This is a genomic window from Collinsella sp. i05-0019-G5, assembly GCF_042851345.1.
GTDB lineage: Bacteria > Actinomycetota > Coriobacteriia > Coriobacteriales > Coriobacteriaceae > Collinsella.
Genome location: NZ_AP031421.1, coordinates 1095761 through 1326446, shown reverse-complemented (window position 1 = coordinate 1326446; position 230686 = coordinate 1095761). Strand labels below are relative to the sequence as shown.

Annotated in this window: 199 protein-coding genes, 7 tRNA genes and 3 pseudogenes (2 of these 209 cut by a window edge); 38 read left to right on the top strand and 171 right to left on the bottom strand. The window is 60.6% G+C overall.

The genetic code is table 11. The features are described from left to right. The 6 genes from ACGHIZ_RS06030 to ACGHIZ_RS06005 all read right to left on the bottom strand — a co-directional run. Positions 1 to 248, bottom strand: partial view of a DUF3825 domain-containing protein gene (locus ACGHIZ_RS06030; RefSeq protein ID WP_390446713.1) — the beginning only. The gene continues 541 nt to the left of window position 1, outside the view; only the first 248 of its 789 coding nucleotides appear in the window; the start codon lies at positions 246 to 248; its stop codon lies beyond the left edge, outside the window. Between the two features lie 357 nt (positions 249 to 605). After that, positions 606 to 1388 carry a hypothetical protein gene (locus ACGHIZ_RS06025; protein ID WP_006236350.1) on the bottom strand — a complete coding sequence of 261 codons (783 nt, stop codon included), beginning with the start codon at positions 1386 to 1388 and terminating at the stop codon, positions 606 to 608. Positions 1389 to 1499: 111 nt separating this feature from the next. After that, positions 1500 to 2024, bottom strand: coding sequence for a hypothetical protein (locus ACGHIZ_RS06020; RefSeq protein ID WP_225093582.1), 525 nt, complete (start codon positions 2022 to 2024; stop codon positions 1500 to 1502). Between the two features lie 23 nt (positions 2025 to 2047). Beyond that, positions 2048 to 2638 (bottom strand): hypothetical protein, encoded by a 591-nt coding sequence (locus ACGHIZ_RS06015; protein WP_225093581.1) that lies wholly within the window; start codon positions 2636 to 2638, stop codon positions 2048 to 2050. Positions 2639 to 2904: 266 nt separating this feature from the next. Next, a complete protein-coding gene (locus ACGHIZ_RS06010; RefSeq protein ID WP_390446709.1) occupies positions 2905 to 4011 on the bottom strand; it encodes a hypothetical protein in 1107 nt (368 codons plus the stop codon). 193 nt (positions 4012 to 4204) lie between these two features. Next, a complete protein-coding gene (locus tag ACGHIZ_RS06005) occupies positions 4205 to 4936 on the bottom strand; it encodes a hypothetical protein (protein WP_390446706.1) in 732 nt (243 codons plus the stop codon). 323 nt (positions 4937 to 5259) lie between these two features. Here ACGHIZ_RS06005 and ACGHIZ_RS06000 point away from each other — a divergent pair, with 323 nt between their 5' ends. Beyond that, positions 5260 to 7239, top strand: coding sequence for a hypothetical protein (locus tag ACGHIZ_RS06000; protein WP_390446703.1), 1980 nt, complete (start codon positions 5260 to 5262; stop codon positions 7237 to 7239). Positions 7240 to 7614: 375 nt separating this feature from the next. Here the strand turns inward: ACGHIZ_RS06000 and ACGHIZ_RS05995 are convergent, their stop codons facing one another. From ACGHIZ_RS05995 to ACGHIZ_RS05900, 20 genes and pseudogenes are all read right to left on the bottom strand, one after another. Continuing rightward, positions 7615 to 7842: a hypothetical protein gene (locus ACGHIZ_RS05995; protein WP_390446700.1), complete on the bottom strand. Its 228-nt coding sequence runs from the start codon at positions 7840 to 7842 to the stop codon at positions 7615 to 7617. A 27-nt stretch (positions 7843 to 7869) separates the two neighbouring features. Then, positions 7870 to 8073, bottom strand: coding sequence for a hypothetical protein (locus tag ACGHIZ_RS05990; protein WP_390446697.1), 204 nt, complete (start codon positions 8071 to 8073; stop codon positions 7870 to 7872). 766 nt (positions 8074 to 8839) lie between these two features. Next, on the bottom strand, positions 8840 to 9598 hold the full coding sequence (locus tag ACGHIZ_RS05985) for an acyltransferase family protein (RefSeq protein ID WP_390446694.1): 759 nt from the start codon (positions 9596 to 9598) through the stop codon (positions 8840 to 8842). Continuing rightward, positions 9591 to 11021, bottom strand: coding sequence for a hypothetical protein (locus ACGHIZ_RS05980; protein ID WP_390446691.1), 1431 nt, complete (start codon positions 11019 to 11021; stop codon positions 9591 to 9593). Before ACGHIZ_RS05980 ends, ACGHIZ_RS05985 begins: the two co-directional genes overlap by 8 nt. 64 nt (positions 11022 to 11085) lie before the next feature. Continuing rightward, the gene (locus ACGHIZ_RS05975; protein WP_390446689.1) at positions 11086 to 12090 is read right to left on the bottom strand and encodes a glycosyltransferase family 2 protein; all 1005 of its coding nucleotides are present in this window, start codon (positions 12088 to 12090) and stop codon (positions 11086 to 11088) included. A gap of 34 nt (positions 12091 to 12124) precedes the next feature. Further along, positions 12125 to 13363 (bottom strand): hypothetical protein, encoded by a 1239-nt coding sequence (locus tag ACGHIZ_RS05970; RefSeq protein ID WP_390446686.1) that lies wholly within the window; start codon positions 13361 to 13363, stop codon positions 12125 to 12127. Continuing rightward, the gene (locus tag ACGHIZ_RS05965; RefSeq protein WP_390446683.1) at positions 13360 to 14370 is read right to left on the bottom strand and encodes a glycosyltransferase family 2 protein; all 1011 of its coding nucleotides are present in this window, start codon (positions 14368 to 14370) and stop codon (positions 13360 to 13362) included. The genes ACGHIZ_RS05970 and ACGHIZ_RS05965 overlap by 4 nt, the downstream gene beginning before the upstream one ends. Next, positions 14363 to 15460 (bottom strand): glycosyltransferase family 4 protein, encoded by a 1098-nt coding sequence (locus tag ACGHIZ_RS05960; RefSeq protein ID WP_390446680.1) that lies wholly within the window; start codon positions 15458 to 15460, stop codon positions 14363 to 14365. Before ACGHIZ_RS05960 ends, ACGHIZ_RS05965 begins: the two co-directional genes overlap by 8 nt. Before the next feature lie 36 nt (positions 15461 to 15496). Next, a pseudogene (locus ACGHIZ_RS05955) lies at positions 15497 to 15640 on the bottom strand (DapH/DapD/GlmU-related protein); the annotation flags it as partial. Positions 15641 to 15978: 338 nt separating this feature from the next. After that, positions 15979 to 17160 (bottom strand): non-hydrolyzing UDP-N-acetylglucosamine 2-epimerase, encoded by a 1182-nt coding sequence (gene wecB / locus ACGHIZ_RS05950; protein ID WP_390446677.1) that lies wholly within the window; start codon positions 17158 to 17160, stop codon positions 15979 to 15981. A 4-nt stretch (positions 17161 to 17164) separates the two neighbouring features. After that, positions 17165 to 18382 carry an NAD-dependent epimerase/dehydratase family protein gene (locus ACGHIZ_RS05945; RefSeq protein ID WP_390446674.1) on the bottom strand — a complete coding sequence of 406 codons (1218 nt, stop codon included), beginning with the start codon at positions 18380 to 18382 and terminating at the stop codon, positions 17165 to 17167. 1 nt (position 18383) lies between these two features. Continuing rightward, entirely contained in the window at positions 18384 to 19442 is a 1059-nt protein-coding gene (locus ACGHIZ_RS05940) for a polysaccharide biosynthesis protein (RefSeq protein WP_390446671.1), read from the bottom strand. Beyond that, complete coding sequence (locus ACGHIZ_RS05935; RefSeq protein WP_390446668.1) at positions 19443 to 20180, bottom strand: WecB/TagA/CpsF family glycosyltransferase; 738 nt, start codon at positions 20178 to 20180, stop codon at positions 19443 to 19445. A gap of 38 nt (positions 20181 to 20218) precedes the next feature. Next, the gene (locus ACGHIZ_RS05930; RefSeq protein WP_390446665.1) at positions 20219 to 20968 is read right to left on the bottom strand and encodes a sugar transferase; all 750 of its coding nucleotides are present in this window, start codon (positions 20966 to 20968) and stop codon (positions 20219 to 20221) included. A 66-nt stretch (positions 20969 to 21034) separates the two neighbouring features. Continuing rightward, a complete protein-coding gene (loaP, locus tag ACGHIZ_RS05925; RefSeq protein ID WP_390446662.1) occupies positions 21035 to 21586 on the bottom strand; it encodes an antiterminator LoaP in 552 nt (183 codons plus the stop codon). Positions 21587 to 22320: 734 nt separating this feature from the next. Continuing rightward, positions 22321 to 22536: a type II toxin-antitoxin system RelB/DinJ family antitoxin gene (locus tag ACGHIZ_RS05920; RefSeq protein ID WP_390446660.1), complete on the bottom strand. Its 216-nt coding sequence runs from the start codon at positions 22534 to 22536 to the stop codon at positions 22321 to 22323. A gap of 47 nt (positions 22537 to 22583) precedes the next feature. Next, the gene (locus tag ACGHIZ_RS05915; protein WP_390446657.1) at positions 22584 to 23639 is read right to left on the bottom strand and encodes an IS1595 family transposase; all 1056 of its coding nucleotides are present in this window, start codon (positions 23637 to 23639) and stop codon (positions 22584 to 22586) included. A 182-nt stretch (positions 23640 to 23821) separates the two neighbouring features. Then, positions 23822 to 23897: transfer RNA gene (locus ACGHIZ_RS05910), tRNA-Ala, on the bottom strand. 69 nt (positions 23898 to 23966) lie between these two features. Then, positions 23967 to 24608 (bottom strand): thiamine diphosphokinase, encoded by a 642-nt coding sequence (locus ACGHIZ_RS05905; RefSeq protein ID WP_390446654.1) that lies wholly within the window; start codon positions 24606 to 24608, stop codon positions 23967 to 23969. A 9-nt stretch (positions 24609 to 24617) separates the two neighbouring features. Continuing rightward, entirely contained in the window at positions 24618 to 25307 is a 690-nt protein-coding gene (locus ACGHIZ_RS05900) for an HAD family hydrolase (protein WP_390446651.1), read from the bottom strand. Positions 25308 to 25638: 331 nt separating this feature from the next. On the opposite strand from ACGHIZ_RS05900, the gene glgB reads away from it, so the two are divergent. The 7 genes from glgB to ACGHIZ_RS05865 all read left to right on the top strand — a co-directional run bounded on the left by glgB (position 25639) and on the right by ACGHIZ_RS05865 (position 38982). Then, positions 25639 to 27900 (top strand): 1,4-alpha-glucan branching protein GlgB, encoded by a 2262-nt coding sequence (gene glgB / locus ACGHIZ_RS05895; protein WP_390449885.1) that lies wholly within the window; start codon positions 25639 to 25641, stop codon positions 27898 to 27900. 94 nt (positions 27901 to 27994) lie between these two features. Beyond that, a complete protein-coding gene (locus tag ACGHIZ_RS05890; RefSeq protein WP_390446648.1) occupies positions 27995 to 30421 on the top strand; it encodes a glycogen/starch/alpha-glucan phosphorylase in 2427 nt (808 codons plus the stop codon). Positions 30422 to 30528: 107 nt separating this feature from the next. After that, positions 30529 to 31677: a glucose-1-phosphate adenylyltransferase gene (locus ACGHIZ_RS05885; protein ID WP_006233920.1), complete on the top strand. Its 1149-nt coding sequence runs from the start codon at positions 30529 to 30531 to the stop codon at positions 31675 to 31677. Positions 31678 to 31681: 4 nt separating this feature from the next. Continuing rightward, positions 31682 to 32809, top strand: coding sequence for a glucose-1-phosphate adenylyltransferase subunit GlgD (glgD, locus tag ACGHIZ_RS05880; RefSeq protein ID WP_390446645.1), 1128 nt, complete (start codon positions 31682 to 31684; stop codon positions 32807 to 32809). A gap of 89 nt (positions 32810 to 32898) precedes the next feature. Further along, entirely contained in the window at positions 32899 to 35142 is a 2244-nt protein-coding gene (gene glgA / locus ACGHIZ_RS05875; RefSeq protein WP_390446642.1) for a glycogen synthase GlgA, read from the top strand. A gap of 218 nt (positions 35143 to 35360) precedes the next feature. Then, on the top strand, positions 35361 to 38657 hold the full coding sequence (locus ACGHIZ_RS05870; RefSeq protein ID WP_390446639.1) for a 4-alpha-glucanotransferase: 3297 nt from the start codon (positions 35361 to 35363) through the stop codon (positions 38655 to 38657). Between the two features lie 88 nt (positions 38658 to 38745). After that, a complete protein-coding gene (locus ACGHIZ_RS05865) occupies positions 38746 to 38982 on the top strand; it encodes an FmdB family zinc ribbon protein (protein ID WP_006233925.1) in 237 nt (78 codons plus the stop codon). 140 nt (positions 38983 to 39122) lie between these two features. On the opposite strand, the gene ACGHIZ_RS05860 is transcribed toward ACGHIZ_RS05865, so the two are convergent. The 5 genes from ACGHIZ_RS05860 to gltX all read right to left on the bottom strand — a co-directional run bounded on the left by ACGHIZ_RS05860 (position 39123) and on the right by gltX (position 46307). Next, positions 39123 to 40523 carry an RsmB/NOP family class I SAM-dependent RNA methyltransferase gene (locus ACGHIZ_RS05860; RefSeq protein WP_390446635.1) on the bottom strand — a complete coding sequence of 467 codons (1401 nt, stop codon included), beginning with the start codon at positions 40521 to 40523 and terminating at the stop codon, positions 39123 to 39125. Continuing rightward, positions 40520 to 41440: a methionyl-tRNA formyltransferase gene (fmt, locus tag ACGHIZ_RS05855; RefSeq protein ID WP_390446632.1), complete on the bottom strand. Its 921-nt coding sequence runs from the start codon at positions 41438 to 41440 to the stop codon at positions 40520 to 40522. The genes ACGHIZ_RS05860 and fmt overlap by 4 nt, the downstream gene beginning before the upstream one ends. 321 nt (positions 41441 to 41761) lie before the next feature. Next, complete coding sequence (gene def, locus ACGHIZ_RS05850; RefSeq protein ID WP_117746306.1) at positions 41762 to 42298, bottom strand: peptide deformylase; 537 nt, start codon at positions 42296 to 42298, stop codon at positions 41762 to 41764. An 18-nt stretch (positions 42299 to 42316) separates the two neighbouring features. Beyond that, positions 42317 to 44743 (bottom strand): primosomal protein N', encoded by a 2427-nt coding sequence (priA, locus tag ACGHIZ_RS05845; RefSeq protein WP_390446629.1) that lies wholly within the window; start codon positions 44741 to 44743, stop codon positions 42317 to 42319. 88 nt (positions 44744 to 44831) lie between these two features. Further along, positions 44832 to 46307 carry a glutamate--tRNA ligase gene (gene gltX / locus ACGHIZ_RS05840; RefSeq protein ID WP_390446626.1) on the bottom strand — a complete coding sequence of 492 codons (1476 nt, stop codon included), beginning with the start codon at positions 46305 to 46307 and terminating at the stop codon, positions 44832 to 44834. Positions 46308 to 46584: 277 nt separating this feature from the next. Here gltX and metK point away from each other — a divergent pair, with 277 nt between their 5' ends. The 6 genes from metK (at position 46585) to ACGHIZ_RS05810 (ending at position 55217) form a co-directional block, all read left to right on the top strand. Further along, entirely contained in the window at positions 46585 to 47865 is a 1281-nt protein-coding gene (metK, locus tag ACGHIZ_RS05835; protein ID WP_390446623.1) for a methionine adenosyltransferase, read from the top strand. Positions 47866 to 48176: 311 nt separating this feature from the next. Beyond that, entirely contained in the window at positions 48177 to 49784 is a 1608-nt protein-coding gene (gene sdaAA / locus ACGHIZ_RS05830; protein WP_390446620.1) for an L-serine ammonia-lyase, iron-sulfur-dependent, subunit alpha, read from the top strand. A 149-nt stretch (positions 49785 to 49933) separates the two neighbouring features. Then, the gene (locus ACGHIZ_RS05825; RefSeq protein ID WP_390446618.1) at positions 49934 to 51667 is read left to right on the top strand and encodes a L,D-transpeptidase; all 1734 of its coding nucleotides are present in this window, start codon (positions 49934 to 49936) and stop codon (positions 51665 to 51667) included. A 132-nt stretch (positions 51668 to 51799) separates the two neighbouring features. Beyond that, positions 51800 to 53233 carry an efflux RND transporter periplasmic adaptor subunit gene (locus ACGHIZ_RS05820; RefSeq protein WP_390446615.1) on the top strand — a complete coding sequence of 478 codons (1434 nt, stop codon included), beginning with the start codon at positions 51800 to 51802 and terminating at the stop codon, positions 53231 to 53233. Beyond that, positions 53233 to 54006 (top strand): ABC transporter ATP-binding protein, encoded by a 774-nt coding sequence (locus ACGHIZ_RS05815; RefSeq protein ID WP_390446612.1) that lies wholly within the window; start codon positions 53233 to 53235, stop codon positions 54004 to 54006. The genes ACGHIZ_RS05820 and ACGHIZ_RS05815 overlap by 1 nt, the downstream gene beginning before the upstream one ends. Continuing rightward, entirely contained in the window at positions 54003 to 55217 is a 1215-nt protein-coding gene (locus ACGHIZ_RS05810) for an ABC transporter permease (protein ID WP_390446609.1), read from the top strand. Before ACGHIZ_RS05815 ends, ACGHIZ_RS05810 begins: the two co-directional genes overlap by 4 nt. A gap of 212 nt (positions 55218 to 55429) precedes the next feature. Here the strand turns inward: ACGHIZ_RS05810 and cobK are convergent, their stop codons facing one another. From cobK to cobM, 17 genes are read right to left on the bottom strand one after another with little or no spacing between them, the layout of a single operon-like run. Beyond that, complete coding sequence (cobK, locus tag ACGHIZ_RS05805) at positions 55430 to 56203, bottom strand: precorrin-6A reductase (protein WP_390446606.1); 774 nt, start codon at positions 56201 to 56203, stop codon at positions 55430 to 55432. After that, a complete protein-coding gene (locus ACGHIZ_RS05800; protein ID WP_390446603.1) occupies positions 56200 to 56841 on the bottom strand; it encodes a precorrin-8X methylmutase in 642 nt (213 codons plus the stop codon). Before ACGHIZ_RS05800 ends, cobK begins: the two co-directional genes overlap by 4 nt. Continuing rightward, on the bottom strand, positions 56842 to 57357 hold the full coding sequence (locus ACGHIZ_RS05795) for a cob(I)yrinic acid a,c-diamide adenosyltransferase (protein WP_390446600.1): 516 nt from the start codon (positions 57355 to 57357) through the stop codon (positions 56842 to 56844). It lies immediately after the preceding gene. After that, entirely contained in the window at positions 57354 to 58853 is a 1500-nt protein-coding gene (locus tag ACGHIZ_RS05790; RefSeq protein WP_390449849.1) for a cobyric acid synthase, read from the bottom strand. The genes ACGHIZ_RS05795 and ACGHIZ_RS05790 overlap by 4 nt, the downstream gene beginning before the upstream one ends. Next, positions 58846 to 60069, bottom strand: a complete 1224-nt coding sequence (locus ACGHIZ_RS05785; protein WP_390449846.1) for a pyridoxal phosphate-dependent aminotransferase — start codon at positions 60067 to 60069, stop codon at positions 58846 to 58848. Before ACGHIZ_RS05785 ends, ACGHIZ_RS05790 begins: the two co-directional genes overlap by 8 nt. Next, positions 60066 to 61040: an adenosylcobinamide-phosphate synthase CbiB gene (gene cbiB / locus ACGHIZ_RS05780; RefSeq protein ID WP_390449844.1), complete on the bottom strand. Its 975-nt coding sequence runs from the start codon at positions 61038 to 61040 to the stop codon at positions 60066 to 60068. The genes ACGHIZ_RS05785 and cbiB overlap by 4 nt, the downstream gene beginning before the upstream one ends. After that, a complete protein-coding gene (locus ACGHIZ_RS05775; RefSeq protein ID WP_138374708.1) occupies positions 61040 to 62041 on the bottom strand; it encodes a histidine phosphatase family protein in 1002 nt (333 codons plus the stop codon). Before ACGHIZ_RS05775 ends, cbiB begins: the two co-directional genes overlap by 1 nt. Next, the gene (gene cobS, locus ACGHIZ_RS05770; RefSeq protein ID WP_161144930.1) at positions 62038 to 62805 is read right to left on the bottom strand and encodes an adenosylcobinamide-GDP ribazoletransferase; all 768 of its coding nucleotides are present in this window, start codon (positions 62803 to 62805) and stop codon (positions 62038 to 62040) included. The genes ACGHIZ_RS05775 and cobS overlap by 4 nt, the downstream gene beginning before the upstream one ends. Beyond that, positions 62802 to 63350 (bottom strand): bifunctional adenosylcobinamide kinase/adenosylcobinamide-phosphate guanylyltransferase, encoded by a 549-nt coding sequence (locus tag ACGHIZ_RS05765; RefSeq protein ID WP_138374710.1) that lies wholly within the window; start codon positions 63348 to 63350, stop codon positions 62802 to 62804. The genes cobS and ACGHIZ_RS05765 overlap by 4 nt, the downstream gene beginning before the upstream one ends. Then, the gene (locus ACGHIZ_RS05760; RefSeq protein ID WP_138374711.1) at positions 63347 to 64489 is read right to left on the bottom strand and encodes a nicotinate-nucleotide--dimethylbenzimidazole phosphoribosyltransferase; all 1143 of its coding nucleotides are present in this window, start codon (positions 64487 to 64489) and stop codon (positions 63347 to 63349) included. The genes ACGHIZ_RS05765 and ACGHIZ_RS05760 overlap by 4 nt, the downstream gene beginning before the upstream one ends. Continuing rightward, positions 64482 to 65864, bottom strand: coding sequence for a cobyrinate a,c-diamide synthase (locus ACGHIZ_RS05755; RefSeq protein WP_390449840.1), 1383 nt, complete (start codon positions 65862 to 65864; stop codon positions 64482 to 64484). The genes ACGHIZ_RS05760 and ACGHIZ_RS05755 overlap by 8 nt, the downstream gene beginning before the upstream one ends. Then, on the bottom strand, positions 65861 to 67210 hold the full coding sequence (cbiE, locus tag ACGHIZ_RS05750) for a precorrin-6y C5,15-methyltransferase (decarboxylating) subunit CbiE (protein WP_138374712.1): 1350 nt from the start codon (positions 67208 to 67210) through the stop codon (positions 65861 to 65863). The genes ACGHIZ_RS05755 and cbiE overlap by 4 nt, the downstream gene beginning before the upstream one ends. Beyond that, positions 67198 to 67941, bottom strand: coding sequence for a precorrin-3B C(17)-methyltransferase (cobJ, locus tag ACGHIZ_RS05745; RefSeq protein WP_138374713.1), 744 nt, complete (start codon positions 67939 to 67941; stop codon positions 67198 to 67200). The genes cbiE and cobJ overlap by 13 nt, the downstream gene beginning before the upstream one ends. Further along, positions 67941 to 69074, bottom strand: coding sequence for a cobalamin biosynthesis protein (locus ACGHIZ_RS05740; RefSeq protein WP_161144933.1), 1134 nt, complete (start codon positions 69072 to 69074; stop codon positions 67941 to 67943). Before ACGHIZ_RS05740 ends, cobJ begins: the two co-directional genes overlap by 1 nt. After that, entirely contained in the window at positions 69075 to 69308 is a 234-nt protein-coding gene (locus tag ACGHIZ_RS05735; protein ID WP_187359579.1) for a hypothetical protein, read from the bottom strand. It abuts the gene before it with no gap. After that, on the bottom strand, positions 69301 to 70485 hold the full coding sequence (cbiD, locus tag ACGHIZ_RS05730) for a cobalt-precorrin-5B (C(1))-methyltransferase CbiD (protein WP_390449836.1): 1185 nt from the start codon (positions 70483 to 70485) through the stop codon (positions 69301 to 69303). The genes ACGHIZ_RS05735 and cbiD overlap by 8 nt, the downstream gene beginning before the upstream one ends. 1 nt (position 70486) lies before the next feature. Further along, positions 70487 to 71278, bottom strand: a complete 792-nt coding sequence (gene cobM / locus ACGHIZ_RS05725) for a precorrin-4 C(11)-methyltransferase (RefSeq protein ID WP_195245784.1) — start codon at positions 71276 to 71278, stop codon at positions 70487 to 70489. A gap of 458 nt (positions 71279 to 71736) precedes the next feature. Here cobM and ACGHIZ_RS05720 point away from each other — a divergent pair, with 458 nt between their 5' ends. The 5 genes from ACGHIZ_RS05720 to ACGHIZ_RS05700 all read left to right on the top strand — a co-directional run bounded on the left by ACGHIZ_RS05720 (position 71737) and on the right by ACGHIZ_RS05700 (position 77280). Next, on the top strand, positions 71737 to 72663 hold the full coding sequence (locus tag ACGHIZ_RS05720; protein ID WP_035138221.1) for a sirohydrochlorin cobaltochelatase: 927 nt from the start codon (positions 71737 to 71739) through the stop codon (positions 72661 to 72663). Between the two features lie 145 nt (positions 72664 to 72808). Continuing rightward, the gene (locus tag ACGHIZ_RS05715; RefSeq protein ID WP_138340773.1) at positions 72809 to 73342 is read left to right on the top strand and encodes a hypothetical protein; all 534 of its coding nucleotides are present in this window, start codon (positions 72809 to 72811) and stop codon (positions 73340 to 73342) included. A gap of 223 nt (positions 73343 to 73565) precedes the next feature. Continuing rightward, positions 73566 to 74918: an ABC transporter substrate-binding protein gene (locus tag ACGHIZ_RS05710; RefSeq protein WP_390449832.1), complete on the top strand. Its 1353-nt coding sequence runs from the start codon at positions 73566 to 73568 to the stop codon at positions 74916 to 74918. A gap of 22 nt (positions 74919 to 74940) precedes the next feature. After that, the gene (locus ACGHIZ_RS05705; RefSeq protein ID WP_195245786.1) at positions 74941 to 75963 is read left to right on the top strand and encodes an iron ABC transporter permease; all 1023 of its coding nucleotides are present in this window, start codon (positions 74941 to 74943) and stop codon (positions 75961 to 75963) included. A 12-nt stretch (positions 75964 to 75975) separates the two neighbouring features. Then, positions 75976 to 77280, top strand: a complete 1305-nt coding sequence (locus ACGHIZ_RS05700; protein ID WP_115596251.1) for an ABC transporter ATP-binding protein — start codon at positions 75976 to 75978, stop codon at positions 77278 to 77280. Between the two features lie 110 nt (positions 77281 to 77390). Here the strand turns inward: ACGHIZ_RS05700 and ACGHIZ_RS05695 are convergent, their stop codons facing one another. The 10 genes from ACGHIZ_RS05695 to ACGHIZ_RS05650 all read right to left on the bottom strand — a co-directional run bounded on the left by ACGHIZ_RS05695 (position 77391) and on the right by ACGHIZ_RS05650 (position 88285). Then, entirely contained in the window at positions 77391 to 78002 is a 612-nt protein-coding gene (locus ACGHIZ_RS05695; RefSeq protein ID WP_171021509.1) for a TetR/AcrR family transcriptional regulator, read from the bottom strand. A 249-nt stretch (positions 78003 to 78251) separates the two neighbouring features. Further along, positions 78252 to 79424 carry a YbhN family protein gene (locus tag ACGHIZ_RS05690; protein WP_390449827.1) on the bottom strand — a complete coding sequence of 391 codons (1173 nt, stop codon included), beginning with the start codon at positions 79422 to 79424 and terminating at the stop codon, positions 78252 to 78254. 150 nt (positions 79425 to 79574) lie between these two features. Further along, a tRNA-Glu gene (locus ACGHIZ_RS05685) sits at positions 79575 to 79651 on the bottom strand. A 22-nt stretch (positions 79652 to 79673) separates the two neighbouring features. Then, positions 79674 to 79750, bottom strand: a tRNA-Glu gene (locus ACGHIZ_RS05680). A 154-nt stretch (positions 79751 to 79904) separates the two neighbouring features. Beyond that, positions 79905 to 81299, bottom strand: a complete 1395-nt coding sequence (locus tag ACGHIZ_RS05675; RefSeq protein ID WP_196022549.1) for a CCA tRNA nucleotidyltransferase — start codon at positions 81297 to 81299, stop codon at positions 79905 to 79907. Positions 81300 to 81491: 192 nt separating this feature from the next. Continuing rightward, complete coding sequence (locus ACGHIZ_RS05670; RefSeq protein WP_196022548.1) at positions 81492 to 82424, bottom strand: 1-phosphofructokinase family hexose kinase; 933 nt, start codon at positions 82422 to 82424, stop codon at positions 81492 to 81494. A 227-nt stretch (positions 82425 to 82651) separates the two neighbouring features. Further along, entirely contained in the window at positions 82652 to 83584 is a 933-nt protein-coding gene (locus tag ACGHIZ_RS05665) for a 1-phosphofructokinase family hexose kinase (RefSeq protein ID WP_196022547.1), read from the bottom strand. Positions 83585 to 83658: 74 nt separating this feature from the next. Further along, positions 83659 to 85362, bottom strand: a complete 1704-nt coding sequence (ptsP, locus tag ACGHIZ_RS05660) for a phosphoenolpyruvate--protein phosphotransferase (protein WP_035138206.1) — start codon at positions 85360 to 85362, stop codon at positions 83659 to 83661. 133 nt (positions 85363 to 85495) lie between these two features. Next, the gene (locus ACGHIZ_RS05655; protein WP_022094575.1) at positions 85496 to 85759 is read right to left on the bottom strand and encodes an HPr family phosphocarrier protein; all 264 of its coding nucleotides are present in this window, start codon (positions 85757 to 85759) and stop codon (positions 85496 to 85498) included. Positions 85760 to 86284: 525 nt separating this feature from the next. Next, complete coding sequence (locus ACGHIZ_RS05650; RefSeq protein WP_196022808.1) at positions 86285 to 88285, bottom strand: fructose-specific PTS transporter subunit EIIC; 2001 nt, start codon at positions 88283 to 88285, stop codon at positions 86285 to 86287. A 273-nt stretch (positions 88286 to 88558) separates the two neighbouring features. Between ACGHIZ_RS05650 and ACGHIZ_RS05645 the strand changes: the two genes are divergently transcribed. Continuing rightward, on the top strand, positions 88559 to 89416 hold the full coding sequence (locus ACGHIZ_RS05645; protein ID WP_390449821.1) for a MurR/RpiR family transcriptional regulator: 858 nt from the start codon (positions 88559 to 88561) through the stop codon (positions 89414 to 89416). Between the two features lie 59 nt (positions 89417 to 89475). Here ACGHIZ_RS05645 and ACGHIZ_RS05640 read toward each other — a convergent pair whose 3' ends face one another. From ACGHIZ_RS05640 to ileS, 25 genes are all read right to left on the bottom strand, one after another. Next, on the bottom strand, positions 89476 to 91104 hold the full coding sequence (locus tag ACGHIZ_RS05640; RefSeq protein ID WP_138374856.1) for a DNA repair protein RecN: 1629 nt from the start codon (positions 91102 to 91104) through the stop codon (positions 89476 to 89478). Next, positions 91094 to 91954: an NAD(+)/NADH kinase gene (locus tag ACGHIZ_RS05635; protein WP_035138200.1), complete on the bottom strand. Its 861-nt coding sequence runs from the start codon at positions 91952 to 91954 to the stop codon at positions 91094 to 91096. Before ACGHIZ_RS05635 ends, ACGHIZ_RS05640 begins: the two co-directional genes overlap by 11 nt. Next, positions 91951 to 92754, bottom strand: coding sequence for a TlyA family RNA methyltransferase (locus ACGHIZ_RS05630; RefSeq protein WP_148331517.1), 804 nt, complete (start codon positions 92752 to 92754; stop codon positions 91951 to 91953). Before ACGHIZ_RS05630 ends, ACGHIZ_RS05635 begins: the two co-directional genes overlap by 4 nt. A gap of 35 nt (positions 92755 to 92789) precedes the next feature. Next, positions 92790 to 93029, bottom strand: coding sequence for an exodeoxyribonuclease VII small subunit (locus tag ACGHIZ_RS05625; RefSeq protein WP_006233978.1), 240 nt, complete (start codon positions 93027 to 93029; stop codon positions 92790 to 92792). 2 nt (positions 93030 to 93031) lie between these two features. Beyond that, positions 93032 to 93619, bottom strand: a complete 588-nt coding sequence (gene nusB / locus ACGHIZ_RS05620; RefSeq protein ID WP_390449817.1) for a transcription antitermination factor NusB — start codon at positions 93617 to 93619, stop codon at positions 93032 to 93034. Positions 93620 to 93622: 3 nt separating this feature from the next. Then, positions 93623 to 93985 (bottom strand): Asp23/Gls24 family envelope stress response protein, encoded by a 363-nt coding sequence (locus ACGHIZ_RS05615; protein ID WP_006233982.1) that lies wholly within the window; start codon positions 93983 to 93985, stop codon positions 93623 to 93625. A 24-nt stretch (positions 93986 to 94009) separates the two neighbouring features. Further along, complete coding sequence (gene efp, locus ACGHIZ_RS05610; RefSeq protein ID WP_006233983.1) at positions 94010 to 94573, bottom strand: elongation factor P; 564 nt, start codon at positions 94571 to 94573, stop codon at positions 94010 to 94012. Positions 94574 to 94732: 159 nt separating this feature from the next. Beyond that, positions 94733 to 95863, bottom strand: a complete 1131-nt coding sequence (locus ACGHIZ_RS05605; protein ID WP_138374854.1) for a Xaa-Pro peptidase family protein — start codon at positions 95861 to 95863, stop codon at positions 94733 to 94735. A gap of 132 nt (positions 95864 to 95995) precedes the next feature. Then, positions 95996 to 97105, bottom strand: coding sequence for a hypothetical protein (locus ACGHIZ_RS05600; RefSeq protein WP_138374853.1), 1110 nt, complete (start codon positions 97103 to 97105; stop codon positions 95996 to 95998). After that, positions 97102 to 97635: a shikimate kinase gene (locus tag ACGHIZ_RS05595; protein ID WP_138374852.1), complete on the bottom strand. Its 534-nt coding sequence runs from the start codon at positions 97633 to 97635 to the stop codon at positions 97102 to 97104. The genes ACGHIZ_RS05600 and ACGHIZ_RS05595 overlap by 4 nt, the downstream gene beginning before the upstream one ends. An 8-nt stretch (positions 97636 to 97643) precedes the next feature. After that, on the bottom strand, positions 97644 to 98141 hold the full coding sequence (locus ACGHIZ_RS05590) for a YqeG family HAD IIIA-type phosphatase (RefSeq protein WP_117639353.1): 498 nt from the start codon (positions 98139 to 98141) through the stop codon (positions 97644 to 97646). A 1-nt stretch (position 98142) separates the two neighbouring features. Further along, positions 98143 to 99576, bottom strand: coding sequence for an endolytic transglycosylase MltG (mltG, locus tag ACGHIZ_RS05585; protein WP_229025849.1), 1434 nt, complete (start codon positions 99574 to 99576; stop codon positions 98143 to 98145). Beyond that, positions 99569 to 99997 (bottom strand): Holliday junction resolvase RuvX, encoded by a 429-nt coding sequence (ruvX, locus tag ACGHIZ_RS05580; RefSeq protein ID WP_138374851.1) that lies wholly within the window; start codon positions 99995 to 99997, stop codon positions 99569 to 99571. The genes mltG and ruvX overlap by 8 nt, the downstream gene beginning before the upstream one ends. A 17-nt stretch (positions 99998 to 100014) precedes the next feature. Beyond that, positions 100015 to 102672, bottom strand: coding sequence for an alanine--tRNA ligase (gene alaS, locus ACGHIZ_RS05575; RefSeq protein WP_390449809.1), 2658 nt, complete (start codon positions 102670 to 102672; stop codon positions 100015 to 100017). 440 nt (positions 102673 to 103112) lie between these two features. Continuing rightward, on the bottom strand, positions 103113 to 104525 hold the full coding sequence (locus ACGHIZ_RS05570; protein ID WP_390449806.1) for an AI-2E family transporter: 1413 nt from the start codon (positions 104523 to 104525) through the stop codon (positions 103113 to 103115). Beyond that, entirely contained in the window at positions 104522 to 105313 is a 792-nt protein-coding gene (locus ACGHIZ_RS05565) for an RNA polymerase sigma factor SigF (RefSeq protein WP_138374848.1), read from the bottom strand. The genes ACGHIZ_RS05570 and ACGHIZ_RS05565 overlap by 4 nt, the downstream gene beginning before the upstream one ends. 1 nt (position 105314) lies before the next feature. Continuing rightward, a complete protein-coding gene (locus tag ACGHIZ_RS05560) occupies positions 105315 to 105692 on the bottom strand; it encodes a hypothetical protein (RefSeq protein WP_006233993.1) in 378 nt (125 codons plus the stop codon). Further along, a complete protein-coding gene (locus tag ACGHIZ_RS05555; RefSeq protein ID WP_138374846.1) occupies positions 105685 to 106272 on the bottom strand; it encodes a hypothetical protein in 588 nt (195 codons plus the stop codon). Before ACGHIZ_RS05555 ends, ACGHIZ_RS05560 begins: the two co-directional genes overlap by 8 nt. 100 nt (positions 106273 to 106372) lie before the next feature. Then, positions 106373 to 107722, bottom strand: coding sequence for a replication-associated recombination protein A (locus ACGHIZ_RS05550; protein WP_161115823.1), 1350 nt, complete (start codon positions 107720 to 107722; stop codon positions 106373 to 106375). Positions 107723 to 107782: 60 nt separating this feature from the next. Further along, entirely contained in the window at positions 107783 to 109030 is a 1248-nt protein-coding gene (locus tag ACGHIZ_RS05545) for a deoxyguanosinetriphosphate triphosphohydrolase family protein (protein ID WP_390449801.1), read from the bottom strand. 31 nt (positions 109031 to 109061) lie between these two features. Next, entirely contained in the window at positions 109062 to 109484 is a 423-nt protein-coding gene (locus ACGHIZ_RS05540) for a prepilin peptidase (RefSeq protein ID WP_390449797.1), read from the bottom strand. An 81-nt stretch (positions 109485 to 109565) separates the two neighbouring features. After that, entirely contained in the window at positions 109566 to 110861 is a 1296-nt protein-coding gene (locus tag ACGHIZ_RS05535) for a glycosyltransferase family 2 protein (RefSeq protein ID WP_195245800.1), read from the bottom strand. Between the two features lie 82 nt (positions 110862 to 110943). Beyond that, a complete protein-coding gene (locus ACGHIZ_RS05530) occupies positions 110944 to 111957 on the bottom strand; it encodes an RluA family pseudouridine synthase (RefSeq protein WP_195544366.1) in 1014 nt (337 codons plus the stop codon). Next, on the bottom strand, positions 111957 to 112514 hold the full coding sequence (lspA, locus tag ACGHIZ_RS05525; RefSeq protein ID WP_390449794.1) for a signal peptidase II: 558 nt from the start codon (positions 112512 to 112514) through the stop codon (positions 111957 to 111959). Before lspA ends, ACGHIZ_RS05530 begins: the two co-directional genes overlap by 1 nt. Before the next feature lie 415 nt (positions 112515 to 112929). Next, the gene (ileS, locus tag ACGHIZ_RS05520) at positions 112930 to 115707 is read right to left on the bottom strand and encodes an isoleucine--tRNA ligase (protein WP_390449881.1); all 2778 of its coding nucleotides are present in this window, start codon (positions 115705 to 115707) and stop codon (positions 112930 to 112932) included. A 510-nt stretch (positions 115708 to 116217) separates the two neighbouring features. On the opposite strand from ileS, the gene ACGHIZ_RS05515 reads away from it, so the two are divergent. Beyond that, on the top strand, positions 116218 to 117300 hold the full coding sequence (locus tag ACGHIZ_RS05515; RefSeq protein WP_390449791.1) for an iron-containing alcohol dehydrogenase family protein: 1083 nt from the start codon (positions 116218 to 116220) through the stop codon (positions 117298 to 117300). 48 nt (positions 117301 to 117348) lie between these two features. Here ACGHIZ_RS05515 and ACGHIZ_RS05510 read toward each other — a convergent pair whose 3' ends face one another. Both ACGHIZ_RS05510 and ftsH read right to left on the bottom strand, forming a co-directional pair. Beyond that, positions 117349 to 117810, bottom strand: coding sequence for a DUF523 domain-containing protein (locus ACGHIZ_RS05510; RefSeq protein ID WP_390449878.1), 462 nt, complete (start codon positions 117808 to 117810; stop codon positions 117349 to 117351). A gap of 75 nt (positions 117811 to 117885) precedes the next feature. Continuing rightward, the gene (gene ftsH / locus ACGHIZ_RS05505) at positions 117886 to 119778 is read right to left on the bottom strand and encodes an ATP-dependent zinc metalloprotease FtsH (RefSeq protein ID WP_171021520.1); all 1893 of its coding nucleotides are present in this window, start codon (positions 119776 to 119778) and stop codon (positions 117886 to 117888) included. A 122-nt stretch (positions 119779 to 119900) separates the two neighbouring features. On the opposite strand from ftsH, the gene ACGHIZ_RS05500 reads away from it, so the two are divergent. Continuing rightward, positions 119901 to 120356, top strand: a complete 456-nt coding sequence (locus tag ACGHIZ_RS05500) for a cob(I)yrinic acid a,c-diamide adenosyltransferase (RefSeq protein WP_390449875.1) — start codon at positions 119901 to 119903, stop codon at positions 120354 to 120356. A 129-nt stretch (positions 120357 to 120485) separates the two neighbouring features. On the opposite strand, the gene ACGHIZ_RS05495 is transcribed toward ACGHIZ_RS05500, so the two are convergent. The 5 genes and pseudogenes from ACGHIZ_RS05495 to thyA form a co-directional block, all read right to left on the bottom strand. Continuing rightward, positions 120486 to 121115 carry an MATE family efflux transporter gene (locus tag ACGHIZ_RS05495; RefSeq protein WP_390449872.1) on the bottom strand — a complete coding sequence of 210 codons (630 nt, stop codon included), beginning with the start codon at positions 121113 to 121115 and terminating at the stop codon, positions 120486 to 120488. 222 nt (positions 121116 to 121337) lie between these two features. Further along, a pseudogene (locus tag ACGHIZ_RS05490) lies at positions 121338 to 121835 on the bottom strand (MATE family efflux transporter); the annotation flags it as partial. Positions 121836 to 121960: 125 nt separating this feature from the next. After that, entirely contained in the window at positions 121961 to 122875 is a 915-nt protein-coding gene (locus ACGHIZ_RS05485) for a TrmH family RNA methyltransferase (RefSeq protein WP_390449789.1), read from the bottom strand. Between the two features lie 109 nt (positions 122876 to 122984). After that, positions 122985 to 123503, bottom strand: a complete 519-nt coding sequence (locus tag ACGHIZ_RS05480; protein ID WP_390449786.1) for a dihydrofolate reductase — start codon at positions 123501 to 123503, stop codon at positions 122985 to 122987. Between the two features lie 9 nt (positions 123504 to 123512). Then, complete coding sequence (thyA, locus tag ACGHIZ_RS05475; protein WP_390449783.1) at positions 123513 to 124361, bottom strand: thymidylate synthase; 849 nt, start codon at positions 124359 to 124361, stop codon at positions 123513 to 123515. Positions 124362 to 124579: 218 nt separating this feature from the next. On the opposite strand from thyA, the gene ACGHIZ_RS05470 reads away from it, so the two are divergent. Further along, complete coding sequence (locus ACGHIZ_RS05470) at positions 124580 to 125344, top strand: NifB/NifX family molybdenum-iron cluster-binding protein (protein ID WP_390449780.1); 765 nt, start codon at positions 124580 to 124582, stop codon at positions 125342 to 125344. A 116-nt stretch (positions 125345 to 125460) separates the two neighbouring features. Here ACGHIZ_RS05470 and ffh read toward each other — a convergent pair whose 3' ends face one another. From ffh to rimP, 25 genes are all read right to left on the bottom strand, one after another. Continuing rightward, positions 125461 to 126927, bottom strand: coding sequence for a signal recognition particle protein (gene ffh, locus ACGHIZ_RS05465; RefSeq protein WP_390449777.1), 1467 nt, complete (start codon positions 126925 to 126927; stop codon positions 125461 to 125463). Between the two features lie 10 nt (positions 126928 to 126937). Then, the gene (gene ftsY, locus ACGHIZ_RS05460; protein ID WP_195544374.1) at positions 126938 to 127855 is read right to left on the bottom strand and encodes a signal recognition particle-docking protein FtsY; all 918 of its coding nucleotides are present in this window, start codon (positions 127853 to 127855) and stop codon (positions 126938 to 126940) included. Continuing rightward, positions 127855 to 131391: a chromosome segregation protein SMC gene (smc, locus tag ACGHIZ_RS05455; protein ID WP_390449774.1), complete on the bottom strand. Its 3537-nt coding sequence runs from the start codon at positions 131389 to 131391 to the stop codon at positions 127855 to 127857. Before smc ends, ftsY begins: the two co-directional genes overlap by 1 nt. A gap of 10 nt (positions 131392 to 131401) precedes the next feature. Then, a complete protein-coding gene (rnc, locus tag ACGHIZ_RS05450) occupies positions 131402 to 132127 on the bottom strand; it encodes a ribonuclease III (protein WP_138112385.1) in 726 nt (241 codons plus the stop codon). Between the two features lie 3 nt (positions 132128 to 132130). Beyond that, positions 132131 to 132373, bottom strand: a complete 243-nt coding sequence (locus tag ACGHIZ_RS05445) for an acyl carrier protein (RefSeq protein ID WP_055286398.1) — start codon at positions 132371 to 132373, stop codon at positions 132131 to 132133. A 124-nt stretch (positions 132374 to 132497) separates the two neighbouring features. After that, the gene (gene plsX / locus ACGHIZ_RS05440; RefSeq protein WP_390449770.1) at positions 132498 to 133517 is read right to left on the bottom strand and encodes a phosphate acyltransferase PlsX; all 1020 of its coding nucleotides are present in this window, start codon (positions 133515 to 133517) and stop codon (positions 132498 to 132500) included. Between the two features lie 87 nt (positions 133518 to 133604). Beyond that, positions 133605 to 133784 carry a 50S ribosomal protein L32 gene (rpmF, locus tag ACGHIZ_RS05435; protein ID WP_022094017.1) on the bottom strand — a complete coding sequence of 60 codons (180 nt, stop codon included), beginning with the start codon at positions 133782 to 133784 and terminating at the stop codon, positions 133605 to 133607. 64 nt (positions 133785 to 133848) lie between these two features. Then, positions 133849 to 134403: a DUF177 domain-containing protein gene (locus ACGHIZ_RS05430; RefSeq protein ID WP_117847656.1), complete on the bottom strand. Its 555-nt coding sequence runs from the start codon at positions 134401 to 134403 to the stop codon at positions 133849 to 133851. Beyond that, positions 134403 to 134900 (bottom strand): ATPase, encoded by a 498-nt coding sequence (locus ACGHIZ_RS05425; protein WP_040358176.1) that lies wholly within the window; start codon positions 134898 to 134900, stop codon positions 134403 to 134405. The genes ACGHIZ_RS05430 and ACGHIZ_RS05425 overlap by 1 nt, the downstream gene beginning before the upstream one ends. Before the next feature lie 68 nt (positions 134901 to 134968). Beyond that, positions 134969 to 135466 (bottom strand): pantetheine-phosphate adenylyltransferase, encoded by a 498-nt coding sequence (coaD, locus tag ACGHIZ_RS05420; protein WP_152068081.1) that lies wholly within the window; start codon positions 135464 to 135466, stop codon positions 134969 to 134971. Continuing rightward, positions 135459 to 136115 (bottom strand): 16S rRNA (guanine(966)-N(2))-methyltransferase RsmD, encoded by a 657-nt coding sequence (gene rsmD / locus ACGHIZ_RS05415; protein ID WP_390449765.1) that lies wholly within the window; start codon positions 136113 to 136115, stop codon positions 135459 to 135461. Before rsmD ends, coaD begins: the two co-directional genes overlap by 8 nt. Then, positions 136112 to 138289 carry an ATP-dependent DNA helicase RecG gene (gene recG, locus ACGHIZ_RS05410; protein WP_390449762.1) on the bottom strand — a complete coding sequence of 726 codons (2178 nt, stop codon included), beginning with the start codon at positions 138287 to 138289 and terminating at the stop codon, positions 136112 to 136114. Before recG ends, rsmD begins: the two co-directional genes overlap by 4 nt. Before the next feature lie 10 nt (positions 138290 to 138299). Further along, positions 138300 to 139961, bottom strand: a complete 1662-nt coding sequence (locus ACGHIZ_RS05405; protein ID WP_161161449.1) for a DAK2 domain-containing protein — start codon at positions 139959 to 139961, stop codon at positions 138300 to 138302. A gap of 27 nt (positions 139962 to 139988) precedes the next feature. Further along, a complete protein-coding gene (locus ACGHIZ_RS05400) occupies positions 139989 to 140378 on the bottom strand; it encodes an Asp23/Gls24 family envelope stress response protein (RefSeq protein ID WP_187361832.1) in 390 nt (129 codons plus the stop codon). Positions 140379 to 140539: 161 nt separating this feature from the next. After that, positions 140540 to 140614 (bottom strand) — tRNA-Asn (locus tag ACGHIZ_RS05395). A gap of 33 nt (positions 140615 to 140647) precedes the next feature. Further along, positions 140648 to 140722, bottom strand: a tRNA-Asn gene (locus ACGHIZ_RS05390). Between the two features lie 188 nt (positions 140723 to 140910). Continuing rightward, positions 140911 to 142260, bottom strand: coding sequence for an RNA polymerase sigma factor RpoD (gene rpoD / locus ACGHIZ_RS05385; RefSeq protein ID WP_390449757.1), 1350 nt, complete (start codon positions 142258 to 142260; stop codon positions 140911 to 140913). 110 nt (positions 142261 to 142370) lie between these two features. Further along, positions 142371 to 144479 (bottom strand): DNA primase, encoded by a 2109-nt coding sequence (dnaG, locus tag ACGHIZ_RS05380; RefSeq protein ID WP_390449754.1) that lies wholly within the window; start codon positions 144477 to 144479, stop codon positions 142371 to 142373. Next, positions 144472 to 145476: a riboflavin biosynthesis protein RibF gene (gene ribF / locus ACGHIZ_RS05375; protein ID WP_390449751.1), complete on the bottom strand. Its 1005-nt coding sequence runs from the start codon at positions 145474 to 145476 to the stop codon at positions 144472 to 144474. The genes dnaG and ribF overlap by 8 nt, the downstream gene beginning before the upstream one ends. Continuing rightward, positions 145476 to 146378, bottom strand: coding sequence for a tRNA pseudouridine(55) synthase TruB (gene truB / locus ACGHIZ_RS05370; RefSeq protein ID WP_390449748.1), 903 nt, complete (start codon positions 146376 to 146378; stop codon positions 145476 to 145478). Before truB ends, ribF begins: the two co-directional genes overlap by 1 nt. A gap of 45 nt (positions 146379 to 146423) precedes the next feature. Next, entirely contained in the window at positions 146424 to 147467 is a 1044-nt protein-coding gene (locus ACGHIZ_RS05365; RefSeq protein ID WP_390449745.1) for a bifunctional oligoribonuclease/PAP phosphatase NrnA, read from the bottom strand. After that, positions 147460 to 147870 (bottom strand): 30S ribosome-binding factor RbfA, encoded by a 411-nt coding sequence (gene rbfA / locus ACGHIZ_RS05360; RefSeq protein WP_390449742.1) that lies wholly within the window; start codon positions 147868 to 147870, stop codon positions 147460 to 147462. The genes ACGHIZ_RS05365 and rbfA overlap by 8 nt, the downstream gene beginning before the upstream one ends. 11 nt (positions 147871 to 147881) lie before the next feature. Further along, positions 147882 to 150596 (bottom strand): translation initiation factor IF-2, encoded by a 2715-nt coding sequence (gene infB / locus ACGHIZ_RS05355; protein WP_390449739.1) that lies wholly within the window; start codon positions 150594 to 150596, stop codon positions 147882 to 147884. 91 nt (positions 150597 to 150687) lie between these two features. Beyond that, a complete protein-coding gene (nusA, locus tag ACGHIZ_RS05350; RefSeq protein WP_390449736.1) occupies positions 150688 to 151935 on the bottom strand; it encodes a transcription termination factor NusA in 1248 nt (415 codons plus the stop codon). 1 nt (position 151936) lies between these two features. Then, positions 151937 to 152431 carry a ribosome maturation factor RimP gene (gene rimP / locus ACGHIZ_RS05345; protein WP_390449733.1) on the bottom strand — a complete coding sequence of 165 codons (495 nt, stop codon included), beginning with the start codon at positions 152429 to 152431 and terminating at the stop codon, positions 151937 to 151939. Between the two features lie 370 nt (positions 152432 to 152801). Between rimP and ACGHIZ_RS05340 the strand changes: the two genes are divergently transcribed. Beyond that, complete coding sequence (locus ACGHIZ_RS05340; protein WP_390449730.1) at positions 152802 to 153374, top strand: hypothetical protein; 573 nt, start codon at positions 152802 to 152804, stop codon at positions 153372 to 153374. 104 nt (positions 153375 to 153478) lie between these two features. Here ACGHIZ_RS05340 and leuS read toward each other — a convergent pair whose 3' ends face one another. After that, complete coding sequence (leuS, locus tag ACGHIZ_RS05335) at positions 153479 to 156055, bottom strand: leucine--tRNA ligase (RefSeq protein ID WP_390449727.1); 2577 nt, start codon at positions 156053 to 156055, stop codon at positions 153479 to 153481. A 373-nt stretch (positions 156056 to 156428) separates the two neighbouring features. Beyond that, positions 156429 to 157940, bottom strand: coding sequence for an IMP dehydrogenase (locus ACGHIZ_RS05330; RefSeq protein WP_035138103.1), 1512 nt, complete (start codon positions 157938 to 157940; stop codon positions 156429 to 156431). A 193-nt stretch (positions 157941 to 158133) separates the two neighbouring features. On the opposite strand from ACGHIZ_RS05330, the gene ACGHIZ_RS05325 reads away from it, so the two are divergent. After that, positions 158134 to 158478 carry a winged helix-turn-helix domain-containing protein gene (locus ACGHIZ_RS05325; RefSeq protein WP_195445260.1) on the top strand — a complete coding sequence of 115 codons (345 nt, stop codon included), beginning with the start codon at positions 158134 to 158136 and terminating at the stop codon, positions 158476 to 158478. 133 nt (positions 158479 to 158611) lie between these two features. Here ACGHIZ_RS05325 and ACGHIZ_RS05320 read toward each other — a convergent pair whose 3' ends face one another. The 5 genes from ACGHIZ_RS05320 to ACGHIZ_RS05300 form a co-directional block, all read right to left on the bottom strand. Next, positions 158612 to 159604 (bottom strand): PLP-dependent transferase, encoded by a 993-nt coding sequence (locus tag ACGHIZ_RS05320; RefSeq protein WP_271736330.1) that lies wholly within the window; start codon positions 159602 to 159604, stop codon positions 158612 to 158614. 96 nt (positions 159605 to 159700) lie between these two features. After that, positions 159701 to 161239, bottom strand: coding sequence for a GH32 C-terminal domain-containing protein (locus ACGHIZ_RS05315; protein ID WP_390449722.1), 1539 nt, complete (start codon positions 161237 to 161239; stop codon positions 159701 to 159703). Positions 161240 to 161345: 106 nt separating this feature from the next. After that, on the bottom strand, positions 161346 to 162746 hold the full coding sequence (locus ACGHIZ_RS05310) for a PTS transporter subunit EIIC (protein WP_196022607.1): 1401 nt from the start codon (positions 162744 to 162746) through the stop codon (positions 161346 to 161348). A gap of 182 nt (positions 162747 to 162928) precedes the next feature. Beyond that, on the bottom strand, positions 162929 to 163900 hold the full coding sequence (locus ACGHIZ_RS05305) for a LacI family DNA-binding transcriptional regulator (protein ID WP_230320349.1): 972 nt from the start codon (positions 163898 to 163900) through the stop codon (positions 162929 to 162931). A gap of 1202 nt (positions 163901 to 165102) precedes the next feature. Next, complete coding sequence (locus tag ACGHIZ_RS05300) at positions 165103 to 165291, bottom strand: hypothetical protein (protein WP_138112350.1); 189 nt, start codon at positions 165289 to 165291, stop codon at positions 165103 to 165105. A gap of 505 nt (positions 165292 to 165796) precedes the next feature. On the opposite strand from ACGHIZ_RS05300, the gene ACGHIZ_RS05295 reads away from it, so the two are divergent. From ACGHIZ_RS05295 to ACGHIZ_RS05285, 3 genes are all read left to right on the top strand, one after another. Further along, positions 165797 to 166255 (top strand): TFIIB-type zinc ribbon-containing protein, encoded by a 459-nt coding sequence (locus tag ACGHIZ_RS05295; protein ID WP_138112348.1) that lies wholly within the window; start codon positions 165797 to 165799, stop codon positions 166253 to 166255. Next, positions 166245 to 167066: a hypothetical protein gene (locus ACGHIZ_RS05290; RefSeq protein WP_390449717.1), complete on the top strand. Its 822-nt coding sequence runs from the start codon at positions 166245 to 166247 to the stop codon at positions 167064 to 167066. The genes ACGHIZ_RS05295 and ACGHIZ_RS05290 overlap by 11 nt, the downstream gene beginning before the upstream one ends. Before the next feature lie 138 nt (positions 167067 to 167204). After that, on the top strand, positions 167205 to 167606 hold the full coding sequence (locus ACGHIZ_RS05285; protein WP_138112344.1) for a hypothetical protein: 402 nt from the start codon (positions 167205 to 167207) through the stop codon (positions 167604 to 167606). A gap of 297 nt (positions 167607 to 167903) precedes the next feature. Here the strand turns inward: ACGHIZ_RS05285 and ACGHIZ_RS05280 are convergent, their stop codons facing one another. The 4 genes from ACGHIZ_RS05280 to ACGHIZ_RS05265 form a co-directional block, all read right to left on the bottom strand. Beyond that, the gene (locus ACGHIZ_RS05280; RefSeq protein ID WP_390449714.1) at positions 167904 to 168359 is read right to left on the bottom strand and encodes an ATP-binding domain-containing protein; all 456 of its coding nucleotides are present in this window, start codon (positions 168357 to 168359) and stop codon (positions 167904 to 167906) included. Between the two features lie 125 nt (positions 168360 to 168484). After that, the gene (locus ACGHIZ_RS05275; protein WP_390446660.1) at positions 168485 to 168700 is read right to left on the bottom strand and encodes a type II toxin-antitoxin system RelB/DinJ family antitoxin; all 216 of its coding nucleotides are present in this window, start codon (positions 168698 to 168700) and stop codon (positions 168485 to 168487) included. Between the two features lie 47 nt (positions 168701 to 168747). Next, the gene (locus tag ACGHIZ_RS05270; RefSeq protein WP_390446657.1) at positions 168748 to 169803 is read right to left on the bottom strand and encodes an IS1595 family transposase; all 1056 of its coding nucleotides are present in this window, start codon (positions 169801 to 169803) and stop codon (positions 168748 to 168750) included. Positions 169804 to 169860: 57 nt separating this feature from the next. After that, complete coding sequence (locus ACGHIZ_RS05265) at positions 169861 to 172089, bottom strand: AAA family ATPase (protein ID WP_390449711.1); 2229 nt, start codon at positions 172087 to 172089, stop codon at positions 169861 to 169863. A 273-nt stretch (positions 172090 to 172362) separates the two neighbouring features. On the opposite strand from ACGHIZ_RS05265, the pseudogene ACGHIZ_RS05260 reads away from it, so the two are divergent. The 3 genes and pseudogenes from ACGHIZ_RS05260 to ACGHIZ_RS05250 all read left to right on the top strand — a co-directional run. Continuing rightward, positions 172363 to 172479 (top strand): annotated as a pseudogene (locus ACGHIZ_RS05260) (hypothetical protein); the annotation flags it as partial. Between the two features lie 45 nt (positions 172480 to 172524). After that, positions 172525 to 172821, top strand: a complete 297-nt coding sequence (locus tag ACGHIZ_RS05255) for a transposase (protein WP_138112340.1) — start codon at positions 172525 to 172527, stop codon at positions 172819 to 172821. A gap of 200 nt (positions 172822 to 173021) precedes the next feature. After that, entirely contained in the window at positions 173022 to 173168 is a 147-nt protein-coding gene (locus tag ACGHIZ_RS05250) for a hypothetical protein (RefSeq protein ID WP_217495614.1), read from the top strand. A 588-nt stretch (positions 173169 to 173756) separates the two neighbouring features. Here the strand turns inward: ACGHIZ_RS05250 and ACGHIZ_RS05245 are convergent. Genes ACGHIZ_RS05245 through ACGHIZ_RS05235 form a run of 3 tightly spaced genes read right to left on the bottom strand, consistent with a single transcriptional unit; the run spans position 173757 to position 175053 of the window. Further along, positions 173757 to 174182 carry a hypothetical protein gene (locus ACGHIZ_RS05245; RefSeq protein WP_138112338.1) on the bottom strand — a complete coding sequence of 142 codons (426 nt, stop codon included), beginning with the start codon at positions 174180 to 174182 and terminating at the stop codon, positions 173757 to 173759. Beyond that, on the bottom strand, positions 174183 to 174695 hold the full coding sequence (locus ACGHIZ_RS05240) for a type II TA system antitoxin MqsA family protein (protein WP_158572638.1): 513 nt from the start codon (positions 174693 to 174695) through the stop codon (positions 174183 to 174185). Positions 174696 to 174705: 10 nt separating this feature from the next. Next, positions 174706 to 175053 carry a type II toxin-antitoxin system MqsR family toxin gene (locus tag ACGHIZ_RS05235; RefSeq protein ID WP_118345694.1) on the bottom strand — a complete coding sequence of 116 codons (348 nt, stop codon included), beginning with the start codon at positions 175051 to 175053 and terminating at the stop codon, positions 174706 to 174708. 390 nt (positions 175054 to 175443) lie between these two features. On the opposite strand from ACGHIZ_RS05235, the gene ACGHIZ_RS05230 reads away from it, so the two are divergent. After that, the gene (locus ACGHIZ_RS05230) at positions 175444 to 177288 is read left to right on the top strand and encodes an RICIN domain-containing protein (protein ID WP_390397543.1); all 1845 of its coding nucleotides are present in this window, start codon (positions 175444 to 175446) and stop codon (positions 177286 to 177288) included. On the opposite strand, the gene ACGHIZ_RS05225 is transcribed toward ACGHIZ_RS05230, so the two are convergent. From ACGHIZ_RS05225 to ACGHIZ_RS05135, 19 genes are all read right to left on the bottom strand, one after another. Next, positions 177285 to 177632, bottom strand: coding sequence for a hypothetical protein (locus ACGHIZ_RS05225; RefSeq protein ID WP_390449869.1), 348 nt, complete (start codon positions 177630 to 177632; stop codon positions 177285 to 177287). The genes ACGHIZ_RS05230 and ACGHIZ_RS05225 overlap by 4 nt on opposite strands. A gap of 138 nt (positions 177633 to 177770) precedes the next feature. Then, positions 177771 to 177986 carry a type II toxin-antitoxin system RelB/DinJ family antitoxin gene (locus ACGHIZ_RS05220; RefSeq protein WP_390446660.1) on the bottom strand — a complete coding sequence of 72 codons (216 nt, stop codon included), beginning with the start codon at positions 177984 to 177986 and terminating at the stop codon, positions 177771 to 177773. A 47-nt stretch (positions 177987 to 178033) separates the two neighbouring features. After that, positions 178034 to 179089, bottom strand: coding sequence for an IS1595 family transposase (locus ACGHIZ_RS05215; RefSeq protein WP_390446657.1), 1056 nt, complete (start codon positions 179087 to 179089; stop codon positions 178034 to 178036). A gap of 68 nt (positions 179090 to 179157) precedes the next feature. Beyond that, entirely contained in the window at positions 179158 to 179646 is a 489-nt protein-coding gene (locus tag ACGHIZ_RS05210; protein WP_390449705.1) for a beta-1,6-N-acetylglucosaminyltransferase, read from the bottom strand. A 41-nt stretch (positions 179647 to 179687) separates the two neighbouring features. After that, complete coding sequence (locus ACGHIZ_RS05205) at positions 179688 to 180914, bottom strand: Coenzyme F420 hydrogenase/dehydrogenase, beta subunit C-terminal domain (RefSeq protein WP_195569183.1); 1227 nt, start codon at positions 180912 to 180914, stop codon at positions 179688 to 179690. A 12-nt stretch (positions 180915 to 180926) separates the two neighbouring features. Then, positions 180927 to 182432: a lipopolysaccharide biosynthesis protein gene (locus tag ACGHIZ_RS05200; protein ID WP_117746915.1), complete on the bottom strand. Its 1506-nt coding sequence runs from the start codon at positions 182430 to 182432 to the stop codon at positions 180927 to 180929. Positions 182433 to 182483: 51 nt separating this feature from the next. Continuing rightward, the gene (locus ACGHIZ_RS05195) at positions 182484 to 183554 is read right to left on the bottom strand and encodes a polysaccharide pyruvyl transferase family protein (protein ID WP_158554627.1); all 1071 of its coding nucleotides are present in this window, start codon (positions 183552 to 183554) and stop codon (positions 182484 to 182486) included. A 21-nt stretch (positions 183555 to 183575) separates the two neighbouring features. Continuing rightward, on the bottom strand, positions 183576 to 184640 hold the full coding sequence (locus tag ACGHIZ_RS05190) for a glycosyltransferase family 2 protein (RefSeq protein ID WP_390397537.1): 1065 nt from the start codon (positions 184638 to 184640) through the stop codon (positions 183576 to 183578). Between the two features lie 11 nt (positions 184641 to 184651). Further along, entirely contained in the window at positions 184652 to 185920 is a 1269-nt protein-coding gene (locus ACGHIZ_RS05185) for an EpsG family protein (protein ID WP_390449702.1), read from the bottom strand. Further along, positions 185917 to 186876 (bottom strand): glycosyltransferase family 2 protein, encoded by a 960-nt coding sequence (locus ACGHIZ_RS05180; protein WP_390449699.1) that lies wholly within the window; start codon positions 186874 to 186876, stop codon positions 185917 to 185919. Before ACGHIZ_RS05180 ends, ACGHIZ_RS05185 begins: the two co-directional genes overlap by 4 nt. An 81-nt stretch (positions 186877 to 186957) precedes the next feature. Next, positions 186958 to 187959, bottom strand: a complete 1002-nt coding sequence (locus ACGHIZ_RS05175) for a glycosyltransferase family A protein (RefSeq protein ID WP_158554625.1) — start codon at positions 187957 to 187959, stop codon at positions 186958 to 186960. A 4-nt stretch (positions 187960 to 187963) separates the two neighbouring features. After that, positions 187964 to 189436, bottom strand: a complete 1473-nt coding sequence (locus ACGHIZ_RS05170) for a sugar nucleotide-binding protein (RefSeq protein WP_390449696.1) — start codon at positions 189434 to 189436, stop codon at positions 187964 to 187966. 13 nt (positions 189437 to 189449) lie between these two features. Further along, positions 189450 to 190472 (bottom strand): dTDP-glucose 4,6-dehydratase, encoded by a 1023-nt coding sequence (gene rfbB, locus ACGHIZ_RS05165; RefSeq protein ID WP_390449693.1) that lies wholly within the window; start codon positions 190470 to 190472, stop codon positions 189450 to 189452. A gap of 18 nt (positions 190473 to 190490) precedes the next feature. After that, on the bottom strand, positions 190491 to 191390 hold the full coding sequence (gene rfbA / locus ACGHIZ_RS05160) for a glucose-1-phosphate thymidylyltransferase RfbA (protein WP_390397528.1): 900 nt from the start codon (positions 191388 to 191390) through the stop codon (positions 190491 to 190493). Between the two features lie 3 nt (positions 191391 to 191393). Then, complete coding sequence (locus tag ACGHIZ_RS05155) at positions 191394 to 192263, bottom strand: glycosyltransferase family 2 protein (RefSeq protein ID WP_271740070.1); 870 nt, start codon at positions 192261 to 192263, stop codon at positions 191394 to 191396. Then, positions 192264 to 192965 (bottom strand): sugar transferase, encoded by a 702-nt coding sequence (locus ACGHIZ_RS05150; protein ID WP_158554640.1) that lies wholly within the window; start codon positions 192963 to 192965, stop codon positions 192264 to 192266. A gap of 84 nt (positions 192966 to 193049) precedes the next feature. Next, a complete protein-coding gene (locus tag ACGHIZ_RS05145) occupies positions 193050 to 193640 on the bottom strand; it encodes a hypothetical protein (RefSeq protein ID WP_390397526.1) in 591 nt (196 codons plus the stop codon). A gap of 325 nt (positions 193641 to 193965) precedes the next feature. Further along, the gene (thrS, locus tag ACGHIZ_RS05140) at positions 193966 to 195729 is read right to left on the bottom strand and encodes a threonine--tRNA ligase (protein ID WP_215693767.1); all 1764 of its coding nucleotides are present in this window, start codon (positions 195727 to 195729) and stop codon (positions 193966 to 193968) included. Between the two features lie 229 nt (positions 195730 to 195958). Next, positions 195959 to 196390, bottom strand: a complete 432-nt coding sequence (locus ACGHIZ_RS05135; RefSeq protein ID WP_055251579.1) for a zinc ribbon domain-containing protein — start codon at positions 196388 to 196390, stop codon at positions 195959 to 195961. 405 nt (positions 196391 to 196795) lie between these two features. Here ACGHIZ_RS05135 and ACGHIZ_RS05130 point away from each other — a divergent pair, with 405 nt between their 5' ends. After that, the gene (locus ACGHIZ_RS05130; protein WP_390449691.1) at positions 196796 to 197104 is read left to right on the top strand and encodes an FAD-dependent oxidoreductase; all 309 of its coding nucleotides are present in this window, start codon (positions 196796 to 196798) and stop codon (positions 197102 to 197104) included. Between the two features lie 5 nt (positions 197105 to 197109). On the opposite strand, the gene ACGHIZ_RS05125 is transcribed toward ACGHIZ_RS05130, so the two are convergent. Both ACGHIZ_RS05125 and ACGHIZ_RS05120 read right to left on the bottom strand, forming a co-directional pair. Beyond that, on the bottom strand, positions 197110 to 197325 hold the full coding sequence (locus tag ACGHIZ_RS05125; RefSeq protein ID WP_390446660.1) for a type II toxin-antitoxin system RelB/DinJ family antitoxin: 216 nt from the start codon (positions 197323 to 197325) through the stop codon (positions 197110 to 197112). Positions 197326 to 197372: 47 nt separating this feature from the next. After that, positions 197373 to 198428, bottom strand: a complete 1056-nt coding sequence (locus tag ACGHIZ_RS05120; RefSeq protein ID WP_390446657.1) for an IS1595 family transposase — start codon at positions 198426 to 198428, stop codon at positions 197373 to 197375. Positions 198429 to 198509: 81 nt separating this feature from the next. On the opposite strand from ACGHIZ_RS05120, the gene ACGHIZ_RS05115 reads away from it, so the two are divergent. The 5 genes from ACGHIZ_RS05115 (at position 198510) to ACGHIZ_RS05095 (ending at position 204604) form a co-directional block, all read left to right on the top strand. Then, positions 198510 to 199715 carry an NAD(P)/FAD-dependent oxidoreductase gene (locus tag ACGHIZ_RS05115; RefSeq protein WP_390449688.1) on the top strand — a complete coding sequence of 402 codons (1206 nt, stop codon included), beginning with the start codon at positions 198510 to 198512 and terminating at the stop codon, positions 199713 to 199715. Position 199716: 1 nt separating this feature from the next. After that, positions 199717 to 201075 carry an NAD(P)/FAD-dependent oxidoreductase gene (locus ACGHIZ_RS05110; protein ID WP_390397522.1) on the top strand — a complete coding sequence of 453 codons (1359 nt, stop codon included), beginning with the start codon at positions 199717 to 199719 and terminating at the stop codon, positions 201073 to 201075. 3 nt (positions 201076 to 201078) lie between these two features. Then, positions 201079 to 201477: a DUF1667 domain-containing protein gene (locus ACGHIZ_RS05105; protein ID WP_390397520.1), complete on the top strand. Its 399-nt coding sequence runs from the start codon at positions 201079 to 201081 to the stop codon at positions 201475 to 201477. A gap of 558 nt (positions 201478 to 202035) precedes the next feature. After that, a complete protein-coding gene (locus ACGHIZ_RS05100; RefSeq protein ID WP_055310779.1) occupies positions 202036 to 203274 on the top strand; it encodes an IS110 family transposase in 1239 nt (412 codons plus the stop codon). A gap of 241 nt (positions 203275 to 203515) precedes the next feature. Next, positions 203516 to 204604, top strand: a complete 1089-nt coding sequence (locus tag ACGHIZ_RS05095) for a M24 family metallopeptidase (protein ID WP_390397518.1) — start codon at positions 203516 to 203518, stop codon at positions 204602 to 204604. Between the two features lie 105 nt (positions 204605 to 204709). Here ACGHIZ_RS05095 and ACGHIZ_RS05090 read toward each other — a convergent pair whose 3' ends face one another. The 21 genes from ACGHIZ_RS05090 to ACGHIZ_RS04990 form a co-directional block, all read right to left on the bottom strand. Beyond that, the gene (locus tag ACGHIZ_RS05090; RefSeq protein WP_390449685.1) at positions 204710 to 206053 is read right to left on the bottom strand and encodes a bifunctional folylpolyglutamate synthase/dihydrofolate synthase; all 1344 of its coding nucleotides are present in this window, start codon (positions 206051 to 206053) and stop codon (positions 204710 to 204712) included. A 280-nt stretch (positions 206054 to 206333) separates the two neighbouring features. Continuing rightward, complete coding sequence (locus ACGHIZ_RS05085) at positions 206334 to 209030, bottom strand: valine--tRNA ligase (protein ID WP_390449682.1); 2697 nt, start codon at positions 209028 to 209030, stop codon at positions 206334 to 206336. Between the two features lie 287 nt (positions 209031 to 209317). Beyond that, on the bottom strand, positions 209318 to 210727 hold the full coding sequence (gene clpX, locus ACGHIZ_RS05080; RefSeq protein WP_349125460.1) for an ATP-dependent Clp protease ATP-binding subunit ClpX: 1410 nt from the start codon (positions 210725 to 210727) through the stop codon (positions 209318 to 209320). Position 210728: 1 nt separating this feature from the next. Then, complete coding sequence (locus ACGHIZ_RS05075; protein ID WP_022095182.1) at positions 210729 to 211349, bottom strand: ATP-dependent Clp protease proteolytic subunit; 621 nt, start codon at positions 211347 to 211349, stop codon at positions 210729 to 210731. A gap of 162 nt (positions 211350 to 211511) precedes the next feature. Next, on the bottom strand, positions 211512 to 212813 hold the full coding sequence (gene tig, locus ACGHIZ_RS05070) for a trigger factor (RefSeq protein WP_390449679.1): 1302 nt from the start codon (positions 212811 to 212813) through the stop codon (positions 211512 to 211514). An 87-nt stretch (positions 212814 to 212900) separates the two neighbouring features. After that, positions 212901 to 212984 (bottom strand) — tRNA-Leu (locus ACGHIZ_RS05065). Between the two features lie 140 nt (positions 212985 to 213124). Beyond that, a complete protein-coding gene (locus tag ACGHIZ_RS05060) occupies positions 213125 to 215956 on the bottom strand; it encodes a molybdopterin-dependent oxidoreductase (RefSeq protein WP_390449676.1) in 2832 nt (943 codons plus the stop codon). Next, entirely contained in the window at positions 215956 to 216870 is a 915-nt protein-coding gene (locus ACGHIZ_RS05055; RefSeq protein ID WP_390449673.1) for an FAD binding domain-containing protein, read from the bottom strand. The genes ACGHIZ_RS05060 and ACGHIZ_RS05055 overlap by 1 nt, the downstream gene beginning before the upstream one ends. A 230-nt stretch (positions 216871 to 217100) precedes the next feature. Next, a complete protein-coding gene (gdhA, locus tag ACGHIZ_RS05050; protein WP_161145193.1) occupies positions 217101 to 218456 on the bottom strand; it encodes an NADP-specific glutamate dehydrogenase in 1356 nt (451 codons plus the stop codon). 256 nt (positions 218457 to 218712) lie between these two features. Further along, a complete protein-coding gene (locus ACGHIZ_RS05045) occupies positions 218713 to 219108 on the bottom strand; it encodes a DUF3343 domain-containing protein (protein WP_390449670.1) in 396 nt (131 codons plus the stop codon). 15 nt (positions 219109 to 219123) lie between these two features. Continuing rightward, complete coding sequence (locus tag ACGHIZ_RS05040) at positions 219124 to 219756, bottom strand: molybdenum cofactor guanylyltransferase (protein ID WP_225093473.1); 633 nt, start codon at positions 219754 to 219756, stop codon at positions 219124 to 219126. Positions 219757 to 219911: 155 nt separating this feature from the next. Continuing rightward, a tRNA-Sec gene (locus ACGHIZ_RS05035) sits at positions 219912 to 220008 on the bottom strand. 36 nt (positions 220009 to 220044) lie between these two features. Continuing rightward, positions 220045 to 222012, bottom strand: coding sequence for a selenocysteine-specific translation elongation factor (gene selB / locus ACGHIZ_RS05030; protein WP_390449666.1), 1968 nt, complete (start codon positions 222010 to 222012; stop codon positions 220045 to 220047). Next, entirely contained in the window at positions 222009 to 223466 is a 1458-nt protein-coding gene (gene selA, locus ACGHIZ_RS05025) for an L-seryl-tRNA(Sec) selenium transferase (protein ID WP_390449663.1), read from the bottom strand. Before selA ends, selB begins: the two co-directional genes overlap by 4 nt. Positions 223467 to 223518: 52 nt before the next feature. After that, positions 223519 to 225636, bottom strand: a complete 2118-nt coding sequence (locus tag ACGHIZ_RS05020) for a molybdopterin-dependent oxidoreductase (protein WP_390449660.1) — start codon at positions 225634 to 225636, stop codon at positions 223519 to 223521. A gap of 122 nt (positions 225637 to 225758) precedes the next feature. Beyond that, the gene (locus tag ACGHIZ_RS05015) at positions 225759 to 226598 is read right to left on the bottom strand and encodes a formate/nitrite transporter family protein (RefSeq protein ID WP_117847820.1); all 840 of its coding nucleotides are present in this window, start codon (positions 226596 to 226598) and stop codon (positions 225759 to 225761) included. 39 nt (positions 226599 to 226637) lie between these two features. Beyond that, entirely contained in the window at positions 226638 to 227141 is a 504-nt protein-coding gene (hycI, locus tag ACGHIZ_RS05010) for a hydrogenase maturation peptidase HycI (protein WP_117847581.1), read from the bottom strand. Beyond that, a complete protein-coding gene (locus ACGHIZ_RS05005; protein ID WP_117847579.1) occupies positions 227141 to 227722 on the bottom strand; it encodes a formate hydrogenlyase maturation HycH family protein in 582 nt (193 codons plus the stop codon). Before ACGHIZ_RS05005 ends, hycI begins: the two co-directional genes overlap by 1 nt. Beyond that, positions 227723 to 228505: an NADH-quinone oxidoreductase subunit B family protein gene (locus ACGHIZ_RS05000; protein ID WP_022095195.1), complete on the bottom strand. Its 783-nt coding sequence runs from the start codon at positions 228503 to 228505 to the stop codon at positions 227723 to 227725. 2 nt (positions 228506 to 228507) lie between these two features. Beyond that, a complete protein-coding gene (locus tag ACGHIZ_RS04995; RefSeq protein WP_070097519.1) occupies positions 228508 to 229224 on the bottom strand; it encodes a formate hydrogenlyase complex iron-sulfur subunit in 717 nt (238 codons plus the stop codon). Position 229225: 1 nt separating this feature from the next. Then, a protein-coding gene (locus ACGHIZ_RS04990; RefSeq protein ID WP_161145593.1) for an NADH-quinone oxidoreductase subunit C crosses the window boundary here: on the bottom strand, positions 229226 to 230686 show its 3' portion. 312 nt of this gene lie beyond the right edge of the window; 1461 of the gene's 1773 nt are visible here — the last part of the coding sequence; its start codon lies beyond the right edge, outside the window — the gene reads right to left on this strand; it ends in the stop codon at positions 229226 to 229228.

Sequence of the window (230686 nt, the reverse complement as noted above, 5' to 3'; positions counted from 1 at the left end):
AGGCCGGTGTTGAATAGGCAACGGTCGTCGTCGAACACCAGCGGTAAGTTGGACGGGGCGGTCTGGTCCACGTCACGCTCGGTCAAGAACACCGCGCGGCTAAATGAGAACGACAGGTAGTTTTTGAGGATGCGGTTGCCGGGACCCCAGTCCTCGGGGTCGGCGAGGTCGACCAGGCGGTCGTAGCAGGGCTCGGGGCAAAACGCGAAGTCGTACACATTGCTGCACAGGGTGCTTGGGATCTCCATGTGGCGTCCATTCCATTTCATAGTTAGAGTTTGGATGCTTAGATTTTATACGTGCGACGCACCGTCGAGACACACAACGCAATTGCGCCTTAGTTCTTTGACGAGCTCGTCGCGGGAGCGGCTTTCGGATACGAGGTCCTGGATCCAGGCGTAGTGCGGGAAAAACCGAGATCTGTCGACCAGACCCCGATTTTACGCTTTCGAGACATGCTTTTTAAATAGCAGATGTCTTGGGGCTGCTATGGCGGCCATGTAATTTGAAAAATGGAAGTCCGATCAACAAATAGGGGTGCCACGGCAAACGCCGGGGCACCCCGTCTCAGAACCTATATTGCTTTCCCCTAATCCTCTAAGTACTTAGAGGAATGCAAGGACAACAGCAAAGACAATGCACGTGACACCTATCCCGAGCGGAAGTCGTGCCTTCTTCTTTTTGTCCTTAATAAGAAAAGCCTCGATTGCAGACGCAAGGACCAGAAATCCGCCGATAATTAGCAGGTCAAGCGCAACGAAACGGACGGTCGAAATATCGGAAGAGATCCCTCCGGCATTAACGTTCACGAGCGTAAAGATCGCGGCGAAGACGGCAAAGAGTGCCAGCACATTACCGTAAATACGAGATTCGATATTGGCAACTTCTTCCTTTTTGTCTTCAACCTTTTTGAGCTCTCCGGCATAGACGTCGGAATAGTCGGCGAGCCCATTAAAGTTAAGCTCATCGGAAAAGGCTCCATGGTAAGGATGGGCAACCGTGCCTTCGACGTGCTGGAATGCGACCTGCGCGATGCCCTTAGACTTATCGAGGGTAATGGTGCTGCCGCTTACGTTTGTAACACGATAGAACAGCCTAGTTCCATGGCCAGGGAAATAGAGCGGTGCATCCAAAGAAAGCCCTTGGCGAATGCGCGAATTGCGCAGAAGTACGCTAGCGGTCAGATTGTTGGGTAGCGCGACACATTCAACGCAAGAGACAAAAGTCGAGTCTCCGGGGCCAAGCTCGACCTCGAACTGCTTGCTTTCATTAATGTAGAATCCGTCGGTGCGCAAGTCATACGTAACCTGGCCGATGTTCGAAGCATCGGCATTGAGCAGCACCTTGTTGTCGATAAGCTCTTGAATCTTAGTATCGCTCAAGTACATATGAACCACTTCCTTAGGACAACGAGTATAGCACTGAGGTATTGCACTGGCGGCTGTCCCCAAAGGGGACACAGGTGAAGTAAGTTCAACTTCTCTACTCGGCACGCACCCTTAAATAAACTCTCCCGTCTCCAGGTCAACGAAGTCCGCGAGCTTTATCTTTCCGGAGAAGCCGCTCCCCTTGTACTTTCCTGCGTAGGTCTCAGTGTCGAACTTGAACGAAATGTTATACAGCTTTCCAGTCTTTGTCTTCCTGATTAGCCCGTTTTCCAGCATGTAGCTCAGTACCCTCTTATGGCTTTCTCTATCGTTTCCGTTTAGGTAAAAGCAGCAGACACCTTGTTTCGAGCCCGCCGCGATGAGCGTTTCGGGATTCGAGTATTTGGCCTCTACGACGACGCCATCAAGAACTGCGGTTCCGACAATGTCGTCCATGAGGGCGGTTTTGAATGGAGAGAAGAAGAACATCCATTTGCCGCATTGGACAGGATTTATGTCGTGGATTCGCTCCTTATTGATAAACCAAATCCATGAGAACGATTTGACCCTGGCAATCGAGCCGGATTCGTTAAGAAGCGTTTCTTCGACGGACGGCGTTAATTCCTCGTTGTTGCCTGTGTTATTTGAGCTTGCCATTGCATTAATCCTAACAGTCGCCCTTAATAAAGCTCCTCGCCAGCAGCCTCGAGCGCTTGTATCGCTGCGCGTTTTAGCTCATTGAGACTTTCGTAGCCGCTTTCCGACAGCTGGATTATTCGCACGTTGAATGAGTCACCGTACTTGTAATCGGCATACACATCGCAATTGCCCCTACCGAGAAACTGTATGGCCGCTCGATCAATTGCCTTTGCGCTTTGGCCTACGTAGTACAGATCTTTGGTTGCATTATGGACAATGAAGATGCCAGTAATTTCGCCTTGCTGTGTCAGGGCCTTTCGCTGAGACATAAACTCTTCGGCGCTCGCGGCGATTTGAGGATCATCTTCTAGGAGCGATTGGCGTAGCCCTAGTAGATTCTCTTGTTGCCTTGATGCAGTAATAACAAGAAAGAGCCCGTCCACAAAAAAGAATAAGCCAAGGAGTAAGAAAGTAAAAGAAAGCGAGCCATATATGTTGGCACTCGATGGCAGAGCGGAAAAGAAACTGACAATTGCCAATACAAGCCCAGTAACGCTGATGACTTTTCCGATCGGGATGAGCCTCCTTGGAGGGGCCGATGCGACGGTTTTGATTTGATAGTAGTTCCTCATGTTATGACTCCAGTGATATAGGCAATTGGGTCCAAATGAAGCTTTATAAACGGTAGCATTTGGATTGCAATTATCTTATCGCTCTGGCAGATGGGGTGTAAGGCTCAACATCGGTAATGGATCGAGAGGCAGTCGAGCTGAACAAAATAGTGCCGTCGCAGCGATGGCTGATACGGCACCAATCTCTAAGAAATTGATTTAGTAGTAGGCTAAAGACTTCTGCAATAGCTGCATTCATCCCTCTCTGGTCTCACTTAAACGGGGCCTTAGCAGCGAAATGCGGCAGCCAGGAGCGTTGTTCCCAGAAGGAAAAGCGTTACGGAAGCGGCAATCCAGTCGCTGTCGGCGGTCTTGGGGAGTGTCGTTGCGGTCGTGCTGGTGGCTTTAGGCTTAGAGGACGCAGGCACTGTGGTCTTGGTCACCGTCGTCTTGATCGTTATGTTTGTTTTGGGCGACGTGGCCGCAGGTTTCACCGTTGGATCCGTCGTCGGCCCCGCACCGGGCTGCCCTGCAGCAGGGCCGGCACTACCATCTGGTTTACCCTCCCCGCATCCAGGCACGTCGTCTCCATCGGTCTCCCCTGCCGGTGGCGTGGCGGCATCGGGCTCAACCACCACATGCGGTGCCATCGCACCGGCAGCATTCACCACGCCGTCAGCACCAAAGGCCCCGCCGGCAGGCGTCACAAACCGTGCGGACACAAGCGAGCCGCCCAAGCACGCGACGCCGCCATCGGTACCTGCCGCATCGAGCCACGAGGCATCGACGGAAAGCCGACAGCCGGCCGCCCCATCGCCAAGGCCTAAGTCCTGCAGATACACGCCATAAGCGCGCACGCCCGCTCCGGACCCGGTGCTCGCGGCAACGACGCGCCCGCCACCGCGCACGGCCATGTCGCCGGCGATCACGCCGGCCACGGCCTCGTCCGTGACGTCGGCCCCGTCCGCCCGGGCGTCGACGGTGCATCCGTCCACCACAAGCGCCTGCGAGGCGTGGATCCCGCACTGCGAGCCCGTCGCCGTCAGGGTCCCGGTACCGCGAAGCGTCAGGTTGCCCCACACCTCCATGCCGCACAGCGTGATGTCCGCATCGGGCGCATGCGACTCCGTCACGGAGTTTTGCCCTGTAAGCGTGAGCACCAGGTCGCCCTCGGCGCCGATGGCCTCGCCCGCGTAGCCGTTAAGCTCCAGGTGGTCGGCATCGGTCCAAGCCCAGCCGGGGCCCGACACGCCCGGCTCGTAGTACGTCGCGCCCGCGATGATGAGGCTCTCCGCGCCCGCGGCATAAGAAGGCCCGCCCAGCAAAACGCATAGGCAGGCCATGGCAACAATCGCAATGTAATGACGGCTGGTGTGGGACTCGGCAGCAAACATACCCGCTCCGATCTTCGCAGGAGCCAATAGAATGTGCACCAGAAAATGCGCTGGTAGCAGCAGCTATTAGTTTAGCGAGATCAAGGCACAAACAAAGGAAATACCCCTGAACAGTGACAATAATTAGGTGTAAATCGTTTTGCTAATCGGTGAAAGGAAATTGGATATCGTCAAGATGGCAAATCAAAATACCTTAGGCTTCGGAATTTTCTAGAGATGCATTGATAGAATCGACGGCGTTGTCAAGGCGACTGGGCTCCCCCGTTGCCAAGAACGCCTCTCCTTCGCGAATAGCCTCAAGGGTCTCTGAGCCAAGCGCTCCGTAATCAAAATGGTTCGGGATGGAGTCCGTATCTTTTAAATCAGCTGCGGCTAGCTTTACGGTTTTCCATTTCCCAGTTTTCGGGTCCTTCCATATCCGAGCGGAGACAACATCATCAGCCGCAACAGCATCCACTACGCTTATCCACTCCTTCAGGCCGCAATAGCACAAGTGCTTTTCATAGTCCTTGTCAGAGACAACAAAAAAGCCAAGCACGCAATCTGATTCATCATATGAAAACATAACAACGACCGCGGAATGAATTAGTTGGTTCGTGAGTTGTCGTAAGGAAATGGATGAAGATGTGGATTTAGTTAAGTCGAAATATCGTTCATCAATAAAGCGTTTGTTCAAGGGCGAGATGTCTTTTTGGGCTTCCTTCTTTGCAGGATATAAGTCGACCTTTAGGTAAAGCGAACCGATGCCGTCGCTTAGCTTATTTGCATCCAAGAGTAAGCGAACGGTAAAGGCGGACAACAGGAGAGCCTTTTCCAGGCGATAATCACGGTACTCGTCTTCCAGAGTGGTACAAGTGGAAAAGTCCCGTAATTCTGTTGCGTATGATCGTAAGTCATCTTTCCAATAACAGGATTCGTAAACCATCTGATATAACTCCTAGTCACAATTTGACATTGCGATTTTTGCGTAATGTCAATAAAAAGAAATGGTCAGACTATATATGTGAAATTAGCCTGACAATAGTTTCTCCTTCAAATCGGCGACCCCATCTTCGAGGCCAAGAGGATGGCGAGGCGGATAATTTGCCGAAGCAATACTTTACGTCGCGCCATCGTTGACCACCGACGAGGCCGAACCAGCGGTATTCTTATGCAGTCAGCATTACGTGAGAAAGGCTAGCGTTGCGAGACTTCAACCACACTAGGATTGTTTCCTATGGCCGCAATGACTGGGCTGCAGGAGTTTTCATGGACCGTTGTCTTCATATCCTGAAGGAGGGTCCTCGCATTCAAATCGCGACGATTAATGACGCGATAGAGGCTCATCAGCTTAAGCTCACTTTTGAAACGGTCCCCGAACTGTTTAAGGAAGCTGAAGTCGGCGACGCCGCAAGTGCCGTCGCTGCGCTCTTCGCGAACGCCTGCAAGTATACGAGTGAGGCACTCAAGTCTTCGGGAATCCTCGATATTTACGAGGAAGTCGAGATTCAGTACGCCACTCAGTTCTGGAGCCTGCTGCACGCCTGCGGCGCAGAGACGCTGATCTCCGGCGAGGAAATTGACGAACTTCTCTCGCGACATGTCGAATGCTTAGCTTCTATCTTGGAGAACGACAAACTCGTCAAATTATTTGATACAGAGCTAGGAAAATCACTGATCGACAATCCGTATTATTCCGCGGAGCTGATCATCCACGAGTACGCGACAGAATCAAGGAGCCAGAACGTAATCTACCTCCCTAAATGCCTTTCCCAAGGCGACTTCGATTCGATAATGACCGGCTACCTCGACGACCAGCGCGCCAACCCGAATTGCATGGAGGTCCTTTTCAATTGGCCTTCTGGCGCTACGAAATGTAGATTCTCTCCCTCGCCGGACGTTAAGGTGCGAGCAAAGCGCGCCCACGATGAGGCTATGGTTGCGATATTCCGGCAAGGTACTAGGCTTAAGTACGGAGCCGAGGTGCAAATCGACCCTGAACAGATTGCTTGCAAGGGTATAAAGGTCGATGGCCTAACCATAACCTGCAGCTTTAGCGAAACATGGCTCGGAAAATACACCGACCATGCAAGCGTTATGAACAATTGCAGGTACCTACTGGACGTAGTAGACCTATGCGGTCTCATGTCCGCGCCTGCTCACTCCCATGAGGAGAGCGGCCTGCTTGCGACGCTGGGGTCCCGCGTGCTGGGGGAATACCGAATGAATACGATCTCCAACATGCGGGAATTTCTCGCCAATGTCGAAGTTGTCGCATACGCGAATTTCCTCGAAAGCCGCGGTACAAGGCTCGAAGATGCACTCGAATGGACGTACAACGTTTATTTTGCAGAGGAGTACTCAATCAATGGTTTCAGCTTGGCGCTGCCGTCAAGCGGAGCTTCGTGGCTCGACAAATGCAAGTCGATAGGGCCAGAGATCGAGCGCGCCGTTAAGTCCTATTCAATATATTCGAGGATTGGAAAAATCGACGGAGACTATTTCCCTTATGAAAGCTTTAAAACTTTTGGAACCCTCAACGCACTCTCTGAGAAAAAATATGCAATCGACGGAGCTTGCTTTAACAGGTGGGGATTCTATCTGTTCTCCGACCAGTGCATGCTGACATACAGAAGAGGCCATAACGACCATGCTCGTTGCTTCTTCGATTTGATTACGAATGCCAGGATCACCTTCGACGATTTTGATGCTGCGTACGCCGAGGTACTCCAGCAATTAGTCGACCGACAGCTGGTAAGTGCGTGCGAAGAAACAGGCGCTCTCTCTCCAACCCCTCGCTCAATTTGTCTGAAAGCCGTTTGGGATAATGGCGCAATTGCGCTTGGGGGATGCGGAGACGGTGATTTAGCGCTCATCGATGGCCTTGTCTCAGACGAAATGCTGTCGTACTGCGGCAAGCTGTTCACACCCGACGAGGCTGCATATCTCGATTACATGTTCAACGACGCCTCTTTCCCCAACTCACAGGGTCTCAGGAACAGATACGACCATGCGCATTCACCGATCGCCGACCCTGATGCGGAGAACATTAGATCCGATTACTATCGCATGCTGACCTTGCTCGTCGCGATTACACTCAAGATAAACGATGAGCTGTCGGCCAAAACGGGCCGCGGGTACCTCGAAAACTTCGTAGATTGGCCATATTACGACGAAAGTGTCTTCGAACTTGCAAAGAAGTTGATCGCAAAGAAGCATGAAACTGTCTGTGATGCTGAGTCAGAATAGTTCCAATGACGGTAGTTCCGAACCTGCTTGATCAGGATCAGAAAGCCTTTCCGTTTCTCCGTGGCGAATTCCCGTCAGTCACCTCGATAACCATTATGGTGACCTCAAACGGCGCAACTCGATGTCATGTAGTCGTTCTGCCGCCCCGGTACAAACGAGCAACACGAACCCTCATGCCGCACATCAGAGGAACGGTACCGGGAGAATGCTTGGCACCGCGTTCGGCCATCGCCAGGATGCAAGCTCATCCGCGATTCAATATGAGCGCCCGAGGCGCAGTAAGCGGATATTTCGGATGGTGTGCCTAATTGAATATAAATCGAACGAACTACCGTACGCGGCTGTGCTGGAGGACGCGGGATCCGACGGACCGGCTTACCTCGACTTGCCACCGTCGCACTGGAAGCGCTTAAACAGATCCATCGTATACACCTTGTCCGCCACATCCGCGGGCTCGTCGCTCCAGCGGTTGGCGACGATCACGTTGTAGCCGGCCTTGAAGGCCTCCAGGTCGTGGGTCACCTCGGAGCCGAAGAACTCTGGCGCGTCCAGCGTGGGCTCGTAGACCACCACGGGCACGCCCTTGGCCTTCATGCGCTTCATGACGCCCTTGATGGAGCTCGCGCGGAATTAGACGGAGCGCAGCTTCGGGATGCGCTCCGTCGGCGCGCCGACGGAGGCTGCGAGCAACCTCTCACGGTTGCCGTTGCGGCTGTTCGTCCCACCTCCGCACGGCTGGTCGACCACGGCGACCAGCCAATCGTACATTACTTGCTCGGCAAGGCGCCTGAGCAGGTCGCGCATGTTGATGGCGCCGCCGTCGAACCAGGGCATGGCGAGCATGTCCAGCGTCGAGTCAAAGAAGATTTGCGTAGCGGCATTCTTCCTTTCCTAGAAACAGCTGTTGTGGTGATTTCCGAATCTAGAACGAGGGCCGATCTTCGTTAAGCGGACGCAAGGGCGTCACCTTACACCAACACTTCCGACGCGATCGGCAGCGCGCCTTCGGCGTCGAGTTCGACGCCGGTGTAAACCGAATGATGCAGCAAGCCCCAGAAGGACCTGCTGCATCATGCGCATGACTCATTGGCAATTGCCTTCTAAAGGCGCTGAAGCAAATAGAATCCGAGGAACCAGAAAAAACCGTAAGCTGCATTTTATTGCTAGCGTTCTCGAATCCTATATGCCCGAAATCACCGACGCCCTATGAGATATGCCGATCGCGTCCAAGGGACCAAAGTACGAGGCAAGACTAAGGCGGTTATCGCAAAAATGAATGCTGTCTATACCGAATAACGAATTAGTTACGAGAGCCTCTTATCTACCGCAACGTCTCAGAGCAGTTTGGCCGTTACCTTCCATCGCTTGAGCACGATGCTAATCGCCAAACTCACAGTGAGGGATATGAAAAATAGCGTCACAACTATCGCCAAAGGCGGAACACCAGGTACGTTGATGAGGCTCAGCAGAATCCAGTCAACCTGCTGGTGAAACAGGTACACTCCGAAGCTGTGTTTCTCGAATAGGCTTCCGTGAACCTTGTCTATCAGCCACTCGGCGTGTCCGAAGATCGACAGGAGTACAAGCGGACCCACAAGCCTCAAAATAAACAGTAGGACTTTCGAGGCCGCCCCGAGAGCCCCCCCGAGGCGCTGCAGACGTACCACGCCACGAACAGTGCGACATCGGCCGCAAATAGCGCTGCGGGCTTTATTCGCCAGAAGCGAGACGTGTCGGTCTGTCTCAGCAACGCGCCAAGTAGGAAACACGGGAAGTAGTCGAAGGCCCGTGCCATTTGAAACAGGTCGAGAGGCAGCGTGTACACGGCGCGTGCGAAGATGTAAGCAACAACGGCCGATGCTAACAGCGTCGGCCGTTTACACAACAAGGCTGGCCTAATGCGCCACATCAGTTCGACGAACACGAACATCCAGAACAACGCCAGCAGGAACCACAGCTGCGAGGGGTTATTGCCGAGAACAAACGACTCGACAGTCGAGACAGGACCATAAAAGAAACAGTAGACAGGACCCGCCCACACGACACCCGCAAAGAGGTAAGGCACGAGCAGGCGTTTGGCTTTCTTCTTGAGAACTACGCACGCATCGTCATATTTGTCCGTCTCCATTTTGATGTACGCCCAAATGTAGCCGGAGACAAGAAGAAACAGCGGCACATGCATGGTGGAGAGCCACTGAATAAATACGCCCAGCGCGGGGCACGGCGTAGCGGGCTCGCCGAACCAGACCCCGCCGTAGATAGCGCATGCATGATACAAGACAATGACGAGCATCGCCAGCGCCTTCACGGGTCCCGTGAGTTCAAGCTCCCGCTCCTTGGTCATCGCAAACTCACCCACGCCCGAGCCTCTTTCTCGCCCCCGTTACAACCAGCCTTACGCCGTCTCTATCGCACCATAGGTATGCGACCAGCATCAGCAGCACCACAGGCCAGCTCCACGCGCCCAAAAACCACGACGCCGTCATGAACCCTGCGGTAATCAGGGCCTCCGAAACACAGAAGTGCACCACGGGATTTCCAAACCTGCGCGATATGATTAACTCGAAAGCCAGGTCGCGCAGCGCCACCGAGGCCACAATCCCGCATGTCGCCAGCTCCACACTCGCCAAGCCAACGATGCTCGCAAGGGCCAGCACCGCGTTCAAGATCATGGCAGCAACGTTCACCGTGCACAGTGTTCCCTCGCGTCGCCCTATCTTAAGGTAGGTATTGAACAGCAGGTTCGCCTTGCAGCTATAGACACACAGAGGCATAGTAAGAGCCAGGTAAACTAGGCTCTTACTGTATGCCGGAAGCCACAGCCCCAGCACCAGTTTCGCAGGCACATAGAGAAGGTACGCACAGGGAAGAGCCGTGTGCAGCAGCAGCCTAATGGCAAGGTACTTCTCCCTCTGCCCCTCGGCGTCCAAACGCTTGAGCACGGGGAACGCCACCATTGACACTTGCCCGATAAAACCCAGAACGAAGTTCGTCAACGAGAAAGACAGTGACAACTTGCCAAAGGCCGTAAGCCCCAGTTGCCAGTCTGTCAACATACGAGTGAAGCCAACAATCAGCGAGTCGGCGTAGTAGGCTACCATGACTTTCAGACCTGCCCGTACGTCGGCGGCGCATGTGCGCAGCACGCCCTTGAACGCCGCCTTGCTGCGTAGGGTGCTCCTAGCGCAGATGAGTACATACAGAAGCGCCAACGCCTGGCAGGCTATGTAGCCCAAGATAAACGGCAGCGATGAGTTAACGCCCGCGAGGAGAACCGTCATCATGAACGCGACGAAAAGTCCCTTGGAGAATAGGTCGGCGAGTGATGAGATACGCGTGAGGTTCGTGCATTGGAACACATAGCGCAGACACTGGGTCAGGTTTGTGAGCAATCCGAAAAAAACGCACAGCGCGAGCACGAGGGACCGGTATGGTTCGAAACCAGCGGCGAGGACGGCGGCCAGGCAACAGGCAGCAACTAACAGCTGCGAGGCTGCGACGACACACTGCTGCGCTTTCAACTCCCCGTGATTGACCTCCGAGTAGCGCTTTCCGCCGAGACGCAGGTAAATGCCGTCATTGAGTCCAAGCAGGGCAAACCCAGAGTACGATGAGTACAGCAAGAACAGCTGCCAGTACGCGTAGTCCTCCACGCCCAAAAACTTGGGAAGCACCAGGGACGTCAGAATGCTCGAGAGCAGGCCTATTCCCTGAGCTACAACGGCGTATGCCAGGTTTCCGGCGATACCTCCCCGCTCCTCGGTTGAAAAAATGTTTGTCAATTTTAAATCCAATTCAAAAGGCTTATGTCGCGGCATGTCTTCAAATGAACTGACATGACACAGTCTATCTTCTCGCTTTAGCCGCCCTGGCCATAGCGATGCTAGCTATAATTGGGTATGCCCGCCATCTCAATGCCCATAGGACCAGACGTCGGTCAAATCGAAGTAACTTACCCGCACCTGATGTCGTCAGGCAACGCGCAAAGTCACGAGAGGCGAGGAGGTCATCAAGACCCACCGTATCGCCCTGCGACGCCATCCATTCCGCATATTGCGCGCCAGAGTCAAGCCTGCAAGCGGCGAGACCGACCATGAGATCGTTACAGCCGTACTCGCGCTCCCAGCGACGCGCGTAGCCTTCGCCCACGTCGAGACATCGGCAAACATCGCAGTAGAAATGCGGATCATATGCTCTAGTAATTCCGGAACCTGGGCGATAGTAATAAAGAGAGGCATTGATGAAGCAGAACGTCTGAGCGCGATCATATACGGTAAGGGTCTGCAGAAAGTCCTCAGCAAACGTGAGACCTTTGAATTTCGAGAAGTCCACATCGACTCCGACACACGACCGACGAATGGCCTTGAACCACATAGGGTTCTCTGAACCACTGGTCGAGCGGCACAGGGCGCTTAATATCGAAGGCTTCTCCTCGGCGGAATAAAGTTTGAAAGGGATAGATGACTCAACGGGTACGGCCTCGCTCTCCTCCCGTGTAAAACCGAAGCGCACAACATCCGCACTCGTCTTTGCCGCCGTAGTGGCAACTAAAGCGAGGGCCCCGGGGACAAGCGCATCGTCGGAATCCACGCACATAACGTAGTCGCCTGCTGCAAGCGCAAAGCCGTCGCGGCGCGCGAGCAGCAGGCCCTCGTTGTCCTTATGGAAAACGAGGGCCTGCTGCGGATAGCGCGCGGCATATTCATCGCAAATAGCACCGCTGCTGTCGGTAGAGCCGTCATCGACCAAGACAACGTCGAAGTCGGCGTAATTCTGGGAGAAGATTGAGTCTAGGCACTCACAAAGATAACGCTCAACGTTGTAGACGGGCACGCAGACGGTAATAGTCACGCCGGAGGAAGGCGCAACCGTTGTAGTCGTTCCATTAGAAGGCATTATCAGAAACCTCCAGCATGTATTTCCCTGTATGCTCAAAAGTCTGCGTGACAAGCCCACAGGTCATGTAAGCAAGTGTGAGACAAAAGTTTGATGTCAACGAATCCGAGGTAATCATGTTAATCATGAAGTAGCCAATGATGACGACGCCCCAGAGGGAATCTCCCGCGACATCCCAGAAAAGCCACACGAACAGAACCATGACCAGCGGGGTAAGCTCGAAAGCGATCTTTGTTAGGTCCATCTCAAATGGAGCGGCGAAAACCGCCTTAGCCATTTCATTGGCGGAGCCGTACCCATAACTCTCGAAGCCCGAACTTAAAAAATAACCAAGCACATCGCTTCTGCCCATGGAGAAGTGCGACTGCGTGTCACCGAACAGATGAATAAAAAGATACTGCTGCTCAGGAAGTAGCATCCAAGTCCAAAGGAAGGCGCCCAGAACTGTGCAGACCTTTAGGGCAACTATAGCGCCACGGGGGACCTTGATCTTCATGAGCCTAGGCGCGATGAAGCTGACAACGAGAGCAAATAGAACGGCGAAGATTGCAAGCCTCTTGAAAGTAAGGATGCAGAATAGGGCGGAGAGAACCAGCCATACCTTCTTATGCCTGAAGAAGGCAAAGTAGAAGGTGAGCACGAGAAAAATCCCAGAAAAGGTCGAAGATTCTGAGGCACTGTTTGAATCCATGAAGCTAGCTTCGAGGATCTCGGAAACGCCTACCCCCTCATGGGATAGCGATAACAGGTAGCCGAGAATGGAAACGAGCAGGACGGCCACCATGCACCGGTAAAGCGCATGAGGCGTCAAAGCGTTAAGCATGGTGTATGCAAGAATGATGGGGATGGCGAACTTGAAGAGCTCAAGGAGAACCCCGGTGGAAAAGTGTCCAGTCTTAACCTGCAGAAAAGTGGACACCGCCGTGAAAATAATGAAGATGAAAGCAAGGGCGTTGAACTCTTTGATGAACACTCGCTCGCCGTTCTTAAGAGCATATGCCAGCGCCGCCAAGCAGGCGATAGCCGCGGTGACATACTTGGTGTAAGCAATACCCGCGGAAATATCGCCCCTGGTGAAGGCGTCATCTACGAGAGCCTTAATGAGAAAGGTGAGGACGAAGAACAGCGCCGCAATCATCGGTAGAACGGGGGAGGACGAAAGGCTGTCTAGCCCGACGCTGCGCCTCGATAATGCGTCGTCTCGCCCGGATGCGTTAAATCCGCTCATCGGCAATACCTCCTCTTGAAAATGTAGTCGAGTAGCCCCGTCCTCATAAGTACAAACCTCCCGAAGCGGTCGAGCCCCAGGTGGGAAACGCCGACTTCCCTCACACGGGAGGTGATCTCGGCCTTGTACCGTATACGCAGAGTCTCGGATTCGGTCCCACGCCATTCGATGAGCTTATAGGCATTAAATAGGAGACTAATCTCAAGGGACAGCTTGCCCCTGGGGTCACCGGCGTCGTCATGCGCAGAGAGGTCGAGAACCGCGCGAAGGCCGCTGTCCGCCGCCTTGTTGCTCGGCTTCTGCGTCATCGAGCCGGCAGACTGCCTATAACCGTAGTATTGTCCCCTGAGGACCTCGACGCCGTCGATGCGCCTGAGTATTTCTTCCATCGAGACAACGTCCTCATAAAGGGAGAAATCCGCGCGGAAAGGCCATCCCGCGAGTTCATTCCTGCTGCGATCGGCTGCGGCGTTGTCATTCCTCTCGAGCAGCGCATCCGATCGCAGCAGGAATGAGCACATATAGTGCTGTCCGCGGCCGCGGTATATCTCGCGCAGATATTCCTCGGATGAGAGGGCAACAGGGCTTTCGGACAACATTGGAGCCGGCCAAGCCGGCTTCTCGCCGTCCTGAAACCTCAGGAACTGGATCTGAACGGCGTCGCATTCCGTCGCAAGGGTACACTTCCTCAAAACATCAAGTGCGTAGGGTGCGATGACGTCATCGGAATCGACGAACCAGATCCAATTACCTTCAGCGCGCAAGCAACCTGCGTTGCGCGCTGAAGGTGATCCGCCGTTGTCACGGTGGATCACCTTCACATTCGCAGATCTGGACGCAAGGCGGTCGCAGATCCCTGGTGTATCATCGGTTGAGCCGTCATCGACAACGATAGCCTCGACATCGGGGTTTTCGTCGAGCCCGAAACTCGAGACACATTCCTCGAGAAAGAGCTCTGCGTTGTATGCGGGCACCACGATCGATAGCCAAGGTTTGCTGTTACTCACAAAATGTCCCCTTACCGAGCATAAGCGCTCCGTAGATGCCTTCAACCTGGGCTAGGGTCCCGTCGAGCCCAAATTTACGAACGACCTGATCCCTGCCATTGCGCCCAAGCTCTTCTCGCAACTTAGGTTCCGCAAGTAGCGAGGCCAAACTCTCAGAAAGCGCTACCTCGTCATCCACGTCAATGAGGAATCCGCTAACACCGTCCTCGATGACCTGCGGTACCCCTCCTACGGCGGTGGCAACAGCCGGTATGCCGTGCGCCATGGCTTCAAGTACGCTCATGGGCAGCCCCTCGTTCTTGGAGGGAAGGCAGAACAACGCGGCACGCTCAAAGAGGGCCTCACGCTTGTCGCCGATGACCCAGCCGTGAAACTCGCAACGGTCGGCAATGCCAAGCTCCTCGGCGAGCGCTTTGTTCTTGTCGATTTCACCGTCGCCGCCAAAGACAATTTTAGTCTCCGGGAAACGTGGCAGGATTTTTCTTGACGCGCGCAAGAGCACGTCAGGGCTCTTGTTCGCGTCAAGACGTCCTAAAAATAGGACATCTTGACGCGAACAAGGTGAGCACGGCTGCGCCGGTACTTTAACACCATTGTGGACAACTTCAATCTTATCGAGGTCGCAAACGTTTTCCGCAAAGTAGTCGAGCCACTCTTCCGACAGAACCACAACTCGGTCGGCGAGACCAAAAGTCTTTCTTACGTCACGACGGTAGGAATCTCCACCCTCTTCAAAGGCCTTCTTAAACTCACCATCGTGGTCGTGCAGTATTACATACTTGCCGGCTTTATGGGCCATACGAGCCATAATTGACTTACGTTTGTAGGACCCACGGGCGCTAATGTGCAAATGAATAATGTCATAGGATGGCATGATCATCGCATAGCGAATCAACGCCCGGGTAAATGCGAGAGACTTACCGAGCTTTGAGGAACCAACACCCGTACCCAAGTACTCGAAGGCATCACATGCTTCAGGAAGACCTCCATCGAGATAGCCCTGCACAACGGAAACAATTCCGCCGTGCAAAGAAAGGTCGGGGCCGACCATTAGAACTTTCGCGTGTACACTTTTTTTAGATGAAACCATCGTTATCCTTTAAGCCGCGAACCTAGGCAGCGAGCGGGAACCCCCCCAGATTGAATACTCAGGCTCCACATCTTTGGTCACCACGGCTCCAGCGGCAATTACGCAGTGATCGGAGACGTGGACACCTTTTAGAATCGTTACGCCGCTACCCATCCACACGTCATTACCGATAACGACATCTTGGTCGTTATCGGAGAGCTTGTCCTCATCGGTTAGTTCCATCATGGGGCGGTCGAGGATGTCGGTGCGGTGATCGCCGGTGATAACGGTAAGGTTGGGCCCACTCATGACATAATCGCCGATGCGAATTTTCGCTCGGGTCGTTAGCAGCGTTGTTCCAGGGCCTAGGTACACGTCATGGCCCATGTAGATATTGCCCGCTCCGGCGATCTCGCTGCGACGGCCGAGAGTCACATTCTCGCCGCATGCAGCAAAGGAGCGGCGCAACGAGGGCATTAGAAGAAGTTTGTTATAGGCACGTGAAACACCGTCGAGAATCTTGTAAACGAGACCCATGGCTAAGCCTTCCTCCACACCATCTTGTCAACGACGCCGGTGTAGCTCTGGATGATCTTGACCACCTTGGTGGACACGGTCTCGTCGGCGTAGTCAGGGACGGGCGCCTCGGGTAGCGACCCCTCAGCGTCGAGCTCGACGGCGGTGTGGACGGCCTGCAGAAGGCCCCTCTCGGAGATGCCGGCCAGCGTGAAACAGGCCTTGTCCAGCGCCTCGGGGCGCTCGGTGGAGGTGCGGATGCACACCGCCGGGAACGGGCGGCCGACGCTCGCGAAGAAGCTGGACTCCTCGGGCAGGGTGCCGGAGTCGGAGACCACGGCGAAGGCGTTCATCTGCAGGCAGTTGTAGTCATGGAAGCCCATGGGCTCGTGCATGCGAACGCGCGGGTCCAGCTTGAAGCCGGTGGCCTCCAGGCGCTTGCGGGAACGCGGATGGCAGGAGTACAGGATCGGCATGTCGTATTTGTCCGCGAGCGCGTTGATGGCGGTGAACAGGCTCGTGAAGTTCGCCTCGGTGTCGATGTTCTCCTCGCGGTGGGCGGACAGCAGCATGTAGCGCTTGGGCTCCAGGCCGAGCTCGGTGAGGATGTCGGAGGCCTCGATCTTAACCAGATTTGCGCGCAGGACCTCGGCCATGGGCGAGCCCGTGACGTAGGTGCGCTCGGGCGCGCAGCCGGTGTCCTTGAGGTAGCGGCGCGCGTGCTCGGAGTAGGCCAGGTTGACGTCGGAGATCACGTCGACGATACGGCGGTTGGTCTCCTCGGGCAGGCACTCGTCCTTGCAGCGGTTGCCGGCCTCCATGTGGAAGATGGGGATGTGGAGCCTCTTGGCCGCGATGGCGGACAGGCAGCTGTTGGTGTCGCCCAGGATGAGGAGGGCATCAGGCCGCGTCTCCACCATCAGCTTATAGGAGGACGCGATGATGTTGCCCACGGTCTCGCCGAGGTCCGCGCCCACGGCGTCCAGGTAGACGTCCGGGTCGTCCAGCGACAGGTCGCGGAAGAAGATGCCGTTGAGCGTGTAGTCGTAGTTCTGCCCGGTGTGCGCCAGCAGGCAGTCGAAGTGGCGGCGGCACTTCTTGATGACCTCGGACAGGCGGATGACCTCGGGGCGGGTGCCCACGATGATGAATAGCTTCAGGCGGCCGTCGTCCTTGAATGCGATGTCGGAATAGTCCTTGCCCATGTGGCTAGACCTCCTCGTAGTAGGTGTCGGGGCTCTCTGGGTCGAAGGGCTCGTTGGCCCACATGACCGTAACGAGGTCCTCGGTGTCGGACAGGTTAGTGATGGAGTGCGTGTAGCCGGGAATCATCTCCACGGCGCGCATCTCGGAACCCGAGACGGTGTACTCGTCGATGGGGAACGGGTTCCCCTCGGCGTCCTCCCCCACCTTCCTCAGCTTGATGCTCGCGGTGCCGGAGACAACCAGGAACCTCTCCCACTTGCTCATGTGCCAGTGATTGCCCTTGGTGATGCCGGGCCTGCTCACGTTGACCGAGACCTGGCCGCGCTCCGGCGTGCGCAGGAACTCGGTGAAAGAGCCGCGGCCGTCGACATTGGGCTTGAGGCCGTAGGCGAAGTGACCCGGCTCGTAGTAGGACAGGAACGTGCTCCAGAGCTTCTTGGAGAAGGAGCCCTCCGTGAGGTCGGGCACCGATAGCGTCTCGCGGCTGTCGCGGAAGCTGCCGAGCAGGTACACGATCTCGCCGAGGGACTTGACGTCAGTTTTCGGGACGAAGCAGAACCCGTCGCCCTCCACGCGTTCGAGACCCTCGTAGCCGCAGCGGTGCTCCTCGCCAAGCAGGGCGCCCAGCAACTCGTCGACGAGGTCGTCGATGTAGAGGAGCTCCAGCTCCACGCTGGGGTCGTTGACGGTGTAGGGACGGCCGTTGGCGATGGCGTCGCAGAAGGTGGGCACGACGGAGTTGTAGCGCGGGCGGCACCACTTGCCGTAGAGGTTCGGGAAGCGGTAGATGAGCACCGGGGCGCCGGTCCTCTCGGAGTACTCGCGGAAGAGACCCCCCCCCGCGAGCTTCGACTCGCCGTAGACAGAGCCCTCGAAGCGGCCCGACAGGCTCGCCTGCGCGGAGCTGGAGAGCATGACGGGGCACTTATTCCCGTGGCGCTCCAGGGTATCGAGCAGCGTGGAGGCGAACCCGAAGTTGCCCTCCATGAACTCGGACTGGTCCTTGGGGCGGTTGACGCCGGCCAGGTTGAAGACGAAGTCGGCACGGGAGCAGTACTCGTCCAGCTCCCCGGGCGTCGAGTCGACGTCGTACTCCATGACCTCGAGCGGGAGCAGGCCCGAGTATTTCTCGCGGCGGTCCTTGCCGTCCCTTATGTTCTTGAGGGCGCAGCAGAGGTTCCTGCCGACGAAGCCCCTGGCGCCGGTGACGAGTATGCGCACCCTACTGCACCGCCTCGTGCTCGCGGCCCTCGAGCGCCAGCTGCACGTACTCGGCGGTCTTGATCTTGGCGATGGTGCCCGCCACGTCGAGCCTCTCGGTGTTGTGGGAGGTATAGGACTCGTCGGCCTGGGTCTCCACCTCGCCGTCCACGACGAACTTGTCGTAGTTCAGGTCGCGCGAGTCGCAGGCGACGCGGTAGTAGCCGCCCATGTCCTCGGCGCGCAGGCGCTCCTCGCGGGTCATGAGGGTCTCGAAGAGCTTCTCGCCGTGGCGGGTGCCGATCACCTGGGTGCCAACGCGGCCGAAGACCTCCTGGACGGCCTCGGCGAGGTCGCCGATGGTGGAGGCGGGGGCCTTCTGGATGAACAGGTCGCCGGGGTTGGCGTGCTCGAAGGCGAACTGCACCAGGTCGACCGCCTCGTCCAGGTTCATGAGGAAGCGGGTCATGTTGGGGTCGGTGACCGTGAGCGGCTCGCCCTTGCGGATGCGGTCGATGAACAGCGGGATGACGCTGCCGCGCGAGCACATGACGTTGCCGTAGCGGGTGCAGCAGATGGTGGTGTGGCCGGCGCCGTTGCGGGCGTTGGCGTAGATGATGGACTCCATCATGGCCTTGGACTTGCCCATGGCGTTGATGGGGTATGCGGCCTTGTCGGTTGACAGGCACACGACGCGGTCGACGCCCTCGTCGATGGCGGCGTGCAGGACGTTGTCCGTGCCGATGACGTTGGTACGCACGGCCTCCATGGGGAAGAACTCGCAGGAGGGCACCTGCTTGAGGGCGGCGGCGTGGAAGATGTAGTCCACACCGTGCATGGCGTCGCGCACCGATTGGGCGTTGCGGACGTCGCCGATGAAGAAGCGCACCTTGGAGGCGAGCTCGGGCGACTTCTCCTGCAGGCGGTGGCGCATGTCGTCCTGCTTCTTCTCGTCGCGCGAGAAGATGCGGATCTCGGCAAGGTCGGTGTCCATGAAGTGCTTGAGCACGGTGTTGCCGAACGAGCCGGTGCCGCCCGTGATCATGAGGGTCTTGTCTTTGAATGCGTTGGTGGGTTTCATCTACTTGCCTTCCTTGCGTTTAGCGCCCGTGATCTGGTAAAAGAGAAATTTGGTATTAGTAACGAGATATCGTTTGAATAGTCGCTTCGGCTCCTGCATCAGGCGGTATAGCCACTCGAGACTTAGGTTCTGCATCCAAATCGGTGCCTCCGGCACCACGCCGGCGAGGACGTTGAAGGCTCCCCCTACGCCGATCATCAGTGGCTGAGGGCCGCCTTTAAGCTCATGCATGAGGACTTCCTGGCGCGGAGCGCCAAGTGCAATCCATGCAAAGTCGGCTCCAGAATCGGCAATGCGTCGTGAAAGGTCTCGTTTCTCGCCATCGGAAAGTGGACGAAAGACGGAAGGCTCCATGCCAGCAATTTCCAAGCCTGGATACTCTTCCTGAAGCGATTCCTTGAGCGCCTCGAGGTTTTTCTGTTCGTTGCCGTAGAAGTAATGGCTCCATCCGTGCTGAGCGGAAATACTGAAAATCTCGCGCATCAGATCCGGACCAGTCACGCGCCTCATCGACGTGACCGTCTTTCGGCCGACAACCGATAGGGGCTTCCCATCGGGAACGGACATAACGGACTCAGCCTGACAGGACCAGTAGCTGGGATCGTCATGGGCCATGACCGACGTATGGGCGTTAGAGACGCAGATATACTCGCCATGCAGATTGTCGATATTATGAGTAATGAAATCGACGCATTCAGACATATTGGTGCCCGTGATCGGGACATCGATCACGGGCACACGGTTTAATTCGGGATAATGAAGATAGGACTTAAGCACTAAAACGCACCCTTTCCCGTGATTATTTCAATAACGGTGAGGGCGATAATCCTTAAGTCGGTGAGAATGCCACGCCTCGCAATGTACTCAAGATCTCGCTGAACCATACCGTCGAAACCAGTTGAGTTTCGATCAGTAACCTGCCACCATCCGGTAATGCCGGGCTTCACGGCCAGGCGCTGCAGGTCGTACTCGGTGTACTCCGCGACCTCATTCGGAAGCGGCGGCCTGGGCCCCACGACGGACATCTGGCCCAGGAACACATTCAGGAACTGCGGGAACTCGTCGATGGAATGTTTGCGGATGAATTTCCCGATCTTGGTGATGCGCGGGTCCTCCTTCATCTTGAACATGGCGCCGTCGATCTCGTTTTGATCCATTAGCTCGACGAGGCGCTCGTCGGCGTCCTTGTACATGGAACGGAACTTCCACATGCGGAATGTTGTCAGGCTGCCGTCGGGGCGGGTCTGTCCCACGCGGATCTGGCTGTAGAAGGGGTTGCCCTCGCTCTCAAGGCGGATGGCCGCGGCAAGCGCAAGGCTGGGAACGGCGATGACGGCCAGCACGCAGCCGCTGAACACGACGTCAAAGGCGCGCTTAACAGCGCGGTAGACCAAGCGCGAGCGATCCCAGTCCATGATGGATTGCATGGCCTTGTAGCGGCTGGCACCCTCACGTCGGTCCATGGCCTGAGCAATGAGCGCCGCCCCCACGGGCGCATCCGTTGCAAATTGAGTTTTATCCGACACGTTTTCTTCCAAGACTTCGTCCCCGGGTCGGGGATCCTCCCTGTTCTGTGTAGCGATCGCCTGCAACTAGGCGATCGCCTTTTTAAGGTTGCGCATGACGCGCTGCTCGGCCGAAAGCACGGCAAGGCCAACGCGCGTAGTTACGCGTCGACCGCACAGGTCGAGCTCCAAATAAGCAGTGCTCTTGCGTCTGTTAATGGTTTTGATAAGGCCTTCGTGGCCCAACAGTGGACCTGCCGTCACTATGACCTGGTCACCGTCTTTTAGGGCCTCGCTCATGGGCACTACGCGGTTTCCCCTGTGCGTAAAGCCGCCAATAAGCTGGACCTCTTCTTTTGCCAGCGGCACAAACTGACCGTCCTGGGAAAGCACCCGGGCAAAGTCGTCCATGCGAAGCAGATACTGTTGCACGGTACGGGGATCTGCCGTGTCGCAGATAAGATAACCGGGAAAGAGCGGCTTGGTCGTATTGACCCATTCGCCGTGTACCTTGATCTCGGTTTGAAATTGGGGATAAAAGAGCTCTTGCATGGCACTCGCCGGCACCATGCGCTCGATGCGCTCGCGCATTACGTCTTCGCGACCGTTAATGACCTGGATCACATACCACACGAGCACCACCCCCTTGCTGTCTTACGTGTGGCTCAAGGGGTTTGGGTATGGCTTCGCCAGGGCGCTTGTGCGCGAAGGCGCTCCATATTCAAACCCTGAGCCCAGTCAGACAAGCACGTGGCTCTGCCCCACCGTGAACGGTATGTACAAATGCAGTTGCTAGAGACACGGACGTGTTTCGCAAAATGACCGCGTCCCCAGCTGGCTGCGTGCGAGCCAGTCAAGCGGGAACAAAACTGGACCGCACGCAAACAACTGTAGGACTGCTTCGTTTAGGCATGAAACTATCAATTATTTGCACCTGTGAATTAACTCAGTACAAATAAACAACGTCGCATGACTTCTTTATTGGAGCTCGTGGTGTTTCTGGCACCGCCGTTACGGCCGGATGCTGATCGACCCTGCGCTTCATGGCTTGCTGGAGCCGTGAAGCGCAGTTGAACTCATGTAACGTTAGGTATCCTAGCACAAGCTGTTAGCGAAACTGATTTGGACTGCATTGGACAACATATCGTTCATTTGACGTGCTTAAGGGGGCTGTTTTGGGATGTTGTTCACGTTAATGCAGGTTATTGGGACGCCAACGGAGATTAGAGGCGTTCCTGAAGCCCAAATGGAACGGCGATCTACACTGATAATCGCGTTTGGCTAACAAACTATGTACAGAGATGGGAAATAAATGGCTCTGTTAGACCAAATTTGACACGATCGGCTGTTCGTCGAACCGGAAAATAATCGGGCTACCCCCGTCCATCGCGGTCCCCGCCCTCCCCGTCAGCCTTCCCCTCAGATCCCAGCCTGACGTCGAAGGGCAGGCCGCCCTCGCGGATCACCGCCCTGAGGAATATGTTCATGGCGCCCGACATGGAGAGCCCGAGCTCGTCGAGCACGGCTGCGGCCTCCCTTTTGACCTCGGGATCGATTCTTATCGTGGTGGCCGGGACGTTCGATGTCATTGCCGCTCCTTCCGCGGTCGCTGCTCCGTGGCCACCATTTTAATTCGCTAGGCCGCCCGCCCGTCCCAGTAGTCCATGAGGGGAGGCTCGAGGCCGAACATGTCGCGGACGCGGGTCGAGCAGGAGCCGTTGGCGAGCTGGCGGGCGACCGTGGACTCCGCCGCGCGCGAACCCGCCGCCATGAAGGTGCGGCACCAGCGGAACCAGTCGAGGTAGGCTCCCAAGTGCTTGGTGGACACTCCCTTGAAGCGGGCCATGAACGAGCCGAGGAGCGAATGGACGGCGTTGATGCGGTTGATGGTGCCCTCCGAGCGGTCCTTGGAATCATAGGATTCATGCGAGGCGACCTTCAGGTCGCGCAGCACGTCGATGTACGCGGTCGCCTTGTCCGTGGCGACGACCGCGCCCGCGCCGATGCGGTCGCGAAGGGCCTCCGCCGCACGCTTGCGCGAGACAACGCCGCGGCCCGAGACCTCGAAGAAGGTGGCGTCCGTGTCGCTAACGCCCGTCATGACGCAGATCTGCTCGCGGGAGAGGCCGCGCCTGTGGACCTGCTTGCCGCGGTGGCGAGCCTTTCTCGGCAGGGTGAAGGAGCCTTTTGAATGGTTGCCCTTGAAGGACTCGGGGAAGTACGTCTCGTCGAGCTCGCAAGCCTGCCCCTGCCCCACATGGAACGTGGGCGAGTATTCCTTCAGGCACTCAATGAGCCTGTGGCGCATGGTGTAGGCGGTCTTGAGGCAGACACCGCAGCGGCCGGCGCACTCGCGGAGAGGGAGCATGAGGGCGAAGCACTCGGCATAGGCCATCCAGGTCTCGCGGGGCAACTTGCTCGTGCCGAGGATCCGGTCGGTGGAGCCGGAGAACGTCCTGCCGCAGTCGCGGCAGAGGTAGCGCTGCTCGCCGTTCCTGGACTTGCCCTTCTTGACGATAGCGACCGAGCCGCAACGGGGGCAGCGCTCTACCTCATAGCCATCTCCCGCCGCATCGTCGAACATGGCGGCGCGGACGACGTCCCCGACCAACTCGACGGCTTTACGGCGCTCGGTCCTGCTGAGCTTCGCCAGGCTCTTCTTGAGGGTGATGACCAGGTCGTCTGCATCCATGGGCGCTCCTTCGACGTTAATTGAAGGGTACCGCCTCGCGGTGACATCGTTTTTATGTCAACCTTGGTCTAACAGAGCCAAATAAATTGTGCAACTTTTTGTTGGTGTGGATTGGGTTTATGGCGCGATGTGTATTGGCATGAAAAAAGCCTTCGGAATTCCGAAGGCCTTTGCATTCACGATGGTGGAGACGAGGGGGATCGAACCCCTGACCTCTTGACTGCCAGTCAAGCGCTCTCCCAGCTGAGCTACGCCCCCGTGACGAAGAGATACTATAGGGGAAGTTGGCGTGACGTGCAAGGACTTTTTTGGTCAGATTCTAAATGCCTAACGATATAGGTAAGCGATGGCGGTGCCGGTGTGGACTTGGATCGTGGCTGTTGACCTGACGACGTTGCTAATGCCCGTATCGGCCAACAGGCCCAAGGGACTGTGATCTAGCTCCCATTCTAGGCCGTGTTCGCTTACCTCGGTGTTGGGGGCAATGGCGATGATGGAGAAGGTGCTCCCCTCGTGGCCTTCGATGGTCCACGATTCGCTTGCGCGAAGGATGCGGGCGACCACCTTGTCCTCGGCAATCCAGACAGGGGGATCCTCGTAGCCCGCGAGCAGACCCAGTACGGAAAGCGCCATATCCGGGCGGCCGCCGGTGGCGCAGGTCGCAACCACTTCGGCATCCGGCCAACGACGGCGGACGGAATCGAGCGCCAGCGCCAGATCGGTATAGTCCTTGTAGGGGTCGTGGCGTTCTACCTCAAAGGCTTCGGCGGCATCGACCAACGCGCGACCTGCATCGCTCACCGTGTCGGCATCCCCCACATATACGTCGCAGCTCAAGCCGGCGCCCAGCAGCGCGTCGAGTCCGCGGTCCACGGCGACAACGTGATCGCACTCCCCCGTTAGCCAACGCAACAGATCCGCGCTCGCCACCACGGGCGAGCCGCAGACCACTAATACCTTGCAAGCCACAGCCCTCGCCTATCCCTCGAACGAAAGCACGCGAGCCAGGTCAAGCTCCTCATAGCTATCGATAAAGATATCGCAGTTGGCGCGCACGTCGTCGCGCTTCATACGGCCATGCGGGTCATAGATGCCCACGCGCTTAAAGCCTGCGGTGCCAGAGCTCTTAAGGCCAAAGACCGCGTCCTCAAACACCCATGCGCGCTCAAACTTGCACCCGTGGCGCTCTTCCAGGCGACGGAGCGCCAGCTCGTATACGTCGGGGAACTGCTTGGAACGACCTGCCTCGCCCGTCGTGGTAACAAACTCCATGTAAGCGTCGAGCCCGGCACCAGCGAGCGCAGACTGCACCAGCTTGGCCGGCGTGGATGTAGCTACGCACATGTCAATGCCTGCCGTCTTCGCCTGTTCCAAAAATGCCAGGAGCCCCTCGCGCGGCGGCACCTTGGAGTAGCCATCGATCAGGATGTCGCTAAGCTCGCGATACAGCTCCTCGCCATTCGCGCCAATGCCCCACGTGTCGTGGTAGGCCTGGCACTCGTCCTCGAGCGACAAATGCTCAAACTGGGCAAAATCGTCGACCGTCACGTCGACACCGTGGCGGTGCAAAAACTCGGGCTGGGCATAGGCCCAAACGGGCGTGCTATTTACCAGCGTGCCGTCGCAATCGAAAACAAAAGCAACCTTGGGAGCGGCGGTATGGGACATAAACGAACCTTTCGATATCAAATGGTAAACATCCTGCTAAAAACGTTTTACCAAACGTCAGCCAAACAATTTTGAAACCCAAATTGGTAAAACTGTCAAGAGTTTTACCACGTCAAATCTGCCAGTGGTATAAACATGTCGCTTACCGATTAAACGCCCCCGCAAATCCGCTTTCGTCCATAAAACTAACGCACAGGTGTTATCGTAGTTTCTGCCGAAAGTTCCACCGAGCACGCGAGGTGGAACGAATCACAGAAACTTCGCCGTCCCTTCGATTCGTGCAGCCTTGGACCTTTCGCATCTAGTCACCAAGGCAACACGCTGCCGCGTCATGATGGGATCAAACGTGAGCGATACAAAGCTAAAGCCAACGGCTAAAAAGCCCGCAACCCGCAAACCGGCTCCGCACACACCGGAGCTCTCCAAGGACGATGTCTACCTGTTTGGCATTGGAATGTGGGAGCGCAGCTGGGAAAAGATGGGCGCGCATCCCGACACGCAGCAGCGCACGCGCGGCTGGCGCTTTTGCGTTTGGGCGCCCGACGTAAAGAGTGTCCATGTCATTGGTGAATTTAACGACTGGGATGAGCAGGCCAACCCGCTGGTGCCCGTGCATACGAGCGCTATTTGGGAAGGCTTTATTCCTGGCGCCGAGCAGGGTCAGCTCTATAAATATCTTATTGAGACCAACGAGGGTGAAAAGCTCTACAAGGCCGATCCGTATGCCTTTAAGGCCGAGTGCCCTCCGGGTACCGCGAGCGTGCTGTGGACCCTCGATGGCTACAAGTGGAACGACGCCGCGTGGCTCAAGCGCCGCGCCAGCCACAACCACATGTCGCAGCCGCTCAACATCTACGAGGTGCATATTGGCTCGTGGAAGCGCCACGGCGACACGCCACAGGGCGAGCCGGACGAGTACGGCAACTACCCCGGCCCCATGGACCCCTTCCCCGCGCAGCGCGGCGAGTTTTACACCTACGACGATCTGTCGGTGGAGCTCGTGGACTACGTGCGCGACATGGGCTACACGCATATCGAGGTCATGCCGCTTATGGAGCACCCCTTCGATGGCTCCTGGGGCTATCAGACAACCGGCTACTTTGCCGCCACGTCGCGCTACGGCAACCCCCAGCAACTCATGCACTTTATCGATGCGTGCCACGAGGCGGGCATCGGCGTGATTATGGACTGGGTGCCCGGCGGTTTTTGCGCCGACTCCCACGGCCTTGCCACCTTTAACGGTCACATGCTGTTTGAGCACGAGATTCACCCCAACTGGGGCACGCATAAGTTTGACTTCGCTCGCGGCGAGGTCCGCTCCTTCCTGGTTTCCAATGTGCTGTACTGGCTCGAGAACTTCCACGTTGACGGCATTCGCATGGACGGCGTGTCCAGCATGCTGTACCTCAACTTTGGTATCGACGACCCCGGCCAAAAGAAGTTCAACAAGTACGGCACCGAGGAAGACCTGGACGCCAGCGCGTTTATCCGTCAGGTCAACTGCGCCGTGGAGGCACACTACCCCGACGTGATGATGATGGCCGAGGAGTCCACCGCGTGGCCGCTCGTGACCTATCCGCCGCAGGACGGCGGCCTGGGCTTCCACTACAAGTGGGACATGGGCTGGATGAATGACACCCTGCACTACATGCAGACCGATTTTCCGTGGCGCCCCGGCAACCACGGACTGCTTACGTTCTCCATCATGTATGCCTTTACCGAGAACTTTATTTGCCCGCTGAGCCACGACGAGGTCGTGCACGGCAAGTGCTCGCTGATCGGCCGCATGCCGGGCGACTGGTGGCGCCAGTTTGCCGGCCTGCGCACGCTGGCCTTCTACCAGATGACGCACCCCGGTGCCAAGCTTAACTTTATGGGCAACGAGATCGGGCAGTTTATTGAGTGGCGCTACTACGAATCCATCCAGTGGTTCCTGACCGAGGAGTACGAGACCCACCGTCATCACCAGGCGTTTATCAAGGCGCTCAACCACCTGTACACCGACGAACCCGCCCTGTACGAGCGCGGCTACACCGACGACGGCTTTACCTGGATCGACGCGGACAACTCCAAGCAGTCCATCGTGAGCTTTGTGCGTCAGGGCGAGGACGTCGATGACGACCTGGTGATCCTGATCAACTTTGACCCGGCGAGCTACGAGAGCTTCCGCGTGGGCGTGCCGCGCGAGGGCGACTGGGAGGTCATCTTCGATTCCGACCGTCCCGAGTTTGGTGGCAGCGGATACGCCGGTGAGGAGCCCTACACTTGCTCGAGCGAGCCCTATCCCTGGAACGGGCAGATGGACTCCATTGAGATGAAGGTGCCCGGCCTGGCAGGCGTGGTGCTTAAGCGCCGCGGTCCCAGCAGCTACAAGCCGCCCGTGGTCGAGGAGCCCAAGAAGGCCACGCGTAAGCGTACGTCCTCGGTGAAGCCCAAGGCCGCGGCTGCAAAGAAGGCTCCGGCCAAGGCGAAGGCTGCCAAGCCCGCTGCCAAGGCTTCGGCCAAATCCACCACGGCCAAAAAGGCAGCCACCAAAAAGGCTGCTCCCAAGGCCAAGGCAGCCGCTGTTAAGGCTTCTGCCAAGAAAGCGTAACAAAGGTGTTACCACTGTATTTACCCGCCCTGTGAGGGCGTAGGATACAAGTCATAACCGTTCCGGGAGAAACATCCCCGGGGGAAAGGAACGTATGAATAAGATCTTCGACAACAAGCAGGAGTTTATCGAGCTCTATCGCGATGCCGTCATGAGCATCAGCGGCAAGAGCGTCGAGGCCGCCAGCGACCTCGACCGCTTTAACGCCCTGGCCAAGCTCGTGGCCGAGAAGGCACGCACCGTTGCCACCAAGAGCGACGCCCGCGCCACCGCCGAGGGCAAAAAGCGCGTGTACTACTTCTCGATCGAGTTTTTGATCGGCCGCCTGCTCGACAACTACCTGCTTAACTTTGGCGTGCGCGACATGGTCGCCGAGGCGCTCGACGACATGGGCTTTGACCTGTCCGTCATCGAGAACCAGGAGCCCGATCCGGCGCTGGGCAACGGTGGCCTGGGCCGTCTGGCCGCATGCTTCCTGGATTCCATGGCAGCCGAGGGCATTGCCGGCTACGGCAACGGCATGCGCTACCGCTACGGCCTGTTTAAGCAGGAGATCGTTAACGGCAGCCAGGTCGAGGCCACCGACGAGTGGCTCACCCACGGCTATCCCTGGGAGGTCCGTCGTCAGGACAAGGCCGTGACCATTAAGTTTGGCGGTCACGTTGAGGGCTTTGAGGAGAACGGCCGCACGTTCTACCGCACGGTGGACACGCAGGATATTCTTGCCGTCCCTTATGACATCCCCGTCGTGGGCTATGCCGGCGAGACCGTCAACAAACTGCGCGTCTGGGCCGCCGAGCCGGTCGAGGAGCACTTCGATCTGGAGGCCTTCAACCGCGGCGACTACGCCCTGGCCGATGCCGAGCGCGCCGAGGCCGAGGCCATCAGCGCCATCCTCTACCCCAACGACGCCGGCGAGCACGGCCGTCTGCTGCGCCTGAAGCAGGAGTACCTGTTTGTATCGGCCGGCATCTACAGCCTGCTCGACACCTTTGAGAAGGAGCACGGCGCGAACTGGGAGCTGCTGCCGCAGTTTGTGGCCATCCATACCAACGATACCCACCCCGCCATGTGCGGCCCCGAGCTCATGCGTATCCTCATCGACGAGAAGAAGCTCGAGTGGGATGACGCCTGGAACATCGTGACGCAGGTTGTGAGCTACACCAACCACACCATCCTGCCCGAGGCTCTGGAGAAGTGGCCCATCGGCACGTTCTCCAAGCTCCTCCCCCGCGTGTACCAGATCATCGACGAGATCAGCCGTCGTTGGCATGAGTCGTTCGACACCACGCAGGAGGGTTGGCAGGAGCGCCTGCGCCAGACCGCCATTCTGTGGGACGGCGAGATTCGCATGGCCAACCTGTCCGTGATCTGCAGCCATAGCGTCAACGGCGTGGCAAAGATTCACTCCGACATCATCAAGAACATCGTGCTCAAGGACTTCTATGCCTTAACGCCCGAGAAGTTCAACAACAAGACCAACGGCATCTCGCACCGTCGCTTCTTTGCCGAGGCCAACCCCACCTACGCCAAGCTCGTGACCGAGGCCATTGGCGACGGCTGGCTCAAGGACGCCTTTGAGCTGGAGAAGCTCAAGGAGTTCCAGAACGACACCGAGTTTCTGAAGGCCGTGGGTGCCTCCAAGCGCGCCAACAAGGAGCGCCTGGCCGCCTACGTTAAGGCCGAGACCGGTCTGGTCATCGACCCCAACACCGTCTTCGATGTTCAGGTAAAGCGCTTCCACGCCTACAAGCGCCAGCTCATGAACATCATGAAGGTGATGGACATCTACAACCGTCGCATCGCCGATCCCAACTTCCACGTGACGCCGACGACCTTCATCTTTAGCGGCAAGGCTGCCTCGAGCTACACCTTCGCCAAGGAGACCATCCGCCTCATTAACTCGGTGGCCGAGGTCATCAACAACGACCCCCGCGTCAACGAGGTTATGAAGGTCTGTTTTATTCCCAACTTCCGTGTGAGCAACGCCCAGCTCATCTACCCCGCCGCCGAGATCTCGGAGCAGATTTCCACGGCCGGTAAGGAGGCCTCGGGCACGTCCAACATGAAGCTCATGATGAACGGCGCCATTACGCTGGGTACCCTCGACGGCGCCAACATCGAGATCGCCGACCTGGCCGGACGCGAGAACGAGGCCATCTTTGGCCTGACCGCTCCCGAGGTCGAGCAGCTCTGGGCATCCAACAGCTACTTTGCATGGGATACCCTCAACGGCGACCGCGAGCGCCTGGGCCGCGTGATGGACGAGCTCAAGGACAACACCTTTGCGGGTCTTTCGGGCAACTTCGAGAGCATCTACAACGAGCTCATGAACAACAATGACCCCGACCTGGTCATGGCCGATTTCCGCAGCTACGTGGATGCGTGGGAGAAGCTCACCGGCAGCTATGGCGACCAGGAGACCTGGAACCGCAAGGCCCTGCTCAACACCGCCTCCTCGGGCTGGTTCTCGAGCGACCGCACCATTCGCGAGTACCGCGACGAGATCTGGCACGCGTAAAGCGCGCGAGCTCCCCTATGCCAGCACGGCATTACTCGACGGGCGTGACGTTGCGCCGCGCCCGTCGCTAATGGGTTTAGGAACATCGATGACAGAAGGAGAAATCGATGAGTAAGAAAGAATGCATCGCGATGCTCCTCGCAGGAGGACAGGGCAGCCGATTGGGGGCACTCACCCAAAAAATCGCCAAGCCGGCGGTTAGCTTTGGTGGCAAGTTCCGCATTATCGACTTCTCGCTCTCCAACTGCTCCAACTCGGGCATCGACACGGTGGGCGTTCTGACGCAGTATCGCCCCTATCTGCTGCATGCCTACGTGGGCTCCGGCGAGGCGTGGGATCTGGACAGCCGTGACGGCGGCGTGTCGATCCTGCCGCCGTATGAGACGCAGACCGGCGGCGCCTGGTATGCGGGCACGGCAGACGCCATTACGCAGAACCTGGACTACATCAAGGCCAACGACCCCAAGTACGTCCTTATTCTTTCGGGCGATCACCTGTATCGCATGGACTACCGCAAGATGCTCAAGACGCACATTGAGAACAACGCCGACCTCACGGTGAGCGTTATGCCTGTGCCGTGGGAGGAGGCCAGCCGCTTTGGCATCTTGACCACCGACCCCGAGGACGGCCGCATCACCAAGTTCACCGAGAAGCCCGATAAGCCCGATTCGAACCTCGCGTCCATGGGCATCTACATCTTCTCGGCCGACGTGCTGATCGAGGCGCTCGAGGAGGACGCTCTGGACCAGCGCTCGAGCCACGACTTTGGCAAGGACATCATCCCCAAGCTGCTCGGCGAGGGCAAGCGCCTGTACAGCTACGAGTTCCACGGCTTTTGGAAGGACGTCGGCACCATCGCCAGCTTCCACGAGACCTCGATGGACCTGCTGGGCAACAACCCCGAGTTCGATCTGTTTGACAAGCACTTCCCCATCATGTCCAACATCACCACGCGTCCGCCGCACTACATTGGCCCGGATGGTCGCCTGGACGACTGCCTGGTCTCCAACGGCTGCAAGATCTACGGTACCGCTCGCCACTCGATCCTTTCGACCGATGTCATCATCGAGGAGCGCGCCGTGGTCGAGGACTCCGTGCTGCTGCCGGGTGCGCACGTTAAGAGCGGCGCGCACATCTGCCGCGCTATTTTGGGCGAGAACTCCACGGTCGAAGAGGGCGTGAAGCTCGGCTCTGTCGATACCACCAAGGATACGGCCGTCGTTGGAAATGACGTCGTTATCGGGAAGGGGGAATGATCCGATGATCAATCGCAAGGCCATCGGTTATATCACCGCTAACTACTCTTCGACCTACGGCAGCGTGCTGCTCAAGGACCGCCCCATCGCGTCCGTTCCGTTTTTGGGCCGCTACCGCCTGATCGACTTCCCGCTGTCCAACATGATGAATGCCGGCATTAAAACCGTCGGCGTTGTCATGCCGGGCAACTACCGCTCGCTGATCGACCACGTGGGCTCGGGCAAGGACTGGGGCCTGGACCGCAAGAAGGGCGGCCTGTTCATGGTGCCCGGCAACGCGTATGGCACCACCAAGGGCGGCATGCGCTTCTTGCTGCGCGACATTATCTCCAACAAGACGCTGTTCCAGCGCTCGGACAAGCCCTATGTCGTGATGATGGGCACCAACATCATCTTTAACATGGACCTCAACACCATCATTGACGCGCACGAGAGCTCTGGCGCCCAGATGACCGTGGTGTACTGCAAGGCCACGCGCAACGTCGATGACGAGACCAAGCTGCAGATCAACGAGAACGGACGCCTGACGGGCGTGAGCGCCGGCGTCGTGTACGGCGACAACGCCTCGATGGACTGCTGCATCGTCAACCGCGAGACGCTGCTCGAGATCATCGACCACTACCAGGCCGCCGACTATCTGGACCTGCTCGAGGCACTCCAGGGCGACTTTGGTAACATCGACGTGTGCAGCTACGAGTACAAGGGCGAGGTCGTGGGCGTGTTTAGCGAGAAGTCGCTGTATCGCCGCAGCATGGACCTGCTCGACCAGACCGTGGCCGACCAGCTCTTTGACCCCGAGCGCCCGATCCTGACCAAGGCCCACGACGTGCCGCCTTCGCGCTATGCGACCGGCAGCCACGCCTGCAACTCGATCATCTCGGCCGGCTGCATCATCAAGGGCACCGTGCGCAACTCGATCCTGTCGCGCGGCGTTGTGGTTGAGGAAGGCGCCTCGGTGACCAATTCGATCATCAACCAGAGCTGCGTCATCAAGAGCGGCGCCCGCGTTGAGAATGCAATCCTGGACAAGAACAACGTGGTTCCCACCAACACCGAGCTTCGCGGCACGCCCGAGAACATCCTGGTGCTGGGAAAGGCCCCGTTAACTTCTGATATCACCAACGCGAGCTAGCTTTGGCACCGCAACATCGCTCGTAACACGTAGAATAGCCGCCCGGTTTGCGCCAGGCGGCTATTCTCGAATTGCAACAGGGAGACAATATGGCTGATTCCAGCAAAAAGATGCAGATCGTGTTTGCCTCGGCCGAGTGCGCACCGTTTGTGAAGACCGGTGGCCTGGGCGACGTGGCGGGCTCGCTGCCTGCGGCGCTTGTGCGCGCCGGCGCCGAAGTAATCGTGATGGTGCCCAAGTACGCCACCATCAAGGACGAGTACAAGTCGCAGATGGAGCACTTCTCCGACTTTTACGTGAGCCTGGGCTGGCGCAATGAGTACTGCGGACTCGAGAAGCTCGAGCACGACGGCGTCACCTATATGTTCATCGACAACGAGCGCTACTTTGCGCGCGACTATCCGTACGGCTTCTTTGACGACGGCGAGCGCTTTGCGTTCTTCTCCAAGGCCATCACCGAGAGCCTGCAGCACCTGCCCGCCGGCTTTGAGTGCGACATCCTGCACTGCAACGACTGGCAGACGGCGCTGGCGCCCGTGTTTTTGCGCGAGTTCTACCAGGGCCTGCCGCTGTATGACCGCGTCAAGACCGTGTTCTCGATCCACAACGTGGCGTTCCAGGGCCAGTTTAGCGACACCGTGATGGAGGACATCCTTGGTGTGGCGCACATTCCGGCGGCCGCCTCGCAGCTGCGTTGCGACGCCTGCAGCATCAACTACATGCTGGGCGCTCTGCGCTATGCCGACGCCATCACCACGGTGAGCCCTACCTATGCCAACGAGATCCAGACGCCCGAATTTGGCGAGGGCCTGGACGGTGTGCTGCGCGAGCGTTCGTACGCGCTGCAGGGCATTTTGAATGGCATTGACGTTGCGGGCTTTAATCCAGCAACTGACAAGCGCATTGCCGCCAACTACACCGTGGAGGACCGCTCCGGCAAGGCTGTGTGCAAGGCCAAGCTGCAGGAAGAGCTGGGGCTCGAGGTTCGAGACGACCGCCCGCTTATGGTCATGGTCACTCGTCTGACGCGCCAGAAGGGCATGGACCTGGTCATGTACGCGCTCGACCGTATTCTGGCCGGCGGCGTGCAGGTGGCGGTGCTGGGCACCGGCGACCGCGACTACGAGGACGGTCTACGCTACTTCCAGGACAAGTACCCCGGCACCATGGCCGCACGCATCGAGTTCGATCCGGCGCTGTCGCAGCGCATGTATGCTGCCGCCGACATGTTCCTGATGCCTTCGAAGTTTGAGCCCTGCGGCCTGTCGCAGATCATCGCCATGCGCTATGGCACGCTGCCTATCGTACGCGAGACCGGTGGCCTGAAGGACACCGTGCAGCCGTACAACGAGTTTACCGGCGAGGGCACGGGCTTCTCGTTTACCAACTTTAACGGCGACGAGATGGGCGACGCGGTGTTCCGCGCGGCACGCCTGTTCTGGGACAACCGCGATGCCTGGAACCAGCTGGTCACGCAGGCCATGAGCCAGGACTTTAGCTGGACGCGCTCGGCCGATAAATATCTGGACCTGTACTTCTTTATGCACCCGGAGATTGAGCGCCCGGCGGCGGTTGTCGACGAGCCTGAGGCTGCACCTGATCCGGTGGCCGCAGAGGAGCCCAAGGCCGAGGAGAAGCCGGTTGAAGCTGAGACCGTTAAGACCGATCCTAAGGTGAAGGTCGAGGCTACTCCCGAGCCTGAGCCTGAGGTGAAGCCTGCTGCGAAGCCTGCGGCAAAGAAGACCACGACTCGTAAGACGACGGCTAAGAAGGCCACTGCGAGCAAGACCACCGCTGCCAAGACAACGACCACGCGCAAGCGCACAACCGCAGCTGCCAAGAAGGCCGCCGAGGCCGAGGCCGTTTCCGAGGTAAAGGCCGAGGCCGCCGTCAAGGCACCGGCCAAGACCACTGCCAAGAAGACGGCTGCGACCGCCAAGAAGACCACGGCAAAGAAGTCAACGACCACGAAGGCCGCCACGACCAAGGCAGCCGCAAAGCCGGCCGCCAAAGTCGAGGAGACGCCCGCCGAGACCAAGGCCGAGGCATCCGTCGAAGCCAAGCCGGCCGCCAAGACCACCACGCGCAAGCGTGCCACGACGACGGCCAAGAAGACCACGACCAAAGCTGCTGCCCCCAAGGCAGAGGCCAAGGCCGAGGTAAAGGCCAAGCCGGCGCCGAAGGCCGCTAAGGTCAAGGCCGCACCGAAGGCTACGGCCAAGCCCGAGCCCGCCAAGGAGACTCCGGTCTCCCCCGCCGCTCCGGCAGAGAAAAAGGCCCCGTCCAAGAAGACGTCCGTCCGCAAGGCCACGGCCACCCGCAAGCGCCGCTAGCCCAAAGACGATCCAAAACCTAATCAAACCCCATGCAAGGGGCGCTCCAACCGGGCGCCCCTTCTCTGTAGGTAGTTGGTAAAACGATTTTCTAGGACAACCGTTCGCCGATGGTAAACGGATGTTGTTTATACAGCCTGTGTACAACAGATATACTTACATCCTGTGCGTGAAGCCCATGGCCAGCAGGCCGTGATTCTATTGAACTGGACCGTACTATGAGATTGATACACAACAGCCGTCTGCCGCAGTTTCGCACTCCGTTTGGCGCTGTGACCACAGGAACAACCCTTTCGCTCTCCGTGATTCTGGAGGACGCCGATCCCGCGCAGGCAACGCTTACGCTGCGCACCTGGGTCGATGAGATCGGTGAATCTCGATATCCCATGACGCACGAGGGCGACGGCATATTTACCGCAGAGCTTGAGTGCACCGAGCCCTGTCTTATTTGGTACAGCTTTATCTGCAATATTGAGGGCCAGCCCGAGGTTCGTCTGGGCGCACCACAGAGCCGCACCGGCGGCGAAGGCGTAACCTACGACTACGCTGAGGTGCCGTCATTCCAGGTCACCGTCTACAAACACCGTGAGAACCGTCCCACCTGGTACGAGCGCGGTATGGTCTACCAGATCTTCCCCGATCGCTATGCCCGCGACGAGCACTGGCGCGAGCGCACGCTGGCCGAGGTCGAAAAACCGCGTAAGGGCATTCAGCGCCGCATGGTCGAGGACTGGAACGAGCCGCCTGTGTACGAGCGCGCCGAAGACGGATCCATCAAGACCTGGGACTTTTACGGCGGCTCGCTCAAGGGCATCCAGAATGACCTGCCCCGCATCGCCGAGCTGGGCTTTACGGCCATCTACCTCAACCCCATTTTTGAAGCCGCGAGTAACCACCGCTACGACACCGCCGATTACACCAAGATCGATCCGATTCTGGGCACCGAGCAGGACTTTACCGAGCTGTGCGAGGCGGCCGAGAAGCTAGGCATTTCCATCATTCTGGACGGTGTGTTCAACCACACGGGCGACGATTCGATCTACTTCAACCGCTACGGCAACTACCCCGGCGTGGGCGCGTGGCAGAGCGAGGATTCACCGTGGCGTGATGCGTTTTATTTCCACGAGGACGGCTCGTACGACTGCTGGTGGGGCGTGGGCAATATGCCCGCCATCAATGAGAGCTCCGAACTGGTACGCGAGCGGCTCCTGGGCAAGGATGGCGTGATCCGAAAATGGCTACGTGCCGGCGCTCATGGCTGGCGCCTAGACGTGGCCGACGAGCTTTCGGACGATTTCCTGACCGAGATCAAGAAGGCCGTGCTCGCCGAGAAGCCCGACGCGCTGCTGCTCGGCGAGGTATGGGAAGACGCCTCCAACAAGATCAGCTACGGCCATCTGCGTCGCTATCTGCAAGGCTCCGAGCTCGACTCGGCCATGGATTACCCCTTCCGCGACATGGTCATCGGCTTTTTGATGGGCTACAAAAACGCCTACCAGGCAGCCGAGGATATCGAGACCCTACGCGAGAACTATCCGCGTGAGGCCCTGTCTTGCGCGCTTAATCTGCTTTCGAGCCACGACCGACCGCGCATTATCTCGGTGCTCGGCGGCGGCCCCGACGAGTCGCAGCTGCCCGAGTGCGAGCGCAGCAAATGGCGTCTGGACGAGAACGCGATGGGCCTGGCCAAGAGCCGTTTTTGGCTCGCGACGCTCATGCAGATGACGTTCCCGGGCGTGCCCTCGATCTATTATGGCGATGAGTACGGCCTGGAGGGCCTCACCGATCCGGGCAACCGCCGCACCATGCCGACCAAGGAAAACCTACACGACTTCGATACGTTTGCGATCGTCAAGAATGCCTCGGCCGTGCGCCGCGCGCTGCCGTTTATGATCGACGGTGAGATCAAGGCCTTCGCGCTCAATGACGAGGTGCTGGCCTACAACCGTACCGGTAAAGACGGCGAGTCCGCGACCGTCATCATCAACCGCAGCCTGCGCAATTCGCATCGCGTGACGATCCCGGCGCTCGGCGAATGCGCGAGTGACGTGATCAGCGGTCACGAGTGTGAGATCCATAACGGTACGGTCACGCTCGATCTGTATCCGCTGGGCTCGTCGATCATCTATCACCATGCCGAGCAGCGCCTGCAGGAGCCGCTCGATCACGGTGCGGGTGTTGTGTGCCATATCACATCGGTGCCGACCGACGACGGCAAGCCCGGTACGATCGGTGCGCCCACGCGTCGCTTTATCGACCATCTGGCCGCCATGGGCATGCGCTACTGGCAGGTTCTCCCCGTCAACCCCACGGACTTCTTCCGCTCCCCATACGCCGGTCCTTCGGCCTTTGCAGGCAATATCGACCTGCTACCCGAGAGCCACGAGGAGCTGGCCGCCGACTTTGAGACCTGGAAGGCCCGCGGCGGCGAGGATGCCGACCCGCTGTACACAGCGTTTAAACATCGCAATGCCGATTGGCTCGAGAAATACTGCGTCTATATGGCCGTCAAAAAGTACTTTGAGGGCGAGTCGCGCCACAATTGGCCGGCAGATGTCGCTCGCTACAACGAGCATCTAATCGACGACAAGCGCTTCCACAACGAGGCCGAGCTTCAGGCGTACATGCAGTACCGCTTTGACCTGGCCTGGTGCGAGCTCATGAACTACGCGCACAAGAAGGGTATCGAGGTTATCGGCGACATTCCTATGTACGTGTCCGACGATTCGGCAGACGCGTGGAGCGAACCCGAGAACTTCTGGCTGTCCGATACCGGCAAAGCAATCGAGATTTCCGGCGCGCCGCCCGACAACTTTGCGCCCGAGGGTCAGGTATGGGGCAACCCGACGTTCCGCTGGGACCACATGAAGCAGAACGGCTATAGCTGGTGGATGGATCGCCTGCGCCGCGCGTTCTCGCTCTACGACCGCGTGCGTCTGGATCACTTTCTGGGGTTCCACAGCTACTTTAGCATCCCCGCCGGCAAGGCCTGCGCCGACGGTCGCTGGCTGGCGGGACCGGGCAAAGACCTGTTCCAGACTGCCTACGACGAGCTGGGTCCGCTCAACTTTATCGCCGAGGACCTGGGCTATTTGACGCCCGGTGTTCGCGCCATGGCTTCGACCTGCGGTTTCCCCGGCATGGACGTGCTGGAGTTTAGCGATTACGACGTCCGTTGCGGCGTGCACCCCACGCCAGGAAAGATCCTGTACACCTCAACGCACGATACGTCGACGCTGGCCGGCTGGTGTACGCGTTCCTTTGCGGGCGGCGATGAACCGAGCGGTGTTGAGGTGGCGGCCAAGCTGATGAGCGACGCGCTGGCAAGCGACGCTCCCCTGGTGATGATGCCGCTGCAGGATGTCCTGGGGCTTGGCGACGACGCGCGCATGAACGTTCCGGGCGTGGCCACGGGCAACTGGACCTGGCAGGCTAACGAGGCGAACATTGCAGCCGCCGAGGGCAAAACCGCACAGCTCCTGCGCAACAACCATAGATTCTGGGGCGAAGCGTGATAAAACCCCCGATATAGGGTACAGTTACAGACGTTTGAATTTTTGCGGGCAGAGTAATCTGCCCGCTTTGTGCTGAAAAGGAAGTATTATGGCGCGCTACGATTACAAGTGCTCGAGCTGCGGCAACGTGTTTGAGGTTGAGCATCCCATGTCCGAGACTCCCGAGGTCGTGTGCCCCAGCTGCGGTGCCCCGGCGGCCAAGACGTTCTCGGCCAGCGGCATTAAATTTGAGGGCAGCGGTTTCTACAACACCGACCAGCGAAGCGGCGGCTCCAGCACCAACGCCACGAGTGGCTGCTGCGCCAACTGCCCGCATAGCCACTAGGAACCAAACAGCCCCGCGATCAGCATCGATCGCGGGGCTGTTTCTTTGTGTCGCAGGTAGCTCTATGAGTTGCGGTGAAATAAGGACTGTTTGGCGGGTAGAGGCCGCTATTCAATCCTTATTTCACCGCAACATAGTCATTACTTGTGGACCAAGCGGGCGCAGAAGTGGCCGTCGTAGGAGTCGGCGTTTACTGGCACGCTTTGGAAGAGGCCTCGATCGTTCTGGCGTACGGATACGAGCTTCTTGGCCTGATCGAACTCGGGGAGTTGCAGAATCTGTGCCTCGGAAAGCGGTGCCACGCTAAAGCCGGCACCCTCGGGAGAAGCAAGGAACGCGTCCACGACCTGCGTGTTCTCCTCGTCGAAGACCGAGCACGTCGCATAGATCAGCTCGCCGCCGGCAGCCACGCGCGCGGCGGCTTCCTTGAGCATCGTCAGTTGCAGTTTGGGCAGCTCAACCGCTACATCCTTTTCGGTCAGGCGCCAGGGGATCTCAGGATGACGGCGCATGGTGCCGGTGCCCGAGCACGGCGCATCGATAAAGACCGTGTCGAACTTAACCGGCTTGCCAAGCATGGCATCAAACGACGTCAGTACTTCATCAAGCTCGCAGGCATCACCCGAAACCGTACGAACGCCCTGAATACCGGCCTTGTGCAGGCGAGCGAGATTCAGATCGCACTTGCGATCATGCAGATCGAGCGCCGTATGCTGACGCTCATAGCCCGCACGCTTGGCCTGGCACATCATCACATAGGTCTTGGTACCACGACCGGCACCAATCTCAAGGCAGCTACCAGGGCGCGTGGCAGCTGTGGCGATAAGCTGCGCGTTGAGATCAGATGCCACCGCGGCAGCACGCTCAAACACACCCGAAGCAACGGTAACCTGGGCATCAACCGGGGCATGGCAGCCCGGGAAGACAGGCGCGACGAGCTGCGAGATATACGGATCGGGCTTGGTCGCAAAGGCGTTCTCATGCAGGGCCAGCGGCGCAGGTGCCAAGTTGCCGGCAAAGTTAAGCGCACCCTCTGGCGTGTCAAACGACGCCATGATACGAGCGCACAGCCAACGCGGCAGACCCATCAAGCGCGACAGACGAACCAAGCGTCGCTCAGACTCATTCACATCGGACGCCGTGGCAAAGTCCTCAACGTTGTCCGCGACCTTATGCAGCACGGCGTTGGCCAAACCGGCGGCAGACTTAGCTCCGCTGCGCACCAGCTCAACACCCTGACTTACGGCAACGCGGCCAGGCGTATGCAGATAGAGCATCTCGAAGGCCGAGATGCGAAGCGCCATGCGAACACGCGGCGCAACCTTTTTAGGCTTATCGAGAAACTGATCGAGCAGCTCGTCCAAAATACCCTGCGTGGCGGCCACACCCAGTGCCAAGCGGGCGGCAAAAGCGGAATCGCGCTGGTCAATAGCCTTGGCCGATGCGCGAGAGGACAGCACGTCACGCGCATACATGCCGCGGCGATCGGCCTCCATTAGCACATCGAGCGCAAGTTTGCGCGCGGGAGAAAGCTTGCTCATGACAAAACACCCCAGATAAGATCGGCGCCTTGCAGCCCAGCAGCCCAAGCAGAAGCGGCCATGGCACGCTTGCCATCGGGCTTAACCTCGAGCAGTTCAACCGCACCATCGGAAAGACCAAGGTAAACACGCTTGGCCTTAATGAGAACCTGACCCTCGCCAAGCGACACATCAGCTGGCGCAGCATCGAGCACGCGAACCGACTTGCCGGCAATCACGCAACGAGCGGGAGCGGTGTCGGACGAGGCAAGCACATGACGCACGCAATCAAGCGCCGCCATGTGCGGATCCAGACGCATCTCCTGCTTGGAAATCTTGGCAGCATGCGTGACGAGAGATTCATCCTGCTCGGTCCACACGGCGGTGCCGTCGGCAAGGGAAGGAAGCGTATCGGCAAGCAGTTTGCCGCCCAGCTCGCCAAGCTCCATAGTCAGTGCCTCAGCATGCTTACCGGCAACCGACGTGGAAGCCTGAGCACAATAAGCACCAGTATCCACGCCATGCCCGATGCGCATGATAGAAACGCCAGCAACCTCATCACCAGCAAGAATGGCACGCTGAATGGGAGCGGCTCCACGCCATCGAGGCAGCAAGGACGCATGAACATTCACAATACCGAGCGGTGCCATATGCAGCACCTCATCGGGCAAAATGCAGCCATAAGCAGCCACACAGAAAATGTCAGCCTGGGCAGTCTGGAGCGCCTCAACAACCTCAGGCGTCATACGATTAGCCTCAACAACCGGCAGACCAAGCTCAAGCGCCTTGGCCTTAACAGGAGACGGCTCCAACTTTTTACCACGTCCGCGAACAGCATCGGGACGAGTAACAACAAGCGCAATCTCATTCCCAGCCTCGACGAGCGAAGTCAACGAAGGCACAGCAAAATCAGGCGTACCCATAAACACAATACGCATAAAGAACGTCTCCCCTCAACCAAAGCCGAGACGGCTACAAATAACAGCGGAAAGCCAAGTCACCAGCCCATCCGCAATAACATTTCAACAAGAACAAATATACCCAAAACCAAAGAAAGAGCCGCAATAAAAGCAGCTCTTCCAACAAAGCAATTATCAGCGAAGACGCCCCTCCCTGGCCCAACGGCACCCGGGCGAGACAAGCAGCGTCAACGTAGTCCCCGGGGCGCCCGCCTATATCGTCCCGCGCGCAGTTTCGCAGCGCAGCGAGAATGTTTGAGCACGGGATGATATAGGCGGGCGCCCCGGGGACGGACAAACCTACTCCGTCTCGCCCGGTCGAGCGCCGCGGGCCAGGGCGTCCTGGTACTCCTTGACAGCCTTGAGCCTCTGCATAGGCTTCAGTCGCTCGAACATGGTGTTGCCGTGTAGGTGGTCGATCTCGTGCTGCAGGCACACGCAGAACAGGTCGCCCGAGGCCTCGTAGCGAATCAGGTTGGCATCCAGGTCGTACGCCTCGACGACGACATGGTCGGGACGCTCGATCTCGCAGCTAATACCAGGAATGGAAAGGCAGCCCTCGCTAAACGGCACCAGATGGTCGCTCTGCTCCACGATCACGGGATTAATGAGCACGTACGGATCGTAGTCGCTCTTGTCGCTGTAGTCGCAGTCGATGGTGACCAGCTGAATGAGCTCGCCGATCTGCGGGGCAGCCAGGCCGCAGCCGCCGTTCTCGAACATCATCTTCTTCATCTTCTCGGCAAGTGCCTCGATCGCCGGGGTGATCTCCTCGATGACGGCGCACTCCTGGCGCAGACGAGGGTCAGGCGACAGTACGATTCCGTTGGCTTCCATGGCCATCCTTTCGGGTTGTTACATCAAATCATAGGCATCGACGTCAACGCTCACGCTCACGCCGCGCACGGAGCCCACCTCTTTGAGGCAGGCGTCGATATCATCAGAGACATGGTACCCCACGGGCGACTTCACAAGCAGATGGAAGCGGTAACGGTCCTTGGCTCTCTCGATTACACACGAAGCCGGGCCCAGCACCTGCGGCACGGCACTCCCCGCCCGCAAAAAGTCGGGCGCGGCGGCATGCCAGCGGCGCTTAAGAAGCTTTGCGATACGTCCGATGTAGTTCTGCGCGTCGTCTCGGTTCGCCGACCACACCAAGATGTTGACCAGGCGAACAAACGGCGGGTACAGCGCGTTGCGGCGCTGATCCAGGTCGTAGTCGGTAAAGATCGAACGATCGTGCTCAGCGACGGCGCGAATGACCGGATCCTCGGGCAGGTAGGTCTGGATGATAACCTCGCCGGGGCGATCGCCGCGGCCGGCACGGCCTGCAACCTGCTCCAGCAGATCGTAGGCGCGCTCCCCCGCTCTAAAATCGGGCAGCTTTAGCGCAAAGTCGGCATTGACCACGCCCACCAGCGTGACCTCGGGAAAGTCAAGGCCCTTTGCAATCATCTGGGTGCCCAGCAGCACCGCGCAATCGGCGGCATCGAACTGCTCGAGCAGCTTTTTGTGCGCGTCCTTGCCGCGCGTGGAATCGGCATCCATGCGAATGATGGCGACGTCGTCGGGCAGCATCTGGTGCAGTGCGTCCTCGATCTGCTGAGTGCCCAGGCCCATTTTTGCCAGGTAGCGACTGCCACATTTGGGGCAACGGCTCGTGGCCGCCGGATAGGGCTGCACGCGCCAAGACGAACCGCATGTGTGACACTGCAGCGTGTGTGTGCGCTCGTGATACGTAAGCGCGGTGGAGCAGTGGTTGCAGGTGGGGACGCAGCCGCACTCGCGGCACATCAGGAACGGCGCAAAGCCACGGCGGTTATGCAGCAGCACGGCCTTCTCGCGGCGCTCGACCACACGCTCAAGGCCTTCTATAAGCGGTTTTGAGAACATGGAGCGGCTACCGTGCGAGAACTCGCGACGCAGATCGGCAATGCGAACCGTGGGCAACACGGCGTGTCCCGGGCGCTCGGGCATCTCGACGCGCGTCCAGGTGGCACCGTTATACGTGCCACGGCGGCAGCGGTCGAGGGACTCGGCAGATGGCGTGGCGGAGCCCAACACGAGCGGGCAGCGGTAGCGCCGCGCCATCTCGGCTGCCACCTCGCGTACGTGGTAGCGCGGACTGGAGCCCTGCTTATAGCTAGTCTCGTGCTCCTCGTCGATGATGATGAGACCAAGGTCGCTGAGCGGGCAAAAGAGCGCCGAGCGGGCGCCGACGACCACGCGGGCCGCACCGCTGGCGACCATATCCCACTGGTCCAGGCGCTCGCCGGCCGAAAGGCGCGAATGGAACACGGCGACCGTCTCGCCAAAGCGCGAACGGAAGCGGCCGACGGTCTGGGCCGTCAGCGAGATCTCGGGCACCAGCACGCAAGCCGAACGGCCGGCCGCCAGCACGCGCTCGATGGCGGAGAGGTACACCTCGGTTTTGCCGGAGCCGGTGACGCCGTCGACCAGCACCACGTCGCCATGAGCGTCCAGACGGGCGCGCTCAATCTGCGCGAGTGCCTGCTTCTGGCCGTTGGTAAGGGAGACCGGCGCCTTGCCGCTTGCCGAGGACAGCGTGGTCTGCTCGCTGCAGCCACGCCACGCACGACGCTCCTCCACCACGACGACGCCGCGTTTTTCGAGCGCCTTGATGGTCGCCGACATGCTGTTATAGAGAAGGTTGAGGTCGCGCGTCGTGACCGGGCCGCACTGGAGCGCCTCGATGAGCTGACGCTGGCGGACCGCGGTCTTGGGCGGCGTATAGTCGAAGCCCTCGGGCGTGAGCATGACCCAGCGGTTTTGGATGGGTTTGACGGCGGGGCGCTCAACGGCCCGCACGCCGTCGTCACCTTTGACCACGCGCGGGCTTCCACCCGGGGGCAAGAACAAACGCAGGCACTCGGAAAGCGTTGCGACGTACTCGCGGCTCATCCAGCGTGCGATACGGGCAGCCTCGGCGGTAAAGAGCGGTTTGCTGAGGATAGCCTCGATGGCTTTAATGCGGGCTGGGTCGAGGGCGTTGATGCCTTGCAGGTCACCCAGCTCAGGCGCAATGTCGACGATATAGCCCGCGGCGGCACGGTTACCAAAGTGGACCAGGACCGTGGATCCGATTTGCGCCTCGTTGGCAAGGGACCGGGGAATGCCATAAGCAAACGGCTCGGACAGCGCACGGGTGGGAATGTCGAGGACTACGCTCGCATAGGCGGCGACGGGTTCAGGCGCGAACTCAGGCTTGGCCGGAGTCTCCTCCGGTTCCGGCGAACCAAACAGCGACAGTTGCTCGGCCATGGCCCCTATACCTCCCATCCCATGCGTCTTCAGAAACAAGAGCCCCGCTCGGGTGAACGGGGCTCGGATACATGCGTTTACGCGGCTGCTACAGCGCCATCGTGCGGGCGCGGTCGATACGCGCCAGGCAGTCGTCGCGGCCGACGAGCGCCATGGTCTCGCCCAGCGGGGGGCTCACCATGTTGCCGCAGACGGCGACGCGCACGACCTGGAACACCACGCGCTTCTTAAGGTCCATCTGCTCGGGCAGCGGCTCAAGCGCGGCGTCGATGTTGGCAGCCGTCCACTCGTTCACGCCCTCGAGAGCGGCCTTGGCGGCATCCAGAATGGCACCCATGCCCTCCTTGGCCAGGCCCTTGTTGACGGACTTCTCGTCATACTCGAGCGTCTCGGCCGTAGCGAAGATGGGAGCGGCGACGGTCACGGCGTCGGCCGGCATCTTGGTGCGCGGCTTGACGATGGCGGCAAGCGCGTCGATCCAATCCTCGCCGTACTCGACATTGCCCTCGATGAGACCCGCCTCGTGCAGCTCGGGGACCATGATCTCGTCGGCAAACTGAGCATCGGACATGCCGTTGATGTACTCGGCATTGACCCAATCGAGCTTCTTGGGATCGAAGGTCGCCGGGTTCTTGGAGATGCGGTCGAGTGAGAACTTGTTGGCCAGGACATCGCGCGGGATGATCGTGGTCTCGCCGTCGAGCGACCAGCCGAGCAGCGCCAGGTAGTTGACGAAGGCGTCGGACAGGTAACCGGCGTCGCGGTACTCCTCCACCGAGGTGGCGCCGTGGCGCTTGGAGAGCTTCTTGCCGTCGGCGCCCAGGATCATGGAGATGTGAGCGAACGTGGGCACGGGAGCGCCGAGGGCCTCGTAGACCATGACCTGACGCGGGGTGTTGGACAGGTGGTCGTCGCCGCGGATGACATGGGTGATCTTCATCATGGCGTCGTCGACGACGGTCGCGAAGTTATACGTGGGCGTGCCATCGGAGCGGAAGATGACAAAGTCGTCGAGCTCCTTGGCGTCGAAGGTCACCTCGCCGTGGACGGCGTCGTGGATGACGACGTCGCCGCGGTCCTCGGGCACCTTAATACGCAGGACGTAGGACTCGCCGGCCTCGATGCGACGGCGGGCCTCCTCGGGATCAAGATCGCGGCAACGGCGCTGATAGCCCTGGAAGGGGTCCTTGCGCTCCTGCGCGGCCTTGCGGTCGGCGTCGAGCTGCTCCTTGGTGCAGAAGCAGGGATAGGCCTTGCCCTCGTCCCAAAGCTTCTGGGCGGCCTGCTTGTACAGGTCCAAGCGCTCAGTCTGGGCGTAGGGGCCAAAGTCGCCGCCTACCTCGGGGCCCTCATCCCAGTCCAGGCCAAGCCAACGCATGGCGCGCAGGATGATCTGCGTGTTCTCATCGGTGGAGCGGGTGGGGTCGGTGTCGTCGATGCGCAGGATGAACGTGCCGCCGTTTGCGCGGGCGAAAGCCCAGTTATAGATAGCGGTGCGAGCGCCGCCGATGTGCAGCTTGCCCGTCGGTGAGGGTGCAAAGCGGACGCGAACGTCTGATGCCATGGATATCTCCTCGATTGCAGGATGGATGTCTAACCGCACCAGTATAAAGCATCAAAGCAACCTCCGCAAAAAGGGCACCGACCTACTCATTGGGGACAGACTTAAATGGCCAGTCGTTGGAGACGTTCTTAGTTTAAGGCTGGTCATTTATGTCTGTCCCCAATGAGTAGGTGCGGAAAGGGTGTGAATGTTTGATTTACGCGCTATGATGTGCCCTTGCATAGAGAGCCCGGCGGAATGGTAACGGTCGCCGGGACACGTTTTTGAAAGGACAATCATGTCAGAAGAACTTCGTTCCATCCCGCCCCAACACGGGTCCTTTGTTTTTACGTCGGAGTCGGTGACCGAAGGTCATCCCGATAAGATCGCTGACCAGATCAGCGACGCCGTCCTCGACGCAATCCTCGCCAAAGAAATAGAGCTCCAGGAGCAGGGCTACATCGCCCCCAACGGCGTGCCTGCCAACGTGGAGAACGTCCGCTGCGCCTGCGAGACCCTCGTGACCACCGGCACCGTCATCGTCGCCGGCGAGATTCGCACCCAGGCCTACGTAGACGTTCAGGAAATCGCCCGTGGCGTTATCCGCCGCATTGGCTACAACCGTGCCAAGTTCGGTTTTGACTGCGACACCTGCGGCGTCATGAGCCTCATCCACGAGCAGTCGCCCGATATCGCCCAAGGCGTTGACGAGTCCTTCGAGACCCAGACCGGCGCTATCACCGACCCGATCGACCTGATCGGTGCCGGCGACCAGGGCATGATGTTCGGATATGCCTCCAACGAGACCAAGACCCTCATGCCCATGCCGCACTACCTGGCAAGCCGCCTAGCCGAGCGCCTGGCCGCCGTGCGTCACGACGGTACCCTCGCCTATCTGCGTCCCGACGGCAAGACCCAGGTCACCGTGCGCTACGAGGAAGGCAAGCCCGTCGAGGTCACGACCATCGTCATCTCCACGCAGCACGCCGCCGAGATCGAGGACATGGGCAAGATCAAGGCCGACCTCATCGAGCACGTCATCACCCCGGTCATGGCCGCCGAGAACATGCCGTGGGACAACGCGGACATCTACGTGAACCCCACCGGTCGCTTTGTCGTGGGCGGCCCCATGGGCGACACGGGCCTCACCGGCCGCAAGATCATTGTCGACACCTACGGCGGCTACGGCCGTCACGGTGGTGGTGCCTTTAGCGGCAAGGACTGCACCAAGGTCGACCGCTCCGCCGCGTATGCCGCGCGCTGGGTTGCCAAGAACGTGGTCGCCGCCGGCCTTGCCGACCGCTGCGAAGTCGAACTTGCCTACGCCATCGGCGTTTCCAAGCCCCTCTCAATCATGGTCGACACCTTCGGTACCGCGAATGTTGCCGAGGACAAGATCGTCGAGGCCGTAGAGAAGACCTTCGACCTGCGCCCGGGCGCAATCATCCGCGACCTAGATCTGCGTCGCCCCATCTACGAAAAGACGGCAGCCTACGGTCACTTTGGCCGAGAAGACGCCGACTTCACCTGGGAGAAGACCGACCGAGTCGAAGAACTCAAAGCAGCCTGCGGCCTGTAATTAAGAGCCGCTAAGGTCACAACACGCATGCGCTTTCAAAAGAAGCACCGCCCCCAAGCGGTGCTTCTTTTTTATTAATCCGGTGGTGAAGATGCTTCGATATGAGCCTACGCTGCGTCACCAGCTAATGAATTTTGCAGCACACGCGCCTCTACCATGTATCCTTAGTTCCGAGGGCTTTGGTATTTGATCGGTCGCGAGTTCCGCACGAGCCGGAGGCCACTTAATGTGGCCTCCGTGCGAGCCAGGACTGTAGAGCAGGCGACCAAATACCAAAGTCCTCGGAACGACGGGATAGAACAGGAGCACCCATGGCAGGCAAGCCGCAAACACTAGCTACGACCTCGGCATTCGAGATCTTGGGCCCCGTCATGGTCGGCCCCAGCTCATCACACACCGCCGGCGCCCTGCGCTGCGCCCAAGTTGCCGCCAGCCTGCTGGAAGGCCGCATCACCAAAGTCACCTTTGGGCTGTGGAACTCCTTCGCCCACACCTACCGCGGCCACGGCACCGACCGTGCGCTCGTCGCGGGCATCCTGGGCCTCGACACCGATGACGAGAACATCAAGCAGGCCTTCGACCTCGCACGCGAGCAGGGCCTCGAATATCACTTTGACATCAAGGGCGACGACGCCTCTATTCACCCCAATACCGTCGACATCGACATGGTCGACGACACGGGCGCCACGGCACAGGTTCGCGGCGAGAGCCTGGGCGGTGGCAAGATGCGCATCAGCCGCATTAACGGCGTCGGCGTCGACATCTCGGGTATGTATTCCACGCTCTTCGTGGCGCACAAGGACGTTCCCGGCGTGCTCGCCGCGCTCACGAACCTGCTCGCCTACGCCCATGTAAACATCGCGTTTTGCCGTACCTACCGCACCGAGGTGGGCGGCCAGGCCTACTCCGTCTTTGAGACCGACGGCGCGCCCGACGACACCGTCGTCCCCATGCTACGCAAGCTCGACAATGTCGATTACGCAACGTTTATCGAGCTCCCCGGTTCTGCCTCGTCGCTCTCTCCCGGCGTCTCGGCCAAGGAGATCTTCGACGACGGTGAGCAGCTGCTCGATGCGTGCGAGGAACTGGGGCTCAGCATCGGCGCCGTTATGGCCGTGCGCGAGGCGCGCCTGACCGGCGAGGCGCACGCCGTCGCCGCCATGCGCCGCGTGCTCGACGTCATGCGCGAGGAGACCACGGCCCCCATCGCCAATCCGCAGCGTTCGCTCGGCGGGCTTATCGGCGGCGAGGCCAAGCTCGTCGAAGCCACCGGCCGCAACGATTTGAGTGCAAACCTGATGGGCCCCGTTCAGACCGAAGCTGTGGCCCGCGCGATGGCCGTGCTCGAACGCTCCGCCACCATGGGCGTAATCGTCGCAGCTCCGACGGCAGGATCCGCGGGTGTTGTGCCCGGCTGCGTGCTGGCGCTCGCCGATCACCTTCAGCTCGACGACGAGCAAGTCATGGACGCGCTCTACTGCGCAGCCGCCATCGGCCTCAACCTCACCACAAGCGCCTGCGTTGCCGGCGCCGAGGGCGGCTGCCAAGCCGAGGTCGGAAGCGCCGCCGCCATGGCAGCCGCCGCGCTGGTGCAGATGCTCGGCGGCACGCCCGAGCAGGCGCTTGACGCCAGTTCCATCGCGCTGAGTAACCTACTGGGCCTCGTTTGTGACCCCGTCGGTGGCCTCGTGGAGGTGCCCTGCCAAAACCGCAACGCCATCGGCGTGGCAGCGGCCTTTAGCTCGGCACAACTCGCCCTCGCAGGCATTAAGAGCCTGGTGCCGTTTGACCAGATGGCACATGTCATGCTCTCGGTGGGTCACGCGTTGCCGGCCACGCTGCGCGAGACGGCAAAGGGCGGCATCGCGCAGGCTCCGGCCGCACTTTCGGCCTGTGCAAAATGCGGTGTGTGCGGATAGCGGCAAAGAACGACTCAAAGGTGGGACAAATGTCCCACCTCTTTTGAATGCCACCGTTTCCGTACCACAAACAGCAGGGCAATCGCTATAATGCAAGCCCAGTAAAAACACGATGAACCGCAAGGCGAAAATCGAAGGATATGCATACGATGTCGCAAAACGATCGAACTCAACTGATTCCCGATCCGCAGCAGCCGAGCAGGCACACCGGCAGCGTTCAGTCGCCGCGTCCTATCGCGCCGAGCCACGGTCAGCAGCGTAGTGCAGCAAACGCTTCCCAACACCCGAACCAACAGCGACAGCAGCGTCAACAACGTCAGCAGCGCCGGGCAAACGGCAATGCGCCCAAGCAGCCCCCCACGCACGCTCGAGGCGATCGCGGGCCCGCGCGCAAGTCCGCCGGCAACAATAAGTCGGGCAAAAAGACGACGCTCTTTGTCGTCCTGGGTCTAATCGTCATTGTCTATATCGTAGGCGTCGTAGCATTTTCGCAGGTAGCCTACCCCAACACCACCATCGCCGGCGTCGACGTCTCGTTCTCCAACGCTTCGTCTGCCGCCACCAAGGTCAATTCGGCATGGAAGCACTATAAGCTCGCCGTGACAGGCGATGACTTTAGCTGGACCTATCAGCCCGAGTCCGATGAGCCCATCGTCGACGGCGAAGCTGCCGCAAAAGAAATCATCAGCCACAACGAAGCCTTTGTATGGCCGGTCCGCCTTGTGGAATCCTTAAGCGGCAAGACCAAAGCAACCGCCACCTCCAACGAAGTCGATCTTGATCAAGACGTCGACCTGTCCATGCTCTCCGACACCTTTAACCAAAAGCAGTTTGAGAAGGATCTGGGCGCCGCCATCGACGAGTTTAACGAGGGCCGTTCGGGCACGTTCGAGGCCAATAGCTCCTATGACGAACAGGCCGGCAAGTTTACCGTCGAGAAGGCGCGCTCCAACGAAAAACTCAACCGCGAGCATGTCATTAAATATGCCGAGCTCGAGCTTGCCTCGCTGGCCGAAACCGTAGATCTTTCCAAGCTCGGCAACGATGCCTATGAGCCGCTCAATGGAACGCTGACCGATGATCAGATTCAGGCTGCATGTGATGCCGCCAACAACTTCCTGGGCGTCAACGTGACCCTTAAGCTCAACGGCGAGGATGCCGGAAAGGTTGATGGCAGCTCCGTGTTGCAGTGGATCAGCTTTGCCGATCCGGCCAACCCCACGCTCGATACGTCGCAGATCAGTAGCTGGGCAGCCGAGCTCGCCAATGGCTTTAATACCGTTGGCTCCACTCGCTGGTGGACGCGCGCCGATGGCAAGCAGTGCGCCGTCGAAGGCGGCGACTTTGGTTGGTCCATCGACAGCAGCTCGCTCGCCAAGCAGGTCGAGGACGCCATTAACAACAAGCAGACCGGCGAGATCGAGATCAAGTACTCCCAGAAGGCCGACACCTTTACTGCAAAGGGAGAGCCCGACTGGAAGGCATACATCGATGTCGATCTGTCCGAGCAGCACGCGCGCTACTACGACGAGAACGGTAATATCGTTTGGGAGGCCAACTTTATTTCCGGCAAACCGGGCGAAGACGCCACCCCCGAAGGCGTGTGGCAGATCAACAGCAACGACGGCGGCAGCACCCTGATCGGAGCCAAGGACCCCGAGACCGGTAAGCCCAAATACGAGAGCCCGGTGAGCTACTGGATGCCGTTTGAGGGCAACATGATCGGCTTCCACGACGCCACCTGGCAAAACGACAAGAGCTTCGATAATGCCGAGTCGTACAAGTGGTGCGGCAGCCACGGTTGCATCAACCTGCGCCTGGCAGACGCCAAGGCACTTCACGACTGCATCAAAGTCGGCCTGTGCGTGGTTGTCCACTCGTAGTGCAACGCGCGCATTCCTACAACGTGGAACCGCTGCGACCAATCTAACAGTTCCGAAAGAAACCGTCCTATGCGCCCGCCCCAACCGGTGGGCGCATATAATTATCGAGGTTCTTTCTATAAAGGAGACGCTATGCCGAATGTCCCCACGATCACCCCGGGCCCGGATGATACCGAGCGCACGCCCGAAGGTGCCACCGAAACGATTCCTCTGATTACAGACGTACATGTCAATAAGCAGAACGGACGCACGAACGATACGGCCGAGATTTCCGATGAAGAGGCATATGCCAATCTCAAAGCAAAACGTGCCGAGCGCCGACGCAAAAAGCTGATTCGACGCGGTATTGCTGCCGGTGTCGTAGGTGCCATCGCGCTCATTGCCATTGTCGCAACCCTGGTTATCAATGCGCAGCCTCAGAGCGCTAGCGGGCCTGTGACCGACATGGTGACCGAGGGCACGTTTACCACAACGGTCGAGGCGAAAGGCCAGCTCAAACCCATTTCGTCCTCAGTGGTCTCCCCTTCTGTCGACGGCACGGTCGATTCGATCAACGTGCAGGCAGGCCAATCCGTCAACGAGGGCGACATGCTTATGACCATTAAAAACGACGAGCTCGATCGCAACGTTGCCGAGGCGCAGCGTGCAGTTGCAGCCGCTCAGGAAGACCTCGCCAACGCGCAGAAAGCCGCAGCTGCCGCGCAGGCCACCCCAACGACGGACGTCGAGGGAGCTTCCGCAGCGGCTGGCGTCTCTGACGCATCAGCGGACACGAACGCCGTATCGGCCGCGCAGCGCAGCCTCGCTTCGGCCCAGGCAAACCTAGACCAGGCGAACGCCAAGGCCGCCAGTCGCACGGTCACGGCCCCGAGCTCGGGTAGCATCGTGGAGCTTAACGCCAAGGTGGGCGCAACGGTAACAGGCGGCATGATCATGGGCGAAAGCGATACGAGCGGCGGCAAGCAGTGCATGCAGATCGCCGACCTATCCAAGATGAAGGTGACCGTGCAGGTGGGCGAAAAGGACATCGCCAAGATCGCCGTTGGGCAGAGCGCCAACGTCACGTATCCCGCGTTTCCCGATATCGTGAGCCAGGGAACCGTCACGGCTATCGCGTCGGTGGCAAACTCCGACGCCGCCAACGGCGGCGGCAGCGTGACCTTTAACGTCGACATCCTCATCGAGGCGCCCGACGCGCGCCTGAAGCCGGGCATGACGGCCGAGGTCTCGGTGGTGACCGAGCAGCTCGACGACGTGGTGATGGTGCCGACGATGGCGCTCATGACCGAAGACGGCGAACACTATTACGTCAACGTGGCAACCGATGACGAGGGCAAGCAAACCCGCCGCGTCAAGGTGCCCGTCGTGACGCAAAACGACAACGAAACCGTAGTCGGCAAGACACAGGTCAAGCGCGACGACCAGGGCAACGAGATCAACCCCAACGTGCCGGTTACCAAGCTGCGCGATGGTGACACCCTCGTCATGGACACCGGAGCGGACGCAACGGCTGACGGCGGCTACAGCGCGGATTCGGGCAGTATGTCTGCCGATGAGGACATGTAATGCGTCCCGTTATCGACATCCGCAACGTGCACCGCATCTTTGAGAGCGAGGCAGGTTGCGCCCACATCCTGCACAACGTGAGCCTGGCGGTAGATCCCGGCGAGTTCGTCGCCATTACCGGCCCCTCGGGCTCGGGCAAATCAACGCTCATGAACATCCTAGGCTGCCTGGATAAGCCGACGGCGGGCGACTACTACCTGCAAGGGCTCAACGTGGCCGAGCTTGACGATGACGAGCTCACCGAAGTTCGTGCCCTGAGCATTGGCTTTGTCTTTCAGAGCTTCAACCTGCTGCCGCGCCTGTCGGTTATCGAAAACGTCATGCTGCCGCTGGCCTACACCAATGTGCCCCGTAGCCAGCGCGAAATGCGCGCCGTGCACGCGCTACAGGCCGTCACGCTGCCGGTCGACCACTGGGACCACCGCATATCAGAGCTCTCGGGCGGACAGATGCAGCGCGTCGCCATCGCGCGCGCCCTCGTCAATGACCCGCCCATCATTCTGGCCGACGAGCCGACGGGAAACCTTGACTCCGCCACCGGAGCGCTTGTAATGGAGACCTTCCATAGACTTCAGGAGCGCGGCAAAACCATCGTTCTTATCACACACGACCCCGGCATCGCCGCCGAGGCCGACCGTGCCGTGACCATACGCGACGGTCGCATTCACGACGGCGCGTATATTCCACATGCACCACGGACCCTGCGCAGCGCCGTAGATAGCCTGCCCATAATTTCCGCCTCCGCCAACCCGCCGAAAGGAGCGATGGCATGAGCGCCCGCGATCTCATCCAGGAAGCCCTTCACTCGCTCGAGGCAAACAAGGGGCGCAGTCTGCTCACCATCCTGGGCATCGTCATCGGCATCGCCTCGGTTATCGCCATGACTTCGCTCATCGGCGGCATCCAAAACAGCCTGGTCAACAGTCTGGGCCTCAATGCGGCACGCATGGTGCAAATCTATTCGTCGCAAGAACTCACCGAGTCGGACATCGAGAAGCTTCAAAAACTGGTGCCGCAGATAGAGCAGATCGGAATTGTCGACAGCGCGTACACCGAGTACAAGACCGGCGATAAAAGCTATACCGTCATGGCGCAGGGCGTCGATAGCGACATGCTCGACGCGGTGGGGGCCGGCAAGCTCGTTGCGGGGCGTACCTATTCCCAGGCCGAGTCCCAATCAGGCTCGCGCGTGGCGCTCATCAGCCGCGGCGGCGCCGATCAGCTTTACGGCAACGAACAGGATGCGCTGGGGAAAACCATCAAGGTGTCCAACGGCGAGGTGCAGATTGTCGGCGTTATCGACGGCGGCAGCGACTCCATGGGCTCGCTCACGCTGTATATGCCACGCGAAACCATCTCCGGGCTGTTTGGCGACGAGAATCCTTCATTCCCCAGCGTGACGGCACTCGCCGCCGAGGGCACGGACATGGATGAGCTTTGTAAGACCATCGAGTCCAAGGTGCGCGCGATGAAGGGCATCGCGGAGGATGATGAGTACGACAGCGTATCGGCGACCTCCATGAAAAGCGCCATCGATGCGCTCAACTCCTTTATGGGCGCGTTCTCGCTCATCATGGGTGCTGTCGCCAGCATCTCGCTGCTTGTCGGCGGTATCGGCATTATGAACATGATGCTCACCAACGTGACTGAGCGCATCCGCGAGATCGGCATCCGCCGCGCTCTGGGCGCCAGTCGTCGCGATATCACCGCCCAGTTTTTGGCCGAGTCTTCGGCATTGTGCATCACCGGCGGTCTGCTGGGTGTCCTGATTGGCTATCTGCTGGCCTGGGCTCTTGCGATGTTTGCCGCAGGATCAGGGATTCTTGGCGAGCTCGGTGCCAGCGGGCAAATCACACCGAGCTTTTCAATCGCCACGGTGCTGCTGGCCTTCGCCGTCTCCGTCGGCATCGGCGTAATCTTTGGCTTCTACCCCGCTCGCCGCGCGGCAAAGCTCGACCCGGTGGAGTGCCTACGCTACCAGTAAGCCACCACCAACAAGTTGCGGTGAATTAGGGACTGAATACGCTATCTAGCAGCAAAAACAGACACTATTTCACCGCAACTTATTGAAGGGCTGCTTGCGCCAGTTCCGGGCGTCGTGCTCGAGCTTTTGGCGGATGACGGGCTTATACGGGTCGAGCTTGCTCGGGGCGCTCCTCCTCGCGGGTGGGAGGGCGCGCTAGGCGCGGCGAGCGCCTAGCGCGCGAACTCCCGTAAGAGCGCGTCTTCCACTTCCCGAAGCGAAAGGGCCCCGCCTCCCTCGGCGGGACGGGTGACCACGATGCAGCGCGCTCCCACGTTGCGCGCGGCGGCGAGCTTCTCGGCCGTGCCGCCTACGGTTCCCGAGTCCTTGGTCACAAGCCACTGGGCGCCCACCTGCCGAAGCATTGCCTCGTTGAGCTCGCGGGTGAAGGGCCCCTGCATGCCGATGACGTGCGACGGCGAAAACCCCGCGTCGATGCACTTCGTTATAGCACCGGGCAGCGGGAGCACACGCACGAAGAAGCGCTCCGCGAAATCGGCGACGCGCGTGTAGGGAGCAAGCTCCTTGCTCCCCGTCGTGAGAAGCGCGCGACCCGGGTTCTCGGAGAGAAAGCGCGCCGCGCAGGCGATCGACGCGACCGGCACGACGCCTTTGGGCAACGCTTCGACCGGGCGCGCAAGGCGCAGGCATCGTGCACCCACGGCGAGCGAAGCGGCCCGGATGTTGCCGCTTGCGAGCGTAGCGAAGGGGTGCGTGGCGTCGACGACGACGCGCGCGCCGGAAAGCTCGCGCTCCATGTCGGCATCGTCGAGCCTGCCCGCATGCACCTCGATGCCCGGAAGCTCGCCCAAAAGCTCTCCTCCGTACTCGGTTGCCGCGTAGGCACGGGCGGGGATGCCCGCCCCGCTCGCCCATTCGCACAGAAGGCGGCCCTCGGTGGTGCCGGCGAAGATGCGCAGCGCCGGCGCGGATGCGGGGGCCGTCACTTCGCGCCACCCGTGCGCGTGATCTGGTAGAGCAGCGCGTTCATAATGGCGGCTGCCACAGTCGAGCCGCCCTTGCGACCCCTCGCGACGATGGCCGGCACGCGTCGCGCGAGTAGCTCCTCTTTCGCCTCGACCACGTTCACAAACCCGACCGGCACCCCAACGACGAGCGCGGGCGCGATCTTCCCCGCGTCCATGAGCTCGGCGAGGCGCAGAAGTGCTGTGGGAGCGTTGCCGACGGCCACGATAAGCGGACCCTCGATGCGGCAAGCTTTGTCCATGCTCGCAACGGCGCGAGTCGTGCCCGCGGCGCGCGCCGTTGCGGCGACATCAGGGTCGGCCATGTAGCACACGGCCTTGCAGCCGAGCTTCGCGAGCGCGGGCTTGCTTATGCCTGCGAGCGCCATGTTCGTGTCGGTGAGCACCGTGGCCCCTGCGCGCAGTGCGTCGAGCGCACAGTGCGCGGCATCATGGGTGAACACGAGGGAATCGGCGTACGAGAAGTCGGCAGTGGTGTGGATGACGCGCTTCACGACGGGCTCTTCGAGCGGCGGGAACGTGCGGCCGCCGAGCTCTTCGGTGATGATCTCGAAGCTGCGCCGCTCGATGTCGCCGGGCGCCATCTCCTTGGAATCCATCTAGTACTCCACTCCTTCCCTTGCACATATCCCCTGAGAGTAGGGGTGTTTCTCGCACCGCATCTCGGTTATGTAGTCAGCCTTCTCCACGATCTTGCGGGAAGGCGCGCGCCCGGTGAGCGCTACTTCGACGCCGCGCGCGGACATATCGAGCGCGCGGTCCACGAGCGCCTCGTCGACAAGCCCCTTCGAAAGCGCGTCGAGCGCCTCGTCGAGCACGAGCAGCCCCTCCTGCGCGCCCTCGAGCTCGGCGAGCGCGGAAGCGAGGTTCCCATCGTGCAGCTCGCGCGTCGCGGCAAGTTCTTCCGACGTCATGGACCAGGTAAACTTGTCCGACGCCTTCCCCGCGAACACGGGCACGCCGAAATGCTCGGCGAGCAGGCGCACCTCCCCGCTTTCGCCGTCTTTCAGGAACTGCACGACGACGACGCGGCGGCCTGCGGCGAGCATGCGAAGGGCGAGGCCCATCGCCGCCGTGGTCTTGCCTTTGCCGTCGCCATGATACACGTGGATCATACGCCCTCCTCGATAATGCGGTAGACATACTCCATGTCGAGCGCCCCGCGCACGGAGTCGGCCAGGCGGTCGAACTCGCGCGCACGGTGATCGGCCGCGGACGCCGCGCCCGGAGCACCCACGACGCTCTCGGGCAGGCCACGCATGCGCGCGAGCGAGCGCGCGAGGGCGAGCGCCACCCCCGGTTCGTCGAACAGGCCGTGGAGATAGGTTCCAAACACGTTTCCGCAGGCCGCGCCTTCTGGTTTGCCGCCAATCGTGCCCGCAGGGGCGCAGGAGACGATCGTTTCGCCGTCGTGGATCTCGTACCCGCGAGCCGTCATGCCGTTCCACACCGAGAACGCGCCTTGGGCGCCTGTGATGCGCAGCTCCGACTGGGCGAGGCGCTTTTCCTCCCTGAACACCGTACTTGCAGGGATGAGCCCGAGCCCGCGCGCGGTGCCAGCGCCTTCCCTGCCGTGCGGGTCGGAAAGCTCGTCACCCAAAAGCTGGTAGCCTCCGCATATGCCGAGCACCGGCGTGCCCGCACCCGAAAGCGCGCGTACACAGGCTCCGATGCCGCTAGCCGCAAGCCAGCGCGCGTCGTCGAGCGTGGTCTTCGAGCCGGGGAGCACCACCAGGTCGGGTCGGCCCAGATCGGTCGTCGAGGAAACGTAGCGCACGCCTACGCCGGGCACGCGCGAAAGCGGGTCGAAGTCGGTGAAGTTCGACAGATGCGGAAGGCGCACGACGGCGACATCGATGACGCCGCGCGCCTCGCGGGCAGATAGGCGCGGCGCGAGCGAGTCCTCGTCGTCCAGGTCGAGCGTAAGATACGGCACGACCCCCACGACGGGGGCCCCGCACATCTTCTCAAGCGGGGCCAAACCCGGGCGCAGGATTTCTACATCGCCGCGGAACTTATTTACTACAAGCCCCCGCAAAAGCGCGCGGTCCTCGGGCGCAAGGAGCGCGACCGTGCCGTAAAGCTGGGCAAACACCCCGCCTGGGTCGATGTCGCCCGCGAGCAGCACGGGGGAGGACACGGCGCGCGCGAGCCCCATGTTGACGATGTCGTTTTCGGCAAGGTTGATTTCGGCGGGGCTGCCGGCGCCCTCGATAACGATGACGTCGTTTTCCTCCGCGAGCGAATCGAACGCCTCCAAAATCTGCGGCATGAGCGCCTTCTTTCGCGCGAAGTAGTCCCTCGCAGCGAAGGCTCCCTGCTCCTTGCCGGCCACGATGAGCTGGCTTCGGTGGCCGCTTTCGGGCTTGAGCAGAATGGGGTTCATGCGCACGTCGGGCGCGATGCTGCACGCCTCGGCCTGCATGATCTGGGCGCGCCCCATCTCGAGCCCGTCGGCCGTGACACCGCTGTTGAGCGCCATGTTCTGGCTCTTGAAGGGAGCCACGCGCAGGCCGTCCTGCGAAAGCACACGGCACAGCCCCGCCGCAAGCAGGCTCTTCCCCGCGTTCGACATGGTGCCCTGGATCATGATGGGCTTCGCCCTACCCACGGGTATCGACCTCCTTCGTCGAGCCTCGGCCATACGCGCCCGCCATAGCGCCGCTGCAAGAAGCGCAGCCCCGTTCGTCGGGTTCGCCTTCGCCCGATGCGCCTTCCGCCCGAAGCGCGCGGCTGAACGCCATCGCAAGCCGGGCATTCTCCTTGCGCGTGCGCACCGCGACGCGGCACCAGAAACGGGACAGTACCGAAAACGAGTCGCACGTGCGGACCAAAACCCCCTGTTTATACAGGCGCTCGGGGATGTCTTTCGCCGGCGTGCGGACTAAAAGGAAGTTCGCATCCGACGGCACGACGGAAAGCCCGAGCGAGGAGAGCTCGTGGGAAAGCCACGCTCGCTCGCCCGCCAATACATCGCGCGTGCGCGAGACGTATTCGACGTCTTCCAGGGCGGCGATACCCGCGGCCTCGGCGACCGAGGAGACGGGCCACGCCTGCCCCGCCCGGCGAATGCCCTCGAGGAGTTGGGCGTTTCCGCTGATCAGATATCCTAACCGCAACCCCGCCATACCGTAGAGCTTGGTGAACGCGGAGAGCACGGCCACATGGCGCAAACACGCGGCGCGTGCGGCCACGCTCCTTTCGCGGGCGTCGGGCGCAAATCCGAGGAAGCACTCGTCCACGACGAGCAGCGCGCCCGCCTGCTCGCAGCGGCAAGCCGCGGCATCGATCACGCGGGGGTCGACGAGGCGCCCCGTCGGGTTGTTCGGATTGCAGAGGTACGCCACGTCTCCCGGCCCCTCGATCGCGCGGGCGAAGGAGGCAGGCACGTCGAAGTCGTCCGCTTCGGAGAGCGGGAACTCCTGCACGCATGCGCCGTAGTAAGATGCCGCCTCCGCATATTCAGAGAACGTCGGCGCGCACACGACGATGCGTTTCGGGCGCACCGCCGCAGCGAGCCGCCAGATGATGTCGGACGCGCCCGCGCCGCAGACGATAGTATCTTCGGGAATGCCCTGGGTGCGCGCTAGGGCACGAACGAGGGCGAGGCTTTCCCTATCGGGGTAGGCGTCGATTCGAGAAAGCGCCTTGCAAGCTGCGGCGACGGCGCGCGGCGATGGGCCTGCCGGATTCACGTTCACCGAGAAGTCGATGAGGTCGGAGGCGCCCCCTTCGCAAGCGATGCCGAGCGATTGCCGGCTGCCCCCATGCGCACGGGCGCGCAGGATTCCCCCGGCAGCCCGGGACGCGGCGTGGTCTTCCCTCATACCATCGCCCCCACGACAAGCACGACCGCCGCGCGCGCGGCGCCGAAGACGACGAGCGCGCATACGGACGCGGCGAGCATGAGCCTTGTCGCCCGGGCGATGTCGCCCCACTCGATTTCGCGGGACACGTCGCCTATCGTCGGTTTCTCAACGAGCTTGCCGAAATACACCGCGGGTCCCGCCAGGCGCAGCCCGAGCGCGCCCGCGCACGCTGACTCGGTCTGCGCCGAGTTGGGGCTCGCATGGCGACGCCTGTCGCGGCGCCAGATGCGCGCCGCCCCGCGCGCGTCGAGCCCGACGATCGGGCACACGGCGATCATGAGCAGGGCCGATAAGCGCGAGGGAATCCAGTTCACCGCATCGTCGAGGCGCGCCGAGGCGCAGCCGAAGTCGATGTAGCGCTCATTTTTGTAGCCCACCATGCTGTCGAGCGTGTTCACCGCCTTGTACGCCATGCCCAAGGGCGCACCCCCGATCATAAGGTAGAAAAGCGGCGCGATGACGCCGTCGCTCGCGTTCTCCGCCACCGTTTCCACGGCGGCGCGCGCAACGCCCTGCTCGTCGAGAACAGACGTGTCGCGTCCCACGATGAGCCCGACGGCTTCGCGAGCCGCGACAAGGCCGCCCTTCGAGAACGCGCGGGCCACGGCCAGGCTCTGGCGGCGAAGCTCGCATGCCGCGAGAATCTGATAGCTTGCCCATGCCTCGGCCACGAAGCGCAAGCCGGAGTGAACCATGCCGCAAAGATGCAGGATTCCCCAGGTCAAAAGCCCACACGCAAGCGGAAGCGCCACGGCGAGCACAAGCCCTGCGGCGCGCGTGCCCGCGGACGTTTGCGGGAATGCGCCCCGCAGGCGGCCTTCGGCCCACGTGATCGCGCGCCCCATGGCGACGACGGGATGGGGAAGCCAGCGCGGGTCGCCGAAGGCAAGGTCGGCCGCTAACCCGGCGGCGACGGCAAGAATCGTCATCACCGGGCATCGCCCCCCGAAGCGGGCCGAACGTCGCGAAGGCAGCGCCCATCCCAGGTGGCGGCCCATGCACCACCCGGCTCGGTATGCACGTCGAAGTATCCCATTTTCGGGACAGCTAGCTCGGAGAGCAGCGCTTTCACGGTACCCGCGTGAACGACGAAGACGGCGCGCCCACTCCCCTGGGCGCGCTCCGATTCGCACGCCTCCCGAAACGCCGCGACGACGCGGCGGGTGAAATCGCTCTTGCCCTCGCCATGCGGGCAGCGCGTCTCACACCAGGAGTCTACCCAGGCGCGGTAACGCGCATCCTCTTTAAGTTCGGCGGCGCTTCGCCCCTCGAAGTCGCCGAAATCTATCTCGCGCAGACCGGGGCACGCCATAAGCTCCGCGTTCGGGAAGAGAATGCGTGCCGTCTGGTCGGAGCGGGCCATGCCGCTCGTGATAACACGGAACACGTCACGATCGCACGCGAGGTCGCGCAAAGCGCGCTCGCCCGCGCTCGACAGGGGCTCGTCGGTGCCCGCCCCGCTGTAGCGATGGTCTTCCGTGCCCGCCGTGGCACCATGGCGCACGAAGATGACTTCCAAAGGCGCGCCCGCGCCCAGCGTCCCTCGAGGCGCATCGGCAAGGTTTCCTTTGATGACCTGGGGAATCCCGCACGTCATGCGCACGACGACGTCGGCGCGCGCAGCGAGCGCGCATCCCAGGCGCCCCGCGCGCTCGCGCCATTGGGCGTCTTCCGCACGCATAGGGACGACCCCCGAGCCGACCAAGGTCAGAATCACTGCGTCGAAGCCAATCAGCCGCTCGAGCGCCCGGTCAGCGTCGAGCGTGCGTACGAGTTCCTCAGCACGGTACGCGACACGGCCGGCAAAAACCGCGGGCACGACGCCCTCCGCAAGCTGCGCCGCGTCGACGAAATCGTCCGCCGCGAACCCGAGCTTTTCGCGCACGAAGGTCCTCTTCCCCGAATGCGCGCCACCTACCACGAGCATCATAGGAGCATGCCCCCCGCCACCAGCATGGCAAGCATCGCGAGCTCGGCCCATTGCAGAAACCATCCGGCCAAATCCCCCGTCACCCCGCCGAAGCGGGACAGGGCAACATGGCGATACCACGCGAGCGCCAAAAGCCCCGCCACCGCCATAAGGGCGCCGACGGCCCGAGCGCACGCGACCATCCCTGCAGCCGAAGCCGCAGCGAAAGCGCAAAGCGGCACGACGATCGCCGCGCGCTTCTTCGAAGGCGAGAGTCCCGCGGCCATGCCGTCCGCCCGCGCGGCAGGCCAGCATTCAACGGCGAGCCCCGAAAGCGCGCGGGAGAACACGAGCGAGCACAGAAGCGCGAGGAACGCCCCCGCCGTAAGCGGCAGCGCGGTGAACAGGGAAAACTGCAGAATAAGGTACACGACAACACCGATGACCCCGAAGGCGCCCGCCCGCGGGTCGTGCATGATCTCGAGCTTTCGCTCGCGCGGGGCCCAACTTGCAAGCGCATCGGAGGTGTCGCAGAGCCCGTCTAGGTGGATGCCACCCGTCACCGCCACAGGCAGCGCCACGAGCACGGCCGCGACGATGGTCGCGGGCACGACAAGCAGGTTAGCCACGTACCCCCACGCCGTCATGAGGAAGCCTTCCGCAAGGCCCACCAGGGGAAACGCGGCAAGCGCATGGGTTGACCCGAAATCGGTCCAGGCCGATTTCGGGACGGGGATGCGCGAGAACGTTCCGAACGCCGCGCCGATTGCCTCTGCTATCTTCACCTTGTAGGTCCTTCGCCTTTCATCCACACGGGAATCCCGCATACCACTTCGACTGCGCGGTCGGCCATCGCCGTCACGCCCTCGTTCACGCGCGCGAGCGCGCGCCTCCACGCCTCGGTCCCCTCATCGTAGCGCATCCCATCGGCGAACACGTCGACGGTGACCACCACCGTATGCACAGCGGCCTGAGCGAGCCGTTCGATGCCTCCGAGCACCTCGCGCGCCGCAGCGTCGGGGTCACGTGGGGGCAAGCCGCCTTCCGGGAAGAGCTCGTTCGCAACCAGGTTGCCCACGTCCTCCAAAAGAAGCGTGCAGCCGCGCGGAAGCCCGGGCACTGCGGCGCCCACGTCACGCGTGCGCTCGAGGGTGGAAAACCCCTTGCCCTCGCGCAGCGCCCGATGGCGCGCGATGCGGCGGGCGCCCTCTTCCCCGAAGGGCTCCATCGTTGCCAGGTACACGCGGGGCCCGTCGTGCCCGAGGCACAGGGACTCGGCGTAGGCGCTCTTGCCGCTCGCGGCGGCGCCGATAACGAGCGTCACCGTCATTTCCAGGCCTCGAAATGCTCGTAAGCAGCCATGCCGGTCGCCGTGAACGTCTTCCCATCCCGGTACACGCGCAGCGCCGAATCCAGAAGGGGCAGATACGCCATGGCGCCCGCGCCCTCGCCCAAGTGCATGCCTGCGTCGAGGGGTGCCTTTATGCCGAGCTCGCGAAGGAGCTCCTGGCTTGCGGGTTCACTTGATGCGTGGGTGCCCACGAGGTAGCCCAAGGCGTTGGAGCACAGGCGCGCCGCGCACAGGGCCGCCGTGCAGGATACTACCCCGTCGAGGAGCGCCGGAGCCTTCGAGGCCGCGGCCCCCAGGTAGAAGCCGCACATCGCCGCGATGTCGAAGCCGCCCACCTTCGAGAGCACGTCGATCGGGTCGGCGGGATCGGGCGAGTTCGCGTCGATAGCGCGCTCGACCACGTCGCGCTTGCGCGCGAGTGAGGCGTCCGAGAGCCCCGCGCCGCGCCCGACGAGGCTCCGCGCGTCCGCCCGGAGGAGCACTGCGGCCACCGCCGCCGAGGTGGTCGTGTTGCCGATGCCCATCTCGCCCGCGACGAGAAGGCGCACGTCGGCGCGGGCAAGCCCGCACGCGACGGCGATTCCGACCTCGATTGCGCGCACGGCCCCATCGCGAGACATAGCGGCGCCGTGCGCGATGTTGTCGCTCCCCCGCCGCACGTTCGCGCGCACCATGCGCGCGTCTTCTATGCCCCGGGCCATACCCACGTCGACGGGCACGACCTCGGCACCCGCGAACGCCGCCATGCGGCAGGCACTCGTGGCCCCCTCGCACATGTTGCGCGCGACGGCTCGCGTCACGTCTTGCCCGCTTTGCGACACGCCTTCGGCAACGACCCCGTTGTCGGAGAAGAATACCGCGAGTGCACGGGGAAACTCGGCCACCTCGGCGCTCCCCTGAGCCGCGGCGATACACGCGACGGCGTCTTCAAAGTCGCCCAATCCCCGCAAGGGATGCGCGATGGAGTCCCACTCGGCGTACGCGGCGGCGCGGGCGCACTCGTCTGCGGGCGCGATCCGGGAGAGCGCGGCTTCGAGCACGGCGCCCGGCGCCGACGAGAACGCGCGCTCGACTTCCTCGCGGATGCAGGCCAACGCGGTTTCGGTTGCTTCAGCCATGCCGTCTCCTCTCTGCGAACGACGCTGCGGCAGACGCGAACGTGCGCGCAACGTCGGGGTTCGCAGGATAGTACACATGCGGGAAGCCCGCAACCAGGGACGGGGTGGTCGTCATGCACGGCCAGCCCTTGTCGCGCCGGGGCTTCTGCGCCCAGAAGTCGCCGCCCGGGCAGGTGGACTGCCAGTAGTGGAACTCGTGCGCGCGGATGCGTGTGCCGCGCGGCCCGTAGAGCCCGTCGCGTTGGGAAGTGAGCTCCACGTACCCGAAATGGGACAGCCTTCCCCCGTTCTCGCTTGCGCCTTCAAGGGCGCCCGCAACAGGCCAGCGCCGCCCCTCGCTATCGGCGATTTCACGCTGCAGGTACAGAAACCCACCGCATTCGGCGACCGTCGGCATGCCGGATTCCACCGCGCGCCGCACCGCCTCGCGCATAGGCGCGTTCTCGGAGAGCTGCCGCGCATGGAGCTCCGGGTAGCCGCCTCCCAGATAGAGGGCGCTTGTCCCCCGGGGCAACTCACTATCACACAAGGGGCTGAAAAAGGCCAGCTCGCAACCCAGGTCCTCGAGCGCGCGCAGGTTCTCCTCGTAGTAGAACGAGAACGCCTCGTCACGGGCGACGGCGACGATGGGCCGCGCTCCCGCGATCGGCTCCAACCGGTAAGGTTCCTCGCGGATATCGGGTGCCGTCGCCGCTGTTTCGAGCAAGCGGTCGACGTCGACGGTCTTTTCCACCAGCTCGGCCATCTTGTCGATGCGCGCGGAGAGCTGCTCGACCTCGTCGGCGGTCACAAGCCCCAGATGCCGGTTTTCGAGCGAGAACGCCTCGTCGGCGGGGATATTCCCCAAAACCGCGACGCCCGTGTGCTTCTCGATCGCAGGCGCCGCGTAGGCGCAGGCAGCGGCGCTCGTCTTGTTCAACACGACGCCGCGCACGTTCGCACAAGGCAGGAACTCGGCGATGCCGCGGATTACGGCGGCGAGCGATAAAGACGCCCCGCGCCCGTTCACCACTAAAACGACCGGCGTTTCCGTGTCGCGCGCAACCTGGTAGCTGCTCGCGTCGGCCACGCCGGGCGCCATGCCGTCGTAGAAGCCCATGACCCCCTCGAGCACCGCGACATCCGCACTCGCGGCGCCGCGTGCGAGCAGGGCGCGCAGCGTCGGGGCGTCGGTGAAGAAGCCGTCTAAGTTGCCCGAGCGCGCACCCACGACGCGACGATGAAAGAGCGGGTCAATGTAGTCGGGGCCGCATTTGAAGGCCGCGCATGCAAGGCCGCGGCGTGCGAGCGCGCGCAGGAGCGCGCACGTAACGACCGTCTTGCCGCTCCCGCTCGAGGGCGCAGCGACCATGAAGCGCGGGATGGTCGTGCTCACCGGGCGCCGCCTTCCCCACCTGCACCACGCGCGCTGACGAGGAACACGGGGTTTTGCGCCTTCATAAGATGGTGCGAGCCTACAGCCTCGGCGCGGGCGGCCGACACCTGGCACGCCTCGAACCCCTTAAAGCGCGAACCCGAGAGGAGCGCGCACGCCTCGGTGAGCGTCTCAACGGTGACGCATGGCACACACAGGCGAACCTGCGAGTTTTTCTCGAGCGCCGCCTCCACGATGGAGGGAAGCTCACCCGCGCTCCCGCCGACGAACACGGCGTCGGGGACGGGCAGTTTCGCGAGCGCTTCGGGGGCGACACCGGGGACCGCATGCACGTTGCCGCAGCCGAATGCATCCGCGTTCTCTCGGATGAGCCGCACGCCGGCCGCGTTGCGCTCGACCGCCCATACCGACCCCACTCGCGCGACGAGCGCCGCCTCGATCGACACGCTCCCCGTGCCGGCGCCGACGTCCCACACGGTGTCGGTCGCGGTAAGGCGCAGCTTCGCGAGCGCGACGGCGCGCACCTCCTGCTTGGTCATGGGAACGTCGCCGCGGATGAAGAGCTCGTCGGGAATGCCCGAGGAAGCGTACGGCCAGCGGGAGCTCGCGGCGCGGGATGCGCCCGCAGAGTCCGCCGCGGAAGAAGCCGCCGTGGGCGCAGACGCACCGGCAGGCGCCTCAGAGGCTACGCTAGAACCCGCGGGCGAGCCGGCGCCGCCTGCGAACTCGATAAGCATCACGTTCAAGTCGTCGAACGTCTGACCTGCAATTTCACTTGCGGTCGCGCAGGTGATGCGCTCCTCGGGGTACGACAGGCGCTCGGCCACCGTCACGCGCGCGTCCCCGAAGCCCGCATGCACAAGCTCACCCGAAAGCCGCGAGGGGTCTTCCCCGCCCGACGTGACGAGGAAGAGTTCACCTGCGCGCTCGGCCTCGGCCACGATGTCGCACGCCACGCCGTGAGCGCTCGCGAAGCGCCAATCCTGCCATGGACGCGCGAGGCGCGCGGCGAGATACGACGCTGAGCTTATGCCGGGAATGACGCGCACGTCCACCTGCGCGTCGCCGGAGAGCGCCTCCACCAGGCGGCGCGCGCCACTGAACAGCCCCACATCGCCCGTCATCACGACCACGGCGCGCTGCCACGACGCCGCATCGGTGAGCGCGGCGACGATGTCCGCCGTCTTCACGAGCTCGCATCTCACCACGTCGGGCGGCACGTCGATGCCGGCAAGCGCGCGATGAGCGCCGATGACCACATCGGCGATGTCGATCGCGTCGAGCGCCGCGCGCGAGAGCAAGTCGGGGTTTCCGGGCCCCGCCCCGATTATCGTTACCTTTCGCATGGAATCTCCCGATACCCGCGCGGCGTGACCATACGGCCGCCTACGCGCTTCGTGTCCGCGTTGCCGACGAACACGGTGGTGAACATGTCGGCGTCGAGCTCCCCCAGCTCGGAGAGCCTGCACATGCCCGACTGCTGCCCCTCGCGCCCGATGTTGCGTACCCAGCCGCAGAGCGTGTCGGGGGCCTTCCATTCGAGCATAATCTTCGCCGCGCGCGAGAGCCTGTCGGCGCGCTTTCTGCTGCGCGGGTTGTACAAACAGATGCAGAAGTCGGCGCTCGCCACGGCGGCGAGCCTGCGCTCGATGACCTCCCACGGCGTGAGCAGGTCGGAGAGCGACACGACCGCGAAGTCGTGGGCAAGCGGGGCGCCGAGCACCGCCGACCCGCTCTGAGCCGCGGTGGCCCCGGAGATAACTTCCACGTCTACATCGGGGTAGTCCTCCGCAAGCTCCAGCACGGGGCTCGCCATGCCGTAAACGCCCGCGTCACCGCTGCACACGAGCGCCACGGCTTCTCCGCTCTGCGCGCGCGAAAGCGCCAGACGGCACCGTTCGACCTCGTGCATCATCGGCGTCGCGAGATGCGCCGCGTCGGGCACGGCGGCAAGCGCGAGCTCCACGTATTTCGTGTACCCAACAACGATGTCGGCCGCCTCGAGCGCGCGCCGAGCCGCAATCGTCATGCCGTCGGGGCCGCCCGGGCCGATCCCCACCACGAAGAGCTTTCCCATCACCGCTCCTTAAACGAAAGTTCGATAGATACTTTGGAAAACGCGACGGTCACGCCGCCGTGAGCGAGCTTCGGGAAGATAAGTTTGCCCCCGCCCGCGAGCGCCGCGCGCTCGCACACATTGTCGACCCCCACCGTCGCGCGCACGAAATCAGATGGCGAAACGCTGCCTTCGACCTGCGACAACTCCTCTGCGGAATACGTCGCAAGCGGGATATTGCGCGCGCGACAGAAGGCGAGCAGACCCTCCTCGTGCGCCTTCACGTCGATCGTCGCCGCCTCGCGCACGGCCAAAGGCGAGATGCCCGCCTGCCCGCACGCGAGAAGAAACGCCTCCCCGATCGCTTCGGCGCACGCACCGCGACGGCACCCTATGCCCGCAACGATACAGGGCACGACAAGGCGAAGCGGCTCGGGCGCAGGCGCCTGCACCCGCATGCCCGCCGGCATCCCCGTCTCACCGGCGGGCACGACCTCGTCCGTTGTCTCCGCCGCGCGAACGAACGCGCCTGCATTCGCGCCAGCGAACGGCGACACGACGATATCGGCCCGAGCGCGGTCGGACGCAATGTCTACCCCCTCAGGCGGCTGTCCCGAAATCGGCATGTCGGAATAGAGTGCCACGCGCCCGCCCGAAAGCAGCCGCGCCGACACTCGCTTGATGGCCTCGGGATTCGAAACGGCGAGCCCCGCACAGCGCGCCCACGTATCCACCGCCCACACGCCGCGGACGTCGGTCGCCGTGGTGATGACGGGGATGGCCCCTACCGCGCGGGCCACAGTTTGCGCAAGCTCGTTCGCACCGCCCAAATGCCCCGACAAAAGCGGGACGGCAAAGCGCCCCGCCTCGTCAATCACCACAACCGCGGAATCGGTTGCCTTCGAAGCGACATGCGGCGCGATCGCCCGCACGGCGATGCCCGCCGCGCCCACGAACAGAAGCGCGTCCGACGCTTCCCACGCGAGCGCCGTCCATGCGCGCAGGTCGGCCTTCCCCTCGCCGAACCCGCGCGAAACGGAAACGTCCCAGCCAGGGTCGTCTTCACCTGTCTGTGCGCAATCGGAAAGCGCGTGTGCGGTGCGCACCGCCAACGCATACCCCCTCTCAGTGAACGCTATGCAGGAAACCCTCATCTAGCGCACCACCATCGTCGAGAAGTAGCTGCCCCGATCGGGCACATCGTCGAGCGAGCGGTACACGCGCTCGCCCGGAAGCCCACAGTCCTCTACAAGCTCGGCACCGTCGAAGGCACCCTCCTCGCAAAGGAAGCGCTTCGTGTCCGCAAGCGAGCGGCGCGCCTTCATGACCACCTTCGTCCCCGGCCAGCCGATTGCACGGCGCACCCCGTACAGAACGCCTTTACTCATACGTCGCCCCCAATTTCCCGATAACTGCATCGGCGCCCGACGTGCGGAAAAGCTCGCGGCGCTCGGCGTCGAACACGACCGCGGCGATGTCGCATGCGCCCGCCGCGCGGCGGCGCAACCTGTCCTCGATTGCCGCAGCGAGCGAGGCGCGCGCAGCGTCCCCCACGCCGGCGGCCTCGATTACCTCGAGCGCCGCCGTGGTCGTGACCGACGACAGGATCTCACGCACGGTCTTCGCGCCCGCGCCGGCCAAGGCCGCGTGGGCGGCCAGAATCTCCGCGCGGCAGTCGGCGGTACGCGAATGGGTGTCCATGATGCCGCCCGCGACCTTCACCAACTTGCCGATGTGTCCCACAAGAAGGACATTAGTAAATCCCTCGCGAACGCAGCAATCAATCGCATCGCCCACAAAGTTGGAGATAAAGACCACCGGCGCACCGTTTAGGTGGAAATGCCCCGAGATGAACTGCGCGCCGTAGTTGCCGGGCGTGAGCACGACTCCGCGCCGCCCCATAGCCGCATGCTGCCGGATCTCGAGCTCGATGCTGTCGCGCAAGGCAGCGAGGCTGCGCGGCTCGACGATGCCCGTCGTGCCCAGGATGGAGATGCCGTCCTTTATCCCCAGGTGCGGGTTGAAGGTCTTTTCGGCAAGGGCAACACCCTCGGGTACCGAAATCGTCACAGCAATATTTCCAGAAAAGCCGTGCGCGGCGCACACCTCGCGCACCGCCGAAGTGATCATCGCGCGCGGCGTCGCGTTGATGGCGGCCGCCCCCACCGGCTGCTCGAGCCCGGGCAACATCACGCGCCCCACGCCCACGCCGCCATCGACGGAAACTTCCGATTCGCGCGCGGGCACGCCCTTGCTGCCCGCAGCGCCCGCGCCCGAGCCCGCATGTTCCACGCGCGCGTACACGAGCACGCCGTCGGTCACATCGGCATCGTCGCCTGCGTCCTTTCGCACGGCGCACTGGGCGCACCCCTCGCCGATGCATGCGTCGACCACGTCCACCTCGACGGGCAGCCCGCCGGGGGTGACGATCGACACGCGGCCGACGGGCTTTCGCGACAAGAGCATCTCGCAGGCCGCCTTCGCCGCGAGCGCGGCGCAGCTCCCCGTGGTGTAGCCGCAGCGCAGGCGGGTCGTCCCGGTATATATGTAGTGCTCGAAGGCCACGCTAGCTGCTCGCCTTCCGATACCCCGTGGCAAACGAAGGGTCATAAAGCTTGCTGCGCTCGTAGGACTCCGCTTGCGCGCCGTCGTGCGCAAGTCCGCCGCGAGCTCCGAGCACGCGGCCCACCACCACGAGCGCCGTGCGGTCGATGCCCTCTCGCGCGCCCGCATCGGCGAGCGTGCCCACTGTGCATCGCACCACGCGCTCCTCAGGCCAGGTCGCCTTGTACACGAGCGCCGCCGGCTCATTGGAGCTGCGGCCCGCGGCCAAAAGCTCGGCGGAAAGCTCGGCGAGCATACCCGAGCTCAGGAAGATGACCATAGTCGAGCCGCTTTCCGCCATGGTGCGCATGCCCTCGCCCGCGGGCATGGGGGTGCGTCCGGAAAGCCGCGTGATCACGACCGACTGGCTGATTCCCGGCAGCGTGTATTCCTGGCGAAGCGCCGCCGCGGCACCGCAAAAGCTCGACACGCCGGGCACCACCTCGTAGTCCACGCCGCGCGCGTCGAGCGCGTCCATCTGCTCCTGGATGGCGCCGTACAGGCACGGGTCGCCCGTGTGCAGGCGCACCACTTCCTCGCCCCGTGCATCCGCCGCGCACATCACGTCGAGCACTTCCTCCAAGGTCATGTGCGCGCTGTCGTAGACGACGCAGGATTCCTTGCACTCGGCGAGCAGCTCGGGGTTCACAAGGCTCCCCGCCCAAACGACCACGTCGGCCGCGCGCAGAAGGCGCGCCCCGCGCAGCGTGATAAGGTCGGCGGCGCCCGAGCCTGCGCCAACGATATGAATCATCCGAGCCTTCCCTTCCCGTTTCTCATCGCAACCGTTTACGCCGCCATTCGCGCAGCGGACAAAACACGGCGCCTGCGGCGGCAATCGGCGCAAATACGCAGGCAGGAGGCGCAATGCCGCCCGCCCTGACTTTGACACGTTCACAAGTGCCCTCTATCATAGTAAAAGTTTCGGCAACGAGCATATGACAATCGGATAAAAGGAAATGACCGGCGCGGCGCCCGCACAGCCCGCGCTGGCTTGCGGAGGGAACCAGGTGGGAATCCTGGGCAAGGGACATTACTGTGTAGGACGCGCAGGCGAACCGTCTCGCGCCCCAAGCCAGACTGCTTCGCCTTTTCCTCACGGCATCGCCGTGGCGTTAGCTCCTTGTGAACCCCGAGGGGCGCGCTTTTCTTTCGCTTGTGCCGACAAGCAACTGTCGCCGGGGGACCGGCAAACCGAGGAAAGGAAAAACCATGTCCGACCAGATGTCACGCCGCGGCTTCATGGGCGCCGCAGCAACCGGAGCCTTCGCGCTCGCCGGAGTCGCGCTCGCGGGCTGCTCCAGCACCTCCGCGAGTTCCGAGAAATCGAGCGAAAAGGAGAAGGCCGTGAAGCCGGTCATCCTCGTCACGAGCTTCGGCACGAGCTACAACGACTCGCGCCACATCACCATCGGCGCCATCGAAGACGCTATCCGCGAGAAGTACTGGCAGGACTACGACATCCGCCGCGCCTTCACCGCGCAGATCATCATCGACAAGCTGAAGAAGCGCGACGGCATCACGATCGACAACATGACCGAGGCGCTCGACCGCTGCGTGGAAGACGGCGTGAAGGAAATTGTCGTGCAGCCGACGCATCTCATGGCTGGCCTGGAATACGCCGACGTGAAAGACGAGCTCGACAAGTACGCCGACAAGTTCGACAAGATCTCGCTCGGCGACCCGCTGCTCACCTCCGACGACGACTACAAGAAGGTGGCCGCAGCCATTAAGGAGAACATGGCGTCCTTCGACGACGGCAAGACGGCGCTGTGCCTCATGGGCCACGGCACCGAAGCCGATTCCAACGCCGACTATGCCAAGATGCAGGAAGTGTTTAAGAACGAGGGCTTGACGCAGTTCTTCGTCGGCACCGTCGAGGCTGAGCCGACCTGTGAGGATGTTATCGCCGCCGCGAGCGCCGCAGGGTACAAGAAGGCCGTGCTCGCGCCGTTCATGGTGGTCGCGGGCGACCACGCGAACAACGACATGGCAGACGAGACCGACCCCGACAGCTGGGCTGCAAAGTTCGTGGCCGCTGGCTTCGAAGTGACGTGCCTGCTCCAGGGTCTGGGACAGAACGCCGCGGTCGACGACATCTACGTCTCGCACGTGGACGACGCCATCGCCAAGCTGTAAACTCGCCGCGCACGGGGGCGCCGGTCGCGTCCCCGTGCAACGGGCATGCGCCTTCCCCGACCGACGGCGCATGCCCGTTGCATTCGCATCCCGCCCGCCCACCGCACGGCGCGGGCGGTCGAAGCGATTGAAAGGAACCCCCTCCATGTTGAAGAAAACCCTCGCCTTCGCCCTGTCGGCGGCGCTTTTCGCGTTCTCGCTCGCCGGCTGCGGCGGAAATTCAATCGACAGCGCAAAGGCAAGCGATGCCGATTCCCAGGAAAAGACCGAACAGGCGGCCGATGCGCCCGAGGGCGCAAGCGCTGCCCCCATCACCGCCGACAAGGTGGCCGACGGCACCTATCCGATCACCGTAGATTCCAGCTCGAACATGTTCAGGATTGTGGACGCCCAGCTCATCGTGGAAAACGGCTCCATGCACTGCGTGATGACACTTTCCGGCACGGGCTACGGCAAGCTCTTCATGGGCACGAGTGACGAGGCTGCCGCCGCGAGCGAGGCCGACTTCATCCCCTATGTGGAAAACGCGGAAGGCAAGTACACCTACGACGTGCCCGTTGAAGCGCTCGACGAGGACACCGCCTGCGCCGCGTGGAGTATTAGAAAAGAGCAGTGGTACGACCGCACGCTCGTGTTCGAATCCGCCGGCGTCGATCTGCGCGCCGACGCACTGAAGTAACGCCATGCGGTCGATTCTTCCCAAGGGGGAAAACAGAAAGCGCCACAGAATCGCGGCGCGCGCGATCGCCTGCGTTCTCGTCGCCCTGCTCGCGCTTCCCTTCGCGGGGTGCAGTGCGAGCCCGAACGCGACCGGTGCCACGACGGGCTCTCAGGAATACACTGTGAGCGTCTCGCTTTCCGGCGGGTCAGGGCGCGCAAGCATCGCCTCACCAACCACAATTGTGAAGGATGGCGACACCTACACCGCGACCATCACCTGGTCGAGTTCGAACTACGACAAGATGACCGTCGACGGCGTGGACTACGCGCCCATAAACGACGGCGGCAACTCCACGTTCGAGATACCCGTCACGCTCGACGAGGACATCGCCGTGTCGGCCGAGACCGTCGCCATGTCGACGCCGCACACCATCGACTACACGATCCACTTCGACTCATCCACCATGAAGGAGAAATCGGGCGACGAAGCAAGCGGCGGCTCCCCTGCGGGAACGGCTTCAAGCGCCGCGGCCGACTTCCACAACGCCGATTTGGGCTGCGGCTGGAAGCCGACGGGGACGCTTCAGCTTGAATACGCCGAACACTTCACTGTCGACGAGTTCGAAGGCGGCCTGCGGCTTATCTGCATTTCGAACGGGGAGCGCTTCCTCGTGGTGCCGCAAGATGCGAAGGTACCTGATGGGTTGAGCTCCGACATCGCGGTCATAAGGCGCCCCGCCGACAAGGTGTACCTCGTGTCGTCGGCGACGATGTGCCTGGTCGACGCGCTCGATGCGAACGACAATATCATCATGTCGGGCACGAAGGCCGACGATTGCTCGGTCGCGGGCTTCAAAAGCGCACTCGAAAGTGGGGCGATCGCCTACGGCGGCAAGTACAGCGAGCCCGACTACGAGCGAATATCGGCCTCGGGCTGCACGCTCGCCATCGAGAACACCATGATCAACCACACGCCCGATGTGAAGGAAAAGCTGCAGAAGCTCGGGCTCGTCGTGCTCACCGAACAGTCGTCGAGCGAGCCCGAAGCACTCGGGCGCGTCGAGTGGATTAAGCTTTTCGGCGTCCTGTTCGACAAGGAAGACGAGGCCGCGCACCTGTTCAACGAGCAGAAGACCCGCGTCGAGCAAACGTCGGGGCTCGCGTCGTCAGGTAAAACCGTGGCGTATTTCTACATTAACTCGAACGGGGCCGCCGTCACGCGGCGGGCGGGCGACTACGTGGCGCAGATGATCGAGCTTGCAGGCGGCAGCTACGCGCTCGATGACGCGCAGACGGCGTCGACGTCAGGTTCATCAGTAACGCTCGAAATGGAGCGCTTCTACGCGACGGCGAAGGATGCCGACATCATCATCTACAACGGCACCATCGACGAATCGGTTGCCACCTTGAACGACTTCGTAGGCAAAAACGCGCTATTGTCGCAGTTCAAAGCCGTGAAGAACGGCAACGCCTGGGTCACAAGCGCCGACATGTACCAGCAGATGACTTCTACCGCCGACATTATCGACGAGCTGCACGGGGCGTTCACCGGCGATGACGCGAGCGACTTCCATTATCTGAGAAAGCTCGGCTAGCGCCATGAGAAGCCGGCTTTCCATGGCATACGACGAATCGGGGCGCGCCGCGCGGTGTCGCGTCGTGACGGCGCTGCTCGCTGTTGCCCTCATCGTGCTCGTCGGGGCCAACCTGTGCATCGGGAGCGTGCTCGTGCCCGCAGACCACATCCCCGGCATCCTTTCGGGCGGCGCGGCCAATTCCATGGAAAGCCAAGTCATCTGGGAGATTCGCCTGCCGCGCGTGCTTTCAGCCGTGCTTCTCGGCGGGGCACTTTCGCTCTCCGGGTTCCTGCTGCAGACGTTTTTCAACAACCCCATCGCCGACCCGTTCATCTTGGGCGTCTCCTCGGGCGCAAAGTTCGTCGTCGCGCTTACGATGATTGTACTTCTGGGCGCGAACCAGGCCATGTCCTCCCCGGCCATGGTGGCCGCAGCGTTTCTGGGCTCGCTTATCACCATCAGCTTCGTGCTCCTCATCGCACGGCGCATAAGTTCCATGGCCATGCTCATCGTGGCAGGCGTCATGGTGGGATACATCTGCTCAGCGGCGACGAACTTCCTCATCGCCTTCGCCGACGACCAGTCCATCGTGAACCTGCACAACTGGTCTTTGGGTAGCTTCTCGGGTTCGAGCTGGGACGACGTCGCGGTCATCGCGGTCGTGGTGATCACCGTGAGCGCATGCGTATTCGCGATATCGAAGCCCCTTTCCGCCTTCCAGCTGGGAGAAGCCTACGCGAAAAGCGTCGGCGTGAACGTCGCACGCTTCCGCGTGGTGCTCGTCCTTCTAGCGAGCATGCTCTCCGCCTGCGTGACCGCTTTCGCTGGTCCGGTGTCGTTCGTAGGCATCGCAGTTCCGCATCTCGTGAAGTCGGCGCTGAAGTCGTCGAAGCCCATCCGCGTGATTCCTGCGTGCTTCTTGGGAGGCGCCATCTTCTGCGCGGGCTGCGATTTGATCGCGCGCACGCTGTTCTCTCCCGTCGAGCTTTCCATCAGCGCCGTCACCGCCATCTTCGGCGCGCCGGTGGTTATCGCGCTCATGTTGAAGAAACGAGTGAGGTAGATGGGGGAATTCATGCCGCGGCCCAAAACGCTCGGAGGGGGCATTCCATGCTTAGACAGTCCTGAGCTCGCGCGAAAGCGCCAGAAGGCACTTTCGGCTCGTGCGGGACTGCGCGCGGAACGCCTCCTCCGAGCGGAGTCGAACCTCGAAACCCCGGTCGAAACGCAGGCTGACGGAGCACCGCTTTTCCGCATAAGCGACCTGTCGGCGGGCTACGACAAGAAGGTCGTAGTCGAAGGCGTCGATCTGGAGGTTCGCGCGGGCGACGTCGTGGCGCTCATCGGGCCGAACGGCTCGGGCAAGTCGACCATCTTGAAAACCATCACACGCCATCTGGCACCGCTTGCCGGCGCGGTCGAGCTCGACGGGCGGGAGATTTCCCGATGGAAGACGGCGGAGTTCGCAAGGAACCTTGCCGTTATGCTGACAGATCGCCCCCGGACCGAGCTCCTCACCTGCCGCGATATCGTAGAGGCAGGAAGGCATCCCTACACCGGGCGAATGGGCACACTCTTGCCCGACGACCATAGTCGGGTCGACGAGGCCATGAAAACCGCACATGTGGAAGAGCTCGCCGAGCGCGACTTCATGCAGATAAGCGACGGGCAACGCCAGCGCGTCATGCTCGCACGCGCCATCGCGCAGGATCCGCGTGTGCTCGTGCTCGACGAGCCCACATCGTATCTCGATATCCGCTACCAGATCGACCTGCTGCGAATACTTCGCCACCTTGCGAAATCGCAGAATGTGGCTGTCATCATGTCCATCCACGAACTCGAGCTCGCGCAGAAAAGCGCCGACAAGGTGATTTGCGTGAAGGACGGTCGGGTCTTCCGCGCCGGCGCACCCGAGGACATATTCACGCGCGAGACGATTGGCGAGCTCTACGGCCTTCAACATGGCACCTTCAACGAGCGCTTCGGCAGCGTGGAAATTGGGCGCCCGCACGGCGATGCGCACACGTTCGTCATCGCCGGCGCGGGTACGGGGTCGGCTGTGTTTCGCCAGCTCATCCGGCAGGGCAAGGCGTTCTACGCGGGCGTTCTGCACGAAGGGGACATCGACTGTGAGCTCGCGCGCGACCTGGCGGCGGAATGCGTGGCCGAGCGCGCCTTCGAGCCTATCGGGGATAAAACCATAGCCCACGCCAAAGAGCTCCTCGTCCACTGTGCGCGCCTTATCGTGTGCCCCGCCGCCTTCGGCACCATAAACGCCCGCAACGCAGAGCTCGTCGAGTTCGCACGCTCGCATGGTATCGAGGTCATGCGAGCGTGCGAAGGCGCATCGGAGGATTCCCAATTGGAGTGGGAAGGATAAACTGGACTTTTTTAAGGATCCTCAGGCTACAGCTCCTACGCCGGCGAGGTCTCCAAGGCGCCGGAGAACCTCGTGAACAGGAATTTCCACGCCGACGAGCCCAACTAGGCCTAATCCAAGCGAGATTCCAGACTCGAAAGGCCGTTGAGCGTGAGGTCGTTGGCAACCTCCGAGACGCGCTCGATAGGAACCGAGCCATCAGACAATGCCCACGTGCGATAGATACCGATAATACCCGACAGCAAAAACGACAGATAATAGTCGAACATCTCGTCCTTGAGACCTTGAGGCAGCAGATCGCGCTCGGCAATCTCGTGCTCGAGCGGCGCACGAAGACGAGCCATAAAATCATCGAGCGGAATGTTCTCGATAAGTTGACGATTAAGCACCAAGTTGTTGCACAGTGCCTCGTTAACGGTTTTAAAGAAGGTCGCCGCCGCGCCAAGAGCGCGCTCGTTGGTGTCGCCGTCCATTGAAGCAAGCGTTTTCTCGACCGAGTCGACAATCATCTCCACCACATCGACGGCAATGGCATCGAGCAGGCCGTCAACCGTACCAAAGTGAACGTAAAAGGTCTTGCGGTCGACATTGGCCTCGCGCGCAATAGCACTCACCGTAATGTCTGCCAGCGGCTTTTCCATGAGCAGGCGCTCGAAAGCCGAAAGGATGGCATTACGGCTGCGAACGATGCGACGATCAAGACGCGGTTTGCTGGTTGCCATGGGCGTGTCCCTTCGATATGCGAGCATTCATCAACAGATGAGAGATAATCTACGTAAGAGGATTATCCCCCATACAGCACAAATATGCCTCGCATCATGAAGAACGCACGACTGCCCTACTGCGACTTAGGGTGCTTCTTCTTATTGAGTGCCGACGGAGATACGCGAATACCGTCTCCTGTCTGACGCACATAGGCCTTATGAGCCGGCTTTGCGGTCCCAGAAGCCTTCTGAGCGTGCTTCTTGGGATCAACGGTCAGCATTCGTGGGGTGCGGCTTAGTGGGCGCAGAGGGCGTCTGAGGCGTGCGGCCGAGCTTGCGCATCACGCGATCCCAGCGCGCATGGATGCTCTCGTTGTGGGCGCTCTTAAGTCCCAGCAGGGGCGCAGCCAAAATGGTAGGCGCAATAAACGTAATGAGACGCCACAGCAGATATCCGGCGGTCGAAGCCGAACCGAAGAAATGACCCAAGAACAATGCAAAGCCGCCCTCAGCGCCACCAGTTCCACCGGGCAAGGGAACCGCAGAGCTTAACAGCTGGACAAAGGCGCTCGCGGCCATGACCGAGAAAAAGTCGACCTCGTGGTGGCCAAAGGCAAGCATCAGGAAATACGGAACCAGATAGAAAAACGCGAGCTGCAGCATGGTGATAAACACGGTGAGCAGCATGGAAGAAAAATGTCCGGCCGAAAGCTTGAACTTCTCGGAGAAGGAGTAGATCTCGCCATCGACAAACGTGCGCCAACCCTCGATCTTAGTGGCCGAGACACCAATGCGCTCGAGCCAATTGATGATGCAATGGGCGACGCGCGTGACGGTCTTAGGCATGAGCGCGACGGCGAAGATGCCAAGCAAGATGCAGCAGTGTCCACCAAAGCTAAAGACGCACAGCAGCGTCATGTCGCCGTAGCGTTCGGCAAAAAACGGCATACGGGCGAGCAGCAGGATAGCGCCCCAGGCGACCAGGCCAAACTGGTACACGATAAAACGCGTGAATTGCGTGGCGCCGGCCTCGCCCACGTTTTGGCCCGCCTTGGTCAGGCGGTAGATCTGGGCGGGAGTCGAGCCCATCATCATGGGCGTCAGGTTGCCAAAGAAGATGCCACTCGCCTCGACCGAGATCAGGTCGCGGATGCCGACGGGCGAATTGGGATCGAGCCAGACGGCGATCGCATAGGCCACAATGCCAAAGAACAGGTACATGAACATGCAAAGACACGCGACAACGAGCCATGACGCCTGGACGCTCGACATAGCGGCCCAGAACTGCCCCATCTGCCCGGTTACCACCAGATAGACGATATAACCTACCAGCACGACGCCGATAAAGATGGCGCCGCGGCGTGCGCTCTTATTGTCATCTCCGCCCGAGGCCTCAACCTCGACCTGGGGCTTAGACGTATGCTGAGAGGACTCCGTCATGAGACTCCTTCTAACAGTCAAAATATCTTGGTTATTGTACCCGTAAGGGCCATAGGCAGAACGCAAAGCTCTGGTTCAAACGGGAATTGCAGACGGTTGTTTGAAAATAAAAAACCCGGCCTTCCATGGGAAGCCCGGGTATCAAATGCGTGGTAGCCCATACCAGATTCGAACTGGTGATCTCCGCCTTGAGAGGGCGGCGTCCTAAACCGCTAGACGAACGGGCCATAAGCCTCAGCAGAAAAGAAGTGGTAGCCCGTACCAGATTCGAACTGGTGATCTCCGCCTTGAGAGGGCGGCGTCCTAAACCGCTAGACGAACGGGCCACATGACATCTGCACTGCCGTGCTGCGAAGACATATATTACGGGACAAAAAACGCGAGCGCAAGAAGAAATTCCAAATTGCCCAAATTTTGTCGGGAGGTTATGGAACGCGCAGGTCAACCAAAGTAGATCATTTGGGACGAACCGAAGGATGTTTATCCCAGGTGCAGATGGGCCAGAAGGGCTTCGCGCTCGTTGGGGACGTTATCCTCGATCACAGCGTCGAGGGCGGCATTGAGAAGCTGCCCCAACTCCGGCCCCGGTTTGACGCCGGCGCGAATCAAATCGCCGCCGTTGATGGCAAGCATCTTGAGCGTATAGGGCTCCCCAGCCTCAAGAAGTCCGTGGGCGAGTGAGCGCATTTCCTCGATCGTCTCGACGTAATAGAAGCACGACGGCGCCTTACCCAGCGTATCGGCACGCTTAAGGTCCATAAGCTCGTCAATCAGACGCGGCGTGTCGACGCCCTCGCCCGAAAGCAAGCGCATCATATTGAGCAAACAGGAACGCTCGGGACGCAACGGCTTATCGTGATACCTGATAAGCAGACACACATCGCGAACCAAATCGTGCGAAAGCGCCAGACGATCCATAATGGCGCGCGCCTTCTTGGCGCCAAGCTCGGGATGACCGTAAAAGTGACCGCTGCCCGCATGGTCGACCGTAAAGCAATCGGGCTTGGAGACGTCATGCAAAAACGCTGCCCACATTAAACTCGACGAAGGCGCGACGCCGTCACACAGTGCCAGCTCCCCCGCCACCGTCAACACGCGAGCGATATGCTCGTAGACATTAAAGGCATGGTAGACGCTGCGCTGGTCAAACCCACGAGCCGGCGAAAGCTCGGGCACGGCGGCACAAATAAGCTCGGGGTAGCGCAGCATCGCGTCTCCCCCATGACCGGTCGAAAGAATGCCTTCGAGCTCAATGCCCACGCGCTCGCGTGCCACGGCATCGAGCAGCGGCGAGCACTCGGCAAGCGCCAGTTTAGTCTTAGGCTCGATCATAAAATCCAAACGACAGGCAAAACGTACCGCGCGTAGCATGCGAAGCGCATCCTCGTTAAAGCGACGCTTGGGATCTCCAACGGCACGGATCAGCTTGCGTTCAAGGTCGCCCTGGCCATCGTAGCGGTCGACAAGACCGCGCTGGGGGTGCCAAGCCATGGCGTTAACGGTAAAGTCACGACGCGCCAGATCGTCTTCAAGCGACGCCGCACGCTCCACACTCTGGGGATGGCGACCATCGGTATAAAAACCATCCAGGCGATACGACGTGACCTCAATGCGCTCATCGTCACAAATAGCAGTAATGCCGCCAAATTTAATCCCCGACTCAACCACCGCAATGCCGGCGACCTCGAGAGCCGCCTTGGACTCCTGCCACAGACCACTGCAGCACATGTCGACATCGTGGCTGGGGCGTCCCATCAGGGCGTCACGTACCCAACCGCCCACGAACCAGGCCTCAAGACCGGCTGCCTCAAGCGCACGTAGCACACGCAGGGAGGCGTCTGAGGGCTGCGTACCGTTGAGCGAAACATTGCACATACCTATGGCCTCCTACGCATGTAAGCGTTAATCGATGGTTCTCAAGAAGTCTAACAAGAAACGAGCATGTGCGCACATGCAATCACGCGGTCAATTCGAACGAACGGGACAGTAAGCGCCACATACGACCAGAACGCAAAAACCCGCCTTGGGAATCCAAAGCGGGTGTTCGGCAACGATGTATCGATGCGGCTAGCAGACCTGGCGAACCTCGATGTGCTTCTTATATTCGTCCACCTTGGCAAAATCGCCCAGACCGGGGCACTCCACCACGTTGGCGCCGGTAGCCATCGAGAGGCGCAGGGCGTCCTCGACGCGCTCGGGAGCGTCGTGCCACACGGACAGGAAGGCGGCCAGCGAGGAATCGCCGGCGCAGACGGTCGACAGCAGCTTGACCTCAAAGGTGCGGTTGGCAAACCAGATATGCTCGCCGTTGGAGAAGTACGCACCGGCGCCACCAAGGGTCAGCAGCACGTTCTTGGCGCCCTTGGCATGAAGCTCAGCCATTGCGCCCTTAACAGACTCATCGTCGCCACCGCTCACCTTAATGCCAAAGATGTCAAGCAGCTCGTCGTCATTGGGCTTGATCAGCAGTGGCTCCATGGCAATGAGGTCTGCCAGCTGATGGCTCGAGATGTCGAGGACGAACTCGGCCCCCTTGGCCTTGACACGGCGCAGGACCTCGGCCAAGAAGCCCTCGGAAGTGTTGGGGGGCAGCGAGCCACTGATGACCAGGCAGGTCATGTCATCGAGCGAATCGATAAGATCAAACATCTCCTGTTCGTTGGCAGCATTGATGGCGGCGCCTGCGTTGACCATGTTGTACTCGGTGTCGGGACCGGCGTTGAGGAATACGTTGACGCGCGTGATGCCGTCAGTCCACACAGGCTTGACAGGCACGCCCAGGGCCTCGGCGCCCTTGACGATAAACTCGCCCGAGAAACCGGCAAAAAAGCCCAGGATCGTGGTGTCGACACCGTAGTGATCGAGGGTGAACGAGACGTTGAGACCCTTGCCGTTGGGCGTATAGACCGCGTTGCGCGTACGGGTGACGGTGTTGGCGGAAAGACCGTCGCAGGCAATGTTGTAGTCAATGGCAGGATTTGCAGTGAGCGTGTAAATCATGTAAGTTCCTTTCACAAGGCAACGTGTTAATGAAAGTATATTCCACGCTTCGAGAAAAGGCTATAGCAACTCGGCAAACGGTGTAGAACGCGTGCGGGGCGGCAGCAAAGCGGCAAGGCGCGGCACAAATACAGGAGCGCTTGCACTGACGCTCATTTGCAATTAACAAAAATGGCGCCCCGGCCAAAATCGGGACGCCATAGAACCACGAATATGTCGTGTATCGCTTACTTGCGATCGAGCTTGCGGACAGCAACGCGCTTGCTGTACTCGTCAACGTGACCGAAGTCGCCAATGCCGACGGACTCGGCAACGTTGGCGCCGGTGGCCATAGCGAGCTTCATGGCCTCCTCGACGTTGTCGCGATCCCTGTACCACTTGTGCAGGAACGCAGCAAGGGTGCAGTCGCCGGCGCAGACGGAAGAAACCAGCTTGATGTTGAACTCACGCTTGGCGTACCAGATGTCCTCGCCGTTGGAGAAGTAAGCGTCGCCGCGGCTACCACGGGTGAGCAGCACGTTCTGAACGCCGGCGTCGTGAGCCATCTTCATGGCAACGCGGACCTCGTCGTCGGTGTCAACCGGCACGCCGAAGATGGCCTTCATCTCGTGATGGTTCGGCTTGATGAGCAGCGGCTTCTTGTGAGCGAGCTCCTTGAGCTTATCGGAGGACAGGTCCAGGACGACGTCGGCGCCACGGGCCTGAGCGTGCTCCATGACCTTAGCCAGGAAGTCAGGCGTAGCTTTGGGAGGCACGGAGCCGGAAACGATCAGGCACTCGAGATCGCCCGCGGTGTCCAGGATGTTGTAGAGCTCCTCCTGGTGCTGCGGCGTGATCGGAGCACCAGGGTTCAGGATGCCGTACTCGTGCTGGCCATCGTTGACGTAGGTGTTAATGCGCGTGATACCGTCGGTCCAGACCGGGCGGCAGAGGCAACCCAGGTTCATGACCTCCTCGACGATGAACTTGCCCGTGAAGCCGGCGAAGAAGCCGAGCGCGACGGTGTCGACGCCCATCTTCTTAAAGGCGAAGGACACGTCGAGGCCCTTGCCGTTAGCCGTGTAGCTGGCCGAGCCGGTGCGGACGTTCTCGTCGGGCTCGAGCGGAGAGCTCGAAACCGTCATGTCGACAGCCGGGTTAGCGGTTAGCGTGTAGAACATTTACAGTACCCCCTGTATATGTGAGGGCCGCGTGGCCGGCCCATTCCAACCACGCGGTTACCTCTGATACCAAATTAGCGAGCAGCGGACTCGAGCAGTGCCTTGACCTCGGCGGCGGTGTTGCAGGCGAGTGCCTTCTCGGCGAGCTCGTCGCACTCGGCCTTGGTCCACTGGCTGATGGTCTTGCGGGCGCGCAGGATCGACGGAGCGCTCATCGAGAACTCCTCCAGGCCCCAGCTGATCAGCAGCGGCTCGAGCAGCGGATCGGCAGCGGCCTCGCCGCACATACCGACCATGATGCCGGCCTTCACACCGCTCTCGATGATGTTCTTGAGCGAGCGGAGCACGGCGGGATAGTAAACCTGGTACAGGTTGGAGATGGTGTCGTTACCACGGTCGGCGCACATGGTGTAGCCGATCAGGTCGTTGGTGCCGATGGAGAAGAAGTCGGCAACCTCGGCAAGACGGTCTGCGAGCAGCGAAGCGGCGGGCGTCTCGACCATGATGCCGACCTCGATGTTCTCGTTGAACTTGCGACCCTCTTCGGTCAGCTCGGCCTTGCACTGCTCGACGAGCTCCTTGACAGCCAAGACCTCCTCGACGCAGGTGACGAGCGGGATCATGATCTTGACGTCACCGAAGGCGCTAGCGCGCAGCAGAGCGCGGAGCTGGACCTTGTACTGGTCGGGATTGGCCAGGCAGTAACGCACGGCGCGGAAGCCCATGAAGGGGTTGTCTTCCTTGACCATATGCAGATACGGAATCTCCTTGTCGCCACCCACATCGAGCGTGCGGATGATGACCGGAGCACCCTTGAGCGCGCTGGCGACCTTACGGTAGGCGTTGAACTGCTCCTCCTCGGAAGGAAGCTCAGCAGAGTCCATGAACAGGAACTCGGAGCGGAACAGACCGATGGCCTCGGCGTCGTGATCGAGCGCGTTGGGCACGTCATCGGGGTTACCGATGTTGCAGGCGATGATCTTCTTGATGCCATCGGCAGTCACGGACGGCTTGCCACGGAAGGCCTCGAGGGCTGCCTTCTCGGCAGCGAAGGCCTCGGCCTTGGCGGTGTAGGCGGCGAGCGTCTCCTCGTCGGGATCGGCCTCGACGATACCCTTGCCACCGTCGACGACAACGGTCATGCCGTTGCGCAGCGCGGTGCAGCTGTTGGAAACCGAAAGGACAGCCGGGATCTCAAGGGCGCGCGCGATGATCGCGGAGTGCGACGTGCGGCCACCGGTCTCGGTGACGATACCGGCAACGTGGGCCTTATCGATCGTGGCGGTCATGGACGGCGTGAGGTCGTGCACGACAACGACGGTGTTCTCGGGCAGGACGGAGAGGTCGACGACCTCCTTGCCCAGCAGCTCGGCCAGAATACCGGTACGGATGTCGGCGATGTCGGCCGCGCGCAGACGGAACATCTCGTCGTCCATGGACAGGAACATGTTCTCGAACATGGTCGAGGTGTCCATGAGCGCCTGCTCGGCACAGGTGCCACCGTCAATGGCGGCGTTGATGGCGTCGGTCATGCCCGGGTCCTGAGCCAGGACAATGTGTCCGCTCATGATCTCGGCCTCGGCCTCGCCCACCGTCTCCTTCATGTGGTCGGCCTGAGCCTGGGTCTTCTCGCAGAAGACCGAAAGAGCGGACTGATAGCGCTCCTTCTCTGCTGCCGAATCAGCAACCTCGTGCGGCTCAAACGTCAAGTCGGGATCGACGGCAACCATGACGGTGCCGATACCGATGCCCTCGGAAGCGTTGACTCCCTGATACATTCCCATTCCTCTCTCCGTGTCATGTGATAAAGCGTTTTGCCATATCCATGACAAAAGAGCGCAGCTACCTTATAACAGGTCACTGCGCCCCCAAATATGAACTTAGTTGTTCAACATGCGACCCGTTTGAGTTCTACTCGCCAAGACCGCTCTTGATGAGCTCGATGGCAGCAGCCAGAGCCTCGGCCTCGTCAGCGCCGTCGCACTTGACCTCGACCTCGGTGCCGCAAGGGATACCAGCAGCCATGAGGGCCATCGGGGACTTGCCGTTGACCTCCTTCTCGGGGGTGACGACCGTCACGTCGCAGGCGTACTTGCCCATGGTGGAGGCGAAGAGACCAGCCGGACGCATGTGAAGACCCTGAGGATTAACGAGGGTAGCCTTCTCAGAAACCATAATTGACTCCTTTTTTGTGTTTAACCCCTGTCGACCATGCGACAGGAGCCATATTCACGACGTTGTTTATATTAACTCACATCAAACTGTTTTTCATTGTGTTTCACACGAATTATTGGACGGATGTCGTTGCAGCACGCTCGCCTGCCGGGCGGGGCGGTTAAGTTTGCTGCTCTACAGTCCTGCGCAAGACGGAAAGCACATTAAGTGCTTTCCTTTGCGTGCGGAACTCGCGACAAACTTAACCGCCCCGCCCGACAGGCGAGCTGCGGAAACTTGGTCGGTCCAGAGCAATATCGTGCGAACGGAATTCTGGCTGATGACCTGTTCGTGACAAAGACTCGATAGACAGCCCCCTCTATGCCCTTTTGTAAGTTGCGGTGAAATAGGGACTGAATTTGGGGTTGAATCGTTTAAGCAGTCCCTATTTCACCGCAACTTATGAGAGGGATAGAAAAAGGCGGGGACTCCTGGTGGAGTCTCCGCCTTATATACAAGGGGCGATGTTATTCGCGAACTGCGGGATTAGACCAGGCGGGCGTTGATCGTCTTGGCGATCTCGGCGGCGTCGGTGGAACCCTTGACGGTGGCACGGAAGCCCTCGTCCATAAGCGCCTCGGCGACCTTGGACAAGATCTTGAGGTGCGTGGTGCCGGCCTGGGCACCGGGGATGAGCAGGGCGATAGCCACGTTGACGGGAGCGCCGTCCATGGTGTCCCAACCGGTCACGCCAGAGTCGTCCTTGACGACAATGACGGCGGCCTCGGTAATGGCATCGGACTTGGCATGCGGAATGGCGAAGCCCTCCATCATGCCCGTGGTGCCCTCGGCCTCGCGGGCCAGGAAGGCGTTCATCACGGCGTCGGCGTCGTCAGCGAGACCGGCCTTGACGGCCTGGTTGGAGACAAAGCTCAGGGCCTCGTCACGAGAAGCGAAGTTCTCGGCGACAAAAACGTTCTCGACCTTCACGAAGTCGGCAGCCTCGGCCTTGGGGGCCTCGACGGCAGCGGCCTTGGGAGCCTCGACAGGCTTAGCGGGAGCGGCCTTCTGGTTCTTCTCGAAGTCATACTTTTTGAAAGCGACGAACAGGATGCCACCGACCACGGCGCCGATGAGGATCGCGAGGACCCACTGCGGGCCGTTCTCGACAACGGGCAGGACCAGGAAGCCGCCGTGAGGCGCCGGATCGTGAACGTTGAAGAAAATGGTCAAGATGGAAGCGATGGAAGAGCCGAGCATCATGATGGGCATGACGGGCCAGATGTTCTTGGTCATGAACGGAATGGCGCCCTCGGTGATGTGGGTGCAACCAAGGATGAGGTTGACGATACCGGCGTCATGATCCTCCTGGCTGAAGTACTTCTTGCCGACGATGACGGCGAAGGTGGTGATCAGCGGCGGAACGATGCAAGCGGCGGAGACGGCAGCCATGAAGTTGGTGCCGAAGTTGTAGGTCTCGGTGCCGACGCCAGCTTCGAGAGCGGTACCGAGCAGGAAGGTGCCAGTAGCGTAAGCAGCCTTGTTGACCGGGCCGCCCATATCAAAGGCGCACATGCAGCCGATGGCCAGGCCAAGGATCACCGGACCGGAGTTACCGAGGCTCTGCAGGAAATCCATCATGCCCTGGTTAATGGCAGCCATGGGGCCGGAAATACCGAGCATGACCAGGCCGACGATGGCGGTAGAGCACAGCGGATACAGAAAGATTGCCTTCAGGCCATTAAGGCTCGCGGGAATTTTAGAGAAAACCTTCTCGAGCAGCAGGATGACATAGCCAGCGAGGAAGCCGCCGACGATGCCGCCCAGGAAGCCAAAGCCCACACCTGCGCCACCGGCGTCGATCATGCCGGTGGCGGCGTTAACAGGCAAGCCCTGGATGGCAATCATACCGGCGACGAAACCGGGGACGAGCGCCGGGCGCTTGCCGATGGACTCGGCGATGTAGGCGGAAAGCACGGGAACCATGAGGTTCATGGCAATGCCGCCGATGATCTTGAGCATAGCGGCGAAGCTGTTGTAGTCGGCAGCCGTCGAATCAAAGGACGTGATGCCCCACAGGAACGAAATGGCGGTCAGAACACCACCGGCAACGACGAAGACCAGCATGTGGCTGACGCCGTTCATGAGGTGCTTGTAGATGACGTGACCGATGGACTCCTTCTCCTCGACCTCGTCCTCGACATCGGCGGCAGCGGCAACCGTGTCGTCGCCCTTGGCGGCGAGCGCGCGGTCGATCAGCTTACCGGCAGCCTCGACAGACAGGGCCTTGGAAACACCAACGGAAACCATGGGCTTACCGGCGAAACGCTCAGCCTGGACATCCTTGTCGGCTGCGACGACGACGGCCTTGGCACCAGCGATCTCGCTCTTGGTGAGCTCGTTCTCGACACCGACCTGGCCATGGGTCTCGACCTTAATGGTCAGCCCGCGCTCGGCAGCAGCCTTCTCCAGCGCCTCCTTCGCCATGAAGGTGTGCGCGATGCCGGTCGGGCAACCGGTGGCGGCGATGATGTCAAACTTAGCCATGTGTCCCTCCTTCTTGAGTACTGCGCCCGCGGGCGCTCCCCTACACGCGCTTCGATGCGCGTTTTTCCACACTTGAAAGATACCAACCCACCGCTTATATGAGAAGTAATACAGCTCATTTCTCAGGTGAAAGGTTCTTTCATAACCGTAAACGGTCAATGAAAGTTTACCATCAACCATTGAAACGGCAAGGTGTATCTTGTAGTTGAAAATGCCCGTATACTACGACATAACAAAACAAGTCCGATTTTTATGCCAGCCAGGAGCAGTCCCATGTCCGATAGCAGCAAGAGCGCACTCTCCCTTATTAGCACACACAGGGGGTACAGCGAGTCCGAGCAGCGCATTGTCGACTATATCCTAGAGCACCAGTCCGAGGCACCGCGTCTGATAGCCGCCCAGCTCTCGCGCGCCGCCGCAACCTCCGAGGCAACCGTCTCGCGCTTCTGCCGCAAACTGGGTTTTGGCAGTTTTCGCAGTTTCCAGTTTTCACTAGCGCGCGATCTGGAGAGCCAGCGCAACGAAGGCCTCACCGACGAGGTCTCGCTCGACAATATGGAGCAGAGCCTCAAGAATATTCTCGCTGCCAAGGTAAGCGAACTCAATGCGACTATCGATGGTATTGACCACGACACACTGGCAGCCGTCGTGCACGCGTTTAAGAACGCAGGGGCTATCGAGTTTGCTGCCGTAGGCAACACCAACGCCGTCGCGCTCGACGCGACGTTTAAGTTTTCGCAGCTGGGCCTTCGCTGCATGGCAAGCACCATCAGCGAGACTTCGATTGGGTTTGCGCTTACGCTGCGCCCCGGCGACGTCATCGTTCTGATCTCGAACTCCGGCAAGTCGCGCCGACTGAATCGCATGGCAAAAGCGGCTCGCGACTGCGGCGCAACCGTAGTCGTCATCAGCAGCGACAGCAAATCCCCGCTCGCGCGCCTGGCAGACTACACCTTTAATACCGTCAACCACGAAGCACTACTGACAACGGGCGACTTCGCGTTCTCCAAGATGAGCGCCACGATGATCATCGAGGTCATCTACAACTTCCTGCTGCCCGAAATCGAAGACGCCCGCGAGCATATCAGCTACTACGAAGAGCTCATCCAGCCGGATAAGGTTGTGGAGTAAAATGCGTAGTGGGACAAAAATTTCAGTCTATTTTGTCCCACCAACACCGCTGATACGACCTAACCTCGAGCTTCTTCGAGCATCTGCTTTGCGTGCGCCAGGCTAGCCTCGGACTGATCGCCGCTCAACATGCGGGCGATCTCGGCGGTACGCGCTTCGCCGGTTACCTCGTCCAAATGCGTCTGGGGAACATCGCCTGGTTCCTTGCTGACAACATAATGCTTGTCGGCCATGACGGCGACCTGCGCCAAGTGGGTTACGACAATCACCTGATGCGTAGAGGCGAGATCTGCCAGCACGCCCGCGAGTGCACGCGCCGTGGAGCCACCGACACCGGCATCGACCTCGTCAAACACCAGCGTATCGACACCGTCCGCGTTACCGAGGACAACCTTGCTTGCAAGCATGACGCGGCTGAGCTCGCCGCCCGACGCAATGCGGCGCAGGGGACGTGGCGTCAAGCCGGCACCGCTGCGGTATAGCAGCTCGTAGCTCGAAGGACCAACGGGCGTCCACTCAGCACGGGGAAGATCGCGCGACTCCCAGACGAGCTCGGCACTACCCATCTCCAAGCGCGCCATCTGGCGGCCAACCTCGTGGCAGAAGCGCGGGGCCGCCGTATTGCGTGCGCGCTTAAGTGCCTTGGCAGCGGCAAACAACTCGCGCTCGGCGCTCCCGAGTGCCTCACGCGCCTTTTTGATCTGCTCATCGCCATCATCGACCAGGGACAGCAGCTCTTGCGAGCGATCGCGCATGGCAAAAACATCGTCCATGGTGGGACCCCACTGACGCAACAGGCCCTTGAGGTCGGAATATCGCTCACGCATGCGTGCGAGCTCGCGCGGGTCGAAGGCGACGCCATCGCGATAGGTACGAAGCTCGTTCGCGCAATCCTCAAGGGAGATACAGGCATCCGAAAGCGCATCGGCAATGTCGCCCAGTTTGCGATCGACGGTAGCCATTCGGGAAAGTTCTGCCACGGCGCTGTTCACGGCGTCGAGCGCTCCCCCTTCGGAGGCAAGCGATGCATGGGCATCGTTAGCTGTGGCAACCAGTACCTCGGCATGTTCGGAGCGCGGCAGCAGTTCCTCGAGTTCCTCATACTCGCCCGGTTTGGGGTCGACCTCGCCGATGCGCTCGAGCGCAAAGCGCGCTTCCTCGACGCGACTCCCCCGCGCACGTGAGGCCTCCTCGACGCGACGGACCTCCTTGGCAGCCGCGCGCGAGGCTTTAAAGCAAGCACGGTAGTGCTCGAGCGCCTCGAGCGCAGAGCGTCCCGCCCAGGCATCGACCATCGCAACGTGATGCGCCGGATCGAGCAAGCGCTGGTGCTCGTGCTGGCCGCACAGATCCATCATCACGCCGACGCGCTCCGAAAGCTCGCGCACACTGGCAATGCGACCGTCAATCTTCACGCGGCTGCGGCCCTCGGCAGAAAGGCTGCGCTGTACGGTGAACCCCTCCGTGTCGTGCGGTCCGTCGAAGAGTCGCGCCTCGACGCTCGCCAGTGCCTCGCCCTCGCGCACCGTCGACGAATCCGCACGCTCGCCCAAAATTAGCTTGAGGGCCGAGAGCAGCGCGGTCTTGCCGGCGCCAGTCTCGCCAGTCAGGACAGTCAGGCCGGCACTCGGCACCAGCGTCGCCTCGCGAATGAGTGCAATGTTATAAACCTGCAGCTCATCGATCATGACGGACTCCGTAGAATACGCGGCTCACCGAGTTATAGAAGCTCTCGGGGCCGTAATCCAGCAGCAACACATCTCCGGGCCCGCGGCGCACCGCCACGCTCTCAACGGTGCCATCGCAGGTAATAAACTGTCCATCGATAGCGATCGCCGGAACGCTCGGGCGATCATCGGACATAAAGATTTCGACGACATCACTCGGCGAGGTCAAAAAGGCACGAGCCTGAATGGTGTGCGGCGCAATGGGTACGCAGACCATGCCCGTATAGTCGGGGCTCACGATGGGGCCACCGGCACTGAGCGCGTAACCCGTAGAACCAGTCGCCGTGGACACGACCACGCCGTCGCCACGCAGACGGTCGATATGATGGCCGGACACCGTGATGTCGAACTCGACCATATCGGACAGCGGACCGCGGGTAAGCGCCATGTCGTTGAGGGCGAAGGTGCGCACGACATCCTTCGTACCGTCTTCGCGCACGGACACGATATCCGCGGCGATGGTGGCGCGACGGCTCACGTGCAGCTCACCGGACAGGGCGTCGCTCACGACCTGCAGGATGTCGCGCTCCTCGGGGCTCGCAGCAGTTAGAAAGCCCAGGTGACCATAGGAAAGACCGAGGATAGGAATCTCACGATGGTTGAGGATGCGGGCAGCGCGCAGCAACGTACCGTCGCCGCCGAGCGTAATGACCAGATCGGAGCCGTCAATATCAGGCGTGCTCTGAATCTTGGATCGCTGGTCGGCAGCCCATGCGACCTCATAGCCCTGGCGAGTCAGCCAAAGCTCGAGCATCAGGCCGCTCTCGACCGCCTCTTGCTTGTAGTAATTGGGAACCAGAAAGACCTTCATAGCGTTGCAGCTTTCTCGCTCATAACCGATACCTGGGATTGCAGCTCGTCTTGCGAGCGATCGCCGGGGTCAAATCTCGTGCCGTACAGGAAAAACTCAACGTTGCCCTTGGCACCATGAATGGGCGACACGCACACATCGACCGGGAACAGGCCCTTGGCAGCAAAGAGTTCAACCGCCGCCACGAGTGTATCGCGGCGCACGGCGGGATCGGTCACAATGCCGCCCTCGCCCACCAGCGCCGCCGGAGCCTCAAACTGCGGCTTTACGAGCGTGCAGAATGCACCCGTAGGCGCCAGGCACGCCAGTACCGCATCGATAATGTTCGCGATGCTGGTAAACGAGACATCACACACAGCCAGGTCGATAGTGCCGGCATAGCCAAGCTCAGGCAGCTGCGTCACGTTTGTGCGCTCATGCAGCGTCACGCGATCGTCCTGGCGCAACGACCAATCGAACTGGGCGCGACCCACGTCCACCGAGACAACGGTCGCAGCTCCGCGCTTGAGCAGACAATCGGTAAAGCCGCCGGTAGAGCAGCCCACATCCAGACAGGCAAGGCCCGTCGGATTGATGCCAAACGCATCAAGCGCGCCTTCGAGCTTAAGACCGCCGCGGCCAACATAGGGAATGCGCCCCTTCACATGCAGCGGCAGCCCCGGGATCACCTTAAGGCCCGGCGAAGTCAAGCGCTCACCGCCACTCGAGACCAAGCCGGCCATAAGAGTGCGAAGGGCATCCGCGCGATCGGCGCAGATGCCCTGTGAAATCAGTTCGTCATCAAGACGCACGCGTTTCATGAATGCCATCAACCATTCGTATCCGGAGATGCGGCCTAGCTATCCTGGGATTCGTTTGCCGCATCCTCATCGTATTCCTGCTCGAGCTTGTCGGCCTCACGCGGCGTCAACTCAAACTTGTCGACCATATCGACCGCGCGGGAGCCCAGCTCAATCGCTTCGTCAAACAAATCGAGCGAACGCTCCAAGGAGGTATCCTTGGAGCGAACGGTAGCGATGATCTGATCCAGACGGTCCGAAATCTCATCAAAGTTACGGACAGAACCCTCTGGCATGGCTACTCCTCGACGGAGTCGGCCTCGACGGCCTCAGCAGCGTCCGCATCCTCGGCCAACACACCAGCCTCAGCCTGGGCAACCGCAACCTTAGCGGCAGCCTCGGCAGCCTGTGCCTCCTCGCGAGCGCGATCCTCGGCCAGCAGCTCCTGGTATAGGTCCTCGCCCGGCAGCTCCTCGCTGCGAGCGATCTTGCCCAGCACGCCGTTGACGAACGACGCGGACCGGTCGGTGCCATAGGCCTTGGCAAGCTCGACGGCCTCGTTGATCACGATGGCGTCCGAGACCTCCTCGTCGGTGAGGAAACGCATCTCGTAAACGGCGATACGCAGCAGATTGCGGTCGGCACCGGGCATGCGCATAAGATCCCAGTTCTTGGCAACGGAGCGCAGAGCGCAGTCGATGCGGTCGATATGCTTGTAGGCACCGCGGCACAGCTCCAGCGCATAGGGGTCGAGGGGACCCTTCGAGATCAGGAAATCACCCTCGAGGACGCGCTCGAGCGGGCTGTCCGTGGCCTCGGCCTGGAACAGCAGCTGCAGCGCCTGACTGCGGGCAAGCGTACGCCCGCGATAAACCTTAAGGCTCAAAGGTTACTCCTTGGGGAAAACGAGGCCGTCGATGCAAACGTCAACACGCTCAACCTCAACGCCAACCTGGGCATCGATGGCAGCGACCACGGCAGCGCGAACGGCCTCGGCGAGTTTCTTGAACGGATAGCCAAAGAACACCACGACACGCACGGTGAGTGCGAGCTTGTCGCCAACGACCTCGGCCTCGACAGCCGGCTCGGAAGCCGGGGCCTTGGACGAGAGCATCATGGAGACAAGGTTGGTGGCAAGGTCCTTGACGCCAACGGAGGCGATGCCCTCGACATCCGACACGGCGCGCGAGACGATGGCGGTCAAAACATCGGGCGAAATGCCGATGCCGTCAATCTTGATTTCCTGGGGCATGAGTCCTCCTAGAAGAGTTGGTTGCTAGACGCGGGAGACGAACTTGCCGTCGCGGGTGTCAACCTTGATGACCTCGCCCTCGTTGAGGTACATGGGGACCTGGATGACAGCGCCGGTGTCGATCGTGGCCGGCTTGGTGGAACCCTGGACGGTATCGCCCTTAAAGCCCGGGTCGGTCTGGACGATGGTGGTCTCGATGAACATCGGCGGGGTCACGCCCATGAGCTCATCGTCGGCGAAGAGCAGCTGGCAGATGTCGTTCTCGCGCAGCCACTTGGAGTTCTCGCCCACCATGTCCTCGGGAACGGGAACCTGCTCATAGGACTCGTTGTCCATGAAGATGTAGTCGGTGCCATCGTTGTAGAGGTACTGGAACTCACGGGTGGTGAGCATGACGCTCTCGAACTTGGTGCCGGCGTTGCAGGTGTTCTCGACGACGCGGCCGCTCTTGATGTCGCGGGTCTTGTAGCGCACAAACGCGCCGCCCTTGCCCGGCTTGACATGCTGGAACTCGACGATGGTGTAGACCTTGTCCTTGATACGGAGACCGAGGCCGTTCTTGAAGTCGGCGGTAGAAATGGTAGGCATAGCGACCTTTCTTGTTATGGGCAGAACGCACAAGCGTCCAAATTACATACGACAGAAATTATACACTTGCAGACGGCGCCTGCGGCGAGCGCATAAAAAGAGAACGCGGGGCGTCCGAATCGATTCGGACGCCCCGCCCCAAAAATCTATCGAAATGGGCTAGCAATCGATGACGTGCAGGTCGTGCGGGGTCTTGGTGAAAGGCTCGTAGCCGTTCTCGGTGACCACGCCGTAATCCTCCAGGCGCACGCCGCCCACGCCGGGCAGGTACACGCCGGGCTCCATGGTGACAACCGAGCCGATCGCGATGGTGTTCTTGCTGCGGTTGAAGTTGGGCAGCTCGTGGATGTCGATACCGACGCCGTGGCCCAGGCCATGATTGTAGTAATCGCCATAGCCGGCATCGCCGATGATCTTCTTGGAAAGCTTGAAGATGTCGTTACCCTCAACGCCCGGATGGATGGCGGCGACGCACTCCTCGTGCGTGCGGCGCACGAGCGCGTACAGGTCGAGCTGCTCCTGCGTGGGCTCGCCCATCACGACGGTGCGCGTCATGTCGGAGCGGTAATCGCAGTAGCCCGCGCCGTAATCCATGAGAACGAAATCGCCCTTCTCGATCACGCGATCGCTCGGCACGGCATGCGGGTTGGCGGTGTTGGGACCGCTCGCCACGATGGAGCCGAAGGCAAGGCTGTCGGCGCCGTTGGCGAACATAAAGTTCTCGAGCTCGTTGCGAACCTGCTTCTCGGTCATACCGGGCTTAATAAAGCCGAGCATATGCTGGAAAGCGGCATCGGTGATCGACTGCGCATGGCGCATAAGCTCAATCTCCTCGGCATCCTTGATGGCGCGCATCTTGCGGATGTCGTCGTGCATCAGCGGTAGGATGCAGGCGACGGAACGGTCCTCCAGGCCGCGCTGAATACCCTGGTAGAAGTTAATCTGCATATCGTCCTCGACAGCACAGACACGGCACTTGTTAGCCGCAATCTTGCCGGCGACCCAGCCGGGGATGGTACCCTCGTCCATGTCGTAAACCCAGGGGCTGCCGGCGGGCGTGTTCTCCTCAAAGCTGTTGAGGTAGCGCGAGTCGGTATGGAACAGGCACTGGTCGGCCGTAATAAACGCCGCGTGCGGGAATTCAAAGGTGTAATCGAAAACGCCCTTCACGCCCGTAAGCCAACGAAGATTGGCCTCGTCGCGCACCACGATGGCGTCGTAGCCACGCTCGGCCATCAGGGCACGGACACGCTCGATACGACCGGCAGGACCGGCAGCAAACTCAGACATGCAGATTCCTTTCTTGTTGTCTCTATATAGACGGGACGGGTCTCAACCGAACGACGGAATCGCATGCGATCCGCAACCGATTGGAAACCCGCCCCTCAACATGATACGAAAGAGGATGGAAGTCAATAAATCTTAGAGAAGTTCTTTACGAGAAGCCAAGTAGGCGTGAGCATGGCGCTTAAGAACCTCGTCCTCAACGTTCGTTAGGCGAATGGCGCCGAGTGCCGCGGGCAGCGGCAACATGCTGCGGTTCGAGCGTGCAAACTGCTGCTTGCGGAACTCCTCGATATATGCGGCAGACTCCAGATCGAAGGCAAGTTCCTCGATACCAAAGTCCTCCAAGCAGTCATCGACCTCAAAGACGTAATCGATATCGAAATCGCAGGCATCATGTGCAAGGCGTGCCTCAAAGCGAATGCCCTCGGACAACAGCTGGTAGGCAGGGGCCTGCGAAGCGGCATCGCCCAAGCAGGCGCGCAGGGTACGCTCCCCCGTCTTGCCAAAATCGAGCGCATGGCGAGCGCTCGGGTTCGTGGCCATCAGTACGTCCTTGCGGGCAGTCTGAGACCATTGAACGGCATTGACGAGCGCGACCTCCTCGCCCGCGAGAATCTCGGGGACGGTCTCAGTAAACTGATTCCAACGGGACTTACTGCTCGAAAGCATGGTGCCAACAAGTACCACATAGCCGAGCTTGAGGTCCTCGGGGTCCGCCTCGCGAACAAGGTCGAGGTCACACACGACCAAGCCCGGTTCGGGACGGAACGCGATAGCGGGAAGCGCATTCGACGACGAGGCAATGAGCGGCTTCATGGTCGTCGCGACCGTGAGCATGGCGTCAAAGGTCGTCGGCAGCAGCGCGCACTCGGTTCGGCCACACCACTGGTTGGCGCACCAGCTAACAACCGAGCAGGTTGCGGCATCGCCAACGGCGACAACCAGATCGTCGCAGGTAATGCCGTTGGCAGACAAGGCGCCAAAGATAGCATCGGCATCGGCCAGCGTGGCACCAGCAGGCGAAACCTCAAGGGAGAACTGCGACACGGCAAAACCGGCGTCGACCAGCGCATGCTCGACGACCTCATCAAAACGTTCTGACGAGGCGGAGTTCCAAACCACCATCGCGCGCTTAGGCTTGCCCACAGCCGAGGCAAACATACGCGACAGCTCATCGAACGCGCCCAATCCGACACGGACATCGACGCTGCGGTTTTGGAAATTGATCAGTTGGCGGCGAATCATAGCAGTCCACGCTCCAAAAGCATCTCGGCACAAAGGTAGGAAACGTCCTCGAAGGACTTGTTGCGAATATCAAGGGTAATATCGGCGGCCTGGCGATACAGCGGACGGCGATGCTCAAACAAGCGCGCGGCATGCTCGGGCGAGCGGAAATCGGGGCGCGTGTCGGACCGACGAATCTGGCGAATCGAATCCTCAAAGTCGCCCTCGAGGTACACGCACGTACCCATTTCGTGCATCAGCTCAATATTCACCGGCGTCTCGACGATACCGCCCCCGCACGAAACCAACAGACTGCGCTCGCTTTGGAGCGAACGGAGCGCCGAGGTCTCGAGCTCGCGAAAACGATCCTCACCCTCGGTCTCAAAAATCTCGGTTACCGACTTGCCGCAACGGCGGACGACTAGGCGGTCGGTATCGATAAAACGCCGCTTGAACATAGTGCCGACGTTGCGCGCGAGCGTCGATTTGCCCGCGCCCAAAAAGCCGATAAAGAAGATATGGTCGCAGCCGTGTTTGGTGTGCTGGGACATGACGAGACCTATTCCTCGCAGGGAAGGTCGCGCAGGGCCCGGCGCTCAAAGATACGGAAGATCTGCGTATACCACAGGTCCTGCGTGGCCTGCGGCTTTACCAGGATGGTATCGACGCCGGCGAAGTTGCCGCTCCACACGTCCGTGTAGAGCTGATCACCGATCAGCACCGCCTCGTCGGCCGTGGCGCCGAGGCGCTTAAGACCCGCCTTGAGGGCAAACGGCGCCGGCTTCATGGCATGGCTGATGGCCTCGAGTCCCAGCTCGCGTGCTGATGCCATGACCTGGTCGCGATGCCAGTTGTTGGACACCATGCACAGCTTAAAGCCTTTGGCGCGGGCGGTATCGAGCCAAGCGGAAACCGCAGCGGGAACCTGCTCGGTGTCACGCGGCACCAGGGTGTTATCGCGATCGAGCAGAATGGCGCGTTTGCCGTCGGCCCAAAGGGTATCAAGGTCGATGCGATCGACCGAGGCAACGTAACGTTTGGGGCTAAAAATCCTCATGCTAATTCCAAGACTGTTGATGCTCTTCGTAGGTTTGCGAGAAGTACTCCTCGTCCTGCGTAATGTAGAAATACAGGTCATCGGAGTCGGTCGGCTCAAGCGTGGCCTTGAGTGCCTCGAGCGACGGAGAGCAGATGGGCGTGGATGGCAGACCCTCATGCTTATAGGTGTTATACGGACTATCGCTCTGCAGGTCGTCGGCGGTAACCTCGCCACCGGTGACATACATCATGGTCGCATCGCTGTTGAGATAGCGCAGACCATCGAGCTTGCCGGCAAGACGGTTGTAGAAGACCGAGGCCACGTGCGCGCGCTGGTCGGCGTTGAGGCCCTCGCGCTCAACGATAGAGGCCAAGTTGACGATGTCGTAGTCGGACATCTCCACACCGTAGCGTTCCTTGATCTTGGCTTCGCAGCTCGCAAAGTCAAGCGACTTGTACTCGGTCTTAAACTGATCGAGCATAGCGCGAATCACGTCATCGACCGTCGGCGAATCGCCCAACGAATAAGTCTTGGGGAACAAGAAACCCTCAAGCGAGTCGTTGGCGGCGCCCTTAAGGAAGCTATAGTCGTCCACGTAGTTGGAGGCCTTAGCCTGGTTGAGGAAGTCTTCCTTAGAGATGCCATCGTAGGCCTGGGCCACACGATCGGCGACTTGATCGACCGTCAGGCCCTCAGGGATTGTTAGCGCATTGGAGCCCGCGTTGGGACCTTCCATGAGCTGCTGAACAACCTTGGTCGCGTCCATGAGTGTGGTGAACAAATAGGTACCAGGCTTGAGCGACATATCGGCGTTGAGCTTTTTCACCGCCGCATAGTAATCCTTGGGATTCTCGACGATATGGTTCTCGGAGAGAATCGAGGCGATCGTATCGCCCGAAGCACCGTCGGGAATGGTTACCGTAACCTGCTGACCAGCCGTGACCTTCGTATCCTCACCGGCAAAGAAGCCCTTGACGGCCGGCACGACAAAGAAAACGATCGCGACAAGCGCAAGCACCGCCACCACAACGCCGATGATCATGGGAACCGGAGAGCTCTTCTTTTGAGCACCGCGACGAGTATGCGTGTTGTAGCTCGAGCGGGTCGCCGGAGCAACGCCATGCGAACCGCGGGCGTGATGAGAATGCGATTGGGGGGCCTGCGTTCGCTGGGTAGGTGCCTGCTGCTTAAAGCGGGTACCGCCTGCAGGCTGGGCCGTACGAGCAGTGGGCTGCTGAGCCGCGTGAGAAGCCGGATGCTGAACCGAACGAGCAGAAGGCTGCTGACCCGTCCGTTGAACAGGTTGGGCCGAACGAGAGAAGGACTGCACCGGGCGCGCGGCAGGCTGAGCTGCGCGCTGCGTCGGCTGTGCCGGACGCTGGCCAGGCTGGGCAGGGCGCGACGCCGGCTGACGTGTACGATTCGGCTGGCGCGGATCGGAAGCACTAGGCATGCGAAACCTCCTCGTTTTTACGATCGAGCCACGTCTGCAAAAAAAGGCTGGCGGCAATCATGTCGATCTTGCCCCTCATCTGCTTTTCGTTGAGGCCCTGCTCGCGCAGGATACGCTTGGCCTCTTGCGAGGACAGACGCTCGTCCTCAAACTCCAGCGGAAGATCGAGCTCGTCGGCAATCTTTTGCGCCACGGCGGCAACGCGCTCGGCTTGGGGGCCGGGCTCACCGCCCATGGTCAGGGGACGTCCGCTTACCAGGATGTCGGGCTCATAGTCTTCGACCAGGTAGCGGAACGTCTTGGCCATACCGGTGACCTCGGCGGCCGGGAGCACCTTGACGGGCATCGCCATCTTGCCATCACGGCTCGAGACGGCGATGCCAATCCTGGTCTCCCCTATGTCCAGCGCAAGCGCGACCACAGTGACTTCTTAGATTCTTAGGCGCCGAGCGCGGTCTTGGCGGCCGCGAGGGCATCGGCGATGCCGGCAGCATTCTTGCCACCGGCCTGGGCCATGTTGGGACGGCCACCACCGCGACCGTCGACCAGACCCGCGATCTGCTTGATCACATTACCGGCGTGGAACCCGGCCTTCACGGCGTCATCGGAGCCGGCAGCGAGCAGGGCCGGAGTGCCCTTCTCAGTCACGCTGGCGACGACACAAGCGACAGGGCCGGCGACCTTCTGGTGCACGGTATCCCATACGTTGCGCAGGTCGGCAGCCTCAAGGCCCTGGAGCTCAGCAACGACGAGCTTGTAGCCACCGAGCTCGACAGCACCCTCGATGGAGCTGGAAATGGCGTCGGAGGAACCACCGGTCAGAGCCTTTTTGAGCTTGTTGGACGTCTCGCGCAGCTCGACCTGCAGGTTCTCCACACGGGCGGGAACCTCGTCGACGCGGCACTTGAGCGCAGCAGCGGCGGCGTCAACGAGTGCCAGGCGGTCGGCCATATAGTCGAGAGCACCCTTAGAGGTCACGGCCTCGATACGGCGGACGTTCGAGCCCGTAGAGGACTCGGAAATAATCTTGAACAGGCCGATCTCGGCGGTGTTGGCAGCGTGCGTGCCACCGCAGAGCTCGCGAGAGAACGGCTGGTCCTCGGCGCCCACGGAGACGACGCGGACGACATCGCCGTACTTCTCTCCAAACGAAGCAACAGCGCCGGCAGCCTTAGCCTCGTCGATGCCCATAACACGGGTCACGACCGGCTTGGAGGCGAAGATCTGCTGGTTGACCAAGTCCTCGACAGCCTTGAGCTGCTCGGAGGAAAGGGCCTCGAAGTGCGTAAAGTCAAAGCGCAGGTGCTCGGGCGTCACCAGCGAGCCGGCCTGGGAGACGTGCTCGCCCAGGACCTGCTTAAGGGCAGCGTCGAGCAGGTGCGTGGCGGTGTGGTTGCGGCGCAGGAAGCCACGGCGCTCGGCGTCGAGAGCGGCGGTCACAGCGGCACCGACAGTCAGCGTGCCATCGGCAACGTGCGCGACGTGGGCATACAGGCCGTTGTGGTTCTTGGTGTCGGCAACGGTCAGAACAACGCCCTCGGCGGAAAGCTTGCCGGCATCGCCCTGCTGACCACCCATCTCGGCATAGAACGGGGTGCGGTCGAGCACGACCTCGACATCCTCGCCCGCGGCTGCGGACTCGACGGACTCGCCGTTGCGCACGATGGCGACAACCTTGGCGCCCTCGATCACATCGTTGTCATAGCCGTCGAACTCGGTCGCTGCGACCTTGTCGGAAAGCTCGACCCACACGTCGTTGAAGCTACCCCAGGCGTCGCCCTTGGCGTTAGCGCGGGCGCGGGCCTTCTGGTCCTCCATGCAGGCAGTGAAGCCGTCCATGTCGACGTCGTGGCCAGCGGTGCCGGCGATCTCGACGGTCAGATCGATGGGGAAACCAAAGGTGTCGTGCAGCTTAAAGGCGACATCGCCCGGAAGCACAGCGCCCTCGGCAAGCGCTGCCAGGGCCTCGTCCAGGTACACGCGGCCGTTGTCGAGCGTCGTGGAGAAGCGCTCCTCCTCGGAGGCAACGATACCCTTGACGAGCGCGACGTTCTTGAGCAACTCGGGATAGGCCTCGCCCATTTGAGCGTTGACCTCGTCGATGAACTTGGTCAGGAAGGCGCCCTCGATGCCCAGCAGGCGACCGTGGAACACGGCACGGCGGAGCAGACGGCGAAGGACGTACTCGCGACCCTCGTTGCCGGGAAGGATGCCGTCCGAGATCATAAAGTCGACAGCACGGGAGTGGTCGGCGATGATGCGCAGGGAGCGGCTGGCGCCGGAGTAGTCATCGGCGTCATAGGTCTTGCCGCTAATCTCCTCACCGAGTTTGATGAGGTGCTGCATCAGATCGCCGTCGTAATTGGCGGTCTTGTGCTGCATGATGGCAGCCATGCGCTCCAGGCCCATGCCCGTATCGAGGTTGCGGTGCGGCAGCTCCGGCATGGAGCCGTCCTCCTGGCGGTCGTACTGGGTAAACACGAGGTTCCAGAACTCAAGGAAGCGGTCGCAGTCGCAGCCGGGCTTGCAGTCGGGGCTGCCGCAACCGACCTCCTCGCCCATGTCAAAGTAGATCTCGGAGCACGGACCGCAGGGGCCGGTGGGGCCAGCGGCCCAGAAGTTGTCGTCCTCGCCCAAGCGGGAGATGTGGTCCTCGGCAACGCCCAGGGAGCGCCACACGTCATGGGTCTCATCGTCCTCGGTAAAGACGGTAAAGTACAGGCGGTCGAGCGGCAGCTTGAACTCCTTGGTGATGAGCTCAAAGGCCCAGGCGCAAGCCTGCTCCTTGGAGACGCCGCCAAAAGAGAAATCGCCGAGCATCTCGAAGAACGACAGGTGACGGCCGTCCTCGCCGATGCAGTCGATGTCGTTGGTGCGGACGCACTTCTGGCAGGAGATCGCGCCAATCTCCTTCATGGTCTTCTTGCCCTGGTAGTACTCCTTAAACTGGTTCATGCCGGCGTTGGCAAGCAGCAGTGAAGGATCGTCGGGGACGAGGGACGAAGAAGGATAGAGCTTAAGACCGCGCTCCTCAAAGAAGTTGAGGAACTTGGAGCGGATCTCGGCCGTAGTCATTGACGGGTAGTCAGCACTCATAGAGGGAATCTCCTCGGTTTCACATCGAAACAGTTCAAACGTAACGATATTACCATCCCGCCGCGCAAGTGCAAAAAAGAGGGTCGCCAAACAGCGACCCTCCAGCGAAAGTGCACGTTATTTAGTACTGCGCGATCCTTTGAAAAAGGACTGCTGTATAATTGCATATAAGATTCACCCGGAAGGAGCGATCGATGAAAAGCAAACGATTTGTCCTGAATGCACTTCTGGTTGTAGCACTTTTAGCGCTCTTGGCCTTCTCATGCTGGTACGCAAACCAACCATCATTTGGATACGTATTGTATACAGTAATGTCCGGCGATAAGGCTTATTACACTCTACGCGCAATTGACGTTCTCTTTTTCTATGTAGCCGGCCCCTTATCAATCGCTTTGGTCGCGTTTCTTGTCATTTACAACTTCAAGAAACGTTAATAGAACCTATTTAGAATCCGAATCGTCCATGGAGCCGTCGATGCCGGTTTTGGTGTCGTCGTTCATATTGAAATCGTCGTCTTTGGCGAAGGGATTCTTGAAAAAGCCCGTAGCATCGGGCTGAAGGCCCGAGAGCTTCATCCAGGGATTATCGAGCTCGGGTTTGGGCATGGCCTGGGCCTCGGGCGCAGTCTCGTTACCGATGAGCTCGGACTCATAGATGAAGGTGTCGTCGCCGAGCGCGTCGTAGGCGGCGACCGGGTTGCCATCGGCATCGCGGTACGGCGTGCCCTTAAACACGGCTCCGTCATAGGCCACAAGCTGACGGCCGGTCTCATTCTCGAAGTAGTACACGAAGATGCCCTTGAGGGCCGCACAAAGCGGGATGGCAATAAACATGCCGATGGGCCCCATGAGTGCCGAACCAATAACGAGAGCCGTAAGGCTCATAATGGGATGCACCTGCACTGAGCTCTGCATGACCTTAGGCGAAATCACATTGTCGGTGACGTTTTGCGCGACCATCGTCACGATGAGCGTCCATAACGCCAACATGGGGCTGAACATAAAGCCGAGTACCGTGGCGATTGCCGCGCTCACCCAGGGACCGACGACCGGAACCAAGTGCATGATGCCAGTGAAGATAGCCATGAGCGCCGCATACGGATGGCCGATAATCAGGAAGCCGATAAAGGCGAGGAAACCACCGCAGATGGACGTCACGACCATACCGCGCATGTAGCCGCCGACAGAGCGAGAAAGGATGGCGACCATAAAGCGGTACGAGGTCTCCTTCTCCTGACCGATGATGGTGCAAATCTCGTGATGCATGCGAGGGTAGTCGCAGGCCATCCAGTAGGCAAGCACCAGACCAAGGAAGATCACGAACAACTGCGAGGCCGTATTGGTGATGAGCGGGAACACACCGCGGCCAAGCTCGGCAGCAATCTGAGACACATACTTCGATGCCACGGTAACCAGCGACGAAAGATTATCGTCCAAATACTCCTTGAGCGGCGTGTTATTGAGCGTCTTGGCATGCGAGATCATCTCGTTGAGATCGCCACCCGCAACACGAAGCTGCTCGGGCAGGCGGCTCAGGACTTCCATGATCTGACCAAAGAGAATCGGCGACAAGATGCAAACGACACCGACGAGCACGGCAACAACAACAATAAGCGCGATAAGCGAACCGATGCCGCGATTCACGCCATGGTGCTCGAGCCAGTTGGTGATCGGGGACATCACAAAGGCAATGATGGAACCAACAGCGAGAAACTCGATAACCGGCGCCAGGATGCCCATAAGGTTAAAGATGACAGCGGCGATGACAATGCAGCCGACAACAGCCCAAATGCGCAGCGTCAGAATGCGGGTGTCGCGCAGCACGCGATCGGTTTGTTGGGGGTGCTCACTCATGAACGAATCATCACTCCGTCGGGGTCGATCTTGTCCTGAATCTTCTTAAGCGTGCGGCGCAGCAGACGCGAAACCTGCACCTGAGAAATACCCAGCTTCTTGGCGATCTCGATCTGGGTCATGCCCTTCAGAAAGCGCAGCTCGATCACCTCGCGCTCGCGCGGCGAGAAATCACGGATGGCTTCCTCGATCACTAGGCGGTCATCAGTAAAGTCGAGCTCGTTGTCGTCGTCGGCGTAACGGTCGAGAATCGAAGGGGCATCGTCGGAATCGGACGCACCAGGAGCCTCGATGGGCACCGAGGTATAGGCCGAAGACGATTCCATAGCCTCGAGGACCTCATCGACAGTCACATCTAGATACTCAGCGATCTCCTCAACCTTGGGCGAACGCTGCAGCTCGTTGGTAAGTTTGTCAGTAGCCTGGTTGACCTTGGCCGAGAGCTCCTGCAGACGACGCGGTACGCGCACACTCCAGCCCTTGTCGCGAAAATGCCGTTTGATCTCGCCCAGGATAGTGGGTGTCGCAAACGTCGTGAACTCGAGTCCGCGCTCGGGATCAAAACGGTCGATAGCCTTGAGCAAGCCCAGATAGCCGACCTGCATGAGGTCGTCGAGCGGCTCGCCGCGATTCTTAAATTTGTTGGCAAGAAACCTTACCAGGTTCATATGGGACATGACGAGCTGCTCACGGGCGTCCGGATCACCGGTCTCCTTGTAACGACGAAACAGCTCGCGGGTTTTCTCCTTGTCCCAAGCGGTCTTGCCGCTCCGGGAACGTTCGGTCATATTAGATATCCGCCTTGAGGTCGAGGGAAAGCGTCAGGGGCGCCGTAGTCTTTTCGTAGGAGTCGCACACGCTCGCGAGGATGAGCTCGGCATACACCGCAGCCTGGTCGTCTTCATCGACCGTAGCCTGGTCGCCAAAGGTAATAGTCATGCCAACGTGGGTCTCATCGACATCGAATTTGATGGTAATGTCATCGCAGTCGACCGCGGTGCAACCAAAGATGAAAGCCTCCTCAGCAGCCATGCGGATGTCCTCGATGCGATCGACAGACATAGAGCACAGGGCACCAACGTTGGCTGCCGTCATGCGCACAAGGCGAGCGAGACGCGGGTCACCGGCAACGGTCAGCGTGATAGGGCAGGTTGCTTCGCTACTCATCGCAGGACTCCTCAGAGGTCTCGGCGGGCGTATAGGTGTAATACTGAGCCGGCTTGGATACAGACTTCTGACCATCATCGTCGCCCGCGGCGGCCTCGTCCTCGCCAATTAGGACGCGCTCGGTAGGCTGCTCGGCCTCCGCAGCGGCAGCGGCGAGCTTGCGATCGGCGTCGGCTGCAGGAGCCTTCACCTTATTGAAGAGCTTCTGCACAGCACCGGCGGCAGAGTCGGTCACGCTCGACACAGCATTGCTGGCCTCGGCCATGCTGCCCGTAACCTCGGAAATGTCGCGAACCACGGCTTCGACCTCTACGAGATTGGAGGTAAGGGCATCAACTGCCGTCTTGCTCGACTTAAGCAGCGGCTCCATCTGGGCAAGCGCCGGCGTAAGCTCATCGACAGCGCCATCGAGCTTTGCCACCACAGGCTGAGCCTCGGCGATGGTGTTGTTGAGGTCGTTCACGGTCTTATCGAGCGAGTCGACAACATTGCGGGTCTTGCGCAGGGTAAGCGCGAGCTCAGCGATGGCCCACACGCCGGCAACGGCGAGCAGCAGCAGGGCGATTTGAATGGGACTCATACAAGCCTCCCGGAAGAATCGAAATACAGACGCTTTTCATGGTACCCCAAAGGGGACCGAACATGCCAAGAGCAGCAACGTGGGACAAAATTATCAGCAGCTACCTCGGTGCATTCCCGCTGCGGTCTCGTTCGCTTTGCTCTACGCGCCACTCTTCCCAGCCGCGCCCGGCAGGCTGCCAAAATGCACCGCGTTCCAAGCCTTCGGGCAAATAGCGCTGATCGACCCAGCCTTCGGGATAATCATGTGGATACTTATACACACCGTATTCATCGCTGCCCGGGCGATGGCGATCGCGCAGATAACTCGGCACCTCGCGAAGCCCACTAGAATGGATATCGGCCAGCGCCGCATCGATCGAAGCCTCACACGCGTTGGATTTTGGCGCCAAGCACACATAGAGTGCAGCCTGAGCCAGGTTAATGCGGCACTCGGGATAGCCAATGACCTCGGCAGACTTAAACGCGGCATGCGCCACCAAAAGCGCCTGCGGGTCGGCGTTGCCAACATCCTCAGAAGCGTGAATCATAATGCGGCGAGCGATAAACTTAGGATCCTCCCCAGCATCGATCATGCGCGCGAGCCAATAGATCGTGGCATCGGGGTCACTACCGCGCATGGACTTGATGAACGCACTGATGATGTCGTAGTGCATGTCGCCGTTTTTGTCATACGTAAAGCCGCGACGCGGGTTGGCAATCTTCACGTCATCCACGGTGATGGGATAGCGCTCCCCCGCCGCAGGCGCTGGCGTTCCCTCGGTATCGGGACGCGTGACGGCAATCTCGCTCGCAAGCTCGAGCGTCGTGAGCGCCGAGCGAGCGTCACCCGCTGCCAGCGTGCAAATGGTCTTGACCGTATCCTCATCGGCCGAGAACTTTCCGTTCAAGCCCTGTGGTGCCTCGAGCGCACGCTCAATAAGCGTGGCGATATCCTCATCCTTCAGATGTTCAAGCTCCACCACGCGCCCGCGCGACAACAGTGCCGAGTTGACCTCAAAGTACGGGTTCTCTGTCGTAGCGCCAATCATAATGACGGTACGGTTCTCAACTGCATGCAGCAGGGCATCCTGCTGCGACTTAGAGAAGCGGTGAATCTCATCGATGAATAGAATGGTGCGGCGGTCGTACGTATTCAGGCGCGTCTTGGCCTCATCAATCACACGACGCAGGTCCTTCACGGTACCCGTGACGGCGCTGACCTCAACAAACTCGCTCTTGGTATGGTTGGCGATAATGTGGGCCAGCGTCGTCTTGCCCGTACCGGCAGGCCCGTACAGAATCACGCTCGAAAGCACGTCGTGCTCGATCGCGGCACGCAGCCATGAACCCTTACCGACGGCCTTTTGCTGGCCCACGTACTCGTCGAGCGAATTGGGGCGCATGCGCACCGCAAGCGGCGCATTCTGAAAGGAACGCTCGCGCGTCGAAGCAGAAAAAAGGTCGTCCATAGCCATCCCGTGTATCAATCAAAAACGTTTTCCACTAACAGTATACCGAATTAATACGAACTACCGTTCGTTAATATAGGTACGGTGCGGAAACTCCAGACCAGGGAACAGCTTGCTCGTCAGCTCGCAGAAATAACCGTCCGTCATGCTCGCGATATAATCCACCACGGCTTGATCCTTGTCGTCCTGCCAGGCATAGGTGCGATCATAGTAGGAAAGCTGCTGCTCAATGCGCGAAATATGGTGCTTAAAGATGTAAGAGGACTCGTCGCCACTGTTAAGATCCCGCAGGCAACGGTCGTAGAGCTTTACGAACGCCTCGCGCAGCTCCGCCTCGGAATCGCCTTCGATACCGCCCTTGCTATAGATCTTCTCGTAGTTCTCGCGCTTGGCTCGGCGAATTTCCTCAAACAGGTCCTCGCTCATCCCGATGCGCGGCTTACCATAGCTGTGCTCAACGATATCGATGGAGGCATGCGTGAGGATCCAACTGTTGTAGGCACCGCCCCGGCCATCATCAAAAGCGTCGGGCGAAAGCAGGCCCGCCGCGATCGCATCCTGACGGTCACGACCGACGTAGGCAAGAATATCCGAGATGCGAACGACGCAGCCCTCGAGCGTCATGGGGCGCAGATGCTCAATTGCGCTATAGCCCGTGGCAATGCAATCCTCAACCGTCTGGTCAAACTGGTCAAAGGAGCCCATGTCCGAGAGCTCAAACACACGCTGCTCGTACTCGCCGTTATGGCATAGCACGCCGTCAAGCGTCTGGAGCGACACGTTGCGGCCATACAGCGTGTCGAGCACTCGGACCGACTGCACGTTATGGAAAAAATAACGCCCCGTACGCTCATGATAGATATCGTTGAGGAAGCGCTCGCCGGCATGGCCGAAAGGCGTGTGTCCCAAGTCGTGACCCAGGCCAATCGCCTCGATCAAATCGCAATTGAGCCCCAAGGCGCGACCGATATCGCGCGCAATGCGGGAGACAAGCTGCACGTGCAAACCGCGGCGTGACAGATCGTCATTGCTACGGAAGCTAAAGACCTGCGTTTTACCTGCATAACGGGTGTACGACGGAAGATGAAGTATCTTTTCGGTATCGCGCATAAATGCCGGACGCATGAGCGTGCCTTTGTCGGCAGCGCGATCAATACGACGAATGACCTGATCGTCGTTGCAACGATACGGGTTGACGACACCCGAGGCGCGGTCGGCGGCAATACGCTCGACCAGATCGGGCGACAACGCCGCGGGAATGCGGTCCATGCGCGCCTTAATGACGGCCGTTTCTTGATTAGATTCCATGGCATGCTCCTTAAAAAGGATGCGCAATCGGTTACAAAGTGCAGCCCACGACCTCGATTATGGCAAAAATCGGCACTAAAAACGGGAGCAATGGCAGGGAGCGCGATTTTGCGATGAGGCAAGCGACGGCAAGGGTCAGGAGCGCAACCGCAAACGCGACAACGCCGCCCAGGGGATCGAAGGTACAAAGGGCAAAGAGTGCCTTGACGTCCCCCATGCCAATGCCAGGAGCGTGGCGAACTCTACGCCAGAGCGACTCGGTAAGCACAAGGCCAAGGTAGACGATGACCGCAAGACCGGCGTGGTCAAGCGCTGTGTTCAAACCGAGGTCGAGCCAAACGCCCGCCAACGCCGCCACGGCACATGCGCCGGCAAGCCCATTGGGAAACCGTCGCTCTCGGGCATCAATTGCCACGCCGGCAAAGATGCAAATCCAAAACGGGATATAGATCATCGAAAACCTCCTTGAGCAGCTGCTCAAAAGCAAAAACCACCACAAAGGTGCCTGTCCCCTTTGCGGTGGTTTTGGTGGTGGTTATTTGGCGCCTTGCATGACCTCGTCAAGGGTAACGCTGACGGCGTGCTGCGTCGGGACCCAGTCGACCTTCAGGAACAGCGCGGCCACCGTGATGGGGATATAGCTGAACATAAAGATCGGGAAGGTAAACAGGTTAGTCACCAGACGCCACTTTTGCGCGCAGTGAATGTGCTTGTACTCAAAGATAGTCGTGAGCAGCGCCAGGATAAAGAAAGTCAGATACATCATGGCGAAGGTCATAATGAGCGAAGCGGCACAGGCCTGCATCTCGACTTCGGTAGCCAAAAAGCCGTGCGAGAGTCCACCCACGATCAGGAACGTCGCATTGGCGAGCATCGAGATGAGCGACAGCAGCATACCCGGGGCGATCGTCATGAACATGTCGTAGGCGGCAAAGCGATGGTAGCGGAAGGTCGACTTGACCAGGTGCTTACCGTAAGTAAAGAACACCTGGTAGAAGCCCTTGGTCCAACGCATGCGCTGTTTCCAGGACGCCTTAAACGTCACGGGTTGTTCGTCAAAGAACTCCGCCGGCGCATAGCCAATGCGAATGCCGTGAATGGCGCAGAACGTGGTGAACTGAATGTCCTCGGTCAGCGTGTGGAACTGCCAACCGTGCATGCCCTCGATAACGCTGGCGGAGATGAGGTAGCCCGAACCCGAAACAGCGCAGGACGTCTTGCAGATATTACGCGCGTTGTTGAGGAAGCGCGCCTCACGCAGGTACCACGTGGCATTAGCAGCCGAGATCCACGAGCTGCCGAAGTTCTTGGAATTGCGATAGCTCGTGACCACATGGAAGCCCTGGTCAAAGGCATCATTCATCTTGGAAACGTAATCGCGGGAGATAACGTTATCGGCATCGAAGATAAAGTAGCCCTCAAACGTGTCGGGATACTCGTTGAGAATGCGGTCGAAGCCAAAGTCCATGACCCAGCTCTTGCCCTTGCGGGCCAGGTCATTGCGCTCGTAAACAATGGCACCGGCCTCGCGCGCGAGCTGCGCCGTGTTGTCGGTGCAGGCATCGGCGACCACGAAAACCTCGATGAGCTCGGACGGATAATCCTGGTCCTTGATGGAGCGAACGAGGTTGGCGATCACGGCCTCCTCATTATGCGCCGCGATAAAAAAGGCATAGCGATGGAGTTTTTTGGCCTTGGGAGGCGCGACCTCGCCACGAAGAGCGCCAATGACAAAGAAGACCACCTGGTACAGAAAGCAGACCGTGAGCAGCGTGACGACAATCTGGTTGAAGATCACGATGGGTGTGTTGGTTTGTAAAAAGGCGAGCATGCAGGCTCCCAGCAACGCGTAACGTAAACAATCGTATATCTTACCGCAGGCTTACCGAGTTCAAGAAACCACCTAATACTGGCTAGGCTTCGAGAAGACCGAGCTGCGGAACGATTTCATCTCCAACGGCCGTGCGACCGAGCGAGCGCGGAGCCAGATCGTCGAGAACCGCAGCGAGATCCCACGGCAACTCGTCGCGGCACTCAATGCGCTCCCCCGTCACGGGATGGTCGAACGCCACGCGCCAGGAATGAAGGAACTGCCTGGTCAGGCCCTGGTCGGCGCGCGCATCGCACTTGCCGTAGAGTGGATCGCCCACGCAGGCGTGGTTGATATGACGCATATGCACGCGAATCTGGTGCGTGCGACCGGTAAACAGATGGCACTCAACGAGCGTATAACCATCGTCAAAGCGCGTGGAATCAAAGCGCTCGAGGACTTTAAAGGTCGTAATGGCCTGACGGGCAAAGGGGTCGTCCGAAACCGCCATCTTGACGCGGTCGCGCGTAGAACGGGCGATACCGGTATTGATGGTGCCCTCGTCCATGGCGATGTGCCCGTGGACAAGCGTGATATAGCGGCGGTCGAGCGTACGCGTGCGAATGAGATTTTGAAGCGCGCGCTGGGTGTCGTCGTCTTTTGCCGCGAGCATAAGGCCCGAGGTATCGCGATCCAGGCGATGCACGATGCCGGGGCGGTCCTCACCCTGCACAGTACCAAGATGATCGATGCCGCAGTGGTAGACCAGAGCGTTCGCAAGGGTGCCGCTCTCGTGGCCATGGGCGGGATGGCACACCAGGCCCCGCTGCTTGGAGAGCACGATAAGGTAGTCGTCCTCGTAGCGGATATCGAGGGGAATGGCCTCGGGAATCACGTCGGTCGGGTCGTGCGGCTCGGGCAAGTCGACCGAGATGCGATCGCCGGCGCGTACGGCGTACTTTTTAGAGAGACAAGTCTCACCGTTGACGGCAACGGCGCCTCCCTCGATCAGATGCGCGCAGGCAGAGCGCGTGGGACAGCCATCGTTGGCGCCCAAATAGGCGTCAAGACGCTGACCAGCGGAATCGTCGGCAACAAGAATATGGATGTCGGCCATTAACGCTCATTCCTTTCGCGAATCTTGCGGGCACGCTCCCCACGCTGCTTGGCTTTGCGCTTAGCGCGGGCCTCATCACGGGCATTGAGCTCGGCAGTCGCATCGACTTCGCGGGCAGCAGGGCTCAAGAACATGTAGCCGATGAGGGCAAGCACGACGCCTACGGTGATGCCAATATCGGCCACGTTAAAGACGGGAAAGTCGATGAAGGTGGTGGCAATAAAATCGGTCACGAAGCCAAAGGCCAAACGATCGATAGCGTTGCCGATAGCACCGCCCGCAACCATCGCCATGCCCACAACCTCAAGATGGGCGAGCTGGGGCGCACGAACGAGGTACACGGCAATAGCGATAATGACCGCCAACGCCAGCACGGCAAACGCGATGCCATGCCCCTCGCCCATGCTAAAGGCAGCGCCGATATTGCGGACAAACAGGAAGTCGATCACGCCGGGGATGACGGTCACATGCAGTGCATCGCCCACGGCACGAACCGCAAGCTTGGTCAACTGGTCAACAAGCAGCACAACCAGCGCCACCCCACCAGCAACACCCAACCGCCAACGCAAAGGCGGCGTCATATCCCCAGCACGACCCAAAGAAATCCCCTACCCTCAGAACAATCGAATTCCGTTTAACGCAATTAACCATCTTATATTGCCACACGCAGAGCGCACGACATATTCGCTAACGCCAGATAAATAACCAGCAAAAAAAGAAAGCGGCATTCCGAATAACGGAATGTCGCTTAATAGCTTTCGACTAAAAGCGCAAGTCGAAAGAAAGCCTCTTGCTCCAGCAATGGAAACGCCGCGTTATCGTCACCAACAGCGAAAACGTCCCTAAGCGAGCAAGGTGACGTGAAAGAGGAGGGAAGCGTACTTTGGTACGCGACCGACGATTGAACGTCAGATTGCCGCTTAGGGGCGTTTGCAGCGTCGGTAGGTTACGGCGTTCTACGAACGCCGTAACCTACAGCGCATCAGCGCAGCGCTTACAGATATGCGCGTGGCCGTTGTACTCGCCAACGGTGGTGCGGTAGTTCCAGCAACGGTCGCAGCACTCGCCCTCGGCAGCTTCAATGGCAACGGAGAGTTCCTCGCCCTGGGTCAGCTCAACATCGGAGACGATGTAGAACTCGGCCAGGTCGACGGCCTTATCACCGGTCAGCAGCGCGTACATCTCGGCGGGAACGACCGCCTTGACGCGGACCTGCTGGCTCTTGGTGAAGGTGCCGGCAGAACGGGCATCCTCAAGGGCCTTGGTCACGGCGCTACGGAGCTCGAGCGAAGCCTCGAGCACGCCCTCGAACTCATTGGCCTCGTCGACCGTGATGGGCGACTTGTACCAATCGAGCAGCGCGGCGTACTTCTGGTGATCGACGCAGCCAGCGGGCGCATATGCCATGGCCTCGTCAACCGTGTAGGACAGGATCGGCTGCAGGTCGCGCATGAGCATCGAGAAGAGCTCGGCCAGCACGGTCTGGGCGCTGCGGCGCTCGAGCGAGCCGGGCTTATCGCAGTACAGACGGTCCTTCAGGGCGTCGAGGTACACGTTGGAAAGCTCGGTAACCACGAAGTCATAAAGCGCACGGTAAGCGCGCGGGAACTCGTAGCAAGAGTAAGCGTCGTCGACCTCGGCCTGAACCTGAGTCAGGCGGGCAACCATGAGCTTGTCGAGCGGCAGCAGGTCGGCAAAGGCGACGCCGTCGGTCTCGGGCTCAAACTGACCCTCGAGCTCGGAGAGCAGGAAGCGCAGCGTGTTGCGGAAACGACGGTAGGCATCGGACGTACGAGCGAGAATCTCGTGGTCGATGGAAACGTCGGAGCTGGTGTCGACGGAGGCAACCCACAGGCGGATGATGTCGGCGCCCATCTCGTCACAGACCTTATTGGGGTCGATGACGTTGCCGAGCGACTTGGACATCTTGCGGCCCTGGCCATCGAGCGTGAAGCCCTGCGAGACGACCGCCTTGTAAGGAGCATGGCCGTTGGCGCCCACCGAAGTGAGCAGCGAGCTCTGGAACCAACCGCGATGCTGGTCGGATCCCTCGAGATACACGTCCGCCGGGTACTCAAGCTCGGGGCGATACTCGCAGACGGCCTTCCAGGAAACGCCGGAGTCCCACCACACATCGAGGATGTCCTTATCGGCCTTGAGGTGATGGCCGCCGCACTTGGGGCAGACGCAAGCCTCGCCCAGGTAGCTCTCGGGAGCGTCAGTAAACCAGGCGTCGGAGCCCTTCTCGTGGAAGAGCTTGATGACGGCGTCGAGCGTGGCGTCGTTCATGACCTTCTCGCCGCAGTCGGCGCAAGTGTAGCTGGGGATAGGCACGCCCCAGTTGCGCTGGCGGCTGATGCACCAGTCGGGACGCTGCTCGACCATGGCGCCAATGCGGTTGGCGGCATGGGCCGGATACCACTTGACGTTCTCGCGGACCTCCTTGCCAGCCTGCTCACGCAAACCGGTCTTGTCCATCGAGACAAACCACTGGTCGGTAGCACGGAAGAGCACCGGGTGCTTGCAGCGCCAGCAGTGCGGATAGCTGTGCGTGATCTTCTTCTCGAGGACCAGGGTGCCGCGCTCGCGCAGGAAATCGATGATGTGCGGGTTGGCCTCGTCGGTATCCATACCGCTGAAGGGGCCACCGGTGCCAAACTCCTCGCCGGTATAGAACTTGCCGTCGTCATCGACCGGCATGCAGATGTCGGTGATGCCCTCCTTGAGGCAGGCAAAGTAATCGTCGACGCCGTGGCCGGGCGAGTTGTGGACGATACCGGTACCGTCATCGACACCGACGTAATCGGCCAGCAGCGCCACGCCCTCGACACCGTCAAAGATCGGCTGCTTATAGTGAATGTGATGGAAGGTCTCGGCGGGAACCACATAGGGCTTGCCGTCGACCACAACCGGGGTGTACTCCCAGCCAAACTCCTCGCAGCACTTGGGAGCCAGGTCCTCGAGCATGACCTCGGCGCGGCCGTCGTGCTCAACGGCGACGTAGGCGGCGCCGGGCTTGAGAGAAACGGCCTGGTCGGAGGGGATGGTCCACGGCGTGGTCGTCCAGATGATAAAGTCAACCGGGCCGTCGAAGTTCTCGAGGCCGGCGGGCTTGGAGGTCATCTCAAAGCGCACGAAGATGGACGGGCTCGTCTCGTCAGAGTACTCGATCTCGGCCTCAGCGAGTGCGGTGTGGCAGTGCTTGCACCAATGGACGGGCTTGTGACCGCGATAGATCATACCCTTATCGAACATGGCCTTGAAGACCTCGATGTCGGCAGCGTCATGCTGGTGATAGAGCGTCAGGTAGGGGTTGTCCCAGTCGCCAAGCACGCCCAGGCGACGGAAGCCGGCCTTCTGCAGCTCGATGTTCTCGACAGCGAACTTGTTGCAAAGCTCGCGGATCTTAGCCGTGGAGGTCTGGTTGAACTTCTCGGTGCCGAGCTTCTCCTCGACCTTATGCTCGATCGGCTGGCCATGGCAGTCCCAACCGGGGACATAGGGAACCTCATAGCCCTGCATCATCCAGTAACGGTTGATCATGTCCTTGGAGATCTTGTTCATGGCGTGGCCGATGTGGATCGGGCCGTTGGCGTACGGAGGGCCGTCGTGCAGCACGAACTTCTTGTGACCCTCGTTCTTCTTCAGAACCTGCTCGTAGACCTTGTTGTCCTGCCAGTCCTTGAGTCGCTTGGGCTCGGACTTGGAAAGACCGGCACGCATGGGAAAACCGGTCTTGGGCAGATTCATCGTCTGCTTGTACTCGTTTGCCACGGTACCCCTTTCATGTCGTGGGCGCGCACGCCCGTTGGGCACCAAAAAAGCGCCCGTCCCTACAAGCTGGGACGAAGCGCCACAAAACGGACTGTACGCCCGCAAAAGCTCTTCGTTTAACCACCCAGCTTAGATGCCCTCGCCCGCGTATTCGCGCGCTCGCATCCGTTACTCGGCTGGCCTGTATCGACGACCATCTCGGCGATGTCTACTAAGACGAACCTGCGCGGCACGTCCGTTGGGACCGCAGCTCCGGGGTGATTTTCATCGGTCGCATGCACGGGTTCTCAGCGCTCCCCGCTCTCTGTAGCATGCGGACGGCCGACTACTCGTCCCCATCAACGCTTATGCGGAGTATGCTAGCACGTTCCGCGCCAGCGAAAAACCCTCAACACTGGTTTTATACGTTCGAAATTTCTTGCGGCCGTGGACCTTCTCCTGGAGCAAAATACCTGTAAGCACTTTATCGAACGAAAGAAGGTTGCTATGCGCACGATTGGAATGAGCGACTACACCGTTGGCGAGGATTGCTTTGACGAGCTGCCCGGCGCGCTGGCCGAGTACGGCGCGAAGAAGGTCGCGATCATCGGTGGCAAGCGAGCCCTGGCTGCGGCGCTGCCGGGCATCGAGGCTGCGCTGGCAGGCACCGACGTCGAGATTCTGGAGACGCGCGTCTACGGCACCAACAGCACGCGCGCCAATATCGCCAAGGTCGTGAACTCCCCCGCTTGCCAGCAGGCAGACGTGCTTATCGCCTGTGGCGGCGGCAAGGCACTCGACACCGTGAAGACCGCAGCCATCGAGCTCAAGAAGATCGTCTTCACCGTCCCGACGATCTGTTCCAACTGCTCGGCCGCGACCGCCATTGCCGTCGTGTACAACGACGACGGCTCGCTCGAGGGATATTCGTACCCCAACCGACCTGCGCATATCTTCATCAACCCCAAGATTATCGCCGAAGCTCCGGCGGAGTACTTCTGGGCCGGCGTGGGCGATGCCCTGTCCAAGCAGCCCGAGGTCGAATACGCCACGAGCGCCGGTAATTTGGAGCATACCGCCGGTCTTGGCCTGGCACTCGCCCACACCTGCTCCGAGCCGCTGTTTACTTATGGCGTCCAGGGTCTTGAGGACGTGCGCCGGAATCTGTCGAGCGAGGCCGTCAAGCAGATCGCGCTCGACATCGTGGTCAACACGGGCTATGTCTCGAACCTGACCAACCAAAACGATTACTACTACAACTCGAGCGTGGCGCACGCGTTCTACAATGCGACGTGCAGCATTCCGCGCGAGGGAACCTATCTGCACGGTGAGGTCGTGAGCCTGGGCGTGCTCGTGCTGTTTGCCTATACGGGCGATACCGAGAACCTTGAGCGCTACGCCGCCTTTAACAAGCAGATGGGGCTGCCCGTAACGCTTGAGCAGGTCGGGCTTTCCGAGACCGATATCCCTGCCCTGTGCGAGCACGCGCACGCCACCAACGAGTGGAAGCAAGGCAACCCGGAGTCCTTCACCGACGAAAAATTCGCCGCCGCCATCAAGGCCGCCAACGCCTACGGCCACACGCTCTAGACCCAGGCCAAAACCACCACAAGGGAGCAGCACCTTTGTGGTGGTTTTTTATTGCTCCAGCATGCTGGGGTCGAACTCGCTAGCCGGGATCACGCGATAACCGTGGCGGAGCAGTAAATCAACGAAGACTCCGTTGCCCGCCGTAAGGGTGCCGCTGAATGTTCCGTCGTAGATGCGACCCGCGCCGCACGAGGGACTACGGTCCTGCAGGATGCACGCGGCGATCTCTTCCGGCCCGCCCGCCTGCTCGCACATATCGAGCGCTCGTTGGGCACCCAGGCGAAATTCGCGATCGACCGATATGCCCTCGCAGGTACGAACCTCTCCGTTCACAATCTCGGACGGCTTGCGCGGCGTGGGCAGGCCCCCAAAGACCTCAGGGCACACCAAGAGGACCTCGGTCCCTGTACGCTCGCAGGTCTCGACCAACTCGCGATGGTAGTTGTCGAGCCCGTTATACTTGCAGCTCTCGCCCATCAAGCAGGCGCTCACCACGATCTTCATTTCCATCTCTCTCAAGCAAAACGCCCCATTTGAGAAAGCTGCTCAAATGGGGCGTCGGCGTTTACTGGCTCGGCCGCGGCTTTACTGTTGCTTGGGCATCAGCGGATTCTCGCGCGTGAGGAGGTTCATGAACTCCTCGCCCGTGATGGTCTCCTTCTTATACAGATAACGAGCCAGCTCGTGGAGCTTAAACTTGTTCTCCTTCAGAATCTGCAAAGCGCGGTCGTGCGCATCCTCGATCAGCTTGGCGACAATCGCGTCCACGCGCTCGGCCGTACCGGGGGCGCAGGTGAGCGACGTGTCCTGATTGAGATACGCGTTCTGCACGGTACCGAGCGCCATCATGCCAAACTCGTCGGACATACCAAAGCGCGTCACCATATTACGGGCGAGCTTGGTGGCCTGCTCGATATCGTTGGCGGCGCCGGTCGTCATCTCACCAAAGATGAGCTCCTCGGCTGCGCGGCCACCGCAATAGACAGCGAGCTTGTCCAAGACCTCCTGGCGCGTCGTCAGGAAGCGCTCGTCCTCCTCGACCTGCATGGTATAACCAAGAGCACCGCTCGTGCGCGGCACGATGGTGATCTTCGTGACCGGCGCAGAGCCCTTCTGGCGGGCAGCGACGATGGCATGGCCGATCTCGTGATAAGAAACGACCTGCTTCTCGTGGTCGGACAGCACCGTGGACTTACGCTGTTGACCGGCAATGACGACCTCCACCGACTCCTCGAAGTCGTCCTGGGTTGCACGCTTGCGACCCTCGCGAACGGCGCGCAGGGCGCCCTCGTTGATGATATTGGCCAGGTCGGCGCCCGAGGCACCGGGCGTGGCGCGGGCAATCGCGGTCAGGTCGATCGGCGGCTCGGTCTTCACGCTCTTGGCATGCAGCTCGAGGATGTTCTTGCGGCCGGTCAGATCGGGCAGCTCAACGGGGATGCGGCGGTCAAAACGACCGGGGCGCAGTAGAGCGGGATCGAGACTGTCGGGACGGTTGGTTGCGGCAAGGACAACGATACCCTTGTGGTTATCGAAGCCATCCATCTCGGTCAGCAACTGATTGAGCGTCTGCTCGCGCTCGTCGTTGCCGCTAAAGCCGCCGCCATCGCGCTTCTTACCGATGGTATCGATCTCATCGATAAAGACGATACACGGGGCCTTTTCCTTGGCCTGCTTAAACAGGTCACGAACCTTTGCAGCGCCGCGACCAACAAACATCTCAACGAACTCAGAGCCCGAAATGCTAAAGAACGGAACACCGGCCTCGCCGGCAACAGCCTTGGCAAGCAGGGTCTTACCGGTACCCGGAGGGCCAACAAGGAGAGCACCGCGCGGCAGCTTGGCGCCGATCTCCTCGTAGCGCTGCGGCTTCTCCAGAAAGTCGACGACCTCCTTGAGAGACTCCTTGGCCTCTTCCTGGCCGGCGACGTCCTTAAAGGTCACGCCCACGTCCTTGGAGGCGATCACGCGCGCGCCGGACTTACCCAGTCCGCCGCCGCCAAAACCGCCGCCGCCAAAGTTCATCGACGGGCCGTCATCGCCCATAGCCTTCTTCATGCGGCGGTTGAGCCACCAACCGATGAGGAAGAAAATCGCCATGGGAAGAATGAGTGTGAGCAGGTAGTAGGTCATCAAACCCGAGTTCTTATCGGGAACGACCGACTCCAGCGAAGCGCCAGACTCAAGCACGCGATCGGTAAAGCCCGCATCGTTCGGCACACCGGTCGTCTTATAGGCGATGTTCTCGTCCTCGCCCTTCTTGGTGTAATAAATCGAGTAATCGTCCGTGTTGTACTCGACCTTGTCGACACTCTTCTTATCGAGCGCTTTGACAAACGTCGAGTAATCGGTCTTCGTAATCTGCTGCGTGTGACCGATGTTGGGGAACAGAACGGTCGAGAGCACGAGGTAGACGACGAAGGCGATGAGCACGTAGAGGATCATATTCCGTCTACGCTTGTTGTCATCCATCTCCATCTGCTTGAACTCCATCTACTGGGGTTGATAATGCTTTCTAGAATACCCAACCCGGACGGCGATAAACCGACGCCGGGCACGAAAGGACAGAGATGGCATCACTGTAAGTCGGCAAGGTTCAAATCTATACAGGCGACGGCAAGGGCAAGACGACGGCTGCGCTGGGGCTCGCCTTGCGCGCGACGGGCTACGGACTCGACGTGCTTATGCTGCAGTTTGCCAAGAAACCGCACTGCGCCGAGCATGGTGCGGCGCCCCGTTTGGGTCTGCGCATCGTACAGGCCGACCGCGACACGCCCGAGGCCTGCGCGGCACAGATTCTGGAGCTCGCACACGAGCAGATATCACAGGTCGATGTTCTGATTTTGGACGAACTCGGCGAGGCCATGCGCCGAGGTTTCGTGACGCGCAAGGATGTGGAGGGGCTGATCGCACTGAAGCCTACCACCACAGAGCTCATGCTCACCGGCCGCGGGCTGCTGCCGTTGGCCGACCTCGCGGACTTAGTCACCGAAATACGTCCCATCAAACACTACTTCGACGAAGGCCTCCTAGCCCGCCAAGGCATCGAATACTAATTGATTCGTTTTCCGCCAACACCTACAGCTCATAAGGAAGTTGCGGTGGAATAGTACTTGTTTGACGGTCCGCAAGGGCTTTTCAGGAACTATTTCACCGCAACTTATCAGGGGTATCTGACGGATGAGCTAGGCGGTGGCGCGACCTAGCCAGTTGCCGCTGTGGTGGTAGATGGTGAACATGGTTGCGGTGATGAGCCAGGTTACGGGGTAAACCAGCAGTAGATGCTCGAGCGACGGATCGAAGGGCATGATCGCAAACACCCAGATCACCCTCAAGACAACGGTGCCAAAGATGGTGAGCATCATAGGCTGCAAACTCACGCCGGCGCCGCGGATGGAACCCGAGGCGTTCTCGATAATCGAGAAAATCGCATAGAACGGCGCAATGAAATGGAGGATAGTCGTGGTGTACGCCGAAATCGAAGCATCGTCGACAAACAAACGCGACAGCGGGCCCGAGAACACCAGCAGCACGGCAGACAGGCCACCAATGAGCATAAACGACAGCACGAGCGACGTATGGTAGCCCTTGCGCATGCGCTCGTAGTTGCGCGCGCCAAAGTTCTGCGCCGAGAACGTAGTGATCGATACGCCGAGCGCCTCGGTCACCATCCAGATAATGCCATCCAGGCGCCCAGATAGACCCCAAGCAGTCGTGACATCGGCGCCAAACGAATTAACCGACACCTGGATCAGCACGTTCGAGATCGAATAGGCAGCCGATTGAAAACCGAGTGGCAGACCACACGAGATCATACTCTTGCAAATACCGCGATCGATGCCGAGCTTAGATAGCGAAAGACGCCATGCACCCGGAGCGCGCAACATGCGCAACACGATCATCGTGGCGTTGGAGCAAATGGTCAGCGCCACCGCGATGCCGCAGCCCAGAGCCTCCATATGAAGCACGGCAACGAAGATGACATCCAGCACCGCATTAACAAGGCAGCCGGAAGCGATAATCACAGCAGGCCCGCGTGTGTCGCCCACGGCGCGCAGCAATGCCGTTCCCATATTGAGCAGCAGCGCCGCAACCATGGCGGCAAAATAGCAACGAGCATAGGCCGCGCCCTCGGCCAATAGTTCATGCGGCGTGTTCATAAGCACCAGCATGGGCTAAACGAACACTATGCCAAGAATCGAGAAAACGATACCGCCCACCAGTGCGAGCGTCATGGCTGTATGGACCGAACGACTCAGTCGCTCATCATCGTGCTGGCCAAAATACTGACCGGTAATGACCGCGCAGCCGGCGCCGACGCCAACGCAAAAGCCAATGCAGAACTCGGTGAGCACCATCGTGGCTTGAATGCCACCCAGCGCGAGCTTGCCGCCAAACTGGCCAACGATATACGTACCGAAAAGCGTGTAGGCCTGCTGAAAAAACGAACTAAAAAAGATGGGAACGCACAGCGACAGCAGCTGTTGCCAAATGACACCCTGCGTTACATCGATAGCCGTAGATTTCTTAGCCACACGCCCTCCCCGCCAACGTATGTTAAACAACAAAACGGCAATTTAAGACCAAAGCCAATATCAGCTTAGCACCGACTGGCGTCGACCGAAACACCCCGAATCAGAGCCAGGTGCGAAATATCTGCCTAGTGATACAAACCCGGCTGGTAGTGATACTCATTGCTCGCGTGCGGGCACAGCTGCCAAAAGGCGACGGCGCTCGCCGCGGCCACGTTAAGCGAATCGACCCCGTGCGCCATCGGAATGCGCACCGCGTGGTCACAGCCGGCAATGGTCTTGGCGCCCAAGCCGGCACCCTCGGTACCCATAAAGATTGCCAAGCGGTCAATCTCCTGCAGCACGGGATCGTCCAGCGATACGGAATCGTCCGTCAACGCCATAGCGGCACACGAAAAACCGGCATCGTGCAACGCGCTCAGACCATCATGCGGCCACACACGAGCCTCGCTGCCAATGCGCGTCCACGGCACCTGAAACACGGTGCCCATGCTCACGCGGGCCGAGCGACGATACAGCGGATCGCAGCACGTAGGGCTCACCAGAATTCCGTCGACATTGAGCGCGGCACCCGAGCGGAAAATCGCGCCGACATTGGTGTGATCGACAATACCCTCAAGCACGCACACGCGCACCGGACGATCCCCCGCCGCCTCGACGACGCCGCCCAAGAACTCATCAACCGGAATCTGACGCGGGCGACGGAACGCCGCCAGCGCGCCGCGCGTCACGTTAAAGCCCGTCAACTGCTCCATGAGCTCCATGGAGGCGACGAACACAGGAACAGGACCCGCGCCCTCGCGCACGACTAGGCGCTCAAACAGCGGCATCATCTGGTCGAGCCAGCGCTCGCCCAAAAGAAAGCTCACCGGCTGATATCCGGCACGCACCGCACGCTCGATGACCTTGGCGCTCTCGGCGATAAAGATGCCCTTTTGCGGCTCCAACACGCAGCGCAGCTCGCGCTCGGTCAGTCGCACGTAGGCATCGAGCCGCTCGTCCTCGAGCGAATCAATTCGCAGAACCTCAACGGCATCAGTCATAGCAGCCAGCCCGCACCCTTCTTTACAGCACATCTATACCAAACGAGGCGACGCTAAGCGCCGCCCCATGCATTCAATCAACCCGATGATACCGTTCACGCCAGACGATTTACGCCTCGATGCGACGATACGTCACGAACTCATAATTGACGCCCTCGTCACCCTCACCGGCGGCAATCGTCGCGACCCCGCTACGCTGCGCAATCTCCCACGCGGGATCGGCGTCCAAGTCGGGAAAGTACGTGTCCACGGGATGGACGCAGTGGTTATGAGTGACCTCGGCCTCCACGCAGTACGGCAAAAACTGCCGATAGACATCGCCGCCACCGATCACCCAGGCAACGAGCCCATCGGCAACCGCAGAGAGCGCTTCGTCAACGCTATGCACCACGTCGACGCCCTCGTGGGTAAAGCCCATATCGCGCGTAAGCACGATATTGCGGCGGTTCTTGAGAGGACGCCCGCCGGGAAAACTCAGCAGCGTCTTACGTCCCATGATAACCGGGCAGCCCTTGGTGCAGGCCACAAAATGGCGCATATCGGCGCGATTGGACACCACCATGTCGCCCTCGCACCCAATGCCCCAATCGTCACACACGGCGACGATAGCAGATAGCTTACACGTCATGAGCACCACCTACACCGCAATGGGAATGTTCTTGACCTGCGGGCCGTGCTCATAGCCCTCGACGATCAGGTCATCGGTCGTAAACGCATAGAAGTCATGCACATCGGGGTTGAGCGTTACCTTGGGTGCCGCAAACTGCGGACGCTCGATAAGCTCGCGGACGATATCGACATGACGATCATAGATATGGGCGTCGGCGATCACGTGCAGCAGCTCACCGGGAATCATATCGACCGACTGCGCGACCATCATCAGCAAAATGGCGTACTGGCACACGTTCCAGTTGTTCGCGGCCAAAATGTCCTGGCTGCGCTGGTTGAGAATCATGTTGAGCGTCGGCTTGTCGTCCTGAGGACGCTGCGTCACGTTATAGGTCACGCTATAGGCGCACGGATAAAGGTGCATCTCGGACAGATCGCTAAACACGTACGTATTGGTCATAATGCGGCGACTATACGGCGTGTGCTTAAGGTCGTACAGCACACGGTCCATCTGGTCGAAGTCGCCCTCGACGTAATGGCTCTTCTGACCAATCTGATAGCCGTAGGCTTTACCGATGGAACCGGTCTCATCGGCCCACTCATCCCAGATATGGCTGTTGAGATCATGCACGTTATTGGACTTCTTTTGATAGATCCACAGAATCTCGTCCATGGCAGACTTAAGCGCCGTACGACGCAGGGTGAGCGCGGGGAACTCCTCGCGCAGATCATAGCGCGCCGTGACACCAAAGTTTTTAATGGTATAGGCAGGGGTGCCGTCCTCCCACACCGGACGGACCTTTTGGCCCTCGGTGGTGGTGCCATGGTCCAAGATATCGCGGCACATGGTTACAAACTGCTGATCAGCATTGCTCATTGACCCTCCTGTCAGTCGCCTATAAGCGAGATTTATTGTAGCCCAGGCGCGCGAGTGTCGAATTGGACACTTAGTCCGGCACACGCAATGCACGGCAGCGCGGCTCCGCATGCGGCAACGAGGCATCTTAGCCTTTTTCTGACATATGACAGAAATGCCTTGCGCCCAACGACTAACGCGTTATCCTATTGTTGACATATGTCAGATAAGGAGTGTGCATGGCAGGAAGACGCGAAAAACTGCGCCGCGTCGGGATCATCCCCGAATACCGCGGCTTTACCCCCGATGGCCTGGCCAGCGGTGATGCCATCGACATGACCGTCGACGAGCTTGAGGTGCTGCGCCTGTGCGACCTGGAAGGTCTCAACCAAGAGGCGGTCGCCCAGCAGATGGGCATCGCCCGCGCAACGGTGGCGGCCATTTGCAGCCGCGCGCATCGCAAGGTGGCCGAAGCGCTGGTCAACGGACGAGCGCTCGTCATCGCGGGCGGCAATATCGCGTACTCCCCCATCACCACGACGACGGCCGCATGGCCAGCAAAGGAGGTCGGCACCATGAGGGTGGCAACGACGTACGACAACGGCAACATCTTTATGCACTTTGGCCGCAGCGAGCAGTTCAAGATCTACGACATCCAGGATGGCAAGGTGCTCAACGAGCAGGTCGTAGGCACCGGTGGCACCGGCCACGGCGCCTTGGCGGGCCTGCTTGCCAACGGTGGCGTTGACACGCTCATTTGCGGCGGTATCGGCGGCGGCGCTATCAACGCGCTTGCCCAAGCCGGCATCACGGTCTATGCGGGCGCCCAGGGCAGCTGCGATGCCTGCGTCGAGGCCCTCATTGCCGGCACGCTCGCACAGAACGGCGAGGCCACCTGCGACTGCCATGGACATGATCACGAGCACATCCACGAGCATGGCGAGTCCTGCGGCTGCCACGGTCACCACGACCATGACGGGCACGAAGGCTGCGGCTGCCACTAGCGGCAAGCACCTCGTCGAGAACGCGCTTCCACGCGTGCGACAACCAGCGAACAAACGGCGAAGGCCGCCTGGAATACCATCCAGGCGGCCTTCGCCATACACGACTCAACTAGTCGTTACTTCTTGTTGCGCATCTGCGCTTCCATCTGGCGCAGCAGCTCCATATCGGACTTGGGGCCGCCCGTTCCCAGGCCGCCCATGCCGCCCAGCCCCATGGCATCCAGACCGGGAATATTGGGCATGCGCATCTTTTTGCCCTTCTTACCCTTCTTGCCGCCGGCCTGCGCCTGATTGGCCATCGTGCGCATGCGGCCCATCATCTTATTCATCTCGCCCCACTGCTTCATAAGGCTATTGACCTCGGTGGGGGTCACGCCGGCGCCCTTGGCAATGCGGGCACGGCGCTGGCCGTTGATGATGGAGGGGCGAAGGCGCTCCTCCTTGGTCATCGACATGATGATGGCCTCGTTCTTATCGAAGATACCTTCGTCCAGGTTACCACCCATCTGGTTAAGCGCACGCTGGCCACCGGGGAGCATGCCCAGAATGCCCTTCATGCCGCCCATCTTCTTGACGGCCTTCATCTGGTCGAGCATGTCGTTCATGGTAAAGCCCTCGCGCAGCATGCGCTCGGCGGCCTCGAGCTGCTCGGCGTCGGTCGCCTCCTGGGCCTTCTCGATAATGCCGACAACGTCGCCCATACCCAGAATGCGCTTGGCCATACGATCGGGGTAGAACGGCTCCAGCGAATCGGGCTTCTCGCCCATGCTCACAAACTTGATGGGCTTGCCGGTCACCTGGCGCACGGAAAGCGCGCCGCCGCCACGGGCGTCGCCGTCGAGCTTAGAGATGATCACGCCGTCAAAGTCGGTGCGCTCGGCGAAGGTCGAGACGACGTTGACGATATCCTGACCGGTCATGGCATCGACGACCATCAGCACCTGATCGGGCTTGACGGCCTTCTTGATGTCCACGGCCTCCTGCATCATCTGCTCATCGATCTGAAGACGTCCGGCGGTATCGACGATGACCACATCGCGCAGGTGGTCGACGGCCTCCTGGATGGCGCCCTTGGCGATATCGACCGGGTGCGCACCGTCGCCGCGGAAGACCGGTACGCCGATCTCGCCACCGAGCGTGGCCAGCTGGTCGGCAGCAGCGGGACGGTAGACGTCGCACGCGGCGAGCAACGGCGAGCGACCCTGCTTCTTGAGCAGGTAGGCCAGCTTTACGGCAGCCGTGGTCTTACCGGAGCCCTGCAGACCCACAAGCATGATGACATTGGGAATACGGTTGCTAAAGACGAGCTTGCTCTCGGTGGAGCCGAGCATCTCGGTAAGCTCGTCGAGCACGATCTTGACGACGTTTTGCGCCGGAGAGAGCGACTCCATGACCTCTGCGGTCATGCAGCGCTCCTTGGTCTTGGCGACGAACTCCTTGACGACCTTAAAGTTAACGTCGGCCTCGAGCAGCGCCATGCGAATATCGCGCATGGCCGAAGTAATATCGGCCTCGGTAAGCTTGCCCTTGCCGCGCAGGCGGTCAAATGTGTCGTTGAGGCGATCGCTCAGGGAATCAAACACTAGTCACTCCTTAATTGGACTCGCCCACCAGGGCGCGGCAGAAATCTTTGGCATTGAACTCCTGCAGGTCATCGACCTGCTCGCCCACGCCCACGCGCAGGATCGGGAGCTTGAGTTTCTCGGCCACGGCCATGGCGATACCGCCCTTAGCCGTGCCGTCGAGCTTAGTCATGATAATACCGTCCAGGCCCAGCGCCTCGTTAAATTCGAGCGCCTGGTTCAGACCGTTTTGGCCCGTCGCGGCGTCGATCACAAGCACGACCGAAACCGGCATGGGACCGGCGGCCATATTGGCGGCGCGCTTACGGGTCACATTGACCACCTTGGCAAGCTCGCGCATGAGCTCAGGGCTCGTGTGCAGACGGCCGGCGGTATCGATAAGCACCAGGTCGCTGCCGCGCTTGTCAGCCTCGTCGAGCACGTCGTAGCAAACACTTGCCGGGTCGGAGCCGCGGTCGCGCTTGATGACGGGGACGCCGGCGCGCTGGCCCCACACATCGAGCTGCTCGATAGCGGCAGCACGGAAGGTATCGGCCGAACCGATCACGACGTTCTTGCCGCGGGCGGCCATGGCGCTCGCGATCTTACCGACCGTCGTGGTCTTGCCGGCACCGTTAATGCCCACAAACAGCACGCAGCTCGGCGTATCGGAAAACGGATCTCGCTCGATGGGCACAAAGTGCTGCTCAAGCTGCTCGGCCAGGGCACGGCGAAGCTGCGGAGCGGTCTTGAGGTTCTTCTTGGCCGCGGCATCGCGCAGGTCATCGGAGACCTTGATAGCGACCTCGGCGCCCATGTCACCCATGACGAGGGTGTCCTCCAGGTCCTCCCAAAAATCCTCGTCGACCTCGCCGCCAAAGTAGAAGACCTCGTTGAGGGCCTCGCGGCTGCGCTCAAGTCCGCGCGAGAGAGCATCGAAGAATCCCATTATGCATTCACGACCTTTCCGGTTTCGCGATCGAGTTTTTGAGAGACGACGCGACTGACGCCGTCGGCTTGCATCGAGACGCCATAGAGGACGTCAGCGTCCTCCATAGTACGGCGCTGATGCGAGATAACCAAGAGCTGCGTATCGGAACGCAACACATCGAGCGCGCCGATGAGCTTGGACAGGTTGGCGTCATCGAGCGCCGCCTCGACCTCGTCCAGCACATAGAACGGCACCGTGCGCGTGCGATACACGGCAAAGAGCAGGGCGAGCGCCGTCAGACTCTTCTCGCCGCCCGACATGAGCATCATCTTGGTGATGCGCTTGCCGCGCGGCTGCGCCACGACCTCGATACCCGTCTCGGCAGGATGCTCGGGATCGGTCATCTCCAGATGAGCCTGGCCGCCCGGGAAGAGCATAGCGAAGATCTCGCGGAAGTTCGCGTCGACCTTCTCAAACGTCACCAGGAAGGCTTTGCGCATCTTGCGATCAATGGCCACCGTGATCTTGGTGAGCGCCTTGCGCGCGCTCTCCAGATCGGCCAGCTGCTCCTCGATGTAGTCGGCGCGACGCTTGAGCTGCTCGTACTCCTCCATGGCAACTTGGTTAACGGGACCAAGGTTGTTGATCTGGCGCACAAGCTGGTTGAGTTCGCGCTCGGCGGCATCGCGGTCCGTGGGCGCCGGAAGCATGAGCGCTTCCTCGAGTACCGTGGTGCCATCGGCGGTAATGGCCTTAATGACGGCCTCTACCTGCACCTCGAGCTTGCCACGCGCGACCTTGAACTCGTTTTGCGCGGCGGAGGCGGTATCGACTCGCTCCTTAGCGCGGGCAACCTCTGCCTTGGCATCCTCGATGGTCTTCTTGAGCGAAGCGGAGTCCGCCTCCTCCAGAGAGGCCTGGTCACGCAGGCGCGCTGCCCAATCCGACGCGCGTTCCAACAGGGCAGAATAGCGTTCGTGCATGGGGTCGACGCGCAGGCGCAGCAGCTCGAGCGAGCGCGAAGCCTGGCGTGTTCCGCGGATACGACGGTCGATGCCCTCAAGACGATGCTCAAGGTCGGGCACGCGGCCCTTCAGCGAACGCAGGCGCTCGCTCGTCTGGGCCAGGCGCACCTTGGCATCGGCGAGCTTACCGGCGGCCTCGGAATCGTCACGGCGAACGCGATCGAGCTCATCGTTGGCCTCGGCAATCTGGAGACCCAGGTCGCTTGCCTGTGCACGCGCCTCGTCACGCGAACGGGTGAGCTCGTCAACGCGCGGGCGCGCGGCACGAACGGCCTCGGCAGCCTGCTCGCGGCGCTTGGAGATGCGCACGCGCTCGACCTCGGCATTGTTGGCGCTTTGCTCCAGGCGGCCGATCTCGGAGAGCAGCGAGCGGCGCTCGCCCTCAAGACGGGCGATCTCGCCGGCGGCATCGCCCTCAGCGGCACGCGCTTCCTCAACGGCCGCATTGGCCTCGACGACCTGTTCCGACACATGCTCAAACACGGCAGCCAGATCGGGCTCCAGGCCCTCCAGCTCGCGAATGCGACGCTTGCGCTCCAGAGCGCCCGACGCCTCGCCGGCATCGAGGCCCACGCGCACCAGGCCGCCACAGCTTACGCGGGCGCCATCGGGAGTCACGTAGGTCACACCGTCAACGACAGGCGCGGCCAGCGCGGCAGCCAAGTCATCGACCATGTAATAGCCGCCGAGCAGCGCCTCGACGACGGGTCCGTAGCCTGCGCGCACGGACAGACGATCAACCAGACGGGTACCGGCAGCGCCCTCGGCGGCAGCAGAGCCGCTCACGCCGCGCGCCACCAGCAGCGCCTCGCCTGAGGCCTTCTTCTGGCCCAGAGCCGCACGACCGGCACGCTCAAGCGTAGCGGCGTCATCAAACAACAGGGCATCGATATCGCCGGCGAGCAATTGCTCAACCAGGCCCTCAAGCTCGCGCGGGGCCTCGAGCACGTCGCCCAGACGACCCGAGACATCGTCGCCCAGCGCACCCACCAGCCGGCTCACGAGTGGCGAGCTGTCGGCCATGCGGGCATCGAGTTTCTTATGACTGGCAAGCTCCGAGCGCACCTCGGATAACTTGTTGCGCGCCTCGCTCTCGCGGGCACGCAGGTCCTTCAGGACCGCGCGTGCCGTCTCGGTGGCCTCACGCGCATCGACCTGAGCCTGGCGCGCTTCCTCAAGAGCGCCCTCAAGCTCCTCGGCGCGGTCGCGACGGCTCTCGAGCGAGGCCGTGACCTCCTCGAGCTGTTCATCGATCTGCTCCAGGCGCGAGGCATACATGTTGTCCTCGACCTCGGCATTGCTCAAGGAATCCTTCACCTTAGCGAGCTCGAGCGCGGCGTTATCGGCCACGCGCTGCACATCGCGTTGCTCACGCGTAAGCTGCGAAATCTGATTGTCGAGCGCCACGCGCCGCTCGTGGAGCTCTGCGGCGGCAGGACCAGCGGCGTCAACGTCCTCCTGGGCCTGCATGTGCGCGCCGGTCACTTCCTCAAGCTGCGCACGGGCGTCCTCGAGCTCCTCGACCACGCGACGACGCTGATGCTCGGAGCTCGAAATCTGCCCGCGCATGTCAGACAGGCGCGACACCATGTTGTGACCCTTTTCCTCGAGCAGGCGCATGTCGGAGTTAATACGGCCGACCACATCTTGCATATGACGGCGCTGCTCGCCCAGGTCGCCCACAAACAGGCCCTTTTCCTCGAGCAAGACCTGAAGCTTCTCGAGCTCGCGCTCCTTTTCGTCCAAGCGGTACTGCGCAAGCTCCAGCTCGGCGGCGCCTTCCTTGGAACGGCTCTCCAGGTCGTTCCACTGCGACTGCAGCGAACGCAGCTCGTCGACGGCTAGCATCTGCGTAAGCTCGTTCGCACGCGAGGACAGCTCTTTGTACTTGCGCGCGCGATCGACCTGACGCTCCAACGGTCGCAGCTGACGGGCGATTTCCTTATTGATGTCGCGGGCACGCGTCAGGTGCTCGTCCATCGACTTAATCTTTTTGAGCGCACGCTCCTTGCGGCGCTTGTGCTTGGAGATGCCGGCGGCCTCCTCGATGAGGGCACGGCGCTCCTCGGGGCGGCTCTGCAAGATGGCATCGAGCTTGCCCTGGCTGATGATGGAATGTGTATCCTTGCCCAGGCCCGAATCGTGCAAGATGTCCTGAATGTCCATCAGGCGGCACGGGCTCGAGTTGATGAGGTACTCGCTTTCGCCCGAGCGATACATACGACGGGTGATGGCGACCTCGTCAAAATCGACGGGCAGCATATGGTCCGAGTTATCGAGCACAAGCGTGACCTCGGCGACACCCACCGGCTTGCGCGCTGACGAGCCCGAGAAGATGACATCCTCCATGGCCTGGCCGCGCAGCTGCTTGGCGCTCTGCTCGCCCAGGACCCACAGAATCGAGTCAGAGATGTTCGATTTTCCCGAGCCGTTGGGACCGACGATGACGGTCAGGCCCGGCTCAAACGTCATATGGGCGCGGTCGGCAAACGATTTGAACCCTTTGAGCGTGAGGGACTTGAGATACACGGTTCCTCGCTTACACGTGCTTCTTGTTCAGAATCACGCCGTTGGTGGTGTAACCCATGCGGTCGAGCGCTTCGAGCGCGGCAGCTCCCTCGGCTTCCTTCTTTGAGGAGCCGGAGCCGCGACCCTGACGAATACCATCGATCAACACCACAGCGGTAAAGGTGGGCGCATGCGCCGGGCCCTCGGAGCCAACGAGCTTGTACGCCGGAGGTTCGTGACCGTCGGCTTGCACGCACTCCTGCAAAAACGACTTGGGGTTCGCAGGATGCTCGGCACGCTCGGAAGCCAAATGCGGCTTAAGCGTACGGTGAATGAACTCCGCCGCAACGTCCCAGCCGGCATCCAGGTACAGCGCGCCCACGAGCGACTCATAGACGTTCTCGAGGGCCGAATGCAGGCCGCGCGCACCGGTACCGGTCTCGGAGGCACCAAAGATGATGATGTCGTCGATGCCCAGTTCGTGAGAAACCTCGGACAGCGTAGCGCCCGAGACAAGCGACACCTTCAAGCGCGTGAGCTTGCCCTCGTCAAACTCCGGATAGGACTCAAACAGGGAGCGTGCGACCACAGCGCCCAAAATGGAATCGCCCAAGAACTCAAGGCGCTCATAGCTGGCAGAAACCGGCTGGCCCTCGACTGCCGAGGGATGCGTAAGCGCCGCGCGCAGCAGCACCTTATTGTTGAACTCGTGGCCCAGGATTTCCTGGGCGCGCGTAAGTCGGTCGGATAAAGCCAAGACTTAGGCCTCCTTGGCAGCTTCGATAGCGTCGACGGCGTCGGCGACAGAGTTGAGCGAGAGCAGGGTCTCGTCATCGATCTCGAGGTTGAACTCGTCCTCGATAGCCGTAACCAGCTGCAGGCGCTCGAGCGAGTTGGCATCGAGGTCGTCAAAGGTGGTCTCCTCGCTAATTTCGGCAACATCGACGCCTAGAACGTCAGCAGCGACCTCGGCGATCTTGTCGAAGATTTCGGAGCGGTCCATAGCGCTTCCTCTCATAGTGCATGAATACCAAAAGAATGGTACCGCCCGGGCGGTACCAAGACACGGTTCTGATTCTACCCCACGACGTGCGCCGCGAAGCACATAACAGCACTCTTACTCGCTCTTATAAAACGATACCGTCCATAGAGTTGGCGACATTCTCGACCAGCCCGGCGCGCACGGCTTCGGCCGCCGCGAGCGTACCGTTTCTAACAGCCTCGACCGAGGTGGCGCCATGGCCGATCAGGACCACGCCGCGCAGGCCCAAAAGAATCGCGCCGCCCTTGGCGTCGCCCGAAAGCTTGGCTTTAATCTCGCGCATCTGCTTTTTGATGAGCAGCGCGGCAATCTTGGTGCCGAGCGAAGACATAAAGGCGCCCTTGAGCTCCTGCAGTAAAAACTTGGCAGCGCCCTCGGTGGCCTTGAGCGCAATATTGCCCGACATGCCATCGGCAACGACGACATCGAAGTTACCTGAGGTGATGTCCGTTCCCTCGCAGTTACCAACAAAGCCGGGAACGGCGGCTTTCATGGCCGGGAAGCAGGCCTTGGTAAAGTTGGAGCCCTTCTCGTCCTCGGTGCCGTTGGCAAGCAGGCCCACGCGGGGATGCTCGATGCCCAGGACGACGCGGGCATAGGCGCTACCCATCTGGGCAAAACGTACCATATCGTCAACCTCGACATCGGGGTTGGCGCCCATATCGCACAGCACCGTCAGACCGCCGGCGCGATTGGGCAGCGCATTGGTCAGACAGGGGCGCACCGGCTGCTTCTTGCCTTCGGCCTGATACCTAAACGGCGTCACATAGGCGGTGGCGGCGGCGGTCATGGCGCCGGTGGAGCCGGCAGAGAAGAACGCGTCCGCATTACCCTTCTTGATGGCGCGACACGACAGCACGATCGACGACTTGCGTTTGGTCATCACGGCGCGAATGGGATCGTCATCCATGGCGATAACGTCAGGTGCCTCAAGGGCCTCAACACGTGCATGGGAAGCGGCAAAGGGATTGACGATTTCGGCGGGGCCAGCTGCCAAGACCTCGATATCGGGATCGGCGGCAAGTGCAGCCTCGATACCATCGAGAACAACCTGAGGTTTCTCGTCTCCGCCCACAACGTCTACACAAACGCGAACGTTACTCATATACATGCTCCTTATACAAAAATGGCCGACTCATTGAGCCGGCCATTGTGGTTCCATTTGGAACGGCATCGCATCCAGAGTATACCGTTACTCGGTAACGATAACCTCGCGGTCCTTGTAGAAACCGCAGCTGGGGCAAACGTGGTGCGGAAGCTTGACAGCGCCGCAACGGGGGCACGTGGACTGAGCCGCAGCCGAGATCTTCATGTTGGCGGAACGACGGGTGTGAGTGCGGATACGACCCTGCTTTTGTTTAGGTACGGGCATAGTGACCTTCCTTATGAACTATCCAGTGTGGCGATTACGCGCAAGTAGCGATACTACCACAGTTTTACTCATCAAGCTTGAGATTCTTCAATGCTGCAAATGGATTTTCCGTGGCAGCGGCCCATTCTGCCTCTGCCTGGGCGGCGCAATCGCATTGCTCGACGTTGAGATTGCAACCGCATGTGGGGCACAGACCGCGGCAATCGGGCTTGCAGAGCACCACAAACGGCGTGTCCATGACGACCGCGTCGTTGATGGGCTCACCCAGATCGACGATGCGGTCCTCACACAGGAGCTCGTAGCCGTCCTCGTAGGCCTCGGGATCCTCGGGCTCCTCAAAGAGGTAGAACTCCTCGATCTCGCCGGCGATATCAAACGAGGCGGGCTCCAGGCAACGGTCGCACTCGCCGGTGGCGTGCGCGCGGACCATGCCCGTGAGCAAGACACCGGTACCGGCATTGGTAAAGACAACGTCGTAGTCGATGCCGTCCTGAAGCTGGTACTCCTTCTCGCCCACCGTGTAGGTGGCGACATCGACCTTACCGGTCAGCGGATACGAATCTCCAGGAAACTCGAGCTGCTCGGAAAGATCGACGGTAACGCTCGGAAACTCAGCCATTACCACTGACCATTCTGTTGGGCGGCACCCTCGTTGAGCTGCTGACGGCAACGGGTAACGGTGCCAGTCAGGCTCTTGAGGTTCTCCTCCAGGTGCGTAAAGACCTGCTCCGCGTAGTCCTCGGCAGCATAACGCGTCTCGCGCTCGTACTGCTGGGCACGATCGCGAATGTCGTCGGCCTGCTGCTGCGCAAGGCGGACGATCTCCTGCTCACCGGCAATGGTGAGGGCCTGCTGCTGAGCGTCGGCGATGATGGAATCAGCCTGAGCGGCGGCGGAAGCCATAAGCTCCTCGCGCTCCTTAAGGATACGGCGGGACTTCTGCCACTCCTCGGGATAGCTCATGCGGATCTCGTCGAGGATATTGAAGAACACGTCGGCGTCGATGACCTTGAACTGAGCGTTCTTGCCGAAAGGCGGCTTGGCTTCCTCGATCAGCCCTTCGAGCTCATCGACCAAGCTGACGATCCTATCGCCAGGAAAATTCTCGCCCGGCATCCGGTCTCCTTTCATAGGTAACATATCATCGTGCTAGTTTACCACATGCCACCAGGCAATAAAAAACGTCACGAAAAGCGATGTCTGAGCGCTTCGACCACGTTGGGCGGCACAAACGTCGATACATCGCTGCCGAGCGAGGCGATCTGGCGAACGACCGAGCTCGAGATGTAACCGTACTGCGGAGCACTCATGACAAAGATGGACTCCAGCTCGCTATCCAAGCGATAATTGAGGTCGGCCTGCTGCAGCTCATACTCAAAGTCGGTCATGGCGCGCAGGCCCTTGACCACGGCCCCCGCCCCCTGCTCACGAGCGAAGTCGACCAAGAGGCCGGTAAAGGGCAGGACTTCGACGCCGTCGATATTACCGAGCGCCTCGCGGGCCAGCGCCACGCGCTCATCGAGCATAAACGTGGTGCCCACACCGTTTTTACCCTGCGACTCTGCAACAGCGACGATCACACTGGGAAAGATGCGGCGGGCGCGGCGGATCACATCGATATGGCCAAACGTGATGGGATCGAAGGTGCCCGGGACGATCACGCGGTTGATGGTGTCATTCATGGGCGTCCTCCTGAAACGTCGTGGCATCGTTGTTATCGGCATCGGTGACGGCACTATCGTCCTCACCGTCGTCATCGCCGACCCAACGAAGCAGGTCGACCGAGGTAATGCCGTAGCGCTTCTCACGTACAGTCTCAAAGCCTGCCGGATGCGCGCCCGCATCGGCGGAGGCATGCTCATACAGGGCATAAGCGCCAGGCGCAAGCAGACCCTGCTGAGCCAGGTTCTGCAGCATTTCCTCGACCGGCTCGGCACCAAAAGCATAGGGCGGGTCGAGCAGGACCAAATCAAAGGGGCCGCCCGGTACACGACCGCGCGAGGCACTTGCCAGCATGTCGCCCGTGACCACACGCCAACGCGCACGGTCACGGCAGAGCGACTCGATATTCTTGGTAATGAGCCGCGCGGCGTTGCGATCGATCTCAAACGTCGTGAGCGAGCGGGCCCCACGAGAGAGCATCTCTAACCCTAAGGCACCGGAGCCGCCAAAGGCGTCCAGCACACGAACCTCGTCCAAATCGAAATCGAATGCCGACATGACCATAGATGCGCACGCCTCGCGCACGCGATCAGTCGTGGGGCGGGTGACATCGCGACCACGGGGCTCCTCGATCTTACGACCGCGCCATTCGCCGCCGATGATTCTCATCCTCCGCTGACCTCCTTAAAGATATGTCGATAACGCATGGCGACCGCCTCGCGCAAGGGACGCGTCGCCACAGAGTCAAGGTTGCAAGCATACCGCAAGAGCTCGACCGCGTCCAAATGGGCCCATTCGATAAGGTCCTCATCGGCATCCAGGTCCACAAAGCGCAAGGTCACGCCACCGTGCTGACGGTACCCCAGGATTTCGCCCTCGTGACGCAGACGCAGGTCCATCTGGGCAAGCGTAAAACCATCCGAGGTCTTTTCGAGCGACTGGAGACGGTCTTGTGCCGCCGAGGCGCCGCCATTGCCCTTGGAGTGCGTCATGACCAGGCACGTGCCCGACACGCTGCCGCGGCCCACGCGACCGCGTAGCTGATGCAGCGCCGCCAAGCCAAACCGCTCACCGTTCTCGATGACCATGACGGTGGCGTTGGGCACGTCGACGCCCACCTCGACCACCGTAGTCGAGACGAGCACGTCAATCTCGCCACGCTTGAAGGCGTCGATCACGCGATCCTTCTCCCCCGCTGGCATACGGCCGTGAAGGCGCTCGATGGCAAGACCCGGCAACGCCAGACGCAAGCGATCGAGCTCGGTCGCCGTATCGTGCAGCGGCACAGGCACGGTCACGCGGCCCTCGTCGTCGCGGGCGATACCGGGCACGTCTTCAAGCTCATCGGCCGAGTCACTCGGCTCCACGAGCGGGCAAATCACGTAGGCCTGCTGACCCTTTTCATGCGCCTCGCGGATGGCGCCATAGGCGAGGTCGCGGCTCGACTCGGTGAGCACGCGTGTCGTCACGCCAGCGCCAGGGACGGGCCGATGGCGGATGATACTCGTGTCCAGATCGCCGTAGACCGAAAGCGCCAGCGTACGCGGGATCGGTGTCGCCGTCATAACGAGCAGGTCCGCACCGGGGCCCTTCGCGCGTAGGGCGTTGCGTTGGCCAACGCCAAACCGGTGCTGCTCGTCGATGACGACAAGCGACAGATGATTGAACGCAACGTTATCCGAAAGCACCGCGTGGGTTCCAAAGAGGACGTCGAGCTCGCCCGATTCAAGCTGGGCATGGATCTGCTCGCGCTCTGAGGCCGGCGTGGCACCCGTCAGAAGCGCCCAGGACATGCCCGCCTGCGAGAGCAGAGGGCCGGTCTTATCGGCATATTGGCGCGCCAACACGCCCGTGGGCGCCATAACGCAGGCCTGCGTACCGCTATCGGCAGCCACAGCCAGAGCGCAGGCGGCAACGGCGGTCTTACCGGTACCGACATCGCCCAGCAGCAGGCGGTTCATCACGCGCCCACCATCGCACATATCGCGCAGGATATCTTGGAACGCGGTCTCCTGCTCGTCGCTCAGCGAAAACGGCAGGGCTTGCTTAAGCGCGGCCAGGTGCTCGCCCGCGGTGTGGGCATAGGGAACCACATCGACCAGGCCGCCGTCATTGCGCAGACGAAGCGCGAGCTGCAGGTACAGGCATTCCTCATAGGCCAAACGGCGGCGCGCAATGTCGCGCTCGGCCATACTCGAGGGAAAGTGAATCGAACGAAGCGCACGGGCATTGCTCATGAGCTTGCGCTTTGCGCGCAGCGGTGCCGGGATGGGATCAAAGGGATTGCCGACGAGCTCAAGAGCACCGCTCACAATGCGACGCATCCATGCCTGGCTTACGCCATCACTTACGTAGTGGACCGGCAAAATGGTACCCGCGGCACGACCATCCTCAAGCTTTTCAAAATGCGGCGAGGCCATCTGCTTAAAACCGTAGGCAAACTCGACCTTGCCCATCACGGCCAGGCGGTCGCCCTGTTTAAGCTGCTGGGCAATCCAGGGCTGGCGGAAAAAGGCGACCTGCAGCACACCCGTGTCATCCACGAGCGATACCTCGGTCACCTGCATGCGCGGACGAGGCTGCTTTTGAACAATGCGGTCGACCGTGGCAACGATGGTGCACACGGTCCCGATGGGCGCCATCTCGATGGACCATGAGCGGGTAAAGTCCAGATATCGATGCGGGATATGGAGAAGGAGGTCCCCCACCGTCCGGATTCCCAGACGGCGAAGGGCCTCCTCACGTTTACCCGAAACATATTTGAGTCGCGCGATATCCTCGCCGAGCGCATTGCTCTGGGCAAAGCGCTCCGAGACGCGCGGCACGGAGCATAGCTCGGACATGCTCAGATGCCTACTCGATCGAGAAGATCACGGGATAGAGCGGCTGCTCGCCACGATGGGCATCAATCTCCAAGTCGGGCTGAGCCTCCTCGATGGCGTCGACGATCTCCTGGAAGGCCTCGTCGGACAGCTCCTCGCCGGCCAGAATCGTCAGCGCGTCGCCTTCCTCTTCCTCCTGCATACGGTTGATGCAGTCGAGGGTGACCTGTTTCACATCGGAGCCGACCACGTCGATGGAACCGGCGATGATGCCCATGACGTCACCGGAGTGAATCGGAGAGCCGTCCGAGGCGCTGGAATCGCGCACGGCGCGGGTGACCTCGCCATCGCGGACCTCGCTGATGGCGTCGACCATGGCGGCGACGGCGTCCTCGAGCTCGGAATCGGGCAGGACGGCGAACAGCGCGGAGAACGCCTGGGGAACGGTCTTGGTGGGAACGACGGCGACCTTCTTATCGGTGCAGGCAGAGGCAGCGGCCTCGGCAGCCATGCGGATGTTGCCGTTGTTGGGCAGGATGATGACCGAGGTCGCGTTGACCTGGTCGACGGCGCCCAGCAGATCGGCGGTCGAGGGGTTCATGGTCTGGCCACCCGAGACGATCACGTCAACGCCGAGGGACTTGAGGATGTCGGCCTCGCCCGAACCGGCGGCAACGGCGACAAAGCCCAGCGCCTTGGCGGGCTCGGCGGCCTTTTCCTGATCCTCGTGGATCTTGGCGGTACGGTCGTGGGCCTCCATCTCCATGTTGTGGATAAAGACCTCATAGATCTGACCGAGCTGCAGCATGTGCTCGAGCACCAGGTTGGGGGTGTTGGAGTGCACATGGATCTTGTAGTCGGGATAGGCGCCCACGAGAAGCTCGCAGTCGCCCATGGAACCCAGGAACTTAAGGCACTCGTCCTCGTCAAACGGGGCGTCGGCCTTAAACAGGAACTCGTTGCAGTAGCGGAACTCCGAGCCCTCCCAATCGTCGTTGGCCTCGATCTCAACGCGACCAAGGGCCGCGTCGCGGGCAGAGACAGCGGAATCAAACGTGGCGGAGAAATCCTCGACAACGGTGCTGCGGCCAAGTGCTGCAGCCACAAAGTTCTCAAGGAAGATGGCGAAGCCAAAGGCGCCGGAGTCGACCACGCCGTTCTCCTTCAGAACGGGCAGCAGGTCGGGCGTGCGGGCGACGGACTGGTACGCCTCGACGACGATAGCATCGAGCGCATCCTCGGCCGAGAACTTCTTCTTCTCGCACTCATCGGCCTTGGTCGAGACATCGCGCAGGACCGTGAGGATCGTGCCCTCGATGGGCTTGCGGACAGCCTGGAAGGCAACCTTGACGGCACGACGGAAGGCGAAGGCAATGTTGGCGGACGTAATAGGCTCGTCGGCAGAGACAAGACCCTCGGCCACGCCGCGCAGAATCTGCGAGGTGATGACTCCGGAGTTACCGCGGGCACCCATCAGGGAGCCGTGGGTGATGGCGCCGGCGATGGCCTCCATATCGGCATCGGCGGGAAGGGCGGAAAGCTCCTTGGTCACCGAGGCGAGCGTGAGCGACATGTTGGTGCCGGTGTCGCCGTCGGGTACGGGGAAGACGTTGAGCTTGTTGATCTCCTCGGCCTTGTCGGAAACGGCAGCCGCAGCGATCGGAAAACAGGTGCGAATGGTCTTTGCAATCATGGGTATTTGAATCTCCGTTTTCGGATGCTAGTTCAGACGGCTCTTGAGCGCGTCGATATGGATGCCGATCTTAAGGCTGGCGGGATCGATCTGGGCGATCTCCTGCAGGGTAAAGGCAACGGAGCTCGAAAGATTGTGGCAGACGGACTTCATGTTGACGCCGTTCTCGAGCACGACGTGAAGATCGACCGTAAGGCCGTTCTCGTCGGCGGAGACAAGCACGCCCTTGCGGAGGCGCTGACCGGCAAGCAGGCGCACGCTCTCGGCGCCCTGGAGCTGTTCGGCCATACCGACGACGCCATAGCACGTCATCGCGGCATAACCGGCAATATCGGCAATAACGTCGTTCGAGACGCTCAGGCTGCCGTTAATGGTCTCAGACACAAGAATCTCCTTATCTGGTGCTCGCGGCACCATCTCGTGGGAGCAATCATTGGAATATTCTACAACGACCGCGCCATGTTGAGGTGGCGGGCCTCGGGATTACATCCTCGACACGAAATGTTGATACGGTAACGTTCGCGAACAGCGATCGCGGCATGAAAAAACCCGCCGCATAAGCGACGGGTTTTACAACCTGGCTCCCCGGGTAGGACTCGAACCTACAACAGCGCGGTTAACAGCCGCGTGCTCTACCATTGAGCTACCGAGGAATTTAAAGCCCAACAGAAAGGGCTGAAAAATTCTGGCTCCCCGGGTAGGACTCGAACCTACAACAGCGCGGTTAACAGCCGCGTGCTCTACCATTGAGCTACCGAGGAATAGGTGCGTGCTCTCAAGCAACGAAGTTTATTATACGGACGAATCAGCTCAGGGCAAGAACTTTTTTAAGAAATTTTCCGACCTAGTCATTGGGGACGTTCTTAAACGACCAGTCATTCAAGAACGTCCCCAACGACTACATGAAAGCGCCCTCAAGCGGATGTGCTTGAGGGCGCCTCTTGCTTGACTAGCTTTCGATATAGTCCTTGAGCTTGCTCGAGCGGCTCGGGTGGCGAAGCTTGGCCAGAGTCTTGGACTCGATCTGGCGGATGCGCTCGCGCGTGACGCCAAACTCGCGGCCGACCTCCTCGAGCGTACGGGGATGTCCGTCGACAAGGCCAAAGCGCAGCTCGATAACCTTGCGCTCACGATCGGCAAGCGAATCGAGCACCTGGGTGAGCTGCTCCTGCAGCATGGAGAAGCTGGCCGCATCGGGCGGAACGATAGCCTGGGAGTCCTCGATGAAATCGCCCAGCTGGGAATCCTCTTCCTCGCCGATGGGGGTCTCGAGCGACACGGGCTCCTGCGAGATCTTCTGGATCTCGCGAACGCGGTCGGCGCTCATGTCCATCTCGGCACCGATCTCCTCGGGGGTCGGGTCGCGACCCAGGTCCTGAAGGAGCTGGCGCTGCACACGGACGAGCTTGTTGATGGTCTCGACCATGTGCACGGGAATACGGATGGTACGGGCCTGGTCGGCGATAGCGCGCGTAATGGCCTGACGGATCCACCACGTGGCGTACGTGGAGAACTTAAAGCCCTTCTGGTAGTCGAACTTCTCGACGGCGCGGATCAGACCGAGGTTGCCCTCCTGAATAAGGTCCAGGAACAGCATGCCGCGACCGACATAGCGCTTGGCGATGGAGACGACCAGACGCAGGTTTGCGCTGATGAGTGCCTGCTTGGCTTCGAGACCCACGTTCTCAATGCGCGTAAGACGACGCATTTCGGTACGCGTGAGCTCGAGCTCGCCTGCCTCGGCAGCCTCGAGCTTCTCGGTGGCCTCAAGACCGGCCTCAATCTTCATGGCCAGATCGACCTCTTCGGAGGCGGTCAGCAGGTCGACCTTGCCGATCTCCTTGAGGTACATACGGACCGGGTCGCCGGTCAGCATCACCGTGGAGGCATCGATGCCGCGCACGCGGGAGCGTGAACGGGACGTGCGCACGGTGCGCTTCTTCTTGCTCTTGGAAGAACCCATCTCGGCGTCGGCCTGACGGGCCATCTTGAGCTCGTGATCGTCGAGCGAGCCGGAATCGTGCTCGTCGTCGTCATCGAAATCGTCGGTATCGGTATCGTTATCGTCATCGTCGACGTCCATGGAGGCGTCGTCGTTACCGCTCGCGGAGATAATCTGGATGCCGCTGTTGCGCAGCGCGGAATACACCGCGGTGAGCTGCTCGTCAGAAACATCGATATCCTTCAGGGCGACCTGAATCTCGTCCTCGGTTACCGAAGTCCTGTTTGAGCCGTTGCCCATGAGCTTTGCAACGTAGGATTCCAGCCCAGTACCCGTGCTCTCAGTCTTTTTTGGCACAGATTCTCCCTTCATAGTCCACAGGACTCAATACTTTAGCACACACATTAACGTCTATACCCAAAAAGAGGGCTGGATATAGGCGAGAATACGCTGGTTGACCACAACATCTAGGCTTGTTCGGTGCCTGCGGCCTCCAGGCCAATCAAACGGAACGGGTCCGCCACGCCGCCGATTGACTTTTGCAGTTCGCGCTGACGCTGCGAATCCTGCGCGGCCTGCATGGTTAGCGCGCGACGGGCCTCATCATCGAGTGAACGGTCCTGGCGCAGCTTGGCCTGTGCGGCACGCATGCGACGCTTGATGGTGTAGAGCTCAAGCGTATCAAGCATAAACACGATGTTCGTCTCGGTGGGGTGCTTGCTCGTCGCGGAGATGCGCCCGGCACTCACAAGCGTTGCCGCATCGGGACACACTGAGCGCGCCGCATCCATGCAGGCTGCAGGATCGGTTCCCGGCGGCGTTGCCAGAACGGCCCATGCAATGGACTCGTGACGCGGGTCAACCCACTCGATGGAGCAGATGCGGTCGGCATACGTGCGGAACAGGTCGGGGTAGCTCGTGAGCATCGTCAACAGCTCGCGCTCCCCTGCCAAGGACTTGCGTTCAAGATCGGTAAGAACCATCGGCGCCGCCGCAGCCGGTGCGCCCGAACCGTCAGCCACAGGCACAGCGCCCATACCATCAGGCACATCGATCGGCGGCAGGTCGTCGACGACCTCCACGGGCGCGGCGCCGTAGGCATCGAGCGGGACGTAGTCGTACGGCTCTTCTTCGACCGGCGCGGACACCGGCGGCGTCGCGCCCGATGCCCAAGCACCGCGACCGGCATCGCGAAAACCCGACGCCCGACCGCCCGCGCTACCGGACCGCTCAGTCTGTGCCCGCTGGCGCTCATAGTTCTGCTCACGACGTCGTTCCGCATCCTCGCGCTTGGCGACATCGCGAAACACACGACCCGAGCTCGCGCGCACCGTCTCCAGATCCAAACCCAGCAGATCGGCAATCTGGATAAAGTACGTATCGATCATATAGCTATCGCGCAGCGGATAGATGAGCGTGAGAGCGTCCTCCAGCGCCTTGGCGCGACCGCCCGGCGTGGTGATATCGCTCGACTCCTGCAGCGAACGGTACACGAAGTCCATGAGCGGCTCGGCAGCGTCGATGCGCGCCTGCAACGCCTCGCCGCCATGCGCCGTGATGAACTCCATGGGGTCGTTGCCGTCGGGAAGCACCACGCAGCGCAGGTCCATCGAATCCTGCTCGATAAACTGAATCGCGCGGCGCGCGGCCTTTTGACCGGCCGCGTCGCCATCGAACATATATACAATGCGCTTGGCAAAGCGGGTGAGCGTCTTTACATGATGTTCCGTCAGCGCCGTGCCCAGCGTGGCGACGACGTTTTTAATCCCCGCCTCCCAGCAGGCGATGCAGTCGGTATATCCCTCCACCACAATGGCGGTATCCTGCGCGACGATAAACTCCTTGGCCCAGTTAAAGCCGTAGAGGTTTCGCTTTTTATGGAACACGCTCGTCTCGGCGGTGTTGAGGTACTTAGGCTGTCCGTCGCCCATAATGCGCCCGCCAAAGGCGATGTTATGACCCTGCTCGTCAAAGATGGGAAACATCACGCGGTCGTAAAAACGGTCGGCAAGCTGCCCGCGCCCACGGCTCACGGCCACGTTGGCGTCGATCATCTCCTGCGGGGTAAAGCCCGCCTGCGACAGATGCGACACCAGCGCGTTGCGACCCGGAGCAAAGCCCAGGCAGTAGCGGCGGCAGACGTCGCCGCCCATACCGCGGCTTGCGAAATACTCGCGCGGACGGCTGTCCTTACCGCGCATGAGCATGGTGTGGTAGAACTGGGCGGTTTCGGCACACAGGTCATAGATGCGGGCGCGCTTGGTGCCGCGCTCGCGATAAGCGCCGGTATCGTGCAGCTCAATGCCGGCACGGTCGGCCAAGTAGCGAATCGACTCGGGAAAGCTCAGGTTCTCGCGCTTCATAATGTAGGTGAAGACGTCGCCGCCCTCGCCACAGCCAAAGCAGTGCCACACCTGCGTAGCAGGGATAATGTGAAACGACGGGGTCTTTTCGCCATGGAAGGGACAGCAGCCCCAAAACTCATGGCCGCGGGGCTTAAGCTCAACCGTTTCCTGCACGATGGCAACCAGGTCGGACGCAGCACGCACCTGGTCTTTTTCCTCATCGCTAATCACGGATGCTCACCCCCTGCTCACCCAAATGATGACGGATATCGTCAATATTACCCTCGACGGTCGCGATCAACTCGTCCAGCGAATCGAACACGCGCGATGGGCGCAGCCAACGCGTAAACGCCAGCGACACCGAGGCGCCGTACAGGTCGCCCGCATACCCGATCAAGTTGGCCTCGAGATGCGCCGAGGCGGCATCGTCGGCATACGTCGGCGGCAGGCCCACGTTGACGGCGGCAGGCCATACGGTATCGTCGACCAGCACCAGGCCCTCGTAGACGCCATCGGCAGGAACCTGAATGCCCTCAGGCACCTGAATGTTTGCCGTGGGAAAACCCATGTCTGAGCCCTGGTGACGACCACCGGCAACAATACCGCGCAGCATATACGGGCGGCCGAGCAGCTCGGCGGCAAGCTCAACATGACCCTGGCGCAGCTCATGGCGAATACGGGTGGCGCAGATCGTCTGCCCATCGACGCACAGCAGCTCGTGGCCATAGACGTCAACGCCGCGCTCGGCTCCCCAAGCCTGCATCTCGGCAACACCCGAGGCACCGCCGCGGCCTAACCTAAAGTCGCTACCCACACGGATCGAGCGGATATCGACGACGCGCGACAGCAGCTTAAGAAAGCCCGCATGGTCGAGAGCCGCCACCGCAGGCGTAAAGGGAACGGCCACGACCGCATCGACCCCGGTGAGAGCCAGGGCATGCAGACGGTCAGCCGTCGTCATCAATTTTTGCGCGGGCGTAGGGCTCACCACCACGTCCGGGTCGGGATCGAAGGTGACCACGACCGCCTTGCAGCCATGGTCACGCGCATCGCGAACGACCGCGTCGATCAATTCGCGATGCCCCCGATGCACGCCGTCGAACACGCCGATGGCGATCGACGCGGCACCCAGGCACGCGCAATCATCAAATGCATCGGCGGCGACGATGCGGGCCTCATCCGACTCGCCCGCGAAAAAAATACGCGCGAGCTCGTGGGAGGCCAGCATCATCGAACACCGCCGATCGCCTGCGGAAAGACATGCTCCATAACAAAGCGGCCGCCCTCGATACGGGCAAGCGCCTTGAGCCCGCCATCGAGCACCAGCGCAAACGGCGCCTTCGACGCATCGAAGCTCGCAAGCGCGCGCTCAATAGGAATACGACGTCCGCACAGCAGATCGTCAGCAAGATCACCCGGCAAGTCGACGCGCGTGGCGCCCAGTGCCGCAATGGGATCCAGGGCAAAGCCGGCAGCGGACTCAGCAGAAAGTTCCTCGACTGCATGGCAGGCACCGATGGAAACAACACCGGAGGCCGTACGGCGCAATGCAGAAATATGCGCCGCGTTGTCGCAGGCACGACCCAGGTCGCGAGCGAGCGCACGGATATAGGTGCCCTTACTCACCGAAAACGCCACGGTCCAAACGCAAACGTCGCCCTCGCCGCTCACGGCAATCAGGTCGGCGGAGTACACCTCGACCGGACGCGGGGGCAGTGACACGGCATTGCCCCCGCGCGCAGCCTTATAGGCGCGCACGCCGTTGACCGAAATGGCCGAAAACGCCGGCGGCACCTGCATCTGCGGGCCCAGCATGGCGCACAGGCGCTCGCGGGCATAGGCCGGATCACGCAGGTCGACAGCAACGGGCACCGTGCGGACGGCCTCGCCCTCCGCATCATCGGTATTGGTCTCGACGCCAAACGAGATGTCGGCGACGTAGCTTTTGGTATCGAGCGTGAGCATGCCCAGCAGGCGCGTTGCCTGGCCCACGCCCACCACCATGACACCCGACGCCATGGGGTCGAGCGTTCCGGCATGGCCGACGCGCCGCTCATGGAGGGCGCGTCGGCATTGCGAAACCACGTCGTGGGACGTACAGCCCACCGGCTTATCGACGGCGAGCAGCATATTAAGTTGAGAGGGTGTACGACGAGCCATGTACCATCCAAAAAGTTAGAGCTCGACGGTCACCGAAGCGGGATCCTCCCCTACCAGCTCGGCCAGCATGGGAAGTGCCACGGTGAGCGTCTCGGAAATCGTTCCGGCGTTGGTGAAGCCGGCGGCAGCGTGGTGCCCACCTCCGCCAAAGTTGGCCGCAATCTCGGAAACATCAAGATCGCCCTTGGAGCGCAGGTTGCCGCGCACCTTGGTATCGCCCTCGATGCCCTTAAGGAACAGGCAGACCTCGACGCCCATCACCGCGCGCACCACATCGACCAGGCCGTCGCACTCATCAGAGGTGACGCCGCATTCCTTAAGGTCACTTTCGTACGCGTAGCTATATGCCACGCGCCCGTGCGCGACCGTCTTGATACGACCCATGACAATGGACTTGAGGTGCAAGAACTCGACACGCATGCTCTGGTAGACCTCGAGCGCGACGCGCGCTGGATCGGCACCGTGCGCCACCAGACGCGAGGCAGCATGAAACGCGGCGGCGTCGGCGTTCTGATACTGAAAACGACCGGTATCGGTGACCAGGCCGCACAGCAGGCAGGTCGCGATGCTATCGCTTGCGGTAATGCCACAATCGGCCAAAAAGCGGTCGATGATCATGGCGCAGGCAGCGGCATTGACACACCTAAGGCTGACCTCGGCAAACTCCTCGCGCGCCGGGTGATGGTCAAAGCATGCCACATGGGCCGAACGACGGAGTACCTCGGCGGAATTATTGAGGCGCTCGACGACCGGCACGTCTACCGAGATGAACAGGTCAGGGTTGCCGGCGTAGGCAGATGCCGGCACCAGCAGATCGGCGCCCTCCATAAAACGGTAGATGCGCGGAACGGGATCGTCGTCTGCCAGCAGCAGGGCGATGTCCTTGTCGGGGAACACCTTCATAAGCGAAAGGCCCAGGCCCAACACGGAGCCCAAGGCATCGCCGTCGGGAGAAGTGTGACCCGAGATCGCAATGGAGGACGCATCCTCGATGAGCTCGAGGATGCGTCGTTTAATATCTGCAGACTCGCACGAGGCGAGGTCGGCGGAATTAGTCATCAAAAGCTGCCTCCTGGGCGGCATCCGCTATGGGGTAGCCGTCCTCGTCCTTTTCGATCGCAAGCGTGGCCGGAACGTTTTCCAACGCACGCGTGATGCGCTCGGCCTCATCGGTCGAGCGATCGATGCGAAAATCGAGCTCGGGCGTGACGCGCCAATCGAGCGAGCGAGCCAACAAGCTGCGAATACGGCCCTTGGCGCTGGCGAGTGCCTCCATGACCTCATCGTAGCGGCTCGCATCGCACGACACGTACACGCGCGCGAACGAACGGTCCACCGCGACCTCGACCGCGGTCAGGGTGACCAGGTCGAGACGCGGATCGGAAACCTCAAAGAGCAGGATATAACCGAGCTTCTCGCGGAGCTGCTCGCCCAAACGGCGGGTTGCCTGCGTTTGCTTCATAGCGCTACCCCCTACTCGGTACGGGCAACCTGGTCGATGCGGTAACCCTCGATCTGGTCGCCGGGCTTGATGTCCTGGAAGTTCTCCAGGCCAATGCCGCCCTCGGAACCGCTCTTGAGGCTCTTGGCCTCGTCCTTGTAGTGGCGCATCGAGGCGATCTTGCCGTTGAAGACCACAATGCCGTCACGCACCAGGCGCACGGAATCGGTCGCGGCGATCTCGCCCTCCTCCACGCGGACACCAGCGGCGATACCGACTTTGGGCACCTTGAAGGTGTCCAGGACGGTCGCGGTACCCGTGGAGACCTCGACCTCGGTGGGCTTGAGCATGCCGATGCGGGCGGCGTCGAGCTCCTCGAGGCACTTGTAGATAACGTCGTAGCAACGGATCTCGACGCCCTCGCGCTCGGCGGCGGAGCGGGCCTTGCCGTCGGGACGCACGCCAAAGCCGATGATGATGGCGTTGGAGGCGTCGGCCAGGACGACGTCGGTCTCGTTGATGGCACCGACGGCGGAGTGGATCGTGTTGATGCGGACCTCGGACTGATCCATCTTGTCGAGCGAGTCCTGAAGGGCCTCGATGGAACCCTGGACGTCGGCCTTGATGATCAGGTTGAGCTCCTTGACCTCGGCGTCGGCGATGGTCTCGAAGAGGTTCTCGAGCGTGACGTGCTTCACGCGGCTCTGCTCCTCGATACGGGCCTTGAGCGAGCGCTCATCGGCCAGGGCGCGAGCCTCGCGCTCGTCCTCGAACACGCGGAACTCGTCGCCGGCGTTGGGCACGGACTGCAGGCCCAGGATCTCGACGGCGTCGGAGGGGCCAGCCTCGGTGACGGCGTTGCCCTTGGGGTCGAGCATGGCGCGGACGCGGCCGTAGGTAAGGCCGGCGACCAGCGTATCGCCCACGTGCAGGGTACCGCGGGTCACGAGCACCGTGGCAACCGAGCCGCGGCCCTTGTCGAGCTTAGCCTCGAGGACGTTACCGGAGGCAAAGGTGTCGGGGTTGGCCTTGAGCTCGAGCACGTCGGCCTGGAGCAGCACGGTCTCGAGCAGGTCGTCGATACCGATCTTCTGCTTGGCCGAGATGTTGACGAACATGTTCTGTCCGCCCCACTCCTCGGGGATGATGCCGTACTCGGTGAGCTCCTGGCGCACGCGGTCGGGGTTGGCGCCCGGCTTATCGATCTTGTTGACGGCGACGACGATGGGTACGCCGGCGGCCTTGGCGTGGTTGATCGACTCGATGGTCTGAGGCATGACGCCGTCGTCGGCAGCCACGATCAGGATGACGATGTCGGTCACCTTTGCGCCGCGGGCACGCATAGCCGTAAAGGTGGCGTGGCCCGGGGTATCGATGAAGGTGATCTTGCGATCGTTGATCATGACCTGCGAAGCGCCGATGGCCTGAGTGATGCCGCCCGCCTCGCCGGCAGCGACACCGGTGTGACGGATGGCGTCGAGCAGGCTCGTCTTGCCGTGGTCGACGTGACCCATGACGGTGACGACCGGGGCGCGGGGCTTAAGGTCGGCGGGATCGTCGTAGAACGAGAAGGTATTCTCCTCCTCGGGGGTGATGATCTTAATCTGACGGCCCAGGTCGTCGGCAACGAGCTCGACGAGGTCATCGGACATGGACTGCGTCATCGTGAGCGGCGTGCCCAGCAGGAACAGGCGCTTGATGATGTCGTTGGCCGGAACGTCGAGCGCCTCGGCGAGCTCCTGGACGGTAACGCCCTGGGAGACCTTGATGGCGTCGAGCTCCTCGGGGTTCACGCCCTGGGCCAGCGCCTCCTCAATCTTGCGCTCCTCCTGAGCCTTAGCAGCCTCGCGCTCGCGCTTCTCCTTGCGCTTCTTGCGGCGACCGGTGGACTCGCGAGAGGCCTCCTCGACGGCGGCGCGGGCCTCCTCGAGCACCTTCTCGCGGCTGTACTCCTCGGCCTCACGAGCCATGCGGCTGTAGTGGTCCTCATCGTTGCCGTGACCGCCCTTGCGCTTCTTGCCCTTGCCCTGTTTATCGGGGTTGGGGAAGTCCATGCCGGCAGCGACGTTGTTGCTGGCGTTGGTGCGATGGCTGTGCGGACGGCTCTCGGAGACGTTGCGCTCGGAGTTGTTGTCGGAGGCGTTGCGATCGTTACGACGGCCACCGCGACGGTCGTTGTTGCCGCCACGACGGTTGCCGCGCTCGGCGGCGCGCTCGGCCTTGGCCTTCGCCTCGGCGTCCTTCTTCTCCTTGAGAACGGTCTCCTGTGCGGCGATCTGGTCGAGCAGCGAACGGAAGCGCGAACCGGAGTCGGAAGCGGGGACAGCGCGGCGCTGGGCCTCGCGGGCAGCCTCCTCCTTCTCGCGGGCAAGGCGCTCCTGCTCGGCTTTCTTCTTGGCCTCGGCCTCAGCGCGGGCGGCCTCCTCGGCAGCCTGGGCGGCGGCGAACTGGCGGCGCTCCTCCTCGCGTGCCTTCTCGGCGGCGATGCGCTCGCGCTCGGCCTCGGCAGCGCGCGCTGCCTCCTCGGCGGCGGCTGCCTCCTCCTCGGCCTGCTTGGCGGCCTCGACTTCCTTGGCGCGGGCCTCGATCACCGAGGCGAGCTGCTTGCGGACCATAGCGACGTAAGCGTCCTCCAGAGCGGAGGAAGCGGACTTAGCGGGAATCTTCATTTCGGCGAGATGACCCATCAGTTCCTTGGAGGTCATGCCGAACTCTTTGGCCAGGGTGGACACACGGACTTTTGCCATATGACTTCACCTACCCTTTCTGGCACCTTGGGTGCCTAGAGACTGAACGAGCGTGGGAGATGCGCCGGGACCCGCCCGACGCGACCGCGCGCTAGATCAGGTCCTCCGCATCATCGAAGGCATCGGTGTCGTGGACACCGCAGAAACGGGAGCCCGGACGGGCCTGGTTGCGGCACTGGACGCCGTCCTCGGACACGTACTCGCAGCGACGGACATCATCGTCCTCCTCGTCACCGATCAGGTCGGCAGCGGGCTCCTCGTGAACGGGGACGTTCTTGAGGATGTCGGCGGCAAGGGTCTCGGACTTGATGTCGATGTGCCAGCCGGTCAGGCGAGCGGCGAGGCGGGCGTTCTGGCCCTCCTTGCCGATGGCGAGCGAAAGCTGGTCGTCGGGCACGATGACGCCGGCGTAGGCCTTCTCCTCGTCGATGAGAACGCGGGTGACCTTGGCAGGCGACAGGGCGTTGGCGACGTAGACGGCCGGATCGGCATCCCACAGGATGACGTCGACGCGCTCGCCGCGGAGCTCGCCCACGACGGCGCGGACGCGGCTGCCCTTGGGGCCGACGCAGGCGCCCACGGGATCCAGGCGGTCGTCGAGCGAGTGGACGGCGACCTTGGAGCGCTGGCCGGGCTCGCGGGCGATCGACTTGATCTGGACAGTGCCCTCATAGATCTCGGGCACCTCCTGCTCAAACAGACGACGCATGAGCTCGGGGTGGGTGCGGGAGATGACAATCGGCGGACGGCTGTGCTCGCCGCGAACCGGCTGCAGGTTGGAGTTGGGATCGCGAACGTCGATGATCACGGCCTTGATGTGCTGGTTGTGCAGGTAGCGCTCGCCCATCGGACGCTCGTTGCGCTCGTTCTCGTAACGGCGCTGGTCAAAGTGCGGCAGCTCGGCCTCGACGCCATCGCGGATCTTGACGATCGTAAAGTCGGGCGTGGACTGCAGCACGGTACCGCTGATGAGGTCACCGATGCGGCCGGAGAACTCCTCGTAGATCTGCTCGCGGGCGGAGTTGCGAACGATGGCGTTGATCTCGGCCTTGGCGTGCTGGGCAGCGATGCGGCTCGTGTTCTTGGGGGTAACGTCGATCTCCTCGAACTCGGTGAAGTTGCCCTCCTCGTCCATGGAATCGTCAATCGGCTCCAGGCGGTAGACGTAAATCTTGCCGGTGGTGCGATCGATGGTCACCTTAGCGCCCCAGTCAAGATGCAAAATCTCGGCATAGCTCTTGGCGAGCGACTGCTCCAGACGGTCGATCAGGTAGAGCTGGTCGATGTGCTTATCCTGGCAAAGCTCCATCAGGGCGGACATCATGTCGGATGCTGCCATCTTATTTTCCTTCCTTCGCGGGCTTGAAGTCATAGGTGGGCTTCAACTTGCACTTTTTAACATCAGAAAAATCGAGGGTGACGGACTCGCCGTCCTCGAGCTCGAGGGTCACGTCGATCTCGGTCGAGGCGGCAATCTTGCCGGTGTACTTGCGACGACCCTCGGTGGCAGTGGAGGTGAGCTCGCAGTTCTCGCCCACAAAGCGGGCAAAGTCGCGCGGGCGGCGCAGCGGGCGCGCCATGCCCGGGCTCGACACCTCGAGCGTATAGCTCGAAGAAATGGGGTCGAGCTCCTCAATCACATCGCCGACCCACTTGGTGTTGGCCGTGACGTCGTTGAGCGACAGGCTCTGACCCTCGGCGCCCTCGATACGTACGCGCACGCAGGGGGCCTTGGTGGCACCCACGAGCTCAACGTCGACGATGTCGACATCGTGCTGGGGGGCGACGGCCTCGAGCGCGTCGATAATCGCCTGCTCGGTCTTGGTCTTGACCATTGCGGCACCTCCATCCATACAAAAAAGAAGCGGGGCCGAAACCCCACTTCTTTCATTTACAACTTCATTTGCAAGCAAACTATACCAATACCTGCGAATACGTGCAAGCACAACGCAAACCCGCAGGTCAGCGTGCCCACAGCATCTCCACAAGAATAGAACAATTGAACGAGATACCCCATTCGGCGCTCACCCAAAAGCCCCAAAACGGGCCATGCGTCCCACCCCGTCAGGCGAATCGGGCCCTATGGACATTCCACCCCTGGGCGCGCATCAGTCAGACTGCCCGTAAGGGACATTCTGGAACAGATAAACCGGACGCACGCATTGACCGCACAACCTTCCAGATCCTCTACGGCAAGGAGGCACCATGAAACGCCTAGGCACCCTCTGCGCAACCGCGCTCGTCGTCGCTGCCTGCTCGTTCGCTCTGACCGGCTGCAGCGACATCGATGGCAACACCGGACCATGCGAGCCGGATCTTAGCAGCACCAAAGCCATCGAAAAAACGACGCCTTCGGAGCGTTTCGACAAAATAGACGAAGACATCGTCGACCCCCAGGGTTTGGGTTTCGACCCTCAAGAACAATTCCCCATCGACCTAAAGGCAGACGAGAACGTCCATGTTACCTGCGTGGGCAAGGACACAGATGGCTACGGCGACGCCGTGTTGGTCTTTGCGGTGACAAACAACACCGATGTCGACATGATGTTTGGCGATGTTGATGCTTATGCCTATGTCAACGGTGTCGTCCGCGACGTGCGCATGCGCAAGCCCGTCGCCGCAGGCGAAGAAACGACCGCTATGCTCACCTTTGTAGGCACCTTCGACGATCCAGGCTTTGACGTGAACAGCGACCTCAACGACATCTACCTCAACATCTGGATGTTTGAGGAGCAGACGGGCAATGTCTACTTTAGGGACCTGGTACACAGTCCATAGCGGGTGACATGGAACATAAGCCAAGCAGGGTACACAACGAAAGACGAGGGACGACCCAGCCGGATCGTCCCTCGTCTTAAACACGTCAACTATGCTCGCAGTGCTTACTTGACCACCAGGTTGACCAGCTTGCCGGGCACGCAGATGGCCTTGACGACCGTCTTGCCCTCGAGCCACTTGGCAACGGCTTCCTCGGCGGCAGCTTGCATCTCCTCGTTGGAGGCATCGCGGGCGACGTCGATGCGGCCGCGGACCTTACCGAGCACCTGAACGACGATCTGCACCGTGTCCTCGATGGACTCAGCCAGGTCAAACTCGGGCCAGGCGGCGGTGTAGGCGTTGCCCTCGCAGCCGAGGGCCTCGTGCCACAGCTCGTCGGCCCAGAACGGGCAAATGGGGGCAAGGACGCTCACGATATCCTTGGCCACACCGTAGCACAGCGCCTTGTCACGGTCAGCGCCCTCAGTGGCGTTGAGGTAGGCGCTCGCCGCGTTGACGAGCTCCATGACGGCCGAGATCGCAGTGTTGAACTGGCCGCGATCGAAGTCCTCGGTGCACTTGGCGATGGTGCGGTGACGCTCGCGATAGAGCTTCATCGCAACCTCATCGAGCGCGGACTTGTCGAAGGCCACGTTGGCATCGCCGGACTGGACGAGCTGCCAAACGATACGCCAGGCGCGCTTGATAAAGCGGTTAGCGCCCTCGACGGCCTTGGGATCCCAGTCGAAGTCCTTCTCGGGCGGGGCGATAAACAGGATCGCCAAACGCATGGTGTCGGCGCCGTAAGGTTCGATGACCGAGCTCGGGGGCACGACATTGCCCTTGGACTTGGACATGGTGTCGCCGTTCTCGTCCTTGACCATGCCCTGGCACAGTAGGTTAGTGAAGGGCTCGTCCACGCTCAGCAGGCCCAGGTCGCGAAGTGCCTTGGTAAAGAAGCGGCTGTAGAGCAGGTGCAGAATGGCGTGCTCGATGCCGCCGATGTAGTTATCGACGGGCATCCAACGGTCGGCGGCCTCGCGGGAGAAGGGCAGCTCGGTGTTGTGCGGGTCGGTATAGCGCAGGTAATACCAGCTGGAGCAGGTAAAGGTGTCCATGGTATCGGTCTCGCGCTTGGCCGGGCGGCCGCAGACCGGGCAGGTGGTCTCGTAGAACTCCTTGCACTCGGCGAGGGTTTCGCCGGCGCCCAAGTCCAGGTTCTCGGGCAGCGTCACCGGCAGCTGATCCTCGGGCACGGGCACGATGCCGCAGTGCTCGCAGTGGATGGCCGGGATGGGGTTGCCCCAATAGCGCTGACGGGAAATGAGCCAGTCGCGCAGGCGGAACTCGACCTTGCGACGGCCGCAGCCCATGGCCTCGAGGTCGGCCACGATCGCAGCCTCGCCCTCGGAGTGCTTACCGCCGCGCATGCCGGTGTACTTGCCGGACTGGACGAGCGTGCCCTCGGCAGCATGGGCGCAATCCCAGTCGACGGTCTCGGCATGGAAGGTATCGATGGTCTCGCCGCTGGCCTCGACGGCAGCGCGATCGTCATCGTCCAGGATGATCGGCACGATCGGCAGGTCGTACTTACGGGCAAACTCAAAGTCGCGCTGGTCGCCACAGGGAACGGCCATGACGGCGCCGGTGCCGTAGTCGGCCACGACGTAGTCGGCAACCCACACAGGGACCTTCTCGCCGTTGACGGGGTTTACCACATAGCGGCCCGTGAAGGCACCATGCTTCTCGAGGGTGCCCTGGGCACGCTCGACGGCAGAGATATGCTTGGAGTCCTCGACGATCTTTGTCACGGCCTCCTCGTACTCCGTGCCCTCGACGAGCTCGTGCAAGCCGGCGTACTCGGGAGCCAGGACAAAGAAGGAGACGCCAAAAAGGGTATCGGCACGCGTGGTGAAGACGGTGATCTTACCCTCGTCGCCCTCGATGGGCTCGCCGTCCTTGTCGCACAGGGTAAAGTCGACCTCGGCGCCCTCGGAGCGACCGATCCAGTTGGCCTGCATCTGCTTGACGCGCTCGGGCCAGCCGGGGAGCTTCTCCAGGTCGTCGAGCAGCTCCTGAGAGTACTCGGTAATCTTGTAGTACCACTGCTCCAGGTCGCGTTTCTCGGGCTCGGTGCCGCAGCGCCAGCACTTGCCCTCGGTAACCTGCTCGTTGGCCAGAACGGTCTTGCAGGTGGGGCACCAGTTAACCGGGTTCTTCTTACGGTAGACCAGGCCCTTTTCCCACATCTTCTCAAAGATCCACTGGCCCCAGCGGTAGTAGTCGGGGCTGCAGGTCTTGACCATGCGATCCAGATCGTAGGAGAAGCCCATGCGCTTCATCGTGGCGAGCGCCTGGTCCATGTTCTTATACGTCCAGGCGGCAGCCTGCGTGTTGTGCTTGATGGCGGCGTTCTCGGCGGGCAGGCCAAAGGCGTCAAAGCCGATGGGGTGCAGCACGTCAAAGCCGCGCATACGAGCCTGACGGGCCATGGCATCGCCGATGGTGTAGTTGCGCGCGTGGCCCATGTGCAGGTCGCCCGACGGATACGGGAACATCTCGAGCACATACTTCTTGGGCTTGCTGTCGTCGGTGTCGACGGCAAAGAGGTTGGAGTCCTCCCAGGCCTTCATCCACTTGGACTCAATGGCCTGCGCGTCGTAGGCAGGGATCTCGTCCTTATGATCTGTGCAATCGCACATATCAGCTCCTTTGTTAGCTGGGTTGGGGCGGGGCGTTCTTACCTTTACTCGCTGCTGCGGACAGTCCTGCTCGCACGAAGAGCACATTAAGTGCTCTTCGGCTCGTGCGGAACTTGCAGCGAGCAAAGGTAAGAACGCCCCGCCACATCGTTAACTCGCATGATGATAGCAAATACAACAAGCGAGATGCCTGCAACTTGCAGGCATCTCGCTTTATCTTAATAACGTGGTTGTGAATCAACCGCTAATTGTTACCAGCCCAAGCATGGTCGGGTTTTCCAAGTGCCGCAGATTGCCGTGAAAGAGGAGCGACGCGTACTTTGGTACGCGAGCGACGGTTTGAACGGCAAGGTGCGGTGCCTGGGAAAGCCGCTTATCGATAGGAAACGCTCTGCTGGGAATCCTTGACGACTACGTCGTGGGCGCCGCCTTCGACGATGGAGGTGGAGCTGACCAGCGTTAGGCGCGCCTTTTCCTGGAGCTCGGGGATTGAGAGGGCGCCGCAGTTGCACATCGTGGACTTGACCTTGTAGAGCGTGCCGCCCACGCCGTCCTTGAGGGAACCGGCGTAGGGAACGTAGGAGTCGACGCCCTCGACGAAGCTAAGCTTCGCGGCGCCGCCCAGGTCGTAGCGCTGCCAGTTGCGAGCACGCGCAGAACCCTCGCCCCAGTACTCCTTCATGTACTGACCGTTCACGTTGACGCGCTCGGTCGGGCTCTCGTCAAAGCGGGCGAAGTAACGACCCAGCATCATAAAGTCTGCACCCATGGCAAGGGCGAGCGTCATGTGGTAATCGTAGACGATGCCGCCATCGGAGCACACGGGCACGTAGACGCCGGTCTCCTCGTAGTACTCGTCGCGAGCGCGGCAGACGTCGATCAGCGCGGTGGCCTGGCCACGGCCGATGCCCTTGGTCTCACGGGTGATGCAGATGGAGCCGCCGCCGATACCAACCTTGATGAAGTCGGCACCGCAGTCGGCCAGGAAGCGGAAGCCCTCGGCGTCGACGACGTTGCCGGCACCGACCTTGACGTCCTCGCCGTAGTTGGCGCGGATCCACTCGATGGTGCGCTTCTGCCACTCGCTGAAGCCCTCGGAAGAGTCGATGCACAGGACATCGGCACCGGCCTCGATGAGCAGCGGCACGCGCTCGGCATAGTCGCGGGTGTTGATACCGGCACCGACCATGTAGCGCTTGTCGCCGTCGAGCAGCTCGTTGGGGTTGGTCTTGTGGCTGTCATAGTCCTTGCGGAAGACGATGCCCATGAGGTGATCGTAGTCGTCGACGATGGGCAGGGCGTTGAGCTTATTGTCCCAGATGACGTCGTTGGCAACCTTAAGGCTGATGTTCTTGTCGCCCACGATGAGCTGCTCACGCGGGGTCATGAACTCGGAGACCTTCGTCTGGTGGTCATCGCGACTGGGGCGATAGTCACGGCTGGTGACGATGCCCAGGAGCTTACCCTTGGGAGTGCCGTCGTCGGTAACCGGCATGGTGGAGTGACCGGTCTTCTCCTTGAGCTCGATGACCTGCTCCATGGTCATGTCGGGGGTCAGCGTGGAATCGGACTGAACGAAACCAGCCTTGTGATCCTTGACGGCCTTGACCATAGCGGCCTCGGACTCGGCGCTCTGGGAACCGTAAATGAAGGACAGGCCACCCTCGGTAGCGAGCGCGACACCCATGTCGACGCCCGAGACGGACTGCATGATGGCGGAAACCATGGGGATGTTCAGGGTGATTGCCGGCTTCTCACCGCGCTTGAAGCGGGTCAGCGGCGTCTTAAGAGAGACGTTGTTGGGGATGCACTGCGAGGACGAGTAGCCAGGGACCAGCAGATACTCCGAAAACGTGTGGGACTCACCGGGAAAGAACGTAGCCATGTTTCTCCTTTTTCCATGCGACCGGTCGGCTGCAGGCCTCGTAGGACCCAGCCCAACCTTGGGCGCCCAATACTGGGGAAGTATCTTAACGCACTTTGACTGCTACAATGCATGATTTAAGAAGAGCACACGAGGGTTTGACGCAGGCTTTGCGTTTGCCCAGCAAACACTTTAGCGGGGAGACGTGGAGCACATGGAGTACAAGACGACGGCAAAGTTGGTCATTCAAGCGTGCGACAAAGATCTACCGGGCGTCTTCGGCCACGGCTGCGTCTTGCTGCTGCAGGGTATTGCCCGCGAGCACTCGCTCAACCGCGCCGCCAAGAGCATGGGCATGGCGTATTCCAAGGCCTGGCGCATTGTGAACGAGGCCGAAGGTCAGCTGGGTTGCAAGCTCATCGAGCGCGACGGCGCCCGCGGATCCACCCTCACCCCCGCCGGCGAGCGAGCCATAGCGGTCTACGAGGAGCTGCAGACCGACATCAACAACGTCATCGCCACCAAAGCCAACGATCTCATCGCCAGCATCAAAGAGTAGCCCATTTGGGACGGGGCCTTATAGCCACACAACCCCTTCTCATAAGTTGCGGTGAAATAGGGGCTGTTTATGCCGCTAAAGTCGTAAATCAATCCCTATTTCACCGCAACTTATGGAGTCGAGGATGATTTAGCTACTTGCGGAGGGCGTTGTCTAGGGCGGACGCTACAACCAGGGGGTTGTCGGTGCCGGCGAAGAGGCGGATGGTGCCCCCCTGCTTGCTGCGTGGAGCCGAAAGGCGCGTTGTTGCGCCGCCTGCGGGCGATGTGCGAAACTCCCCAGGCAAAGCATCGAACAGCTCGCCCGCGCTACGTTCGATAAGATCGAACTCTACTGCCGGGCCAAAGCCGTGCTCGAGAATTCCCGTTGCAGCCACATGGTCGGGATGCGAGGTCAGCCCGGGATAGCGCACGTTGCGCACCATCTCGTTCGCGGCCAAATATTCAGCCAGCGCACGGGCGCGATCGAAATGTGCCTGCATGCGGGTGTCGAGCGTGTCGAGCCCGTGCTCTAGAACCTCGGCCTCATCGGAGGACAAGTCGAGCGCGGCCAATCCGCACCACTCGAGCAGCGCATGCGCGCACTCGGCCGCAGCGTCCACGCGATGGCGCTTGAGCTGCGAGCGCGCGACCGAAGCGGCAACGAGCTTGCGTGGAGCCTCACCGGCACACACACGGTCGAGCGCCTCAAGGGACAGCACAGCACCCAGCCGCAGCGGATCGCAGCCAAAGACGTCAGCCACGGTGTTGTCCACAACCAGCAGCGCATGGGCCTCACGCGCCGCCCGACCCAGCGCACGCAGATCGGGCACACGCAGGCCAAAGCCACCGATTGAGTTCACAAACCACCACAGGTGCGGTCCCTCAGCATCAAACGAAGCATCAAATCCCTCGGACGCAGCAGAAAACGCTGCAGCCGATGGCTCCCCCACCAGCACAACATCGCGGCCATCAAAGCCACGAGCAAACGCATCGGCAAAGTCGTCCGCAAAGGCCACCAGGCGGTCACCGGGACGCACGATTCCCAGCAGCGACAGCGCCGCCGGTACATGCGAGGCCGCAACAAGACGCGCCTCACGCGCGCCGGCTCTCAAAGCCCAGGTATCTTCTAGCTGCTGTACGCCCATACGGTACCGTCCCTTCAGAAACAAAAACCCACGATACGGATGTTCCCCGCATCGTGGGCAACGGCTGCAGTATAGCGCCGATATGCGACGAATCGCCTAGATGTTGAGCGCGTGGTAGGTCACGCTCGCACCCGGAGCATCAACGGACACGCCATAGGTCTCGGGATAGATGCGCGTCGAAAACACGAGCGCGCCATCGTTCACAAACACCTCGACCGACGAGACATCGCCAACAATGCGCACGTTACGAACCTCGTTGACGGGCTCCCAGCGCACGGTACGACCGCAGCCGGCAGAAGCGCGACCCTCATCGGTAAATCGCATCTCAAAGCGCGAGGGCAGTCCGCCCTCGGCGGGCACATACGCCAGCTTCAGCTCGCCATCAACAATCGCGGTAAACGCGCCGTCGACACCGTCGACAGCAAGGTCAAAGCAGGTATCGCCGTCAACCTCCAACGAGCCCTCCCCCACACGCACCGAGGCATAATGGCGCTCGATCTCGCACGCCGGCTGCTGCAGCACCACGCCGCCGTCACCGGCCGTAAGCTCGCGCGGCACCGTCATGCAGTGCTGCCAGCCGCACGCCACGGTGGGCGCGTTGCCATAGGTCGGCTCATCGGACATACCCATCCAGCCAATCAGAATGTGGCGACCGTCCTCGGCCGTGAACTCCTGCGGAGCATAGAAGTCAAAACCGGCGTCCCACAGGCGGAACTCGCCCAGCTCATAGACACCGTCACCACCCGTAATGTCGCCCGTTACAGGCATGTAGCCCGCTGCATACACATTGCCGCGGTCCCAACGACCGCCCTCGAGCCCCTGGGGCGAGAACGACAAAAATGCAGCGGTATCGCCATTCGCATCGAGCTCGATATAGCCGGGGCACTCCCACATAAAGCCAAAGCGCTCGGGCGTAGACACACGACTCTCGAGCTCCCAACTCAGCATATCGGCCGAGCCATACACCAGGATCTCGCCCACATCGCGCCCGGCACCCTCGCCGTGCATGGCGCAAAATCGACTATCGGCATGCGGCCCATCCACGCGACGACGCGCGCCCAGCACCATGTGGTAACGCCCGTCATCATCGCGCCACACCTTGGGGTCACGCACGTGGCAGGTCAAATCCTCGGGATAATCATCGGACGCCAGCACCACGCGCTTTTGGCTGAACTCCCGACCGGCAAGGCCATCAACGCTCTCGACATAAACAGTATCGGCGCGACGGCCGGTATTGACGTAGTCGTACGTGCCGTCCGCATCGGAAAGCTTAACGTTGCCCGTATAGAGCACGCGAATGCGGCCGTCCTCGGCAAGCGCGGAGCCTGAATACACGCCATGGCAATCGAACGGCTCGTCGGGCAGCAGCGGGGCGCCAACATATTCCCAGTTCATAAGGTCGCGGCTTGTGGCATGGCCCCACATCTTTACGCCACCGTTCACATCAAACGGGGCATACTGGAAGTACGCGTGAAACACGCCGCCCGCTTGGCAAAGACCGTTGGGGTCGTTGAGCCAGCCCGCCGGCGGCATAATATGGAAGCGCTGGCCATACGCGCCATGGCCGCACTCAGAGGCGGCAGCGTCAACAGCGGCAACCAGCTTTGCAAGGTCGCGGCCAAGTGCATTAGACATATCAAAGTCCTAACGGATCGAAAGTAACAAGGCGCCAGAGATCGACACCGGATACGGGAAACGCCCGCGAGCATACAACCCGCGGGCACCCTTCAATCAAAAGCTCTTAGGCCTGCTCGGAAGCCTTGGGCTCGTCCTTGTACAGGACAAACGAGACGCCAAAGGAAACCAGCGCGGCGACCGCAAACATGATCGCGTACTGCACGGGCTGGGCCAGGCACAGCAGGATACCGAAGATACCCGTAACGCCCGTACCGGAAGCGGCGAGCGAGGTGAGCGCGCAGACCAGGGCGCCGCAGCCGCCGCCGATGCAGCCAGCGATGAAGGGCTTAAAGAAGCGCAGGTTCACACCAAAGATGGCAGGCTCGGTAATACCCATGAAGGCGGACAGAGCCGAAGGAAGCGCTAGGCCCTTGATCTTGGCATCGTGGGTCTTAAAGGCAACGGCAAGCGCGGCGCCGCCCTGGGCGATGTTGGCGGCACTGGCAATGGGCAGCCAATAGGTCACGCCGTACTGGGCAAGCTGGCCCAGGTCGATGGCGGTGTACATCTGGTGAATACCGGTGACGACCGTGGGGGCATAGAACAGGCCGACGATAAAGGAACCGATGCCAAAGGGCAGGGTGAGCAGAGCCTGGATCAGACCGAGGACGGCATTCTCGGCCCACACAAAGACGGGACCGACAGCGATAAGCGTCACGAGCACGGTCACGAACACGGAGACAAGCGGGGTTACAAAGAGGTCGAACATCTCGGGAACGATCTTGTGCAGACGCTTCTCGAGGAAGGCAAGGATCGCGCAAGCGATGACGATGGGGATGACGTGGCCCTGATAGCCAACCCACTCAAAGCTGTACACGCCGGGGATGACGGTGACCATGGTCTGCACGCCCTCGGAGGCGACCGTGTAGGAGCTCTGCAGCGAGGAGTTGATGAACGCGCCGCCGACGACGGCGCCCAGGTACGGATTAGCGCCGAAAGCCTTGGCCGCGGAGTAGCCAATCAGGATCTGCAGGATGCCAAAGGACGTACCCGAGACCAGGTCGGCAATCTTGTAGATGCAGTTATTGGTGTCGAGCGCGATAAAGCCGTTGGAGGCCATAAAGTTGAGGGCGCTCATGATGCCCAGCAGCAGGCCCGAAGCCACGATGGCGGGAATGATGGGAACGAAGATATCGCCGAGGACCTTAATGGCGCGCATAAAGATGTTCTGCTGCTGCGCCGCGGCCTCCTTGACCTCAGCCTTGGAAGCAGCATTGATGCCGCCGAGGGCGATGAACTCGTCATAGACCTTGTTGACGGTACCGGTGCCAAAAATAATCTGGAGCTGGCCTTGGGCCTCAAAGACGCCCTTGGCACCGTCGATATTCTCGATGGCTTCCTTGTCGACCCTTGCGTTGTCGGCAATCACCAGGCGCAGACGCGTGGCGCAATGCGCGGCCGACACGACGTTGCCGGCGCCACCGATGTTGTCGAGCACCTCTTGGGCTGATTTGCGGTAGTCCATGACTTCCCTTTCGTCTAACGGGCGTTTTACACCTGGCCATCTTTGACACTTACACTGTAATCGTTTTCAGTTTCATATTACTGTAATCGTTTTCATATAGCGGTAAACGGTAGATTTTCGCCGGTGAAAGGTAGTTTGGGACAAATAACAGTGGTCCGAAGATAGCGGCGGGCGCCCAAAACCTAGACATTCATAAGCTGATGACCGAGCTTGAGCGTACGCAGGCCGCCCTCCCCTTCCACGCCATCGAGCGTGTCGAGCAGCATATTGGTGGCCTCGACGCCACTGGTCAGATAGCCATAATGGACGGTGGGAATGCCGCCCGTCAGCGCGCGCAAAAACGCGTTGTCGCCAAATCCGCTCACGCGATGTAAGCCCTCGCCCACGCCACGCGCCTCATCAAGAGCGCGCAGGGCGCCGGCGGCCATGGTATCGGTCGCGCAGGCGATAAACGAGACGTCGGGCACGTCGGCCAACAACTCGCGCGCCGCACGATATCCCGAGTCGAGCGTGAAGGAGCCACGACGCACCAGGTGGGGATCGAGCACAACCCCCGCAGCCAGCAAGCCTGCCTCAAAGCCACGGCGTCGGTCGTAGCCCGCGGCGCGGTCTTCTTCGGTAACACCGATGTAGGCGATCTTTCCCTCCACGCGCCCCACGAGCGCATGGCCCAGCTCATATGCCGCCTCGTAATCGTCATGGTAGACGCAGGCCGCGCCCTCGACGTTTTGGCCAATCAGCACAATGGGCACGCGGCACGATGCAATAGCCGCACGATGCTCATCGGTAATCATGGTCGCTACCAGCACGATGCCATCGACCGGGTGGTTCTGGAACAAGTCGAGGTACTCGAGCTCACGCTCGGCAACGTTGTCGGTGTTGGCGAGCAACATCTGATACCCGCGGCGACCAAGCACCTGGCCAATGCCTGCGGTAATTCGGCTCACCGACTCGGAGTTAATCTTAGGCACGATGACACCGATGAGCTTGGTAGAGCCGGTACGCAAGGCACGAGCCTGGTTGGACCGCACATAGCCGGTCTGCTCGATCGCCTGTTTAATGCGCTCGGCCTTATCAGCCGAGATATATCCACCGTTGAGATAGCGCGAAACCGCGGCGTTCGAAACACCCGCCAGCTCGGCGACATCCTTCATCTTTACCACGAGTACCCCCGTCGTTGAAATCGCTTTCAACATGATACCCGTGCGAACGACCGCATGACGTAGCGATTACATGATAGAGAAACGCGTGGAAACTAATGAGTCACTTGAGACACGTCGAGTGATAATCACTTCGCGGCCAGTTTTACCAGACGAGAATCACCCTGGCTGCATAATCGAAGAATACGGCCATGCAGAACTTGACCTGAGCGGCAGCCTCACGGACTTATCCAGGAAGGCCTCGGTGCCGCGTCTCGAAGAGTCGCAATTCACAATCCCGGTCAATCCTCTGCCAAGAACCCGTTGCGAACTTAGACTTACCAACAACACGTCAGCAAAGTTGCATACAAGCAGATAATCGCACGCAATTTCGCCTATTCTCAATTGAGATGTAAGTTTTGACAGGCCGAATCTTACATCCAAACAAAAAAGAGGGCCGACGCATCAACCCTCTTCAGGTGTCGCCCGAAGGCTCCCACCGCAATTGACTTTAATTTAGCCGATATCCCTTGTTTGTCTACAGGCTCTGCCACAAGTAGAAATTATCTTCACTTTTAGGGAGCAGCTCTTAAAAAGCAGCTATGTAACTAAGAAGCGCATCCATCTTGTTCCCAACCCCAGTCGTTTCTATCTCATGAAAGTCCAAAGAAGACAGGGGGCCATGCAAATCTTCAGGGACGCCAGAGAGGTCGCCGCGGTAGGTCTCCCGGTCAGCCGCCATCGCGGTTCCTAAAAAGAGGAAAGGCAGCCATCCCAAGAAGGACAGCCGCCTTTCCTCTGGACGCGGGACCCGTAGGTTACCCTCGTCAATACCGCTTTTTAGATAGGCTACTGATTATCAATCCGTAAGTCAAAGCTGCAAATTTGAGGCAAGCGACAATCATGTAATTCAAATCAAGACACACATGATTTTCAACCAAATCAAACGATGTCTGGCTAGCATATCAGGCATTGCACGCATAAAAAAGGGCAAGACTCTCAGTTTGAAAGCGTCACCCTTAAAGCTCCCAAAGAGCTTTTGTATTGCAGGAAGATACTCTACACCATCTTCCCTTGATTGGCAGGTCGAAACAGACACCATTGTGATTTCAAGCAGAAAGCGTTATATTAAGTATGCATTTGCACGTGGTGTTCGCACTATACGCTCAGATGCCATAGTTTACAAAGACGGCCTTCTTCATAGACGCTAGGTGGGATTACTCACTAGTAGCCGATATGTCGAAGGCCTTCTTGTACTTAAGAAAATCATACATTCTAATAAGCCGTTTTAGCTCGCTATTACCGTGGATTATCTTGCGATCGTCCGTGATGAGCGCCCTCAGATACTCGAGCAACTCACTTAAATCGAGCTCATCCTCCTCAAATAGCCACAGAGAATTGAGCACAGGGGTCATTTAAAAGTGAACAGTTTAATCAGGAGCGCCGCACCCCTGGGAGCGGGGCGCAACGCTCGATCCATTGTTCTCCCGGACGGGCAATTTGGCGAGATCACTCGGAAAGGATGGATGAAGCAGCCGTGCGGTTACACCAACATTTCCGACGCGATCGTAATTGAATCAATGGGTGCCTTGTTCATACTTAATCGCCTCATGATGAAAGAGCTCAACGAAGTCGCATATCAGACAATAGATCGCTCCAGGCTGTTTAAACTGTGCGATTCTATGGACGAAACCGAAACATCAATCCACTACGGTAGCAGCGGTTTCCCATTACAATCAATACGTGAGGCACCCCATGCGCGGATATAACAAGGGTCCGAAAGCTGCTCGAGGCCCTTGGATTCGTTGGGCGAATTAACGACGATTCCGAGCTCCACGGACGCCTTGAGGCGTTACGTTATTTACCCCGAAGTCAAGATATTATCGATTAGATTTCCTGAAAGGAGGCAATATGGACAACCTTCGGTTCAACATCTCGATACCTTCCGATGAAGACGGCTGCGTACTTTTCCAATGTCCGAACTGCGGAGAGCTATTCAAAGTCGTCGTTGATGAGTATGAGAGTGATTCCGTCCTAGATATCCACTGCCCTCTGTGCGGCCTTATCTCGGACAACTTCTTCACACCGGACGTCATCGACCTGGCCTTATCAAAAACAGCGAATGTGGTCGTGCCGGAGCTAGAAGAACTGCTTAAGAAGGAGCTTGGCGGAAAGGGCAATGATCACGTCTCTTTCAGTGTGAAATCATACAATGAAGAGGAACCCGAGATTCCCATCCGGCAAGCAATCGAAGCCCTTCAGAAGGTAACCTGCAAGGACTGCAAGCGCATATCAAAGGTGTCCCCTGCACTTGCGATGTCTTTATACACATGCCCCTACTGCGGAATAGGACAATTCAATGGATTCTGAGAAGATTGAGCTGCGAAAACTACTCTTCAAGCATAGTGCTGAAGCCAGCAATCTTTTAAGGTCTGACTACAATGACCTCAACACAGCCCTCACTCGCTACCTCAACTTTATTGATGGGCAGCCTGTAACACGAGCGTTCATTGAGGATTGCGTGGCAAACCATTTGCCTAGCGGGTTCGACAAAAACGCCGAAATCGATAAAGTAAATTCGGACCCATATACCATATTTAACTTCCCGCCTAGCTGCGAGGGCGAAAGCGCCGTAACGTATCTCGTACTCAAAGCAATAGTCGACAGAAAGCTATGCCAGTCGTTTCACCTCCTTCTAGGCTATGCACACGGTTCAAGGAAATATGACGATATGGCCGAAGGCTTCCTGAATGACGTAGCGAGACGCCTCGTAAACGGAGTCAATCAGGCCATCACACTAAAGGGCATCGAACTAGGATTGGATGAATCCGTGACACAGGTAAACAATTTCGGCAACTCGGGAGCCGCCATCGCTTCCCAGACAACGAACGGGTCAAGTACGACCATCAATCAGTCAAACGGCATAGACGTTAACGCGCTCAACGACATAATCGGAAAACTGGAAAGCTCCCTCCACGAGCTTTCCAGTGAGAACAGGACAATTGCTGCGGATGCAATCGCCGCGATGAAAGACGTTTTTGAGACTCCGCAGCCTAAACCGTCAATACTAAAGTCGCTATGGAACACCCTAAAGGGCATCAACGAAGGGGCTACGTTTATTGAGAACGTAACGAAGCTGGGCGTACTCATCGCCCCTATTCTTCCTGGAATTATCGGATAGACTAAGTATGGTCGTCCCTAGCCCCCCATGGCGTTTCCAATCAATTTGAGATGGCATATTCAAGGCGTTGACCGGAATTGAACATTCCGGTCAACTGCCCACATTCGAAATATCTCTACACAACAAAAGGAGTGTGAAATGAGCGACTCTGTTTCAAAATTACTAATAGAGAGATACGGAGTGATGGTCTTTCTCGTTGTAATATTCGTTCTTGCAATAATTGCGATCTTGCATTTTGGCATCAAATTCGACATCAATATGTATATTGCAAGCCGCAAAGAACGACACCGAAAGTTAGCACAGAGCTACTGCCCGCATTTGGATTTTATTCCTCGTGATGATAATAGTGTTCAAGTTAGCCCGCTCTTTTACTCGCCGCCAGGAACACTGAACTGGTTTTGCTCTCGATGCGGGGCCGTTTTACCTTACGAACCCAATCAAGAGGAAGTCGAAGCTAAGGCGACTTATTATCTCAACCATCCAAAAGCTTACAAAAAAGCAATGAAGAGTTTCGATAAGCATGCGAAAAAATCTCTCTAGATTATTATTAACGTCCATAAGGTGGTATCGGCAGCTGCGAGTGAGTGAGTATTTGCCCGCATAAGCACCGCTAAATATTGCGAATCAACACGGTCAGTATCGGCATGGTCAAGACCAGCATTTGACAACGACATAAGGTCAGCCGCTGACAAAAAACGACAATGGACTATTTGCCGATTCAGGTGCCCAAGCACAATAATGTCGGCACTGTTTCGCAATATTAAATTGTACTCAAGCGCGCAAGAACTAACAAAGTTTCGCCTTAGTCTTAACCAATGACAAACAGACGGCCAGCCGTTATTTCCGCTGAATCTTAAGGCCCCTCCGATTACTAAGGAGGTAAGCATCTTTATGCTCCTTAGAGATTTCGAAGCTTGAGAGAATCTTATTCTGAGATTCAGGCGACCAATAAATATGAAGTCTTTCTCGCGCCCTCGTTATTGCCGTATAAAACACACTGTGAGTAATGCGCTCCTCAACGTCCTTCGTAATAATCAGCTTTACGGATGAGTACTCTAGTCCTTGCGCTTTATGGACAGACACCGCATACGCCACCTGAAACGGCACGATACAGTCCTCGCCAACATCCTCACCGTCTCGATCCTTGGCTTTCTTAACTGAAAAGCGCAGATACGTCTCTCCATCACGAAAATCTAAATACTCCAACCCGTCGTAATGAAGAACGGAAAGCTCGGAGGCGATAATGGGAACAGCAACCGTAAATTGCATCTCGTCTTTGGAAATTGCTTCCATTCCCACAAGACGCCCTTTTAGATTGTTATATAACAACGGATAAAACCGCTCAGACTCATTGAACAAGGCTCTGTTAGACCAAATTTGACACGATCGGCTGTTCGTCGAACCGGAAAATAATCGGGCTACCCCCGTCCATCGCGGTCCCCGCCCTCCCCGTCAGCCTTCCCCTCAGATCCCAGCCTGACGTCGAAGGGCAGGCCGCCCTCGCGGATCACCGCCCTGAGGAATATGTTCATGGCGCCCGACATGGAGAGCCCGAGCTCGTCGAGCACGGCTGCGGCCTCCCTTTTGACCTCGGGATCGATTCTTATCGTGGTGGCCGGGACGTTCGATGTCATTGCCGCTCCTTCCGCGGTCGCTGCTCCGTGGCCACCATTTTAATTCGCTAGGCCGCCCGCCCGTCCCAGTAGTCCATGAGGGGAGGCTCGAGGCCGAACATGTCGCGGACGCGGGTCGAGCAGGAGCCGTTGGCGAGCTGGCGGGCGACCGTGGACTCCGCCGCGCGCGAACCCGCCGCCATGAAGGTGCGGCACCAGCGGAACCAGTCGAGGTAGGCTCCCAAGTGCTTGGTGGACACTCCCTTGAAGCGGGCCATGAACGAGCCGAGGAGCGAATGGACGGCGTTGATGCGGTTGATGGTGCCCTCCGAGCGGTCCTTGGAATCATAGGATTCATGCGAGGCGACCTTCAGGTCGCGCAGCACGTCGATGTACGCGGTCGCCTTGTCCGTGGCGACGACCGCGCCCGCGCCGATGCGGTCGCGAAGGGCCTCCGCCGCACGCTTGCGCGAGACAACGCCGCGGCCCGAGACCTCGAAGAAGGTGGCGTCCGTGTCGCTAACGCCCGTCATGACGCAGATCTGCTCGCGGGAGAGGCCGCGCCTGTGGACCTGCTTGCCGCGGTGGCGAGCCTTTCTCGGCAGGGTGAAGGAGCCTTTTGAATGGTTGCCCTTGAAGGACTCGGGGAAGTACGTCTCGTCGAGCTCGCAAGCCTGCCCCTGCCCCACATGGAACGTGGGCGAGTATTCCTTCAGGCACTCAATGAGCCTGTGGCGCATGGTGTAGGCGGTCTTGAGGCAGACACCGCAGCGGCCGGCGCACTCGCGGAGAGGGAGCATGAGGGCGAAGCACTCGGCATAGGCCATCCAGGTCTCGCGGGGCAACTTGCTCGTGCCGAGGATCCGGTCGGTGGAGCCGGAGAACGTCCTGCCGCAGTCGCGGCAGAGGTAGCGCTGCTCGCCGTTCCTGGACTTGCCCTTCTTGACGATAGCGACCGAGCCGCAACGGGGGCAGCGCTCTACCTCATAGCCATCTCCCGCCGCATCGTCGAACATGGCGGCGCGGACGACGTCCCCGACCAACTCGACGGCTTTACGGCGCTCGGTCCTGCTGAGCTTCGCCAGGCTCTTCTTGAGGGTGATGACCAGGTCGTCTGCATCCATGGGCGCTCCTTCGACGTTAATTGAAGGGTACCGCCTCGCGGTGACATCGTTTTTATGTCAACCTTGGTCTAACAGAGCCTTGAACAAAATTGGGTCGCCGACTTTATACGTATGATAATTCCAGACAACGGCCTCGTTCTTATTTCCCGACTGCAAGATTTTGTTCATATTATTAATGCCATAGAGGCCATCATAGTTGAGACATAAGACAATCTCATCATCATTCATTCTGCTAATTACAGAGTCATCAAGATTCGACGTAAAATCGCAAGAAATAAGAATTTCAGCGATATCAGGACTCACATTCCTGACAGCATGCCATAGTTTTAGCAAATCATCATTCTTCGTGCGCCATGGTTTATCAAATTCATGGATGCACTTATCAGGCAAGAAGTCTCGAGCCAATGAAAACCAGTTTCCAAACTTAATGGACTCAATCTGTCTCACATCGCCAACAAGCAATAGCAGTTTAAACCGATTAGAATCAATAATAGATTTCATATCGCTATTGCAGACAGTGCTGCATTCGTCAACGATTAAGATGTCGCAATCTGGCACACGATTCAAATACTTCGCGACGGTCATAAATTCGCAATTCTTATCATTTATTTTTCTTCTAAGGCTATCTACGGCAGGATTTGTATTAGCGATAGCAAGTTTGCTTTCATTTTGCAGAAAAGCGCAAACGATGTTGACCATGGTTGTTTTTCCGGTACCAGCCGAACCGTAGATGAACGCGACGCTCGTTTCGGCAAACATGGACTTTAGAGCATCTATTTTTTCTGAATCATCCAACTTGCAGCTTGGATCTTTAAGCCATGATTCACATAAAGCAGTATAGCCTTTGACCCCGGCACCAGACAGTTTTAAAAGCCCGCGTATAATACAAGTGAGTTCGTCTTCGACTCCCTTAACAAATAGATGCCCGTTCTCATGCACGAGATCCCTTGAATGATGTCTAAAATACAAAGCGCTATTAAATGAGGCAATCAGTTCATCAACATCCGAGAAGGTTGTAATTTCGGTATCCCTAAGATACAGAGCATTAGAATCGATTGTCTCCGCGGTCACCCTACGAGCAAGAAAGTTATCTTCATACGGATCTGGATCAATACATTGATACAAATCCTCGACAGCGACTACATGCCCAATAAGACTCGTGCAATACGGCTGCCGATCAAAGGGGGCACAGCCGTTTTTCAAATAAAGGTCACCGAGACGGCTATTCGGACTTACAGTCAATTGTTCCTCTATAACCCTGTTACGAGGTTTAGACAAAAGATACTTTAGAACATTAGATCCATTTGAGCCAGCACTCAAAAACTCATGCGCAGAGCTAAGCAAGGTGTGTACCGGACAGGCATTTCCCGAAGATGCTATCTCCCCCATCACAGAAATAAACTCGTCATCAGGGAGTAGAGCAATGTCGCAAAGCGTCATCCCGGTATGGGTCATTAGGTTCATAAGTGATCTATAGCTAGTGTATTGGCCAGTAAGCCACACTGCATCAGGGCCTCTAAGTATCTTTATAAGATTATTCAACTCACAGGGGCGTACTGAAACCGCATATGCATCAACAATCGTAACAGGAAGAGTAAAGCCAAGACCGTCGATACTCGTGCGCTTAGTCGAAACCACCACTGAATAATTAGTGGGCATTCTGAAAGATGAATAAACAAGTATACGATCAAATTTGCTACAAGAATCGAATGCGGGGACAAGTGTCGCCTCATAATAGACAGAATCCCCAACAAAGAAAGGCTTAGCAGCTCTAACGTAAAAACGGTCCTTCTCAATTTCAACAGCATTGGCACTCATGAAATCATTGATTTTATGAGCTATCTCTTCATGGTATTTAGCCAAGCCGGGATCGGTGTCCAGAGGAATCTTACTCAAATTGGCAAGAATTGTAAGGCCGAGTTTATCGAATGCATAACGTTTCAAGCACAGCAAATTTTCGTAATACTTCAACAAAAGGCGCTCTGCAGAATCTTCACTTGGAACATAGTGCGAAACGACCTTTTGTAAATAATGATGGAACTTAGCAATAAACCGAGTCTCGCTGTTCTTGCTCATATCTTTAATAGCAACCGAACATAATTTAAAGTAGTCGCCTTCGATGGGCCTGTTGCCATAAGTTGCATACATTGCAATGTGCTCAACAAGATGACGCAGATAACCCACAACGTCTCTTGAAACGGCTGACCTGCCCTCGAATTCAAGTCTATCAATTGAATGCTCTACAGCGTCGTTTGCATTGTAAAGCTCCTTAAGAGGGTTTCTCATAAGCCTCGCTCCTCCATCGTAATTTTCGACCCCCCAATATGGCTTAACGGCCAAGAAATCTTTACATCAATTAAGATGTCCATCCGATGTCCATCAATAATGATAGCCGCACCCAAACAACACTTCCGAGCCAAACGACGAAGCCGGGTAACGCATAATTACTTTCACAAATTGACAAACACATAGAGGAACACGGTCCACGCGTCGTCATATGATTTCAGGCGAGTAAACAACAAATCATCGACGAAAGGGGCGCGAGCCGAGTCCGCAAACATCGCATCGATCGACGATGGGTCGCTCGACGCGCTGCTCGACGAGGAGGCGTCCAAGCTTGTCGGGGCCGAGCGCTATGAGAGGACGGCGGGCCGGGAGGCCTACCGCGGCGGCCACTACGCGAGAAAGCTCGTCACGGGCGCCAGGGAAGTCGAGCTCAGCGTGTCGAAGCTCCGCGGGGCAGCCGCTAGGACGATGCGCGACGGGTTCGCCGAGACGCTTGCCTACACGGAATTCCCGCCGGATCGCTGGAGCCAGATTAGGACGAGCGACGGGATCGAGCGCATCAACCGCGAGATCAGGAGGAAGACGAGGGTCGTCGGGACCTTCCCGGACGGCAACTCGGCCCTCATGCTGGTGACGGCGAGGCTGAAGTACATAGTGGAGCACGAGCGGGGCAAGAGGAGGCACCTGGATATGTCGAATCTGGACGAGATGGACGAACTGAAAGGAAAGTAGGAGGGCTAGAAGAGGACGGGGCCGAGGACAGCAAAATCAATTTGCAAAAGAATCTTGACGGTACCCCTCCCCAACATTCCCCAGAAAGTTCGCTGATGTTGACTGGGGTTCTCGTAAAATAAACCCCAACAAAATATGTGCGGAGTGCTGGCCTGGAGCTGCCTCCGGACCCCATTGGCTGCTTACCGAGAGTCTCCGCTATGAAACGACCCCTTTACTACCTGCTCTGCGCGATCGCGTGCATGTCCATGGTCAGCTCCGCGATGCCTATGCCAGCCATCACGGAGGCCATCCAGCCTCAGGCAACCGCGAAGCAGCAGGCGCAGGCCGTAAACAACACAAACTGACGAACCAATTGCCGACATGAACGATTTCGTCCCTGCCGGCATTTAAGCAGGGAGAAAGATTTGGCAATATTGTCCATTATCTAACTGATTCAATAGCGGAATGAAGCCTGCAGCAGGGGCCAAATTCGGAAGTAAGCGGCAAATTCAAAACCTGCCAAGCACACCGGAATGCCACAACGCTTCTACCTGCGTTTTCTTTACGCAAAAACGGCGGTGTGCTCGAGGATTCTAGAATTTGCCGCATACTTCCGGCGGGCAATTCCGAAAGTGCGGTGAAAAACCGAGAACTGCCGACCAGACCCCTGTTTTAAGCTTCGACGACCTGCGGTTTTGTTACCGAAAATCGAGTTGCGCTCGGCGGTTTCCGATTTTTCCCCGCACTTCCGGAAAAACGCGGTAAAAGCGAGTGTCTGAAGCGGAAACACGACAATTGCTCCTCGGAAAACAGCCCACTAAACGCAAAAACCGCCTTTCGGCGGTTCCCACGGACCAAGCCGGACGTACCGTCGCTAGGCCTCATCAAGGGTTACTTTACGGAAGAGTCGGGCTGTGATCAATCATTTTTCAGGTTTGGGGACAAAGGTCGAGCTACATAGAAAAGCTGATCTGTGGCAGATAAAGCGGCCCCCATACCCCACCGGCAGCAACATTCTCAATGATGCCCTTTGCAAAGGAATACAGGTCTTGCATGCCGAAGCTAAGCGCCTCCCTATCAAATGCCTCATCGTCTAAATCAGACGGAGCACGATAGATACCGGACACGGATATTTCGGAACGATAATAGTGGCCCTCATCACTGGGAATGAGCTCTATGACAAGGTTGAGCTGCCGAAATCTAACTCCGTTTTCATCAAAGAAGGCACTCGTTATGTCATTTCTAACGTTAAACTCACCGTCTGACTTATTAACTCCCTCCTTCGGGGCCATTCCGCCATCAAATGAAAACCTATCGACTTTTTTAGACACGCATGTAATCGACGAAGACTCAATGCGCTGCTTCTTCAACGAGTCCATTTACATCTCCAATCGGAAGGAATTCTCATCAACCAAAGGATCAGAATCCCTATAAGCAGGGGCTTTTCCTCCTGGTATTACAGACAAAAGCGGCGAGCTAAGAGTTGCGGTCCTCTCATGGAGAGCCAAGCCCAGGTATTCGCGCGCCTCGGGAACATCGCGAATGAGCCTCATAAGGATATTGGCAGTAACAGTCTGCTGAGACGCTCCGTTCTCCCATCGAGATGACGTTGGTTTTGAAACTCCTAAAAGTGACTCAAATTCATGCTGAGTTAAGCCTAGATCTGAGCGCAAATGCTTTATTTCCGAGGGAGATAGAAGCTCATGAGCCTTGGCGTATTGCGCGGCAAGCGCATGGGCGAGTTTAGTCGCCTCCGCAGCGGTCATTTCATCATTGCCGCACTCACAAATATAATGCCCAATTCCTTCAACAGTAATTTTCTCGCCACGGTAAATTTCAGTCATTGGCGCCGTGGTAAATTGCATTTCCTTGCCACATTCCATGCAACGCATGACTCCTCCTTTAATGAATATATCCATCGATGTTCGCAGACAAGACGTTTAAATGCGCCTTGCCTTCAGAATCGATTGAAAACTTAACGTACCAATCCTCACATTCAAAATCCCGACAAACATAGACGTCTGCGTAAACATCGTGCAAAGGCCCATCCATATCGAGTGCGATGGATTTCCTGAAATCGCTGGGCTTTAGGTAATCAAATAGATCGGCGAGAAAACGATCAATATCCAAATAGCCATAGTGGTTGATCAGGTGCCTGCGCACCTTGCCGTTTACAACCATCTCTCCCGAGCAGGCCAAGGATTTGGCCTCGTCTAGAGAATATGTCGGCCGAAACTTGGTTCGGTTCATGAGCACCCCTTAGTTAGCATCATGCTAACTATATTCGTATAGTCGCCAATTGGCAACTACATTCAGCGCACCAACGTAAGCGATCGACCGGATGGCGTCTTAGGCCCGACAAATACAACTCTGACTGCATAATCGAAGAGCACAAGCGTACAGAGCTAGACCCAGAGCGTAGCCTTACAGACTATTTCTAGAAGGTGCCCGTGTCGAGTCTCGCGGCGCAAATCACAACGTCGACGACGGACCGCCGCCCCTCCCCTCCCCAACAATCCCCCAGAAAGTTCGCTGATGTTGACTGGGGTTCCCGTAAAATAATCCCCAACAAAATATGTGCGGAGTGCTGGCCTGGAGCTGCCTTCGGACCCTATTGGCTGCTCACCGAGAGGCTCCGCTATGAAACGACCCCTTTACTACCTGCTCTGCGCGATCGCGTGCACATCCATGGTCGGCGCGACGATGCCCATGGCAGCCATCGCGGAAGCCATCCAGCCTCAGGCAACAGCCGAGCAGCAGGCACAAGCCAACGCCGCGAACGGAGACACAGGCAAGGCTGAAGACGGCATCAACACAAATGCGACAGCAGACACCGCAGAGGACAGCACCGCAACATCCACCGGCACCAGCGCAGTCAACACGGAAAGCGCCGACGCCACCACCGCCGCAGCCGGCACGGCCACCACAGCCCCCGCCCCATCCCTCCGCGCCCAAGCCAACGGCACGCCCGCCGCAATCTCCACCACGTCACAAACCGGCTACGCCCACTCCGCCACCGCAAGCCAAAACGGCGTCACCTTCACCGTCTCGTGGAACGACGCCCCCGCGGGCACCGCGACGACCTTCCACATAACCCAGACCAACGGCTCGTCCCAGGCCAAGGCGCGCATGGACGTGCCCACCTATTGGGACGGCGGCAGCCATGAGAGCGCCTGCGACCCGTCGCGCCCGGCATGGGCCAGCTACTGCAGCCTGGGCACCGCGGGCCACGACTTTACCTTTGACTTCACGGCATCGGGCACGTACCGCATCCACTTCTACTTTATGGACAACGACAGAAACGACCCCCAAAACGACAAGGGAATCTACTACCTGCGCACCACGGCGGAGGTGACTGTAAACGACGCCGCCCGCCCAAGCGTCACGCAGATCGTCAACAACGCCGTGGACCTGTGCAGGCAACAGACAAACGGCTCGGAATACGACATGGCGCTGTGGCTCCACGACTGGACGCTCGACCAGTTGGAGCACGACCACAACCTCAACTGGTGCTCGGCCGAGAGCGGCCTCACGCGCCACCAGGGCACCTGCGAGAGCTACCAGCGTATCTACTCCAAGCTCCTTGACGCCGCGGGCATCGCCAACGGCCGCATCACAGGCAACGGCCACACCTGGAACGCCGTAAAGATCGACGGCAAATGGTGCCAGATGGACCTGACCTGGGACGACACCAGCGACAACTGGTACGGAGACCTGGACCAGCGCCATCTGTACTTTGGCCTGACCGACGAGCTCATGGCAATCGCCCACTCCGACCACACGGCAAACTACCAGAAGGACGGCTACGCCTACCGCTCGACCGACCTGTCCAACAATTACTTTGTACGAAATGGCAAGGCAGATGAATGGGTCGAGAAGTATGCCGACCGCATTCAGCAGCACCTAGATGCCAGGGAAGAGAGCTTTTCCATTGACGCCGACAACCAGTTGTTTCCGCCCAGCATCTCGGGGATTCAGAACGGGATTGTTGCGTATGCGATGAATCAGAGGAGGTGGAAAGTCCAAGGCGCCAAGGTTGTGCTGGCCGCAACCTCCAATGTCGCTACTCTGCCGAACAGCACATTGACAGTAAAGTACGACTGCACTGCCAAATATCAAGCCGCTCAAGTAAAGCCAGTGCAGAGCGTCCCCGACGGCGAATACATGATCTGCAACAGAGGGCTGGGCACGGCGATGCTCGATATCTCAGGAGCCTCGAGGTCCAACGGCGCCAACGCCCAGCTATGGGAGGCCAACGGCTCGGGGGCCCAGCGGTTCATGATCTCCTACGACGAGTGCGCGGGCGCCTACGAGATCATGTGCGCGGCGTCGGGGCTAGCGCTCGACGTGGATTGCGCCGACTTCTCGAGCGGCGCCAACGTCCAGCTGTACGAGTCGAACGGCTCGGCAGCGCAAAGCTGGAGGCTGGCAGCAACTGGCAGAAACCCATTGTCGGACCGGCACGGAGAAGCCACGAAGGATTAGCAGACGAGCTGTTCAACCGCTCGAACGATATCGGAATCGATCTCGAAGTCGAACTTTCTGGCGAACATCATCTTTGAATCCGAAATCGAATCTAGATCATCCATAGACAACACTCGCGGGGACTCGTCCTCGCCCCAATCAATCATGCGCATGATGCCGTCCGTATTGTCCTCCCCGGGCATTCGATAGAAATCGAACCGCTTGCTTGTATTCCAGGCAAAGGTCTGCAGAAACAATTCGTCACCGCACATAGAATCCCAGAAAACTGACCGTACCAGAGAAGCGTTCTCTACGACGTATCGAGCGAGCTCATCAGTTATAGAGAACCAGTTGTCGCCTTTCATCAGCTTAAGGCCTTCAGCAGGCTTCCTATAGAGTTGCAGAAGCCTCGCCAAAAGACTGTCCACCTTTCGCAAAAAAATTGGCTCTGTTAGACCAAATTTGACACGATCGGCTGTTCGTCGAACCGGAAAATAATCGGGCTACCCCCGTCCATCGCGGTCCCCGCCCTCCCCGTCAGCCTTCCCCTCAGATCCCAGCCTGACGTCGAAGGGCAGGCCGCCCTCGCGGATCACCGCCCTGAGGAATATGTTCATGGCGCCCGACATGGAGAGCCCGAGCTCGTCGAGCACGGCTGCGGCCTCCCTTTTGACCTCGGGATCGATTCTTATCGTGGTGGCCGGGACGTTCGATGTCATTGCCGCTCCTTCCGCGGTCGCTGCTCCGTGGCCACCATTTTAATTCGCTAGGCCGCCCGCCCGTCCCAGTAGTCCATGAGGGGAGGCTCGAGGCCGAACATGTCGCGGACGCGGGTCGAGCAGGAGCCGTTGGCGAGCTGGCGGGCGACCGTGGACTCCGCCGCGCGCGAACCCGCCGCCATGAAGGTGCGGCACCAGCGGAACCAGTCGAGGTAGGCTCCCAAGTGCTTGGTGGACACTCCCTTGAAGCGGGCCATGAACGAGCCGAGGAGCGAATGGACGGCGTTGATGCGGTTGATGGTGCCCTCCGAGCGGTCCTTGGAATCATAGGATTCATGCGAGGCGACCTTCAGGTCGCGCAGCACGTCGATGTACGCGGTCGCCTTGTCCGTGGCGACGACCGCGCCCGCGCCGATGCGGTCGCGAAGGGCCTCCGCCGCACGCTTGCGCGAGACAACGCCGCGGCCCGAGACCTCGAAGAAGGTGGCGTCCGTGTCGCTAACGCCCGTCATGACGCAGATCTGCTCGCGGGAGAGGCCGCGCCTGTGGACCTGCTTGCCGCGGTGGCGAGCCTTTCTCGGCAGGGTGAAGGAGCCTTTTGAATGGTTGCCCTTGAAGGACTCGGGGAAGTACGTCTCGTCGAGCTCGCAAGCCTGCCCCTGCCCCACATGGAACGTGGGCGAGTATTCCTTCAGGCACTCAATGAGCCTGTGGCGCATGGTGTAGGCGGTCTTGAGGCAGACACCGCAGCGGCCGGCGCACTCGCGGAGAGGGAGCATGAGGGCGAAGCACTCGGCATAGGCCATCCAGGTCTCGCGGGGCAACTTGCTCGTGCCGAGGATCCGGTCGGTGGAGCCGGAGAACGTCCTGCCGCAGTCGCGGCAGAGGTAGCGCTGCTCGCCGTTCCTGGACTTGCCCTTCTTGACGATAGCGACCGAGCCGCAACGGGGGCAGCGCTCTACCTCATAGCCATCTCCCGCCGCATCGTCGAACATGGCGGCGCGGACGACGTCCCCGACCAACTCGACGGCTTTACGGCGCTCGGTCCTGCTGAGCTTCGCCAGGCTCTTCTTGAGGGTGATGACCAGGTCGTCTGCATCCATGGGCGCTCCTTCGACGTTAATTGAAGGGTACCGCCTCGCGGTGACATCGTTTTTATGTCAACCTTGGTCTAACAGAGCCAAAAAATTTGGGTCTTGCTCTTCCCGAAGGCGTTCCAGATTACATGGCCGCCGATCCTACTCCCATAGTCCCTATTGTGGTTTTCGAAACGAACAAACTCCTTGCCCCCGCAGGAATCGAAGAAAGAATGGATCCGATCCTGGCTCTTGATGGGAAGGTCTTGCCCGCTCAAAAGGTGATAGTAGGTGTAACGCCCCTTGTCAACAGCGGCGTTGAGCAGGCCAAGCTCACAGGCGATTTGCGAGTAGCCTCCCCATGTGACGCTAATACGGGGAACGAAAAAGATTCCCGCCTTATCAATGGAAGCCAGCGCTCTGTTTTCATCCCATCCGGTATTCTTAGCATCCATGTGGATGAAGATATCGTTCCGGGGGTCATCAAGGGTCCTCAGAAGCGTACGGAGGGTCTCGTCATCCTTATGAGCCATGACGAGATATGCATGCTTGCATCCAGTAAACACGATTTTGTCCTCAGCCATGACAGTTCCATCACCAACAGACATATTTTTGTCACAGTTCATTAAGCCTTCCCCAGCAATTTCTTTAACCTTCGTTTGACTCCCCCGAGCTTGCTACGTACGCGCTGGGCGAGGGAGGGTTCAAAGCCATACACAGCCATCATCTCATCGATTCCTCTCCCGCACTCGAGGTCGGCCATGAACTCGCCGCGTCTCTCATAAGGCACAACGGGCCTAACCAGGCTAGGATTGCCAGGCAACACCTTCTCGAGGGAAGACTCGCCCCACTCAATTCCAGACTTAAGCCTCTCAATTGCAGCAAGGCCCTTTGAGGTGTTGCACAGCACCGCGGAAACCCCGCCCTCGTAGTCGACCTCAGGGTGCGACGACTGGATCCCCCAGAAGTCCCCCAACGTGACGTCTGAGCCGCACGAGCGCTTGACACGACAAGCAAAGCACGAGGGTCTTAAGCTAGCATTAGCAAGGAACGCTTTCATGTACCAGTCATCCACGAAGATGCAGCTGTCGGCCGCCGCGGACGAAGCCCTCGCGACATCTTTCTCCGCATCATGCGCATACGCGTATGATGCGGAGTAAGACAGCCATCCGGTTGCCTTACTCCGCATGTTCACCGCGCGCAGCGCCGCGCCCACACCGACCTCCTTATATGCTGCCCACTTCTCCCAGAGGAGCGGCGAGGGGACGCCGTGGCAAATGACATCCACCGAGAGGAAACCGTCTGAGTCGGCGAGCTTCCCAAGGTAGGACCTCATGCCCGCAACTTGGCACGCGGTGCCGGAGAAGAGCACTCGCCTGCCACCGCGCAGAGCCTCCCGCACGCCCTCGTAGGCCTTGCGGCCGACCGAGCTCTGCACATACTTGGAACGCATGACGGAATCGAGATCTGACCCGTCTTCAACGAGCACGTGCCGCACATGTCTGCAGCCCTCATCCCAAGCGGCGCCGCACACGACGCCGCCATCCGCAAGAACGTCAAGGGCGAGCAGCCCGAAGACCCCACCCGAAGAGGAGGCAAGTCTCTCTCCCCTGTCCCTCGACTTCGCCCAGAGAACGGACTGCGCGCCATCCTTGGGGCGCTCCCCCATTGCGGGACACACCGAATCGCAACCCCCGCAGCCGATGCAGACATCTAAATTGACCATTGGCGTGGGGAAGCCACAGCCGTCGGTAATCATCCCGATGCAGGATTTCGGGCACCTCGCGGCACAGGCGCCGCAACCACAGCACGCATCTCCCAGCAACGTGATCTTCGGAAGGGACTTAAGCATAAAAAAAACCTCCTAACGCAGGAAGGGCAATTTAGCCGCGATCGACGACTTCTCGCTTGAATCGAGAACGAAGAGCCACATTGCGGCAGCGAAAAGCACGGTGTAGACGACGCCCCAAGCCAGGAAAAGCAGCCAGCTAGTCACGGGCAGCAGCAGAGCCAGCCCCATGCATGCGGCCAAGACCACAGCGGAAGCCAAGACCACAGGCAGGTTCTTCTTCCAGAAATAAGCCATGTCCAGTCCGATACGCGCCTGATAGTACCAGTTCATAAAGAGACCGTTACCCAAGGCGATGCTCGCGATGTAAGCGATAGCGGGCGCCCAGTATCCGAGAACGGGCGAGGCAAACCATGTAAAAAGAACATTGAGACAAGCCATACAGAGGTAAACCACTGAACGCGCCCTATGCCTGTTTTTAGCGCGCTGGATCTCGATTCCCGTGTTCTGACAAAGCGGCACGCCCACGGGCAGCGTCATCGCACAGATGAGATAGTAAGTATCAAGGAAGCCCTCACCCGCCCACTTGGTAATGAAGAATCGTCCAAGCAGGACGAATCCACAGTACACCCAGCAGAAGAGGAACATCTGGTAGCGCCCTACGCGCGTCATGAGCCGAGTTAGCACTCCGTTGTCATCCGATTCAGCGACGATCCTATTGATCTTGGGCACAAATACGCTCGACATTGTTGTCGAGAGCGAGTAAAAGATTTGACGGATTTGCAGCGCCACAGCGAAAACAGATACAGTGACTGCGTTCGTGAGCGCGCCGAGCATCATATTGGGCACGCTCTGGTTAACTAAATCGCAAACCTGGTTGGCGAATATCCAGGCCGAGAAAGCTGCGACCGCGTGGAACAGGGCTCCGTCAAACCTCCTGAGACTGAATCGCATACCGAGCTTCGACACAGCATAATGCATGTTGAGGGCGAGCAGAGTCAAGGTGACTGCGAGCTGAGCCAGCGCTACACCGACCGCGCCCATACCAAAGTTGAGCAAGACAAAAGCGATACCCGGTGTCGCTAACGTGGTGAACATCTGACGGCTTTGCTGAAACTTGAACTGTTCGTGGGCCATGATGTATGCGTCGAACACAGTCGAGAACAGCACCGCCGCCACGTTCACCGCCATGATAGCCATGAGCTCGCCCGCAAGCCCGACTTGGTCGAACGTAAAGCTGCCAGAAAAGAATAGCCCAACGTTCGCAGCAAAGAGCAGTCCCAACACCAGTGCAATGGAGCTGATCATCGCATATAGCGCAAGGTACATGCCATTGAGTGATCGGACGTCTTCCTCCGTCCCCTTAGCCTTCTTCTGCGTATAGAAGCGGATATACGCCTCGGAGAAACCAAACGTCAGAAGCGTTAGGGAGAAGACGAAGGAATTCGCAGTCTGGTAAACGCCGTAGTCCGCCTGACCCACGAAAGCGAGGAGCATCGGGGTATAGACGAGGTTGACGAGATTCTTAACGATGATGTTCGCGTACCCGAGAATCGCCCCGGCCTTGCGTTGACTAACCATGGACAGTATCTCCCGAAGATAGAGTTTCAGATTTCACTGGACATAACCACCCTATAAGCTGGCAAGGGCAGCGCGAAGCCATGCGACGGAATCATTCCTCTTCTCCTCAAGCTCTCGCTCGAAGCCGGTCCAATCGAACTCATCGACGCAGCGCTCGCGGAAGCAATCCTTACCGGCGCGGTTGGAGTTAATCCCAAACAAAGCGTGGAGGGTATCGAACCTGCTGGACATATTCCCAGCATTTCCCTGCCGTTCGTAAATCACAAAAGGCCGGTGGAAAAGGAGACTGAAAACTGTAGCGTGGAAGCTGTCAGTGCAAACGAGAGCAGAGTGGTGAATAAGCCACACGAACTCCGCGGGGCCGACCGGCAAATGGATATCCGTCAAGTCCACCAGCCCCAGGCCGTCGCGGCCACATCGCTCCGCGATCTTTGCCGAAGCTGTATCGTCTCCCAAGACATACTTAAGGCAGAAAGGCCCCTCCAGGTCGATGCCCGGAATAATCGGGCGCTCCTCTATCTCGGACCACCACTTGGCAGTTTGGAGCATCGTAGGGTCAAGAACGACCTTGACATCCCGCCCAGTAAGCTCGCGGACAATCTGAGCACCCGCGAACTCCCGAACACCGATGTCCTTGATTCCGCCAAGCCATTCGGAGTAGCGCCGACCCCACTCCTCAGGCATGTCCGACATGCCGATGCCGAAACTAGCGGCATAGGCCATTTTCTTGTCGACGCCCACGGCGCACTGGGCGCCAAACTTACTCGCACCCAATCCCCACCCGGGGTTCCAGCATTGATCGGAGCCGATCACGACGGGACCAGTGATGCTACGAACGTCCCTCTCGGCAATCTCAACGACAGGCGCACAGTACTCATCCTGAAAAACTCGGAAACGCCGCCTCCTCTCGGCGGGCGCCTTCTTCGACTCGATTCGGACTCTGTTGAGGTCCGCCATGATCTTAAAGACCCCGCGCTTACTCACCGGGCGGCGGCAATCGACCGAAAGAACCTCTTTGCCGGTAAGAGAGGCGACGGCGGCCTCGAGGGCGCAGGCCTGCAGCCTATTCCCGTAGTTGGTGGGGTCAAAAATGCTGAGAATATATATCTGCCTGTCGTTCAATGAAACTCCAATCAAAGATAACTAACGAGTGCCTCGGCGTGAAATCCAGTACTTAATGGTTCTGCCGATAGACCGGATGTACAAACCGAAGCGGATATACAGCGGAATCATGCCGCTGCAGCCGAGCCAGAGGCGAAGAAACCGCCGGTTCTCGCTCCTGCAACAGCCGTTCTCAAGAGCCCCGTGGCAATCAAATCCTTTCAGGCTATCTGTCAACCAGGAAAGGACATCAGAATCGGAAGCGCCGTTGGAGAACGCAGTCTCCGCAGCGTAGGCGCAGGCCCCTACAAACCTGTCAGTAAGCAGTCGGTCGACTGCCTCCAAGCCATCGGGAGACATCCCTGCGTCAGGCTTGGCGGCGAAGCAGAGAACGTCTCGCATAGCCCGGGGGTAATCGAACTGCCCCTCCAGGTTAAGGCCCATGGCCGAGCCCCCGGAAGGCATGCGGTAGAGATAGTAGACATCGCTGTCTTCGACAGATTCGCAAATAGAGGCGCAGCAGAGCAGCTTCAGGATGAACTCCTGGTCCTCGCCGGTCCGCCTCCCGACCGTGAACCGGACCCCACTCGCCGCGATGAGCCGAGCAGAAACGAGGAAGAGCCAGCAGGGGAAAGTGGCGTATCTGTTCCCGAGCGATAGCTCGAGGAACTCCGATGCGTTCCCGAGGAACCGCCCGTACCCGAAGACCGTGCCTCGGGGAAGAGCACGGTACGCAAGCGCGACGACATCGGGGCGGACAGGCCTGCGTCCCAGCAGGGACCCCGCCTTCTCCACGAAGTTGGGAACGACGGTGTCATCGACGTCCAAGAAGGCGAGATATTCCCCACTGGCGGCCGCGATAGCAGCATTGCGCGCAGCGGAGACCCCGGCGTTCCCCTGGTGAAGAACCTTAATGCGATCATCGCCCCGCGCGAGCGCATCGGCCATCTCACCCGTACCGTCAACAGATCCGTCATCGACGATGATGGCCTCCCAATCGTCGGACGTCTGCTCAGAAAGCGAGCGAACGGCTGCCTCTAGGGTAGAAACGGCGTTATAAGCGGGGACAACAAACGTGATTAGAGGCGCCGTGACAGTTTGATACATGGATTTAACCTCTAGAAAAGGAGAAGCGGATAGAAAACGGCGCTCTTCATGACCTCGACATAGTTGAATGAAGGGATGAAGCTTGCCATGGAGATCAACCAGACGGCAATAGCGAGCAACATCAAAAAGGCATCGGCAAGAATCGGCCATCGCGAATCAACCGCATGGCCCCTTCCCTTGTTGTTAAGCAGATATGTCGAGCCAATCAAGATCGGAATGAACTTCAAGCGGTTGCCGACGTTAACGAGGGTGAGTTCCATCGCGATGACGCACATCGTCAAAACAAGAACGAGCGCCGTTCGTCCATCATGCTGTCTCGTGGCGTAGATCCTAAGCAGCAGGACCCCGAGCAGCAGCAACGAAAACACATGGCTCAGATTGCTGAGAAGGTTGTCCGCCTGCTCTTGATCCCACTCCGTGCCGATGGTATAGAAACTCGCCTTCTTCAGAACGCTCGTAATGACAGGCACCCCGTCAAACAAATGGGACGCGAGAAGTACGGAAGCCACGGAAATCATGGTGACGACCGCGACAACGCAGATAATCGAATTCCTGACAGGGTTACGCTCGAGAATCGGCTGAACTAGGAACAAAACCAAGACGAGCAGCATAGAATTGTGGATGAGGCATGCGACGATGATCAGGACGAGCGACGGCAGAGAATCCCTGAACCCGTAAGACCGCCTCTTACATATCGCGACCGCACAAATCACGCAGCCGAGAGCCGAGCGAACGTTACCGATCAGGGGCTGCGCCGGGACGGCAAAAAAGATGAATAGCATGAGCGGGAGGAAAGCCCATGCATCTGTCGTCTCCTCGGCACACCTGTCCATCATCAGCCAAGCGATGAGACCGTAACCGAAAAACGCGGCGAGCGACTGGAGAAGTCGGAGGTCGCCGATATTCCCGGTTACCCAACACAGAAAGTTCCAGACGAGCAGGCCGTTGTGATCCTCGTTCAGGCTGGTTCCGATCGAGAGAATGTTCCTGCCATCGTAGTAGCCGCATTCAACCATCCATCGGGTCATATCGACAGGGTGGTTGTAAACGATACCATGGGCGACAAGCGCAGCGGAAAACCCAACCCCAAGGGCGCAGGCAACCGCCATCTTCTTTGTAGGGGCCCCGGTAAAGACGAGAAGGGAGAGGAAAACGGCGAGGAGGGGCGAAACAATAGCGCATACGCCAAGGAAGAACACCATGCCGAGCGCGTTCCCCCTACCCGCCATCGATAGGGTCCTCTGCGGCATGCCTCCCGAACTGATAGTTAAGATCTTCATCGAGCCAAGCTCCTCGCCAGCGGAGTAGCAGCGCGGCAGGCAACCAGGCACACATACGCAAGATAATCCATTTTCTTTTCCAACAAAGTGAAGAAGATCCGCTGCTCAAGCCTCAAATCCCCGCATCGACCGATGGCCTCCGCGTACAGCGATGTATCCCTGAACTCCTGGAACTGCTTTTTAAACCACTTGCCATCAGCATTCTTGCGCATGTCGTAGAAACCGTTAGACAGATAACCGACAAGAGCGGTCTCAGCAAATCCATTCCCCGGCCATTTCGAATCCCACGCGACGGCCTGTCGATGGACGGCTTCCTTGACCATGGCGTACTGGGCAATCTGGCCTTCGCGATAATTGGCAGTAATGCTGCTTGCGTTGGGACGATAATAATACAAGGGCTCGCGAACGCATGCGGCGCTCTTCATATTATCGAGAATGTAAAGGCTTTGCAGCTGATCTTCCCCAAGCTGCATCTTCCCATAAGGCGAGTAATCTGAATCGGCATCGACGCAAGACCTTCGAGCGATTTTAGTGACCATATTAGGAATATATCCATCGAGGAACGCAGAGCGTACATCGTTAAGGCTTTCTCCGGTATAGAAACGCTGTTCACCGGGCAGTCCCCCAGGGAGCACAGAGCCGAACGTCGGAGATTCGCTAAGGCAGATCAACACGACGTCGGGATCCAGTTCGTCAATGATCCCGGAAACCGCACACATTGCATTGGGCGCCAGACCGTCGTCGCCGTCGACGTGCCAATAATAATCACCGTTGGCGGCTTTGATCCCGGCACGGCGAGCAAGCAGCAACCCCTTGTTCTCCTGTTTGACTATGCGGACGGGAACATCCGCCTCCGCGGCGAAGCGCTCATAGATACTCGCGCTGCCGTCGGTCGAGCCGTCGTCGACGATGACGACCTCGTAGTCGGAATAATCCTGATGTGCAATGCTGTCCAAGCATTGTCCGAGATATTCCTCTACGTTATAAACGGGAATGATTATCGAGAATCTCACATTAAAAACCTTTGTTCATAGGGATTATCCGATTGCTTTGCCAGAAATCGCGGCATAAAGGGCATAGAAAGCGTTATGCATCTTCGGGGAAAGCGCAAAAAGCGCGCACCTCAGTCTCCAGGTGCGCGAAGCTAGGGTGTTCCTTGAGGCGCGCATCGCAAGGTCGCGGGCAAGCCTCAAATACGCCTGCCCCTCCGCCCTGTCGGCAAAGCTATCGAGATCAACCCGCATGGCAACGCGCAGAATGCAATACGCTCGGAAGCACTCGAACTCGCCATCAAAATTTCCCTCGGCAACCCGCCGCACGGCCTCAATGGCAGCATCCATATCCCTCACATGCTTAGGGCCTTGCTTCTTAAGCGTTGTGATGGAACCGGGCCTCGTCACGTACGCATAGAAAGGGGCGTCAGTGACAGCGACGGTCTCTACACGGGAGCAAATCGCGGAAGTCACGCCCATATCCTCGAAAAGCTGACCCTCGGGGAACACAAGGTCGGGCATCAAAGAACGGGAAAACAACTTGCCCCAGGCAGACCCGCTCTCCCCTTCGAGCAGAAGAAGGCGCCTCAGATGCTCCCAGCCGCTCTCCAACGTGAACAAAGGCTCACTCCGCATTTCATAACTCTCGAGAGGAGGCATCTTGGCAAAGGACCCCGCGACAAACGACACATGGTATCTCAAAGCCGCCTGGAGCATGAACTCAACGGCCCGCGGATCTATGAGATCGTCTCCGTCGACATACATCAAGTAGTCACCGTGACAAAGCCGAGTGCCATAATTTCGGGCAGATGAGAGCCCGCCGTTCTCCTTGTGGAGAATCTCGACGCGTGAATCATCCCCGACGACGCTAGCAATCAACTCAACCGTGTCATCGGTACAGCCGTCATCCACGATAAGAATCTCAATATTTGGATACGTCTGACAGAGCAGCGACCTTATGCAGGGAAGCACGAACGGCCCCACGTTGAAGATGGGGACGACGATGCTAACAAGAGGCGCTTCAGCTTTTGATGCTGTAGAAATCATATCTTTAGAAAGAACCTCCCAAATCCAAGGCATCCAGGTACTCCCCCAGCTCTTCCTCCCAGTCGGGCATGTGGAAGCCGACCGACTCGAGCCTGGAAAGGTCGAGCGCGGAGTGGACCGGGCGCGGGGCGACGGGGCCCTCGGCGCTCGCGTAGTAGTCGGCGGTCGATACCGGCACGACCCTGTCCCCGTTGCCGTTGGCGGCCTCGAAGACGGCGCGGGCGATATCGGCCCAGGACTTGACGGTGCCGGAGCCGGTGCAGTCGTAGGTGCCGTAGGGGGCGTGCGTCCCCAGCACGTGGAAGATGGCCTCGGCCATGTCGCGCGTGAAGGTCAGGCGGCCCAGCTGGTCGTCAACGACCGTGACCTGCTCGAGCCCGTCCTCGGGGTCGGCGACGCGGTCGGACAGGCCCTTCATCGTCTTGACGAAGTTGCGGCCCTCGCCGATGACCCAGCTGGAGCGCATGATGTAGTGGCGCGGGCACCCGGCCACGGCGATGTCGCCGGCGGCCTTGGTCTGGCCGTAGACGGACAGCGGGCTGAGGGGCTCCCCCTCGTCATGCACCTCGGCGGTGCCGTCGAAGACGTAGTCGCTGGACACGTGGACGAGGGTGATCCCGTGATCAGAGCATGTGCGGGCGAGGAGGGCCGGCCCGGTGGCGTTGGCCTTCCAGGCGGTCGCGCGGCCCTCGGCGGTCTCCGCCCTATCCACGGCGGTGTAGGCGCCGCAGTTGATCACGGTGCCGTAGAGCGACCAGTCGTACTGTGTGTAGGCGTCCGGGTCTGACATATCGAAGGTGTCGATGTCGCAGAAGTCGAAGTCCTTGGCCACGCCGCGCTCCTCGGCGAGCGCGCGGACCGCATGGCCCAGCTGGCCGTTGCAGCCGGTGACGAGGGTGCGCTTCGGCGCCATGGGGACGACATCGGCGAGCATCGGGTGGTTGAGGTCGGCCTCGGAGACGGTGGCCTCGTCGAGAGGGATGGGCCACTCGATGGCGAGCTCGGGGTCGGCGAGGTTCACGAAGGTGTAGGTCCTCTTGAGCTCCAGCGACCAGTGGGCGTCCACCAGGTAGGTGTAGGCGGTGCCGTCCTCCAGGGCCTGGAAGGAGTTGCCCACGCCGCGCGGGACGTAGATGGCCCTACTCGGGTCGAGCGTGCAGGTGAACACCTTCCCGTAGGTGGCGCTGCCCTCGCGCAGGTCCACCCAGGCGCCGAAGACCGAGCCGCGCGCCACCGAGATGAACTTGTCCCAGGGCTCGGCGTGGATGCCGCGGGTGACGCCGCGGCTGTCGTTGTAGGAGATGTTGTTCTGGACGACCCTGAGGTCGGGAATGCCCAGGGCGGTCATCTTGGCGCGCTGCCAGTTCTCCTTGAACCAGCCGCGCGAGTCGCCGTGGACGGCGAGGTCGACGACCTTCAGGCCCTCGATGCCGGTCTCGGCGACGGAGAGGTCCTTCTCGAATGCGATGTCTGCCATATCTCTCCCCTCCTTACTGCCCCTGTGCGCGGTAGCGCGCCTCGGTGGCCTCCTTGGCGGGGCGCCACCAGGACTCGTTGGCGACGTACCAGTCGATGGTCTGCTTCAGGCCCCCGGCGAAGTCGGTGTGGGCCGGCCTCCAGCCGAGCTCGCGCTGGAGCTTCGTGCTGTCGATGGCGTAGCGGCGGTCGTGGCCGGGGCGGTCGGCGACCCAGTCGAAGTCCTCGGGGTCGCGGCCCATGGCCTCGAGGATCATGCGCAGGACCGTGATGTTGTTCCTCTCGCCGTCGGCGCCGATGAGGTAGGTCTCCCCCGTGCGGCCCTTGGTGAGGATGTCCCAGACGGCCGAGGAGTGGTCCTCGGTGTGGATCCAGTCTCGGACGTTCTCGCCGCGGCCGTAGAGCTTGGGGCGCACGCCGTCGACGATGTTCGTGATCTGCCTGGGGATGAACTTCTCCACGTGCTGGTAGGGGCCGTAGTTGTTGGAGCAGTTGGAGATCGTGGCGCGCAGGCCGTAGGTGCGGGTCCAGGCGCGGACCAGCATGTCGGAGCTGGCCTTGGTCGAGCTGTACGGCGAGGACGGGTGATACGGCGTCTCCTCGGTGAACTTCGCCGGGTCGTCGAGCGCCAGGTCGCCGTAGACCTCGTCGGTGGAGACGTGGTGGTAGCGGACGCCGTATTTCCTCACGGCCTCCAGAAGTCGGAAGGTGCCCTCGACGTTGGTGCGCAGGAACGGCTCCGGGTCGGCGATGGAGTTGTCGTTGTGGGACTCGGCGGCGTAGTGCACGATGGCGTCGTGGCCCGGGACGATGCGGTCCAGGAGCTCCGCGTCGCAGATGTCGCCCACGACGAGCTCGACCCTGCCCTCGGGCAGCCCCGCGATGTTCTCGGGGTTGCCGGCGTAGGTCAGCTTGTCCAGGACGGTCACGTGCACGCCGGGGTGGTTGTCGACAACGTAGTGCACGAAGTTGCTGCCGATGAAGCCGCAGCCGCCCGTGACGATGATGTTCCTGGGGGAGAAGGTCTCCTCTGCCATGTTCGAATCTCCTTGTTCCTAGTACTCGCGCGGGCTGCTGACGATCTCGCCGGCGGCGACCTTCTTGAGGTGCCGCCCGTAGACCGACTTGCCGTAGGCCTCGGCGGCCTGCCTGAGCCCCACGGTCGTGATCCAGCCGTTCTCCCAGGCGATCTCCTCGGGGACGGACACGGGCAGGTCCTGGGAGTGCTCAACGGCGCGGACGAATTCCGCGGCCTCGTGGAGGCTCTCCATGGTGCCGGTGTCCAGCCACGCGTAGCCGCGGCCCAAGGTGACCACTGACAGCGTCCCCTCCTCCAGGTACATCCGGTTGAGGTCGGTGATCTCCAGCTCGCCGCGCGCGGAGGGCTGGACCCTATGGGCCTTGGCGGCCACGTCGCCCGGGTAGAAGTACAGGCCGGTGACCGCGTAGGAGCTCTTGGGGCGCTCGGGCTTCTCCTCGATGGAGACGGCACGGCCCTCGCCGTCGAACTCCACGACGCCGAAGCGCTCGGGGTCGTCCACGTGGTAGCCGAAGACCGTGGCGCGGCCCGACTCGGCGTTCTGCACGGCGCGCGTCAGGTGGCGGCTGAGGCCGTTGCCGTAGAAGATGTTGTCGCCCAGCACGAGCGCGCACGGCTCGCCGGCGATGAACTCCTCGCCGATGGTGAAGGCCTGCGCCAGGCCGTCCGGGCTCGGCTGCTCGGCGTAGGAGAGGTTCACGCCGTAGCGCGAGCCGTCCCCGAGCAGGCGCTCGAAGTTGGGCAGGTCGGTCGGCGTGGAGATGACCAGGATGTCCCGGATGCCCGCCAGCATGAGGGTGGACAGCGGGTAGTAGATCATGGGCTTGTCGTAGACCGGCAGCAGCTGCTTGGAGGTCACGAGTGTGAGCGGGTACAGGCGCGTGCCGGACCCGCCGGCGAGGATGATGCCTTTCATTGGCTATGACCTTTCAATTCTTGCGGCTCTGCGACCGGCGCGATTTCCAAGGAGACGGGCGCAGCAGTCAACTCCGAAGGCAACTAACTCGCCGAAATTACCTTCCCGAAGAAGCTGAGAGGAGACTGACCTGACGAGCCGGCCCCCTTCACCGATCTCACTTGCTTGCATGAGATCGTCCGCATGCGTTTCGAGAAAGAAACCGACGGCACGGTTGCGGGCAAACTGTTGGGATGGCGTCAAGTTATGCGAGTGATAGACCTCGGCACGCGGCTCGTAAGCGACCTTCATACCCGAGGCGATAAACTTGGCGGCCATGAGCATGTCCTCGTTGGTATTAACATGATCGAATCCGCCGCATTCGAGATATGCGGTCCGTCGATAGGCAGAACAGGCGTCAGATGCAAAAAACGTCTTAATGCCAAGTTTTTCGAGATCGCCTTTCGAACGCACGGATGGTGAGTCAGGATAGTTAAAACAACGTACAAGTTGTTCAAAACGACGGGCATCGGCCTTGGGAAGCTGCCTACCACTAACAAGGGCGATATTCGAGTCTTCAACCATAGGGGCAACAAGCCGCTTCAAGTAGTCATCGGAAACGGGCACAGCATCTTGGGTGAGAAAACAGACGAAGTCGCCACTCGATTCATTCAGCGCCATGTCTCTTGTGGTGCCGTGGTTAAAATCCTGGCGATCAATCTCCAGCAAGCGAACTCTTTTGTGCTTCTGGACCAACTCAATAGTTTTGTCTTCCGATGCGGAATCGACGACCAAAATCTCATTCGGCTGAATTGACTGGCGATCAAGGGCAATTAAAAGCGCCTCAATTTCATGTTCAGCATTAAGAGTCGGAATGATGATAGAAATATCCATCTATCGCCCCGTCTTCTTCTTGCCGAACATGGCACTGAAGGTGCCAGTGAAGCACTTCCAGTCCATGCGAAAGCAGCGATTGCGCACGTAATTTAGTTCAATTTTTTGACGCAAACCGCTCTCGAAGGTAGCGGCATTACGATCAGTCGCCTGCCACAGGCCCGTAATGCCAGGCTGAACAGAAAGCAACTCAGCTTTTTCTTCATCAGTAAAATGCTGCTCGAGCTCATCCTGTGTAATGGGGCGCGGCCCAATGACGGAAAGATCGCCGTTCAGCACGTTGAGAAACTGCGGCATCTCGTCAATTGAGCACTTACGGATGAACCGACCAACCTTGGTAATGCGGGGGTCATCGTCAACCTTGCGCTCAACTTCCCACTGATGTAGCTGCTCAGGGCTAAGGTACTTATGTACTTCGCCAGCGTCGGAGACCATGCTGCGGAGCTTAAAAATCTTGATGGTCTTTCCGCCCTTGCCAACTCGTTCTTGCGTATACATAGGACTGCCAGGCGATTCAAGGCTGATGAGCGCACACACAATGGCGATAGGGATAAGCAGCAGTACGCTCATCAAAAGACTGAATACAAGGTCAAACAGCCTCTTAATAAAGCGGTAGCCAAGCGTACCGCTCGGTTTAATCTCTTTAATAGCCAGTGCGTCCCCCACGGATACACAGCTCTCTGTTACTTCTTTTTCAGCCACAATAAAACATACGTTCCTGTCCCCAGGAACCCCCCCCCCATCTATGAACTCAAAATTTGAATTAACTGCTGGCGCAACGTCCCCTTACGTCTTGCTGGGCACGTCCAGCGGAAGCAGCTCCCTGAAAGCGGAGTCGCCTTCGCCCACGTCCACCAGGCACCAGCGCTTATGACGATCGATCCTCTTTACGCGGGCTTCTTGCCCCACCAAGGGCCCCTGCTCTATGTACAGCACGCCGTCTTCTATACGGGCCACGCTGTTGCGCACAACGCCGTCGTCGTCGAGCACGCTGCGGTACCAGTCCTGCGCGTCGTCCGGCATGGGCACATAGGCCCGCTCCCTGCTGCCGGCAATGCGGCAGCCAAAGCTCAACTGGGCCAAAGCCCTATCGAGTGCGGCGGCATCGTGCGTGGCGACAAAGAAGTATTCTTTGTACATAGGTTTGGTTTGGAGCGACCAGGCACCATCCCGCTTAAACCAGAACTCCTTTTGCATTACAAAAGCGTCCTGCATAAGGTTGTGCGGGATAATGCGGCGGACCTTTTCGCAGGTCTCGCGCTCTTTTCCATGGGGGGTGTGGACCAGATACCAGCGGACGCGACCGTGTTGGCTGTTGGTGGTGACGCCGTTAAAGGCGCCCGGCAGCTGCTCTTGGCGCCGTGCCGTCTGTTCCATGTTCTCGCCCCCTCTTTTGGCTTTGCGATGCACGCAAATGCAGGGGCGTTTAGAACAGGCTTCTCGCTCGCAGCTAGGCGCAGTCGCAAAAGTACAGGTTTTTGTATCTTTCAACTGACGACATTATATTAGCAATTATTCAGCGTTTGCCCAGATTACGCAAAATGTACTGCCAGTAGGTGCATCTCCATACCCCTCTACAAAAACCTGTACCTTTTTGTGCAACAAAAAAAGCCGCTCAACCAGCGGCTTTTCTTATTTCGGCATGAAAAAGGCGACCGTCCTTTGTGGACGGTCGCCTTTGTTAATTGTTGTGTTGCTTGCCTTAGGCGCGGGTCTTGATCTCCTCGGTCACCTTCGCAACAAACTCGTCAACGCTCATCTGAACGGTCTCGTTGGAGCGATCGCGGACGGAGATGTTGCCGGCCTCGACCTCCTTCTCGCCCAGGATGAGCATGTAGGGCACACGGTCGATGCTGCGGGCCTCGCGGATCTTGTAGCCGATCTTCTCGTCGCGATCGTCGCAGACCACGCGAATGCCGGCCTCCTCCAGCTTGGCGCATACCTCGTGCGCGTAGTCGCGGCTCTTCTCAGAGACGGGAAGTGCCTTGACCTGCACGGGAGCCAGCCAGGTGGGGAACTTGCCCGCAAAGTGCTCAATCAGAATACCGATGAAGCGCTCAATGGAGCCAAAGCAAACGCGGTGCAGCATGATGGGGCGCTTCTTGGTGCCGTCGGCATCCACGTACTCCAGATCAAAGTTAAGCGGCATCTGGAAGTCGAGCTGGACGGTACCGCACTGCCAGGTACGGCCGAGCGAGTCCTCCAGGTGGAAGTCGATCTTGGGGCCATAGAAGGCGCCGTCGCCCTCGTTGACCTCGTAGTCCATGCCCAGCTTCTCCAGAGCGGTACGCAGGCCCTCCTCGGCGCGCGCCCAGTCCTCGTCCGAACCCATGGAGTCCTCGGGGCGGGTGGAAAGCTCAACGTGGTACTTAAAGCCAAACTTCTGGTACACGGAGTCGATCAGGTTGACCACACCCACGATCTCGTCGGTCAGCTGGTCGGGACGCACAAACAGGTGGGCGTCGTCCTGGTTAAAGCAGCGCACGCGGAACAGGCCGTGCAGGGCGCCACGCAGCTCGTGGCGGTGCACCAGGCCAATCTCGCCGGCGCGGATGGGCAGCTCGCGGTAGGAATGCGGCTTGGAGGCGTACACCAGCACGCCGCCCGGGCAGTTCATGGGCTTAATGCAGTACTCTTCGTCGTCAATAACGGTGGAGTACATGTTGTCCTTGTAGTGGTCCCAGTGGCCACTGGTCTTCCACAGCTGCTTGTTCATGATGAGCGGCGTGGAGATCTCCACGTAGCCGGCCTTGTGGTGGATCTCGCGCCAGTAGTCCAGCAGCGTGTTCTTAAGGATCATGCCGTTGGGCAGGAAGAACGGGAAGCCGGGAGCCTCATCGCGCATCATAAAGAGGTCCATCTCGCGGCCGATCTTGCGGTGGTCGCGCTTCTTGGCCTCCTCCAGCATGTGCATGTGCTCGTCGAGCTCTTCCTTGGTAGCAAAGGCGACGCCGTTGATGCGGGTGAGCATCTTATTGTCCTTGTCGCCCTTCCAGTAGGCGCCCGAGACGCCGGTGAGCTTAAAGGCCTTGAGGGCCTTGGTGTAGCAGATGTGGGGGCCGACACACATGTCGATGTAGTCGCCCTGCTGGTAGAAGGTGATGCGGGCGTCGTCGTCCAGGTCGCCGATGTGCTCGACCTTGTACTTCTCGCCGCGCTCCTCCATAAGGGCAATGGCCTCGGCGCGGGGCTTCTCGTACACGGTGAACTTGAGGTTCTCCTTGACGATCTTTTTCATCTCGGCCTCGATCGCGGGGAAGTCGTCCTCGCTGATCTTGACGCCCTCGGGCAGGTCGACATCGTAGTAAAAGCCGTTGTCGGTCGCGGGGCCGTAGGCAAAGTCGGCCTCGGGATAGAGGCGCTTGATGGCCTGCGCCATGATGTGCGCGGCGGAGTGGCGGATGACGTGCGTGACCTCGTCCTGCGGGAGCTCGGCCACCGAACCGTCATTGTAGAGTGCCTTCATGGGTATGTTTTCTCCTCTCGGATGCCTGATGCAAGTGCGTGCGATGCGCTCGGCGTTTTAACTTGCATCATTATAGGCAGGTTGCCTTGGTATACAAGCGCCCGCCGCACCTTAATGGCACGGCGGGCGATTTTCTACGCATGCTTCATCGTGTGGGCGCGGGGTGCGCGTGTGGCTTGCGCGGGACGCGCGGTGCCCGTGGCTTGCGGCCGGCCCGGCGATGGATGCGTTACTGGATGCGAGTTCGGCAGTAGGGGCAGACTTTCCAGTGCGCATCGAGCGGGCGATGGCAGCTGGGGCAGACGTTGCGAACCTGGGTATCGCACACCGGGCAGACGACGAAGTCCTTCTCGATGGGCGCGCCGCACTGCGGGCAGGTGCCATACTGGGCAAGCTGACGCTCGCGCAGAGCCATGTCCAGCTCCTGCTCCTCGCGATCGGACGCATAGGAGTGCGGGCGCAGGACCAGGTAGGCAATGAGGCCTACAAACGGGATGAGGGCGATGATGCCCCATGCCACGTAGGCGCTGGCGCCGCGGCGACGAGCGTCGATGAACACATAGACGACCGACAGCACATACAGGGCGATGATAAAGCCAACAAAGGCATAGACGACGCCCATAAGCTGCGGCGACATGAGCTCGGAGATGTACTTGGACATTACGGGTACCTTTCGGAATATTTACAGTTCTGTCAAGTTTACCACGGGGTTTGTTTATATGGGACCACGGCTAGGGGCGGGGCTGGCGCGGACACAAACATCTCAATCTGTAACAGTTAGGAGTAAATCCGGTCCTAGATGTTACAGAACGAGACACAGGGGTCCCTCCCCGACTTCAATCTCGATCTGTAACATCTTGGGCCGCAAAATCAGTCCTTACTGTTACAGATCAAGACGAACGGTTGCCGTAGCTGTCGGCAGACGAGGCCAACATCCGTGCCGGGTCTCCCCTCGCCTGCCGTTGGCGGGTGTTGCGGGGCTGTTCACCGCATTGCCGCCGCGCTGGGGGTGTGCAGACCGTAGGATAGTCTTATTGACAGCCTGTCAACTCGTCTGGGAGGCACCGTGGCAGAAACGTTTGATATCGCAATTGTGGGCGCGGGCATTACGGGGTGCGCCATCGCGAGGCAGCTCGCGCGCTATGACCTGTCCATTTGCGTGGTCGAGGCGGCTAACGATATTGCGCTGGGCGCGTCGAAGGCCAACGGCGGTCTGGTGCACGCCGGCTACGATCCGGCACCGGGAACGGTAAAGGCGCAGGTCAACGCCCGTGGTTGCGAGCTATATGGCACGTGGGCCCAGGAGCTAGGCTTTTTGTTTGGCTCTGTTAGACCAAATTTGACACGATCGGCTGTTCGTCGAACCGGAAAATAATCGGGCTACCCCCGTCCATCGCGGTCCCCGCCCTCCCCGTCAGCCTTCCCCTCAGATCCCAGCCTGACGTCGAAGGGCAGGCCGCCCTCGCGGATCACCGCCCTGAGGAATATGTTCATGGCGCCCGACATGGAGAGCCCGAGCTCGTCGAGCACGGCTGCGGCCTCCCTTTTGACCTCGGGATCGATTCTTATCGTGGTGGCCGGGACGTTCGATGTCATTGCCGCTCCTTCCGCGGTCGCTGCTCCGTGGCCACCATTTTAATTCGCTAGGCCGCCCGCCCGTCCCAGTAGTCCATGAGGGGAGGCTCGAGGCCGAACATGTCGCGGACGCGGGTCGAGCAGGAGCCGTTGGCGAGCTGGCGGGCGACCGTGGACTCCGCCGCGCGCGAACCCGCCGCCATGAAGGTGCGGCACCAGCGGAACCAGTCGAGGTAGGCTCCCAAGTGCTTGGTGGACACTCCCTTGAAGCGGGCCATGAACGAGCCGAGGAGCGAATGGACGGCGTTGATGCGGTTGATGGTGCCCTCCGAGCGGTCCTTGGAATCATAGGATTCATGCGAGGCGACCTTCAGGTCGCGCAGCACGTCGATGTACGCGGTCGCCTTGTCCGTGGCGACGACCGCGCCCGCGCCGATGCGGTCGCGAAGGGCCTCCGCCGCACGCTTGCGCGAGACAACGCCGCGGCCCGAGACCTCGAAGAAGGTGGCGTCCGTGTCGCTAACGCCCGTCATGACGCAGATCTGCTCGCGGGAGAGGCCGCGCCTGTGGACCTGCTTGCCGCGGTGGCGAGCCTTTCTCGGCAGGGTGAAGGAGCCTTTTGAATGGTTGCCCTTGAAGGACTCGGGGAAGTACGTCTCGTCGAGCTCGCAAGCCTGCCCCTGCCCCACATGGAACGTGGGCGAGTATTCCTTCAGGCACTCAATGAGCCTGTGGCGCATGGTGTAGGCGGTCTTGAGGCAGACACCGCAGCGGCCGGCGCACTCGCGGAGAGGGAGCATGAGGGCGAAGCACTCGGCATAGGCCATCCAGGTCTCGCGGGGCAACTTGCTCGTGCCGAGGATCCGGTCGGTGGAGCCGGAGAACGTCCTGCCGCAGTCGCGGCAGAGGTAGCGCTGCTCGCCGTTCCTGGACTTGCCCTTCTTGACGATAGCGACCGAGCCGCAACGGGGGCAGCGCTCTACCTCATAGCCATCTCCCGCCGCATCGTCGAACATGGCGGCGCGGACGACGTCCCCGACCAACTCGACGGCTTTACGGCGCTCGGTCCTGCTGAGCTTCGCCAGGCTCTTCTTGAGGGTGATGACCAGGTCGTCTGCATCCATGGGCGCTCCTTCGACGTTAATTGAAGGGTACCGCCTCGCGGTGACATCGTTTTTATGTCAACCTTGGTCTAACAGAGCCTTTTGTTTTGCCGTACCGGGTCGATGGTGCTGGGGTTTAACGACGAAGACGGCGCACAACTGGAGCAGCTGCGGTGCAACGGCCTTGCCAACGGTGTGCCCGAGCTGTCGATCGTCGGACCCGACCGCATCCACGAATTGGAGCCGCGCGCCAGTGCCGATGCAACGTGTGCGTTGTGGTGCCCCTCGACTGGATTTGTCGACCCGTTTGAGGTTGCCATCGCCGCGCTGGAAAACGCCGTCGCCAACGGGGTGACCTTTATGCGGTCCGCGCCGGTGGAGGTGATTGAAGTCGCGGGCTCGGGCGACGACGGGTGCTTTACACTGGCGACCCCCGCTGGCAACGTGCGCTGCCGCTACCTGATCAACGCCGCGGGCAACGGCGCCGCCGGCATCTCGCATATGGCCGGTGCCGAAGAGCTTCAGATGGTCTGGCGCCAGGGCAACATCGTGGTGCTGGACAAGGAGCCGCGCACGCTCATGCCGCTCTACCCCGTGCCGACGCCGGTGTCGAAGGGCGTTATCGTGACGGGCACCGTGCACGGCAACACCGTGATCACCGCCACGGCTACCGTGCGCGAGCCGGACGACACGCAGACCTATGCGAGCGATGTGAACGCGCTGCTGACCGGCGCGCGCAAGCTGGTGCCCGATCTGGATACGCGCCGCGTGGTGCGCGCATTTGCCGGCGGGCGTCCGGTCATTCAGGGAACGAACGACTTCTTTATTGGACAGTCGGCCGTGATGCCGGGGCTTTTCCAGGCGGTCGGCATTCAGTCGCCGGGCGTGGCAAGCGCGCCGGCAATTGCCGAGCGCATGGAGCATGTGATGCGTGAGGAGGGCGTGGAGCTGCACGAGCGGGCGGACTGGAACCCAATTCGCCGCGAGCCGGACGACTTTGACCGCGCACCGCTGGCGCGCAAGGAAGAACTCATTGAGTCCGATCCCGCGTGGGGGCAGATTGTCTGCCGCTGCGAGACGGTGCCCGAGGCCGAGATTGTGGCCGCGATTCGGCGCCGCCCGGGTGCAATTTCGGTCGAAGGTGTCAAGCGCCGCTGTCGTGCCGGCATGGGTCGGTGCCAAAGCGGGTTTTGCCAGAGCCGCGTGGTGGCGATCCTGGCGCTCGAGCTGGGCTGCGACCCCAGCGAAGTGCTGTTGGAGGATGCCAGATCTTGGCTGGTCGAGGGACCTTTGAAGGGGGTGCGCTAGGATGGCGGAATTCAAATCGAGTGCGATTGATTGCGGCGTCGTAGAAGCCGTACAAACGCGATCCTTCGACGTGGTCGTTATCGGCGGCGGACCTGCCGGCATGGCTGCCGCGCTGGCCGCGCATAAGGCCGGAGCGCGCGTGGCCATCGTGGAGCGCGAGCAGCACCTGGGTGGAATCCTCCGCCAGTGCATCCACCCCGGCTTTGGCCTGTCGCACTTTAAACAGGAGCTCACCGGTCCCGAGTACGCGCAGCGCTTTATCGACCAGGTGCACGCAACCGACATTGCGCTGTTCCTGAACAGCATGGTGATTGGGATTGATTCAGGCGAGCCTGCGGAAGACACCGCGGTCCACACCGTCACGCTCATGAGCCCTACCGGCATGATGCAGCTCACCGGACGTGCGGTCGTCCTTGCCATGGGGTGCCGCGAGCGCACCCGCAGCGAGATCAAGATTCCTGGCAGCCGACCCGCCGGCGTGTTTAGTGCCGGCTTGGCGCAGCGATACATCAATATCGAAAACCTCAAACCCGGCTCGCGCGCCGTCATTTTGGGTTCGGGCGATATCGGGTTGATCATGGCACGTCGCTGCACGCTCGAGGGGATTTCCGTCGAGGGCGTGTACGAGCTCATGCCGTACGCCAATGGCCTGCGTCGCAATGTGAAGAACTGCCTGGACGACTTTGGCATTCCGCTGCATCTGTCGACCACGGTCACGCGCGTGATCGGACACGACCGCGTGGAGGCCGTCGAGGTAAGCCAGGTCGACGAGCATCTGGCGCCCATTGCCGGGACGGAGCGCATCGTTCCGTGTGACACACTGCTGCTTTCGGTGGGCTTGATTCCCGAGAACGAGCTTTCGGTGAGCGCGGGCGTTGAGCTTGACCCGCGCACGCGCGGCGCCGTGGTGGACCAGAGCCTGCAGACGGACGTGCCGGGAATCTTTGCCTGTGGCAACGTGCTGCACGTGCACGACCTGGCCGACAACGTAACAACCGAGTCCGAGAGGGCTGGCGCAGCTGCGGCGGCGTACGCGCTGGGCGGCGGAGCCGAGACGGACGCGGTCGCGGACACGGGCTGCGAGCTCACGGTCTCCCCCGCCGGCATCGCAGGCTACGCACTGCCGGGACGCATTACGGCTGTGGCACTCACCAAACTCAACTTTCGTGTGCGCCGACCGGTCGACGCCGCCCGCGTGCGCATTCTCGCTGGCGGCGAGGAATTGTTCGCAGGCAAGGTACGTGCATTTAAGCCGAGCGTCATGGAAAGTTTTCCGCTGCCGGCAAAGGTGATTCAACGTGCACTCGACCTGGGTGTCAGCGAGATTGTCCTGTCCGTCGACCCCGTTGAGGAGGCATAGCTCATGAGCACGAATGTAGCCAAAACGCTGCAGTTCAACTGCACCACCTGCCCATCCGAGTGCCTCCTGACCGTAGAGGTGGAGCGCGATGCCAACGGTGCCGTGGCAGCGGTGCGCTTCGTAACCGGCAACAGCTGCCCGCGCGGCGACAAGTTCGCGCACCAAGAACTCACCTGCCCCATGCGCGTGCTCACCACCACCGTGGCTGTATCCGGCGGCGATGAGGCGCTGCTGCCCGTGCGCACGGCCGAAGCCATCCCGCTGACGCTCCACGCTCAAGCCATGAACCTACTCCGCGGCGCGGTCGTCGACGCCCCCATCCGCATGGGCGACATCGTGCTCCCCAACCTCCTCAACACGGGCATCGACCTCATCGCCAGCATGGACATCAACCCAACCTAAGCAGCTCATTTGGGACGTGGCTCTTTTAGCTACCCCGCCATCCACCCCGTCCCTCCTCAATTGCGTTGAAATAGTTCCTGATTTCCGCCAAAACCCCGGCATCCAGGAACTATTCCACCGCAACTATCCTTGGAATCGGTATTTAGCTTGTTCCTACTTTAGTGCCATTTCAAAACTATACCGGATTACGGGGCTGATTCGGAGACCCCCATCCATACCGGCAATTTTCGATTTTTGATAAGCCCTCTACCTGCACTGATAATTGTTCTCGGGGGAAGCGGGCACTGCGGGGCGCGGCAACGGCGCGCGATTTCCGCGTCGCAGCGCTACCCTGATGCTGAATGCCGGGACGATGACCCACTGACCTGCTGACGCCTCTTCGGCCGTCCTCAAATCCGACCTGTCTCGCCCCGGCATCCGCGTCCCGGAGTCCTGCCATGACCTAATAGGAGCATGAGCGCGGACAATCGGACAAGCCAATTGGATTGTAGCGCTCCCGTCAGTGCAATGTCTGGGAGACCCGGGCGCGGAGCAGGCGGCAGACCGAGGGGAGCGAAAATGGAAGGCGAAACGGTCATCGCGGGCGTCGACACGCACAAGGACGTGCATGTTCTGTGCCTGCTCGACGGCCTCGGGAGGAAGATCTGGAGCGGGAGCTTCGGGGCCGACCCCGAGGGCTACGACAGGCTGGCGGAGGCGATAGGCGACCCGGGGAGCTGCATGGTCGTCGGCGTCGAGGGCACGGCATCGTACGGGGCCGGGCTGACAAGGAGGCTCGTGGAGCTCGGGTACAACGTCGTCGAGGTGCTCAGGCCCAAGAGGGACAAGGTGAGGCCCGGCGAGGGGAAGAGCGACCCGCTGGACGCCGAGCGCGCGGCGCGCAAGGCGGCGTCCGGGAAGGGCTGCTCCGTGCCGAAGTCGCAGGACGGCTGGGTCGAGGCGGTGCGCCAGCTCTACGTCGCGCGCAGGCTGGCCGTCGCGACGTCCACGTCCTGCGTGGCCTGCGCGAAGTCGATGCTCACGACGGCCCCGAGCGCCCTGAGGGAGCGGTTCAGGGGCCGCGAGCGGCCGAAGGACCTCATGCCGCTGCTCGCGCGCGGGAGGAAGGCGGGCGACGCGCTCGAGGAGAGCGTGCTGGCCTCGCTGCGGTCCGTCGCGGCGGTCTGGAAGGAGGCCCGCAGCCAGGTCGAGTCCCTCGACGAGCGCATCCGCGCGCTGCTGGAGGCGAACGCGCCCGCGCTGCTCGGCGTCGAGGGCTGCGGCACCACGACCGCCGCCGCCCTGGTCGTGGCCGCCGGCGACAACCCCGGCAGGCTGAAGGGCGAGGCGGCGTTCTCGATGATGTGCGGCGCCTCCCCGATCCCCGCGTCGAGCGGGAAGACGGACCGGCACAGGCTCAACCGCGGCGGCAACCGGCAGGCGAACTGGGCGCTCTACGAGATCGCGATCAAGCGCATGGCGTACGACGAGAGGACGAGGAGGTACGTGGCGAGGCGGACCTCCGAGGGGAAGTCCCGGCGGGAGGCGGTCCGCTGCCTGAAGCGCTACATAGCGCGGGAGGTGTACCACGTGCTCATGGACCCGAACCCCGACGGCGCCGCGCCGGAAGGCCCCGAGCTCGCGAAGATGCGCAAGGCGATGCGGGTGACTCAGAAGAAAGCCGCCGCGGAGCTCGGCCTGTCCGCAGCCACACTCGGGCACTTGGAACGGGGGAAACGGCGGTCGACGAAACTGGAGAGGAGGTATTACGAGCTCCTGTGCGAATTGGAGAGAGCGCTCCCGCAAACTGCCTCTTGACAACTTATAGGAGCGTCGGTTTTAATTTCGCGATTTTTCCCATGGTCAAGTAATACAGATCCAGCCCCGTAATCCGCCATACTTTTGAAGCCAGCCCATTTGGGACGGGCCTCTTATGACTACTTTTTCCTGCGCGCTTGCCAGGCTCGCCATGGAGTGTCCCAAAGTGCCGGCATAAAAGGAACGTCCCTAGCTGCCGGGCATGGGATACCATGGTGGCAACCTAGCGAAAGGATGTTTCATGGCACATGTCGATGACCAGCGCGTGGCGCGCGTGCTCGATGCGCTCGAGGCTCAGCACCCCGGCGCACAGCTGCTCGTAAACGACCCGTGGTCGATTTATTACCTGACCGGTTTTTATGCCGAAATGTTCGAGCGTTTTTGCGGCGTGCTGCTCGCACGCGGTAGCGAGCCCGCAATCTTGGTCAACGCGCTGCATCAGCTGCCCGAGTATGACAATGCCCGAGTTGCCTACCACACCGATACCGACGTCGTAGCCGACGCCATCGCGAGTGAGATCGATCCGACCAAACCGCTCGGCATCGACACCGTCATGCGCTCCGGCTTTTTAATGCCGCTCATGGAGCGCCATGCTGCGAGCGAGTTTTTCCTGGGCGACTTTGCCGTCACCGCCGCACGCACCCACAAGGATGCCACCGAGCAGGAGCTCATGCGCGCGTCCTCGACCGCTAACGACGCTGTGATGGCCGATGCCATCAAGCTCGTCCACGAGGGCGTAACGGAGTGCGAGATTGCCGACCAGATGCTCGGCTTGTATCGCAAGCACGGCTGCGAGGGCTTTAGCTTTCCGCCCATCGTGAGCTTTGGCGCCAACGCCGGCGACCCGCACCACGAGCCCGACGACACCGTGCTCAAGCATGGCGATGTAGTACTGTTCGACATTGGCGGACGCCGCTGCAACTACTGCTCGGACATGACGCGCACGTTCTTTTGGGGCGAGCCGGACGAGGAGACGGCGCGCATCTACGATATCGTGCGCCGCGCCAACGAGGCCGCCGAAGCGCTCATCGCACCGGGCGTGCGCATGTGCGACCTGGATCGTGCCGCGCGCGATGTGATTGAAGACGCAGGCTACGGGCGGTACTTTACGCACCGCCTGGGACATTCGATTGGCCTGCAGGATCACGAGCCTGGCGATGTCTCGCTCGTCAACGAGCAGGTTGTCGAGCCGGGCATGACGTTTTCCATCGAGCCGGGCATCTACCTCCCCGGCCACACCGGCGTCCGCATCGAGGACTTGGCCCTGGTGACCGAGAAGGGCGTCGAGATTCTCAACGCCTACCCTCACGACCCATTCCGCCTAGACTAGCCTGGTCCCCAAGCCCCCAAACTAAGTTGCGGTGGAATAGTTCCTGGATGGGCTGCTAGAACCCAAAAACAGGAACTATTTCACCGCAACTGCTGAGGGGATGGGTTAGCGCAGCAGGCCGGCTACTTCGCCGGCTAGGGTGATGGTGCCGGCGGCAACAAAGGGCTCGTCTGCGGCATCGAGGGCCGCAAGGGCCTCGGGCACGCTGGGGTACACGCCGGCCAGCTTGTCAGCGCCCACCAGGGCAGCGAGTTCCTCTGCTGGCAGGGCGCGATCGGAATCGGTCTGGGTCACGACTACGCGGGGGAACGCCGGAATCAGTACGTCGACGATGCCCGCCACGTCCTTGTCGGCCAGCGCGGCACACAGCAGCGTGGGGCGATTCTCTACGCACGGGTCGATCTCGTCCAGTGCGCTCACAAAGTTCTCGCAGCTCTGGGGGTTATGACAGGCGTCAATCAGCTTGAGCGGATCGGTTCCCAGCACATCAAATCGGCCCGGCGTGGGGCAGCCCATAAGCGACGCATCGAGTTTGTCATGATCGAGCTCGCGACCCAGATACCCCTCGCACAGCATAATCGCGCACGCGGCATTCTGCGGCTGATACGCCGGCTTAACCATGCTCGACGTATAGATCGCACGCGGCGTGGTGCAACTGAACTCAACCGTGTCGCCCACATGCGCCGGCACCTTAGTCGTGGCGTGGCTCACCACGAGCGGCACGACGCCGCACTCGCGGCAACGGGCATCCATCACGCGCTGAACGCTCGCCTCGTGCGTGCCCTCGCCTAAAACAACCATGCGCCCGGGTTTGATAACCGCAGCCTTCTCCCCCGCAATGGCCTCGAGCGTGTCGCCCAGAATGCGCGTGTGATCGAGCCCAATGCCCGTAATGGCAACGGCAACGGGATCGGTCGCACTCGTGGCGTCCCAACGTCCGCCCATGCCAACCTCGAGCACGGCAACATCCACCGCGGCCTCGGCAAACACTACAAGTGCGGCAGCCGTCAGCAAGTCAAAAGGCGTGATGGAATAGGCACGCCCCCCCGCCGCCACACGGCGCGCATTCACGCGATGTCCCGCCTCAACAGCGGCCGAAACGCCACGGGCAAAGGCCTCGTCGCTCACGACGCGTCCATCGACCTCCATGCGCTCGGGATAACGCACCAGCTGCGGCGACGTATACAGCGCGGTTTTGAGCCCCTCGCCGCGAAGGATAGCAGCCGAAAAACGCGTAGTCGAAGTCTTGCCATTGGTGCCGGCAACCTGAATGCAATCAAAGTACTCGTCCGGACGTCCCAGCTCATCGAGCATATCGACAACCGTCTCAAGCAGAGGCCCAGCATCCCCAGAAATCCGACCCGTATCAGCAGCCAGCCCAACAGCCTCATCAAACGAAAGCAACTCAAACTCAAAAGGAACGGTATACAAGCCAGAACGCTTAGCCATAACCCAAAGTCCCCCATAACAGAAAAAGAGGCCCACCAAAAAGAATGAGCCCCTCGCGTTGACAATATCAGCCTTTATCCGCTTGCAGCGAAATCAAGGCCACAACCAAGTGGCCCCAACCTACCAGATGCAAACAACCACGTAACCGCACTAGGAGCGGCCCGACGCTTTGCTCGCCGCAAGTTCCGCACGCAAAGGACAGCACTTAATGTGCTGTCCGTCTTGCGCAGGACTGTCCGCAGCGGAGAGCAAAGCGTCGGGACGCGTCCCCCAGTACCGCCTATGAGAAGTCAGCAACCTGAGCAGTCAGTGCCACCAGGATCTCCTTGAGCTCAGCTGCACGGTCCTTCTTCTTCTGGACCACCGCGGGCGCGGCCTTGGCCACAAAGCCCTCGTTGGCGAGCGTCTTCTCGCAGCCGGCAAGCTCCTTCTGGGCAGCGGCGATCTCCTTCTCCAGGCGCGCCTTCTCGGCCGAAAGATCAACCTTGCCCTCGAGCACCACAAAGACCTCGACGCCACTGTCGACCACGGCGATGCTCGCGGCCGGCTTCTCAACGTCAGTACCCATGACCAGCGAAGCGGTATTCGCCAGCGGCTCAATGGTCGAGCGCAGGCTCTCGAGCTTCTCGATATCCTCGGCACCGGCGCGCACGACCACGTCGAGCTCGGCCTTGGGGCTCAAGCGATAACGCGAACGCGTGGCGCGGGCGGCAGACACGACGGCGCGGCACAGCTCAAACGCGCGCTCGGCGTCCTCGTCGACATACTTGGCATAGTCGGCGGGCTCGGGCCACTTGGCGATCATGAGCGCCTCGGCGCGGTCAACGTTGCCCTCGGCATCCAGGTCGAGCACGCTCGCCGGCATGTTGTCCCAGATCTCCTCGGTGACAAACGGCATGAGCGGGTGCATCAGGCGAATGGAGGTGTCGAGCACAAAGATCAGGTTGCGCTGCGCCTGCAGACGGCCCTCGCCCTTCAGGCGGGCCTTGGTGACCTCGACGTACCAGTCGCAGACCTCGTTCCAGAAGAACTGCTGCACGCCGCGGGCCATGTCGCCAAAGGTGTAGTTCTCAATACCCTCGGTGACCATCTTCACGGCCTTGGCCAGACGGCTGAACATCCAGGCGTCGGCGGGCGTCTCCACAACGGGCTCGCCGGGCGTGTAGCCTTCCATGTTCATGAGCAGGAAGCGGCTGGCATTCCAGATCTTGGTCACAAACGACTTGGCCTGCTCGGTGCGCGGACTGTCGATAAGCTTCTTAGTCTTCTTGTCGATGTTCGCGTCGAACTTGACGTCCTGGTTGTTGGTGCACAGCGTGAGCAGGTTGAAGCGCATAGCGTCGGCGCCGTACATGCCGATGAGGCCCATGGGGTCAACGCCGTTGCCCTTGGACTTGGACATGCGGCTGCCGTCCTTGGCCAGGATCGTCGGGTAGATGACAACGTCCTTAAACGGCACCTCGTCCAAGAAGTACAGCGAGCTCATGACCATGCGGGCGACCCACAGCGCGATGATGTCGCGCGCAGTGACGAGCGCCGTCGTGGGGTGATGGCCCTCGAGCAGCTCCGGCTTTTGCGGCCAGCCCTGCGTGGCGAAGGTCCACAGCTGCGAGCTAAACCAGGTGTCCAGCACGTTCTCGTCCTGATGCACGTGATGGCCGCCGCACTTGGGGCACACGTCGGTGTCCTCGGTAAGAGCGTCCTCCCAGCCGCAGTCCTCGCAGTAGAACACGGGGATGCGGTGGCCCCACCACAGCTGGCGGCTGATGCACCAGTCCTTGAGGTTTTCCATCCAAGTGGTGTAGGTCTGCGTCCAGCGCGCGGGGTGGAAGGTGACCTTGCCGGAGTTGACGGCGTCGAGCGCCGGCCCCTTGAGCTTGTCGACGGCCACGAACCACTGCTCGGACAGCCACGGCTCCAGCGCGGAGTCGCAACGGTAGCAGTGCATGACGGAGTGATCGAGGTCCTCGACATGATCGAGCAGGCCATGCTCCTCAAACCACTTGACGACGGCCTCGCGGCACTCGTCGCGGTTCATGCCGGTAAACTCGCCGTAGCCCTCGACGACTACCGCGTGCTCATCGAAGATATTGATCTGCGGCAGGTCGTGGGCCTGACCCATGGCGTAATCGTTGGGGTCGTGAGCCGGAGTGACCTTGACAAAACCGGAGCCAAAGTTGGCGTCGACATGCCAATCCTCAAAGATGGGAATCTCGCGGTCAACGATGGGGAGCTTGACGGTCTTACCCACAAAGGCGGCCTTCTCGGGATCCTTCGGGGAGACGGCGACGCCCGTGTCGCCGAGCATGGTCTCGGGGCGTGTGGTAGCGACGACGATGTAGTCCTGGCCGTTGACCGGCTCGGTCAGCGGGTAGCGCAGGTGCCACAGGTGGCCCTTCTCGTCCTTGTACTCGGCCTCGTCGTCCGAGATGGCGGTGGTGCAGTTGGGGCACCAGTTTACGATGCGCTTGCCGCGATAGATCAGGCCGTCGTGGTACCAGTCGCAGAACACCTTGCGCACGGCCTGGGCGTAGTCCTCGTCCATGGTGAAGCGCTCGTTGTCGAAGTCGACGGAGCAGCCCATGCGCTTGATCTGCTCGACGATGATGCCGCCGTACTCGTGGGTCCAATCCCAGCAGGCGTCGACAAACTTGTCGCGACCGATCTCCAGGCGGCTGATGCCCTCGCTCTTGAGCTTCTTGTCGACCTTGGTCTGTGTGGCGATACCGGCGTGATCGGTGCCGAGTACCCAGCGCGTGGACTTGCCGCGCATGCGGGCCATGCGGATGATGGCGTCCTGGATGGAGTCGTCGGTGGCGTGACCCATATGGAGCTTGCCGGTCACGTTGGGAGGCGGAATGGTGACGGTGCAGTCGCCCACGCCCTCACGGCGCTTGTAGTAGCCGCCGTCGAGCCACTTCTGCAGGATCGCCGGCTCGTTGGTCGACGGATCGTAGTTCTTGGGCATCTCTTCCATATATCTCTCCCTGTCCCGCCGGGGAGGAATGTAGGCCCGATTTTCGCTCGGTCAGGTCCTGGGCTCGCACGAAGACCACATTAAGTGGTCTTCGGCTCGTGCGGAATCTACGAAAATCGGGCCTACATTCCTCCCCTTAGGTATCGATTACTTCAGTCTGATATGACTTCGCTGAGGCTTAAACAAACACACAGAATAACACAGGTAGTTGGGGTTATTGCGTATATATAAAATAGCCTCCGACCGCGGGTGGTCGGAGGCTATTTGCAAACACGTTTTAGGCAGGTCTAGCCGTAGATGCGCTGGGGTTGTTCTTCGCCCTTTACGGAGGCTTCGGTCACGATGACCTTGGTGACGCCCTCCTCGCTGGGGAGATCGAACATCGTCTGCTGCAGCACGTCCTCGCAGATGGAGCGCAGGCCGCGGGCGCCGGTCTTGCGGGCAAGCGCCATGCGGGCGATCTCGTGCAGGGCGGCGTCCTCAAACTCAAGCTCAACGTCCTCGAGCTGGAACATCTTGCGGTACTGACGCACCACGGCGTTCTTGGGCTCGGTCAGGATTGACACCAGATCGTCCTCGTCGAGCGCCTGCGTCTGGGTGACGACGGGCGTACGTCCCACAAACTCGGGGATCATGCCAAAGGCGTTGAGGTCCTGCGGGAGCACCTGGCGCAGCAGGTCGTTCTCGTCGACCGAGGTAGGGCCGGCGATCTCGGAGTTAAAGCCCACGCCCTTGTTGCCCACGCGGTCAGCGATGATCTTGTCCAGACCCACAAAGGCACCGCCGCAGATAAACAGGATGTTGGTCGTGTCGATCTGCAGCAGCTCCTGCTGAGGATGCTTGCGGCCGCCGGTGGGCGGAACGCTTGCCACCGTGCCCTCAAGGATCTTAAGCAGCGCCTGCTGAACGCCCTCGCCCGAAACGTCGCGGGTGATGGAAAGGTTCTCGGCCTTGCGAGCGATCTTGTCGATCTCGTCCACGTAGATAATGCCGACCTGCGCGCGCTCAATATCGCCATCGGCGGCGTTGATGAGCTTGAGCAGAATGTTCTCCACATCCTCGCCCACGTAACCGGCCTCGGTGAGCGCGGTGGCGTCGGCGATGGCAAACGGCACCTCGAGGATGCGCGCGAGCGTCTGGGCAAGTAGCGTCTTACCGGTACCGGTGGGACCGAGCAGCAAAATGTTGGACTTGGCGAGCTCCACCTCATCCATATCATCGCCGAGCTGCGAATCCAGGCCGTCGTCAAAGGCCGAAAGCGCGGCACCGCCCTCGATCACGCGGCGGTAATGGTTGTACACGGCAACCGACATGGCGCGCTTGGCGTCCTCCTGGCCCATGACATAGGCCGAAAGCTCGTCATAAATCTCGTGCGGCGTCGGCACATGCGTAATGACCTGACGGGCGTCGTCCTCGAGCTCAAAGCCCTCGGCCTCGGGGTCCACGGCGGGCTGAGATGCAGCCTGGCCGTGATCGTTGAGAAAGCCCGGCAGCTTGCCGTTGCGGGCAGCGTCCATAAAGTCCGAAGCCAGCGACTCCTCCAAGATCTCGGAGCAGGCGGCGACGCACTCGTCGCAGATAAAGATGTTGGTCGGACCCTTTACAAGGCGGCGAACCTGCCCCTGCTCTTTTCCGCAGAAGGAGCAGCGGATGGGGTTGCCGTTCTCGTCGAAGTTGTCCTGCATGTTACCGGCCATCCTAGGCGTCCTTCGCGGCAAGGTCGCGCGAGGTGACGATACGGTCGATCAGGCCGTAGTCGAGGGCCTCGGCAGCAGTCAGGTAGTTATCGCGCTCGGTATCGGCCTGGACCTTCTCGATGGGCTGGCCCGAGGCGTCGGACAGGATCTGGTTGAGCTCGCGGCGGGTCTTCTTGATCTCCTCGGCCACGATCTCGATCTCGGTCTGCTGGCCCTGGGCACCGCCGCTGGGCTGGTGAATCATGACCTTGGAGTGCGGCAGGCAGAAGCGCTTGCCCTTGGCGCCGGCCGAAAGCAGCACGGCGGCCATAGACGCGGCCATACCGACGCAGATGGTGGAGACCTGCGGCTTAATGAAGTTCATGGTGTCCAGAATTGCCAGGCCGGAGTAGACCTCGCCACCGGGCGAATTGATGTAGAGCGAGATATCCTTCTCGGCATCCTGGCTCTCAAGATGCAGCAGCTGGGCAACGACCAGGTTGGCGCTGACGGAGTTGATCTCCTCGCCCAAGAAGATGATGCGGTCGTTGAGCAGGCGCGAATAGATATCGTAGCTGCGCTCGCCGCGCGGCGTCTGCTCGATAACGTATGGCACGAGGGCGGAATCGAACTTAGCGATCATACGCATCTCCATTTCTCTTACGGACCAATAGTGGTTCTAGACAAACGTACGGTGCCCGCATGCTATGCATTGGCTGGCACCGTACGAAGCAACCGGATAACCGGTGTATAACTTTACCCCATCACGGGCGCACGCATGCGCTCGTGGGCAAGGTGGCGAGAATTACTCGGCGTCCTTGGCGGTCTCGTCGACCTCGGTCACCTTGGCGTTCTCGACCAGATGGTCGACGGCCTTGGAGCGACGGATGGACTCGCGGACGGCAGGCATGCGGCCATCGGCGATGAACTCGGCCTTGGAAGCCTCGACGTCCTTGACGCCAGCCTTCTCGAACTCAGCGTTGATGTCGTCCTCGGTGACCTCAATCTTGAGCTCGCGGGCGAGAGCGTCGAGAGCCAGGGACTCACGGGCAACGTCGTTGGCCTGCTTGTGCAGGTCGCCGATGAACTGCTCCATGGTCAGGCCGGAAGCGGGCAGCCAGGTGTCCAGCGTCATGCCGCGGGCAGCGAGGTTGGACAGGAAGTTCTGGCCAAGCTCCTCAAAGACGGACTGCTCGTAGTCGGCGTCCATCTCGTCGAGCTGCAGGCGCTCGGCGAGAGCGGAGACGCAACGGTTCTCCTTCTCGGCCGGGAGGCGGGAAGCCTTGTCCTGCTCGATCTCGATCTTGATGGCGTCGCGCATGGCGTCGATGCTGTCGAAGCCAAAGTCGGACTTGACGAGCTCGTCGGTGAGCTCGGGGGCGTTGCGGACCTTGATGCCCTTGACGGTGACCTCGACGGTGTGGGTCTCGGCCTCCTCGCCCTCCTCGACCTCGTCGGTCCAGGTGACGGTCTTGACGTCGTCAACGTTGGCGCCAATCAGGGCCTCGTTGAACTCCTTGGGGTTGCTGTCGCTACCGGCGATGAGCATGCGGCCCTCGGCGGCGAAGTTGTCGGCGTTCTCGACGGCCTTGAGGTCGACGGTAACGTAGTCCTCGGCCTCGACGGCGCGACCCTCGACGTCCTCGAAGGTAGCACGGTAGTTGAGGAGCATCTCGACCTGGTTGTTGATCTCGGACTCGGTGACCTCCGCAGGGGGCATCTCGATCTCGACAGCGTCGAAGGAGGAGAGCTCAGCGGCGGGACGCAGGGAGAACTCGACGGTGTAGGTGTAGTCCTCGTGATCCTTGGCGAGGTCGAGCTCCTTGTAGTCACCGCTCTTGGTGGGGACGATGTCCAGCTCGTTGAGCACGGCGGGCTCGTTGGCGGCGATCAGGTCGTTGGTGGCCTGAGCGAGGGTAGCCTCGGCGCCAAGAGCGGAGTCGATGACCGGACGGGGGGCCTTACCGGCGCGGAAGCCCGGGAAGCGGTACTTCTTGGCGGTCTCCTTGTAGGCCTTCTTGATCGCGGCGTCGACGTCGGCGGCCGGGATGGTGACCGTAGCGGTGAGCTTGGCGTCCTTGACGTCAGAAGCGGTGATGTTCAACACGTTCCTCCTCATACTGCCCAGCTTATCTGAGGTGCTGGTACCTTTATGCAACAAGCGTCGCGAGGGCATAAACCGACGCGGGTGCGTTGGTGCGGGCGAAAGGACTCGAACCTTCACGGGAATCCCACCAGAACCTAAATCTGGCGCGTCTACCAATTCCGCCACGCCCGCATGAGCGCACAGACTAGGAATGATAGCAGATACGAGCGGCAAGCGCACGCACACCTTTTACAGGCTCACGACCTCACCACGAGTGCAAAAGGCGGGGCGAGTTGCCCCGCCCCGCCAATTACGATTTGTTCGCTGACCCGCTACTCCCCCAGCAGGGCCTTCTCGGGCGTGATCGGCAGCGAGCGAACCTGATGGCCGGTGGCGTGCGCCACGGCCGAGGCAACGGCGGCGAGCGGCGTGTTGATGACGACCTCGCCGATCGATTTGGCGCCAAACGGGCCCGTCGGCTCGTAGCTCGGCTCAAAGGCCACGCGAATGCTGCCGATATCCAGGCGCGTGGGCAGCTTGTAGCTCATAAAGTTGCCGGTGCGCAGACGGCCGCGGTCATCGTGCTCGACAATCTCGTAGAGCGCGTGACCAATACCCTGGGCAATGCCGCCCTCGGCCTGGACGCGCGCGAGTGCCTCGTTAATAACGGTGCCGCAGTCCACAGCCGCCGCGTAGTCCACCACGGTCACCTTGCCGGTGGCCTTGTCGACCTCGACCTCGGCAATGCCTGCCATAAACGGCGGAGGCGAAACGGGCAGGCAGGCGGAGGCATACGAGGTGAGCGCGTCGCCGCCCGCGATGTTCTTGACGCACAGGTTGGCAAAGTCGCGCAGCGTGAGGTAGCGGTTCTGCTCGCGCGCGGCACGCTCGTCGGACAGACGCACGTACTGGCCATCGAAGACCACCTCGGCGGCATCCACGTCCCACATCTGGGCGGCCTTGGCGCAGATCTTCTCACGCAGCTCGGTCGCGGCGTTCTTGGCGGCAAGTCCCGTCACGTACGTACCCGAGCTCGCGTACGAGCCGGCGTCGAACGGCGACACGTCGGTGTCCACGCCACGCACCACGATCAGCGAGCTCTCCACGCCCAGCTCCTCGGCGGCAATCTGCGCCAGGATTGTGTCGACACCCATGCCGTTATCGGTAGCGCCGGTCGAAAGCGTAATAAAGCCGTCCTCTTCCAGGCGCATGTCGATGCCGGCGATATCCACGTTGGAGATGCCCGAGCCCTGCATGGTGAGCGCACAGCCCAGAGCGCGCACGCGGTCGCCCAGGTCAACAGCTAGCGGCTTGTCGCGCCAACCGATCATGTCCATCGCGCGCAGCAGGCAGCGGTCGAGCGCGCAGGCGTTGAGCTTCTCGTTGTAGTACTGCGGCATGACCTCGCCCTCGCGCACGATGTTCTTAAGGCGCAGGTCGGCAGGGTCCATGTGCAGCATGTCGGCGAGCTCGTTGACGGCGCTCTCCACGGCAAACTGGCCCTGGGTGGCGCCGTAGCCGCGATACGCGCCGCCACGGTTGGTATTGGTGTAGACGGCGTCCCAGCTAAAACGGCTCGCCTTCACGTGGTTGTAGATGGGCAGGCTCTTGTGGCCCGAAAGGCCGATCGTCGTGGTAGCGTGCTCGCCATAAGCACCGGCGTTGGACAGCGTATGCAGGTCGATGGCCGTGATGGTGCCGTCGTTCATGGCGCCCAGCTTAACGGTCATCTGCATCTGGTGGCGCGAGTTGCCCGCAGTGATGGTCTCCTCGCGGGTGTAGCAGCAATAGCTCGGACGGCCGGTCTGCTGCGTCACGAACGCCACGAAGATCTCGCAGCAGCCCGTCTGCTTGGAGCCAAAGCCGCCACCGATGCGCGGCTTAATGACCTGCACCTGTGACTGCGGAATGTCGAGCGACTGCGCGACCATGCGGCGCACGTGGAAGGGCACCTGCGTCGAGGTGGTCACCGAGATGCGGCCGAACGCATCGGTCGTCGCGAAGGCGCGGAAGGTCTCCATGGGCGCGGTCTGCGTGGCCTGGCTCGTGTAGGTGCGCTCAAAGACGATGTCGCTCTGGGCGAATGCCTCGTCGAGGTCGCCAAAATCGCTGGTACCGCTGCACACCAGGTTGCGAGCAACGTCGCCGCCCTGCGGGAACATAAAGGTCACGTCGCCCTCGGGGTGGACCACGATGTCGTTATCGAGCGCCTGGGTAAAGTCGAGCAGGGGCTCGAGCACCTCGTAGTCGACCTTGATGAGCTTGAGCGCCTTGTCGGCGGCCTCCTCGGTCTCGGCGGCGACGATCGCCACCTCTTCGTTTTGGTAACGGACGAGGTTCTCGAGGATCAGGCGGTCGTAGGGACTCGGTTGCGGATAGCTCTGGCCGGCGATGGTAAAGCGGCGCTTGGGCACGTCCTCGTAGGTGTAGACGCCCACCACGCCGGGCACCTTCAGGGCGCGCGATGTATCGATGGAGCGGATCTTGGCGCGCGCATACGGGCTGCGCTTGAGCTTGACAATCAGGGCGCCGGCGGGCACCAGGTCGCCCGTGTAGACGGGACGGCCCTCGAGCAGCGCCTTCGAATCCTTCTTGGGCTGCTTGTGGGTAATCTGCTTGTACGCGACACCGTCGGAGCTCGTGTCGTTGACGGGCAGCTCGGGCATCTCAAAGCCCACCTGCACGCCGGACTCGTTGAGGAAGCGCACGATGGCGCGCAGCTGGCTCTCGTAGCCGCTGCAGCGGCAGAGGTTACCGGCGAGCTGGCGCGAGAGCTCTTCGCGTGTGGCGACGAGGCTCGGGTCCTCCTTGGCGGCGCGGGCGAGCGCCAGCACGTTCATGATAAGACCGGGGGCGCAAAAACCGCACTGCTCGGCGCCTTCGGCAGCCATCGCACGGGCCAGTGCCTCGGACTCGGCCTTGAGGCCCTCGAGCGTGGTAATGGAGCGGCCCTCAACACGGGCGGCAGGAACCGAGCAGCTCAGCACCGGGTCGCCGTCGAGCCACACCGTGCACAGACCGCAGTTGGTGGTTTCGCAGGCGCAGCGCACCGACGCGCAGCCCTGCTCACGCAAAAGCGAAAAGAGCATGGTGTCAGGAGCAATTTGAACCTTGACCTTGCGGCCGTTGAGCGTAAAGGAAAGATCGATGAGTTTGGCAGCCATTAGCGCACCTCGTTAGAATCGACGCCGGGCACGCGGCGGCAGGAATACTCGTCCGTGGCAAACTTTGGCACTTGCACGGTCTCGAGCTCGCGGGCAAGCGCGGCCGAAAGCTCGATGCCGGCAGCGCGACGCACAGCATGAATCGCCAGCGGGGCCGAGATGCGACGGCGGTAGTCGGCCGAGCCCCACAGGTTGGTGCCATAGCTCAGCGCGCGTACGGACGCGGCCAGGGCGCGAAGCTCGTCCTCGGAAGGCTGCTCGGCGGTAAGGCCGCACGCCTCGCCCTGCAGCAGGGTCGCGCGCAGCGGGCGGGCACCCACAGTGACATGCCAGCTGTTGTTCCACCAGGCAGCGGTAACGTTCAGCGAGGGAAAGTCGGTCGCGGCCTTGCGCACGGCCTCGTAGCTCGCACGGTAATCGTGCTTGACGACCACGATGTGCTCGATCACGTCGCGCACGTAACCCATGTCAACAAACTCGGCGAGCGGCACGCGACCGGCGCCCGTCAGCTCAACATAGGAATCGAGCGCCAGGAAAGCCGAGAGCACGTCCGAGAAGCCAAAGCGACCGTAAATGCTGCCGCCCACCGTGGCGGTGTTGCGCAGCTGCACGCCCACGATATCGTGGACGGCGAACTCAAAGACATGGTTGACAAGCGCGTTGAGCCCGGCATGGCGCTCGAGCTGGCGCAGGGTACACATGGCACCGATGCGAAACTCGGTCTCGGTCTCCTCAATCTGATCGAGTCCGCAGGCCGAAAGGTCAATCGCCGTCGCCACGCGACGCGAACCCAGGCGCATCCAAATGCCACCGCTCACAATCTTGTTGTTGCGGTTCTTCTGTAAGAGCTCATAGGCTTCGGCCGCGTTTCCAACACGGACGTAGGTACCGAACTTGAGCACGTTCTCCCCCATCTCTTCACTTGTCCAGTACGTTTAAGTGTACCAAACGAGGGGCCGCACACCGTTTTAGGACAAAATCCACCCACCCATCCATAACTTGCGGTGATATACGGACTGATTAGTCGTTCTGGAACGCAAAACAGTCCGTATATCACCGCAAGTTATGAGGAGTCCTCCGGGATAGAAAAGGCTCCCAGCCGGAATGGCTGGGAGCCTCATCACATGCTATATCGAGCGAAGATTTAGCAGACGCCCTGGGCGAGCATGGCGTCGGCGACCTTCAGGAAGCCGGCGATATTGGCGCCCATGACAAAGTTGCCCTCCTCGCCGTACTCCTTGGCGGTGTCGTCCACGTTGTGGAACATGCCGCGCATGAGCTGCTCGAGCTTGCCGTCGACCTCCTCGAAGGTCCAAGACAGGTGCTCGGCGTTCTGGCTCATCTCCAGGCCGGACACGAGCACGCCGCCAGCGTTGGCAGCCTTACCGGGCATAAAGGCGACGCCGTTCTCCTGGAAGTAGGTCGTAGCCTCGATGGTCGTGGGCATGTTCGCGCCCTCGCCGACCACCTTGCAGCCGTTGGCGACGAGCGCCTGGGCGTCCTCGAGCAGCAGCGTGTTCTCGCGAGCGCAGGGCAGCGCGATGTCGCAGGGCAGCTGCCACACGCCGCGGCCGTCGCCCTCGTGCCACGTGGCATTGGGCTTCTCGTCAACGTACATGGCGAGCGTAACGCCCTTGTCGTGGCCGGAACGCTTCTTGTTGTAGACATGCTCGAGCACGGTGTAGTCAATGCCGTCGGGATCCTCGACCCAGCCGTGAGTATCGGAGCAGGCGAGCACCTTGCCGCCGAGCTGGGCGACCTTCTGGACCGCGTAGATAGCGACGTTACCGGAGCCGTGAACGACGACGTTCTTGCCCTCGAAGGAGTCGCCGCGGCTCTTGAGGTACTCGTCCACAAAGTAGACCAGGCCGTAGCCGGTAGCCTCGGTACGGGCGAGCGAACCGCCAAAGGAGAGGCCCTTGCCGGTGAGGACGCCGGTCCACTCGTTGGTCAGGCGCTTGTACTGACCGAACAGGTAGGCAACCTCGCGGCCGCCAACGCCCAGATCGCCGGCGGGAACGTCGGTGTTGGGGCCGATGTGGCGATAGAGCTCGGTCATGAAAGACTGGCAGAAGTGCATGATCTCGTTGTTGGACTTGCCCTTGGGGTCAAAGTCGGAGCCGCCCTTGCCGCCGCCCATGGGAAGGGTGGTCAGGCTGTTCTTGAGGATCTGCTCCAGGCCCAGGAACTTGAGCATGCCCAGGGTGACCGTCGGGTTAAAGCGCAGGCCGCCCTTGTAGGGTCCAATGGCAGAGTTGAACTCGACGCGGTAGCCGCGGTTGACCTGGACCTTGCCCTGGTCGTCGACCCAGGGGACACGGAACATAACGATGCGCTCGGGCTCGACGAGGCGCTCCAGCAGGGCGGCCTCCTCGTACTCGGGGTGGGCGTCGAGCGCCGGCTGGATGGTGCCGAGGATCTCGGTCGCGGCCTGGATGAACTCAGGCTGCTCGGGATAGCGGGCCTTGAGCTCTTCGAGAACTTTCTGCGTGTAGCTCATGCTTCCTCCAATGATGGGAAACGAAAATGTTGGTCGCGGCACCCCATGCGCCGCGAGCTTTATCGTGTATGGATAATATCGCACTGTTGCGGCAAAGTTTCGCATAAGCCGACGGGCGGATGTTTCGTTTTGATTACGATGCAGGTAGAAGCGTTTTTGAGTGCCTGACATGCAAAACCCGTGTTTCAAACCTGTTTCGTCCACGTGTTCCAAACCACCACATTGGGGACAGGCACCTTTGTGGTGGTGCTGACGGTTAGAGGACGAGCTGATGATAGTCGGCGGGGGTTATGCGGCCTTCGGTGGCAGCGCGGAAGGCGGCGAGTGCATCGCCCGAGAACGGCATGGCCCAGCACAGCCCGCAGCCGGCGGTGATGGAGCCGGGCAGCGGCATGATGCGCCCGGGCACACCGGCGGCAAGGCACAGCTGCTCGCATTCCATCACATCGAAGGTGCTATCGAACGAAACGATGATCTTGCGTTCGTGGTCGAGGGCATCACCGGACGGGCCTTCGCGGTGTGCATCGCGATACGCCGCGGCGGCCGCTTCCTCTTCCGCAGCATGACCACAGCCACCGCAGCCGCAGGTACAGGGCTCGGAACCATCGCAAGTGCAAGGCTCTCCCGTGTCGGGGCAAATATCGTGAGACATGGCAACTCCAATCGTCTAGGCGAGCAACTCGGCCGCCGCAAACTCCTCGGGCGTATTGACGTTTTCGAAGCAGAGCGTCGAGCCCGCGGCCTTAACAATCTGCGGCTCATCCATATAACCGGCCTGAACGCGACTGATCAGGCAGCGAATGCGCTGTCGGTCGCAGGAGAGCAGCTCTTGGGCAACCGGAGCACACGCATCACGGCGCCAGACGGCGCAAAGCGGCTCAATCCCCCGCTCCTCGCGCGGCACGCACACGTCGAGCGCCTCGGCCTCAACACGATCGGCAAGCGCGCCGATGAGTTCCGGCGAGACAAACGGCATATCACAGGCGACGATCGCCACGAGCGGCAGCCGGGCCGCAGTCAACGAACTCGCGATGCCGCGCATGGCGCCCGCCGACCCCTCAAGGTCCGCCACCACACGCGGCACCAAGCCGCCAAACGCGCACTCCTCAAGGTAGGCAAGCTCGTTGGGACGCGAAGTCGTCACGACTAACTCGCCGGCAACTGGCGCCAGCCGACCCAGCACGCGCTCGATCAAGGGCTCGCCACAAAACGCCATGCGCGCCTTGTCGCAACCCATGCGCGACGACAGCCCGCCCGCTTGGACGACACAAGAAAGATCGGCACGTCTTACGGTAGTCATACGGCAAAACACCCCCATCGGCATGCTCGAAACCCGGTGCACGAAGCTAAATACCGTCGCCGATAAAGCGGGCGGCACGGCAAACCCATGCAAAAACAAAACAGCGCCTTTGCGGCACGCAGCAAGACCGCGAGCACAAAAGCGCTGGTAGCGTATGGCGGGAACGTATGTGAATCGAACACATCCAAGACGTTTTGCACGCCTCGCAACGGTTTTGAGGACCGCGGAGCCCACCGGAGCCCATCCGTTCCCAAGTGCGGCGGTATTTTACCAAACCGAGCAGCCAATCTAGCGCAGGGACCTCAGGCCGCCGGCATCCTTGTCGAGCACCGTAAAGCGCACGGCATCCAGGTGCTCCAAGATGCTGATGGCGCGTTTGCGCGACACGCCCAGGGCCTCGCGCAGCACGCTCGTGGTGGCAGCGCCGCCGGCTGCCTCAATGGCGGCGGCGACGAGTTCACGTGCATGGGCCTCGGCGGCAGCGGACAGGGCAACGTCGCGCTCGACCTTAACGATAGAGCGATTGAGCGAAAGCTCGCGCAGGGCGCGCGTCATAGTGTCGCGGCCGAGCTGCAACTGCTCGCCCACCTCGGGCAATGTCGGTGCATCGAGGCCGGCTTCGTCCAGCAAGGCAACGATACGTTCGCAGGCCTCGCGCACCACACGCGCCGCGGCGGCAGCGGAGTGCGGGTCGAACACCTCGGCGCCCTCGGAGGCACACACGCCGCGCGAGCAGCCCTCGGCAATCAGAGCCGCGGCAACGCCTTCATCAGCGGAAGGCCACGCAGCATGGGCAACGGCGCCGGGCGTAAAGCCCGTCTCCTTGGGAGACGCCGCATGCACGGCTGACAGGATCGCCGCCAGAGCATCCATCGCGGCGTCGAGCACCACGGCGTCCGCAAAGAGGGCCGCATCACCCACGGCAAGCTTGCGAACGGAGCCCTGCGACACCAACCCGCGCAGTGCGGCATCGACCTCGCCGACGCCAAGATCCAAAGCCTCGGCAACATCAACCGCCGTAACCGGCAGCATCTGCAGCGCCAGCCAAGCACCCACACCGCCCGCGATATCGCCGGACTCAAGCGCCGCAAACAGTGCGCGCTCGCCGGCAGAAAGCTCGCGCGAGCGACGGCAGCGCGAAAGCAGCACGCGCCCGCCGCCGATGAGCATAACGGGCGAATACGACAGCACCACGGCATGGTCTCCGGCACACAGCGGCAGCGGCTCCTCCAGGCGCACCTGCACGGTACGGGTCTCGCCCACCGCCATGGGGGCCTCGCCCTCCAAAAGCATGATGCGGCCGACGACCTCGGCCGTGCCGGCCATCACATGCACACGCGCGCCCGACTCGAGCACGCGCGGCTTGGTGCCCTCGCGGCCCAGGTAGGTGAACGTCATCATAAAGCGCAACGTCTGGCCAAAGCGGTCCGCCACGCCCAGCATCTCGCCACGGTCAAGCGCCGCGACACCGTCACCAACTAGGTTGAGCGCCACACGCTGACCAGGCAGCGCGCGCGGCGTATCGCCATGCACCTGAATCCCGCGCACGCGACAGACCGTACGCGACGGCAAAGCCATCAGCTCGTCGCCCACCGCAACCGGCGCATCATGCAGCGTTCCCGTCACGACAGTGCCGACGCCCTTGATCGTAAAGCAGCGGTCAATCGGCAGACGAGGCGCGGCATCGCTCCGCTCGGCACGGTCGCGACAGGCACCCCAGCAAACACCCACCTGCTCGTCGAGCACCGCAAGCAGCCCGTCGATCCCCTCGCCCGTCTTGGACGACACGGGCACGATCGGCGCGCCCGCAAACACGGTGCCCGACAAAAAGTCATCGACATCGAGCTCGGCAAGCTCGGTCATCTCGGCGTCGGCCAGGTCGCACATCGTCAGCGCGACCACCATATGCGTAACGCCCAACAGCTCCAGCACATGCACGTGCTCGCGGGTCTGCGGCATTACGCCCTCAACGGCAGAGACCACCAGCACGGCAACGTCGATGCCTGTCGCACCCTGCACCATAGCGCGCAGGTAATGCGCGTGGCCCGGCACGTCGACAAGGCCAACGATCTTGCCGCTCGGCAGTGCCAGTTCGCCAAAGCCCAGCTCCACCGTCATGCCCCGGCGACGCTCAACCTCCAGACGGTCGGGATTCTTGCCGGTCAGCGCCTCGATCAGTGCGGACTTACCGTGGTCAACGTGACCCGCCGTGCCAACGATAACGGGGCACTCCACCAGCGTTTGAACCTCACTCATCGAGCAACCGCCTTCTTAACGCACGCGACGAGCGTCGACGCCGCCGTCTCGATATCGCGGTCGCCCACAAGCGTACGGACGTCAAACAAAATGCGATCGTGCGAGGTTCGCGTGACGACCGGCGTGTCGAAGTCCTGGACAAGCGAGCGCTTGAGCGCGTCGACCGTCAGGCGCTCGTCAACAAGACGCACGGCAACGCACATCGTGGGCAGGTCCACGGTAGGCAGCGAGCCGCCACCGGGGGTCGACGATTCCTCGACGATTTCCACCTGCACGGCACACGGGCAGCCAGCCTTATCGAGACCCGCCACAATCAGCTCGCGCAGCTTGCGGGCACGTCGTTCCAAATGGGCCTGTGGCATCGTAAGCATACTGAGCACCGGAATATCACGATGGGCCACGTCGGCACCGTCCATGTAGATGCGCAGTGTAGCCTCGAGCGCCGCCAGTGCGAGCTTGCCCGGGCGTAGGGCACGCATAAGCGGATGCGACCCGCAGGCCTGGACCAGATCGCGACGGCCCATGATAATGCCCGCCTGTGCGGCACCGAGCAGCTTATCGCCCGAGCACGACACCAGATCGAGCCCTGCCGAAACCGAAGCCGGCGTGGTTTCTTCGCCGCCGCGCACCAAGATGTCGTCGGGCAACAGCGCGCCCGAACCCTGGTCCTCGTAGAACAGCAGACCATGCTTGTGGGCCAGGGCGGCAAGCTCCCGAGAGCCCACTTCCTCGTGAAAGCCCTCGATGCGATAGTTGGAAGGATGGACCTTGAGGATCATCGCCGTATCGGGCGTGATGGCTTGCTCATAATCAGCCAGGTGCGTGCGGTTGGTGGCGCCGACCTCGACGAGTTTGGCGCCCGAAGCCGCCATGACATCGGGGATGCGGAAGCTGCCGCCGATCTCGACAAGCTCGCCGCGGCTGACGATAACCTCTTTGCCCGCGGCATGGGTCGCCAGCACCAGCAGCACCGCGGCGGCGTTGTTGTTGACCACGAGCGCGTCCTCGGCACCGGTGAGTGAGCGGATGAGCTGCGCGGCATGCTCCTTGCGCGACCCTCGCGAGCAGGTGTCGACGCTGTACTCGAGCGTGCTGTAGCCGCGCGCGACCTCGGCCACGGCCTTTGCCGCCGACTCCGCGAGCGGGGCGCGGCCCAAGTTGGTATGGATGACCACACCCGTGGCGTTGACGGCAGGGCGCAGGCTCGGCAACGCGGAGCGGTGCGCACGCCACTCGATGGCCGAGGCAAGGTCGCGCTTAGAGCGCGGGGCAGCACCGGCGCGAATGGCTGCGCGCTCCTCGTCGAGCTCGGCCGTCACGGCGGCATGCACCACCGCGTCGCAGGTCTCCCCCGCCGCCTTCACGACCGGCCACTCGGCAAGCAGCTCGTTGACGGAAGGAATGGCGCGCAGGCGGGCGCGTACCTCATCGGACATGTTCTGGCTATCGCTCATGTACGGCCTTTCAAAAGAAACGTGGATCAGTCTAATGCATCAGCTGAGTCAATTACTCGTTATTATCCTCGCGCGCCGCGATCTTTTCCACGCGAACGGCGTTTTCCTGGGTGAGCGCGGCACCCGTCAACGGGTCCCAGCGCAGCGGCGTATGGTCGAGTGGGCCCACGCCCAAGGCTTGAGCGCCACCGGCATCGGCGCCAAACGAACGCCCGCCGGGGGCGGCCGAGGTGAAGATGCACGCCGGATGCAGATACGGCGTCGTCTCCACGCGCACGCGGTCGCGGCCCAAATCGCTCACAAGTTCGACGACCTCGCCATCGGCGATGCCCATGTGCGCAGCGGCATCGGCATTCATCTGCACGGCATCCAGGTCCGATCCAGCCTCAGCGGCACCTTGGGCCGCGAGCCTGCGCGAAGTATGCGACTCAAAGGGACGGTTGCCGCTAATGAGGCGAAACATCCCCGGGCCGGGCTCCACCATCGGCGCAATCCAGCCTGGCACGCGTCCCAGACCGGCTCGTTCCCACACGTCGCTTGCCAGCGCAATTTTGCCGCCATCCAAGGGAATCACCGGCTCGCCTGTACGCGACGGCAACGCAACACCCGTGTCGGCCCAGCCGCGCTCCTTGAGCTCGTCCAGATCGATCCCAAACGACGCCACCTGGGCAGCCGCTAGATCGTCGGACGTAAACTGGAAGTACTCGCCCGCGCCACACGCCTGCGCCAGACCGGCAAAAATCTCCCGACCGGGACGTGTGTCGTCATGCTGCACGGGCAGCACGGCGTTGCGGTAGAACACGCGCGCATCGTTGACGCCCGCCACCGTTCCCACGCCGCGGTCGGCCTCCAGATACGTCACGTCGGGCAGCACGAAGTCAGAAGCACGTGCCGTCTCGGACCAGCGAATATCAATCGTCACAAGCAAGTCGAGCCGCTGCAAAATACTCAACCAAGCCTGTGCATTGCCATAGCCCGCACCAGGGTTACTGGCATAGACGATGAGCCCACGCAAATCGCCGGCAAGAATCGACTGACCGATGGTCGTGCACAGGCCGCGCTCGGGATCGACGAGCGGATAGCGCTCGGACCCCAGCTTGGGCCCACGCGGCACCGGCGGCGTCGCAAAGCGCGTGGGATCGAGGTCGCCCAACACAAGCGGCGTGGGCGGATTGAGCGCGCCGCCCGCATGCCCGATGCAGCCCAGCAGCACATCGACCAAGCAGATAGCGCGCGCGGTCTGGGTGCTATTGGCATACGCGATACCGATGCCACCATGAAAGCCCGCATCCACCACAGCGGCAGGCGCGGCGGCAGCGAGATCGCGCGCCGTGGCGACAATCTCTGCGGCCGGCACGTCGCACATCGACTCGGCCCACTCGGGCGTCCAAGGACGGGCCGCCTGCGCCAGCTCGTCAAAACCCGTGGTATAGCGGGCAACGAACTCGTGGTCGTACAAGTCCTCGGCAATCAGCACGTGGGCGATGCCCAGCAGTAGTGCCAAATCGCAGCCCGGGCGCACGCGCAGCCAGCGGTCGGCAAGCGCGGCGGAGCCGCTGCGCCGGGGGTCGACCACGATAATCTTCGCCCCGCGCCGGCGCGCATCGTTGAGCGCATCGACGGCCCCCATCGTCGATGAATCGACGATGGAACGCCCCAGGTACATGATGCAGTCGGTATGTGCCAGGTCGGAGGCGGGGCTATAGCCCAGGCTGTGCTCCCAACCGGTAAGTCGGCTTACCTCGCAGGCGCCATCGGCACCGTACACGTTGGGCGAGCCCAACGCATGCATAAAGCGATACGCCCAGTAGCGGTCGAACGAGGGAACGCCGAGCGTCATGCCCAGCGCGCGCGGACCATGCCCGTCAACAATCCCCAAAAGGCGCTCGGCAATCTGAGCAAACGCCTCGTCCCAGGTAATCGCATCGAACCCCGAGCCATCCCGGCGGCGTCGCATGGGGTGCACAATGCGGTCGCGCTCGTCAAACGGCATTGCCAGGCGATGGCGCCCGCGGGCGCACAGGGCACGCGCCGCGCACGGATGCCCCACAACCGGCAACTCAGCCACCACACGACCGTCCTCAACGCGTGCCGCAAAGGCGCAATCGGCATAGCATCCCCCGCATGTGGTCACCACGGCGCGACCGTCACGCTTCACAGCAGATGCCATCTCGATTACCCCTTTCATCAGCCAAACACAACAGGCCAACAGCCCGACAACGAGCCCCAGACCCAAATAGCCTCCCGCACGGCAACGCCCCGCGGGAGGCCCAACGTCAAACAGACGGTACCTTACGCCTCGGACTTCTTAGCGTAGATAAACCAGTAGCCGAGCGCGATCAGAACCGCGCCGCCCACGATGTTGCCCAGCGTGGCGGCGGACAAGTTAAACGCAATGCCCGCAGCGTTGAGTGCATCGGCGCCGGCGACGTCGGCACCATAGCCGAACGCGTGCATCACGGCACCCATGGGCAAAAAGTACATGTTGGCGACGCAGTGCTCAAAACCGCAGGCCACAAAAGCGGCGATGGGCAGCAGAATGCCCACAACCTTATCGACCACGGTCTTGCCGGCGGTACCGATCCACACGGCCAGGCACACAAAGATGTTGCACAGGATGCCACGGAAGAAGATCGTCACCCAGTCGATCGTCACCTTGCCGGCGGCGACGCTCACCATGGAATTGGCGACCGCCTCGCCGTTGAGCTTGTAAATGCCGGCCATATACACCAAAAAGACGATGAACAGGGCACCGACAAAATTGCCGACCCACACGACGACCCATGCCTTGAGCATCTGAGCCAGGGTGATCTTTTTGCTCTTGAGCGCGCAGACCATAAGCGAATTACCGGTAAACAGCTCGGCGCCGCACACCAGTACCAGCACCAGGCCCAGGCAAAAGCACAGACCGCCCACGACGCGCTGGGCACCCCAGCCCAGCGTGCTGTCGCTCAAGAACACGGTAAAGAACAGGCCACCGAAGGCAATAAACGCACCGGCGAACATTGCCAACAGAAAGGCCTTTGCGACCGGCAGGTTGGCCTTGGTCACGCCGGCGGCCTCGGTCTTGGCCTCGATCGCGGCGGGCGCCAGGCAATCGGGAGCGGGATATTCTGCCTTGGAATCTGCCATGTCAATCACTTCTTTCCTAATCAGCAGGGACAAGCGCACCTATTGCTCTTGTCCCAAGCGGACAAAGTGGGAAAAGTCGTTGGCGGCCACGGCGTCGTACACGGCGTCGACGGCGTCAAAGACTTCCGGGGACATGGGGTTGTAGAACTCCGTGTCGCCCGGCTGAATCCCTATGAAGACGATATCTTCGCACGATTGCTCAATCTCTTCGATCAGAATCGACAAGGGAAGCGAATGCGTGGTGAACATCGACTTGCGCGCGACGTCGGTCTTATCGAGCAGGCGGATGGCACCGACGGGCAGCGCCATGTCGGCGGCATCGACCAACACTAGGCGCGGCGGACGCTCGCGCTTGACCTCGATGATGTCGTCCTCGGGCGTCTGACCACCGTCGATGGTGTACCAACCGGCGATGGGCGTGTCCTCCATCTTTTTGGAGAGCACGGGGCCAGCGGCATCGTCGGCGCGCAGCACGCTTCCCGCCGTGAGCACAATGCCCGCAAACGGGGCGTCGTTCACACGGCCATCCACAACGCGACCCATTACTGCAACCTCCCCGTCAGATACACGCCCGACACATCGCGCACGCGCTCAACCAGATCGCGAAACTTCATTAAGAACGCAACCTGCTGGGCATGCAGGCCAAAGTCGTCATCGAACACCGAGATGCCGGCCTTGGCCGAACCGCGAAAACCGCGATCGTCGAGCAGCGTGTCACAGGCCTCGAGCAGCGACGGCACCGCCGCCTTGTCGAGCTGGCACTCGCCAAAGGAGCGGATGGCCTCGAACTTGGTCTTGGCCTCCCCCTCCGGCAGCGCGTCGATAAGCGTATAGAACACGTTCACCGGCACCGACAGGCGCGGCTCAAAGCAGTCGAGCACGCCGGTGTGGTGGCCCACGGCGAGCGTGTAGTACAGCACGTCGCAGGCCTCCTGGGGAACGTCTTCCTCGGTCTCCACAAACTTACGCGTGAGCTCATAGAAGACCACCTGGTCGGGCGTATGGCCCAGGCAGGGGTCGGCGACGCCCTCGGCGGCCTCGTCGCTTGCGCGCGAGGCATCGCCAAAAGAGCCGCCGAGCATGCCGGGGCCCGCAAAGTAACCAGAGCGGTCCGTGAGCTCCATCTAGCGACCTCCGGCCAGTACCAGATCCTGTAACGCCGAGTACACCTCAACGCGGCGAGGATCATCCTGCTTGTCGATGAGCAGCGCCATGGCACCGCGGATATCGCCCTTGGGCGCGCCCTCGAGCGTATCCATAAACTCGTTGGCCAAGTCGCGGCCGTAACGGTAGCCGCTCATGGCGCGAGCCTCGCGCTCGATGGCAACGCGCAGCTTGTACGGCACGCCGGGGTGCAGGATATCGGCCTGCTCGCCGGCGGCCTCCACCGTGGTCTCGGCATGGAGCTTTTGGTCCAGCAGGCCAAGTGCCATGGCAAAGCCGTAGATGGTCTGCGCGGGGCTGGGCGGGCAGCCGGGGATATAGACATCGACCGGCAAGATCTTGTCCGTGCCACCCCAGACGCAGTAGTTGTCGTAGAAGATGCCGCCGGTGCAGCCGCACGCGCCATAGGACACCACGATCTTGGGATCGGGTGCGGCCTCAAAGGCGCGCAGGGCCGGCATGCGCATGGCACGCGTTACGGCGCCGGTGTACAGCAGCACATCGGCGTGACGGGGCGAGGGCACGACCTTGATGCCAAAGCGCTCGACGTCGAAGACGGGCGTGATGGAACCGAAGATCTCGATCTCGCAGCCGTTGCAGCCGCCGCAGTCAACACGGTAGACGTACACCGAGCGCTTGATCTTCTTAAGAAGGGTCGCCTTGGCCTTCTCGATGCTCTCGTCGAGCTCGATCTTGGTCGGGCGGTACTGGAGCCGCTCGGGCAAAAGCGTGGGTTCGGCCATGGTTACTCCTCCTTCGTTTCAAAATCCATGATGATGCCCTCGACCGGCGCCGGACCGGCGGGAATCTCGGGCGCATCGGGGTTGAGCTCGCGGTCGATATACTCCGGGTTCACGCCGTGGCCGCCCAGATACTCCATGCCGGGGCCCTGGGGCTCACCGGACGCAAGCGTCTCGTTGGCAGCCATGCCGGCAGCGTTGCCGGTCTTTACGGCCGAGGCGGCGCGCAGGGCGTCGAGCTCGCGCTTGCACTCCTGGCACATACCGACGGTACGGGCAGCCTGCTCGGCCTCCATGCCGCCGGCCTTTTGCAGCAGGCGCTTTGCGTAGTCGATCTCCTTGTGCGGGGCAAACGGCTTGCCGCAGCGCGAGCAGTGCTCGAGCGTATAGACGCTCTTGCTGGTGAGGTCGTCCTTGCTCATGACGGCAAGCTCAAACTCCTCGGTGAGCTTGATGGCCTCCATGGGGCAGGCTTCCTCGCAGCGGCCGCAAAAGATGCAGCGGCCGTAGTCGATCGACCAGGTAATGGTATCGGCCGCAAGGTCGGTGTCCATGCGAATGGCATCGGCCGGGCACGCCACGCCGCAGGCACCGCAGGCGATGCAGAGCTCGGCATTGTGCTCGGGCTTGCCGCGCATGTCCTTATTGGTGGGGAACGGCGCAAACGGGTACTTGACCGTCGCGTCGCCGGCCTTGGCGTTAACCTTCCAAAGCTTCAGCATATTAGAGCGCCTCCTCATCGAGCGGAGCGGCCAAGGTGCCCTCGCCCGCAAGCGGCGACTTGTCGCGCCAGACGTTCTCGAACTGCTCCTTGTCGAGCACGTGGTCGCGCTTGGCGGCGACATCGGTCACCGTCACGCGATCGGTGCAGGAGTAGCACGGGTCGAGCGAGCCGACGATCAGCGCCGCGTCGCCCACGGTGTTGCCGCGGAACATGTAGCGCAGGACCGGCCAGTTGCTGTACGTGGCGGCCTTGGCGCGCCAGCGGTAGCACTTCTGGTTATTGCCGAGCATGGCCCAGTGCACGTCCTCGCCGCGCGGCGCCTCGGTGGCGCCGATGGCGTACTTGTGCGGGGTGTACTCCCAATCCGTGGTGAGGATGGGGCCCGACGGGCAGTTCTCGAGCATGGTCTCGATCATGTCGATCGAATCGTAGACCTCCTGGATGCGGACGGCGGTACGGCCGAAGGCGTCGCAGGTGTCGGCCGTGGCGGCGTGCATCTTTTGGACGTCCGGATCGGCGTAGCCGTCGAAGGGATGGTCAAAGCGCACGTCGCGGGCATAGCCCGAGCCACGCATGAGCGGGCCGACCGGCGAGAAGTCGCGTGCAATCTTGCGGTCCAAGATGCCGATACCGCTCGTACGCTCAATAAAGTTGGGCGTGGAGAGCAGCACGTCGACGAGCTCCTGAACCTCGGAGCGCAGCTGGTGGATGGTCGTGAGCGTGGAGAGCTTCTGCTCAGCCAAAATGTCGCGACGCACGCCGCCAATCACGTTGAGGCCGTAGGTCTTGCGGTGACCGGAGAGCTTCTCGGCCAGGTCCATGGACTTCTCGCGGACGCGGAAGAACTGCTGGAAGCCGGAGTCGAAGCCCGTGTAGTGCGACGCCAGGCCAATGTTGAGCAGATGCGAGTGCAGGCGCTCAACCTCGAGCATGATGGCGCGGATGTACTGGGCGCGCGGCGGGACATGGATGCCCTGAGCGCGCTCGACGGCCTCGGCGTAGGCCACCGAGTGGGCGCAGCCGCAGATGCCGCAGATGCGGTCGGCGAGGAACGTCACGGCGTCATAGTTCAGGCGCGTCTCGGCAACCTTCTCCATGCCGCGGTGCACGTAGAACAGACGGTAGTCGGCGTCGACGATCGTCTCGCCCTCAACGAACAGGCGGAAGTGGCCAGGCTCGTCGGAGGTAATGTGCAACGGGCCCATGGGAACGAGCGTCGTCTCCTTGCCCTTGGTATCGGCCAAGAACTCGTAGTTTTCCATGTCGCTCGCGGGAGCGGGACGGAAGCGGTAGTCCATGGAGTCCTTGCGCAGCGGGTACAGGCCGCTGGGCCAATCGTCGGGCAGCACCAGGCGACGACGATCGGGCAGACCCTCGGGGATCAGGCCGAACATATCGCGCAGCTCGCGCTCGCCCCACACGCAGGCGGGAACGAACGGCGTCACGGACGGGAACGTCAT

Bases quoted from the DNA above. Each gene is read 5' to 3' on its own strand.
- ACGHIZ_RS06025 (WP_006236350.1), bottom strand. From the start codon at position 1,388: ATGTACTTGAGCGATACTAAGATTCAAGAGCTTATCGACAACAAGGTG.
- ACGHIZ_RS06020 (WP_225093582.1), bottom strand. From the start codon at position 2,024: ATGGCAAGCTCAAATAACACAGGCAACAACGAGGAATTAACGCCGTCC.
- ACGHIZ_RS06015 (WP_225093581.1), bottom strand. From the start codon at position 2,638: ATGAGGAACTACTATCAAATCAAAACCGTCGCATCGGCCCCTCCAAGG.
- ACGHIZ_RS06010 (WP_390446709.1), bottom strand. From the start codon at position 4,011: ATGTTTGCTGCCGAGTCCCACACCAGCCGTCATTACATTGCGATTGTT.
- ACGHIZ_RS06005 (WP_390446706.1), bottom strand. From the start codon at position 4,936: ATGGTTTACGAATCCTGTTATTGGAAAGATGACTTACGATCATACGCA.
- ACGHIZ_RS06000 (WP_390446703.1), top strand. From the start codon at position 5,260: ATGGACCGTTGTCTTCATATCCTGAAGGAGGGTCCTCGCATTCAAATC.
- ACGHIZ_RS05995 (WP_390446700.1), bottom strand. From the start codon at position 7,842: ATGAAGCGCATGAAGGCCAAGGGCGTGCCCGTGGTGGTCTACGAGCCC.
- ACGHIZ_RS05990 (WP_390446697.1), bottom strand. From the start codon at position 8,073: ATGCCCTGGTTCGACGGCGGCGCCATCAACATGCGCGACCTGCTCAGG.
- ACGHIZ_RS05970 (WP_390446686.1), bottom strand. From the start codon at position 13,363: ATGAGCGGATTTAACGCATCCGGGCGAGACGACGCATTATCGAGGCGC.
- ACGHIZ_RS05960 (WP_390446680.1), bottom strand. From the start codon at position 15,460: ATGGTTTCATCTAAAAAAAGTGTACACGCGAAAGTTCTAATGGTCGGC.
- wecB (WP_390446677.1), bottom strand. From the start codon at position 17,160: ATGGGCAAGGACTATTCCGACATCGCATTCAAGGACGACGGCCGCCTG.
- ACGHIZ_RS05940 (WP_390446671.1), bottom strand. From the start codon at position 19,442: ATGAAACCCACCAACGCATTCAAAGACAAGACCCTCATGATCACGGGC.
- ACGHIZ_RS05920 (WP_390446660.1), bottom strand. From the start codon at position 22,536: ATGACATCGAACGTCCCGGCCACCACGATAAGAATCGATCCCGAGGTC.
- ACGHIZ_RS05915 (WP_390446657.1), bottom strand. From the start codon at position 23,639: ATGGATGCAGACGACCTGGTCATCACCCTCAAGAAGAGCCTGGCGAAG.
- ACGHIZ_RS05900 (WP_390446651.1), bottom strand. From the start codon at position 25,307: ATGTCCCATACCGCCGCTCCCAAGGTTGCTTTTGTTTTCGATTGCGAC.
- glgB (WP_390449885.1), top strand. From the start codon at position 25,639: ATGATGGGATCAAACGTGAGCGATACAAAGCTAAAGCCAACGGCTAAA.
- ACGHIZ_RS05890 (WP_390446648.1), top strand. From the start codon at position 27,995: ATGAATAAGATCTTCGACAACAAGCAGGAGTTTATCGAGCTCTATCGC.
- ACGHIZ_RS05885 (WP_006233920.1), top strand. From the start codon at position 30,529: ATGAGTAAGAAAGAATGCATCGCGATGCTCCTCGCAGGAGGACAGGGC.
- glgD (WP_390446645.1), top strand. From the start codon at position 31,682: ATGATCAATCGCAAGGCCATCGGTTATATCACCGCTAACTACTCTTCG.
- glgA (WP_390446642.1), top strand. From the start codon at position 32,899: ATGGCTGATTCCAGCAAAAAGATGCAGATCGTGTTTGCCTCGGCCGAG.
- ACGHIZ_RS05870 (WP_390446639.1), top strand. From the start codon at position 35,361: ATGAGATTGATACACAACAGCCGTCTGCCGCAGTTTCGCACTCCGTTT.
- ACGHIZ_RS05865 (WP_006233925.1), top strand. From the start codon at position 38,746: ATGGCGCGCTACGATTACAAGTGCTCGAGCTGCGGCAACGTGTTTGAG.
- ACGHIZ_RS05860 (WP_390446635.1), bottom strand. From the start codon at position 40,523: ATGAGCAAGCTTTCTCCCGCGCGCAAACTTGCGCTCGATGTGCTAATG.
- fmt (WP_390446632.1), bottom strand. From the start codon at position 41,440: ATGCGTATTGTGTTTATGGGTACGCCTGATTTTGCTGTGCCTTCGTTG.
- def (WP_117746306.1), bottom strand. From the start codon at position 42,298: ATGGAAGCCAACGGAATCGTACTGTCGCCTGACCCTCGTCTGCGCCAG.
- priA (WP_390446629.1), bottom strand. From the start codon at position 44,743: ATGGCCGAGCAACTGTCGCTGTTTGGTTCGCCGGAACCGGAGGAGACT.
- gltX (WP_390446626.1), bottom strand. From the start codon at position 46,307: ATGGCATCAGACGTTCGCGTCCGCTTTGCACCCTCACCGACGGGCAAG.
- metK (WP_390446623.1), top strand. From the start codon at position 46,585: ATGTCAGAAGAACTTCGTTCCATCCCGCCCCAACACGGGTCCTTTGTT.
- sdaAA (WP_390446620.1), top strand. From the start codon at position 48,177: ATGGCAGGCAAGCCGCAAACACTAGCTACGACCTCGGCATTCGAGATC.
- ACGHIZ_RS05825 (WP_390446618.1), top strand. From the start codon at position 49,934: ATGTCGCAAAACGATCGAACTCAACTGATTCCCGATCCGCAGCAGCCG.
- ACGHIZ_RS05820 (WP_390446615.1), top strand. From the start codon at position 51,800: ATGCCGAATGTCCCCACGATCACCCCGGGCCCGGATGATACCGAGCGC.
- ACGHIZ_RS05815 (WP_390446612.1), top strand. From the start codon at position 53,233: ATGCGTCCCGTTATCGACATCCGCAACGTGCACCGCATCTTTGAGAGC.
- ACGHIZ_RS05810 (WP_390446609.1), top strand. From the start codon at position 54,003: ATGAGCGCCCGCGATCTCATCCAGGAAGCCCTTCACTCGCTCGAGGCA.
- ACGHIZ_RS05800 (WP_390446603.1), bottom strand. From the start codon at position 56,841: ATGGATTCCAAGGAGATGGCGCCCGGCGACATCGAGCGGCGCAGCTTC.
- ACGHIZ_RS05795 (WP_390446600.1), bottom strand. From the start codon at position 57,357: ATGATCCACGTGTATCATGGCGACGGCAAAGGCAAGACCACGGCGGCG.
- ACGHIZ_RS05785 (WP_390449846.1), bottom strand. From the start codon at position 60,069: ATGAGGGAAGACCACGCCGCGTCCCGGGCTGCCGGGGGAATCCTGCGC.
- cbiB (WP_390449844.1), bottom strand. From the start codon at position 61,040: ATGACGATTCTTGCCGTCGCCGCCGGGTTAGCGGCCGACCTTGCCTTC.
- ACGHIZ_RS05775 (WP_138374708.1), bottom strand. From the start codon at position 62,041: ATGATGCTCGTGGTAGGTGGCGCGCATTCGGGGAAGAGGACCTTCGTG.
- ACGHIZ_RS05765 (WP_138374710.1), bottom strand. From the start codon at position 63,350: ATGACGGTGACGCTCGTTATCGGCGCCGCCGCGAGCGGCAAGAGCGCC.
- ACGHIZ_RS05760 (WP_138374711.1), bottom strand. From the start codon at position 64,489: ATGGCTGAAGCAACCGAAACCGCGTTGGCCTGCATCCGCGAGGAAGTC.
- cbiE (WP_138374712.1), bottom strand. From the start codon at position 67,210: ATGCGAAAGGTAACGATAATCGGGGCGGGGCCCGGAAACCCCGACTTG.
- cobJ (WP_138374713.1), bottom strand. From the start codon at position 67,941: ATGGGAAAGCTCTTCGTGGTGGGGATCGGCCCGGGCGGCCCCGACGGC.
- ACGHIZ_RS05740 (WP_161144933.1), bottom strand. From the start codon at position 69,074: ATGAGGGTTTCCTGCATAGCGTTCACTGAGAGGGGGTATGCGTTGGCG.
- ACGHIZ_RS05735 (WP_187359579.1), bottom strand. From the start codon at position 69,308: ATGAGTAAAGGCGTTCTGTACGGGGTGCGCCGTGCAATCGGCTGGCCG.
- cobM (WP_195245784.1), bottom strand. From the start codon at position 71,278: ATGATTCATATCGTTGGCGCAGGCTCGGGCGCCGCCGACCTTATCACG.
- ACGHIZ_RS05720 (WP_035138221.1), top strand. From the start codon at position 71,737: ATGTCCGACCAGATGTCACGCCGCGGCTTCATGGGCGCCGCAGCAACC.
- ACGHIZ_RS05715 (WP_138340773.1), top strand. From the start codon at position 72,809: ATGTTGAAGAAAACCCTCGCCTTCGCCCTGTCGGCGGCGCTTTTCGCG.
- ACGHIZ_RS05705 (WP_195245786.1), top strand. From the start codon at position 74,941: ATGGCATACGACGAATCGGGGCGCGCCGCGCGGTGTCGCGTCGTGACG.
- ACGHIZ_RS05700 (WP_115596251.1), top strand. From the start codon at position 75,976: ATGCCGCGGCCCAAAACGCTCGGAGGGGGCATTCCATGCTTAGACAGT.
- ACGHIZ_RS05695 (WP_171021509.1), bottom strand. From the start codon at position 78,002: ATGGCAACCAGCAAACCGCGTCTTGATCGTCGCATCGTTCGCAGCCGT.
- ACGHIZ_RS05690 (WP_390449827.1), bottom strand. From the start codon at position 79,424: ATGACGGAGTCCTCTCAGCATACGTCTAAGCCCCAGGTCGAGGTTGAG.
- ACGHIZ_RS05675 (WP_196022549.1), bottom strand. From the start codon at position 81,299: ATGTGCAATGTTTCGCTCAACGGTACGCAGCCCTCAGACGCCTCCCTG.
- ACGHIZ_RS05670 (WP_196022548.1), bottom strand. From the start codon at position 82,424: ATGATTTACACGCTCACTGCAAATCCTGCCATTGACTACAACATTGCC.
- ACGHIZ_RS05665 (WP_196022547.1), bottom strand. From the start codon at position 83,584: ATGTTCTACACGCTAACCGCTAACCCGGCTGTCGACATGACGGTTTCG.
- ptsP (WP_035138206.1), bottom strand. From the start codon at position 85,362: ATGTATCAGGGAGTCAACGCTTCCGAGGGCATCGGTATCGGCACCGTC.
- ACGHIZ_RS05655 (WP_022094575.1), bottom strand. From the start codon at position 85,759: ATGGTTTCTGAGAAGGCTACCCTCGTTAATCCTCAGGGTCTTCACATG.
- ACGHIZ_RS05650 (WP_196022808.1), bottom strand. From the start codon at position 88,285: ATGGCTAAGTTTGACATCATCGCCGCCACCGGTTGCCCGACCGGCATC.
- ACGHIZ_RS05645 (WP_390449821.1), top strand. From the start codon at position 88,559: ATGTCCGATAGCAGCAAGAGCGCACTCTCCCTTATTAGCACACACAGG.
- ACGHIZ_RS05640 (WP_138374856.1), bottom strand. From the start codon at position 91,104: ATGATCGATGAGCTGCAGGTTTATAACATTGCACTCATTCGCGAGGCG.
- ACGHIZ_RS05635 (WP_035138200.1), bottom strand. From the start codon at position 91,954: ATGAAGGTCTTTCTGGTTCCCAATTACTACAAGCAAGAGGCGGTCGAG.
- ACGHIZ_RS05630 (WP_148331517.1), bottom strand. From the start codon at position 92,754: ATGAAACGCGTGCGTCTTGATGACGAACTGATTTCACAGGGCATCTGC.
- ACGHIZ_RS05625 (WP_006233978.1), bottom strand. From the start codon at position 93,029: ATGCCAGAGGGTTCTGTCCGTAACTTTGATGAGATTTCGGACCGTCTG.
- ACGHIZ_RS05615 (WP_006233982.1), bottom strand. From the start codon at position 93,985: ATGCCCCAGGAAATCAAGATTGACGGCATCGGCATTTCGCCCGATGTT.
- efp (WP_006233983.1), bottom strand. From the start codon at position 94,573: ATGCCTACCATTTCTACCGCCGACTTCAAGAACGGCCTCGGTCTCCGT.
- ACGHIZ_RS05605 (WP_138374854.1), bottom strand. From the start codon at position 95,863: ATGTCTGAGTTTGCTGCCGGTCCTGCCGGTCGTATCGAGCGTGTCCGT.
- ACGHIZ_RS05600 (WP_138374853.1), bottom strand. From the start codon at position 97,105: ATGATTCGCCGCCAACTGATCAATTTCCAAAACCGCAGCGTCGATGTC.
- ACGHIZ_RS05595 (WP_138374852.1), bottom strand. From the start codon at position 97,635: ATGTCCCAGCACACCAAACACGGCTGCGACCATATCTTCTTTATCGGC.
- ACGHIZ_RS05590 (WP_117639353.1), bottom strand. From the start codon at position 98,141: ATGAGGATTTTTAGCCCCAAACGTTACGTTGCCTCGGTCGATCGCATC.
- mltG (WP_229025849.1), bottom strand. From the start codon at position 99,576: ATGCCTAGTGCTTCCGATCCGCGCCAGCCGAATCGTACACGTCAGCCG.
- alaS (WP_390449809.1), bottom strand. From the start codon at position 102,672: ATGAGTGCTGACTACCCGTCAATGACTACGGCCGAGATCCGCTCCAAG.
- ACGHIZ_RS05570 (WP_390449806.1), bottom strand. From the start codon at position 104,525: ATGAGTGAGCACCCCCAACAAACCGATCGCGTGCTGCGCGACACCCGC.
- ACGHIZ_RS05565 (WP_138374848.1), bottom strand. From the start codon at position 105,313: ATGACCGAACGTTCCCGGAGCGGCAAGACCGCTTGGGACAAGGAGAAA.
- ACGHIZ_RS05560 (WP_006233993.1), bottom strand. From the start codon at position 105,692: ATGAGTAGCGAAGCAACCTGCCCTATCACGCTGACCGTTGCCGGTGAC.
- ACGHIZ_RS05555 (WP_138374846.1), bottom strand. From the start codon at position 106,272: ATGAGTCCCATTCAAATCGCCCTGCTGCTGCTCGCCGTTGCCGGCGTG.
- ACGHIZ_RS05550 (WP_161115823.1), bottom strand. From the start codon at position 107,722: ATGGACGACCTTTTTTCTGCTTCGACGCGCGAGCGTTCCTTTCAGAAT.
- ACGHIZ_RS05545 (WP_390449801.1), bottom strand. From the start codon at position 109,030: ATGGAATCTAATCAAGAAACGGCCGTCATTAAGGCGCGCATGGACCGC.
- ACGHIZ_RS05540 (WP_390449797.1), bottom strand. From the start codon at position 109,484: ATGATCTATATCCCGTTTTGGATTTGCATCTTTGCCGGCGTGGCAATT.
- ACGHIZ_RS05535 (WP_195245800.1), bottom strand. From the start codon at position 110,861: ATGCTCGCCTTTTTACAAACCAACACACCCATCGTGATCTTCAACCAG.
- ACGHIZ_RS05530 (WP_195544366.1), bottom strand. From the start codon at position 111,957: ATGGCCGACATCCATATTCTTGTTGCCGACGATTCCGCTGGTCAGCGT.
- ileS (WP_390449881.1), bottom strand. From the start codon at position 115,707: ATGAATCTGCCCAAGACCGGTTTTCCCATGCGTGCCGGTCTTTCCAAG.
- ACGHIZ_RS05515 (WP_390449791.1), top strand. From the start codon at position 116,218: ATGCGCACGATTGGAATGAGCGACTACACCGTTGGCGAGGATTGCTTT.
- ACGHIZ_RS05510 (WP_390449878.1), bottom strand. From the start codon at position 117,810: ATGGAAATGAAGATCGTGGTGAGCGCCTGCTTGATGGGCGAGAGCTGC.
- ftsH (WP_171021520.1), bottom strand. From the start codon at position 119,778: ATGGAGATGGATGACAACAAGCGTAGACGGAATATGATCCTCTACGTG.
- ACGHIZ_RS05495 (WP_390449872.1), bottom strand. From the start codon at position 121,115: ATGATCTCGTGTGGTCTGCCACTCGGTTTTCAATCGGCTGCCTATTCG.
- ACGHIZ_RS05485 (WP_390449789.1), bottom strand. From the start codon at position 122,875: ATGACTGATGCCGTTGAGGTTCTGCGAATTGATTCGCTCGAGGACGAG.
- ACGHIZ_RS05480 (WP_390449786.1), bottom strand. From the start codon at position 123,503: ATGACGTGTAAGCTATCTGCTATCGTCGCCGTGTGTGACGATTGGGGC.
- thyA (WP_390449783.1), bottom strand. From the start codon at position 124,361: ATGAGCAATGCTGATCAGCAGTTTGTAACCATGTGCCGCGATATCTTG.
- ACGHIZ_RS05470 (WP_390449780.1), top strand. From the start codon at position 124,580: ATGGCAGGAAGACGCGAAAAACTGCGCCGCGTCGGGATCATCCCCGAA.
- ftsY (WP_195544374.1), bottom strand. From the start codon at position 127,855: ATGGGATTCTTCGATGCTCTCTCGCGCGGACTTGAGCGCAGCCGCGAG.
- ACGHIZ_RS05445 (WP_055286398.1), bottom strand. From the start codon at position 132,373: ATGGACCGCTCCGAAATCTTCGACAAGATCGCCGAGGTCGCTGCTGAC.
- plsX (WP_390449770.1), bottom strand. From the start codon at position 133,517: ATGAGTAACGTTCGCGTTTGTGTAGACGTTGTGGGCGGAGACGAGAAA.
- rpmF (WP_022094017.1), bottom strand. From the start codon at position 133,784: ATGCCCGTACCTAAACAAAAGCAGGGTCGTATCCGCACTCACACCCGT.
- ACGHIZ_RS05430 (WP_117847656.1), bottom strand. From the start codon at position 134,403: ATGGCTGAGTTTCCGAGCGTTACCGTCGATCTTTCCGAGCAGCTCGAG.
- ACGHIZ_RS05425 (WP_040358176.1), bottom strand. From the start codon at position 134,900: ATGCCGGGCGAGAATTTTCCTGGCGATAGGATCGTCAGCTTGGTCGAT.
- coaD (WP_152068081.1), bottom strand. From the start codon at position 135,466: ATGAATGACACCATCAACCGCGTGATCGTCCCGGGCACCTTCGATCCC.
- rsmD (WP_390449765.1), bottom strand. From the start codon at position 136,115: ATGAGAATCATCGGCGGCGAATGGCGCGGTCGTAAGATCGAGGAGCCC.
- recG (WP_390449762.1), bottom strand. From the start codon at position 138,289: ATGTCCGAGCTATGCTCCGTGCCGCGCGTCTCGGAGCGCTTTGCCCAG.
- ACGHIZ_RS05405 (WP_161161449.1), bottom strand. From the start codon at position 139,961: ATGATTGCAAAGACCATTCGCACCTGTTTTCCGATCGCTGCGGCTGCC.
- ACGHIZ_RS05400 (WP_187361832.1), bottom strand. From the start codon at position 140,378: ATGGTGCCGCGAGCACCAGATAAGGAGATTCTTGTGTCTGAGACCATT.
- ribF (WP_390449751.1), bottom strand. From the start codon at position 145,476: ATGCTGGCCTCCCACGAGCTCGCGCGTATTTTTTTCGCGGGCGAGTCG.
- truB (WP_390449748.1), bottom strand. From the start codon at position 146,378: ATGCTGCTCGCCGTCGATAAGCCGGTGGGCTGTACGTCCCACGACGTG.
- ACGHIZ_RS05365 (WP_390449745.1), bottom strand. From the start codon at position 147,467: ATGACTAATTCCGCCGACCTCGCCTCGTGCGAGTCTGCAGATATTAAA.
- rbfA (WP_390449742.1), bottom strand. From the start codon at position 147,870: ATGAAGCAAACGCAGGCAACCCGCCGTTTGGGCGAGCAGCTCCGCGAG.
- infB (WP_390449739.1), bottom strand. From the start codon at position 150,596: ATGGCAAAAGTCCGTGTGTCCACCCTGGCCAAAGAGTTCGGCATGACC.
- nusA (WP_390449736.1), bottom strand. From the start codon at position 151,935: ATGGCAGCATCCGACATGATGTCCGCCCTGATGGAGCTTTGCCAGGAT.
- rimP (WP_390449733.1), bottom strand. From the start codon at position 152,431: ATGGTCAAGACCAAGACCGAGCAGGCGATTATCGACGCGCTCGAGGCC.
- ACGHIZ_RS05340 (WP_390449730.1), top strand. From the start codon at position 152,802: ATGAAACGCCTAGGCACCCTCTGCGCAACCGCGCTCGTCGTCGCTGCC.
- leuS (WP_390449727.1), bottom strand. From the start codon at position 156,055: ATGTGCGATTGCACAGATCATAAGGACGAGATCCCTGCCTACGACGCG.
- ACGHIZ_RS05330 (WP_035138103.1), bottom strand. From the start codon at position 157,940: ATGGCTACGTTCTTTCCCGGTGAGTCCCACACGTTTTCGGAGTATCTG.
- ACGHIZ_RS05325 (WP_195445260.1), top strand. From the start codon at position 158,134: ATGGAGTACAAGACGACGGCAAAGTTGGTCATTCAAGCGTGCGACAAA.
- ACGHIZ_RS05320 (WP_271736330.1), bottom strand. From the start codon at position 159,604: ATGGGCGTACAGCAGCTAGAAGATACCTGGGCTTTGAGAGCCGGCGCG.
- ACGHIZ_RS05315 (WP_390449722.1), bottom strand. From the start codon at position 161,239: ATGTCTAATGCACTTGGCCGCGACCTTGCAAAGCTGGTTGCCGCTGTT.
- ACGHIZ_RS05310 (WP_196022607.1), bottom strand. From the start codon at position 162,746: ATGGACTACCGCAAATCAGCCCAAGAGGTGCTCGACAACATCGGTGGC.
- ACGHIZ_RS05305 (WP_230320349.1), bottom strand. From the start codon at position 163,900: ATGAAGGATGTCGCCGAGCTGGCGGGTGTTTCGAACGCCGCGGTTTCG.
- ACGHIZ_RS05295 (WP_138112348.1), top strand. From the start codon at position 165,797: ATGGACAACCTTCGGTTCAACATCTCGATACCTTCCGATGAAGACGGC.
- ACGHIZ_RS05290 (WP_390449717.1), top strand. From the start codon at position 166,245: ATGGATTCTGAGAAGATTGAGCTGCGAAAACTACTCTTCAAGCATAGT.
- ACGHIZ_RS05285 (WP_138112344.1), top strand. From the start codon at position 167,205: ATGAGCGACTCTGTTTCAAAATTACTAATAGAGAGATACGGAGTGATG.
- ACGHIZ_RS05280 (WP_390449714.1), bottom strand. From the start codon at position 168,359: ATGGAAGCAATTTCCAAAGACGAGATGCAATTTACGGTTGCTGTTCCC.
- ACGHIZ_RS05275 (WP_390446660.1), bottom strand. From the start codon at position 168,700: ATGACATCGAACGTCCCGGCCACCACGATAAGAATCGATCCCGAGGTC.
- ACGHIZ_RS05270 (WP_390446657.1), bottom strand. From the start codon at position 169,803: ATGGATGCAGACGACCTGGTCATCACCCTCAAGAAGAGCCTGGCGAAG.
- ACGHIZ_RS05265 (WP_390449711.1), bottom strand. From the start codon at position 172,089: ATGAGAAACCCTCTTAAGGAGCTTTACAATGCAAACGACGCTGTAGAG.
- ACGHIZ_RS05250 (WP_217495614.1), top strand. From the start codon at position 173,022: ATGAAACGACCCCTTTACTACCTGCTCTGCGCGATCGCGTGCATGTCC.
- ACGHIZ_RS05245 (WP_138112338.1), bottom strand. From the start codon at position 174,182: ATGGACTCGTTGAAGAAGCAGCGCATTGAGTCTTCGTCGATTACATGC.
- ACGHIZ_RS05240 (WP_158572638.1), bottom strand. From the start codon at position 174,695: ATGCGTTGCATGGAATGTGGCAAGGAAATGCAATTTACCACGGCGCCA.
- ACGHIZ_RS05235 (WP_118345694.1), bottom strand. From the start codon at position 175,053: ATGAACCGAACCAAGTTTCGGCCGACATATTCTCTAGACGAGGCCAAA.
- ACGHIZ_RS05230 (WP_390397543.1), top strand. From the start codon at position 175,444: ATGAAACGACCCCTTTACTACCTGCTCTGCGCGATCGCGTGCACATCC.
- ACGHIZ_RS05225 (WP_390449869.1), bottom strand. From the start codon at position 177,632: ATGAAAGGCGACAACTGGTTCTCTATAACTGATGAGCTCGCTCGATAC.
- ACGHIZ_RS05220 (WP_390446660.1), bottom strand. From the start codon at position 177,986: ATGACATCGAACGTCCCGGCCACCACGATAAGAATCGATCCCGAGGTC.
- ACGHIZ_RS05215 (WP_390446657.1), bottom strand. From the start codon at position 179,089: ATGGATGCAGACGACCTGGTCATCACCCTCAAGAAGAGCCTGGCGAAG.
- ACGHIZ_RS05210 (WP_390449705.1), bottom strand. From the start codon at position 179,646: ATGGCTGAGGACAAAATCGTGTTTACTGGATGCAAGCATGCATATCTC.
- ACGHIZ_RS05205 (WP_195569183.1), bottom strand. From the start codon at position 180,914: ATGCTTAAGTCCCTTCCGAAGATCACGTTGCTGGGAGATGCGTGCTGT.
- ACGHIZ_RS05200 (WP_117746915.1), bottom strand. From the start codon at position 182,432: ATGGTTAGTCAACGCAAGGCCGGGGCGATTCTCGGGTACGCGAACATC.
- ACGHIZ_RS05190 (WP_390397537.1), bottom strand. From the start codon at position 184,640: ATGTATCAAACTGTCACGGCGCCTCTAATCACGTTTGTTGTCCCCGCT.
- ACGHIZ_RS05185 (WP_390449702.1), bottom strand. From the start codon at position 185,920: ATGAAGATCTTAACTATCAGTTCGGGAGGCATGCCGCAGAGGACCCTA.
- ACGHIZ_RS05175 (WP_158554625.1), bottom strand. From the start codon at position 187,959: ATGATTTCTACAGCATCAAAAGCTGAAGCGCCTCTTGTTAGCATCGTC.
- ACGHIZ_RS05170 (WP_390449696.1), bottom strand. From the start codon at position 189,436: ATGGCAGACATCGCATTCGAGAAGGACCTCTCCGTCGCCGAGACCGGC.
- rfbB (WP_390449693.1), bottom strand. From the start codon at position 190,472: ATGGCAGAGGAGACCTTCTCCCCCAGGAACATCATCGTCACGGGCGGC.
- rfbA (WP_390397528.1), bottom strand. From the start codon at position 191,390: ATGAAAGGCATCATCCTCGCCGGCGGGTCCGGCACGCGCCTGTACCCG.
- ACGHIZ_RS05155 (WP_271740070.1), bottom strand. From the start codon at position 192,263: ATGGATATTTCTATCATCATTCCGACTCTTAATGCTGAACATGAAATT.
- ACGHIZ_RS05145 (WP_390397526.1), bottom strand. From the start codon at position 193,640: ATGGAACAGACGGCACGGCGCCAAGAGCAGCTGCCGGGCGCCTTTAAC.
- thrS (WP_215693767.1), bottom strand. From the start codon at position 195,729: ATGAAGGCACTCTACAATGACGGTTCGGTGGCCGAGCTCCCGCAGGAC.
- ACGHIZ_RS05135 (WP_055251579.1), bottom strand. From the start codon at position 196,390: ATGTCCAAGTACATCTCCGAGCTCATGTCGCCGCAGCTTATGGGCGTC.
- ACGHIZ_RS05125 (WP_390446660.1), bottom strand. From the start codon at position 197,325: ATGACATCGAACGTCCCGGCCACCACGATAAGAATCGATCCCGAGGTC.
- ACGHIZ_RS05120 (WP_390446657.1), bottom strand. From the start codon at position 198,428: ATGGATGCAGACGACCTGGTCATCACCCTCAAGAAGAGCCTGGCGAAG.
- ACGHIZ_RS05110 (WP_390397522.1), top strand. From the start codon at position 199,717: ATGGCGGAATTCAAATCGAGTGCGATTGATTGCGGCGTCGTAGAAGCC.
- ACGHIZ_RS05105 (WP_390397520.1), top strand. From the start codon at position 201,079: ATGAGCACGAATGTAGCCAAAACGCTGCAGTTCAACTGCACCACCTGC.
- ACGHIZ_RS05100 (WP_055310779.1), top strand. From the start codon at position 202,036: ATGGAAGGCGAAACGGTCATCGCGGGCGTCGACACGCACAAGGACGTG.
- ACGHIZ_RS05095 (WP_390397518.1), top strand. From the start codon at position 203,516: ATGGCACATGTCGATGACCAGCGCGTGGCGCGCGTGCTCGATGCGCTC.
- ACGHIZ_RS05090 (WP_390449685.1), bottom strand. From the start codon at position 206,053: ATGGCTAAGCGTTCTGGCTTGTATACCGTTCCTTTTGAGTTTGAGTTG.
- ACGHIZ_RS05085 (WP_390449682.1), bottom strand. From the start codon at position 209,030: ATGGAAGAGATGCCCAAGAACTACGATCCGTCGACCAACGAGCCGGCG.
- clpX (WP_349125460.1), bottom strand. From the start codon at position 210,727: ATGGCCGGTAACATGCAGGACAACTTCGACGAGAACGGCAACCCCATC.
- ACGHIZ_RS05075 (WP_022095182.1), bottom strand. From the start codon at position 211,349: ATGATCGCTAAGTTCGATTCCGCCCTCGTGCCATACGTTATCGAGCAG.
- ACGHIZ_RS05060 (WP_390449676.1), bottom strand. From the start codon at position 215,956: ATGGCTGCCAAACTCATCGATCTTTCCTTTACGCTCAACGGCCGCAAG.
- ACGHIZ_RS05055 (WP_390449673.1), bottom strand. From the start codon at position 216,870: ATGGGGGAGAACGTGCTCAAGTTCGGTACCTACGTCCGTGTTGGAAAC.
- gdhA (WP_161145193.1), bottom strand. From the start codon at position 218,456: ATGAGCTACACGCAGAAAGTTCTCGAAGAGCTCAAGGCCCGCTATCCC.
- ACGHIZ_RS05045 (WP_390449670.1), bottom strand. From the start codon at position 219,108: ATGTCTCACGATATTTGCCCCGACACGGGAGAGCCTTGCACTTGCGAT.
- ACGHIZ_RS05040 (WP_225093473.1), bottom strand. From the start codon at position 219,756: ATGACTACCGTAAGACGTGCCGATCTTTCTTGTGTCGTCCAAGCGGGC.
- selB (WP_390449666.1), bottom strand. From the start codon at position 222,012: ATGAGTGAGGTTCAAACGCTGGTGGAGTGCCCCGTTATCGTTGGCACG.
- selA (WP_390449663.1), bottom strand. From the start codon at position 223,466: ATGAGCGATAGCCAGAACATGTCCGATGAGGTACGCGCCCGCCTGCGC.
- ACGHIZ_RS05020 (WP_390449660.1), bottom strand. From the start codon at position 225,636: ATGGCATCTGCTGTGAAGCGTGACGGTCGCGCCGTGGTGACCACATGC.
- ACGHIZ_RS05015 (WP_117847820.1), bottom strand. From the start codon at position 226,598: ATGGCAGATTCCAAGGCAGAATATCCCGCTCCCGATTGCCTGGCGCCC.
- hycI (WP_117847581.1), bottom strand. From the start codon at position 227,141: ATGGGTCGCGTTGTGGATGGCCGTGTGAACGACGCCCCGTTTGCGGGC.
- ACGHIZ_RS05005 (WP_117847579.1), bottom strand. From the start codon at position 227,722: ATGGAGCTCACGGACCGCTCTGGTTACTTTGCGGGCCCCGGCATGCTC.
- ACGHIZ_RS05000 (WP_022095195.1), bottom strand. From the start codon at position 228,505: ATGGCCGAACCCACGCTTTTGCCCGAGCGGCTCCAGTACCGCCCGACC.
- ACGHIZ_RS04995 (WP_070097519.1), bottom strand. From the start codon at position 229,224: ATGCTGAAGCTTTGGAAGGTTAACGCCAAGGCCGGCGACGCGACGGTC.